Genomic DNA, 175,000 nt, shown 5'->3' with positions numbered 1-175,000 from the left:
ATTGCTGATCGAAAAGCCGTTTCCTCCCCTAAAAATAGGGGTTGTGGTTTTGCCAGTTGTCCCTTCAAATGATTTATTTTCATCGCATTCTCCACCTTATAACAAAAAATAATTACCTTTATCGTATCATGAAAGTTTCACCTTGGTGAAATGTAAAATTGTAGGTAACACCTCTCACCTTCCTGCTGCATACGATACTACAACACTATTTTAAGAAAAGGATGACCAGATGAAATGGCTACGAACGGCCCTTTTTGTGGGGCTTTTATTGTTATTGGCAGGGTGTGGACAAAAGGATTTACAGGAGGTCAAGGTCGGTGAAGTAACTCGTTCCATTTTTTACGCCCCTCTTTATGCGGCGATTGAAGAAGGCTTTTTTGAAGAGGAAGGATTGTCTATAAAACTTTCTACAATTCCAGGTGGAGATAAAACGATGACAGCCCTTTTATCTGATGGGATTGATGTTGCGTTAATCGGGGCAGAAACATCAATTTATGTAGCGGGTCAAAACCCTAATGATGCTGTCATCAATTTTGCGCAGCTTACACAAACAGATGGTACGTTTTTAGTCGCGCGTGATAAAGATGTTGACTTTAGCTGGGATAAATTAAATGGAAGTACATTTTTAGGTCAACGTGTTGGCGGCATGCCTCAAATGGCTGGAGAATTTGTTCTGAAGCAGCAGGGCATTGATCCACAAAATGATTTAACGCTAATACAAAATATTGACTTTGCTAATATTGCTAATGCCTTTGCTTCCGGTACAGGTGACTACGTACAGCTTTTTGAGCCAACTGCAAGTATTTTTGAAGAGCAAGGTCTTGGAAAGATTGTCGCTTCTTTCGGTGAAGAACTTGGTGCAATTCCATACACAGTGTTTATGACAAAGGAAAGCACTTTCGAAGAGAAAGAGTTAGTGGAAAGCTTCACTACAGCTTTATATAAAGCACAAAAATGGGTGTACAGTGCATCGAGCGAGGAAGTAGCAAAAGCAATTGCTCCATATTTCGAGGATACAAAGCCAGAAATTATTGAGCAGGTGGTAACACGTTACCGCGATCAGGAATCCTTTGCGAAAGATCCAATCATCGATGAAAAGGAATTCCAAAATTTACTTGATGTAATGACGGAGGCTGGGGTATTGGAATTTGAACCTTCCTATAAGGACCTAGTAAACCGGTCATTTGCTGATGCGGTTGTGAAGTAAATGACATTTTTAGAAGTGAAAAATGTGACTCATCACTTTTTTAAGGAGCAACAAGTATCAACAGCCATTGAAAATGTAAACTTTTCAGTTGCAGCAGGTGAGTTTGTCTCCTTTTTAGGTCCTAGCGGTTGCGGGAAATCGACACTTCTTTCTTTACTTGCAGGATTATTAACCCCAACGACCGGGGAGATCTCATTTGCTGACCGAGATGTAGAAATTGGCTATATGCTTCAGCAGGATTTTTTATTTCCGTGGAAAACCATCGAGGAGAATGTGGCACTCGGGTTAACACTTTTAAAAAGGGAAAACCGTGAAATAGTGGATGAACTTTTGGAGCAATTCGAATTAGCTCATACTAAAAAACTATATCCGCCACAACTATCCGGGGGGATGCGCCAACGTATTGCACTTGCGCGTACACTTGCCGTCAAACCGACATTACTTCTCCTGGATGAACCATTTTCCGCGCTTGATTTCCGATCAAAATTGTCTTTGGAAAACTTTGTGTCGGAGACGTTAAAGCAGTTTTCCACAACGACCATCTTAGTAACCCATGATATTAGTGAGGCTATTGCGATGAGCGATAAAGTATTTATCTTCAGCACACGGCCAGGTACTATTGTAAAAAGCTTTATCATCCCGCAGGAAATTCGAGAACTTCCACCATTTGATGCAAGGAATGCTCCTGCTTTTCAAGTACTATTCCAGGAAATATGGAAGGAGCTTGATACAGGTGAATATTAAACAGTTACAGCAGCAATATAATGAGCAGCGCCGTCAAGAAAAGCGTAAAATATTCTTCTTTCAATTTGTTATCCTTATTGGTCTTCTACTATTTTGGGAGCTTACGACACATTTCCGGATACTGGACCCACTAATTTTCAGTAGTCCTCGTGCAGTTGGAAGCCTATTCATCACGAAAATAAGTGATGGGACACTGTTCCCCCATATTGCGATTACCATGTTTGAGACGGTTGTCGGCTTTATACTAGGGACATTGTTCGGTACATTGCTCGCGATCTCTTTGTGGTCATCGAAAACCTTTGCCGATGTGATGGACCCCTATCTTGTCGTGTTGAATGCGATGCCTAAAGTAGCGATTGGACCGATTATTCTCGTGATTTTTGGACCGAATATGCTGGCAGTACTTGTAATGGGTGTGCTGATTTCGGTTATTATTTCGACCCTTGTTATCTTTTCCGCATTTCAGCAAGTTAATGAAAACTATGTAAAGGTCATGCAACTTTTTGGTGCTTCTAAATATGAAACATTCCGCCATGTTATTTTGCCTGCCTCTACTCCAACAATTATTTCAACATTAAAGGTAAATGTCGGCCTGTCCTGGGTTGGGGTTATTGTAGGGGAGTTTTTAGTATCATCCAGCGGGCTAGGCTATTTAATTATTTCAGGCTTCCAGGTGTTTAACTTTACGTTAGTATTCTTGGCGCTTTTAATCATAATCGTAATGGCAACTATTATGTACAAAGGCGTGGAAATGATTGAACGGAAGGTACTAGAAAAAAAGTGATTAATGAGATGAAAAGACCACCATGGCAAACTGAAAAACATCCATTTTTCCTTCATAAGAGAAATGGATGTTTTTTGCTAATAGAAGTGACCCACTCACCCCTGTTTCCCCTTAATGAACCAGTTCTCCATTAGCATCATAGTATCCTCTAGAATAGGAGCTTAATTCTTTCGGGGTTTTAAAATAAATTATTGTAGGCTTCTGCTCTTTTAAGGTAGTTTCAGCAGAATAATTCTGTTCATTTTCAACACGTATTTTTGCTACATGATGACCTGCTTTAAAGGCCATTACATTAATAGTATGTGTTTGAACAATTGCCAGCTTACTGAAATTATAACCTGAATGCCATGTCATACCTTGATTTATATATCGGCCATTATCATAATCGAATTCAGCTAGTACCGTCATACCATCCTCAAAGGAGACAAGCGCTGTTCGGGTTTTATGGATAGATGCAGCGTATTGGAGCTCTGGCTGTCCTACCACTTTTACATTCACTTTTTTTAATTCACCCTCAACAGCTTCCACCAATGTCTTTTCATCATAGGCGCTCACATCTTTGAAAGGTTGCCAAAACGGTTGTGAAAAGGATACAAAAGCTAGCAAAATGACAAATGCTGTGATAATAAAATGTTTGTATTTTATCAAATAAATGATAGCCGCCAACAACAAAGCTAAAACGACTACATACGATACCCATCTTTTCGTATCAAACGAAGTATAATTCCATTGCCGCTGCTTTTCATCCGTTACTTTCATATAGGGGATTTCAACATGCGGCTTTAGCTGTGAGATTAGTGCCGGCGCCTGCTCTACAAGCTGGTCGATTGATTTGACCGGGTTGATTTCCACCTGTACGTTATTGTGCCAGATTGCCTCCTGTACATAATGCAACAGCTCGCTTAATACATAGCGATCGCTTTGGGACAGCATTGAATCACTGTAAAATCGGCCGCTGTTCTGCTCAAGCGCGAGTCGCATTAAATAGGCATCTCCATTATGAAATGGATCCTCCTTTTTACCAGGCTCCACCTGTAACTTCGGTGCTTCATTATTAAAATAATCTACAATCGCTTCATCTACATATCCAAACATTGCATCGGCAGCTGTCATTTTCGGTGTCTTTTTTTCCGTATTTGTAAAGAATAGAAACAATGCCAACGCACATATGCAAATTGCTGCGATTTGCGGAATGAAGTTTCGTTTTTTACGAGGCTTCCTACTTAAAATTTGTTGCTTTGCATGTTTTGATAACTTTTTTCCTTCTAACTCATCTGTCAGTGCTTTAGTAATTGAATTCATCCAGTACACCGCCTTTCTTTAATAATTGTCCAAGCTGTTGTCTTCCGCGCCTCAGTCTTGTTTTCACTGTATTTTCGGAACAGCCGAAGAGATCCGCAATTTGCGCGGTCGTCCAGTCAAAGTAATGATAAAATACGAGCACTTCCCGATACTTAACTGGGAGTTTTTCAATTTCTTTATACACCCGCTTCGATTCATCCTTTTGTTCTACTTGTAAGGCGACATCCTCTCTGGCAATTAACTTTTGACCAAGCTCGATCAGCTGTGTTTGCTTGTACCGCCAACTCGTCAAATACGATTTGCAGCGATTAACAGCGATTCGATATAAATAAGTCCTTATATCCGCTTCATGTCGGAACTGCTCCTGCGCTCCGTAAAACCGCAAAAATGTCTCTTGTGTCAAATCCTCAGCCATTTGCCAGTCTTTCGTATATGTATAACAAAGGCGCAATATAAAATCGCCATGTGTATGTAAAATATCTTCAAATGTTTGCGAATTCATAGCTGCCTCCTTTCCCGATTAACCGTTAGACCTGTGTAATTAAAAAATAGTTTCATTAAAATGAAAAAAGCACCCTTTTTACGAGGGCACTTTTTTATGAGGTTCAGTCCCTCCTTAAAAATAGAAGGAGAAATTCCCCTTATTATAAAAATAAACTAAAAAACTGCCAGAATAAGCGGAGAGATTCCGCTTATCACACTAAAAAACAGGAAAATAGTTATTTTTTTGATGAATAAGCGGAAAATCTCCCTTTATTTTCTGTAAAAATAGGTTCAATCCGCAAATAACGGTAAAAACTCCGCTTATTTATGGACAAAAATTTGGAAGGCATTTCTAACAACATCTTCCTTCAACCTTTCCCTAAATAAATGAATTTACGAAGTAGCCATTCTACCGGTCCAATCGAAAAGCGCTTTGCATAAAGAGTGGAGGCGAAAAGTTGAATTGCATAAAACGCAAAGGCAAGAACTAATCCCATTGCGACGCCCAGCTCCCCGAAGAAACCGAATCCATACCCATAGAAAATCGTTGTAAAAATTAGCGACTGCATTAAGTAATTCGTTAACGATAAACGGCCAACGCTTGCAAATGCTTTAGATAACTTGCTTTCATGGTTGGCTAAATAAAGGAGCGTAAAGAGCGCCATATAACCAAGTGCCAGCATATATGTCCCTGCTCCATATAGTAGCTTTCCGGCAAAGTGGTCCCAATAAAACAACGCTTTACATGCTAAACCAATTGGAACGAGTAATACCAAGCGTTTTAATAATGCTGTTTTCCCACTAATATTCGCAAAGAAATCTGTTTTGGCTGCAGCCATTCCTAATAATACGAATGGGCCAATGACGAAAAAGGATATAAGTGCGACCAATCCAATGGCGATCGGTAAAACTAATAATCCAAAGACAGCTGGAATATCCTCTGTAATTCCGATACGTTGTTGTACAACTTCCCAATAGGTACCGCTTGCTAAAACAGCTATAGTTTTCTCAGATTCCGCAAGGGTCAGGAAATCTGTTTTCACTAAAAATAATGGCATCATCAGTAAGGCCAGGATTGTTGCCCATATAAGCATCGTTTTTACTTTACGTTTAATAAATAACATGATGATGACAAGGCCTGCTCCATAGGTAAATAAAATATCGCCATCCCATATAAGACTAATATGTAAGACGCCTAAAATCATTAAACCAATGGCACGCCTCCATAATGGCCCTCTTGTTTTTAAATCCCGATTTTCCAACGCTCGAATAAATAAAATAATGCCGTAGCCAAACAAAAACCCAAATATCGGATAAAATGAAGCTTCTACAAATATTTTTGTGAAATAAAATGCCCCTTTATCCCACCAGGTTGTCGGATCTATTGTATTTTGCGTTATATCACCGTATTGAAAATACAACATATTCGCAATGAGTATTCCTAATAGCGAAAACCCTCTTAAGGCGTCAATAGCTTCAATTCTTTTCTTCATTGTGCACCCCCCTCATTGTTTTACGGGTGTTGTACAAAAAAGTTTCAGAATTATTTGCTTGCTATAGTTATAGACAAGCGATCATCGCCTTTAATCCGCTATCCAAAAACGGTATCCCTTCTTCACGGCCTTCGAGCATAATGGAGAAAATGTAATCATGACCACTCTTCCCTGTTACATAACCGGATAAAGTGTTTACTTCATGGATATATCCTGTTTTGGCGAATATCGTATTTTGTAATTCCGGTTCCAAAAAACGATCCTTTAATGTACCGCCGATGAGACGATTCGTATTTCCTGCAACTGGTAATGAAGCGAAAAACTGCGGGAAGTATGGCTCTTTTTGAAGCTTAAACAAAAGCTGTGAAATCCCATTTGAATGGAGGCGAATGCCATGCGAAAGCCCGGATCCATCAACGAACTGCCATGCTTCAAAATCATTTTGGTGCTTTTCCAAGTAGGCTTGTACCACTTGCAAACCATGCATGTAATCCCCTTCACCGTGCTGAAGTTTCCCCATTGTCTTCACAAAAATATCCGCCATACTATTGTTGCTGAGCTTCATAAAAATAGAGAACATTTTCTCAAGCGTTTGAGATTCGTGTGTATAAATACGTTCCGCCTGTTGGGGAATGACACCACTTGCTATCATGCACTCTTCACTGAAATCGATGCCCACCTGTTCACACAACACTTTAAAAAATTGCAGTGTATTTTTTGTTGGGTCCTGAAGTGATACCCAAACTTTTGCAGTTTCGCCTTCAGGAATTTCACCTGTGATTTTGATTTGATCTGTATTATTAATGCGACGAATTTCGAGTGTATTTTCCTTATCATTTGCTACTGTGAGTGCCTCATTAAAAATCTGCATCCCGCTCAAATGGGGAATGACTATATACTCCGGCTGTTCGCCTACGTTACGCGCAGTCGCTTCTACAATAATCGTACTTGCATCAAAATCATCGTTCGGTGACATCGTAATTGGTGAAATCCGCGCTCCGTAATAGTGCGTCTCTCCCTCCTCGTCAACACCCGGTGGCAACGTATCTCCTGTGAAATATGTATCGTCGCCGATAATCGTCCCGGTTATCTTTTGTATGCCTTTTTCGGACAGCTTTTGTACAAAAAGCTTGAGTGTTGCTTCATTTATTGTAGGGTCACCGTAGCCTTTTATGTAAACATCCCCATACAATGTGCCATCTTCAATTTGCCCGTCCATATAAAGTTCTGTTTTAAAGCGGAAATCCACCCCTAGCTCAGCTAACGCAGTTGCCCCAGTAATGATTTTCATATTGGAAGCCGGACGCATTAAATGCTCCCCTCGATAAGAATATAATATTTCCCCCGAAGCCCGATCTCTCAATGTAACGGTTGCTTTGTTACTTCCTAAAACAGTTTCGACAATAGTATCTAGCGTAGCAATAGTATTCTCATTTAAAGCTATCTCCCTAACCTCCATAAAGCTCCCCCTTTAAATTGTTAGAATTTACCGTAAATTTAGTGTAACAGAAATTTTTAAGGATAGTTAGAAGGAAATAAAGATGGGCTTGCTGTTTAATTTGTTCTATTGAAAAGCCGCACTCATACGGTCTCCCGTGAAAGTGCAGCGCTCTTAACTCATCAAAACTCTATATTTTTTTATAATATGCCTTTATAGCATCTTCCACTTGTTCAAGTTCCGTTTTTAACGTATATACATGGATGCCTGATTTACCAAGTACAGTTATTATCCTGCCGAATGCTTCAACAGGATTTTTCTTTACTGTTTTTCGAATTGCCATCAGTTCACGGCTAACGTTTTCCAGAAGTTGAATTCGTTCATTATGCTGTTTGCCAAGCGCTTGGCTTACAGATGATGGTAGTTTATGAACGAGTACTTTCCATTTTGACTGTTTAATCCCCTCTTTTAAATGGAGGATACTGAGCATTTCATCGATAAGCTGAATCAAAGCTCGAACTAATCGTTCCTCTTCTGGCTTCGCGAACTGTCTTTTAATGACCGATGATAATTTCCCGCCTTGTGCCAAGCCAACATAGGCGCCGACAACCGGAAATACGATTGCACCTGCGCCAGGCATCAGTACAGCGCCAACTGAGCCGAGCATTACTTTACCGGTTGCCGCTAAAGCGGTTCTGCTTACTGTATCCGATGCTACGTTTCGGACAAATGTGGAAGTTAAAATTTCACCTTGGCGTAAACGTTTTGCATTTGAGAAGGCACTCACACCGGCTGTAATCCATGGAATTTCAAAATCGAGCAGATCTTCCGAATGATGGAGTGTCGTCTTCGTATCTGCAATCACTTGTTCACGGCTAACAGAGGATGTCATTACCATCGGATTGTGCTCATAATATTGACCTAGCTCGGCATTTACAATTACGGGCGTCTCTGGATATTTAGTCAAATGGTCTTCTACTACTTGTTTATTTGCAGCGCACTTCACCTGGAATGGTTGACCATCTACAAGCATGTCCCATCCAGCTTGATTTGATGTTTCCGGAAATTGAACATCATGACCAGCTGCAGCTAATTCCTGGGCCATCATTTGTTCCGCTACATATCCTTGAAGCTGTGCCATATCGCCTGTTGCTGTCGCTGTATCGATCGTTGAAGCAAATTGAGAAAGAGAAAAAAGGTTCGATAAATCATCTGCTCGTGCAAAATCAATTCCGTCGACCACAGTCGGATCAATCATCATATAGTCATACAAAAATTCGCCCGCACTTACCGAAGCAATGACCGTCGTTTGTGAAGGCGATTTGAATAGTGCCGCACCTTTTCGCTTTGGTGCTTCGTGCAGCTTGCAGTTTAGCGCTTCTTCAAATTGCCCTTTCCGCCAATAATGCCAAAATTGTTCATTTTTAATCATCCTGTCTGTCCCTTCATACTATATGTTCCAAGCCGTACCACTTTTTTTGATGCTTTTTGCATTCACCCTTCACCTGCTGAATTTGACGTTCCGTTGTGGAAATAGCGTCCTTTGTTTGTTGAATGCTAGTTCGTGTTATTTGAATTTCTTTTTGTAGTTGGTCCAATTCAAATTGATATTCTTCTGCAGTAATGCACTGCGCTTTCAGTTGCTGTGGTTTCAGTTGCTGTGGTTTCATTTTGACTACTTCTTCTGTACGTAGCTGTTCTTTTAGCCCGTATTTCTCATTAAGCTCTTTTAGTTGAGAGGTAATACTTTGATTGGCAAATGTATTTTTCACCGTATTCCACAAACCTGCTTGCTTACGATTTGCTTCGATTTCACTTTGCTTTTTGTTCATCGTTTGCAATATGTTTGCCATCTCACTTGTTAGCTGTATATAGGCAGGAGACTTTTCATGCACCGCAATAAGGTCACTACACTTTTCGATAGCGGCCAGTTTATTAGTTAACATAGCTCTTTTTTTAGCATGTTGATCGGTATGCAGCCTCATTTGTTCTTCAAATGCGTCTTTTTTTGCCTGCTGTTGCTGTTTGGTCATTTCATATGTAGCAATTTCCTGTAAAATTTTCTGCTGCTTATCATAGAGCTTTTGCCATTCTTGTATAAAATGCTCCACTTGGACAGGTTGCTCTTCTTCAATGACGGCAGGCAATAATAGTTGAACGATGCCAATCGGAATAAATGCTTTTCGAACTTTTTGGTTTTGATAATTAATTAGCGCTCCCCCACCAACAGCAATGAGCGCTAAACCAACAGGACCCGTTAAAATAGAAAGGGCTGATGTCGCAAACATATAGGCACCGAAAGGCAATGTTACGCCGAGCAAACCTGCTGTCGCTGCAATAGTGGAAGTTAAGGTTGTAAATGCCGCAAAGCCCGCCACCTCAACAATAATCGCCATTAATACGGCTGTCCCTTGTGTAGCAATCAGCTGTTTAATTGTTGAATTCGTCAGCTCATCGATATTGAGCTTTTCTTTAATTTGTCGCTGCTTTTCGAGTGGCAGCGACTGGATGTATGCCTCAATTTGCTGTATTAAATTTTCAGTTGTTTCATCATCTAAATCCGCTCCCTTTTGATCGAATGACTCAAAGATCTTTTGCATTTGATATAAAACGAGCAAAACAGATGGCTGTTCGTCCCTTTTTTCAGCAAACTGCTTATATTGTTTATCTTGCTTTAATTGAAGAGCATGAGCTTTTTCAACAATTTGCGTACAGGCATATTCGATTTCCGTTAATAAATTGTAGTGCGCCCCTTTAATTTCGAGCTGCTCCAGCATGTATAAAAACAGTTGTAGCTGTAATTGCTCATCTGGATATTGATGTAATCTCTTTATTTCTGCTTGTAAATTTTGCTCAAAATGATTTAAATCTTTCGTCATGACATCTTTGGCCTTTGCCAATAGTAAGTCATACAATTTTGTTTCCATTACGAGCGCATAGACAAGGCGTAAATCATCACCAGTCGCATTCAGCAACCCTTGTGCCAATCGTTTACCATCCAAATTAAAACACTCCTTTTCACCCTATATTTTACCATAATAAGGCATTATAATTAGACCATCTTAATACCTCTAAATATGTATTCAAATAATTTATCGGCATTTCTCCTAAGCGTATGATATTTTTCCAAAAAATCATTTAAGTATCTAACTCTTGAGAGGCATGTCATGAAAATCCTACTAATTTCGACAAAATATTTAATTTTTCTGAATTTTATGTTGACTTTTTATATGAAAATAATTAAAGTATTACTAAGTTAAAGTATATTAAACTTATAGGGATTATGGAATTCCTTCATTACATGGTTAGGTTAGAAAGGTCACCACCATTTTTGAATAAAAACCAACTAAATCAATATGTTTATAGTTAATTTCACTTTAGATTGTAGAGGAGAAGATATATATGGCATTACAGTTCGATCATTTTGTTCATTTAACACCTGACCCAACCAAGGCAGCAGAAGCATTTCAAAAGTTAGGCCTGCACGCTGTTCAAGGTGGCCGCCACGAAAATTTAGGCACTTACAACACACTTAGCTACTTTGATTTAAGTTATGTCGAGTTAATCGGCATCTTTGATGAAGCGCTTGTAAAAGAAGCCAGCAGCATAAAATACAGCCTACGTGATACATTCATCGAAAATAATTTACAATCTGGTCCACAGCGTATTGCGCTTCGTTCAGTTAATTTACAGGAGCTGGCAGAACACTTTAAAGCACAAGGGCTGGAAGTGAATGGTCCGACTGATTTTAGTCGTACTCGTCCGGATGGAACATTGGTCACTTGGAAATTATTATTCGCAGGCAAACCAAATGAATCACTACATTTACCTTTCTTTATCGAGTGGGATGAAAAAGATCACGAACGTCGTGAAGATTTAACAGAGCGCGGAGTGATTGCGTCACATGAACTAGGTGATGTTCAAGTAGACGGTGCAGCATTTGCTGTCCGTAATGTTGAAGAGACTGCAGCACTTTGGTCAGAGCTTTTACAGCTTGAAAAAGGCGCAAGTTATATAGATGAAGAATGGAATTCAAAAGTGCAACGCCTATCATTACAAGGTGGCGATATTGTACTGTATGAGCCGTTTGGAGAAGGTGTAGTTGCAGACGTACTGAAAGCCGGTGGTGAAAGACTTTTCGCGCTTCAATTTAAAGGAGCTACACAAAAGGTAGAAGAAATTACAAATGCACTTTATCGATTTGTTTAAAAATGGAGGATAAATAATGAAAAAGCTATTATCAGTATTTGGTTTATTTTTAGTATTAGCAGTGTTGACTGCATGCTCATCCGATGAAAAGGACGGCGCATCAACAGGCAACGCACAAGGGAAAGAGTTAAAGACTATTAATATCGGTTATCAAAAAGGGAATACATTACACATTTTAAAAGAATCAGGGATTTTAGATGAAGCTGCTAAAGAAAAAGATTTAGAGATTAAATGGGAATTATTCACACACGGTAATACTTTAATGGAAGGCATTTATGCAGGGGCAATTCATTTCGGTCACGCTGCAGATGGCCCTGGTATTTTCGCTCAAGCTTCCAATAAGCCTTTCTACTACGTAGGGGCAGATAACCCAAATCCAGAAGGTGTTGGGATTGTCGTATTAAAAAAATCAGGCATCACAAAGCTTGAAGATTTAAAAGGGAAAAAAGTTGGCGCTTTAAAAGGTGGTAACCACCATTATTCTACAGTACTTGCTCTAGAGTCAGTCGGTTTAACAGTGGATGATGTTGAGTGGGTATATCCAGAGGATGCAGCACAAGGTCGCGCATTATTTGAAACAGGGCAAATCGATGCTTTAGCTTCTTACGATCCATTCTTTGCATCAGCAGAGCTTGAAACAGATTCTATTACATTAGTAAACGGGGATATTGACGGCTATCCGAACCGTACATTCTATTTTGCAACAGAAACATTTGTTGATAATTATCCAGAGCTAGTCGAGTTCATTTTAGAAAAAATTGATGAGTCCGATAAATGGGCGAACGAAAATCGTGAGGAAGTAATCGCGATTATGTCTGAAGCACTTGGCATTAAAGAAGAGGTTATTAGTAAGCAAATTAACCGTCGTACTTTCGGTGCATCCGAAATTACAGACGAAATAATTGAAACGCAGCAAAAACAAGCGGATAAATACTTCGAACTAAAATTGATTCCAGTAGAAGTAACGATCCAAGACAAAGTTTGGACTAAATAAGAAATTGAGTAAGCGAGTGCGATCATGCTCTCGCTTACTTTATATAGGAGGTTAAATAGTATGAAACTAGATTTTCGTCCATGGGTTATTCCTGTGGTGCTCGTCGTGGTTTGGGAAATCATTGTACGCTTGGAAGTGATATCAGCATCATTGTTCCCATCCCCTCTGACAATTGTTGAAACGGGTTGGAATTTGCTAGTAAATGGCGATTTAATGACCCACATTGGCGTAAGCTTATGGCGCGCATTAACGGGGATGTTAATCGGTGGTGTCATCGGCTTTGTATTAGGTGTATTAAATGGGTTATCAAAAAAATCCTACATTTATTTAGATACAACGATTCAAATGATTCGGAATATCCCTCACTTGGCGCTTATTCCACTTGTTATCGTATGGATTGGCATCGGAGAAGATGCAAAAATTTTCCTAGTCGCATTAGGGGTGCTCTTCCCTATTTACGTGAATACATTCCACGGTATCCGTAATGTCGATCCTAATTTAGTAGAAATGGGTCGCATGTACAACTTAAAGGGTTGGAGCCTATTCAAAGATGTATTGCTGCCAGGCGCTCTGCCATCTATTTTTGTCGGTTTACGATATGCGCTAGGTGTTATGTGGCTGACTTTAATCATCGCTGAAACAATCCCGACTAATGAAGGATTAGGCTATTTGGCGACAAACGCTCGTGAGTTCATGCAGACAGATGTCATTATTTTAAGCATTATCATTTATGCATTGCTTGGTAAGCTAGCCGATTTGATTGCACAGTTTGGTGAAAACCGCGCATTAAAGTGGAATGCAAGCTATACGAAATAAGGAGGTCATTTAGCATGAAACCAGAAGCAATTCAAATTGATATTAAAAACTTAAAAAAGTCATTCGGACCTAAAGAAATTTTACATGATATTTCCATCTCTTTTGATAAAGGTGAATTCATCGCCATTATCGGTAAAAGTGGTAGTGGGAAAAGTACACTGTTGCGCCTTGTGGCAAGCCTTGAGGAAATTACTGCCGGGGAACTATTATTCGATGGCGTCCCTGCTACGAAATCGGAAGCTAATGTGAAAATGATGTATCAGGATTCGCGTTTACTTCCTTGGAAGAAAGTTATAGACAATGTCGGTTTAGGCTTGACAGGAGATTGGAAAGCAAAGGCCGAAGAAGCTTTAAATAAGGTTGGATTATTACCTTTAAAAGATGAGTGGCCATCTACACTCTCTGGTGGTCAAAAGCAACGTGTTGCATTGGCGAGAGCCTTAATCCATGAGCCGTCATTGTTGATGCTAGATGAACCATTAAGTGCTCTTGATGCCTTAACTCGGATTGAAATGCAAAATCTAATCGAAAATATTTGGGAAAAAAATAACTTCACGGCATTGCTTGTAACCCATGATGTCGGAGAAGCGGTACGATTAGCAGATCGAATCATTTTAATTGAGGATGGTCAAATTGCCTATGATGAAAAGGTGAATGCACCACGTCCGCGTAAATTAACAAATCCGGCACTAATTGAGCTAGAAGAGAAAATTTTAAATCGTCTGATGCACGGTGAAGAAGAGCCATTACAGATTTCAGAGGCCAATCAGGGGGGAAATCTAAAAGCTGTATTGAGTAATTAAAAGTTAAGGGGCTTATCCAGAATATATTTCCGGATAGCCCCTTCTTTATTATGCTCGGAGCTACTTAAATGACAGTATTTTTCAGCTCGTTTTCGATTACCTCTACTAATTCCTCTGCAAAAATCTCACGTGGGTATTGATATTCGTGTTCATTGATAAAGACCGTTGGGACCATTTTTACATTACGTTCAATCGCTTCAGCTGTAATCAGTAAGCTACGGTCGATATTAGCAGGCTCTTCTTTTAAGTCATATTTTTCTTCAATATATTTCTTTATTTCAAAACTCGAATACTTATCCCATGTTGCTTGATTTTTAAATAATTCACTTATGATTTCCAATGTTCTTTCCGGATTGGTGTAATCTAGATTGGCATTAATAAGCGTTCCAGGCAGCAGCATTTCACGAGGCTTATCATAGTGCTTCACAACTAAAGCCACTTTACCTTCTGTAAAATACTTAGGAAGTGTATGATCAACTAATTCATAAAAAGTAGCACAATATGGACATGCATAATTTAAAAATACTTCCATTTTAACAGGTGCATTCACATCACCAATTACTAAATAATCGTTTTTGATTCCTAACATAATGATTACCCCACTATTTTCTATGTATTTTAAATTTTCTATTATTTTATTCTATACTATTACTATAGGAATTGTAAAATATTTTCTATGATTAAAAGAAAAACCAACTCTACATAGATCCGTAGAATTGGTTATAAGTAAGATTAAGAAATTAATTTCAGCGCAATGACACTCCCGATAATTAAAGTGATCGCTGTGATTCTCAAGGCATTTTTCGGTTCTTTAAATAGTAAAATCCCTAAAATTGCCCCCCCTGCTGCACCTATTCCTGTCCAAATTGCATAGGCTAATCCCATTGGCAATACCTTCATAGCAAGGCTCAAGAAAAAGAAGCTAGCAGAAAAGCCGACAATAAGCAGCACAAACGAAAGGATATCCTTACGCTGCTGTAGCCTGCCCATAAATCCAACTGAAACCATTTCAAATAATCCCGCTAAAATTAAATAAATCCAAGCCATTACTGCTCACCTCCCGTACCGCTGTCATCCGGTGTTGCCAGCTTCAACATGATGACACCTGCTAACAATGTAAAAATAAATAGGATTTTCAACGGCTCAACCGGGCTGCCGAATAATACCATATCGCTGATGACTGTACCGAACGTGCCCAGTCCAACGAATACGGCGTAAACTGTACCGACTGGTAACACCCCACTCGCGTATATCAACACGCCGAAACTTACTATAATTGCAATCACTGTTCCAATCCATTCCAAAGGTGTTGCTGCATGCTTTAAGCCGATTACCCAACCGACTTCAAAAACTGCAGCGACGACAACCAATAACCAATATTTCATTTTCCTCATCTCCTCTACTTCTTGTGATGGTTTCATTTCACCCTGTGCTTTTTCAAAATAAAAAAGCCAGGAGGAATGTTCATCAACATATCTCCCAGGCTTTTATCCTTCCGTGACGCAAAAAAATCGCGCACCTTCTCTCGGACCAGACTATGCCTGCGCATACGGAACCCTAGAAGGTGTATTTGTATTAAGTTAACGTAATTATTTCACATTTCAGCAGCTCATTCAAGGATCGGGGGTTATTTCTTAAGTTACAATAATCACAGAATATTTCGCGATTTTTGCGAAAAAATGGATATTCTATCCGTTATATAAAGTATACAAGCTTTTAAGCCAAACGATAAAGGAGAACGTGATGAGGATAAATGAACGTAATTTTATAAAATATCTTCAAGCTGGTCAGGAAAAAGCACTTGATTATGTAATTGACCACTATCTTCCGCTCATAAAAGGGATCGTAGTGAAAACGCTAGGTCCGATTCATAGAGCCGATTTAACAAAGGAATGCATTAATGATATCCTGTTCTCCATTTGGCAAAATGCCTCAAAATTTAGTGGGGATACGACTGACTTTCAAAAGTGGATTTGCGTCATCTCAAAGTATAAAGCTATTGATTATTATCGGACAGAGCTCAAGAGAAAAGAGAGCCCATTTATTGATATGGAGGCAACTTTGGCTGATTCTGCAATAAAGAAAAGCAGCCGGATGGAAGAGTACGAAGAAATACAGGAAATCCTTTCATCCTTAAAGCCTGCCGATCAGAAAATTTTCGTTATGAAATACTTACTCGATTTGAATACAGAGGAAATTGCCCATCAGTTGCAGATGACGAAATCGGCTGTTGATAACAGGCTTTATCACGGGAAGAAAAAGTTGAAAAAAGCGTGGGGAGGAATTTCAATTGAAAAATCTATATAAGCAGTTCAACGATATTGACATCAATATAACTGAGTATGAAGAGATGGATGTAACAGAATTTGAAAACGCCCAGTTTAAAAAAGAGATGAAAAACCGTATTTCCAAAAAAAAGACGAAAAAATGGATGAAAAGCATTTCAGCTGCCTGTCTATCCCTAGGAATTGCCTCTGCGTCTATCGTCGGTTTATCGTACACTGCATTCGCCCAGGAGATTCCGATTCTGAACAGTATACTTAAACTTTTTTCCGATAGAGAAATGCTTACAGGCTATGACGAATTAGCAGAACAGCATCATCTAACAGCCGAAAGTGGCGGAAATAGCATTACGGTAAACGAAATTTTATTTGATAGTAAGTCCCTTTTTGTTACCTATTTCATCGAAACCGAGCAAGATTTAGGAGAAACACCAATGCTGGCAGGCTCCATTGAAGTTAACGGCAAACGCCATGCCCTCCCTTTTGTAGACCATACGCTTAAAAAAACTGGTGAAAATCAGTATGCGGGTTTAACGAAGGCCGTGCTTCAATTGGATGCTTCACTAGAGGAGGGCGATTTTACATTTCATATGAGTAGTATGACAAGTACAGATAAAAAGGATTTTGTACAGTTAGGAACGCAATTCGACTTTTATGCAAAAGCAACGGATAATGTCACACAAATTGTAGATAAAGAAGCGACCGATGAAGATTTAATTCTTCATTTAGAGAAGGTTACGTATACTCCGCTATCCTTTATTGTGAACTTTAACTCAATTATAAAAGACCAAACCATTTTGGATGAGTGGCCCTTTATAAGTAGTGGCTTCCATGTAACGGATGATTTAGGCAATACGTATGAAACAAAAATGAATGGTGGTGCCGGAAGCGGTAGTCATGATATGTCTTATATGTTCACATACGAAAAGCTTCATTCTGATGCAAAAACTTTGACATTTAACCCATACTTCGAGTTACTGGCAGCAGATAAAGTACTTGAAAACGGTGTGCTATACCGTGATCACAGCAGTAATGCTCCTAAGAAAACCGTAGAACTTGAGGAAATCACCATTAACATTAAACGGTAAAATTGTGCAGTTCAACCAAACTTTTTTCTCCCTAATCAACTAGTAAATTAGGGAGGTTTTTTATATTGAACTAATGGAAATTAATTCATCTCCCTTCCATTTGAAATCCTTTAAATTAGCTGGTTAATCCCCCTCCCATCACTAATTTTTTCTAAGCGCTAACGACATGAAATTCTATCAAAACGTATTGCATAATGTTTATTAATTTTCCACAGGGGTATTTTTACACTGTGCAAGAAACTATTGAGAGGATGATAAAAATGGCAAAACATATTGTAGGTTATTATGATACTGAAGAAGAGGCAATCATGAAAATTGAAGATTTAAAACGTCAAGGCTATCGTTCAGAAGATATTTCAGTTGTAAGTAAAAATAGCTCAGATGTAGATACAATTTCAGATGAAACGGGTGCTGTTGCAGAAGGAGCTGCTACAGGAGCAGCTGCCGGCGGAGTAGTAGGCGGTGTTGGCGGCGTACTTGCCGGACTAGGTGCATTAGCAATACCAGGAATTGGACCAATCGTGGCAGCAGGTCCGATTGTAGCCGGTTTAACAGGAGCAGCTGCTGGTGCAGGTGTCGGTGGTTTAGCTGGAGCTCTTATTGGTATGGGGATTCCAGAAGATGAAGCAAACCGTTATAGCGGTTATGTAGAATCCGGCAAAATTTTAGTTATTGTAGACGAAGATTTACGAGGCCCAATTTTATAATTAATTATTATTGAATATATACAGCCGAGGGGGATGAAAGACATGGCAAAGCATACTGTTGGATATTATGATACAGAACAAGAGGCAATCGCCGCAATCGAGGATTTGAAACGACAAGGTTACCGCTCGGAGGATATTTCAATTATTAGTAAAAGCAAAACTGATATAGATCATGTTTCCACTGAAACAGGTGCTGATGTTGCAGGCGGTGCCGCTGCAGGTCTAGCTGCTGGCGGCGCTTTAGGTGGCATTGGTGGTATCCTTTTAGGACTTGGAGCTCTGGCTATTCCAGGAGTAGGTCCTATTGTAGCTGCTGGACCAATCGCTACAGGGCTGACAGGATTAGCTGCTGGCGGTAGTATTGGCGGATTGGCAGGTGCCTTTGTAGGAATGGGTATTTCCGCAGAGGAAGCAGAACGTTATGACGAGGAATTTAAAGCTGGTAAGATTTTAGTCATTGTGGACGAGGATACAAAAGGTCCACTAGTATAAAAGAAGCTTATAGGAAGAAGGCTGTGTTGGAAGTCAAATTGACTTTTAATGCAGCCTTGTTTTCTGTATTCATATTGAATTAAGGGAATAAATTTCCCTTATTATCATTTAAATCCTAAAAACTGCAAAAATAAAGGAAGAAATTCCGCTTACTGCGCTCCAAAACACGAAAAAAGTTAATTTTTCTCTGAATAACGGAAAAAACTACCCTTATTTCTTCTTAAAACTAAGGTCAGCATGCAAATAACGGTAAATTCTCCGCTTATTTTTTAGTGAAACCCGTAAAAAGCCACCCACTATTCATTGGGAATGGCATTTGTTAAAATCTTAACCTTTACTTACTGTTGTTATAGCTGCTTTCGCTAGACGTCGATCGTTATAAGCAAGCCCTTGACTTAAAATCATAGCGCCTACCATTTGCATTACTGTTTTTACAATTATTTGCCCCACAATTGCTGCTGGAACGGCTGCCCAAGGTATAAAACCTGCTCCTAAAGGACTTAGCCCAACAACAACGAACACGATGGAATCCAAAAATCCTCCAACAATTCCACTATAGAACACACGCCACGCCATCGGTAATTTTAAACGTGTGTAAATTTCTGTATCGGCCGTTTCAGCAACTAAAAAAGATAGTGCAGATGCAGCTACAATAATTAACGTATCTCCTAATGAGAACGATACAGTTGCAGATAAAACTAAGGCCAGTAAGATGAACCCATATGTTTTTTTACGACCAAATTTATTTTGCACTAAATCCCGGAAAATAAATGTCGCACCAATTAAAAATGAACCCATCGGTATAATAAACATTCCCAATTCAAGCGGTGCAAAACGTGCTGTTACAACGTTAGCGGTCACAATAGATACTAAATAAAATAAAATTCTAATCATACTACTTCTCCTGTTTCCTTCGAGTGTAAATACGTTTCCATCCCTTGTAATCGCAGCTTACATGCTGGGCAATCCCCGCATCCATCCGCGATAATGCCGTTATAACATGTCAGTGTTTTCTCTCTTACATACTCAAATGCGCCAAGCTCATCGGCTAATGCCCATGTTTCAGCTTTATCAATCCACATAAGCGGTGTATGAATTACAAAGGAGCTATCCATTGATAAATTCAGTGTCACATTCAACGATTTTATAAAGATATCGCGACAGTCCGGATAACCGCTGAAATCCGTTTCGCATACACCTGTGACAATATGCTTCGCGCCAATTTGGCTTGCCAACACACCGGCAAATGATAAAAACAATAGGTTGCGCCCCGGTACAAAGGTTGATGGCAATCCGCCCTCTTCCCCTTCTTCCACTGGAATATCATCACGTGTTAAGGCATTTGGTGCGAGCTGATTCAGTAACTCCATATTTAAAATATGGTGTCGTACATTTTGTTCTTCGGCAATCTTTTTAGCGCATTCAATTTCCAATGCATGCCGTTGTCCGTAATCAAATGTTACTACTTCCACTGCTTTGAAATTTTTCAATGCCCAAAACAGACATGTTGTACTATCCTGTCCGCCGCTAAATACGACGAGTGCTTTTCCATCCTTCATCTTTTTGCTCCTTTTAAACGAAAAAACAGCACTAAGATTATGTGCTGTTTAATCTTAGTTTTTTATAGAGGGTCGCTAATAACCTCTTTCACCTGCAAGGTCTATTTAATTTTTAACGGTTGTCGATTTTTTCTGGATATAAATCATGGTTCATTAAACGGTAGTTGGCAATTTCCTCATATTTCGTGCCCGGACGACCGTAATTGCACCAAGGATCAATTGAAATGCCTCCACGCGGCGTAAATTTACCCCATACTTCTATGTAGCGTGGGTCTAACAGCTTGATTAAATCGTTCATAATAATATTCACGCAGTCTTCATGGAAATCGCCATGATTACGGAAACTAAATAAATATAATTTTAATGATTTACTCTCCACGATTTTTTGATCCGGAATATACGAAATATACATCGTCGCAAAGTCCGGCTGCTGTGTAATGGGACAAAGACTCGTAAACTCCGGACAATTGAATTTCACAAAATAATCGCGGCCAACATGCATATTATTAACAGACTCCAACACTTCTGGTGCATACTCAAAAGCATATTTTACATTTTGATTTCCTAATAACGTTAAATCCTCTAAACCATCTTTTTCGTGTCTACTAGACATGAAAAACCCCTCCTTCATTCATACCAAAGTATCCAAAGGAGGGGGTAAGCGTATCATCAATAAAAAACCACCGGATGCAATAAAAAAAAGCCACGTCCGATATGGACATGGCATAATATGCATGTATCCATAGTTTTTTATAGAGGGTATCAGCTATGAACCTCTCCTGAACAACTCAGGTATTTTAATCTTTCCTCATTCTATTAGAAATAAAGTCCATTGTAAAGAAATAATTGAACATATGGTACCTATTCCCCTACACGATTGGCTTTTCAAATATAAAAACCGATACAGCCATATCCTCTTCAACCTTTATATCCGAAAACAAATGAAGCAGCTTTGATCCGACGAGCTCCTCCAATCCTTCGGGAACCTGTTGCTTATAAATTTCCTGGATCATTTGGGTTCTCGCATTGTGAATAACCTTTTTTCCTTCTTCTGATTGAATAATAAATTTTTCAGTAGGTGTCAAAATGCCGTACATCGTCGTGACAGCCATATTCTCCACGAAATGCGTATAAATTCTATCCGGTCCTTTTCCATATAGCTCTTTACGTACTTTTCGTACGATTTCATTAAAAACGGTTTCCTTCTTCCCCATTTGTACAACCCCCTAGTTTATTCAAACTATACAATATAACTTTTAAAAAAATAAACTCTTCTCTCTCTATCTTGTTCTTTTAAAACAAAATAGTATAATAAAAGAAATAAATGGAGTTCCAATAATTGTTTTGTTGGAACGCTATTTGCATTTTATAAAATGGATTGATTCATTAGTAGGCACTGCTAATTTATTACTCCACTACAAGGTCTTTTTAAAAGACGTCTTGTGGTGGAGTTTTTTGTATTTTAAAGGAGGTTATATAAAGATGTCATGGATTGTTCTTCATTTTATCGGGATTATTTCATACGCAGCAACGGGAGCATTTGTCGCGCTTGAAGCGAGATTTTCATTTATAGGTGTATTTGCTTTAGGTTTTATTACAGCGTTTGGAGGAGGGCTAATCCGCAATGTAATTATAGGGATTCCTGCTACTGAACTGTGGGAGCAATCCACTATTTTAACAGTGTTCATAACATTAATGATCATCGTATTAATTCCGCTAAAATGGATTGATCATTGGAGAAGGTGGGGAATGTTTTTTGATTCAATTGGGCTTGCTTCCTTCGCACTTCAAGGTGCCATGCTGGCGAGTGAAGTTTATTCCAATAATTTAGGCGTGATGATTTTGGCTGCCCTATTTACTGGTGTCGGCGGCGGAGTCATGCGGGATGTGATCGCTGGTCGAAAACCACTTGCATTGAAGGAAGAAATTCACGCAATATTAACGATTCTATGTGCCCTCTCTATTTGGCTAGGCTGGAGCTCACCTCTAGCACTTACACTCATCGTTGTTATTGTAGTTACCATACGTTTGTCAGCCATTCACTATAATTGGCGGCTTCCTCTACCGTGTCATTATGAGGAAAATAGCTTTACTAATAGTGAAGTGAAATCAATTTCAAAGTTAAAACTTGATAAATCAAATGAAAGCTAGTAAACTATTCAAGTGCTCGTTTTATTACACAACAATATAGTAATATAGTACTGTATAACCTCAAGGATACGGCTTGAGGGTCTCTACCAGGAACCTTAAAATCCTGATTACAGAAAATGATTAATCTCATTTTTTGTAATCAGGATTTTTTTATTTTCTAAATTTTTCATCAGAAAGGATGTATAGCAGATTATGAATTTCAAAGTTATTATACTCGCATTATCAACTGTTGCTGTAGGTTTGGTTGAATTAATCGTTGGCGGTATTCTTCCAATTATTGCAACGGATTTGAATATTTCAATAAGCAGTGCCGGGCAGCTAATTACGGTATTCGCTCTTATTTATGCGATTGCCGGTCCAGTGCTATTAGTTTTAACGAGTAAGGTCGAACGGAAAAAGTTATACCTTATTTCGTTGTTTATATTTTTCATCAGTAATATCATGACTTATTTCAGTACGGATTATACCTTTATGATGATTGCCCGTGTTTTAAGTGCCATGAGTACATCACTGATTACTGTGCTCTCTTTAATAATCGCTGCAAAAGTTGTAGCTCCGACACATCGAGCAAAGGCGCTAGGTCTTATTTATATGGGTATTAGTTCTTCGCTTGTATTAGGTGTACCACTTGGAATTTTAATTTCCGATTATTTCGGTTGGCGTGTTATTTTCCTAGGGATTGCCATATTATCGGTAGGCTCTTTTATCCTGATTTCTATTTATTTAGAGCGCATTCCTGGTGAAATGGCCGTTCCACTTTCACAACAATTAAAGGCCGTTGCCAGTTCAAAAATTGGTACAGCCCATCTTGCCACGATGTTTATGCTGGCAGGACATTATACAATATATGCATATTTCACTCCATTTCTGGAAACGGAGCTTAACCTGAATTCAAGCTGGATCAGTCTTTGTTATCTATTATTCGGGATTGCCGCAGTGAGTGGTGGCGCATTTGGAGGCGCACTTTCAGATAAGATTGGTGCTCCTAAAAGTATTATTATTGTCATCATTTCGTTTGCTGTCGTGCTGTTCTTGCTACCATTCACGACCTTTTCACTTATTGTATTTATACCGGTCATGATGATTTGGGGTGCATTAAGTTGGAGTCTATCTCCACCTCAGCAAAGCTACCTGATTCAAACAGATCCAGCTACTTCGGATATTCAGCAAAGCTTTAACAATTCAGCATTACAAATCGGTATTTCAATGGGTTCAGGATTTGGGGGAATTGTTTTAAATCAAACAAGTACGATCTCTCATGCTGCCTGGTATGGTGGTGCCCTTGTTCTTATAGCCCTAGCATGTGCAGTCTTCTCTTTAACAAGAAAGACGAATGTAAGAAGAGAATATAAAACGACGGCTTCGAACGTTGAACAAACAAATATCTAATTTTAAATAGCATCATTCGGATTATAATCGAATGATGCTATTTTTATTTGGTCAGAGAACATATAGTTAATAAATGTATATTATGTTATGATAAGTAAGCCTAAAACACTCTCGAATTAAAGACATAATAATTGGAGAAAACACTATGAAAAATATTAATCACTTACTAGAAGAACACAGCGAATTGGAAAGCGAACGTCTCTTTTTACGTCCGATTTCTCTTGAGGATGCCGAAGATATGTATGAATATATGGCGGATGAGGAAACAGTTAAATTCCTATTCGAACCCCATAAAGAGCTGACTCAAACGAAGAAAATGATCGAAAATTATTTTTTGAAAGAACCTCTTGGCAAGTATGCACTCGTGTTAAAGGAAAGCAATAAAATGATCGGGGCAATCGAGTTCCGCGTGCACGAATGGAACAAAAGTGGTGAACTCGGCTTTACAATGAACAGAAACTTCTGGGGAAAAGGCTATATGAATGAAGCCGGAAACTTAATACTTAATTTAGCTTTCAATACGCTAGGCTTAGAACGGGTATTTTCGGAATCCGATACTAGAAATGCAGCATCTTCAAAATTGATGAGTCGTTTAGGTATGGCCCATGAAGGTACAATGAGAAAAAATCATATGATCCGCGGAACACTAGTGGACAGTGTGTATTATTCTATATTAAAAGAGGAATATCAACAGGCTTAATGAAGTAGAAACACCACCGATAAAAATATATGGGGCTGGGACAAAACCCGCTTCAAAATCAAACACCGTTCAAATTTTACGATTAGTAAATTTGAACGGCTTTATTATTGTGTATACTTCGTAGCCGTTGTTCTCCGTTACGGCGGACGCTTTCCTGGGGGCACGAGGCCAACAGGATGTTGGTCACAAAAGCGTTGCCATAGGACGTGGCGTTTTTAGCTTTTGTTCCTTACGTCTCTCCCACGTGCTCCTGCGGTTACTCGTCACATAAATAATTGCTCCTGCGGTTACTCGTCGCAAAATAAATTTTGCTTGTCCCCTGGGAGTCGCCACCTTCACTTCGAACAACTTATTTCCCTTCTATATCAAGTAAATTTCTGCATAATTTCAAGCATTGCATTGTGCACTTTCTCTTGGCGCTTATATAATATAGCCCATTTCAAGACGCACTTCGTTATTTTTAACATCCTCATTTGAATAGGAATTTAAATTTAATCCAATCATTTGAAAACCTTCCTTCAAATAAAACTGAATGGCTGGATAATTAGAAGTTTGTGTTTCTAACACAATCATTCTGACACCCATTTCACGAGCACGTTTTTGGGCAATGGCTACTAAGGCACTGCCTATACCTTTTCTTTTAAACCGGTTATCAATATATAAGTCATGAATTAATAATGTATTATTCCACTCCATGTGCTGGATTACTATAATTCCCGTTTCTTCACCATTATGCTCTGATACATAAACCTCTGAACCTTCTTTATGTGAATCAAAAATCTCCTCTTCAAGATTTTTTTCAAATGGAATTTCAAATACTTCTTCCGTCAGAGAAAAGTTCCATCCCATAGAGTTAGCATCCGTTTGAACTTTATAATACTTTTCAGATGTATAATGATAAGATACTTGTTTTCCCGTTGGGTAATTTTTTTGATCAATACGGCGTATAGATACCATTAAAAACCTCCTAATTTATATGACTTAAATCTATTGAACATTAACTCATACTCGTAAATTTAACAGTGCACTGCTTCATTTTTCCTTCTGTTCATCTTAACGTTAAGAATTATTTGTGCTCTTTCATTATTACTTCGCTCCCAATAAATAATGGGAATTGTGCGTAAATTAATTATATAAATAAACATAGCTTCAAGCTGGAAATGCTTGAAGCGTTTTTTTGCCCTTTTTTATCATTTCCTTTAAATATATATTGATAAATATTACATAAATTCTTTTATCTGTTAAAATTATATTACCAATTATACAATACACTTATAGTACGAGAGTTAAAAGAAACGCTTGCCTCATTGTTGGCAGGAAAAATATTAAAGTAAGGAATAAAGAAAATGAAAAAAAGAAAATGGGGTATTTTAGTTTTACTGATTATCATCGCAATCAGTTTTTACTTGACGCAAGGGCCAAAACCATTAGCTCGAGATTTAAAAAATTCTTTTCTGGAGCTTAGTGAAATGACGGAGCTGGTCGTTATGGACTATCAACAGGATAGTATGTACAGGACATCCGATAGAGGACAACTGAATGAGATTTATAAACAATTAGCAAAGATTAACGTCACACGAGGACAAGATATCGAATTTAATGAGTCCGTTTTTCGTGACGATGAGATACTAAAAGTTCGCTTTTACAATAACGAAACTACTTTTGCCATTAATTTCACATTTTATGAGGATAGATCTCTTATTGTTGAGGAGCAAGCATTCGTAACAAAAACGACATTAGGTCGCCAAGTGTCAGAAAATGAATTTTTACAGTTTTATGAGTTTATACATGATGGTAGAACTTTTGAGTGAAGGCTACTAGCTTCCATCAATAATTAAAACGCACTCACTTATAATACGGTTCTCCGTAATAAGTATAAGTGAGGTTTTTCCGCCAAAAAATACAGCAACAATTGGTTGAAACAATTAAGCTACGTATAAATCGGATTTCATTATTTTATTTGGATCTTTTTCAAAAGGTACTATGTTTCATTGACGATTTTAAAGATTTCACGAAAATAGTATTAAAACTTGAAGCATAACTAAATAAAATAGGCCGTTTCCTTTTAAAGAAACGCGGCCTATTTTTTCTAGCTATATAATATAATTTCAATTTTTATTATTCACTATTGGAACTTTCTTCGTAGGCAATCGATTGAACAGGGCCGAATTTATTGTACGATTGAGTCTGTTCTTTTATATATCTTTTATCCTCATACATACGCACATCGCAAGTATGATAGAGATGCTCATAATTAGTACCCTCTTCTTCAACAAAAGCAATGCCAATACTTGGTACAACTTCGATTTCGATGTTGTCCTGCTTATACAGATTAACTCGGAATACATCACGGGCCTTTTCTATTTGCTTTAAAAACTTATCCTTCGACCCGATTTGTTCAAAAAACATGACAAATTCATCGCCACCTAAACGTGCTAGTATATGTGGCTTTGGTAAATTCTCATGCCAGCAGTTCGCCGTAAAAATCAACACATTATCTCCTGTTAGATGACCATATTTATCATTGATTTCTTTAAAAAAGTTTAAATCACATATCATTAATGCGCCGTCTTTTTTTCCGGACTGCGCCAATTTTCGTTTTACTTCTTCCTCGAAATAAGTACGATTATATATACCTGTTAGTACGTCGTGATGAGCTAAATATTCAAATTGTTTGGATTGCTGAAGTAAACTTTCTTCGTACTTTATCGATTCTGTAATATCATGTAATATTAGCATTTTGCCCACTGGTTTATTATTACTTCCATTGATATAAGAAAAATGAACATTATAAAATTTTTCTCCTAATTGCATTGATTGGGTTGTTAGTTTGTCTATTTCCGGGCTTTGTTCAATAAATGTCAATAGAGGCGGGAAATGAGATAGAACTTGTGATGCAAAGCTACCAATTAACTTTTTATCGGGTAACTGTTCAAACAATATATTGGAGGATTTATTATAGCTTTTTAAAGTATTATCTATATCGAAAATAATTACAGCATCATTTATAGATTCAAAAACTTTTTTCATCGCTAAAGGAGATAATTTAAGCATATTAAATTGGTATATTCCCCATAAATAAAATACAGCCGAAAAAACAAGTCCAAAAGGAGATATATCGATTGGTATTTTTATTACACCTATTGAATGAATGAATGGAAAACCAAATACAAATGAAGAACCAATCATCATTAGCGCGACCTGTTTTTTCCTCTCCTTATTTGACTTAAGGAACATATGGACTAATAGACATAGACCAATTAAATAGTAACTATAAGCGTAACCAATATGTAAGTAAAAAAGCGGACCTCTATCCAAAAAGATAAGTGGGAACCCTTGGGAATAATCTAAAGTCATGCTTCTATAAAATAATTGATGCCCCTCATTTGTAAAGTGGGTAACTAATGTGGAAAGTGGACCAATTGATAATAAAGCAATGTTCCTCTTTGTTAAAATCCTCTGATTACCTGTGAACTGTAATATCATAATTATCCAAATAAACGGCCCAAAAGGAATACCTATATACTGAACATGTATCCAAAAAAGCATTTGTTCCACTGTCGTACTTACGAGTTGAAAAGCATATCCAAATGTATAAAAAGAAGCGGCTAACACACCTAAGCCATAACTAATCGAAATTGGGGTGTCTCTATTTTGCCAAGAATAGTAGAGCAACACTATGAAACAAAAGCTGAAAAGAACTAGAATTGCTGAAAGTACAAAGTTATAGCTCATAATGTGATTTCCTCCTTATAATCATTTTGTAATTACTTGATTATCTAAATATGTGATTATGAAAATTTTAGTAATATCATTATGAGGTTTCTTATTCACACTTTTATTTTCTTATACGAATATGTTTGACTTCACAAATTTCTCCAACTCTTGTCTATGCGCAGCTTAGAGTACAATCATATTAATATTATTCAATAACTTTATTATTTTTACAATTCATTATATAAATAATGAGTAATTTTCCAATTACAATCACTAAAAAAAGTAAAGCCATTTAATGACTTTACTTAGTTTTGGCATAAAATATTCTTTTAAAGTCATTACTTTAGAAAAATATATGTAAATCTGTCTCTATTTATTATAAAATTCACCATACCACATGCGAATTTCTTTTAATGATGTAGCTCTCTAACTGAACTGTCTTTTTGGGGAAAGTCGCTTACGTTCTCATCTCCGACTAAATCCAGCCCTTTTCCACCGCTTTTTGTACAGCCTGCTGCCTTGTTTCAACTTCGAGCTTCTGAATGGATAAAGATAGGTAGTTGCGGATTGTGCCTTTAGTCAGGAATAACTGCTTACTAATTTCATTCGTCGTATAACCATCCTTCACGAGCTTTAGCACATTAATTTCCCGTTCGTTTAGAGGATTTTTTTCATTCATAAATAAAGCAGCAGCAAGATCCTGACTGATTACCCTCTCACCTTGCATTATTTTACGTACAGCACCCATTACATATTGGATCGGCTCATCTTTCAGGACATATGCATCTATATGAAGATCCATTGCCTCCTGCAAATAACCGGACCTTGCAAAAGTTGTCATAATCATAATTTTGCAAGGATAATTATGACGGCGAATGTTCGCAGCTACCTCCAATCCGGATAAATGCGGCATTTCAATATCCAAAATGCATACATCCGGCATTTCCTTTTCTATTAAAGCCCATGCTTCTTTGCCATCTGCTGCCTCACCTACAATTTGTAAATCCTCCTCAAGCTCCATAATCGATATTAAAGCTCCCCTTAGCAGTTGCTGATCCTCGGCGATGCAAATTCTAATCATTTTTCCCCCTCCTGTATTGAGTACAGTGGAATTGTCAGAAACACCTTCGTCCCCTCCGTGTCATACGTCACTTCTGCATTTCCCTTTAATGACCTCATCCGTTCCTTCATTGTAAATAGTCCATTGCCATGCCGCTTATCGGATAAACCTACTCCGTTATCAACAATAGCTACTTCCACTCGGTCCTCTGTTTGATAAAGGTGTATTTTACACATAGATGCGTGACTGTGCTTCACAACATTTGTTACCGCCTCCCGAATACTATAGGCAAGCATCGTTTCCTGCACACTGGATAGCAGAGTGTTTTTAAGCTGATGCTCAATCTGTGCACGGATCTCAGCATTCTTAAGCAACTCCTCACAATGTTTCAGCTCAATATCCAACGATAAAAAGTTCATTTCCGATATAATTTCACGCACTTGCTTATGGGCTGTGCGGACTGTCAGTATAATATCATCGAGCTCTTTATGGCTCCGTTGATCATCATGTGGTACTAGCCTGGAAACGAGCTCTGTTTTCACCTTTATGATCGTTAACGTATGTCCTAAAGTGTCATGCAGATCACGGGCGATTCGCTGACGTTCCTGCTGCATTGCAATATGTACTGCTGCTTCATCAACCTCACGTTGAAGCAACTTGGATTTCTCAATATAGTACCGTAACCACGGCAACAGCAAAATACAAACCATAGCTGCCAGTACAATGGACTGTGCGTTTGAAAACAGCACATCCTGATAGCGCCATACAAGACTAGCAAGTAGGAGAAAATTTATACACGTTGCAATCCATAAAATACCCCGATTGACAGCTCGCCCAACAAAGTCTGCAAAGGCAAACTGAAAGAAGATCCACTGAGGTCCACTTATATAAGCTAAATATGCCGTAATGACAAAACCAAGCACTGTAGCAGGAAGCAATAGACCATCCTGATGCCACAGTGCTATATAATAGGCACCTAAATAAAAGGCTATAAATAAAATCTTAAAAACAAGTGACGGTATCTGCTCCGAGACGGCAACAGCATAACTGAACAGCAGTACCGTCAGTACATCAATGATTAAATAATATCTTGCCTGACTTTTAGGATACCATTCCAGTATGTCGCCCCCCTATCTTTCCAGCCTCTGCAGCATTCCTTTCCTTAGCCATTCGATTGGTCCATACGGAAATTTAGCTAACCAAATATTTGCCAATATAATTTGTCCTATTACTATCATACAAAAAATACCTATAATTTCCACGCTATTTACATTACCACCAAGACCTAAACCCCAGCCATAGAAAATAGCTGTGGCAGTAAGGTTTTGCAAAATGTAACAGCTTAAAGACATACGCCCCGTTTTCTCAAGCCACTTCCACATCCCCCAGGTACTGCACTTCCGAACAATAAAGGCAATCAGTCCTATATAACCTAATGCTAGCACAGGAGCAAATATATATCGGACAGGAAAATCAAAGAGACCGCCTGGTACAAACGTCAATACATTCAAAGGCAAACCAAGACCTAGACCCCAAGTGAGCAATTTCCGCTGAATAGCAATGCCGCGCTCTGTAAAGGAGAAAGCACCGCTTCGCATAAGCTTTATACCGATAATAAATAAACAGATATTTAAAGGGATAATAAAAATTGCCTCTGTTCTAAAGAACATAAAATTCGCCAGACGATTCTGTACCTGCTCCAGCCATGTTCCTTCTGCATAAATCGCAATCAGTTCCGGAGAGCTTGCCATAGAAAACGCTGGCCCTAGCAACATGGAAGTGAAAATGAGCGCAATCATCCCTAAATGTATTGCTCCAGCAACCCATAACGCCCGTGTCATCGCCCGTTCTCCGCGCTTTAGAATGACAGCGATAATTGCTGCAGTGACGGCATAGCTCATGAGCACATCATACTCCATTACAAATACATAGTGCAGAAGGCCTTCCACCATTAAAAATACGATGACCCACTTATACACCCCAATCCACGGCTTATTACGTCGGATGGACTGCTCGTATTTTATCGCCATTCCTACTCCGAACATAATCGTTAACATGCCGAGCAGCTTACCGTTAAATACAAACAGTACAAGCATGCGTAAAATATCATTCATATTCGACCAACTGCTAAAATCCGTCGTCGTTATATACTTGAGATCCCCTAAATGAGCAAAAATCCAAATATTCGTTCCAAGTGTCCCTAAAATAGCGATTCCTCTTAAAATATCGATTAAAGCGATACGTTTCATCTTAATCCCCCTCCAATTCCTTACCTTTATCGTACATTGGAGGATACTTACGAAAATATCGACAGGCGTCAATAAATCCAGATGACACGTGTCATTTATTAATTTAGCTAACTCTGCTTTTCGGAATTGGAATATATTGTATAATAATGTTAAGAAATTTTAAAGGGGGTAAGATTTGAGTATTTATATTTTCCTGATTACTTTATTGGTGATTGATAGATTGGTAGCTATTTTTACTAGCAAAATTTTTAAAATAAACTACGTGCCATTGCTCATTAATTCCGCTATCAATAAAGTTCACCCAAAATTATATAAGAATACTTTTTCTTATAATGATGTTTCTTGTTCTTATTAATATTTTCGTCAATTCGTCATACGAAAAAAGAATTAATGTACATCCCGATTGGACATTTATTTTCATAATCGGGTTCATCGTTCAGCAAATTGTTATTGAACTTAAATTTATTAAAGAGAAAAATTAGCATATAGCTACTTAGATTAGAGGGGGTGTACATGTTGTTTTGTTGTTGAGTTTTTTATTCATTTATTTATTGTAAAAATAAAAAGTTCAATATCTCTAACCTTCATTTCTTTCTAGTAGTTGTTCAATTTTATAATCTACCTTTCGTAATACCTGCTTTATTTGTTTAATGTTATTTTCCCTTCGTACCTTCTGTTCGTATTTGTTTTGAAATAGTTCTTTTATTTGGAGAACATTTTGAACTTCCTCTTGTGTTAATTCTTTGTTTTGATCTGTATTGTTCGACCATTCAATAAGCATTTTAATTTCCTGTAATGAAAATCCGGTTTGTTTAAGTTTAATAATGGTTTCAACTAAAATGATGTCATGATTTTGATACTCACGATGTTTGTTTTTTACTTCTGGCTGTAATAAACCTATTTTTTCATAGTATCGAATCGTATCTTTACTTATGCCAGTACACTCTGCGAATTCGCCTATTTTCATCAATATCACCCACTATTTTATAAATTTTTAAACCATTAGAATAATTATACAATGGAAAATGAATCGAATGATATGATGTCTATAATTAATACGGCCATTTGTTGCGATCCCCTGGGCAATCGCCAATAGATGCAACAAGATAAAGGCAACAAGAAGCAATAAAAACTGCCACTCTTTATTTGGGATGAATAGACTTACAATGATACCTATTGATACAAGGACAAACATGAAGCTTCTAACTTGAAATCCTTCTGTCCTGCATTGTTTAATCCCTGCAATACCCGTTAAAAATGCATATAACCCAATCAACATTGTCACAACTGCCATTTATATCACTCCATTCTTTTCATACGTTCACTTTAAAAGATGGAGTTAGCTCCATGTCAATCAATTAAAAGCAGTATCTTTATTTATACGTACATACTCATTTTTTTCGGGAAACTGCGTATGAAGCATCTGATTTACTCTTTCATAATCAATCCGGTACCATTTCGAGCGATCGACATAAAAACGGTTAAACTTGTCGGTCGAGATAACGATTTTATTTTTTTCCAATTTGATTAACAAGCTTTTCACTTTTGGAGCACTCCACATGCCGAGTTGCTTTGACCAATTTTTATAAGTTTGGCGATACCATTTCTGCCCCTCTTTCATTACACCTTGGTTTTCCAAACGATAATGGAGTTGCTGCAACAGTAATGCTTGATCAGCCCCAATCACGGTCCCTAATTTTTTGGATACAAAGAAATATTGATGCTCTAATAATAAGCTCATTTTTCAAACCTCCCTCTGCTATAATCTGTTGCTCTATATATGTCAGATTTAAATAAAAAAAGGGACATATTTTAAAATTTTCTTAAAATAAAAAAATACATACCGTCGTGTTTTAACACGACAATATATATTTTAATTTACTTAAAATTTATTAAATCTTTTTGATCGGACGAGTTGTGACGGTCTGACAAATCAAATTTGATACGATCAACAAGGGATGATTTTGAAAAATGGAAGGCTCAATTTAATCCCCTAGAAAAATATATTAGAATATTAATAGCTTTTTTATTTTTATAAAGAACATAGAACTATTAACAAAATTAGATTAATGCGCGTAAATAGGATCCAGTACAACAAAATTGCCCTTCACTTCAAATACAAGTAAAGGGCTTCTTTGTTTCTTTATTTAGAGAATAGGATTCCAGTTTAAATACTTTAATGAATTTTAATTTGTGAAATTTTAAATGCACCGTTTTGATCGATCACAACTGTATACGTTTTGTAACGATCGAAATGTTCGTAGTCTCCCGATGCACTATAAAAATCAAATGTCTCATTCATATTGACGGCATATTCACCATTTTCATATATAACATCCAAAATATCATTTGTTAAAAAATCAAAAGTATGTCCCTCATATGAAATGTCGGCAATATATTCTTCCAGTTCTATATAGGCACTATCAATAATCATATCCGCAATCCAGGAAAAATTGCTCTCGTTAAGCGCTTGTTCATAATACATTCGGAATGATTGGACAAATTGACCTGCTAAAACGGAATCAATTTCGTTCTCAGAAGGCTCATCGTAATTTTCCTCGTACAGATCATAAGACTCATAAATACCTGCAACTGCCAGTACTCTATCACGGGACATAGGTGCTTGAATCCATTCATCAAAATACTTAGTCATGCTATAGAGCGGAATTGAAAACCCAAAATTTGTACTAGTTTCAGAGGTATAAAGTAAAGAATTAATGCCAATTACCTTACCAGTTGTGGCATCTACTAACGCTCCCCCACTACTCCCTTTATCGATTTGTGCATCAACCTGGTAAATTTCTTTATAAATAAAGCGACCCACTTCCATATCCCGGTCATGTCCTGTAATAAAGCCGGGCGATGCGGTATTATCAAACCCTTGTGGGCTACCAAAAGCAATAACTTCAAGACCAGTTGGTGATTTTTTGGACTCGATTGGTAATGGAGATTCATTTTGATAATCCGGTACATGAAGTAATGCAATATCAAAGCTTTCTGAAATACCAATAACTTTCGCTTCAAATTCTTGACCATTGAAATTCCGTACCAATACATCAACTTCCCCATCCACAACATGTGCGTTTGTAACGACATAACCTCCCTTTGCATAAAGGAAGCCGGACCCCCGCCCATAATCGGTAATCACCGTAAATACTTTTTGCTGTACATCTCTAATAAGTGTTACGCGGTCAACTGGTTTTTCATCGATGCTATTTGTTATATCTTTTACAACTTGTTCAATAGAGGCGTCATCTGAAGTAGCTTCTGCCGTAATATTTTTCGAATCCGGTTGTGAGATTCTTTGATACACTTCCCATACACCATAACCTACTCCACCAGTAGCAATAATCAGCACTACTAATAAAGCATAAATCCATGTCGGGGTCTTTGCTTGGTTAAATTGCTTCCCACAAGAAGAGCAGAAGTTTGCTTGCGGTTCATTTTGAAAGCCGCATTTATTACATTTCACCTAATATCCCCCTTAGTTATAAACACCTATACTCCTAGAATAATACAAAAATTGTAATTAATCCATAACGAAATGATTGAACTTTATTAAAATTTATTAAAAAGTAATTTACACTAAAAAAAACTAATCCCACTCTGCAATTGCATTGTGGGATTAGCTTGAGGTTTTCGTAAATTACATGATTTCAATGCATATAACTAATGCGTATCAACTACTGTACTGTAATTTTGAGTTCGTATATTTTCATTCATAACCCAGTTAAGGTTGCCGTATCTATCCAACGTAATCATATATACTTTTTGACCTTTACGGAAAACATTGGATGCTCCATTAGCAACTAAAGTAATTTGCTTACTTGTGTCGGCTGGGCTACCAATCATTATTTTGCCATATAGATTAATTGTGACTGCTGAAGGCTGTCGGCCGTATCTCACAACATTTAAGATATCTGTTTCTGTTGGAGCATATGTTACGCCATCATTTACAACAACATAGAATACCTCTTTAACATCTGAAGCACTTAATTGTGGTGTAATAATAATTTCTTTCGAGTTGTTAGGGTCCGCCATTCTCGTTCCTAACAGAGCGTTAGACATAATATTTATTTTATTTGAAGGGTAAATATATTTACCAAGTTTAGAAATATCGAATGTACGGTTACCTTTATAATCATACGCATTCGTTAAATTATCTCTTAGAGTTACTGTAATTGATTTATCAGCATCGCTTGGGTTATTAGGTTTAATTACCAATTTAGATTCATCGGTAGTTTTAGCACCTAACGTATAGCCATCAAATGCAAATTCCCCCGTTATATCTTCCCCAGCTGAGTTTGTAATTTTCAGTATGGAAGAGAGATTTAATGAATTGGCAATTTTAATTTGCGACTTATTATAATTTGTTAAATTCGTTTCATCCTGACGTAAAATAGCTTCATTAAAAGTAATTTCAAATTTAGCATCTGGTGTTCGATAAATTATGGCTTCAGTAGTTATAGAAGCATATGGATTGTCCTTACTAGACATTATAAATGGACTAATCCCATCCGTATAAAACGTTTCCTGCATTGGTGCACCTTTTGGCTCGTCTGCTTCTAGACTGGCTTCGGAGCTGCGCTGTAAAACCGTAAAGTTTCCAATCGAGTCAACCGCACCTACATAAATTCCGTACGCCTCATGTGCTGTTAAATTCAGGTTGTTTGGTGTAAAGCTAAAAGATCCTTGACCAGTCGATTGACCAATATCCCTTGCTCCCAAACTTTTGAATGTATCAAACAAATCAGGTGCATTTGGTGTCGTATTCAGTACCGTTGCCAAATCTTTTAATTTACCGGAAGCATCAAAGTAGTCACGGTTTAATTCATAGGATCCATCCGGCTTTCTAATGTATTTGCGGACAGGTAATGCAAAGAAGTTTGCCTTTTCATCAACATTAGCCGATACGCGAATTCTTGTATCGCTGCCTTCCACCTTTTCTACTTCAAATCCGGAAACAAGCGGTGGTTTTGAATCGCTGATCAATGGTCTGCTTTCAATTTTCGAAAGTTGACCCGAACGATCTTTTAGCACCATAAAAATCTTATAATTTTTAAATGGATTCAACTTTGGTGGTGTTGGCTTTGTTACATTAAATTTAAAAGCACCCAGTTGAGCCGGATTTTGCCCATCCGCAATATAATCATCTGTTGTACCCGCTGGTGTAGTCGTTTGGAATTTCCCTTTCACTACATTCGGATCCGTAGAAAATTCATCAACGAAATGACGGCTTGTAATACCGCGGTCCGCAATTATTTGATCATAATCTGATGGTAAAATCATGTAGTAGTACGTACCCGCTTTATTTGTATTTACTTCAATTTCATATTGAGATGTACCGGTTACAACATTTTTAATATCAATTTTTGGCAGCAGTGCATCCGAGTGATTGTAATGTGCATAGTTACGCGGTGACATCCCTACAGGAATAACGTCTTTGTTTTCAAATTCGTTTTCCGCTAAGTCTTTGACACCTTTTAATATTGTCGCAACAATCGTATCCCCGTTAACTAAAGAGCTTACTGAAGGAATCGTTAAACGAATTCGCTTATTCGAATATTGTACCTCGACTGGCTTCATTTCCTTATGACCAGATATATTCACAATCCCTGTACCGGATAGTAAATAATTATCCGGATTTTCAGCAGTTGCCTTGTCCAGTTCTTCACTTACGTTAATGTAGAAATAGCCTTTTTCCTTATCCGCCAATTGTAGCTCTGGCGGATCCAGTACATACGGATATGTCGTATCAGGCGCTTCCGTCTTCAATGTAATTTTCGGAGCAGGGTTGCGCATTTTATTTCCGGATTTATCCACCATGATAGCATAAATTTCATACTCTGTATTTGGCTTAATGTCGCCAATGGCTGGGGTTGCACCGTATTTTGTTTCGGTAATAACCACATCTTCAGGCTTTGCTATCGTCCCTTTTCCTGTATAACGTTTCATAATTTCATCAACAGTCGGATCAGGCAATGTAACCGGTGATTTCTCACGGATATAGTAGTAATATTCGCCAGGCTCAGTAATTCCTTTAATGACCAACTGCACGCGTTTCCCGCCGTACATCGTTTCCCCTTTGTCTAAGCGGAATGTAGGTGGTCGGTTATCAATCGTCGAGAACTCCTGCTCCTCTTTTTCCGATACGTTATCCATTTTATCGATGACAATGACATAAATAACATAATCCGTCATTGTTTCTAAACCGCTTACTGTAAACTTAACTGGCTCGTCCATTACGAGCGGGCCGTTGCCATTGTATTTAGTGCCGCCTGTTTTAATTTCGTTAATCGTTGGCGCTTTTTCCTTAGCCGGTTTTACAACATAGTAGTAAGTTCCATCTTCATCAGCTGTCAATGTCACTTCCGCTGTCGATCCGCCAGCAGCCACATCCAACTGTGTAATCCTGGGTCCAGTAACATCCGGTATAATCGTGTTTTCCACCGGATCACGATCGACCGCCTTCCCATTTTCGTCCTTTACATAGCCAATGTTCGGGTCATCCGTTTTATAATCGTCAAAAACATCATTCACTGTTTTGTTCGGCGGAATAATGGCGTTTGTAATATAAGCATGTGTGCCAATATCCGTAAAGCCATTACTTGAAGTGATGTAATAATAGTCATATGTACTATCTGTTTTAAAGGACACATTTTTTAACGTGTTTTTGTATACATACTGGATATCATGTACCCCAAAAACCGATACATTGTAGTCTGTGTCGATGTACATCGCCTTCGGACTTGCATATAGCTCAACATTTGCCACATTTCCTTGTAATGTCAGACGGTCAATTTCGTAATTGGCTTTTACAAATGTACGATCTGACGTGACATATAAATGACGGATATCCACGTTTTCAAAGTCCACATACTTCTTTAAGTTCGACATACGGTCTGTATACTTCTGTAAATGAGGTGGCTTTGTTGGGTCTGGCTTCTCTTGTAATGTTTCTTTATCCACCGGGTTTAGGAAATCTTCATTTTTTGGAACAGTCGGTTTTCCCCAATCGATGAATGATGCGATATTGCCAACGCTTGCAATACGCGTATTACTTAATGAAGCTAGCGAACGTCTCGGCGCTTCCGCCACTTCCACACGCCCTGTAAAGTTTATATTTTTAAAGCGCACATAACTGCCATGTATGATGAGCTCCCCTGCAAAAGAAGAATAGCCGCCATCAAGTGCTAATAATCGAGAAGAATTTCCACTCGCATTAATCGTCAGTTTCGTAATGTTTTGAACTGTATTTCCTGAAAAATTCCCTTCAATAAAGGCACCTTGCAATACGTTTTTATTCGCTGCATTTAAAATGCTTCGTAAATGCGGCGCAATCGTATGCGCAACACCGTTTATGTAAATTTGATTGCCAGTAATATCGCCAACTGCATATACAGGATTGCCTCGATCGGCCTTTTCCGCACGCCATATAAATGTTGCCATTTGTGCACGAGTTACAGTATTAAACGGATCAAATGAAACAGGTGTCTTCCCCTTCGTTACATTCAGGTCATAAAGTGTTTGGATGAAGTAGGCATTCGCATTTTTTGCGTTAACATCCTTAAATCCGTGGTTAAGCTTTGAGGAAACCCCAAATTTGAAACCAAGTGTTAAAATTTTCGCCATTTGTCCGCGTGTAATTGGTTCTTTCGGCCTAAATGTTTTATCGGAATACCCGTTAATAACCCCTGCCTCTGCCAATGCTGCAATGTAGCGGTAGTTTGGATTGCTCATCTGTACATCTTTGAAACCTGGATTTTTTGGGTTTGTTATATTAACATCAATCGTTAGTGCCAGCATTTTAGCGGCATCTTCCCGAGTAATGGCTTGGTTTGGTTTAAATGTGCCATCTGAATAGCCTGTCGCAATTTTACGGCTAGCTAAATCTAAAATGGGCTCATAATAATCTGCAAATGGATTTAAATCGCTAAATGAATAGGCATTTGTCTGCTGCGGCATGGCCACGATGACACCACTCGCTGCTAAAACTGTTGCGACTGTAGCCTTCGAAAGCTTTTTCCCTTTTTTCGAATCCATGTTTGAGACTCCCCCCTTTTTGAAGTGTCGAGTTATGGTACATCTTTTTAGCACGTACGCTCTTTATATCGGACAATAGTGCACAAAACTGTATCAAATTTATATAGTTTTTCTTTTTAAAGTAGGAAAATCGTTCACATATTACTTAAAAGAAGTATCCGCTACTTCTTTATACACAAAAAGGAACGGCTTTGCTTTCTGACATGAAAGTCAGAAAGCAAAGCCGTTCTATAATAAATAGCCAACCATTTATACATTACCCGCTCAAAAATAGTTCTAATCACTAGCAAACAATCAACAAATGACAGTCTCTGTAAGACGCCATATAAAATTGTCTATTTTCATTCTTTTTATTATTATTTTATTCGTTTTCCACATGCACTAACTAAAAAATAATTCAAATTACCCAGTTTAAAATGATAAAAAAGTGAATTTTAAATTTCCATTGCTATAAAATAAACTATAATGTTATATTTTACTCCTTAATACATTTATACTTTAAACTTATGCACCTTTATTCTAATTGTTATTTTTATACATAAAAATTATAAACTGGCGCTATATGGAATTCACCAAAACTAACGTAGGTATTTTTACATATTACCTGTAATAACTTTACCGTTTTTTTAAAACTAAGCAAATCACCTTTCATGAAAGTTTCATAGTAATTGCGCTAATATAGTATTCGTGAGTAGTAGAATAAAATATAAATATAAGATTATGTGATATATTCATTGAAATCGGCAAAGGGGAAAGCGATGAATCAAGATGTTCTTATTCCATTAACAACTGAGTCTACGGTAGTCACAAAAACAACAGCAATCAAAACTTTTGCATCAGAATATGATTTAAAATGGAGCATCCCCTCTTTAGACTATAACCAGTTCCATTTAATTGGCACGAAAAACAACATTGCGGTAGCCGGCTATGAAACGCGCATTGGGCAAGCGGTCTGTGGTATTTCCATTGGCGACTCGCGTCAGGCAGTAAAAGCACAATACGGCGAACCAATAACACATATTATAAAAAACAATCGACGCTTCCGACAGTACTATGATGATAAATACAATGCTGAAACAAGCGGTACTTATTTAATTGATCATCAATATATAACATTCTTTTATGATGTGCATAAAAACTTCCAAGTACGATCCATAATGGCGATAGATGCCGAAACAGAAATGTCCAAAGTAGGCTTCTTTGCTGCGCCATCACCGGATTTACGAGACAGCTTTGAAGATTTGATGATGGAACTAATTAATGCTTCCCGCGTTTCGGAAGGGTTGCTTCCTTTACAATATACACCGGAATATAACGCCATTGCCCGTAGCCATAGCTTAAGCATGGCCACTTACAACTATTTCGGTCATATGGATATGCAAGGCTTACGTGGTGGAGCCCGCATGAAAAATGGCGGCATGGCATATGACTGGTGGGGCGAAAACTTAGCATGTGGTCAATATAGTGCCATTTACGCACATGAAGCGTTAATGAACTCCTTGACTCACCGGGAAAACATTTTGCGTAAGCAATTTACCCACGCATTTGTTGGCGTCGAATTCAATACCCAAAGCCTGCCTTACTTTACCATCAATTTTTATTCCTTATAATCTACAGGTCGTATTAAGAGTGATGTTACTTTTAATGCGGCCTTTTATCTTTCCATTTGAGAAATAGTTGTCCAAAATAACCCTTTTTTCTGCATATTTTGCTACATTTGCTTATTTTTGCACTATAATTTTCTGAGTATTTAAAATATAATAATAGAATACTATTGAAAGAGATAGTTGTTTTCTTATGTACATCCTGAATAAATTTTAAAATTTTTCATATTAAAAAGGATAAATATAGGAATTTATCTTATTAACTGTTATAATACAATAAATTTATATTAACCTGTATTAATACAATGTGTGATCATTAAGGGGGATGGGCATGACAATTTTAAATGGATTAAAAATACTGGATTTTTGTTCTCTATTACCGGGACCACTTGCTACGATGATGTTTGCAGACTTAGGGGCAGAAGTCATCCATATTGAATCAAATCGCCGAGTGGATTTAATGCGTATAATGCCGCCTTATGATGAAGAGAAGGAATCCTACATTCATCAGCATTTAAACCGCTCGAAAAAATCACTGCAACTAAATCTAAAATCTGAAGAAGGCATTGAAATTGTTAAAAAGCTTGTGAAGGATTACGACATTATTATCGAAGGTTTTCGCCCAGGTGTCATGAAGCGTCTAGGCATTGATTATGATACATTGCGTGAGATTAATCCGCGCCTTATTTACTGTGCAATCACAGGATACGGTCAAACGGGTCCATACGCAACACGCCCAGGTCATGATAATAACTATTTATCAGTTGGCGGGGTATTGAATCATTCACGTTTAAAGGATAAAAAGCCTGTTGCGATGGGGATTCAGATTGCGGATATTGCCGGGGGGACAATGCATGCTGCCATCGGAATATTAGCTGCGGCACTGCATCGTGAAAAATCCGGTGAAGGGAAATTCATTGATGTATCTATGACCGATGCCATGTTTGCGATGAACGCGCTGTACGGCACTCAATACCTTGGAAGCGGGCGCCCTCCTCAGCCGGAAGAGGAAATTTTAAATGGCGGCACATTTTATGATTATTACCGGACAAAAGACGGGCGATATTTTTCAGTCGGCAGTCTAGAGCCGCAATTCCGTAAACTATTATGTGAAGCGTTAGAAATTCCGGAGCTTATTGACAGCACATTTAATGACTCATCCTATACACAGCAGCGATTTAAAGAGGCAGTAACGGACGCCTTTTGCACAAAAACATTTGATCAATGGCTGGAAATTTTTAATGAAGATTTCGAAGGTTGCGTAGAACCCGTACTTACATTTGATGAAGCATGCAACCATCCACAAATCCAAGCCCGCAATATGCTCGTAGATGTGAAAAAATCAGATGGCTCAACACAGCGCCAAATCGGCACAGCCTTAAAAATTAGTGGAGTCGAGCCTACGTACCAATATGTTGGGGCAAAAATGGGTGCACATACTGAGGAAATTTTAAAAACATACGGCTATACTCAAGAAGAAATTGAAAAGCTCAAAGCAAATGGTGTGTTAATTTAAATAAAAAGGTGAATCTAGATTCCAAAGAATCCGTTGATTCACCTTTCTTCCATCCTACTTTTTATCGTTAACGGGTTACCATAACCCGATGCTCAATAAACTGACGCAGATTATAAAAATGAGCAGGTACGAGTAAATATTTCTTATATACAGCCAATAACTTTTCCACTAAGTTATCTTCCTCTGCATAAAACAGGATTTTCAACAAATTGCAAATATGTTGGGATGTCATTAGAGCAATTGCATTATATGGACTTCGTGAATCCAAATATTCAATTTGCCATGTCGCCAGCGATTCACGAACTTTATGAATGGAACCATCTACTAAAATGGCAATATCACGTTGAATCGTTGCCTCAATTTTATGTAAAATATCCTCATAGTCATCAGATTGCAGCAATTCGAAAATAACTGTACAAGTTGCAAGCTCATAATTTCTCAAAAGCTCAATTCCTTGTTCAAATTTCTCCTCTTTTACTACGCTATCTATCAGTTCATAAAACACATGCTCTATATAATTTTTCCGGTAATGCTTTACGAGTGCATCCGGCTGAGGATTCATACTACTTAAAACGTCCGTATATTCGACGACAAGCTCGATGGCGTGGTTATTCAGTCGTTCTTCCTCAATTAAGTACATCCCCTGCATTAAAATATTCCTGTAATCCTTTTTAAATACGGCCTCTTGAAATAGCATATAACCAAGCAACGTATACTCTTTGTTATTGAGTGCAAATTCCCCGGTCGACCAATTTCGCTGAAGGGCATAGATGCATTTGCGGAGCTTTAACATATGGCGGCGTCCACTCGTAAAATGTGTGCGTACATTCAATAGATGGAGCTGCTTTAATTCATCGGATTTCGGATTTTCAAAATCGATTTTCTGTATGAGCTTATGAACGATTGTCGCCACCCGATTAACGGTCAACTGCTCGGCAAGCAGTGCTTTAAAAGTTGCCATTAATTCCACAGGGCGCGAGATTTTCTTCAAAGGAAGCTGTAAAAATACTGAATATATTTTTTTGGCGCCAATCACTTGCCAGAACTTTTCATGCTCACAATAGATGGGCTGTACAAAAAATTGATTGTTGACTTTATAAACATAAATTTTATTAAGCCCTGTTTGTGGACGGGGTGTACGAATAGCCTTTGCAAAGATAAATTCTATTAACTGTTCAAATTCGACTTCCCCTTGCGTATGTAAAAATGTGAATAGTTGTTTTCTGTTTTGTGGCTGTGCAAAAAATTGCCCCAACTTTTCATTGGCCATATCGACATTCATATTTGCCTTGCTAAAAGAATCGTAAAAAAATAAATCAAATTTATCCCAATAATATTTCACTAGCTGAAAACAAAATTTCTCCGCACGCTCCTGCTTCAACAAAAAAGTGTCACTATACATGGGAGCGCCCCAAATAGGGAGGTTTTCATCAAACAGAGATGGTTCTTCCAAAGCTTGCTCAAGCTTCTCCCCTATTTGTCCGTTCGTTTGTTGGAAAAGCTGCTCATCATATGAAAGCAACAACAATATCCTCCTCCTTCCCTTGTCTTTTCTCTATACAAAAATATAACAAAATTTAGAAGTACATGAAAAGGAAATTTATTTTTTCCCATAAGAAAAGCATACCGATCTATTAACGCAACTCCGTATCAGAATGGTAGTAAACTCATACGACTGCGGGTAAAAACCGATATGCCCTTTCACTATTTAGTATTCACTATAAGGTGTCACAATGAGTTTCGTTGGATTTGCTTGTACTGGCATGCTGCGTGTTGCACGGTCATAGAAAACGAATACCATTTTTTCAGTCAATTCGCTTCGATCCACTCGCTTCCCAGTTAAATCCACTATTTCTGTTCCTTCATTAATATGGAGCTTGAGATTCAACTGTTCGCAATAGAGCATTTTATCAAACGCACCAACACATACTTCTCCTTTTTTATCATACTGATCATAAATAACGAGCAGTGGCGTAATATGTGGGGGCGAGACCATTGGCGATGGACTTTTAGAATCAACGAACACAATAATTTTTGCCTTCACCGGGATGGCTGAAATACCAATTTGATAGCCGTCCTTTGTCATTAATGGCGTTTTTGACGTAATTTGAAAGATTGCCTTTTTGCTGTCGTCCTTTTCACTTACGGCCTCGATAGTCCCCACACCTGACTGAACTCCAATGGAGATGACAACTGCTTCTATTTTCCTAATTAATGGTTGCATAGCATCACCCCTTCTGTTTTTCTATTACAATCCTGTTTCCCGAAAAGCAATTGAAAAAAACTTCCAGTACTTAAGCTCCTTAATCGTACTGGCGTTTAATTGTTTTAAAGAGTCTAGCCTTTTTTAGAAGTGATTTCGGCATTTGAACTGTAGCAGTTACGACACCGGGATGACGACCTATTTCAATTGAGCCTGTTATTGTCGCACGGTTTCTCACTTCATCCACTGTCATTTCAAATAGTTTCGCTGTACGCTCCAGTGCATTGTCTGTTGCTATATTTAAATTTTGTCCTGTACCAACTATTGACAATGGGAAACTATCTTCCACCTGCTTCACACCGAATTCCTCCGCCAGTTCGCGTGCCTTGCGTTTCTCTTCTTTAGTAAACGGTTTCGCCGTGTACGGTAAGTCCTCTTCATTAGGTAGAATAATTGGCCCTTCCAAATTCACTTTCTTTAATACACTCACCTGCAGCTGCACAATCCCTGCTACATCTGTCGTATGCCCGGCAATTTCTCCATCACCTTGCATTGCATGCATATCCCCTACATAAACACCTCCGCCCGGTACCTTTACCGGACAGATTACTACCGCCCCTTCACGAACGCGGTTAATATCCATATGTCCATCTGTACGGTGAATATCAAGTTCATCTTCCGTCATCGTAAACTCATGTGGTGCTCCAATTAAGAACGTGCCAAAATCACCTGCATTATGGGAATCCGGCATTGCCTTGGATGGTGTTGTTCCTAGCTGCCCGACAAAAGGGCGCATTCTTGCCATCACACCAATTAAATCACTTGGTCCAAACGACGTAATTGGATTTTGAATGGACTTTTCCGGTGTTCGCATAAAATTCTTTGCATCCAAGGCGATTCGACGTGCTGCTTCTTTTCCAACAGTCAATCCGATTTCGCCTTTTGAATTAAATGTCATCGTGTAGCCATTCGAGATTTTAAACGGTGTCGTATCCGTACCACATGTCACACATTTTACCGACTCCTGCCCAATACCTTGTACGACGGTTGTAGGATGCAACTTACCGCAGCCCGGACATTTCACCTTCACAAATGGATCTCCGATAAATCGATCTAGCTGTGCTTCATCCGTACCTGAAGAAGTAGCAATCGATGTCACTTGAATGGACTTAATCTGGATAACGATTGCGTCCCCTACTTCCGCGCCTTCCACATACACAGGTCTTGTCACTTCATGTCCACCTCGAATGGTCGGTGTAATCATTGGTCCCCAACACCCAGGTGCTGTATTAGCGATAATCGTGCCGCCATCCTTTACCGGTCCCAGCATCGGTGCATTTGGATTTAGTATCCCATCTGTAAATTCATTGACGAATAATGTTTCAGCAGCTTCAATAGCTGGTTGCTCTGGATTCAATAAATCCTCTTGTTGTTCAAAATTAGGTGCAAGATCATTTAACATAAAAAAACCCTCTCCCCTTTAAATTGTATGTATATTCAGTAAATTTCAAATGTATTTCGTTTCTGTTCATAAAAATATGCTCTTACTCTATTATACAATTTTTTACATACTAATATCGAGGTGATTTATTAACAAATGTAAAACATTTCTTTATCTTATATAATGATAATAAGAAGGAAATTATTCAATATAAGAAGGGGGTAGCATTGTATGAACCAAAAGCAGACCGAGCAGTTATGGCGGGAGGAAAAATATCGTGTCATGTTCCATAGCCAGAACCACTATAATGCGATCCGACAAGCAATGAAGGATAATTTATCATATGACGAGGTGGCTCAGCTCATCACGGATGCACATAATCAAACAGCGACAAACGGCAGTATGCGCAATGCATGCCAGCATATGTGGGGATACTTTAAAAAATGTGCAAGTGCCGAAGAAAAAATGCAGTATGAACGATTGCTGGAGGAAACAGATTTTACTGGACTATTACAATTACTAAAAGGATTGGCTCAAAAATATGAAGTAAACTATTTACTGGAAAGTCGTATTTTGAAGGATTGAATGATTCGGGATCGATGCTTCCTGAAAAATAAAAAACCTATAAAAGCGCTTTTTATTTCGCTCTTATAAGTCGTTTGATTAATATTTATATGATTGTCCGCCATCAATCGGAATAACAGCACCATTAATGAAGTCAGCTTGATTGGATAATAAAAATGCCACTAAGTAACCTATTTCTTCTGGCTTACCAAAGCGTTTCATCGGATTGCCCTGGACAAATTGTTTACCGGCTTCTTCCCAGTTATCGCCGCCCATTTGACGCAAAGATCCTTCGACCATAGGTGTCATAATCGCACCAGGGGCAATTGCTTTTACAGAAATCCCGAACTCACCATACTCTACCGCGGAGTTTCTTGTTAACCCAACTACGCCATGCTTACTCGCAGCATATCCTGACTGATTTCCCACCCCGCGAATACCGCCGACAGACGCCGTATTGACGATTGTTCCATAGCCTTGTTCCTTCATTACCTTTAATACATACTTCATACCGTAAAATACGCCATTTAAGTTGATTGAGACAACTTTTTGGAACTCATCGGTCCCATAGTCTTCTGTTAAATTTTGTTTTCCTTCCACTCCGGCATTGTTAAAGAAGGCATCAATCTTGCCGAAGCGTTCCACCGTTTGATTGACAAAGTTCTCTACTTCGCTTTCCGTTGCCACATTTGCTGTAACTAGAAGTGTCTCCACTTTTGGCGCTACCGCTTGTACCTTTGATTTCGTATCATCTAATCCGGCCTGGTTAATATCAACAAGCACTAGCTTAGCGCCTTCTTTTGCCAGCTGTAATGCTGCAGCCTGTCCTAATCCCGAGCCAGCACCCGTTACAATTACGACCTTTTCTTCAAAACGATTCATGAGTTGTCCTCCTTTATAATAAAAAGCTCTTCATTCAGAATTTATTATTTTCTTTTTAACTGAAATTTATAGCTCTAATAAGGAATTTAGTTTTCTAAATATTAAATATGGTAAGATGATGGAAAAACAAGAGGCGAGCCAACTAATAAAAAATGTTTGTTCTTTTAGAAATGTATCTAACGATGTAGAGCAAATGGGCTAGAACGCAGAAAAAACCCTTCAAGCATTGGCTTCCAAGGGTTTTTTAAGATGGTTTTTTTGTTGTTTTTATTACAAACTAGAACTTTATAAACCTGATTTGATACATTTATGGGAGAAGTAGGATGGTATTATTTACGGCCGATCGCCTATCTCTAAAGTGCAATTAATAATTTACTTTATATATTCACAACAAATGAAGCTTCTGTCTTTTCTTTAACTTCCTCTAATGTAACTTCTGGTTGTAATTCGATGAGAATCATTTCTCCATTCTTAAAATCGAAAACTGCTAATTCAGTTATTAATCGATGAACGACACCTTTACCTGTAAGTGGAAGAGAGCAAGTTTGTTTAATTTTTGCTTCACCATGTTTATTCGTATGCTCCATAATCACAACAACTTTTTTTGCACCTACTACTAAGTCCATTGCTCCTCCCATACCTTTAACTAGTTTTCCTGGAATCATCCAGTTAGCTAGATCACCGTATTGAGAGACTTCCATTCCACCTAAAATCGCTACATCAATATGTCCTCCACGGATCATAGCAAAGCTTTCTGCACTATCAAAATATGAAGCGCCTTTGCTAGCTGTAACAGTTTCTTTACCCGCATTTATTAAATCCGCATCAACTTGCTCTTCCGTAGGGTAAGACCCAATGCCAAGCAAACCATTCTCAGACTGTAGAAACACTTCATAATCTGAAGGTATATTATTCGCTATCAATGTGGGCATTCCGATGCCTAAATTTACATACATCCCATTTGAAATTTCCTGAACAGCACGTTTTATAATCACATCTCTAGACACTATGCATTCTCCTTTACAACGAGACGTTCAATGCGTTTTTCATAATTTTGACCAACTACTATACGCTGAACGTAAATACCCGGTAGGTGAATAAAGTCCGGATCTATTTCTCCAACCTCTACTAATTCCTCCACCTCTACTATAGTTATTTTAGCAGCCATGGCAGCTAATGGATTAAAATTCCGAGAGGTTTTTCGGAATACTAAATTACCACTCTTATCTGCTTTCCATGCTTTAACTAAAGCAAAATCCCCTTTAATTGCTTTTTCTAATAAATACACTTCACCATCAAATTCTTTCACTTCTTTACCTTCTGCAATAGGTGTTCCAACGCCTGTTGCAGTATAAAAACCGGGAATTCCAGCACCTCCAGCTCTAAGTTTCTCGGCTAAGGTACCTTGTGGTGTTAATTCGACTTCTAGCTCTCCTGAAATAAATTGTTGCTCAAAAGTTTTATTCTCACCAACATAGGATGCAATCATTTTTTTTATTTGTTTATTTTTAAGTAATAAACCTAATCCAAAATCATCTACTCCACAGTTGTTACTCACAACGGTTAAATCTGTTACATCCTTTTTTTCTAACGCCGCAATTAATTTCTCAGGAATACCACACAGACCAAATCCACCAGCAATAATAGTAGAACCATTCGTAATATCCTCGACTGCACGTTCAAATGAATCGTATACTTTCTTCATTTCAACCCCCCTGAAAAGATAACTCTAATTTTTTTGAGAACTTAATTTTAAGGCTTATGATAGTTCTAACTCTAATACGCTGTAACTTAAGGTTTTCCCATGCGTGTCCATTGCTAATGATGTAGTAACTCCCGTATCTAAAGCTTCGTGACAAATAAATTGCAATGCTCCTAGAGAAGGAATTTCATAACGCTCAACATCACCTAAGACGATGCCTTGTAAGTGTTCTTTCACTTTGTCGACTGTTACTTGTTCTAAAATCAATGGATAGTTCTCTTTTTTGAAAGCAATAATTGACATAGTTAAAGTATTACCTTTATCACCAGTTCTGCAGTGTGCCACCTCATATAATTTCATTGAAATGAACCTCCTTCTTTTCAGTACTAATTTCGATTTGGTTCTCCTCAATAAAAGTAGAAACGATACCTACGACATCCAAAATATTTTTACGCGCCCCACCGCCACCAGCTGGACCATTTGTATATAACGCTTCAACTTCCTCACCAATTAATTCTGCTAAACTTGGACTCTGTGTCTTACCAGCAACTCTAAGTCGAACTTCATAAGGTTCTATTTGTCTGAATGCTTTTCTATGAGTAGCATTTACACCAATCAAATCTACCCTAAAATCTGTGTATAAATGACGAATTCTTTCAGAAATGATCTCCCCAGCTAACTCAGCACGTGCTAATGCATTTTCTCCAGCATATGAGATTTCGCCTTCACCAATAAAGCCCGCATTATAGCCAATACTTACTTTTAGTTTTTCAGGCTTCCCTACGGCGGTAACACCACTTACTTTAATAGTGCCAGGATTAACTTCTTCAAAAACCACTTTGGAGAAATCGGCAATGATATCAGGTGTTATATATGCAGTAGGATTCAAAACTTCATAGAGCAGTTGTTCTTTCATTGTTTGTAAAGTAATTTGACCACCTGTATTTTCAACCTTGCTAAAAATAGCTGTTCCATCATTTGATACATCTGCATATGGGAAACCAAGATTTGCTAAATCAGCAACATCTTTTTTACCTGGGTCTGCAAAATATCCTCCTGTAAGCTGACCTGCACATTCTAATAGATGGCCAACTACTGTTCCCTGTGCTAAATAATCTAATTCATTAAGCTCCCACTTAAATTCATGAATCATCGGTGCTAAAAATAAAGATGGGTCTGCAACACGCCCTGTGATAATAATCTGAGCATCTGATTGTAAGGCAGACAATAATGCATTCGCGCCAATATAAGCATTTGCAGATAAAATTTCCCCATATTCACTTAATAACTTGCCTGTTTCCCACACCGTTTCATCTAATGAAATTTTTGAAAGGACATCGTCTCCAGTAACCACAGCGACTTTAATCGGAATTCCTAGCTGTTTTGCTATCTCCAAGATTTTTTCCGCTCCTGCTTGTGGGTTAGCAGCCCCCATATTCGTAATAATTCGTGTTGCTTTGTTTTTTAATTTAGGCAGTAAGCTTTGCATACGCTTCTCTAATAGAACATCATACCCTAATGAAGGATTAGCTTTTTTCCTTTTTTGCGCTAACGCTATCGTTCGCTCTGCCAAACATTCTAGAACTAAATAATCTAAATTACCTTTTTCTAATAAGATTTCAGCAGGCTCGATACGATCACCAGCAAACCCAGTACCTACGCCTATTCTAATTGTATTTTTTTTCATATAGATATCGCCCCAATCAATACAGCTACTATTGTCATAACAACCGTTGTCATAAACGCCCACTTAAAAATAAATTTTTGATGATCTACTAAATCTACTTGTGCTAATCCAATTAAAATAAATGTTGAAGCAGTTAAAGGACTTAATGGGAATCCAACTGTCATATGACCTAAAATTGCTGCTCGTCCAATTTCATGTGGATTAATGCCCAATGTAGAAGCAGTTTCGGCAATTACAGGTAGCACCCCGAAATAATATGCATCAGGTGTAAAAACAAGACTCAAAGGCATACTAGTAATTGCTACAATTACAGGTAAAAAGCGCCCCATAGAATCAGGAATAATATTTACTAATGCAAGTGCCATGTCTTCAATCATTCCTGTACCATTAAGTATTCCTGTAAAAATACCTGCGGCAAATATCATTGTAGCAACTAAAAGTACACTCTTAGAATGTGCAGCAATACGCGCCTGTTGGTCATCGTGTTTTGGATAGTTAACCATTAATGCGGCTACAAAAGCTAATACAAATAATATTGGCATCGGTAACCATGCACCTACTAAAGAAACTAATAGTGCAATAGTTAATAAAAGATTATAAATAAATAATTTTGGTTTTCTTAATTTCTGTTCTTCTTCACTAACGGAAAATTGCAAATCTGATTCATCTAATTGAAGAATACCTAAACGTTTTCTTTCCTTTAATCCGATTAATGCCGAGGCAATAATAACCCACACAATTCCGGCTATCATTGCAGGAATGACAGGATTAAAAATATCTTTAGCTTCCGCACCTAAAGTTGTCATGGCACGTGCCGTTGGACCGCCCCATGGAACAATATTCATTACACCCGCACCTAAAGCGACAACACCAGCTAAAACTAATCTATTAATTCCTAGTTTTTTATAGATTGGTAGCATAGCCGAAATTGTAATGATAAACGTAGCTGAACCATTACCATCTAAATGTACTACCATTGCTAAAATAGCTGTTCCCACTACCACTTTTAAAGGATCACCTTTTACAACCTTTAAAATGAATTTAATCATTGGGTCAAATAATCCTACATCTAACATCAGACTAAAATATAAGATAGCGAACACAAGCATAATACCTGTTGGCGCAACCGTTGATAATCCACTTAACATCATCTCGCCTAGCTCTAATCCAAATCCCCCGATTAGACCAAATATTACTGGCACCATTACTAATGCGACAATTACCGAAACTTTTCTTGTGAATATTAATATTAAAAATACACTGATTGTTAGAAATCCTAATAAAGCCATATAATCCCTCCTTTTTTCTGCTTTGTATACAGAAAATTCTATTACAAACAACATTATTAGTAAAAGGAATAATAGGAATATCAATCATTCCCAATGAGCATATTAAATTATTTTTTTATTAAACTAATGAATTTTTCTAATACAAACGATTTGTATGAATCTTTTAAAGTTATGAAGGAAAGCTTCCACAACAAAGGTTCGCCTTTAATTTTAATTAACTTTATATTAGGATTAAGATTCTTTTTATAGATTGAACTCGGAAGTAATGTAACACCATTACTAGAGACTGTTAACTCTAAAATTAAATCCCATTGAGAACTTTTATATACAATTTCTGGTGAAAAACCCGCTTCTTTACATGCATTAATAACGTAGTCATGTAAAGTGAATTCTTCCGTGAAAATAATAAATTTTTCATCTCTTAATTCGCTAATTGAAATTTCTGCTTTAGATGCTAGTACATGATCTTTATGTAAGAAAACAAAGAACTCATCTTCAATATAAGGGTATATATCATACATGTTATTTTTAAAGTATGGAGAGACAACTAATGCTATTTCTACCTTTCCATCTAAAACTATTTCTTCGAGCTTTTTTGCTCCACGTTCGAATAATTCAATTTTTATGTTTGGGAACTTATCATTAAACGTTTCAGCTATTTCCGGGAAAAATAAAGTTCCAATTAAAGGTGGCATACCTAATTTCAAACGCCCAACCTCTATATTTTTACTCTTTTTGATAAGTAAGTGTAAATCATCAATCGCATAAAGAATCTCTTTTCCTTGTTGGTAAACTAACATTCCTATATCTGTTAACTTAACTTTTTTGGATTTTCTGTCGAGCAGGTCAGAAGCCAATTGTTTTTCTAAGCGCTTAATACTTTTACTTAAAGAAGATTGCGTAACATACATTTCCTCAGCCGCTTTTGTAAAGCTATCATGATCTATGACTTGAATAAAATTTTGTAAATCTCTAATTTCCATGTTGAATTCCTTTCATTTGTAAGAATGGATTTATATTTTATGCACTATCCTTATTTATTTCTTTATTTCTTTTGGACTTCAAAATCGCAATTTATAGTTAAAATAATACAGAAAAAATATTTTAATACACTTTAACCTTACACTTTTCCTATTCTAAATCCATCAGTATCTTTGTACTAATTCTTTTATTATCCATTTGATTCTGATTTTGTTCGTAATCGGTTGACTAAAACTGATTTATTGCACGATTGTTATTTTGATTCAATTCTAACGTGAGTAGCATAAAACGAATGATGTAAATCTTGAGAATTATCAAGCTGAAATTGAAGTGTTAAAAGTGAAGAAGGAAAATAAAAAATCACCAAATCCTTTTCACCAAAGGATTTAGCGATTTTCGCCTATTTTACTTATTACATCTAACTGCTGAAATAGGAATAAACATTTCGTAATTTTTTGATTTTAACTTCTATATTATAAAATACAAACTTCTAATACTTGTTAAAATAATTGTTTCTTCTTTCAAAAGAGCAATCGGTCAGTTGCGCTTATTCCCTTTGTTTTTATTTCCCGTGTTCCTCATGCCTAGCGCTCGCTTTAGTAGGTTCAACCGTCCCGAATGGATGATTTGGTGGTGCATAAATTGTATAAAGCTTTAATGGCATCTGTCCTGTATTTGTAACATTATGCCACGTTCCGGCAGGCACAAAAATCGCAGAACCATCAAATACCATTCTATTAAAATTCAGGTTATCTTTTGTTTTCCCCATTTGGGTAATCCCCTGGCCCTGCTCAATCCGAATGAACTGGTCCACATGTGGATGCACCTCTAGCCCAACATCCTCACCAGGATTTATGCTCATTAAAGTAAGCTGTAGATGATTTCCTGTCCAAAGAGCGGTACGATACGTCTGGTTCTGTCTCGCCGCTTCCTCAATATTGATGACAAACGGATTTTTTCCATAATCTTTTAAAACTACTCCCTGATGATTTGAGGCGTCGCCCTGCCAATTATATGGGGCTGTAGTATTTACCCACATTGGATAATTCACATTACCTGGCGTACCCCCATATGGGTTGACCGGTATATGTGTAGGATACTGGTATTGCTGATATGGGTACCCATAAGGATAATACATTTTATCATTCCTTTCGAAAATTCATTCTATTATCATATGCTTTGTTTTTTAAATGGTTTTTAACTCTTGCACAAGATCAAATAACGGGACTGTCCGTTTATTGAATTCATCTACGTTTAATGCTGCATCTACTGCTTCACGGACTTTCCGTTCTTCGTCGGCATATTGTTTGGCAAATTCCTTCGCTTCTTGCATAGTCGATTTATACTTTGCGACAAGCTCATTAATGTTGTTTAGCTCCACTTCTGTTGGATGGCAGTGCTGAGCGATGTCGAAAATTTCATCGCCAGGACGATTCTCATCCGGGAAATAGACATGTGGCTCAGTACTATCAAATATACAGAACTTTAATTCAGGCAAAATGACCATATCAATCGAATTGGAATCCAACCCACACCATACGAGCTGCACATCAAATCCACGACTCTGTGCTTCTTTTGCCAATTGCTTCATCATCGAGGATTTCCCTGTCCCAGGATACCCTTTGATGAAAAGCCTCTTTTCCAGGTTTTGCGTAATACTTTGAACGGTATCACGTGCTCCTGCCGGTGTTAACGTTCCGAGTAGCCGGTGGGTCAGCTGACCGGATTTATCCAATTTCTTCTCACCGAATAATTGATTCGTCAAATCGGCAAATTGCTGATTCAATCCGTTCCAATTCATATACTTCCTTGTTTCCACTTCCCAGTCATCATGAATATGAATCGCCTTGGAAAGAGCAGCAAAGCATTGATTATAGTAGGTTTGTTTTTTTTCATTCAAAGAGAACAATGCTTCATTCGCTGAAAGCTGTTCTTCATATACACAATCATAAAGGGAAATGACATGATCCCGTCCACCAAGAATAGTAGGCTCTATTGAAGGATTGGTTGCCTGAAGAATTAAAATCCGATGTGGTGCTTGAATAAAGATGCCTTCAACCGTGTCCTCAAATAATGGGTCATGGAAATACTCGATACTAGCGCCCTTTTTAACATAGTAATCACCGATGTTTTGAAGCAGCTCGGAAATTTTGAAGCCGTGTGCACCTTTTAGTAAATACACCGTTTGTGCTTCGTTCATTAAATCCTTGTATATATTTTTTATGCCCTGCCCTGTCATTGCCTGACCGAAGAAATACTTAACTGTTGTACTTATGACGTCACCCTTCCATAACCTTGTTAACTTTATTGTTATGTTAAAAGCCTAAAAAAGTTGCCATCTCGCGTAGTATTTAATCGAAAAACGCATGCAATTATGTTCATGCATGCGCTTTATATTCAAGCTGCTCTCTTTAACTCGCTCTGAAAAATAGTTTATGAAGCTGAATTATAATTAGTGGAACTAATGATAAACCATAAATAATTAAATACTGGAAGTTATTCAATCGCGCTACTTCAAATAATCCAGAGAGCAGCACAAAGTTCAGTATCGAAAATCCTAATAAAAATGCAATCCATACAGCTAAATTCGAGAAGATTCCCAGTTTAAAAATGGATTCATCCGAACGGCAATTAAAGCCATGTACCAGTCTTGATAAACATAATGTCGCAAATGCCATCGTTGTGGCTACTGCAGTATCACCTGTCGACAATCCTATTTGGAAGGCGATGATTGTAACCGCCGCAATAATTGCTCCCTCAAATCCTACTTGGGAAACAAACTTCTTATTTAGCAACGGCTCCTTTATGTTACGGGGCTTTTCTTTCATAAGCTTTTTATTATGTGGCTCTAGCCCAATCGCAATTGCCGGCAAACTATCCGTTAATAAATTTATAAATAATAGATGAATCGGTAGAAACGGTGCAGGCAATGCAAAAAGCGTTGCATATAAAACGACAATAATTGCACCCGCGTTTCCGGATAACAGGAATTTAATAGCGTTACTAATATTGGCGTAAATACTTCGACCATTCGAAATCGATTTGACGATCGTCAAAAAGTTATCATCGGTTAAAATCATCGAAGAAGCATCCTTTGCCACTTCAGTCCCTGTACCCATTGCTACACCAATTTCGGCCTGTTTTAGCGCTGGGGCATCATTTACACCATCTCCCGTCATGGCGACTACATGTCCTTTGTCTTGCCATGCTTTCACAATCCGTATTTTATGTTCCGGGGAGACACGTGCATAAACTGAGATTTTTTCTACCTTTGCCTTCAATTCCCTATCTGAAAGCTTTTCGATTTCTTTTCCTTCAATCGCTTCACTCGGATTTTTCAAAATGCCGAGTTTCCTTGCAATCGCCATTGCCGTAATTTTATGATCTCCTGTAATCATGACCGGTTTGATGCCTGCTTTAATACAATCCGCCACTGCTTGTGCCGATTCTTCGCGTGGTGGATCCATCATTGCGATTAATCCAACAAATGTTAAGTTATGCTCCTCTTTTTCCGTTAAGGTAGGAGAATATACATCTTTATACGTAATCGCCATTACCCTTAACCCGGCATTTGAGAAGGTTTCATTTACGTGATTTATCTTTTCTACTTGCTGCGTCGTTATGTTGGAACCGCCATGACTTGAATGAATGCGGCTAACACGCGGCAGCAGTACATCTACCGCCCCTTTTGTAATCATAACGGAACGATTTCCCATGCGGTGAACTGTGCTCATTACTTTACGAGTCGAATCAAAAGGTAATTCACCAACACGTTGATGAAGCCCACGTACAATATGTTCATTTAAGTCATATTCACGTCCAAATTTTACAAGTGCCAATTCCGTTGGATCCCCGATTTCCTTATCCTTCATTACAACGGAATTATTGCAGAGTATGGCCAATTCGAGCAGTTTTTTATGGTTTTCATTAGCTAGCTTTAGCTCATTAAAAGGCAGAACTTGATCGCCTGTATAAACCTCTTGCACCGTCATTTTATTTTGCGTAAGTGTCCCTGTTTTATCTGAACAGATAATTGATACACTCCCCAAACTTTCTACTGCATGCAGCTTACGAATAATGGCATTTTCCTTCGCCATATTTGTAGTCCCCACTGCTAAAACGATTGTCACAATCGAACTAAGTGCTTCCGGAATTGCTGCAACCGCCAACGAAACGGCGAACATAAAGGAGTCAATTAACTCACGCCCTCGAATAAGATCAAGCCCAAATATAATTAAACAAATAATGATAATGCCGAGTGCAAGACGTTTCCCAAAACGATCCAAGCTCACTTGTAATGGCGTTTTTTTCTCCTGTGCATTGTCCAAAAGAGTGGCAATTTTACCGATCTCGGTATTCATTCCTATAGAAGTAACGACCGCTTTCCCACGACCATTCGTTACAAAGCTCCCGGAGAAAACCATGTTCCTTTTATCGCCTATAGCAAGTTCCTTTTCGTGGATGGTATTCGCTATTTTATCAATGGCTAATGATTCACCGGTTAACGAACTTTCATTTATTTGCAAACTATAGCTTTCAATTACTCTACCGTCAGCACTAATATAATCGCCTGCTTCCAAAACAAGCAGGTCACCGACAATAACATCTCTTGACGGTATTTCAACTACTGCTCCCTCACGGATGACTTTAGAAACGGGTGCAGCCATTTCCTTTAGACTGTTTAGCGATTTTTCCGCTCTTACATGCTGAACAGTTCCCAGTACGGCATTTAAAACAAGTACGATTAGAATAACAACAGAGCTATCTACATCACCAAGAAACATAGAAATAATGGCAGCAGCAATTAAGATAATGACTAAAAAATCCTGAAACTGCTCTAACATAACTTGAAAGATATTCTTTTGTTTACCTTCTTTCAGTTCATTATAGCCATATTTTTTATGCCGAGAACGTACTTCGTAATCTGTCAGTCCATATGGTGTTACGTCCAGCTTCTTCATAACTTCCTGTACGGTGTTACGGTAATAGTCAGATAAATTCATGAGAACCTCCCTTCAAGTTCTAAGTATAGATAACCACTTTATTTTATTATTGCATGGAAAATATGAGCACTCTCACAAGAACACTGTATGAGAGTTTTATTGTTAAAATGAATATCTCACAATAAAAAATTCATAAAGTTGAAATTCTGCCTTTTTACTAAATAAAAAAACGTTAATCCCACTAAGATTAACGTTTTGATTGAAGTATTATTTATAATAATTTTTTCTAGCTTGAAAAGCTTTTTTTTCTCTTATTTGTTCTTCCAATTGTGCAATGGCCGTTTTACGTCGAGCATTTTTTTCCTCTAAATTTTCCAGTTCTTCAGGAAATGCGAATTCTTTACTAATTTCCGCCTCTTCGATATTTTCTTTCGTATTTTCAATCATCTTCCCTAAACTTAGCGCATTTTTGGACTTTTTATTAAATACATCATGTCTATCATTTTTCATGCTTATTCCTCCTTGTTCCTAATTGAAGTTAGTTTGTTTTTCTTTGATTTTTTTATGCAAAGTGATTTTTCCAAATGAATTCGCATTTAGGTTCGTCACACATGTCACATTATTGTTATAAAAACAATATAAAATAATAAAAAAATACAAAAAAACCTTCAGAAACACTTGCTACTAAGGGTTTTCATGTGTAATCGGCTATTTTACATATTTTTTACAACTTTATTAAAATGCCATTTTCTCCATAAACTTGCGCTATAGTATGTATAAGTTCAAAGCAAAGTAGATAGCCTTCTCCATGATTCCACCTTGCAGATCAAACATAGCTGCCAGCATGGTCGAACGTTTATCTATTGATAATTCATTTGGACAAAATTTGGCTAACACCTCTTTTAAACACAAAGCAAGCTCCAGCTATTTCCCAATAATAGCTGGAGCTTGAGACGTTTTTAATTCTTTTTCCCATACCGCTTCGGTGCCTGCATGAGCGCATCCCATACGCCACTAAATGGTGGGGCATAAGCTAAGTCCAGGTCCAATAATTGTTCAAAAGTCATTTCATTGTAAAGCGCTGTAGCAAATACATCAATTCGTTTATCGACACCGTGTTTCCCGACAATTTGCAGCCCAACAAGCTTGCGACTTTGTTGTTCGACTAACATACGTAGCTTCATCTTACTTGGATGAGGATAATAGCTGGCAATGTCGTTCACTTCCATCACATATGCCTCTATCAACGCATTGGACTTATCCGCAGCATCATTAGTTAATCCCGTCATTCCTATTTGTAGATCAAAAAACTTCAAAATGGAAGTTCCTACAATCCCATTGAACTTTTGATTAAAACCGGCAATATTCAAACCAGCGATTCGTCCTTGTTTATTCGCCGTCGTACCAAGAGGCAAGTAATCATCCTGCTGCTTCAGTCTGTTATAATGCGATGCACAATCCCCTGCTGCATACACATTAGCAATGGATGTCTCCATTTTTTCATTAACGATGAGCGCTCCATTTTCAAGCTTTGCAAACCCTGTCGCAAATTGTGTGTTTGGACGTACACCAGTCGCTACGATAACTAATTCAGTAGGGTATGTCCCCGTTTTAGTACGAATTGCTTCGACAACTTGTTCGCCCTCAAAACCTATTGTCTCTTCATTCAGTAAAACATCCACCCCTTTTGAAATCGCCTCTTCATAAATGATTTTCGCAAGTTCCGGATCTAAAACCGACATGAGCTGACTCCCTTGATGGATTAGACGAACATCCAGACCACGCTCACGAACCGTTTCGACAACTTCCAGTCCTATATAGCCGCCACCTACGACTGTAACATGCTTCACATTCGGTAATTGTTCCATCAATTTATTCATTTGGGGAATTGTCTTAATCATATGAATTCCTTTTAAATCGGCATTTTCCAGTCGTGGCATTGTCGGCGCAGCACCTGTTGCAATCAGCAGTTTATCGTATGCAAATTCAAATGGCTCCTTACTATTTACATCATGTCCGCTCACCTTTTGTAATTTCGTATCAATTGACGTCACTTCATGAAAGATTCTCGCATCAATGTCGTATTTAGAACGGAATTCCTCGACATCGCGCGCAATGAGTTCTTCAGTATTAGGTACCTTTCCGTTAATTACATACGGCAACCCACATTGCCCGTACGAATAAATATCCCCTTTTTCCAAAACAACGATATGTGCGGATTTATTATTACGGACAATTTCCATTGCCGCACTCATCCCAGCAGCGTCCCCACCGATAATTACAACTTTCATCACCGTCACTCCTTGCTTGTTTATAAAACTTATTTTTTTATTTTGTATACTTTTACGAATTTAATTAGTTATATAAGTAAGTTAACTTACAATAAGTAAAGCATATTTCGTTTTTTTTCACACGATTAAGGCTTCTTATTTTCAACATATGGATATCCGGAAGTTGGTGAACTATGGACAAGTCATGGGAAAACTATTTGCTTGAAGAAGCACAAATTGTTTTCAAATATTTATTAAAAGTCGGGGCTACAAAGGAAGATGCCGAAGATGTCACACAAGAAACCATTATGAAAACAATTGAATGCTTATCGCAAATTCAAGCAAAAAATTTGCGCGCATGGCTTTTTAAAGTGGCATTGCATCGGTATTACACGTTATATAACAAAAATAAAAGATCCGCCTCAAACGGTATCGTTGTAACAGGTACTGCCGAGAGCTTAAAGCAATTGCAGGATTTACCTTTCATAAAGGCTTCTTCACTTGGAGTTGTAGTAGATAAATATTAATAGGAGGCGCAAAAGCATGCTAAACATGTTTTTGTGCTTTTCTTTTTATTATCATAATCTCAAAATATGCTACACTAACTATCAGAAAACTCTCAACTTTTAAAAGGAGCACGAACTAAATGACAAAAACAACAATTGGCATTATCGGCACTGGTGTTGTCGGTGAGCGTATTATTAACCAGGCTTTACAAAACGAACACTACGAAATTGCTGCTATATTCGACACGAATGAGGAGCGTACAGCACAGTTGGCAGAAAAATATAATGTACCGACAACAAATGATTTACAGGATTTACTGAATTTAATGCCTGACTGGGTTTACATCGGGACGCCCCCTGTCAGCCATGCGACTCTTGCTGAGGAAATTGCGAAGCATGGACTGCATATTTTATCGGAAAAACCACTTGCCCATGATGCTGCAGATGGAGAAACAATGGTACGTGTTGCCAATGATGTAAAGGTGAAAACAGCGATGCACTTCCCATTAATGTATGGAGCAGCCGTACATCAGCTTAAAAAAGAGCTTACATCTGGTATGGGGGATATTACACGCATTGAACTACATACATACTTCCCGGAATGGCCGCGTAAATGGCAACAAAATCCTTGGATTGCCTCACGTGAACAAGGCGGCTTTATCCGTGAGATTTTCCCGCATTATTTACAGCTGACACACCACTTATTTGGGGATCTCAACATTCTCGCTCATGAAACAACCTATCCGGAAAACACGGAGCTATGTGAAACAGGTGTATCTGCTTTAGCAAAAACAACAAGCGGCATACCTGTTGTAATAAACGGACTTGCCGGCATCGGTCAGGAAGAGCGCATTGATTATAAAATTTTCGGTTCAGAAAAAGTTGTCACATTACGTAACTGGTCACAAGTATATACGAGTAAAGCTTACGAACCGGAAGTGGAAGTCCCTGCGAATACAGCACCGGAATCCATGCTGGATGCTTGTAGAAAAGTCCTTTTAGGTGAAGAAGCGTTCATCGTCCCATTCGAGGAAGGCTTAAAAGTACAGCGCTGGATTGATGAACTATTGAAATAAAAATCCTTTGCATTTTGAGCTGTTTGGACAATGCTACAGCATGCCAAACAGCTTTTTTTAGGGGAATTTATTTCGGATTCTGAAATATTTATTTGTAAATAACCCCCTTCTATACTAAAATAGTCATAATATTCATTTTTTAGATTACTATTTGTTAAGGGGGAATTTTTATGGACTTTTTACATTACCCATTTCCGAGTAAGCGCAACACTGTTATCGCGAATCGTGGAATGGTCGCAACATCTCAGCCATTAGCAGCACAGGCAGGTTTGGATATTTTGAAAAAAGGCGGAAATGCAGTCGATGCTGCCATTGCTACAGCAGCAGCCTTAACGGTTGTGGAACCAACATCCAACGGTATTGGAAGTGATGCCTTTGCACTCGTTTGGATGAAGGATGAACTTTACGGATTAAACGCTTCCGGACCTTCTGCTAAGACCATTTCGAAAGAGGCATTAGCTGAACAAGGACACGATAAAATTCCGATGCATGGGGTCATCCCTGTTACTGTTCCTGGTGCTCCTGCGGCATGGGCTTCCTTATCAAAACGTTTTGGAAAACTGTCATTAAGCGAAGTATTGGCACCTGCTATTTCCTATGCGGAAGAAGGCTACCCGATTTCAGCAACACTCGGACAAAATTGGCAATCTGCCTATAAAAAATATAAACAATCACTTACAACCGAAGAGTTCCAACACTGGTTTGATACATTTTCAATTGATGGACGTATGCCGGAAATCGGTGAAGTGTGGAATTCACCCGGACATGGAGATACATTACGCAAAATCGCAAAAACAAATGGCGAGGCATTTTATAAAGGGGACATTGCCGATAAAATCGATGCCTTTATGAAAAAACATAATGGCTTTATTTCTAAGGAAGACTTAGCAGGCTATGAACCTGAATGGGTAAATCCGATTAAGGTACATTATAAAGGCTATGACGTGTGGGAAATCCCTCCGAATGGTCAAGGTATTGTTGCCCAAATGGCACTAAACATTTATCAACATTCAGAGCCGAAATGGCAAGATGCTGAGACATTACATAATCAAATCGAAGCAATGAAACTTGCCTATACAGATGGGAAAGCATTTGTTACAGAAAGCAGTGAAATGCCGGTCGATGTGGAAACATTATTATCAAAAAACTACGGGGAATCTCGTTTTGCAGAAATTATGGATACAGCAATGGATCCTAAGCCATTTGACATTCCGAAGGGCGGAACGGTGTATTTAGCGACTGCCGATGCGGACGGCAATATGGTGTCTTATATTCAGAGTAACTATATGGGCTTCGGCTCCGGTATTGTCATTCCGGAAACAGGTATATCGCTACAAAACCGAGGTTATGACTTCTCACTTGATGAAAATCATCCTAACTTCTTAAAACCTGGTAAACGTACCTATCATACAATTATTCCTGGATTCCTAACAAAGGATAATCAGGCTGTTGGTCCGTTTGGTGTAATGGGAGGCTATATGCAGCCACAGGGACATTTCCAGGTGATTACATCTACAGTAGATTTTGCTCTCAATCCGCAGGCAGCTCTTGATATGCCACGTTGGCAATGGATGGGTGAAAAACGAATTGAAGTAGAGCCGCATTTCCCTAATTATTTAGTTCAGGCGTTACAACGTAAAGGCCATGACATTCATATTGCAGTGGACGGTGGCAGTTTCGGACGCGGGCAAATCATTTGGCGTGATCAAAAAACAGGCGTCTTGTATGGCGGAACAGAGCCGCGTACAGATGGGTCAATTGCCGCTTGGTAAAATGTAAATAATAAAAAAGCACCTCATTTCGAACGACTCCCAACAGTTGGTGGCGTAAAGTTCAATGACGAGGTGCTTTTTTTATTTTTATTGCTCTTCTACTTCTGTTGAATCAGCAAATAATTCTTCTTTACAAAAGGCCAAAATTTCTGCTTCCTCATCTTCTTCCAATGCGAAATCCAAAAACTCATTATTTGCTTTATCCATAATAAAGTAGTTTACAATGCGTACATTTTCTTCGATTACACCAACGATGACACGGATTTCTAAACCTGCTGCAGAATATAGCTCGTCTTCCTCATCTACTTCTACATCTAATAAAAACTCATATCGCTTACCTTCAATAATATTTGTTGGATCTAAGATTTCTTCTACTGAAAACTGTGTAATATTCATATTTGTACTCCTCCCGGAAAATCCTTCTTTCTCATCATAAACGAAATTTCCCGCGCGTCAAATAACAACGATTATTTTACCGTGACAGCAACGTTTTCATATGACAAACTAGAAATTAAGGAGTGATGGATTTTGAAAGAGTTATTTTATTATGAAGACGCAATGATAAAAGAATTTACAGCAGAAATTGTAAAAACAGGTAGTGAAGAAACACGTAATTTTATTGTCTTAAACAATACGGCATTTTACCCTACAGGGGGTGGGCAACCCCATGATACCGGCTGGATTAATGACTTGGAAATTATCGATGTCGAGAAAGTGGATGATGAAATCCGTCATTATACTGTGGGAAATTTGTCGAATATTTCCGGGGAAATTAAAGGGAAATTAAATTGGGGGCGCCGATTCGACCATATGCAACAACATGCGGGACAGCATATTTTAACAGCTGCTTTTGTGGAGTTATTTGATTTCACTACAGTGAGCTTCCACTTAGGAACTGAACTTGTTACAATCGATTTAAATGTGAGTGAGATATCAGATGATCAGCTAGCTGCCGCAGAAAAGCGGGCAAATGAAATTGTTTTGGAAAATCGGCCAATTGAAACTAAATGGGTTACAAAAGACGAGTTAGCTCAGTATAACTTGCGAAAAGATGTAAAAGTCGATGAAGATATACGTTTAGTTATTATTCCCGACTATGATTACAACGGGTGTGGTGGTACCCATCCTACCTCTACAGGTCAGGTTGGTTTACTGAAAATTTTAGCTACTGAGAAAATGAAGCAGCAAATTCGTGTACATTTCGTTTGCGGCAATCGTGTATTACAGCAACTCGCTATGCGTAAAAACGTATTAAGTGATGTTGCTCGTCAATTAAGCGCACCAGAAGAAGAAGCCGCAGAAGCATTAAAAAAGTTTGTAAAAACGGCAAAAAGCACTGAAAAAAGCTTGGCAGAGGCACAAGATGCACTGCTTGAATTTGAAGCACAGGCTTTGGCGAAAGAAAAAATCGCGGCAGCAATGTTTGAAAACCGCTCTATCCAAAGCTTACAAAAATTAGCCCGTTTCATTACTCAGCAAAATGAAGATGCAATTGCTCTTCTCGTTGCCAACAATGAGGACAAGCTTCAGTTTGTCGCTGCACGTGGCAGTCAACAAGCGCAATCAATGAAAGAAATTTCCGCAGCCGTTTTACCCCTTATGAACGGTAAAGGCGGCGGCAACGATGCACTTGTCCAAGGTGGTGGCGAGAAAATCATTTCCGCACAGGCACTGCTAGATGCCATGAAAAAGGCAATCCAATAAAAAATGGGAGAAGCAGATAAAGGGTATTTCCCTTATCTCTTCTCCCTTCTTTATTTAGCCTTCTCGCAGCCCATTCATCCCACGACGAACATTCGTGACATCAGTATAGCCTAGCTTTACAAGTTCCTTACTTGCTTTGTTGCTTCGTACCCCACTTTGACAAATAACGACAATTGGCCGATCTTTCGGCAGATCACCTAAATACGTGCCAACAGGGCGATTTATAAATTGAGGAATATGTGCCTCTTTATATTCCTTCTCCGTTCGAACATCCACAAATACATACTGTTTATCTTCCAGTAATGGCTGCAAATCTTTTGTCGTAATATATTTCACACCTTTTTTCGGCATAAAACGCACAACCATCACGACAATTCCCACCATTGCCAATAAAGTAATAATACCTTCCATTTTGCATACCCCTACAACTTGTTTTCTCTATTTTACGATACTGTTGCTGCGCTGACGAACAATTTGCGTTTTTTTAGGGGGAGCAAAGATTTTGTAATAATTTATTAGAAAAGTTTTACCCGTTATTAGAACTGTACAATGTTTTTTTCGAAAATTTCGGACCTATATTTGAACAAGTGAATCCGATTTTAGAAAATCCCCAGCATATATTAGAACACTCATAATTTATTAGAACTTTTTCTGTTTTTTTAGAAACACAACCACATTTATTAGATACGCGCCCATGCCCCCCGCTCCCTCTCAAACAAACAGCAGCGCAATAAAAACCCATTGCACCGCCGTTTACATTATAGTTTAAACTGTTTAATTGTGACCTGTAAGTCTTTTGCCATTTCAGACAGCTTTACGGCTTGATTAGCCATTGCATCTACTATTTCTAACTGACCGGATGCTGAATGCGCAACATCCCTTACATACGTTGCTGCTGATGTAACCGAAGCTGACATTTCTTCCATTGATGCCGATACTTCTTCTGTATTGGCGCTCATTTCTTGAGCAGAACCACTCAGCCCTTCAATTTCAACTGCAATTCTGGAAACTGCTTCTACAATTTCGCTGAAGCGTTCGTCTAATTGGCTTATAGATTGTAAACCTTGCGCAACATTTTCCTCTCCTGATTCTGCTGCTTGAACGGCTTCCACAGTATATTGTTGTACTTTCTGAATCAGGACATTAATTTTCGCTGCTGAATCAGCCGTTTGCTCAGATAATTTGCGTACTTCCCCTGCCACTACTGCAAAACCGTGTCCAGCCTCCCCAGCACGGGCAGCCTCAATCGATGCATTTAAAGCCAGTAAGTTTGTCTGAGATGAAATATCGGTAATCATTTTTGAAATTAGCCCGATTTCCTGCGACTCTTGCTTTAGCTTATGGATGACTTCCAATTCAAATTCAGTCCCGGATTGTATTGCATTCATTTTTGCAATCGAATGGCGAACTGCCTCATGACCATCGCGGACTTTCTTTTCTATAAAGTCCGTATGCTCAGAAACAGTACTGGCTACTTCGGCTACTTCCTGAATACCAATTGCCATCTGCCCCATCGTCTCCGCACTTTCTTCCGTTACTTTCGCCTGACTATCAGATCCCCGCTCTACCTCTTCTATTGATTGAGAGATAATTTTCGCATTGTCGGTCACTTTCATAACATCTCCCATTAACTCACAGGAGGCTTCACTTACATTTGCAGAGTTTGTTTGCACTTTCGTAATCATCATATGCATATTTTCCACAACTTTAGTCAACGAACGAGAGAGCACCCCGAGCTCATCATGCCGTTTTTGAAGACGCTCATGTGGCTTATGAGTGAAATCCCCCTGCCCAATAAATTCGCTTACTTTTACTACTTCACGAATTGGACGACTGATACTGTTGGATAAGAAGAAGGCAATAATTAACCCAATAAATAGCACACTAAATGTAGAAATCGTTAAAGTAATCCTCATTTTCATTAAACTAACGAACATCTCATTTTCCTTTGCCATAATTCCGATAGACCAGCCATTATCTAAAGTATGATAGCCGAGGAAGTGATTATCGCCATTAGTATCCTTATATTCAAAGAATCCTTCTTCGTTTGATATAAGTTCCTCAACAGCAAAAGCCTCTCCAGTCATTTTGCCGGACTCTTTTGCCTTAGTTAAAAAGTTAACTTGTTCCTTTACATATTCATGGTTCGGATGCGCCTGAATGGTACCCTCTTCATTTATTAAATAGGCATATCCCGTTTTTCCAACAACGATATCTTCCAATACCGATGATAAGAAATAACCATCCATACGTGCGAGTAACAATGCCTTTTCCCCTGTCAAGGTCTCAATAGGTGTCGCAATCATAATTACCGGCTCATTTGTTACACGGCTTATAATTGTATCAGACATTGCCGTGTTTCCTTCAAATGCAGCTTGAATGTATGCGCGATCCGCTAAATCGGCTGTTGTATTATCCAAATAACGGGCAACCCCATTTGCATCGACGATTCCAAAACCTAAATAATCTTCACTTTCGGCTAGACGCTTATTCAAATATGCTGCTTGTTCTGTAAAATCCATACTTTGAATGGCAGAATGCTCCGCGATTCCTTGTATTTCAGTATGTGTACGTTTAAAAAATTCCTCAATATAATGTGATACATCGCCGGCTTTTGACTGTAAATTATCACGAATTTGTATTTCTAATGAATTGTAACTATTATAATAGCTCGAAACACCTAAAACGGCGCAAGTTAAAGTAAGTAATACTACGATGGATAACGTTAACTTTGCCCCAATCCCTCTATTTTTCATCCAATACCCTCCATAAATTATAGAAATATAGTAATCACAATGAATTTTATGCTATAAATTACCTATTAACAATTACCTAACACATAATATAAAATTGGTAATGGTATGTAAACAAAATATTGGGAACAACAAAAAAACGTCACATCTTCGTGACGTTTTCGGCTATTTTTTTAATTGAATGACATAAACTTCGGGTAGGTTAAAGATTCGATAAGGAAACAGACTATTACCTAGCCCTCTATTTACAATCATCTTCGTTTGTTGTTCTTCAAATATCCCCGCTGAATATTTCGGCATTATGCCTTGCGAAGGTGCGACAAGTCCCCCTATAAAAGGCACTCGAATTTGCCCCCCATGGGCATGACCCGTCATGACTAGATCAATTTCTGCTTTCACATAGGCATCAAACTGTTCTGGACGATGTGATAACAAAACAGTAAACAAATCCTTATCAATACTTTGCATGACCTGATCAATTGATTGCCCTACATCCTGCCCCATCAGCGGATCCTCAATACCAGCAATGGCGATTTGTTCCCCATTACGCTCTAACAGCACCGCATCATTTGGCAATACATGGACACCGATCTCTGTTAATGCTGCATAAATTTCATCCATTAAATTCAACGCAACCTCATGATTGCCGATTACATAATAAACATCCGCAATTTCGGTAAATTGACGCACAGCCTGCAAGCTATTTTCTAGATCATAGCGTCTGCTATCAACAATATCACCTGTAATGAAAATAACATCCGGATTGGTAGCCCGTACTTTTTCTACTAAGCGTGACTGATTTTCCCCAAACGTTGCATCATGTAAATCGGTCACCTGCGCAATTCGAAAACCATCAAAGCTCGCAGGAATTTTGTCAGACTCATGGATATGCTCTGTCGTTACAAGCCAATTATTATTAATATATAAAAATATATAGACTACTACTATAAAAATGATTAATTTCAAGATCTTTTTCAACACATAATTCGCTCAATTCATTGTGAGTTTTAAGCAGTCGTTAATACCGCCCATCCTTATCAATAATATTGAACTGTTTCGGAACATTCAAGTGTAAAATACGTTGACCAATTAAATCATGGAGCGAATCATCAAATCGGGAATGAAAACCAACATTTAACAATTGCGAAGAAAAGTGTACCGATTTCATTTTTACCTCTGTATCTGCTTCTACAATATATAGCTTATTTTCATTCCATTCAATTCGAGGTTCTTCAACAAATGGCGTAATATACACACCATTTAAATAAAGCGGTGTTTCATAATAGGATACGGTTATTTCATTTTCATTCGTTTCTGCCCACGATATATATACAGGTAAGTAATAGCTGTTTTCATTACGGAGAATTTCAATGTTCTCTGCCGTTGCTTCAAATGTCTTAGTAAACTTTAAATGCTCTTCTTTTAAACCTTCATATTTTCGTAACTTTAAATCGCTTGAAAGTTGTTCATTAGTAACACGCTGCTCTTGTAAAAACTCCTTGGAAGGCGCTTTAGCGATATCTCCTGACATAAACAATAAATAGACAAAGGCTAGAAGTCCACAACCAAAATAGATAGCGGAAAACAGCAATGTCCGCTTTGGTTTCCATATACGGATTTTCGTTATGAAAAAACCTGCTATCGTTACCCCTATAATTAATAAATACAAATAAACAAAAGCGATACTCATGTGCGCGTCACCTCTCTACGTTGGCGCATCAATACAATGAACAGCCATAATAAAATAATATAAATTGTACTACGGCCAATAATTTGAACCGCGCTCCCCCCAAAAAGAATTCCCCAAAGTTCCATTGTATACTGGCGAATTAGGAGGAACACCCCTGCACATAAAAGCGCAAACACAATTTTCGAAAAATCAAACACAGCATGGATAAAGTAGCCAATGGATGCTGCCAGTAACGAGCAAACCGTAAAACTAATAAATGTTAGCAATGCATATTCCATGCTATGGAATATAAATAAATCACCCGTCCGTAAAATGTCGACCAATATCGAAATCCATAATGTACTGATTGCAGCAACCAATGTAAAAATACATAACACAACTAGGAACAATGTAGATGAAATAGCCTCTGTATAGTTTGTCGTGACAATCGAAAAGTTATCTCGTGAAATGGACTTTGATGCAAGCATCCAACCAAATATAAGCATCATGATGACAGTAAACATAAAGAGGGAATCCAATGTATAATATTGTTCCTTATAACTAACGAATTCGTGTCCCATACCTAAAGTTCCACTTCTTCCATCCGTAAGTACTGTCAGTAAAATATATACAATCAGCACCGTACTAAACATTGAACTATATGCCTTACACTTCCACTTCACCTGCTCATAAATATTACGCGCGGGACTCACTGTTACGATAGATGTCATCAATGGACCCTCCTTCCGTTGCCGTTAATACTTTGCATACATCACTTGCGGATAAACTTTGCATCCGGACGTGATCTGGTAATAGCCAATCATTCTTTCCTACAATCGCTTCAAAAATCGGACCATTTTCATATGTAGCCAGCACTTCATACTTTTTTAAAGCGGGCTCCACATTTTCCCTTTGTCCAACAAGCTTTACCGCCAACTCCTGCACTTCCTCTACCGGTGCAAATAATGCTACTTTCCCTTTATGAAGCAGTATAATTTCTTCAATTAAATGCTCCATTTCATTTAAGTAATGACTTGAAATCATGATGACACGCGGATACGCTAAAAAATCCTTTAATATTACTCTGTACATATCATCCCGAATCGTTTCATCCATCCCGTTCATTGGCTCATCTAGTAAAGTGATCGCACTGCGGCTGGCAATTCCGTAAATGAGATTGAAGGTCGCCTTCTGACCTTTGGATAATTGGTAGTGGTAATTTTTTTCAGAGATATTACTAAATTTCAATAGCTCAAATGCTAGCTCCGTTGCAAAATTTATGTAGAACTTTTCTGCTGATTTAAAAATTTCCCTTAAAGTTAAAACAGCTGGAAATGTCATTCCATCCTCTATAAAAATTGTATTTGCTGCAACCGTTAAGTTTTGAAAAGGCTTTTTACCGAATACTTCTATGTTTCCATTAGAAGCTTTTGCATGACCGGCTATTATTTTTAATAATGTTGATTTTCCTACACCATTCCTCCCGATGAGACCAATTATTTTGGGTTCATCAATTTGAAAAGAAACATCGGTTAAAATCACTCTCTTCCCATAATGCTTTTCTAACTTCTCACACGTAATCATGTCCTCACCCCTCTTTTTGAATATGCTTAATCAGTTCAATCAAATCTTCATCCAGCACGCCTAAACGTTTTGATTCCTGTACAATTTCCTTGGCCATTTTTGTCAGTGTTTCACTGCGCCGTGTTGTTAAAATCCGATGTTTTGCATCCGTTACAACGAACATCCCCAATCCTCTCTTTTTATATAAAATCTCTTTTTCAACTAAAATCGTTAAGCCTTTCCCTGCTGTTGCTGGATTAATGTTAAAAATTTCTGCCAGCTGATATTGGGAATACACTTTTCCATCTGGAAGCAACCGATCAGCTAATATTTCATTTTCAATCCATTCTGCAATCTGAATATAAATAGGGGCTGTATTTTGACCATTGAAATTCAAGGAAATCCTCCTTTCATTGTTATCTAGTGCATTAGTGTTGTAATGTACTATATACAAAATTAGCTTTTTTGTCAATAAAACGAGAAATATTATCCACATATACTATTTATCCACAAAGTTATCCACTTCTGATTGAGTTATACACATTTTAATCACGATTTTTCAACAGGTAGACCAAAACTTATCCACAAACCCTTAGTTAGAGCTCATAAAATATCCTCTATTTCTTTATGGAAATGCCATTTTTATATAATTTTTTACTATAATAAGTATCATTTTTTATAGATTGTGGATAACTAAAATAATTTAGGCAACAAAAAAAGCATTTTAGAAGTGCCGTTCCCCCATTTCTAAAATGCTTTACAGTTATATTATTTAATTTCCTTTAAGGTAGCTTCTACTTCTTCTTTTACTTGGATATTTTCTTCGCCAAATAGAATTTCATTTAAGGCATCATCTCCAGAACCTTCTGCTAGCGGTACGCGTGAACGATACGCTGCCCGACATACTAAATGCCCGGCTACCGGTGCTGTGATAAATACGAAGATAATCCCTAAAATTAAGCGAATACTTACATAGCCATCATGAATCCAAAAATACACGAACCCACCAAATAAGCAAAGTAGTACAGAAAGTGTCGCACTTTTCGTGGCAGCATGCGAGCGTGTATATACGTCCGGCAATCGAATCATACCGAATGCACTAATCACACTCACGATGGCGCCTACTAAAATTAGAAGTGCCGCCATTAACTCAATCAGCTGATTTACGTTCAACAATGACACCTCTTTCGATATATTTCGAGAATGCAATTGTTCCGATAAACGCTAAAATACCTAAAATTAGAATAGCCTCTAAAAATGCCTTTGTATTTAATACGATAGAGACAATGGCAATTGCGGAAATCAGATTAACACCAATGGTATCGAGTGCAATGGCACGGTCAGGTAGTGACGGTCCTTTTATTACACGATAAAGGGAAAGCGCGATTGCTAGCATAAATAAAACAAGTGCCGTTTTTAAAATCAGATCGATCATTGTGTCACCTCCAAAATGGCACGTTCAAACTTGCCGATTGAACGAATTACCGTTTCTTTCGATTCCTCTATATCCATCGCATGAATATAAAACGTACTGTTATCTTCTGATACTTCCATCACAACAGATCCCGGTGTTAACGTTAGTAACAGCGCTAATGTTGTGACTTGGTAGTCGCCTCTCAATTTTGTTTCATAAGTGAAAATACCCGGTGTAATTTTTAGTTGCGGGTCCAACACGTGTTTTAATACAGAAATACTTGATGAAAGCAGCTCTCGAATAAATAAAAGGATGAGCTTGATAATTTTTAACACACGGCGTAAATAAAATTGTGTTCCAAAGAATCGATGCATGGCATATAAAATCAATGTTCCTACTAAAAAGCCTGACATGAATGTCGTAAAATCGGCCGTTGGATCATCTTTCAATAAAAACCAAAGCGTTGCAATAAATAAATTAATAATAAATTGACCTAACATGTGCTCACCCTCCTTTACTTATTCGTATTTAAAATTGCATCGATGTACACAGAAGGGTTCGATAATGTGTAAGCTGCATCATTCACATAAACTGCCAAACCTTCTGCACCAACGCCTAACCCAATAATGAAGATGGCCAATAGTACAAATGAAGCCATTACACTTCGTGGAATCGGCATTTTGTCTTCCTCATTAATCGATGTTTCCCCAAAAAACGAAGCCAGGAAAATACGTAGTAACGAATACATCACGATAATACTTGAGCCAAATGCCAACGCCAGTAAAACATATGATTCCGTTTCAACTGCGCCTTGACCAATCAGCACTTTTCCGATAAAACCACTCAACGGCGGGATACCGACAAGTGCACACATCATAATAAAGAACAGCCAACCGAACAATGGATAAATTCGGATTAATCCATTCATATTTTTCACGACAATCTCACCCGTTACAAGTACCATTGTACCAATAAGTAAAAACAGAAATGCCTTTCCAAGAATGTCGTGAACTAAATAATAAACCGCACCTGCCATAGCTGATTCTGTGCCAATTGCAAGAGCAACTAATATAAAACCAACACTAATAATAACATTGTACGTAGCAATCGTTCGAACGTCTCGTCCCGCTAATGCGCCCATACATCCTGCAATAATCGTTATCCCTGCCATTACCCCAATGATTGTATGAGTAATTTCGGGTTGCAACGGGAACATGAGCATAAATGTACGGAACAATGCATACATGCCGACCTTAGTTAATAATGCAGCAAATAATGCCTGCACTGCTGTAGGTGGAACACTGTAGGAGCCTGGCAGCCAGAAGAACAATAATAAACCAGCCTTTAATCCAAATACAACTAAGAAAGTAAGTGACACGACCGTCAGCAATGGATCTTGCCCTGCCTCTGCCACACGCTGTGCAATATGCGCCATATTAAGCGTCTTTAATGTTCCGTACAAGTATGCTAGTGCAACTAGGAACATCCACGATGCCACAACATTGATTAATACATACTTGATTGACTCCCGGAGCTGAATCTTACCTCCGCCTAAAGCAATCAGTACATATGAAGCAAGAAGCATCACTTCAAAACAAACAAATAGATTGAATATATCACCTGTCAAAAAGGAACCATTTACCCCTGCAATCAAAAACAATACAAAAGGGTAAAAGTACATTTTCTCATGACGCTCACCTATTGTTGAAAATGCATAAATTAAACAAATTGCCGTTACGATACTTGCTGCTAATACGAGCAGTACCGAAAAGGAATCGGCTACAAACAAAATACCAAATGGCGGCATCCATCCACTGAAGTCTAAACGAAGTATTCCTTCATTTTGGATAAGCTGTAATAAGACGACAGAGATGCACGCTACAAAGACCATCGTAACCAAACTTACAATTCGTTGGAGCTTAATATTATTATTTAAAAATACTAATAGTGTTGCCGTAATAATCGGCACAATTAAAGGTAAAACAATTATATTATTCATCGGATGACCCTCCAAGCTCCTCTAGATCATCGGTTCCATTCATTAAGTACATCCGGTAAGCCAGTACTAGTAAAAATGCCGTAACCGCAAAACTAATTACAATCGCTGTTAAAATCAAAGCCTGTGGCAAAGCATCAGTAAACGGAGCTGCCGCCTGTCCTAAAAGCGGAACACTCCCCTTCTTCAAGCCACCAACCGTCAATAATAATAAATGAACGGCATGTGAAAGAATGGCTGTGCCGACAATGACGCGTATTACACTACGAGAGAGGATTAAGTAAGTAGCGACTGCGACTAGAATGCCGACAAGTACAATCATTAATGATTCCATACTATTCATCCTCACTTATATTTAAAATAATCGTTACGAGTGTACCGACGACCGTCAATGCGACACCAGCTTCAAAAATCGTAACAGTAGACAAATGCTTCTCTCCTAATAATGGAAGATCAAAATAACCATCTGCCTGTGTTAAAAAGGGTACATCAAAGAAAATAGAGGCGATGGCCGAACCAGTTGCCAGCAATACCCCGATTGCAGCAACTTTTTTAAAGTCAAACGGCATACCTTTATGGACCGTTTCAATATCGTACGTCAAATACAGAAGGACGATCCCCGAGCCAAGTACTAATCCACCGATGAATCCACCGCCTGGGGCATTATGTCCTGCAAAAAATAAGTACATACCAAGCGTAAAGACGATGAACACAACGCCTCGTACGACTGATTTTAAAATAACATCATTTACTTTCAACGTCTGCATCCCCCTTTTTCGCCTTTAGCTTAATAAGTGTGTAGATGCCTAGACCCGCAATAAAGAGTACAACTACTTCCAGCATCGTATCAAATGCACGGAAATCCCCTAAAATCGTGTTGACGATATTTTGCCCGCCTGCTAAATTATACGAGTCCTCAAAGTACTTCGAAATCGGCTCAAATCGATCGTAGTTCATTACCGCTAAGCCGATAAGTGTAACAGTTGCGCCAACCGCTATGGAAATAGTTATTTTCGCAAATCTCCAGCTCTTCGATATATACTCGTTTTTAAGCTTCGGTAAATATTTAAAAGATAGTAGGAACAGCGCTGTTGTCACAGACTCGACGACCAACTGTGTAAGCGCTAAATCAGGTGCTCTAAACACGACAAAGAAAAATGCTACAGAATATCCGAGTACCCCGTTTAACAGAACTACAGTAATACGCTGTTTGGCAAAAATAATTGCCACGGCAGCCATAATCATGACGAACACTAAAACCAATTCATAAGGCTCGATTACCGAGTCCTTTGAAGGATTCCAGCTAAATGCATCCGCATAAATCATATAACCCGCTAAAAGGGCAACAAAAAACACATAAATATACACGAAATAATAGGTTAAATTACCGTTCATATAACGATTCGTTGCACGTCCTGATACATTCTCACTTGAAGTAATCACTCGTTCATACAAAGCATTTAATGTGATACTTGGCGGAATCAACTGATAAATCGGACGCCATTTTTTTAATACTCGGTATAATAGAACCCCTAATAAAATGACACCTGCTGTCATAATAAGCTCTGTACTTATATATCCATGCCATGCCGCAATATGAGGCGTCATATCCTCTACCGACGGAAACATTGGATAGATACTTGCCATTGCTGGACTTAAAATATAGTGTCCCAGCACATTAGGGAAGATGAAAATCCCTATAACAAATGCAATTAAAATATAAGGAGAAATCAACATGCCAAATGGTGCTTCATGCGGCGGCTTCTCCAAACGATCTGGCTGGATTTTGCCGAAGAACGTACGCATAACAATAATGACACAGTAAATAAAGGTGAATATACTTGCTACCCATGCAATAATGGGGAATAAAACTCCGATGCTATTAAGTGAGAAAAGATCCAGCTCGGTAATTTTTAACGTTGCCGTAAAGAACATTTCCTTACTTAAAAAACCATTGAATGGTGGTAATCCCGCCATAGAGGCACTACCGATGACAGCTATCGTAAATGTAAATGGCATAAGTGACATCAATCCACCTAAACGGCGAATGTCACGCGTCCCCACTTCATGATCGACAATACCTACCATCATAAAGAGTGCACCTTTGAACGTTGAGTGATTGATTAAATGGAACAAAGCTGCAAAAGTGGCCTGTGTATAAATGACGGATTCCGTTGAATAACCGGAATGGAGTGCAGCAGAGCCAAGACCAAATAGACACATAATTAATCCAAGCTGGCTAATTGTTGAGTAGGCAAGTAATGCCTTTAAATCGAACTGTTTGACGGCATTAAATGATCCCCAGAATAAAGTTAGGAGACCTACCCCACTTACCGCCCAAAACCATACTTCGTGACCTCCGAAAATAGGCGTTGTACGTGCAACAAGGTAAATACCTGCTTTAACCATAGTGGCAGAGTGCAAATAGGCAGAAACCGGTGTAGGCGCCTCCATTGCATCAGGCAGCCAAATATGGAAAGGAAATTGGGCGGATTTTGTAAATGCCCCTAAAAGCACTAAACACATCGCTGGTACAAAGTATGCACTGGATTGCACAACATCTAAATTTGCGACAATTTCCCGTATACTAAACGTACCGGATGCAACATATAACATTAAAAAACCAGCTAACATCGCAACGCCACCAGATACTGTGATGGTCATTGCTTTTCGTGCACCTGCACGAGAGGCTTTACGGTGATGCCAAAATGCAATTAAAAGGAATGAGGAAACACTCGTTAATTCCCAAAATACATAAAGCACCATTAAATTATCTGAAAGGACGACGCCTAGCATAGCGCCCATGAATAGTAATAAATAACAATAGAAATGGTGTAAAGATTCTTTCGTTGATAAATAGAAAATTGAATACAGTATGACTAAACTACCTACCCCTGTAATGAGCAAACTGAATATCATGCTCAATCCATCTAGATACGTAGTAATATTAATACCGAAAGAGGGGATCCACTCAAACGTCTTGACGAATACTTCGCCATTCGCAACTCGAGGGATATATGTAGCTAAAATCGAAAATAAAACGACTGGTACGACTAATACAAACCATCCTAAGTGAATGTTCTTAAAACGCTTGTATATTAATGGAATCAATGCTGCAGCAATAAAGGGCAGCACAATTGAAAGCGTGACAATCAAAAGCAAAAACCTCCCACAAAAAAGTAACAAAACTATGTATCACACTAAAATTAATTAATCACACTTGACTATCTATATAACTCACTTCATAATAATGTGGCATATAGAGATTATATTTATAAATAAATTCCAATTTATTTAAAATAAAAAGATTCAAGCAAGGAAAAAATTACGTAAAATTTACTGAAAACAAAAAAACATCACAGAAATAAGTATACAATAATAAAGTGTGCAATGCACTGTAATAGCCTTCGTTTTATCTCAATTATGCTTAATTTCTCAAAACATATTTTGATTCAATAAATTATTATAGGATAAGAAAAAGAGGTGCGAACTAAAATGAAACATGTAAAAGGCCGATTGGATGAAAGTATTTTAGTTTGTGTATATTATGGACAAAATGGTGAGCGATTAATTCGCCGTGGACACAAACTTGCGACATTACTCGACTGCCCATTATATGTGCTGACAGTTGACTCAAAGCCACTTGACGCTTTTGATGCGGAGAAATCCGGTTACATTGAACAGTGGAAAGAACTAACTGAAGAGTTGGATGTTGAAGAGTTCTTCATTAAAGATAATGAAAAACGTCCAATCCATAAAGTGATTACTGAAGTTGCGACAAACTATAATATTACGCAAATCATCGTAGGTCAAAGTGCGCAAAGTCGCTGGGAGGAAATTACTAAAGGCTCGTTTTTAAATGTCCTTTTAAAAGAAGTACCTTTTGTTGATTTCCATATCGTTTCGGTTAAACATCCATCAGACGATGAACTGATCGATATTTTTGAAAAAGGCGTCCGCGCTTATTTGATTAAAGAAAACGGTCATTACAAAATTGCGTTTACTTGTCCTAAAACTGCCTTTATCGAAGGTATTTTCTTTAAGGAAATTGGCACCGATTTTGATAATGGAATCTTTAAATTTAATTTTGATAACAAGATGCAGGAAGTAAATATTACCGAAGCACTAGTAACGGATCCGGATCGTATTCCTCCTGCCTGCCGCCTAGAAAACGAATAACATACATCATCCCCCTCACCGATTCATGCGCGAGGGGGGTTTTTTCTTTTAAAATTAGTGTGCCTTTCGAACCTGGTCTCTCGGCAATAAAAACGCAACGAATAATAATAACGTTAAAACAGACACAGCATTCATCGTAAAATGAATCCCCATCTCATCAATGAGCTTGCCAATGACAATCGAGCCTATTGCCCCCATACCAAATGCGACACCGATTGTTAACCCAGCCATTGTCCCAATTTTAGACGGAACAAGCTCCTGTGCATAAACGACGGTCACAGTAAAGCTAATCATAATAAGCATACCGATAATAATAAGAAAGAGTAATACAGCCGGCAATGGAATAAATGGCAGTGCTAAGCAAAATGGAATAGGTGCTATAACCGATAGCAGTATAATGTTTTTTCTTCCGAAACGATCCGATAAAGGACCTCCAAAAAAAGTTCCTACTACTCCGAATGCCATAAACACGAAAATAAATAGCTGTCCGCGCTCAACACTCATTCCATATTGCTCAATTAAATAAAATACATAAAAGTTCGTAATATTCGTCACGTAAAACGAACGGGCGAAAATGAGTAATAGCAAAACAGTAAGCGCCATTTTTACTTGATTTTTTGTTAAAGGCGGCAATGAGGACACGAGGACCTTCTTTATATTGGACTTTTTCTCCGCATCAAGCTGACGTTTATACCACATCGAAATTTTTGTTAACAAGAAAATCCCAATGGACGTAAAAATGAGGATATATGCTACACCATTCATTCCAAACGGTAAGATTAAAAAAGCACTTAATAATGGAGCTAACGCCTGTCCACTATTTCCCCCTACTTGATAAATTGACTGTGCCAATCCACGTTTATTCCCTGCCGCCATGAAAGATACACGCGAGCCCTCAGGATGAAAAATCGCAGAACCGATACCTAAAAAGATGACCGACACTAAAATCATCCAGTACTGTCCTGATAAGATAAGCAATGATAACCCAATAAACGAACTGACCATCCCTATTGGCAGTGCATAGGGAAATGGCTTTTTATCCGTCATAAATCCTACAGCTGGTTGTAGTAGGCTTGCAAATATATTGAGGACAAACGAGATCATACCAAGTTGGGTAAACGTTAACCCTAAATCACGTTCCAGTAGCGGAAACATCGCCGGTATAACCGCTTGCATTGTATCATTGATTAAGTGACATATCCCAATTGCTACCATAATGGGATAGACAGGATTTGATTGTTTTTCAATTGTAGCCGACATCTGTTTTCACATTCTTTCTATTAGATAAAGTCGCATATTTCCTTTTATGTTTGCCCATGCTATTCGCTATAAGGAGTGATCATAAATTGGAATTAAACTTATTTGAAATGCTCTGGCGTTCAAGTTGTGCATTTTTTGCTATATTACTACTTGCACGCATAATTGGCAAAAAACAATTAAGCCAGCTTACTTTTTTTCATTATGTAACAGGTATTACATTTGGTTCAATTGCCGCGGAAATCTCCGCTCAGGTAGAGACACCTTTTTTGGATGGACTTATCTCCCTTATATGGTGGGCACTACTTACTCTTTTAGTCAGCTTTATTACACTTAAGTCGAAAAAAGCTCGTGTCTTATTTGATGATAAGCCGACAATCGTCATTCAAAACGGTGTTATTTTGAACGATAATCTCAAAAAGGCAAGGCTTCATACGGATGAACTTGCCATGTTACTAAGAGAGCAAAGTATTTTCGGGTTTGATGAGGTGCAGTTTGCTGTCTTCGAAACAAATGGTGAATTAAGTGTGCTGAAAAAACCACTTGCCCGCACTGCTTCAAAACAGGATGTGAATGTTTCAGCTCCTGCACCACAGTATTTACCAACCGAGGTCATATCAGACGGGAAAATTATTACAAAAAATTTAAATGACCTCCAATTAACAGAAGAATGGCTGCTTAAAAAACTATCCAAGAAAAACTATCATTCCGTTGAAGACCTTTATTATGTTCAAGTTTTAGAAAACGGCTCACTTTATATTAGCGTCAAAAATGCCAGTCCACCTTCCTCATAATATTTTCCTCCTTAATTAAAAAAGAGAGACCGATTTAAAACGTCGGTCTCTACTGAATAATTAGATCTTTAGTTGGCCCATATTTTTTCGGCTCATGACTATACCAAGAATACTGGACAAAATCGTCAGACCCACAACCATAAGTACTGTAAGCCAATAAGTTTTCAAAAGTACACTATCTGTTAGAAGCGCTATTCCATAATTCGCAAGCTTCCATGGTGTTAAACTCCAAAAAGCCCCAAAAAGTGAATCGATAAACAAACCTAACGATATAATTACAATCGTAACGGCTGCTGCAATCGATGTGTTGAATGCCGCACTCATTGCAACGGTTACAGCCATGACAAATAGTAACCATAAACAATACGTCCCCAACATCGCAAAAAACTTCATCCATTCTACAGTCCCATACAACAATGCAGTATAATACATACTCCCCGCATAGCCGGCAATCGCACTAATCATAGCGATGATGCTTGCTACCATCCATTTACTCATATACATTGCCGTAAAAGAAACAGGTCGTACATAGATGAGCGTTGCCGTTCCATTTTGGCGTTCCCGGCTGAATATACCAATATAAGCTGCTATTAAGACGAGTAAACCAATCGACTGAAACTGACCCGTCGAAGCCATTAAAAGGTCGGCTGGCTGTAATTCAGGCATCGTCAACATAAACCCTTCCGGCATATTGCCGACAGCTTTTAAAATATCCTCCATAAAGTAATTCATTATTGGGTCACTAATTCCAAGCAGTATAAATACGAGCGGTATCCATAGTAGTTTAAAGCTCCGTACACTTTCACGCCATTCCTTTAAAAAAAGTGCTTTAAATTGTTGCATTCTCGCCAGCCACCTTCATAAAGATTTCTTCCAAGCTTGCTGTCTCTCTTTCCACCTTCAATACTTCACACGGTGAAACAGCAAGCTGGTATAAAAGCTGCTGCATAGTCGGACGATCTTCCAAAATCTCAACATAGACAATATTTCTCGCCCTTTGAGTTTGAAATGCCGTTTGTTCCGTAAACTGCTGTGCTTCGTTCTCATGAGAAAACGTAATTTTATAGCGTGGCTCCTGAAATTTTTCCTTTACTCGCTGCAATGAGCCTTGCTCTACTAATTGTCCGTCACGTAAAAACAATAGTTGATCCGTCATTTCCTCTGCATCATTTAAAATATGTGTCGAATACAATATCGTCGTTTGCTCCTGCACTTCCTTAAGCAAATTCATTACTTCACGACGCCCTACAGGATCCAGTGCGGATACCGGTTCATCCAATAATAAAAGTTTTGGCTTATGAACGAGTGCCTGTGCAATACCCAACCGTTGCTTCATTCCACCTGAAAAAGTGACGGTTTTCTTATTCATGGCGCCCTCTAACCCAACAAACGAAAGCATCTTTTTGCACTCACTTTTTAAAGTACGTTTATCAAGATTACTTAAACTCGCCACCATTTCCATATACTCCAGCGCAGTCAGCCACGAGTAGAATTGTGGATATTGCGGCAAAAAGCCGATTGCACTACGCATATCTTTTATATTAGGCATAATAATTTTTCCACTTGTCGGCTCCATTAAATGGGCTAGCATCGAAAGCGCAGTTGTCTTCCCAGCACCATTTGGACCAATTAGTGCTGTAGACGTATGCATTGGTAATGAAAACGATAGGCCATCTACTACTTTTTTGGGGCCAAACTGCTTTGTTAAGCCTTCCACTTCAATACATATCATTGGTTTTTACGTCCAAAAAGAAAATACGCAATTGGCCCAAGCGTATTAACAAATAGTGACACGACAATCCAAAACCATTTTGGTCCGCGGGTTTCATGAATACGAATAATATCAACAATCGCTACTGCCGCCAACACAAACTGCAATACTAATAGCGGGGCAATCAATCCCCAAGGAATATTTGATAAAGCTTCCATCTTACAATTCCTCCTCTAATTTTAAATGATGCTTCAAATTAACGATTAAATTTTTATAACGTACATCTTGCTGGACATTCGCTAACATCGGATTATTGGTGATACCATCTATTATTGACCGTCTTATTGTGTCCTCATCACGGGGGGCTTGCGAACTAAGCATTACTTCCCTTGCAATCCACCCGTCCAGTAAATAAAAATAATCATCGCCTACAAGCTGAAGAGGGAAATTAATTTTCATACAAATTTTCACATAGCACTCAACACAACGAAGGGCCTGCTCTATATTATTTTGTGCTGCATATCCGCTTGAAGCACGTATATAAAATAGGAGTGCTGTATGAGCATTTAATTTTCCAATATTAAAGGTTTCGATCATTGTTTCGATACGGCGAACGGATTGTTCAAAATATGCCTCATTGTCTGCTTCTAACATTAATGCTTCACTCGCATTTGAAATGACACATAACAATTGCTGGTACATATTGACCTGGAAAATTTCCTTCGCCTTCTCCGTGTTGCCGAGCATCATTTGGGCTGTTGCGATTAACTGTTCATTCCCTAGCTGAATAATTGCATCTTCTCCTAAAAGCTCAAGTACTTGTTGGGGCTCCCCTTTTAAAATATACGTAAGGGCCTCCAGTAAATTTGCTTCATTTGTCAGTTTATAATCTCCACTAAACTCCTTTACACGGATGCAAAGTCCTTGGATTTTTTTAGTTACCTGCTCTTTGTCATCGGCCTTGTTGAAATAATTCACATAAAGTTGCGCCATCTTCAGCAAAAAAGGAAAGCAGGAATAGTATTCCTCAATCAGTAACTCGATAGTCCTATCTACCTCTTCAAATGGCTCTTTCGAAAAGCGTCTTGCCAACTCCTCATACATATTCATAATCCGCTCATTCGTCAACTGTGGTTTATACCCTAACAATTCATCAATCGATACGTTAAAATATGTTGCAAGCTTTGGCAATATTGATATGTCGGGATAACTTTGCCCTTTTTCCCATTTCGACACAGCTGCTCTGGAAACCCCCATAAAACGAGCAATATCCTCTTGTGTTACATTTAATTTTTTTCGATTATTCATAAAAATGGTCGCAAATTGAAAGTTATCCATCCCTTCACCTCTTAACCTAATTATAAGAAGAAATGATATGTTTTTATAGCGACTAATTGTTTCAATTTAATGATTTTGTCAACTAATGGTTTCTTCATAACAAAAAAACAGGCTGTCCAATAGCTAGACACCCTGCATATTTTCTACTATTTAATTAAATGTTTTATATCTTCATAGTTTGGCAGTGCAGTTAATGCACCCGCTTTTGTTGCAGCCATTGCGCCTAGCTTATTACCAAATGCCACACAGTCTACTAAATCCTCTTTCACTGTTGGCAGTCCATTGAAATGAACATAGCGCAGAACGCCTGCCATAAACGCATCTCCAGCACCTGTTGTGTCTACTGGAACAACCCGGTCAACAGGAACATGTGTAACTTCACCATTGAGTACAGCATATGCACCGTCAGCCCCTACTGTAATTAAAACAATCGGTACTAATAGCTCGTCCAGCTTTTGTAAGCCTTCTTCAATTGTTGTTGTTTCTGTTAAGAAAAACAACTCTTCATCTGTTAGCTTTAAAATGTCGGCATCTTCAAAAAATGATGCAACCGTTTCGCGGCAAATTTCTTCGGATTCCCAACGTAATGGACGAATATTCGCATCGATGGCGATAATCGCTCCTTTATCCTTAGCCATTTCTACAGCAGCACGTGTCGTTTTTAAAGCTGTTTCTTCAAACATTGTTCCTGAACATACATTTAAAATAGAAGCACGCTTGAAAGCTTCCTCATTCAATTGCTCAGGTGTTACTTGTAAATTCGGCGTCTCATCGACATAATCTTTAAATACTCGCTCACAGTTTTCTGTTAAATGTACGTATACTCCACTTACACGCTTCTTCGCATCAAATACTGCAAAATCTAAATTGACGCCTTCTTTTGAGATCTCCTGGCGACAAAATTCCGATGTTTCGTCATCCCCTGTAATGGTAATAAGGGCTGACGGAGCACCAATTCGACTAATTCCCGCGGCTACATTGATTGTTGCGCCACCCAAAAACTTCGTGAATGACGTATTCGTTTTGTCATTTGCAATATAATCAACGAATGCATCTCCATAAACTAAGATGAATTCTTTGTCTAATTGACTCATTAATTGTCTAACCTCCGACGTTTTATGTTCTTACTAATTTACCATAGAAAAGAACGATTTATAAAACTTTATACTATTCTGACACTAATCGTTTTTTCGCTTACTATATTTATTTCTGTTATACTGTGTTTCGGTAAGGAGAGGATTTTGATGACGATTATTACTCGTAATGCGGAAATAAAAGATGCCGCTGCTATTGCCCCTTTAATTTATGATGCTATTGGCGACATTGCAAATAATTTGACTGGACAAAATGTCCCTCAAAAAATATTAGCATCTTTAGAACAGTTAGTTACAGAAACAACGAATCGACATAGCTATTTAAATACATATGTAGCTGAGAAAAATGACGAAATATTGGGGATTGTCGTGTTATATGACGGACTTCTTGGTAACAAGCTGGATCGTCAACTGGAAGCACAGCTAGCTGAAAGAGGTATCCATATTACGTTAGATGTAGAGGCTCATATGGATGAATATTATATTGATACAATTTGTGTCTCTAAAGAAGCACGCGGTCTTGGTATTGGAACGCGCCTTTTACAGTTTGCTGAACAAAAGGGTAAGCAATTAGGCTACAGCAAAATTTCTTTAAATGTGGAATTGGAGAAAATTGATGCTAGACGCTTATATGAACGGATGGGCTACACTACAACCGAAAGCTGGACAATTATTAACGAACCATTTCATCATATGGTGAAATCGCTATAGAATAGGAAGAAACACAATGAAACAAAATTGGATTTACTCACTGCTTGTTGTTATTGCGGCAAGTAGTTATGGCGTACTCTCTACTATTGTAAAAGTTGCCATGCAGCATGGCTATACAACAGCAGAAGCTGTCACTAGCCAATACTTTTTTGGCTTTTTGATGGCCCTTTTACTATTTATTTTAACACAGCGAACATTACCGAACATTACAAAGTCCGGTGCAGTGACACTTATCTTTGCCGGGATATTTACTGCCCTTACAGGAATTGTCTACGGTCAATCGCTAAATTATTTACCGGCCTCACTAGCGGTCGTTATGCTTTTCCAATTCACTTGGATTGGACTCTTTATGAATTGCTTCGTAAACAGACGATTACCAACCCGTATTGAGCTATTCTCTTTGGCCTTCTTACTTGCGGGAACGATTTTAGCCGCTGGAATTATCGATGTAGATTTATCACAAATTGCTTGGCAAGGATGGGCACTAGGCTTGGCAGCTGCTTTTACTTTTGCCGCCTTTCTACAGATTAATGCCCGTAAAGTTGAGGGTGTGACAATGGTTGGTAGAACATTTATTTTATCCGTTATTGCGCTCATTGTTATTTCAATCTTTTTAACACCTGAAATTATCTGGAACGGACAATTAGGTACCGGACTATGGAAGTTTGGGATGGCACTTGGGTTATTCGGTATTATTTTACCGATTCTATTATTCTCGATTGCTGCACCAAAAGTTGGCGGAGCACTCGTTTCAATTTTAAGTGCGATGGAACTGCCGGTAGCAATTATCGTATCCGTAATTGTATTAAATGAAAGCTTAACAATGATTCAAGTAAGCGGAATTATTCTCGTATTATTCGGTATGGTATTGCCTTCTTACTTTGCTTCAAAGAAATTGCGTGTAATAGAAAAGAAGAACAGTGGAACGAACTCCATTTAAAAAGCTGTTGTCTGTATTTTTACAGGCAGCAGCTTTTTTAGTTGCAGAGCTTGAATTTTATTTGAACAAATGTTGTAGATATTAGAAACTTCTTCGGTGATATTAGAACATCTGTACCTTTTTTAGAACGTTTCCGTCACTTATTTGAACAACTGAAATAGATTTTAGAAAATCAGGTCTTTATTAGAACTTTTATGCATATATTAGAAGATTTTAAATAATTATTAGAAAATTTAACCATATTTAATGAAGTAGTAATTCTATTTGAATTATAGGCCAGAATACTTATTCTCATTAATTATTATAATTGATTAAATTTTCCAACAATTGTAGAATGAAAGTATTACCTAGTAGTTTCTATCATTTGATTGGAGGCCCATTCATCATGTTTTTTCAAAATTTCCGCGATCAAGTAAACGAGAAAGAAGGTATTTTATTTCCTTCCAACAGTTATCGTCAAATGGTTCTACAGCCTGCGTATGACGAAGCACGTAAGCACTTTTTAGATGCAATGCTTCAAATTCATATTGCACACTTGAAAATGTTAGAGGAGCAGGAGCTAGTAACCACAGATGAAGCACGTCGAATTGGGCAAGCCATACAGAAATTGGACCTGGAATATTATAAAACACGCGATTATAATCCACAGTTTGAAGATTTATTTTTCCGTATTGAAAATAAATTAATTGAACTCGGTGGCGATATTTCAGGAAATTTACATATTGGCCGCAGTCGAAACGATATGGGAATTGCTATTTATCGCATGACATTACGCAAAAAGATGCTGACCCTTATGCAGGAGCTTATAAATTTACGCCATTCTTTAATTCTGTTTGCCGAGGAACATGTCGAAACGATCATGATTGGCTATACACATACCCAGCAAGCACAGCCGACAACGTTTGCCCACTATTTAAAAGCGGTTATTGACCAATTGACTCGTGACTATAAACGGATGCAGGCTGCCTACGAGAACATTAACCGCAGTAGCATGGGCGCTGCCGCTTTAACAACAACGGGCTTCCCTATTAGCCGCGAACGGGTGCAGGAGCTTCTTGCCTTCGATGATTTAATTGAAAATGCATGGGATGCCGTTGCTGGCGCTGACTATATTGCCGAAGCAGCCAGCACTGTACAACTTGCCGCTTTAAACTTAGGGCGTACATCACAAGACTTTTTATTGTGGGCAACACAGGAGTTTAATGCTTTTAAGCTTGCGAGCCCATATGTACAGATCAGTTCAATAATGCCTCAAAAGCGAAATCCTGTTTCTATTGAGCATACACGTTCCCTACTATCTTCTGTTGTAGGGGATGCAAGTACGGTTTTACAAATGGTTCATAATACACCCTTTGGAGACATCGTTGATACAGAGGATGATATGCAGCCCTATTTATGGCGGGCAATTGACCGTTTAGTCGGAATTTATAAGTTGTTTGGAAGCTTGATTGTGACAATGGATGTAAACAAAGAAAATCTGCTAAAGCGTGCGCAAAACAGTTTTGCCAACGTAACAGAGCTTGCGGATTCTCTTGTTCGTTCAGAAAATATTTCATTCCGCCAATCCCATAAAATTGTAAGTCTTTGTGTGCGAGAGCTTATAGCAAATAATGAAGAATCGCTTGCAAGCCTAACGTGGGACTTAGCAAATGAGAAATGCCTTGAAATTACAGGGAAGCCTCTCCAAATAAATGAAATTGCCTTTTATCAAGCCATTCAACCTGAATACTTCGTCAATATCCGCACTTTGAAAGGGGGTCCTGCCCCTGTGACGATGAGAAAGTCACTTGTACAGGCGCAGGATGACTCTGTACCGCTTGAAAACTGGCTACGGGAAAAAACAGAATCAATTTTACAGGCAGAAGAGCAATTAGATAAATTTTTAAAGGGGTGGACGACTAATGAATGAACAATTTATTTTAGCTGTTGACGGTGGCGCAACAAAAACGGTTATGACAATTCGTTCGTCAGAGGGACGCGAGTTATTTTCCGCAACCTCTACTAGCTCGAATTATCAAGCGGCAGGAATTGAACATGTACAACATGTATATACAGGATTACTAAGAAGTGCAGCAGCCCATTTACCTAGTCTATTTATCGATGTGGCGGTATTTGCCATTTCTGGGGTTGATACGGATCAAGATAAAAAAATTATCGAAGAAATTATTGAAGAAAGTATCGCACGCTGTCCATTCACTTTTGGTCACGTTATTATTGAAAATGATGTGGAAGCGACATTAAAAGGATTAGGTCATCATGATGTGAGTTTACTCATTTCAGGGACTGGAGCCATATGCTATAGCTATATGAATAACAGAATTATCCGTGCAGGAGGTTGGGGTCATCGCGTTGGGGATGAAGGTAGTGGCTACTGGATAGGTAAGCATATCGCCAAGGCCATTTTCCGCGCTGCAGACGGTCGCAATAAGCCGACTGCATTAACAGAGCTTGTTTTAAAAGGCCATCACGTAAACAGTACGGATGAACTGTTTAACTTAATCTATTCCCCGGATTATACGAATGCACGGTTAGCAAGCTTAGGTTCCTATTTACAGCAGGCGGTGGACATGGACGATGCAGTTGCCCATAAAATTATGCTTAAAGCGGTGGACGAACTTGTATTACTAGCAGCAACAACGTTAAAAAATGCCGGCTATGCAAATGAAGTGCATACACTGTTCTTAAATGGCGGTGTATTGAAAAACAATCCGAGCATAATGAATGGAGTCATCACACAACTTGAACAAACGCATCCAAATCTAACTGTAAAACTATGTGAAGAAAAACCAATAGAATCTATTTTCAATCGAGGCTTACGGGAAATTAACGGGACCCTCTATATCAACTAAAAACAAAGAGGTCAAGTACGATGAAAATCGCCTTGACCTCTTTTTACTTACTGCGCCTCAAATTTCGAATCAATCATTTGCTTCGCTTCCAACTTCATTTCATCAGTAATAGATAGATACACTTTTCCAAGCGCAGTTAAAATAATAAACGCATCATCCGTCAAACCAACTAGCGGTAAAAAGTCGACAATTAAATCAATCGGAAAAATGAAATAACCGAGCGCCCCCAGAACAATCAGTTTATTCGCTTTCGACATATCCGGGCTACGTAATGCCACAAAAAGTGTAGCTGCTGCATGCATTGCTTTATAGCCTAAACCGCCACCGAATTTTTTAAATTTATTGAGGAATTTATTTTCTGAATAGTGTTCTTCCTGACCATCGATCATTTTATCAAAATTAAATTGTTCAGCCATTATTTCTCTCCTCCATTCTCCCTATATATTCCCTTAATTTTGCTGTTTGTAATCATTTACGTTTCCGCTTTGAAGATAATTCTTTTGGCATTTTGCCTTTACGAAGAAAGTTTAACCAAAGTTGCTGGAAAATTTTCGTCGGATCCAATACTTCGTCATAATAAGTTATCGAGTTTTTCCGGAGTTTGGCATAACCGATGGGTACTTCATATAAAGGGACATTTCGTTTAATCGCTTCAATGAGCATATTCGTGTCATAGTTAAAGGACTCCCCTTTTACTTTTGACAGCCAAGATAAATGCTCCCTCGGAATAAAACGTAAACCAGTCTGAATGTCGAGTAGACGTTTATGTATAAATAGCTCAAACAATATCGAATTCGCACGGTTTTGAAGTTTACTTAAAAAAGGATAGTCTGAAGCTTTAAAATCGCGAATACCTAGTATAATCCCATCCGAGAAAATCTTTGTACTTGAAAGCACTTGCTCTACATCCAATACAGAATGCTGACCATGTGCACCTACTGTAATAATACCTTTTGGCCGTTCTGCAGATTTTAGTATGTATTCCATCCCCGTTTTCAGCGAACGACCTTTTCCCAAATTTTTTTCATGCGTTAAAACAATGCAGTTTTCCTGCTTTAATTGCTCAAATGTACTGTTATATCTTTTATCACTGCCATCATTGATAACAATAATGCCTGCAAGTGGCAGTGCCTGTAATTTCCGAACAAAGTCTACAACTGCGGGTAACGGGTTCAATGCTGGTATAACAACTATGACTCGATCCATTTTGCATGCTCCTTAGAAATAGAGATATTCCCTAAATTCTATCGGTTAATGCTGGAAAATTCAATGAGATTCCCCACCGTCAGTTATTTCTACCGGAATATGCTTAAACGCTTTCACATCGAATAAGCCCGTATCAGTTAGCTTAATATCCGGAATGACCGGCAAAGCTAAAAAGGACAATGTTAAAAACAAATGATAATTAAGTGTAGGATGAATAATATGAAGTCCTTCATGTAATTTTTGAAGTTCCAATTTCGCTTCTTCTGCTGAACAATCCGTCATAAGCCCTCCAATAGGTAAAATCAACGAAGCAATGATCTCTCCTTCATTTACTATGACCAGTCCACCTTGCATTTCCTGAAGTGCATTGAGTGCTACGAGCATATCATCATCATTTGTTCCAACGACAATTGCATTATGGGAATCGTGGGCAATCGTTGTTGCTACCGCCCCGCTTTGTATGCCGATCCCTTGTACAATGGCCACTGCCTTTGTTCCTAAATGATGGTGGCGCTCCACAACCGCAAGCTTCAGCAAATCCTTTTTAACAGAAGGAATAAATTCCCCATTCACTACATCAACTTTTGCTTCAATCCGCTTCGTAATTAATTGATTAGGAACGATTTGCATTACATTTGCTCGATTTCCTTTAAACGGCAAGCGTAAATCCTCTTTTGATAGCTTTGGTAAATGCATCGAATGTAAAATAGACGTTTCAATAATAGATTTTTCCGGAGCCGGAGTAAGCATTTTACCATGTTCAGCAACCTTTTTACCGTCCTTCCATACAGCTAAAGCTTTCATCGTCTGCAGGTTATCTACTAATAAAAAGTCCGCGTCAAAACCTGTAGCGATTGCCCCTTTATTATTTAAGCGGTAACATTCGGCAGCATTTAATGATGCCAACTGAATTGCAAGTAATGGATCCATGCCTTCTTCAATGGCAAGAGCAACAGCATAGTTTATGCTCCCTTGTTCTATAAGCTCATCCAAATGTTTATCATCGGTGCAAAATGCAAATCGCCGCGCATTAGCAACCGTCACAGCGGGTAAGATCGCTTTTAAATTCTTAGCAGCAGAACCTTCACGAATCAACACATACATCCCTTGTTCCACACGATCTAGCGCCTCTTCTGCTGTTACACATTCATGATCAGTAGCAATCCCTGCAGCACGGTACCCACGAATTTGCGCACTAGTTAAACCTGCACCATGCCCATCTATAATCATATCAGCATCTTGCGCAAGCTTAAGCTTTGAAAGCATCCCTTCCTCACCGTTTAAGACAGCAGGAAAATCCATTACTTCTGCCAGCCCTAACACACTCTCATGATGAACAAACTCCGCTAAATCTTTTGCTGTTAATACAGCCCCTGCATTTTCAAAGGATGTCCCCGGCACGCTGGATGGCAGCATATAATAAATATCCATTTCAACATCTTCTATTTCCCGCAACATAAACTCCAGGCCAGCTTTTCCAGCAACATTGGCAATTTCGTGCGGATCGGTTACGACAGCCGTCACACCATGAGGAAGGATAATCCGGTTAAATTGCTTCGGCGCCAGCATGGAAGACTCGATATGTATATGGGCATCAATAAAACCCGGCACAATATACTTTCCCCTTGCATCAATAATTTCATCCGCTTCAAATTCACCTGGTTCGGAGATGGCAATGATTTTCCCGTCAGCTACTACGACGTCCCCCTGTCGCCAGCGAAGATTAAATACATCTGCTATTTGTGCATGTTGAATAATGAAATCTGCTTTTTCCCTTTTTTGCGATTTATCTATAATCCGTTTCATACTGTCCCTACCACCCATCCAGCTGTTTTCCAATTATCATACAATATTTTCTATATTATTGGTGTTATAAATGCTTCCTATTCATTTTTAATCTTCCTCTCCGATAAAAAGATTACTTAGTGTTATTGAAGGGAGTGAATATTTATGGTAAATCGTGACTTACTTACAAAAGTTATTAATTCAATTCCGGAAACACATCGCCCTTTAGCAGAAGCACTGCAGGGTTCTGCCCGTTACACCATTTCCAACCCTATGCTCTCTTTAAAGAAATCTAATATTGCGCTCCGCATGATCGTACGGGATTTATATGCAAAGGAGATGCAGAAAGACGGAACAGTAAGCGAACTACGTACCCTCCTGAACAATAAATACTTTATCGAAAAAATAAAACCGCGCCGCATTTATTTGCTCATGAATTTAATTCTGAAAATGACCGAAGCCCAGGCAAATGATTTAATCGATACGAAGGCTGCAAAAATCGTGCTGGATTATTTAATGGATTTAACTAGCTGGTACACAAAACAGTTGCTTACAGAAGAAAAGTTATCAGTACCATTCGAAATCGAAAGTCTCACTCCCTCTTCTTTCGGGAAGTTAGATTTGCCGGCCTATGACTATGAAGCGGCCGCTAAATGGTTTTTAATTGCTGCAGAAAAAGGCAATACCATTGCACAATACAATCTCGGCGTTTTATACAATCATGGCAAAGGTGTCCCTCGCAATTTAAAAGAAGCGGCAAAATGGTACTCTTTAGCTGCTGAAAAGAGGGATAGTAACGCACTGTATGCACTTGGCATCTTGTATCAGCTCGGGCAAGGTGTTGAACAGGATGAAAAAAGGGCAGCCGAATTATATGAACTAGCTGCAAACGCAGGAAATGCAGATGCCCAGTATAATCTCGGTTCGCTATATAATCAGGGGACTGGTGTTTTGCAAAATTATGAAACAGCTGCACAATGGTATAAAAAAGCGGTCCAGCAAGGAAACACAAGCGCCATGAATAATCTAGGTTTCTTATATCATAAGGGACAGGGCGTAGAACAAAATTACGAAAAGGCTGCGGACCTCTTTTTACAGGCAGCCAAAATAGGAGATGCTAGTGCGCAATATAACCTAGGCTATTTATATACAAAAGGCGATGGTGTCAAACTTTCCTATAACGTTGCAGCTTGCTGGTATTTATCAGCCGCTATTCAAAACCATACGAATGCTCAATTCCAACTCGCATTACTTTATAAATCAGGTCAAGGCATCGATCAAAGTGAAGAAGAGGCGATTAAATGGCTGACACTCGCGGCAAATAACGGCCATACAAATGCCCAATATACTCTCGGTCTTATTTATAAGCAACAAAATACAACGCTTGCCCAAATAAATGCCTTAGAATGGTTACTAAAAGCTGCCTCAAGCGAACATATTAGTGCAAACTATGATTTAGGTATGCTTTATTTAGAAACCGGTGCTACAGAAACAGCGGTAAAATGGTTGAAACGCGCAGCTATTCAGAACCATGCAAAAGCACAGCTCCAGCTAGGGCTTTTTTACCTTGGTGATGAACACCATTTACCGAATTATCAAGAGGCACTTAAATGGTTTTACGCAGCTGTTAGCAAAAATGAGGCGGAAGCTGAATACCAGCTTGGATTACTTTACGAAAGAGGACTCGGTACTTCTGTCAATTATGATGAAGCCCGCCGCTGTTACCGCTCCGCAGCAGAACAAGGACATCTCCATGCACAATATCAGCTCGGCAATCTGTTTGATAAAGGACTTGGGACAAAGCAAGATTACACCGAGGCATTTAAATGGATTCAACAAGCCGCACAAAAGGGGCATCCAAAAGCACAATTTCAATTGGGCCAAATGTATGCAAATGGCGAAGGAATAATGAGAGATTATCAAGAAGGCGCTAAATGGTATCGCCTCGCTGCTATACAAGGACATACTAAAGCCCAGTTCCAACTTGGAATGCTCTATAAAAAAGGACTTGGTGTAACACAAGACTATACAGAAGCAACACGCTGGTTAAAACAGTCGATGGAACAAAGTATGAGTGAGCCATCATTCTGACTTCATCATAAAAAGGGAGCTAAAATTACTCTTTAGCCCCCTCTATCTTCTATAAACTTAACTTTTTACTGTTGCCTGTTCAATTTGCTGTGAGAACACCTTTTTCGCTTCTTCGATATTTACTTCTATATTCTGTTCTTGCAATGCTTCACCGATCGCAATAATGGCCTGCTGCAGCATCTCGGAAGTCGCATTACCCATATGTCCCATACGGAATGCTTTTCCAGCCAAATGAGCTAACGAGCCTGCTACAATAACGCCTCGACTTGCCAGACTTGCACGAAACTTCCCGTCATCCACCCCTTCAGGATATAAAATGCAGCTTAATGTCGGTGCCGCTACTTCTTCCTCTGCAAGTGGTGTCATGCCATATGAACGTAACGCTGTACGCACCGCTTTTCCATAGGCAATATGTCGAGCTTCGCGCTTTTCCATGCCTTCTTCCAATACAATTTTCAATGCAACATCATATGCATAAATTAAATTTACTGGTGGTGTCGCAAAATACATCGCTGGGTTTTCCATAATATTGCGCCAGTTATGTATATCCGCATAATACGCAGGAACTGTCCCAATTTGTTCACGGGCAGCCAAAGCCTGTTGACTAAAGGCAACGATTGCAAGACCTGGTGGAATACCAATCGCTTTTTGTGAACCTGTTAAGACGATATCAATCTTATAATCTTCCTTACCATACGATTTACCCATATCCTCTTGAAGAGCTGCCGTCGCTACGACACCATCCACAATTACAAGCGCACCCGATGCTTTAATGATCGGAATAAGCGTATCTAAATCGGAAGCAACACCTGTTGATGTATCTGCATGTGTAATCGTGACTGCCTTATATGACTTTGCTTTTACAGTTTCTTCAACAAGTTGCGCATCCACACGCTCCCCCCACGTAGACTGTAGCACGTCGACTTCAATACCAAATGCTTTTGCCAGTGGTGTAAAACGATCCCCAAAATAACCATGGCTAATGACTAAAAGACGTTCCCCTTTAGCAACAGTATTTACAATGGCCATTTCCATTGCCAATGTACCGGAGCCCGCTACTACATACACCTCTCCATCAGTATTAAAAAGCTTTTTCGTATTCGTAATTGTATTTTTAAATATTTCTACAAAACGAGGATCTGTATGTCCTCTCGTTTCACTTGCCAACGCATCATAAATTTCGTCCATTACAGGTGTTGGTCCAGGTACAAGTAATAGTTCTTTATTTTTCATATAAACGGCTCCCCTATCAATTAGTAATTAAAAGCTCCTAAAATAATTTCCTATCTACTAAAATGGAAAATGCCTTTCCAGCCCCATCCAAGCTAGAAAGACATATTTCCATTTATACAAAACCCCTAAGTTTGCTTCTATTTTGGGAGGCAATCCCATTCTAAATCGCGGTCCAATTCGATATAGATTGTATCGTAGTTAAGATGTTCAAGTTCAAAATCCAAAATCCTATCTCTTTTCCCCAACCTTCGTATTACTTTCGAAATCGCCCATTACATAACGGTTATCTACTAAGTGCTACATCCCCGATAACACTTTGAATAGGAAGGGCGGGTAAAAAGAGATAATTTATTACATATAGAGCAGTTCCCCGTTTATGAATTATTTTCATAATCCTGCTCTTTTAAAAGTCTATACTTATTAAGCAAATTGCTCTGTCTCAGTAGAACCAGACATAGCCGTTGTCGATGATGTACCACCTGAAATTGTTTGTGATACTTCATCAAAGTAACCAGTACCTACTTCACGTTGGTGACGAGTTGCCGTGTAACCTTTAGACTCTGCAGCAAACTCAGCTTGTTGTAGCTTAGAGTAAGCAGCCATACCATTGTCTTTGTAGTCATGCGCAAGCTCGAACATACCGAAGTTTAAGCTGTGGAAACCTGCAAGTGTGATGAATTGGAACTTGTAGCCAAGCTTCCCTAATTCACGTTGGTATTCTGCAATTTCCTCATCCGATAATTTAGCTTTCCAGTTGAATGATGGCGAGCAGTTGTACGCTAACATTTTCCCTGGGAATTCAGCGTGAATTGCCGCAGCAAACTCACGAGCTTCTTCTAAAGATGGGTGAGATGTCTCACACCAAATTAAGTCTGCATATGGTGCATAAGCTAAACCACGAGCAATTGCTTGCTTAATACCCGGTTTTGTACGGTAGAATCCTTCTGGAGTACGTTCACCTGTTAAGAATTCTGCATCGCGTGGGTCAATATCAGACGTTACCATGTCAGCAGCGTCAGCATCAGTACGAGCGATTAAGATTGTATCAACACCCGCAACATCCGCAGCAAGACGTGCAGCAATTAAGTTGCGTACTGCGTTTTGAGTTGGTAATAATACTTTACCACCTAAGTGACCACACTTTTTCTCAGAAGCTAATTGGTCTTCTAAATGGACACCAGCTGCACCAGCTTCAATCATTCCTTTAACTAACTCAAATACGTTTAATGGACCACCAAAGCCTGCTTCAGCATCAGCCACAATTGGTGCAAACCAATCGAAGCCATCATCGCGACCTTCAGCATGATCGATTTGATCAGCACGTTGTAAAGCTTGATTAATGCGCTTTACTACTGCTGGTACAGAGTTTGCTGGATATAAAGATTGGTCCGGATACATTTGTCCAGAAAGGTTCGCATCAGCCGCTACTTGCCACCCCGATAAGTAGATTGCTTTTAAACCTGCCTTTACTTGCTGTACTGCCTGATTCCCCGTTAAAGCACCTAAAGCATTGATAAACGGCTCTTCATGTAATGAATTCCATAAACGAGCAGCTCCACGCTTTGCTAATGTTTGCTCTTGGATGAATGAACCTTGTAACTTTACAACCTCTTCAGCTGTATAGCCACGCTCAATACCCTCCCAGCGTTTATTTTCTGCCCATTGTTTTTGTAAAGCTTCAATTCTTTCTTGACGTGTTGACATGATAAATTTCCACCTTCCCCATTGTGTATGAAAATTCTGTTAGGAAAATTTGCTATCCCCTGTTCCATAACAGAACATCTTGCTGTAATATAATGTATAACAGAAAGATTAACTTTTCATTATTTTCTGACAAATTAAGTTTAAATGAGGATGAATTATCTTATTTGGAGGACGAAACATATTTAGGCAATAATACAGAAGGAGTGGATTTACTTTGTCATTACAAAAAATTGATGTCGAAAAAGATATTTTTAATCAGTACAAAACTATTTTAGAAGACTGGATTCCAGCAGAAGCATCGATAGCAATAGCAGTAAATAACACTTATATTTATTTCAGTACGGGTCATCACCAATTCACATTAAAGGTAGGCTCTGCTGTTCCAGAAGACAGTATTGCTTTCCAAGTTCTCCAGACAGGACAAAAAACAGATGCAGTCATGGAAAGTACACTTTTTGAGACACCTTATTATGCAATCGGTTATCCCATCCTTGTAAACGGAGAGCAAGGGGCTTTAATTGTTGTCCTTCCTCCCCTTTTTACAATTAAGAAACCGGATACTTACAAATTTTTAACAGGCAAGCAAGTAGAAGACTGGATGCCTATTCCTATTGATCAAATTTCACATATTGAAAGCCTTCAAAAACGAACTTGGTTTTATTCTCAAGGTGAACAATATAAAACGGCTGTCACATTGAAAGAATTACAGACAAGGTTGCCGTCCAACTTTATCCGCATTCATCGATCTTGTATTATTAATATTTACTATATAAAGAAAATCTCACGGGATTTAACTTCCAACTTTATTGTTCAGCTAAATGAGGGGACAGAATTACCAGTAAGTCAATCTTACATTAATAATTTACGGGAGGTTTTGGAATTTTAACATCTTCAAATAGGAATTAGACAATAAAAAAACCACTGATTTCTCAGTGGTTTTTTTGTGTGCGAAGCGACGTCCTACTCTCACAGGGGGAAGCCCCCAACTACCATCGGCGCTAAAGAGCTTAACTTCCGTGTTCGGTATGGGAACGGGTGTGACCTCTTTGCCATCATCACTTCACTATTTTCGGCTTCCAATACACGGCGCTATCCTTCGTCAACTTCCCTCGCTCTTTCAGTCACGTACTTAAGTACGCTCCTTCAATCACTCAGTCGTTTCCTCGACTAGCTTGTGTCTTGAAACCCTTAGAAAAAATATTCATTCTTTCAAAACTGGATAAACGGTTCATTGAATTTGTGCAATAAAATGTGGTTAAGTCCTCGACCGATTAGTATTCGTCAGCTACATGCGTCACCGCACTTCCACCTCGAACCTATCTACCTGATCGTCTTTCAGGGGTCTTACTTACTTGCGTAATGGGAAATCTCATCTTGAGGGGGGCTTCATGCTTAGATGCTTTCAGCACTTATCCCGTCCACACATAGCTACCCAGCGATGCCTTTGGCAAGACAACTGGTACACCAGCGGTGTGTCCATCCCGGTCCTCTCGTACTAAGGACAGCTCCTCTCAAATTTCCTACGCCCACGACGGATAGGGACCGAACTGTCTCACGACGTTCTGAACCCAGCTCGCGTACCGCTTTAATGGGCGAACAGCCCAACCCTTGGGACCGACTACAGCCCCAGGATGCGATGAGCCGACATCGAGGTGCCAAACCTCCCCGTCGATGTGGACTCTTGGGGGAGATAAGCCTGTTATCCCCGGGGTAGCTTTTATCCGTTGAGCGATGGCCCTTCCATGCGGAACCACCGGATCACTAAGCCCGTCTTTCGACCCTGCTCGACTTGTAGGTCTCGCAGTCAAGCTCCCTTATGCCTTTACACTCTTCGAATGATTTCCAACCATTCTGAGGGAACCTTTGGGCGCCTCCGTTACTCTTTAGGAGGCGACCGCCCCAGTCAAACTGTCCGCCTGACACTGTCTCCTACCCCGCTAAGGGGCATGGGTTAGAAGTTCAATACAACCAGGGTAGTATCCCACCGACGCCTCCTCCGAAGCTGGCGCTCCGGGATCTCTGGCTCCTACCTATCCTGTACAAGTTGTACCAAAATTCAATATCAGGCTACAGTAAAGCTCCACGGGGTCTTTCCGTCCTGTCGCGGGTAACCTGCATCTTCACAGGTACTATAATTTCACCGAGTCTCTCGTTGAGACAGTGCCCAGATCGTTACGCCTTTCGTGCGGGTCGGAACTTACCCGACAAGGAATTTCGCTACCTTAGGACCGTTATAGTTACGGCCGCCGTTTACTGGGGCTTCAATTCACAGCTTCGCTTGCGCTAACCGCTCCTCTTAACCTTCCAGCACCGGGCAGGCGTCAGCCCCTATACGTCACCTTACGGTTTTGCAGAGACCTGTGTTTTTGCTAAACAGTCGCCTGGGCCTATTCACTGCGGCTTCTCTAGGCTATGCACCCAAAGAAGCACCCCTTCTCCCGAAGTTACGGGGTCATTTTGCCGAGTTCCTTAACGAGAGTTCTCTCGCACACCTTAGGATTCTCTCCTCGACTACCTGTGTCGGTTTGCGGTACGGGCACCTCTCACCTCGATAGAGGCTTTTCTTGGCAGTGTGAAATCAGGAACTTCGCTCTAAAGAGCTCGTCATCACAGCTCAACGTTATAGTATGCGGATTTGCCTACATACACGCCTTACTGCTTGAACACGCGCAACCAACGGCGTGCTTACCCTATCCTACTGCGTCCCCCCATTTCTCAAACGGTGAGGAGGTGGTACAGGAATATCAACCTGTTGTCCATCGCCTACGCCTATCGGCCTCGGCTTAGGTCCCGACTAACCCTGAGCGGACGAGCCTTCCTCAGGAAACCTTAGTCATACGGTGCATGGGATTCTCACCCATGTTTCGCTACTCATACCGGCATTCTCACTTCTAATCGCTCCACCAGTCCTTCCGGTCTGACTTCAACGCTATTAGAACGCTCTCCTACCACGCATACTCAAAGTATGCATCCACAGCTTCGGTGAATCGTTTAGCCCCGATACATTTTCGGCGCAGCGTCACTCGACCAGTGAGCTATTACGCACTCTTTAAATGATGGCTGCTTCTAAGCCAACATCCTGGTTGTCTAAGCAACGCCACATCCTTTTCCACTTAACGATTACTTGGGGACCTTAGCTGGTGGTCTGGGCTGTTTCCCTCTTGACTACGGATCTTATCACTCGCAGTCTGACTCCCGTGTATAAATATCCGGCATTCGGAGTTTGTCTGAATTCGGTAAAGCGAGATGCCCCCCTAGTCCAAACAGTGCTCTACCTCCGGTATTCTCAATCACGAGGCTAGCCCTAAAGCTATTTCGGAGAGAACCAGCTATCTCCAGGTTCGATTGGAATTTCTCCGCTACCCACACCTCATCCCCGCACTTTTCAACGTGCGTGGGTTCGGGCCTCCAGTGAGTGTTACCTCACCTTCACCCTGGACATGGGTAGATCACCTGGTTTCGGGTCTACGACCACGTACTAATTCGCCCTATTCAGACTCGCTTTCGCTGCGGCTCCGTCTTCTCAACTTAACCTCGCACGTAATCGTAACTCGCCGGTTCATTCTACAAAAGGCACGCTATCACCCATTAACGGGCTCTAACTACTTGTAGGCACACGGTTTCAGGATCTATTTCACTCCCCTTCCGGGGTGCTTTTCACCTTTCCCTCACGGTACTGGTTCACTATCGGTCACTAGGTAGTATTTAGCCTTGGGAGATGGTCCTCCCGGATTCCGACGGAATTTCACGTGTTCCGCCGTACTCAGGATACACTCTGGAGGGAATGAACTTTTGACTACAGGGCTTTTACCTTGTTTCGCGGACCTTTCCAAGTCGCTTCGTCTAACTCATTCTTTTGTAACTCCGTATAGAGTGTCCTACAACCCCAAAGAGCAAGCTCTTTGGTTTGGGCTCTTCCCGTTTCGCTCGCCGCTACTCAGGGAATCGAATTTTCTTTCTGTTCCTGCAGGTACTTAGATGTTTCAGTTCCCTGCGTCTGTCCTCATCACGCTATGTATTCACGTGTAGATACTATCCGATTAAAGATAGTGGGTTCCCCCATTCGGAAATCCCCGGATCAAAGCTTACTTACAGCTCCCCGAGGCATATCGGTGTTAGTGCCGTCCTTCATCGACTCCTAGTGCCAAGGCATCCACCGTGCGCCCTTATTAACTTAACCAAAAGTTAACACTTGGATAAAATCCAAGATTTAAGTTTACACGTCAATTGCTTGACTTGTTACATTTCTATAAAATAGAAATTTGTTTTATTGCTATCAATGTCGTTTTATCCAGTTTTCAAAGAACGAAAAAATAAAATTGGTGGAGCCTAGCGGGATCGAACCGCTGACCTCCTGCGTGCAAGGCAGGCGCTCTCCCAGCTGAGCTAAGGCCCCAATGTTTTATTAAGAGGTATATAAAGAATTTATATGGTGGGCCTAAATGGACTCGAACCATCGACCTCACGCTTATCAGGCGTGCGCTCTAACCAGCTGAGCTATAGGCCCTCTTAGAAGTTATAAAATTCATTCATAAACCTTCAAAACTGAACAGCAACCGTTAATGTTTCATTCTCCATGAGAATGATTCCGAAATAATCCTTAGAAAGGAGGTGATCCAGCCGCACCTTCCGATACGGCTACCTTGTTACGACTTCACCCCAATCATCTATCCCACCTTCGGCGGCTGGCTCCATAAAGGTTACCTCACCGACTTCGGGTGTTACAAACTCTCGTGGTGTGACGGGCGGTGTGTACAAGGCCCGGGAACGTATTCACCGCGGCATGCTGATCCGCGATTACTAGCGATTCCGGCTTCATGTAGGCGAGTTGCAGCCTACAATCCGAACTGAGAACGATTTTATCGGATTAGCTCCCCCTCGCGGGTTGGCAACCGTTTGTATCGTCCATTGTAGCACGTGTGTAGCCCAGGTCATAAGGGGCATGATGATTTGACGTCATCCCCACCTTCCTCCGGTTTATCACCGGCAGTCTCCTTAGAGTGCCCAACTGAATGATGGCAACTAAGAATAAGGGTTGCGCTCGTTGCGGGACTTAACCCAACATCTCACGACACGAGCTGACGACAACCATGCACCACCTGTCACCGTTGCCCCCGAAGGGGAAACTATGTCTCCATAGTGGTCACCGGGATGTCAAGACCTGGTAAGGTTCTTCGCGTTGCTTCGAATTAAACCACATGCTCCACCGCTTGTGCGGGCCCCCGTCAATTCCTTTGAGTTTCAGTCTTGCGACCGTACTCCCCAGGCGGAGTGCTTAATGCGTTAGCTGCAGCACTGAGGGGCGGAAACCCCCCAACACTTAGCACTCATCGTTTACGGCGTGGACTACCAGGGTATCTAATCCTGTTTGCTCCCCACGCTTTCGCGCCTCAGTGTCAGTTACAGACCAGACAGTCGCCTTCGCCACTGGTGTTCCTCCAAATCTCTACGCATTTCACCGCTACACTTGGAATTCCACTATCCTCTTCTGCACTCAAGTTCCCCAGTTTCCAATGACCCTCCCCGGTTGAGCCGGGGGCTTTCACATCAGACTTAAGGAACCACCTGCGCGCGCTTTACGCCCAATAATTCCGGACAACGCTTGCCACCTACGTATTACCGCGGCTGCTGGCACGTAGTTAGCCGTGGCTTTCTAACAAGGTACCGTCAAGGTAGCGCCAGTTACTACGCTACTTGTTCTTCCCTTGCAACAGAGTTTTACGAACCGAAATCCTTCTTCACTCACGCGGCGTTGCTCCATCAGACTTTCGTCCATTGTGGAAGATTCCCTACTGCTGCCTCCCGTAGGAGTCTGGGCCGTGTCTCAGTCCCAGTGTGGCCGATCACCCTCTCAGGTCGGCTACGCATCGTTGCCTTGGTGAGCCGTTACCTCACCAACTAGCTAATGCGCCGCGGGTCCATCTTATAGTGACAGCCGAAACCGTCTTTCAACTTTCAAACATGTGTTTAAAAGTATTATTCGGTATTAGCCCCGGTTTCCCGGAGTTATCCCAATCTATAAGGTAGGTTACCCACGTGTTACTCACCCGTCCGCCGCTAAATCAGAGAGAAGCAAGCTTCTCTCATCATCCGCTCGACTTGCATGTATTAGGCACGCCGCCAGCGTTCGTCCTGAGCCAGGATCAAACTCTCCATAAAAGTAGTTTGAAAGCTCATTTGCTTTGCTAGCGATTCAACTTAATTAAAAGTTGAAATCTATTGTTTGCTTCATTTAAGAAGCTTGTTTCATTAACGTTGCTTGTTCAGTTTTCAAGGTTCATGGTGGAGCCTAGCGGGATCGAACCGCTGACCTCCTGCGTGCAAGGCAGGCGCTCTCCCAGCTGAGCTAAGGCCCCTAAATAATGGTCGGAATGACAGGATTCGAACCTACGACCCCTTGGTCCCAAACCAAGTGCTCTACCAAGCTGAGCTACATTCCGAAATATGGCGCGCCCGGCAGGAGTCGAACCCACAACCTTCTGATCCGTAGTCAGACGCTCTATCCAATTGAGCTACGGGCGCAAAATATAAAGTAAAGATGGTGCCGAGGGCCGGAATCGAACCGGCACGGTGATCACTCACCGCAGGATTTTAAGTCCTGTGCGTCTGCCAGTTCCGCCACCCCGGCATTTTTGGAGCGGAAGACGAGGTTCGAACTCGCGACCCCCACCTTGGCAAGGTGGTGTTCTACCACTGAACTACTTCCGCAAAATGCATAAGATATTTTTACTCTGACAGTATTTGAAATTAAAATGGTGCGGGTGAAGGGAGTCGAACCCCCACGCCTTGCGGCGCTAGATCCTAAGTCTAGTGCGTCTGCCAATTCCGCCACACCCGCAGCAGACAATATAAAACTGGTGAGCCATGAAGGACTCGAACCTTCGACCCTCTGATTAAAAGTCAGATGCTCTACCAACTGAGCTAATGGCTCTCTAAATGGTGCCGGCGAAAGGAGTCGAACCCTCGACCTACTGATTACAAGTCAGTTGCTCTACCAACTGAGCTACACCGGCATTTAGAAATGGTGGAGGATGACGGGCTCGAACCGCCGACCCCCTGCTTGTAAGGCAGGTGCTCTCCCAGCTGAGCTAATCCTCCTGGGTATAAAAGCCTAGCGACGTCCTACTCTCACAGGGGGAAGCCCCCAACTACCATCGGCGCTAAAGAGCTTAACTTCCGTGTTCGGTATGGGAACGGGTGTGACCTCTTTGCCATCATCACTAGACTATTTTGTTTAAAAGACAAGATTCATTATATCATACTTTACTCGAAGGTCAAGCATTTTTTATAATTTATCGTTCTTTCAAAACTGGATAAACGTTTCATTGAATTTGTGCAATAAAATGTGGTTAAGTCCTCGACCGATTAGTATTCGTCAGCTACATGCGTCACCGCACTTCCACCTCGAACCTATCTACCTGATCGTCTTTCAGGGGTCTTACTTACTTGCGTAATGGGAAATCTCATCTTGAGGGGGGCTTCATGCTTAGATGCTTTCAGCACTTATCCCGTCCACACATAGCTACCCAGCGATGCCTTTGGCAAGACAACTGGTACACCAGCGGTGTGTCCATCCCGGTCCTCTCGTACTAAGGACAGCTCCTCTCAAATTTCCTACGCCCACGACGGATAGGGACCGAACTGTCTCACGACGTTCTGAACCCAGCTCGCGTACCGCTTTAATGGGCGAACAGCCCAACCCTTGGGACCGACTACAGCCCCAGGATGCGATGAGCCGACATCGAGGTGCCAAACCTCCCCGTCGATGTGGACTCTTGGGGGAGATAAGCCTGTTATCCCCGGGGTAGCTTTTATCCGTTGAGCGATGGCCCTTCCATGCGGAACCACCGGATCACTAAGCCCGTCTTTCGACCCTGCTCGACTTGTAGGTCTCGCAGTCAAGCTCCCTTATGCCTTTACACTCTTCGAATGATTTCCAACCATTCTGAGGGAACCTTTGGGCGCCTCCGTTACTCTTTAGGAGGCGACCGCCCCAGTCAAACTGTCCGCCTGACACTGTCTCCTACCCCGCTAAGGGGCATGGGTTAGAAGTTCAATACAACCAGGGTAGTATCCCACCGACGCCTCCTCCGAAGCTGGCGCTCCGGGATCTCTGGCTCCTACCTATCCTGTACAAGTTGTACCAAAATTCAATATCAGGCTACAGTAAAGCTCCACGGGGTCTTTCCGTCCTGTCGCGGGTAACCTGCATCTTCACAGGTACTATAATTTCACCGAGTCTCTCGTTGAGACAGTGCCCAGATCGTTACGCCTTTCGTGCGGGTCGGAACTTACCCGACAAGGAATTTCGCTACCTTAGGACCGTTATAGTTACGGCCGCCGTTTACTGGGGCTTCAATTCACAGCTTCGCTTGCGCTAACCGCTCCTCTTAACCTTCCAGCACCGGGCAGGCGTCAGCCCCTATACGTCACCTTACGGTTTTGCAGAGACCTGTGTTTTTGCTAAACAGTCGCCTGGGCCTATTCACTGCGGCTTCTCTAGGCTATGCACCCAAAGAAGCACCCCTTCTCCCGAAGTTACGGGGTCATTTTGCCGAGTTCCTTAACGAGAGTTCTCTCGCACACCTTAGGATTCTCTCCTCGACTACCTGTGTCGGTTTGCGGTACGGGCACCTCTCACCTCGATAGAGGCTTTTCTTGGCAGTGTGAAATCAGGAACTTCGCTCATAAGAGCTCGTCATCACAGCTCAACGTTATAGTATGCGGATTTGCCTACATACACGCCTTACTGCTTGAACACGCGCAACCAACGGCGTGCTTACCCTATCCTACTGCGTCCCCCCATTTCTCAAACGGTGAGGAGGTGGTACAGGAATATCAACCTGTTGTCCATCGCCTACGCCTATCGGCCTCGGCTTAGGTCCCGACTAACCCTGAGCGGACGAGCCTTCCTCAGGAAACCTTAGTCATACGGTGCATGGGATTCTCACCCATGTTTCGCTACTCATACCGGCATTCTCACTTCTAATCGCTCCACCAGTCCTTCCGGTCTGACTTCAACGCTATTAGAACGCTCTCCTACCACGCATACTCAAAGTATGCATCCACAGCTTCGGTGAATCGTTTAGCCCCGATACATTTTCGGCGCAGCGTCACTCGACCAGTGAGCTATTACGCACTCTTTAAATGATGGCTGCTTCTAAGCCAACATCCTGGTTGTCTAAGCAACGCCACATCCTTTTCCACTTAACGATTACTTGGGGACCTTAGCTGGTGGTCTGGGCTGTTTCCCTCTTGACTACGGATCTTATCACTCGCAGTCTGACTCCCGTGTATAAATATCCGGCATTCGGAGTTTGTCTGAATTCGGTAAAGCGAGATGCCCCCCTAGTCCAAACAGTGCTCTACCTCCGGTATTCTCAATCACGAGGCTAGCCCTAAAGCTATTTCGGAGAGAACCAGCTATCTCCAGGTTCGATTGGAATTTCTCCGCTACCCACACCTCATCCCCGCACTTTTCAACGTGCGTGGGTTCGGGCCTCCAGTGAGTGTTACCTCACCTTCACCCTGGACATGGGTAGATCACCTGGTTTCGGGTCTACGACCACGTACTAATTCGCCCTATTCAGACTCGCTTTCGCTGCGGCTCCGTCTTCTCAACTTAACCTCGCACGTAATCGTAACTCGCCGGTTCATTCTACAAAAGGCACGCTATCACCCATTAACGGGCTCTAACTACTTGTAGGCACACGGTTTCAGGATCTATTTCACTCCCCTTCCGGGGTGCTTTTCACCTTTCCCTCACGGTACTGGTTCACTATCGGTCACTAGGTAGTATTTAGCCTTGGGAGATGGTCCTCCCGGATTCCGACGGAATTTCACGTGTTCCGCCGTACTCAGGATACACTCTGGAGGGAATGAACTTTTGACTACAGGGCTTTTACCTTGTTTCGCGGACCTTTCCAAGTCGCTTCGTCTAACTCATTCTTTTGTAACTCCGTATAGAGTGTCCTACAACCCCAAAGAGCAAGCTCTTTGGTTTGGGCTCTTCCCGTTTCGCTCGCCGCTACTCAGGGAATCGAATTTTCTTTCTGTTCCTGCAGGTACTTAGATGTTTCAGTTCCCTGCGTCTGTCCTCATCACGCTATGTATTCACGTGTAGATACTATCCGATTAAAGATAGTGGGTTCCCCCATTCGGAAATCCCCGGATCAAAGCTTACTTACAGCTCCCCGAGGCATATCGGTGTTAGTGCCGTCCTTCATCGACTCCTAGTGCCAAGGCATCCACCGTGCGCCCTTATTAACTTAACCAAAAGTTAACACTTAGATAAAATCTAAGATTTAAGTTTACACGTCAATTGCTTGACTTGTTTAAAAATCTATAAAATAGAAATTTGATTTATTGCTTTCAATGTCGTTTTATCCAGTTTTCAAAGAACAAATATGCTTCCTGTTTTACTTCTTCGCATATTTGCGACGAGTAACCGCAGGAGCAAGTGTTTTGAAGTATTCCATTCAATTAAGAATGAACCTTCAAAACTGAACAGCAAACGTTAATGTTTCATTCCCCGAGGGAATGATTCCGAAATAATCCTTAGAAAGGAGGTGATCCAGCCGCACCTTCCGATACGGCTACCTTGTTACGACTTCACCCCAATCATCTATCCCACCTTCGGCGGCTGGCTCCATAAAGGTTACCTCACCGACTTCGGGTGTTACAAACTCTCGTGGTGTGACGGGCGGTGTGTACAAGGCCCGGGAACGTATTCACCGCGGCATGCTGATCCGCGATTACTAGCGATTCCGGCTTCATGTAGGCGAGTTGCAGCCTACAATCCGAACTGAGAACGATTTTATCGGATTAGCTCCCCCTCGCGGGTTGGCAACCGTTTGTATCGTCCATTGTAGCACGTGTGTAGCCCAGGTCATAAGGGGCATGATGATTTGACGTCATCCCCACCTTCCTCCGGTTTATCACCGGCAGTCTCCTTAGAGTGCCCAACTGAATGATGGCAACTAAGAATAAGGGTTGCGCTCGTTGCGGGACTTAACCCAACATCTCACGACACGAGCTGACGACAACCATGCACCACCTGTCACCGTTGCCCCCGAAGGGGAAACTATGTCTCCATAGTGGTCACCGGGATGTCAAGACCTGGTAAGGTTCTTCGCGTTGCTTCGAATTAAACCACATGCTCCACCGCTTGTGCGGGCCCCCGTCAATTCCTTTGAGTTTCAGTCTTGCGACCGTACTCCCCAGGCGGAGTGCTTAATGCGTTAGCTGCAGCACTGAGGGGCGGAAACCCCCCAACACTTAGCACTCATCGTTTACGGCGTGGACTACCAGGGTATCTAATCCTGTTTGCTCCCCACGCTTTCGCGCCTCAGTGTCAGTTACAGACCAGACAGTCGCCTTCGCCACTGGTGTTCCTCCAAATCTCTACGCATTTCACCGCTACACTTGGAATTCCACTATCCTCTTCTGCACTCAAGTTCCCCAGTTTCCAATGACCCTCCCCGGTTGAGCCGGGGGCTTTCACATCAGACTTAAGGAACCACCTGCGCGCGCTTTACGCCCAATAATTCCGGACAACGCTTGCCACCTACGTATTACCGCGGCTGCTGGCACGTAGTTAGCCGTGGCTTTCTAACAAGGTACCGTCAAGGTAGCGCCAGTTACTACGCTACTTGTTCTTCCCTTGCAACAGAGTTTTACGAACCGAAATCCTTCTTCACTCACGCGGCGTTGCTCCATCAGACTTTCGTCCATTGTGGAAGATTCCCTACTGCTGCCTCCCGTAGGAGTCTGGGCCGTGTCTCAGTCCCAGTGTGGCCGATCACCCTCTCAGGTCGGCTACGCATCGTTGCCTTGGTGAGCCGTTACCTCACCAACTAGCTAATGCGCCGCGGGTCCATCTTATAGTGACAGCCGAAACCGTCTTTCAACTTTCAAACATGTGTTTAAAAGTGTTATTCGGTATTAGCCCCGGTTTCCCGGAGTTATCCCAATCTATAAGGTAGGTTACCCACGTGTTACTCACCCGTCCGCCGCTAAATCAGAGAGAAGCAAGCTTCTCTCATCGTCCGCTCGACTTGCATGTATTAGGCACGCCGCCAGCGTTCGTCCTGAGCCAGGATCAAACTCTCCATAAAAGTAGTTTGAAAGCTCATTTGCTTTGCTAGCGATTCAACTTAATTAAAAGTTAAAATCTATTGTTTGCTTCATTTAAGAAGCTTGTTTCATTAACGTTGCTTGTTCAGTTTTCAAGGTTCATTGCGCTGCCCTTTATGACAACTCTTATATCTTACCAACTTTCGTTTTGAATGTCAATAACTTTTTTAAAAAAGTTTTAAGAAACATTCAATCTTTCAAATCGGCAACTTTTATACTTTATCACTCTGAAGTTGATAAGTAAAGAAGTTTTTTTAAAAGTGTGTGACGCGTTTCAGCGACAAGTAATAATATATCACCTTGCAAACTATATTGCAATAGTTTTTCGAAATTTATTTTCAAAGTTTTTAATTCGTTAAATATACATGGTCCTCCTACCCTTTTCAATAAGAGAGAGGTAATTGTTGTTCCTACTTATATAGAAGTAAAGAGCCATGCAAATAATATTGCATGACTCTTTAAAGGCTTATTTCGTTGTGTGGCGCATTGTTGGGAATAATAGTACGTCACGGATAGATGGAGAGTTTGTTAATAACATAACTAAACGGTCGATACCGATACCTAAACCACCAGTTGGCGGCATACCGAATTCTAATGCTTCAATGAAGTCGTTATCCATTTCGTGCGCTTCGTCATTACCCGCTTCTTTTTCTGCCATTTGTGCTTCAAAACGCTCACGTTGATCGATAGGATCATTCAATTCCGTGAAGGCATTTGCATGTTCACGACGAACGATGAATAACTCAAAACGATCTGTAAAGCGTGGGTCTTCAGAGTTTTTCTTCGCTAATGGAGAAATTTCCACAGGGTGACCCGTAACAAATGTTGGTTGAACTAATGTTTCTTCGATTTTTTGCTCGAAGAATTCATTAATAATATGCCCTACTTCGTGGGAATCTTTAATTTCTACACCGTGTTCAGCAGCATGTTTGCGTGCCTCTTCGACAGTCATTGGAGCCCAGAAGTCTACACCTGTTGCCTCTTTAACTGCATCTACCATGTGAACACGTTTCCAGCCAACACCTAGTTCAATTGTATCTTCGCCGTATTGTACAGACGTAGAACCTAGAACTTCCTTAGCTACGTGTGCGATAAGGTTTTCCGTTAAGTCCATAATATCATTGTAATCTGCATATGCTTCATATAATTCAATCATCGTAAATTCTGGGTTGTGACGAGTTGAAATTCCTTCGTTACGGAATACACGACCGATTTCATATACTTTTTCTAAACCACCAACAATTAAACGTTTTAAATGTAGCTCAATTGCAATACGCATATAAAGTTCCATATCTAATGCGTTGTGGTGTGTAATGAACGGACGAGCCGCTGCTCCACCAGCAATTGTGTGCAACATTGGTGTTTCTACTTCTAAATAACCGTTGTTATCTAAGTAGTTACGGATTGCACGGATAATTTTAGAACGTAAAATGAAAGTTGCCTTTGACTCTTCATTCGTCATTAAGTCTACATAACGTTGACGGTAACGTTGTTCTACATCTGTTAACCCGTGGAATTTATCAGGTAGTGGGCGTAATGCTTTAGTTAGGAACGTGAATTCCGTTGCTTTAACAGAAAGTTCTCCTACTTGTGTGCGGAATACGTTTCCTTTTACCCCTACAATATCACCAAGGTCTGCTTTATTAAATAATTCGTAAGCTTCTTCACCGATTGCATCTTTACGTACATAAATTTGGATTTGACCTGCTAAGTCTTGGATATGCGCAAAACCAGCTTTACCTTTACCGCGCTTAGTCATGATACGTCCTGCGATTACAACTTCGCGAGGGTTTTCTTCTAATTGTTCTTTATCAAATTGATCGTTTTCTGCAACTACTTCATTTGATAAATGTGTGCGCTCAAAACGGCTACCGAATGGGTCCATACCGTTTTCGCGAATATCAGTCATCTTCTGGCGTCTCACCAAAAGTTGGTCGTTTAATTCTTCGATATTTGACACGTATTTCACTCCTTAATGTTTTTGCGCTCCAAAACGGCACAATAGTCCATAATGTTTCTATTGTACAGTATTTCGTTTTGTGATTCACCTGTTTCGAATTAATTAGAAATGTTTAATAATTCTGTTAAGTGAATGGCAGTATCTAGATAGCGAGATACTGGAAAGTCATTCCAAAGCTAGTCCCTTGCGCAGCGTAACACTAGAATAGATTACATAGTACTTACTTATAAAAAAGAAAGGCTATGTTAAAAGTTTATTCACTTTTAACATAGCCCCACCTATTAATAATATTATGGATCTCTGACTTAAGCTAACACTAATTCATCTTCATCGCGTTCTTCTACAACATTATTAAGAAGTGCACGTAGCTCTTGCTCAGTCTCCGCTAAATTAATGGCGTTACGGATTTTTCCGTTACCGCGAATTCCTTTTAAATACCACGAAGCATGTTTTCTCATTTCACGAACAGCAACTTTTTCACCTTTTAATGCTTTAAGTCGTTCAAAGTGCAACAGACATACATCCATTTTCTCACGCACAGACGGTTCCGGCATTAATTCACCCGATTCTAAATATTTTACCGTTTGGTACATCATCCATGGATTTCCTAATGCTGCGCGACCAATCATGACTGCATCGGCCTTCGTATGATCCAGAATCCGTTTTGCATCTGCTGGTGTTTCCACGTCTCCATTAGCAATGAATGGGATATTAATATTTTTCTTCACTTCTGCCAAGACGTCCCAGTTTGCTTTACCTTCATACATTTGAACACGAGTCCGCCCATGCATTGCAATCGCTGCTGCTCCTGCACGTTCTGCTGCTTGTGCATTTTCAACAGCAAATACACGCTCATCGTCCCATCCAATACGCATTTTTACTGAAACTGGCTTATCAACTGCATCCACTACAGCCGAAACCATTTCATAAATTTTATTCGGATCTAGCAACCATTTCGCGCCAGCTTCGCATTTAATAATTTTATTAACGGGGCAGCCCATATTAATATCGATAATATCCGCTGTTGTATTTTTATCTACGAATTTTGCTGCTTCTACTAAATTTTCTTTGTCTCCACCAAAAATTTGTAGTGTCATTGGATTTTCGCGTTCATCAATATAAAGCATATCCAACGTTTTTTTATTGCGAATATTTAATGCTTTGTCACTAATCATTTCCGCATATACTAAACCTGCACCAAACTCTTTCACTGTTAAACGGAAAGCCGAGTTACAAATCCCTGCCATCGGGGCAAGTACGACACGATTATCCATTATAATATCACCAATTTGGAAAGGCTTTTGGTCAATGTTTGACACCTGTTGTTCCCCCCGCACTAGGTTATTCACCTTTTAATTCTTGAATATCTATTTGTAATACATCCGCGATTTTTTGGAACTGTTCTTCAGAGGGGATTTTTTCGCCTCGTTCAATACGTCCCAAAATCGTAACAGACATACTAATCTGTTTTGCAAATTCGGTTTGCTGAATACGTTTTAGCTTTCGAAAGGCACGAATTCTTCGACCGTAGCGATTTTCTTCCACAGCTTGACGCCCTCTTTCTCTATGTCGAGTGCTAGTAGTGCTTTTTGCACGGATACTAGCATACCACATTTTTGCGTCATAATCTCCTCAAGCGGCACTAATACAAACGCACGTTCGAACATGCGAGGATGTGGGACAATTAAATTTTCTGTTTCATATTTTTCATTATTGTATAACAAAATATCAAGATCTATAATTCGGGGACCCCATCGGAATTCGCGTACACGCCCTAAATCATTCTCGATCTTTTGACATTGTGCAAGCAGCTCAAAAGCATTTAGGCTTGTTTCAACGGCGACCGCAATATTTAAAAAATCTGCCTGTTCCGTAAATCCGACCGCTGCTGTCTCATAGATTGAAGAAATGGCTGTAACTGTTATTTCCTTATGTGAAAGGAGCAGCTTTACTGCGTCTTGCAGGTTTTGCTCACGTTCCCCGATATTTGTTCCAATGGATAAATAGGCTGTTGTCATATAAATTGCCCTCGTACAATTTCAACTGCGACTTCTTTATAATGACCTGGAATTGGAGGATCAGGCTTAATCACTTCCACACGACAACCGAAAATTTGTCCTTCGTATTGTGTTAAAATGCGTGTAGCAATCGTTTCGGCAACCGCCTCAATTAATTTATACGGTTTACCTTCCAATACTTCTTTACATATATCATAAACTCCTACATAGCTTACAGTGTCATCCAGCTCATCTGTTTCACCGGCACGCTTCATATCAACAGCAAGCGATACATTGGCACGAAAGCGTTGACCTAATACGTTTTCTTCCGGCAACACACCATGATAACCAAAAAACTGCATCTCTCTTAAATGAATATAATCCATTACAATCTCCTTAATGTCTCGGTGCTAATTCACCTTGTACTTCAAACTTTCCAACAAGCGCATCCATCATTTTCACAGTCCGCGCCACTTCTTTTACATCATGTACCCGCATAATATGACAACCCTTCTGTACACCGAATGCACAAGTTGCAGCTGTTCCTTCTACACGTTCATCAACAGGTAAATCCAATACCGAACCGATCATACGCTTTCGGGAAGTCGCCAGTAACACGGGATAACCCAATGCAACAAGCTCATCTAAACGCTGCATTGTCTCGATACTTTCACTTAAGCTTTTCACAAACCCTATACCTGGATCAAGAAAAATATGTTCATCGCGAACACCGGCTTCTTTGGCAATTTCAATACTTTCATGCATATCTGCCATATAATCATTGAAAAAGTTATTATACTGATTATTTTCTCTATTATGCATTAAAATAATCGGTACATTTAGCTCTGCCGCCACTTTCGCCATTTCCGGTTCTGCTTTTGCTCCCCAAATATCATTAATGATATGGGCGCCTGCTTCAATTGCTGCACGTGCAACGTTCGATTTATACGTATCAATCGAAATGATCGCTTGTACTTCTTTTAACAGCGCCTGGATTACTGGGACAACACGCGCAATTTCTTCTTCATCGGATATCCGTGTATAGCCGGGACGTGTGGATTCTCCACCAACATCAATAATTTTCGCACCATCTGCTACCATCTTTTTCGCTTGCGCAACTGCTTTTTCAACCGAATTAAACTTCCCGCCATCCGAAAAAGAGTCTGGTGTCACATTTAATATTCCCATAACGAATGTTTCTTTCGTAAAATCCAATTCAATTCCATTTAGTGTAAGTGTTTTATAATTTTCTAACATGACTTTCTCCTAAGTGCATAACAATTTTTTGTAAATAAGCCGTATGAAGCTTTTTATAAAGCCTGCCTTCACTTCCAGCAAAACGAATCTTTCCAATATGTGAAATCGGTACAAGCTCCTGCACCGCTGTCGTAACAAAACATTCGTCCGCCTGCTCTAATTCCCATGCCATAAAACTGCCTTCCCTAACCGGAATCGCAAGCTCTTTAGCAAGACGGATAACAATTGCTCGTGTGATGCCTGGCAAAATACCCAACCTTGTGGAAGGCGTATACAGTATATCATCTTTAATCCAGAATATATTCGATGTAATGCCCTCTGCTACTACCCCGTTTTTATCGGTAAAAAAGCCTTCTTGGTTGGCTAGACTAGCTAATTCCAGACGTGCACGGACATTATTACCATAATGGTGACTTTTATAGCGTGTTTGTTGTTCGGGAGAATTACGCGCAGTTGTCAGCCAAACTGCCTCTTTTTCAGTCCCGCGCATCATTTTAGGCAGCTCTTTGCGAAACAGAATGATTGTCGGCTCCGTATATTCGGACGGAGCAAGACCAATTGGATGTACACCTGCTGATACATTTAAGCGAAAATACCCTTCGTTACCGTCCTGAGCATTAAGGTTTTCGATTACTTCCTCTATATCTTGAATAGTATATGGAAAATGAATACGGTATTCTTTCAATGCTTCTATTAAGCGACTGAAATGTTCTTGTAAGTACACAGCTTTTCCCTCATATGTACGAAACGTCTCGAAAAATCCAAGCCCATACAAAAACCCATGATCAAAAGGGGAGATTTTCAACTCATGTTCATCGATATACTGTCCATTCATCCAACAAAGCATTGATCCCCACTCCTTCTAACAATATGTTTCGATAAATGTACGTAAAAGTTGTTTACCATCTTCAGTCATAATGGATTCCGGATGATATTGAACCCCTTCAATTGGATACTTTTTATGACGCAGCCCCATTATTTCGCCTTCTTCTGTCCAAGCTGTCACTTCTAAACAATCCGGTAAAGTTGTCGGTTCCACAATCAATGAATGATAGCGTGTCGCAGCAAATGGATTGGCGTTTTTCCTATGTAGACCAATGCCTTTATGAAGTACAGGAGATGTTTTCCCGTGCATCAGTCGCTCTGCCCGAACGACATCTCCACCAAAAACCTGGGCAATTGCTTGATGGCCTAAGCACACTCCTAAAATCGGAAGCTTTCCAACAAAATGTTCAATAATACGAAGGCTTTGACCAGCTTCATTTGGTGTACATGGCCCTGGTGATATAACTACCATTATCGGCTGAAGCTCTTCAATTTCCTCTATCGTTATGTCATCATTACGCTTTACTACTAACTCATGCCCGAACTCCCCAAAATATTGCACTAAGTTATACGTAAATGAATCATAGTTATCAATCATTAAAATCATTTGCTCACCTCTTCTGCCATTGCCTTTGCTTGCCACATCGCTTTTGCTTTATTCATCGATTCGATAAATTCGTTTTCTGGAATCGAATCGATGACAATTCCCGCCCCTGCTTGTATGTACACAATTCCATCTTGTATATAGGCTGTACGAATCACAATATTTAATTCTAAATCACCTGTATAGCCAATCCAGCCAATTGATCCAGTATAAAGGCCGCGGCGAACAGGCTCAAGCTCTTCAATAATTTCCATCGTTCGAATTTTAGGTGCACCCGTTATCGTACCACCAGGGAACATTGCGCGAATGACATCTGCATTCGTTTTCCCCTCAGCAATTTCTCCACGTACATTCGACACAATATGCATTACATGGGAGTAATGCTCAATAACCATAAATTCATTAACTTCCACCGTTCCATACTTGCTTACCCGTCCTAGATCATTACGTTCTAAATCGACAAGCATCACATGTTCGGCACGTTCTTTTTCATGTTGAATCAATTCGTTAGCCAACGCCAAATCCTGTTCTTCTGATTCTCCACGCGGACGCGTCCCTGCAATAGGTCTTGTTGATAATTCATTGCCTTTACGCTTCACAAGCAATTCAGGCGAACCGCTTACAATCGTAAAATGCTCACTTTCAATATACGCCATATAGGGAGAAGGGTTAAATGAACGAACCGCCTCATACATTGTGATCGGTGCAGCAGAAAGTTTTTTTGCCTGACGTACAGACAAATTCACTTGGAATACATCACCCTGACTAATATAATGTTGAATTTTACGTACGGCCGCTTCAAAAGCGGCTCCCTTAAATGATACTTGTAATTCCGTTTCATCTTGCTGGATGTTTTTCGCTGTTTCCTGATTGAAATGGCGTTTCTCTAGCCCAACTACGGCTTTTTCCTGCCAATTTGTCTGCCATGCCTGTAGATCTATTTCACATGTAGGAAACTTCATAAGTGTCACTTCATTAGTTTTTACGTTATGTACAGCCCAATGATCAAATAAATAAAAATAAATGTCTGGTATTTGTAGATCATCTTCTGCCTCAAGTGGAAGCACTTCAATGGTACGAGCGTAGTCATAGGAAATAAACCCGATTGCGCCACCTTGGAAATCTGGCAATTGCGAATTCACTTCAAGCTTGTATTCAGAAATTACTTGTTCTAATTCGGCTAGTGCTTCCCCTGTCTTCAACTCAATATTTCCATTTGCCCAAGTCAGTTCAAGTCCTTGTTCTACAGATTTGGCACTAGCAATTGGATGCCATGCTGCAATCGAATAATGCCCTCCACGTCCACTTTCTAAAAATACACGTTGCTTTTCAGCCATTGACTGCTCTTGAAAACTATAGAAAAATTCATCTTTAGTCATTTGAAATGTATGATATTCTAGTTGTTGCATCTATTTACACCCGCTTTATTCTTTTCCTTAATTAAACTCGAAAACACTCTAAAAATCCAATTTTATCTTAGAGTAAACTAAGAAAAAGCTATTTTACGAGTGTTAGCCCATAAAATAGCTTTAGAGAATGACTTATTGGTTTTAATTAGTCTTCAAATTGATATAAAGGTGTTGATAAATAGCGCTCACCATTTGATGGGATGATTGCTAATACGTTTTTGCCTTTACCTAAACGTTTTGCTGTTTCTATCGCTGCATAAATAGCTGCACCTGAAGAAATACCTGCTAAAATACCTTCTTCACGCGCTACTTTACGTGCATTTTCAAATGCAATTTCATTTTCTACCGGGAATACTGAATCATATATTTCTGTATTTAATACGTCCGGAACGAAACCTGCACCAATACCTTGAATTTTATGTGGTCCAGGGTTACCACCTGAAAGAACTGGTGAATCTTTAGGCTCAACAGCAATAATTTCGATATCTGGGAATTTATTTTTCAATACTTCGCCTGCACCCGTAATTGTACCACCAGTACCTACACCAGCGACAAAGGCATCCAGCTTTAAGCCATCTTGCTCAAATGCTTCTGCAATTTCAGGACCTGTTGTTAAACGGTGAATTTCTGCGTTAGCTTCGTTTTTAAATTGTTGTGGTAAGAAGTAGCCTTCTGATTTTGATAACTCCTCCGCCTTTGCAATTGCACCTTTCATTCCTTCTGGACCAGGTGTTAATACTAGATCAGCTCCATATGCACGTAATAGGTTACGACGCTCTAAAGACATTGTCTCTGGCATTACTAAAATTGACTTATAACCTTTTGCTGCTGCAATCATTGCTAAACCAATACCTGTATTACCTGAAGTTGGTTCAATAATTGTACCGCCTGGCTTTAAAGAGCCATCCTTTTCAGCCGCTTCAATCATCGCTAAAGCTAAACGGTCTTTTACTGAAGATCCCGGGTTAAAGTATTCTAATTTTACGTATACCGTTCCGTCATTTTCACCTGTAGCATTATTTAACTTTACGATTGGTGTACGTCCTACTAAATCTGCCACCGAATTTGCTAATTTACTCATCTAATCCATCCCTCTCTCAATCCCTACAAAGTCAATAGGTTTTACTTAATCGTATCTTATCAATTTTTTATACTACTTGTCAATTGCTTGGATCGTAATTTTTGGAAAATTTCTGACTATTTTACTGAATTTTTCGTTTAGTTTAAAAATGGCTGTATTAGAAGCAGCGCATACTAATACAACCATTTATTATGTTTTATTTTATTTTTTCGATTCTCCATAAATCCAAGTAGCATTAAACTCTTTCCAGAAGGTTTCCGGTGTAATCGAAGGTGGTAGTTGTTCCAATGCCAGCTGACGCTTCACATGCCCTGTCACCTGATCAAAGCTAAAGGACTGCCCTTCCATCTTTTCTGTAACCGTAGCAATCGCATATCGGCCATCACTTAACACAAAAGGCTTAGAAGTCTCTTTTTCCTTAAGTTTCTCCACTTCTTGTAAAACGGCTGGGTCGAGTGTCGATTGACTGGATGTAATAAAACCAATATCGCCGCCTAAACTCGCCGAGGCTGCATCCACTGAATGCTCACGTGCTAAAACCGTAAAATCAGAGCCACTTTTCAGCTCTTTTTCCACTCGCTCCGCATCTTCCTTAGAGTTCACGATAATCATACTAGTTCGATAGGTCGTCGGAATATTATAGAGTGACTTGTTATCGTCGTAATATTTTTTTGCCTCTTCCTCTTCTACAACAACATCATTTGTTAATACTTTATCTAAGATGAGCTGAGCACGCACTTTTTGACGGAGTTGCTCTGGGGAGAGGCTATGTAGAGTTGTATCATTTGAATCTTGTGCCGAACGCAATAAAGCGATTTCTAAATCGATTTCTTCGTCTTTGACATCGATTTTATATTTTTTAGCGGCCTTCTCCATCACCGCTTCATTCACTAAACCTTGTAAAGTTTCTTTTCCATAACGATTTTCCATCGCGGATAACCATTGTTGGCTTGTAATAGGCTCTCCGTCAACGGCAGCAATTTCCTCGCTGCCGTCTTGAGATGCTGGAGATGTCGCATCATCTGAAGGGAGTAGCCATAATACTAGCCAAAATAAATTTCCGATTAACAAAATAAGCAATAAAAGTAACGTTGGTTTTGTTTTTAAGCGTCGTTGTGTGTACGGTAAATTATTTGGTGTGTTTTGTGGTGTTTGGTGTAAATTACGATTACGATTGGATTTCATTCACAAAGCCTTCAAGTTCATTTTTGTCGAATTGATATTTCTCTAAACAGAAATGACATTGCGCTTCTGCTCCACCATCTTCGTCAATCATTTCTTGAATCTCACCGACACCTAGACTGATAATTGCCGCACCAAAACGCTCTTTTGAACATTGACATTGAAACTGCACAGGCATTGATGTAAGAATTTGAACATTCCCCTCACCTAATACCGCATCTAAAATCTGCTCAGGTGAATAGCCTTTTTCAATCATTTTTGAAACAGGCTCAATGGATGACAAACGTCGTTCAATCTCTTCGATTGTTTCCTCATTACAGCCTGGCATTAATTGAATGATAAAGCCACCTGCAGCTAAAATTGTATTATCCGGATTTACTAATACGCCTAAACCTACTGATGAAGGTACCTGTTCAGATGAAGCGAAATAGTATGTGAAGTCTTCAGCGATTTCGCCGGAAACAATTGGTGTTTGACCTGAGAACATATCACGTAAACCTAAATCTTTTACGACTGTTAGTGCACCTTCTGTACCGACACCTGCACGAACATCTAGTTTCCCATGTTCATTTAATTCAAAATGAACATGCGGATTCGTAACAAACCCTCGCACATCTCCTTTTGCATCTGCATCAATTACCATTGGACCAATTGGACCGTTACCTTCGATTTTTATCGTAACTTTATCATCACCTTTTAACATCGCCCCCATCATTACTGATGCTGTCATCGAACGACCTAAAGCAGCAGATACGATTGGCCATGTATTATGACGACGTTGTGCTTCTCCTACAGTCTCTGTTGTATTAGTTGCAAATGCACGAACCTGTCCGTCAAAAGCAATTGCTCTTACTAAGTAGTCTTTCATATTGAAATTCCTCTTTTCTACTGATTTCTTTTATAAATAATCGCTAATCCCTTTAAGGTAAGGAATGAATCGACAATATCAATCATTTGTGTTTCATCGGCAATTAGTTTTGCTAGTCCACCTGTGGCAATAACCATTGGCTCCTCTTTACTTTGATCCTTCATACGACTTACAATGCCCTCCACTTGTCCGATAAAACCGTAAAATACACCTGCTTGCATTGCGGCAATCGTATTCTTCCCCACAACCTGCGATGCTCGGGCAATTTCAAAGCGGGGTAATTTTGCTGCCCGTACATTTAACGCTTCTACAGAAATCGCAATTCCGGGTGCAATGGCGCCTCCTAAATAATCCCCACGCTCATTTATAAAGCAGTACGTGATAGCTGTTCCAAAATCGATAATAATTAAAGGTCTGCCACCATATTGCTCTAAGGCCGCAACAGCATTAACAATACGGTCAGCCCCCACTTCACGTGGATTTTCATACTTTATATTCAAGCCGGTTTTTACACCTGGTCCAACAATTAAAGGCTGGGTATGGAAATATTTTTTGCACATTAATTCAAGTGCAAACATTATAGGCGGCACAACTGAGGATATAATAATCCCCTTTATTTGTTCAAATGAAATGCCTTCATGAGCAAAAAACGCCTTAAATTGCATCGCATATTCATCTTCTGTCTTCCGTATATTTGTTTCTGTCCGCCAATGATGTATGAGTTTATCATGATGATAAATACCTAAAGTAATATTGGAGTTTCCTGCATTCATCACTAAAATCAAAAGCGACACCTACTTTTCATGTTCTGAAAAAAATCATACCATATTTGGTCATTCACTATACAGTATTCCGTTTTTTCCTTTATTAGTTTAATCATAAAAAACCGGAAGAAAAAACTGACTATCTCCTTTTCCTAGGAAATAGTCAGTTTGCTTATATTACTTTGGACGGTCTTCATCAATGCCTTGTGGGCGATCATCCGACACATCTTTCGGTAAATCTTCTACAGTTGGAGGCGTTTTATCACCTTGTACCTCTTCATTAATTGAAGCATTGCCTGCCGTTTCAATTGTTGGCGTTACTTCTTTTTCTGTTTGAGGCTCTGATTCTACTACCTCTTCTTCAGGAGGCAGTACACCATGGTCACGTAAATGTTCGATTTGCTGTGCATTTAACGTTTCAATTTTAATTAACGTATTTGCAATTAAATCAAGCAAGTCACGACGCTCTGTTAAAATACGTTTTGTACGAGCATATTGCTCATCGACAATACGTTGAACTTCTTTATCAATTTCATATGCTACTGTATCTGAGTAGTTTTGGTCTGAGCCGAAATCACGTCCTAAGAACGGATTACCACCTTGGTTTGAGCCATACTGAACAGCACCTAAACTATTGCTCATCCCATACTCTGTTACCATCGCACGTGCAATGCTCGTTACTTTTTGGAAGTCATTATGTGCACCTGTTGATACTTCACCAAGTACGATTTCTTCCGCAACACGTCCACCTAAAAGACCAGCAATACGGTCAAGTAACTCTTGCTTTGTCGTAAAGAAGCGCTCTTCTTTCGGTAACATAATTGCATAACCACCCGCTTGACCGCGTGGAACAATTGTTACTTTATGAACAGTATCTGCTTCATCTAATTCTAACCCAACAACAACGTGACCCGCTTCATGGAAGGCAACAAGCTTTTTCTCTTTTGGAGAATAAACGCGGCTTGCTTTTGCCGGACCAGCGATAACGCGGTCCGATGCTTCATCAATATCAGCCATCGTGATTGTTTTTCTGTTTTTACGAGCTGCAACAAGGGCACCTTCGTTTAATAAGTTTTCTAAATCAGCACCTGAGAATCCTGGTGTACGCTGTGCAACGGCCGCTAAATCAACTGTATCCGCTAATGGCTTATTGCGTGCATGTACTTTTAGAATTGCTTCACGGCCTTTTACGTCTGGGTGACCAACCGTAATTTGACGGTCAAAACGACCAGGACGTAATAATGCTTTATCTAGGATGTCTGGGCGGTTTGTCGCAGCGATAATGATAATCCCTTCGTTTGCACCGAAACCATCCATTTCAACTAATAATTGGTTTAATGTTTGTTCACGCTCATCGTGACCGCCACCAAGACCCGCACCACGTTGACGACCTACTGCATCAATCTCATCAATGAAAATGATACATGGTGCATTTTTCTTCGCGTTTTCGAACAAGTCACGAACACGAGATGCACCGACACCGACGAACATTTCTACGAAGTCAGAACCTGAAATCGAGAAGAATGGTACACCAGCTTCACCTGCTACCGCACGTGCAAGTAATGTTTTACCCGTACCTGGAGGACCTACAAGTAGAATCCCTTTAGGAATACGTGCACCGATATCAGTAAATTTACGGTGATCTTTTAGGAAGTCGACTACTTCGACAAGCTCTTGTTTCTCTTCATCGGCACCTGCTACGTCGTTGAAGCGAACTTTTTTCTTTTGGTCATCATAAAGCTTAGCTTTAGATTTACCAAAGTTCATCACCTTATTACCGCCACCTTGAGATTGGCTTAATAAGAAGAAGAATAAAATGATAATGATAACAAATGGAATAATGCTCGTAAGGAATGTTACGAACCCGCTTGTTTGCGGTTGTTCTAAAATTTCCACTCCTGGATATTCACCGTTTGCAACTTGATCTTGCATCTGCATAATACGGTCTACAGAAGTTTGGTCATTTTGTAAAACGTTTACTGTGAAAGTCTCGCCTTCTTCAGCACCGTTCATTTGACCTACGATTTTGTACACGCCTCGCTCAGGCTGTATTGTAATAGAGGCAACCTCATTACTTTCTAAAGCCTCAAAAAATGCGTGATAATCAAGATTTTCAGTTGTCTGTTTTCCACCATTAAATGTTCCAAAAATCCCGATAATTACGAGAAAAATTAGTAAATAAAATATGGTGTATCGAAATATTCGATTCATCCCCAGCCTCCTCACAACGTTACAGAAAAACTATAAGTAAAATCTTAACATACGTTGAAATTTTCATACAACGAAAAGCACTCTAATTTTAAATGTTCAAACGAATTATGACAAAACCCGCTCTTTTTATCGATTATGCCAATAAAAAACAGCATTTGTATCGACTTTAATACCCATTAAAATGAATAAACTTCACGTTTTAAAATTCCGATATATGGTAAGTTACGATATTTTTCCGCATAATCTAAACCGTAACCAACTACAAATCCGTCTGGAACTTCGAAGCCAACAACATCTGCTTCTAAATTTACTTTGCGTCCAGATGGCTTATCTAGCAATGTAACAATTTTTATTGATTTTGCTTTACGGTACTTAAATAAATCGACTAAATAGCTCAAAGTTAATCCGCTGTCGATGATGTCTTCAATAATAATGACATCGCGACCTTCTACACTCGTATTTAAGTCTTTGACAATTTTTACTTCCCCTGATGAAACTGTTGCATTACCGTATGAAGTAACGTCCATAAAATCCAACTCAACATACGAATCAAAACGCTTCATTAAATCTGTCATAAAAGGCATAGCACCTTTTAATACACCAACTGCCAATGGGAAAAGTTCTTTATATTCCTCTGTCAGTTCTGCACCAAGTTCTTTAATACGCTCTTGAATTTGTTCTTCTGTAATCATAATTTTTTCAATATCATTTTGAATCATGAGTAGATTCCTCCTTTAATTAATTAAACTTTCTAAAGACGTTCATTGCTGTCGACAAGAAGCACCATTGAATGCACTGTCGATTTTACATTAGAAAATTTATTGTTTACGCGCACAGCTAATATGGAGAGCAACTCATCATTAGCATCTACTAACAACGGCCAACTAGCTCTTTTTAAGAAAGGAATCTTGTCATCAATAAAAATGCGAGATACTTTTTTCTGGTGCTGCATGCCATGTAGCGCAATACGATCCCCTTGTTTTGGAGACCTTATGAATAATGGAAATGATACAGATGACGCTTCGAAAAAATGTGGATGATATTGTTGTAATAGAGTATCATCACATAACGCAAGTTCTCCGATATAAATGCGCATCGTCCCAAGCATGTACCACTCATTCAAAACGATTTGTTGTTTTTCCATCAAAAAGCTCTTCTTTTTAGTTTCAAATACAACTTCATCGTATTGTCGCCGGGCAATAAAATTCTCTGGTAAATCAAGTGTACGACTTCCTTCAGACGTTGAAAACAACGCCAAAACCGTCGTACAAAGTACATAGCTTTGAAACGTTTTTGAATCGTTATAAAGATAACTTAATAGTATTAAAACGAGCCTTCTTTGTAAAGCAAGTGGTTCTTTTTGAAATGCGGAAACATTCACTTTGTAATAATTTTTGTCAAATTTATTAAAAAGCTCAGAAAAACGCACTTTTGCAAGGTCCATTAAATACGAATCATCTTCTGTAAGTTGTTGTGCGATTTGTACGGCATGTTGGGACACGAGGGGATTTTCTTCTTTTAAAATTGGCACGACATGATGACGAAATCGATTGCGGGTATAATCATTCTTTGCGTTGCTTGGATCTTCACGGTATAAAATGCTTTTACTATGTAAATATTCCCCAATTTCATGTTTTGTAACCATTAAAAACGGACGAATTACCGTATAATCATAAAATTTTCGAAGCGGTAAAATTCCTTTTAATCCATTTAATGAACTCGCTTTCGTCAGGGCCATTAACATGGATTCCAATTGATCGTCTGCATGATGGGCCGTTACTAGTTTTGTGCATTTGTGTGCATCCATGACCTCTTCAAAATAACGATAGCGCTCTTGACGGCAAATTACCTGCATATTACCTCCGTCTCTTTGCTGAATTTCTGCAATAGGAATAGCACAGCTGTAAAAAGGGATTCCCCAAGTTTTACACGTCTGTTCCACAAATTTGCAATCCTCAGCCGATTGCTCGCCGCGTAACATATGATCGACATGGGCTACGGCGAGCTCGATTTGAAAGTAGCTTTGAAAATGGTGAAAAAAAGAAAGAAGCGCCATCGAATCAACGCCTCCTGAACAAGCAATTAATAGTTTTTCACCATCTTCTATAAGCTGATGCTCTTTTATAAAAGCTAAAACACGATGTTCTAAACTGTGCATTTTTTCACCTCATAACCCGTTCAATGTTTGATTGTTGGTCGAAATACTTGCCATGGCTTTGTTACATGTTGCAGACGGAACAGCATAACCGTACAGTCGTCCGCAATTGGGTACATTTGTTTGAATTGAGTCATTACATCATATAGTACAACTTGGATAGAGGCTCCTTTTTCGATTCCTTGACGAATCAAACGGATAAATAATTGTTCTTGAGCATCCCATTGTGCGGATGGTGAAAACAATCCATCCGAAATCATTAAAATAACATCCTCTGATAATAATGGGGTCATTTCAGTGTCGATCGCGAAATTCGGTAAAAAGCCAATTGGTGCACTTGTACTCTCTATTTTAAATAAATCTGGTCCTCTCAACACGTAAGTTGTCATGCCGCCTGCTTTCCAGCACCATAAATGACCGAACTGTAAATCAACCAAGGCAAAATCCATCGTAGCATACATATCCGAATCATTTTTTAATGACATAACGTAATGCATCGTATGCATAGCCGTTTCAGGATCCATGTTATACGTTATACAATCTTGCATCATTTGAATTAAACGTTCACTTTCTTCGTGTGCCCTCACATTCGTTCCCATACCATCTGATAGCATAACTGCCATTAATCCCGGGTGAATCGGAAATACCCGGTAGGAATCTCCGGAAATCGTATGGTGCGCATGTGAATACGTATATATATCATACTCCAATTGATAACGGATTGCCGAGCGAAACTTTATTTGTCTATAAAAAATAGGCGATTGTTGTTCATAAATCGATTCGCCTTTCAGTGGTTCATGAAGCAAATCGAACAATTGCTGTTCTAGCTGCTGAATCACAACGTGTGCATCTCGCTGGTCTGCAATATAACAAATAAATTCACGATCCCCTATTTCTGTTTTTAACCACTGGATGTGCAGACAATGGATATCACGTTCATTTAAATATTGCTGAATATCACCGTCTACTTCTGTTGAGCCGACATCTAACTGGTGACTGCTTAAAAGTTTTTCAAAATGACTGCTTAAGTCACGCAGCTGTAAAGCAATCATCTTTTTACCATGATAATACTCACGTTCCATATGTTCTTTTTGCATAGCCGACTCCAACTCTTCTAGCAGCTTAGAAGACTTTATACACTTTCCTTTAAGTTGCTCCTCAACACGCATCCATGCAACAGGTTTTGGACTCCTTTTTGCTAATCTCCAAGCATTGATCGTCTCTTCCATTTCTCTATTTTTCCCCCAGCATTGTTCATATTTAAAACAGCTAGAGCAAATTAAAAACGGCTCTACTTTCTTTTCATTTTTTGTTGATGGTTGTGTAAAACGCTCAAAAACAAGTTCCTTCATGAATGACACAAAGTGCTGAAATTGCTTGAGCTGGACTTCCACTACTTCATTGCGATTCACTTGAACGATACTGACCGTTTGCTGCTTATAATACATTTGACAGTAGGAGAGCACATTTTTCGGTACTAATAAAAATCCAATTGCTCCTGTTAACATCGATAAAAAATAAACACTGTCTATCGGTAATGTCGCATCATAGAAAAAGAAAAAGATACTTGGGAGCAAGCTAAACAATGCTACAATATAACGCCCTTGATTTTGTACTAATGCTGCCACCAAACCTGTACAAGCATACAAAATCATCATACCCGTGAAGGATAAATTGGCGAGTCCCATAAAGAACCCAAGAGATAACGAAAAGATTACAGTAGCCCCTACTGTCGAAGTATAGGCAACGAGGCAAATTAGAAAGTGAAGTAAAATAAGCGGTAATGAAAAGTAAAGTAGAGTCATGCTTTGCATACCTACCATTACCCCCGCCAAAATGATCATGATTGCCGTGATTTTGTCCCTTGTCCATTCAATATGACCTGCTTCGTTAGTCTGTAATGTCAGAAGTCGAATAAAAAATAACATGGAAACGGAGAAAAAGCATTCATAAATAATATAGAATAATACCATGATAGACGGTGTACCACTATGCAGCATCATTTGCCACAATAATTGTACGATGACAATGCTGCTTGCCAGCAAAATATATGGAGATAGTTTCAAAAACTTAAATCTTACGAGACATTCCATGAAAAGCAATTGTACTAAAACAATAGCAACTTGCCCAAAACCAAGGAAGCAAGTTCCGATTATCCCTCCTAGTAATACACTCTTTTGAAAAGCAGCAAACCGGGTCCGTATAATAAGCCAGAAAGGTAGAAACAATGGAACAACTGCTTCAAAAAAAACAGCCTGAGCAAAACAAAAGGCTAGAAAGACTATAGCACTTGATATTATCATTTTTGATTTTTCTTTATATAATAATAGGCTTAAATTAAATGTTTGAAACTCATTTTGATTGTTTAATGTCACCATTTTTACTATCACCTTTTCTTTTTATCGCTATTATACAAATGCTTGAAAAGTGAATTTTGTCTGTTTGTAGGACTGCTTATAAAAAATTGTTCGACGGATTTTTTAAGGGAATATGCACGTTTTTAACTTAATTTCTAATCAAAATACAAAAAAATAATTATTACCCATTTTCCCATCCATAAAGGCCTCAAAATTTAGCGGAAATTGTTGTTGACACTTATTACAACGCATTGTATTATTAGTTCTGTTGTTAATTTTGGCGGTGTAGCTCAGTTGGCTAGAGCACTCGGTTCATACCCGAAAGGTCGTGGGTTCGACTCCCTCTGCCGCCACCATTTTTAGGCCCGTTGGTCAAGTGGTTAAGACACCGCCCTTTCACGGCGGTAACACGGGTTCGAATCCCGTACGGGTCATCTTAAGGGCTGTTTAGGAAAACATTATTTCCTAGGCGGCTTTTTTCTATTTTGGGATTTCATAACAATCTTTTTGCTTTATACTTTATAATGTTGAAGTAAGAGGAGGCGTTTTCTTTGGTACAAAACTTTACATACTTGGCTTTTCTTTGTGGTGTGAGCATGCTTTTAGTTGTTGGAGGCGTTATTTTAACCAACTTGCCTCTCCCTCTACAAATTATAATGATTGCAGTTGGTCTTGTTGGAGGGATCTTCTGTTTTATTACACTCATCCGCTTGCTAATAAAACATAATGCAGAAAGAGAATAGCTTATACGTATAGGGCTTTACGCGGTAGCATAGCTTTGCGTTGAGTTTACTGCGGAGCCGGAATATTTATACAAAGAAAGGCAGTGTTAAAAGTCAATTTGACTTTTAACACTGCCTTATCTTTCATCTATTCGACACTTTTTCTACGTTCAAACAGCCAGCAAAATTATCCTCTGCGAGCTCCACGGCCACCGCGTTTAGACTCAGTTGCACGCTTTAGTGTAGTTAAACGCTCATCGCTATCTTTTAAGAAACGCGCCATCTTCTGTTCAAAGTTCTCTTTTGGTTGACGATCATTACGATCGTTAGAACGGTTGTTTTCGCGACGAGGACGCTGTGGACGCTCTGGTCGCTCAGCTTGAGGCTTTGCTTTACGAATAGAAAGACCAATCTTTCCATCCGCTTCAACATTCATCACTTTAACTTCGACTTCATCGCCTACTTTAAGATGCTCGTTAATATCTTTTACGTAGTTATCTGCCACTTCACTAATGTGAACTAAACCTGTTTTCCCATCTGGAAGCTCAACGAATGCGCCAAAATTTGTGATGCCTGTTACCTTACCTTGTACTTTGCTGCCTACTTCAATTGACATAAAAAAAATGCTCCTCCTTAAATTTTAAGAGACTCTTCGATTGAAAAGCCATTTATCAATTATAATGAAACTTTTGTTCAATAGCTTCTTCTCTAATTATAGCTAACATAAAAAGAGTGTCAACAAGACACTCTAACTAGAGGCAAATAATACCAAGTATTTTATGACAAAATGAACATAATGATTGGTTTTTTTATTTAATTTTCAAAGTAGCAGTCCTTCTTAAACAATTGTAACCAACAACCGTTAAAACGCTTTCTAATCATCATCTTCTTCATCATTAGCTTTTTCGGATTTGTTAGGGATAGTAAAAATAATTTCGCCTTCATCGGAAAGGAAAAACTCTTTCCGTGCCAACTTAGCAATATATTCATCGTCTTCCAGTTTTGCTATTTGCAAGTTTAAAAGCTCTTGTTTGTGTAATGCTTCATCTAGTAGTGCAGTAGCAGCAACTTTTGCTTCCTCTTTCGCAGCGAGACGTTCATGTTGAACCATATTTGCCTTAACTAATAAAACAATTGCTACCGTTGCAAGAATGAAAAATACAGCGATTCTTCTTCGACGTCTAACAGCTATTTTTGCTTTAATTTGAGCTCGAGCTTGCGGATTTGATCGGACATAGTCGTTATTTAACGGCTGTACATTCTGATTATGTAGCTCTTCTTGCACATTTCTTCTTCCCATTCCCGTCGCCTCCCTCACTATAACTATTCGTTCTAATTATACAAATTCCCTACTGCGTTTTAAAGTTTTTTAACAAATATTTCCTAAATAATTTGATAAATGGATTACATAGAAAAATAATTATTGTTTTTAATAACCTTATAATACTTACTATGACTTTGGCAACTACATGTCCTATAAATAAAATGGGCCTGATAAATATATTGATGAATACCCTTCCGAGGAAACGTATGCTATTTTGAAAAACGACTTCATAAGCTGCAATTCCAGCTATTTGGGCAAGTGGGTCCACAAATCTCCATTGCCCTCCTTTTACTAAAAATAACAGATAAAACGTACTAACCCCTAATATCAACCAAACGTGCCATTCTAAAAGCCATGTGATCCGTCTAATATTTTTAAGGGGGATACGATTTAAATTAATTCTTATACAGTCAATGATGGCACCTACAGCTAGTCCACTTATAAACATGACGAGGATGCTTACAAGTTGCGCACTCATCATCATCCAAACAATTTATGAAGGAAACTTTTTGACAAACCATTCTCGCTTTCATCGTATTGGAATGCCTTTACTTCCCCTTCCAACGTTAGCAATCCTTTATCGACATCCAAATGTACGATGCGCAGCTCTTCTCCACGTATTAGTAAGTGGCCTTGTGATGTATTTACGTAGAATTCTTCCTGATCAAACCGTTCAATACTTTTTACAGAAGTCATGTCCATACGCTTTCTATTGCGTACCGTCACTAAGTGATCCCCAGATGAAATGGTATAACGACTACTTTCTTGATGAATAGTCAATGCAAGTCCCCCTTTGAGCTTATAGTTGTACACTATATGCAACAATTAAAAAAAGCATGACTCAAAAAGATGGTCATGCTCTCTTCATTATTCTTCATCATCAATAAATTCTGGTTCAACCTGCTCAAGACGCTCTTCTTTTACAATAGTAAACATTTTTAAAGCATCTTCTTTTTTTACATTTTCACGCAATTCCTCAACACGTGCGGTTACAATTTTTTGACCGAAACGTATCGCTAGCTCATCGCCAACTTTTACTGTGCTGCTTGCCTTGGCTACTTTACCATTAATCATAATACGACCTTGTACTGCAACTTCTTTTGCTAATGTACGACGTTTAATTAATCGCGAAACTTTTAAAAATTTGTCTAAACGCATAAAATTACTCCCCTTTTTCTAATTGTTTGGCTTCATTCCAAAACGCATCTAATTGTTCTAAAGTAAAGTCATTAAATGCTTTTCCACTATTTTTCACACTTTGTTCAACAAAATGAAAACGACGGGCGAACTTCTCATTTGCATGAAGCATTGCTTCTTCCGGTGAAATTTTATAGAAACGGGCGATATTAACAAGTGTGAACAATACATCTCCAAACTCATCTGTTCGACTAATTGCTGAACCTTGTTTAATTTCATCGCGGAATTCTTGCCATTCTTCGGTAAACTTCTCCCACGCAAATTCGGCATTCGGCCAATCAAATCCGACTGTAGCTGCTTTTTTCTGATAGTTGTATGATGTCTGGAGTGATGAATAAGGACTATATTCATTTTCTAAAAGGGACTCATGTGCTGTATCGGCCTTTTCTTGTTTTTTTATCTCTTGCCAATTGACCATAACCGTCTCGGCATCTTCTGCTATGCCATCACCAAATACATGAGGATGACGACGGATCATTTTTTCACTGACCGTTGCCAGTACTTCCTCCAATGTAAAATAACCATTATCTTCACCAATCTGTGCATGTAAAAATACTTGTAAAAGTACATCTCCCAACTCTTCTACCATCGCAAAATCATCTTCTGCATCCACTGCCGCCAAAAACTCATGTGCTTCTTCCAATAAGTATTTTTTTAAAGATTCATGTGTTTGTTTTTGATCCCAAGGGCAGCCATTTGGACCGCGCAATGTCGCAATGATTTGACGGAATGTCGTCCAATCGCGCAGTGCATCTTCATCGGAGGTAACAGGTGGTACATAAACTGTCGTTAAGTTATTAATTTCAGCCGCCTGATCGAGCTCATACAGTGGAACTGTGCGCAGCTGCTCCTGTGATGATCCAGCTGCCGTTACAATCGTTACTGGGTAGTCATCTCGGTATTTCTCCATTAACGTCAACTTCACCTCAGAAGCGCTGAATGAATCGTATACTTGCGCAATTAAAATATGTTGTCGCATATTGATATCATGTTGCGACATGCTCGTCCCATCCAATAACTGAAACCCTTCAATAGGGTCAATCTTTAAAGCTCCAAAGATAGGATCTAAAAAGCTTTGCCCACCTTCAATAATCAGCTGAATACGCCCTTCACGGTCAGCTTCAATTAAATGCTGCACTGTCTGTTCCGCTACAAGGGGATGACCAGGAACCGCATACATAATATCTTCCTGTGCAGCCGCTTCAATTAAACGCTCTGCAATTTCCTCATAAACCGGACCAAACGAACCATGCTTGACGTACACTTCATCAAAGCTCGTAAATTCAATTCCTTCTCGCTTTAAATCCTGTAAAACAGGATGGTCCTCTGTGCGAACATATAACTTTTTAGCAGATTTAATTTTTTTATAAACACCCATTTGCATTTGTTCAAAATCGGCCGCACCTAAACCGATGACTGTTAATTGATTCAATATAAACACCTACTTCTTTCGATTTAACAATAGCTGATATGCGGCCATTCTTCTACCGAGCGGGATTAAAAACCAATCCTTTTCCGTTAATACACGCATTTTCGCCACTGCTGTTATAAAACTAAAAGCACCCAACCCCACGAGCAGCACACTATAAATGAGTGCATCAACCCGACTCAGCATAGTTGGAAACACGAAATCCAAGCCAAAAATAGTACCATTTACAACAATAGCCATAATGATGGAGGCCAGTGCCAACCTTTTATAAAACTGAAAACCGGCGAAACGAATTGACGTCAGTTTTTTTAAATAAACAATTAAGGCAATGGCAGTAAAAATCAGTCCGATGTTGCTTGCCATTGCTGCTCCTAAAATTCCAAGTTTCGGAACGAAATAGGCATTCCCTAAATACTTCAGTATAATGCCCATTCCTAAACAGATCGCCGGAAATTTTAATTTACTATATCCTTGAAGGATTGCCGTAAATGTCAAAATAATTGATAGTGGCACAATTTGAAACGAATAAAGCTTTAGTACTTCCGAATATGCATCTGTCATAAACAGCATTTGGTTGATATATGGCATGACTAATATTAATCCAAGTGCTGATGCCACTCCGAATAATAATGAACTTCGATATGTCAACTGAATGAATGGCTTTTCACCACGGCCGTTCGACTTGTGCGCCTTCAATGCTACAAGCGGCACAATGGCTAACGATAATGAGGTAGCAATAACGATACCAAGTTGAACAAGTGGTTGTCCTCGATCGTATATCCCTTTTATTTCCATAGCTTGTTCTGAAGCCACCCCTGATTGGATGAGCATTTTAAAGATTGTAAAGGAGTCGACAAGTTGGAAGCATAATAATAACAGGGCACTCATGCTGATCGCGATGCTATATAGCGTTACTTCTTTTAAAATTGGCCAAATCTTTATTTTTATAGCGGTTTTGCCTAAAGGCTTATATGACCGTTTTAAAAAATATAAGAGGAGCACAATACCGGCAACTTCCCCAATGACTGTTCCGAGCATCGCGATTTTTCCCGCTGAATAAACCGATTGAGTATATTGTATTAAAATAATCGTACCAATTAAAATAATCGATACTCGAATCGTCTGTTCAAAAACTTGTGCATAGGCTACCGGCTGCATATGGCTATTAGCTTGAAAGTTACCTTTTAAAATGGCCAGAAGCGGCATGCATAATGTAATAAATGAACCGACCTTCAGTAATCCTGCTAACTGCGGATCCTCCATTAAATTTGCCAATGGTTGCGCTCCAAAAAACAATAGACAAAAAAATAGCAGGGATAACGCTGTTAAGTAATAAAAGATAACCCGTGACACTGATCTTTTATATTCAGAGGTACCCCCATTTCCTTCAATATCCGCAAGCATTTTTGAGATTGCAACGGCAAATCCACTAGATGTCCAAACAACAAAAAATGAGATAAATGGATACACTTGCTGATAGACGTAAAATCCTTGATCCCCTACTAAGTTTTGATAAGGAACACGGTATACAGCACTTAATACTTTTACTATGAGTGCTGCAACTGTTAAGAGAAGAGCACCCTTCATATAATTTTTCATACCAAATCTTTGCGAAGTCATTCTATTTCCTTCCTCTATTTCATACAATGTACTAATTATATCATGAAAAACCACTCATATTTTTAGACGTTAAAGGTAATCACTACTTTTAGCGTTTGGCAAACAAATAAAAAAACGCCCATCTTTATGGACGTTTTTAAGTAATTTTAGTTTTCCATTTGTTTTGCTAGGAAGTTTGCTGCCGTTTCAGCTGTCTTTTGCTCGGTTTCACCGATAAAGTGTGCTCTTGATATTAAATAGATCGCACCAATCGGATCTCCATTCGCAATAATAGGAACGATGCAATACGATTTCACTTGTTCATACTGTCCTGCTACAAGTTCAATCGACATTTCTAACTTTTCACTAGCAATTGACCGATTTTTAATAATATCTTCTGCAAAAACCGTTAACCGTCTTGCGACATAATCCTTTTTGGAAACGCCCGCAACGGCAATTACCTCATCTCGGTCACTTATTAATGTTGGCGTACCTAATGTTTCAAATAGTGATTCCGCATATTGTTGTGCAAATTCACCTAGATCATTAATTGGTGAGTATTTTTTTAAAATGACTTCACCTTCACGATCCGTATAAATTTCCAAAGGGTCGCCCTCACGAATACGAAGAGTTCTTCTAATTTCTTTTGGGATAACAACACGACCTAAATCATCGATGCGGCGAACTATTCCTGTTGCTTTCATCGTTTATGTTCCCTCACTTTCACATCATTTAACAGCATGATGCAACTAGTATGGTATGAAAAACTTGAAACTATGCATAAATGTAACAGTAAAAAAACAAAAAATTACCTTAAGTCCCTTTGAATAACTGGGCTTTATGGCCCGATTTTCAATAAGAGGCATAGGAAATTACAACGCTTTAATTTAAAAATGGTTTTGTTTTAAAAAGAAAGGGATATTTACAAATGATAGATAACTTTTTGGGAGGTGCTTTACATGCTAAAAGTAGACCGTACTACTACAACACCTGATGCATATCGTCAACAGCAATATTATGCAGGAACACATTTAGCTTATTATCCTGATTTATCCAAAGAACGTGCTACAACTATTACAAAGTTTGAAAACGGCATTTTTAAACGTTATTTGGAAAAACAGAATGGTCAGCGCGAATTAGTTTCATTTTCGACGACAAGAGAAAAGCAATTATTGGAGTTGCGTGAAGAACATCGAAATCGTGAAGAATTACTTCAACGTCTGAATTATGCGAGTGGTGTTCATTATAGTGTGCAACCAAACTTCCTGTAATTCATTTAGCATTAAAAAAGAGAGGAAATGTTAAAAGTTAAAAACTTTTAAGATTCCCTCTCTTTTTATGATTATTTTTTTGCTGATGCAATAATTTTTATCACTTTTTCAACTACATCGAATGGCAAGTGGTTTCCACATTTATGATAATCTACTGTTACTACTAGCTGTGCGCCTTCCATTCCGAAGCCTACTGCTCGACCAAATTCCATCGATTGCTCTACAATTTGCGCGCCATTTGTATTGGCTGTGCCTTCCTCCGAGAGGATAATCGATACGGTTTGCTGCTTTTCTTTAATTGACAGCACACCTGCCTCCATTGCCCATACCTTCATACGTGCAATGCGCATGAGTCGCTCCGTTTCTACTGGTAGATCCCCAAAACGGTCCTGTAATTCATCAATTATTTCTAAATAATCCTCAATGCGCTCCATTGCTTTAATTCGTTTATACATCTGGATTTTTTGAAAGCCATCCGGAATATATGCGTCTGGTATATACGCATCAATGTGCAGCATAATTTCAATTTCCTGCTTCTCTTCTTTTTTCACACCACTGCGACGTTCTTCCACCGCTTCTTCCAGCATTTGTGAGTACAGATCAAAACCGATGGAATCAATGAACCCATGCTGCTGCGCACCGAGTAAATTTCCTGCCCCACGAATTGATAAATCACGCATTGCTATTTTAAAACCTGAACCAAGTTCCGTGAATTCCTTAACTGCCTGTAAACGCTGCTCTGCTACCTCTGTCAGTACTTTATCGTGTTCATACATAAAGTAGGCATAGGCAATACGATTCGATCGACCAACACGTCCACGCAGCTGATATAGCTGAGAAAGACCCATTCGATCTGCATCATGTACAATTAATGTATTTACGTTTGGAATATCAACGCCTGTTTCGATAATTGTTGTCGTTACTAAAACATCAAATTCCCCTTCAATAAACGCTAAAATAACGGATTCAAGCTTTGCTTCCGTCATTTGCCCATGTGCAAAAGCAACCCGCGCATCAGGAACAAGCATTTGAATCTCCTCTACACGTCTTGTAATATCTTCTACTCGATTGTATAAATAAAAGACTTGCCCTCCACGCGCCATTTCACGCTCAATTGCTTCGCGAATGAGCGCACCATTATGCTCCATTACATAGGTCTGTACAGGGAAACGGTTTTGCGGCGGTGTTTCAATTACGGATAAGTCACGAACCCCAACCATGGACATATGGAGTGTACGTGGAATCGGTGTAGCCGTAAGTGTCAACACATCGACATTAGTCCGTAGCTGTTTAATTTTCTCTTTATGAGTAACACCAAAACGCTGCTCCTCATCGACAATAAGTAAACCAAGATCCTGATACACTACATCTTTCGATAAGATACGATGTGTACCTATAACTATATCAACGATTCCTTCCCGTAAACCTTTTAATGTGTCCGTTTGTTGCTTTTTAGTACGGAATCGACTTAATAGCCCAACATTAATTGCATATTCCTCAAAGCGCTTCGATATTGTTTCATAATGTTGCTGTGCCAAAATCGTTGTTGGCACTAAAAAGGCTACCTGTTTGCCATCTAAAATTGCTTTAAATGCAGCGCGAATCGCAACTTCAGTTTTCCCATAACCTACATCTCCACAAACAAGGCGGTCCATCGGGCGTTCACGTTCCATATCTTTTTTCACTTCAGCGATTGTACGCAGTTGATCTTCTGTTTCTTCATAAGGGAAGGCTGCCTCAAAACCACGCTGTTCATCGGAATCAGGTGAAAATGCAAAACCTTTTTCTGCTTCACGCTTTGCATAAAGCTTAATTAAGTCGTCTGCTATATCTTGTACAGCATTCGAAACTTTAGTGCGCGTCTTTTTCCATTCAGTCCCGCCCAGTTTATGAAGCTTAGGCTCCTTTTCACCTGATGGCACATAACGCTGAATGAGTTCAATTTGATCAACAGGCACATATAATTTATCATCTTCACGGTAGCGAACATGTAAATAATCCTGATGAGTCCCATTTACAACGAGTGTTTCAATACCGATATATTTCCCGATTCCGTGATGTACATGGACAACATAGTCTCCAGGTTTAATTTCGGTATAGGATTTAATTCTCTCCGCATTTGTCATTTGCTGCGGACGTGATTTTTTCTTTGCCTGTTGTTTAAACAGTTCATCATCTGTAACAACTGCTATTTTTTGTAGTGGGAGCTCAAAGCCTGATGACAATGCTGTGTTCACTAAATAAATACCCGGTGCATCTGAGTAACCAATTGTTGATGCTATATGATAGTCGTCCAATAAATTTTGCATAGCTTTTATGCGATTTTCGGAATTAGCCGTAAACAGAACAACAAATTTTTCATGGGTCCAACGTTCAATCTCATTTTGTAATAATGCAATCTGTCCATGGAATTGTTGCATTGGCTTGCATGAAAAATTAATCGTCTTCTTAAGCGTGACACCTGCAAATGTACGTGTAAATAACGCAAAATACACCTTTTGCTGATTTAACATGGCAAGTAGTTCTTTCATCGAATGGGAAGGCTTTACTTCATGAAGCATTTTCCCTTCTTCGATTAACGAAATAAACCAGCCACTCTCCTCACGTTCCCATGCTTCCATTACTTCTTGTATTCGTCCTAGTTCATCAAAAAGAACGAGGCCATCTTGCATGAAGTAATCACCTAGAAAATGAGGCTTCTCAAATAGTAACGAGCCATATTTTGCAATATGATCCGGTAAATGACCATGACGAAGCATTTCAATATCCTGTGTGATATTTTGCATAAGTAGTTCCTGTGTTTCTTGCTTACGAACCTTCTTTAAGCTTGCTGCCAGAGATACTTCTAGGCGATCTGCAAGAATGATTCGTTCGTCTTTTGTAAGAATTAATTCCGTTGCAGGCAAGATTTTAATATCATTTAATTTCTCAATAGAACGCTGATTGTCAGCCGAAAATGTACGGATTGAATCTACTTCTGTATCAAATAATTCAATTCGAATTGGATTTTGCGCATATGGTGGGTAGATGTCCAAAATCCCTCCGCGCATGGCAAACTCCCCAGGGGTAGTTACCATTTCACTTCTCGTATAGCCCATTTCCACAAGTTTATTTAACCACTGACTAATGTCGACATCCTCACCTAAAGATGTTGAAAGCTCGTGTCCAAGCCAGTCTTGCGGGGCATTTAACATCCTGCGCATTCCTGCGGCTGGAATGATATAAATACCGCGCTCTTTATTTACTAATCTTCCTAAAGTCGCAATACGCTGTGCACGAAGCTCTGGAGAAGAAATTGTCATATTCGCTGCGATAAATTCTTCCGCAGGATAATAATGAACATGTTCCTCACCGACTAATGCACTTAAATCATCGACCAATTTCTGTGCCTGCAGCAAATTGGAGGATACGATATAAATGGATTTGTTCGTTTCCTGGTAAATCGTATGAATTAAAGCCGGCCTCGCACTACCGGTCAACCCTGTTATGAGGTAGTCATTCGCTAAATTCTTGGCTATTTGCTCTATAACATTATCAATCTGTTTATCTTTTTTTAATAACTGATGAATCGTATCCACGTATAGTCCCCTTCCTCTATTTTAAGTAAGTGGATATAGAAACGGAAAAAGCCTTGGCGCACTGTATGCGACCAAAGCAACTCCTTTACTGTAACCATTTTTTAAGCGCATAATAATCTGGGAACTGACGCAAGGAATCTTCACAGTGCTCACAAATACTATGAATTGTCGTTTCTCCACGCTCGTTTTTTTCAAGATAATCATCTATTTCACCTATTTCAAATAAATGAAGTTTTTGAATTGTCTCTTCCGCCTCAAAAGGTAAAGTACCAATCTCTACCTTACAATGTCTACATAGGTAGCGTACAGGCATCTCCCATGGCCTCCTTTAAAACACTTATGTATGTTAAAGTATAGCCATCATTTAATTAATTTATGCGCCGTTGAATTTGTTCATCACTTCCAAAAATGGCTTTGTTAATGCTGTTTCAATTGCATCACAACTCTTATCAATAGCATCTTTTACTATAGGCTGATCATCTTTTGAAAACTTCGATAATACATAATCAGCCACTTTCATGCCTGCAGGAGGACGATTCACACCGACACGGATTCGATTAAATTCTTGTGTACCTAAATGCTGTATTAAAGATTTAATCCCATTATGACCACCAGCGCTTCCCTTGCTGCGTAATCTTAGTTTACCCGTTTCTAAATCTAAATCATCATAAATAACAATAATATCTTCAATTTCTATATCAAAATAATCCATTAAAGGTCTTACACTTTCTCCTGATAAATTCATATATGTTAATGGCTTCAATAAAATGACTTTTCCTTCAGGACGATGAACCGTTGCATACATGCCATTAAATTTTGTCTGGTTTAATGGTGCATTCCACCGATTTGCTAATTCATCAATCACATCAAAACCTATATTATGACGTGTATGTTCATATGGTTTCCCTGGATTCCCTAATCCAATAATTAATTTCACTAGTAATCGCATCCTTTTTCTCTAATCGCCTTTATTTTATCACACATTCTCTTAGAACGTATGCATCACCGATTAGTATGGCGCTAACGAACTATCTCTTTTTTTCCTCACCATATACAGCACGAAAAAGCCTACCGCTGCTAGAAAACGTACAACTGTCGATAAATACATTGCTACTTCCATCGTATATGCTTCGAGGAGCCAAATGCCGATTTGAGGGGAAGTAAATGCTATAGTGGCAAGTAACACATTATAAGTCGTAATACAATAAGTACGCACTTCCTGTGGTGAGTTTTCCAGCAATAAATTAAACAATATTAATACAGTTCCTGAAACGAATAACCCTGAAATCAATGACATTACTACTAAATAATAAAGGTTTGTCGATAAAACCATTAGTAAAGGTGCTGTCGACATGCCAAAGGCTACCCAGACGAATACATACATATTGCCATATTTTTGAGACCACTTCCGCCATAATGAAAAGGAGAATATTTGTGCCGACATATTCGCTACATTGAACATACTAATCCAAAAAATAGTTGCTCCTGCATAACGTACATTATAAATATTAAAAAGTCCCCATGCCATTTGCCAACCAAAGTTAAAAATAAGGGCAACAATTAAAAACAATACATACTTATTATTTTTAAAAATGGACCAATCCATCGCACGCTTCTTTTCCAAACTTAGTTCTCGTACAGGCTCATTGTGTTTTAATAAAAAATAGAGCTCTACAATCCCAACAACAAAAGTAAACATAAATAAGATTTGATAAGCTATTTGATTAGCCGTCATATCTTTCATAACAACGCCAATAGTGAGTGTGACAATTAAGCCTACAATTGTTAACAATCTGTTACGATCACTGAAAAACTGTGCCCTGCGTGTTTCCTCGATAATATTCCCGATAAAAGATTGCCACCCCATATTAGCCATCGTATTCGGTACACTCATCGCAGCAATTAATGCTAAAAGCAGCCATGAACCAAAGCTTCCAGGCACATAACTAACAAATGCAATTAGCAAAAATACAAAGCGCGCGGCTAATACAGAAAAAGCAACAAGCCTTTTTTGTTCAATAGACCGATTCAGTAAAATGGCGGCAGGTAATGTCATTAGTAATGTAATGAGTGGTGGTAAAGAACTAATTAACCCCACCTGATAATTTGTTGCACCGAGAATGGTCATAGCAAATATTGGAATATAGCTATTTGAAGTATTTTGTGCAACGGCAGAAGCCATTCCATGATAAATACTCATCTTTTCATTATGTGTTCTCATAAATCCCTCTGATTTTTCTTAATATTTACGCATCTTCATATTATTATACTGATTTTCTTTCGGATGTCGAAGCTTTTTTGAAGCAAAAAAAAAGCCACCCTATAGGGCGACTTTTTTAAATGCTAATCTTCTCTACCTGGTTTTTCAGGTGTTAATTTTTCTCCCGTTGCTTCAACATCATCGGCTGTAACATTTTCTGCATCTGCATTAACATCTTCAACTGGTGCCGCTGGTGGTGTTACCGTTGCTAATGTATAATCGTCATCTTGTACTATTGAAAATCCTGTAAACTGATCACGAACATTACCCACAGATAACGTATCACCAACTTCTAATCCGGATACATCAATTTCTACAGTATCTGGAATATCGCTTGGATTTACTTTCACTTTTAATGTATGATTCGGTTGAGTTAACACTCCACCTTCCTTCACACCAACTGAAGTTCCTATAAATGCTACAGGAACATCTACTTCAAGCTCTTCTTTCATATTGATAGCAAGGAAGTCAACGTGTTTTACAAGACCTTTAATTGCATCACGTTGGATATCAGTAAGTACTGCATTTACTCTTTTCCCGTCTACTTCAATTTTAAACACGCTTGCTGTACCATATGTTTGAACTACCTTTGCCGTTTCTCTATAATCTAACGAAATCGGCGTTGTATTTGTTTCGTAGCCATATAGCACACCTGCTAACTGACCATCTTTTCTAAGTTGGGTTAATGTCGAACGTTTCCCAGTATTGCGCTTTTTTGCTTTTAAAACTGCAGTCATATTCCATCGTCCCCCTTAAGTAGTTATACAATAGTTTATTTACCCTGCATTTGTAGAAATTAAACATATTAATAATCTGACTTTTTAAAAAATTAATAGTTATATCTCAATCAAAAAAGAAAAACAGCCCAGGGAATAATATCCCTGAGCTGTCCAAATTTTATTAATCAAATAATGTACTAACTGATTTATTTTCATAAACACGAGAGATTGCATCTGCCATTAATTTAGCAACAGATAATTGCTTAACTTTTGGAGAAATTTTATCTTCGCTTAATTGAATGGTATTTGTTACAACCAACTCTTTAATTGAAGAATTTTCAATACGCTCAATTGCTGGACCAGATAATACTGGGTGAGAACAGCAAGCATAAACTTCTTTTGCACCACTCTTAATTAATGCCTCTGCACCAATCGTAATTGTACCTGCCGTATCAATAATATCATCGATTAAAATACATACTTTACCTTCTACATTACCAACAATGTTCATAACTTCCGCTACATTCGGCTTTGGACGACGTTTATCAATAATGGCAATTGGAGCTTTTAAGCGCTCAGCCATTTTACGAGCACGTGTTACTCCACCATGGTCTGGAGAAACGATTACTAATTCCTCTTCTTTAAATCCTTTAGAACCGAAATGTTCAGCAAGTAGTGGTACTGCCACTAAATGGTCAATTAAAATATCGAAGAAACCTTGAATTTGAGGTGCGTGTAAATCTAATACGATTACACGAGTTGCACCGGCAGTCTCGAGAAGATTTGCTACTAATTTAGCAGTAATTGGTTCACGCGCTTTTGCTTTACGGTCTTGACGTGCATAGCCATAGTAAGGCATAACAACGTTTACCGTGCGAGCAGATGCACGTTTAACAGCATCAATCATAATTAAAAGTTCCATTAAATGTTCATTAACAGGAGCAGAAGTAGATTGAACGATAAATACATCCATTCCTCGAATACTTTCTTCAATGCTAATTTGGACTTCTCCATCACTGAAGTGTTTTACAGATGATTTCCCTAGTTCTACACCCATTTCATCAGCAATCTCTTTTGCAAGGGGATTGTTTGAATTTAATGAGAAGATTTTTAATTTTGAGTCAGCGTATTGATACGGCATGATGGCCTCCTGTATTTTAAATAATTTTATTTTGAATTTAATTTACTCATATAGCCTAGCTTATTTTCCTGACGAGCACGTGCAATCGCTAATGCATCTTCTGGAACTTCTTTTGTAATTGTTGAGCCAGCTGCAATAAATGACCCTTTTTTCAAAGTTACCGGGGCAACTAAATTTGAATTGCATCCAATAAATACATCGTCTTCAATAATTGTCTTATATTTATTTTTACCATCATAGTTCACAGTAATAGAACCACAACCAATATTTACATTGCTGCCTACTTCTGCATCACCAATATAACTTAAGTGGGACACTTTTGTATCATCACCTAGCGTGCTTTTCTTAACTTCCACAAAGTTACCAATTTTTACATGGTTTCCTAATGACGATTCCGGACGTAAATGCGCAAATGGACCAACTGCCGTTTCATCACCCACTTGGCTATTTAGCACAACTGAACTGTGAATCGTAGTTTTATTTCCAATTTGGCTATCAACGATGTGGCTGTTCGGACCAATTTTGCAGTCTTCCCCAATTACCGTTTTACCTTCAATAATTACACCAGGTAAAATAACAGAGTCACTGCCAATAATCGCATCTGCACTAATATGTGTAGTTGCCGGATTAATAATCGTTACACCATTTCTCATATGACGTTCATTAATACGAGCTCGCATTAACTCTTCAGCTTGAGACAGCGCAAAGCGATCATTAACACCCAGCGTTTCATCAAAGCTATCTGTCACATGTGCTGCAACAATTTCACCTTGCTTTTGAAGGATTTCAATGACATCCGGTAAATAGTATTCACCCTGTGCATTTTCATTTTTCACTTGCTTTAGGGCCTCAAATAACGCTTCATTATCAAAGCAGTAAGTACCTGTATTTATTTCTTTTACAAGCTGTTGCTCCTGTGTTGCATCTTTTTGCTCAACAATTTGAGAAACCTGACCATCTTCGTTACGTAAAATACGTCCGTAGCCGGTAGGGTTATCTGTAACCGCTGTCAAAATAGTAGCTTTTGCATTTTCTGAAGCATGGTGATCTAGTAATGCTTGCATTGTTTCAGGACGAATTAAAGGCGTATCTCCACATACTACAAGTGTAGTTCCAGTAAGTCCTTTTAAAATAGGCTCTGCTTGCTGAACAGCGTGTGCAGTACCAAGTTGCTCTGCTTGTAAAACATACTCACTTTTATTTCCAAGTGTTTCTTGAACAAGCTCTGCACCATGTCCTACAACAGTCACGACGCGTTCAACATCGAGAGAACCAATATGGTCGATTACATGTTCTACCATTGGTTTTCCACATACTGGGTGAAGCACTTTATATAATTTGGACTTCATTCGTGTACCTTGACCAGCAGCCAAGACAACTGCATAAATATTTGTCATATTACAAGTCCTCCATTTTCAGCTCATTTTCTCTTATGACTATATAGTAAATTCACAATCTTTTCAAGGTATTCAGACTTGACAAAAGTTTGAAATCACATATTTAAATGCGATTAAAATATATAATTATTATGGCTTTTTCGACATTATTCCCTTTTTTTCTGTTATAGAACATTTTTATCAAAAAAATAAAAAAAGAGCCTCCTCAAATGAGTGACCCCTTAGTTTTATTATTAAACATTTGCTTCTTCCAATTCCATAGCATCGCCCTGATTTTCATCAGCCGAAGCATGGAATGCCTCTAAAACGATGTCCTGGATTTTATTACGTGTATTCGAATTGATTGGGTGTGCGATATCCCGGAATTCACCATCTGGTGTTCTTTTACTTGGCATCGCTACAAATAAACCAGTATTTCCATCAATTACACGAATATCATGAATAACAAATTCATCATCTAGTGTAATTGATGCAATTGCGCGCATACGTCCATCTGTTTGAACACGTCGTAATCTTACGTCTGTTATTTCCATTATGAATTCTCCCCCTATACTTAGGTGCTTCATTTTGTAATACTGAAAAAAAGGGAATTTCTTCTCTTCCATTCATTTAATCACTTAAATTGCACCTTTTATCATAGAATACAATAGAATGTAATTTTTTTCTATCTACAATTTTTATAATTGTTAAAATAAACAAAATATTCTGCGTTTTATTTATTATTTTGTAATAATTCAACGAAAAAATCTATAATAATATTTATAAAATAGAAAAACCTACACCCTTTTCTATAGTAAAGGTGTAGGCTGTATTATTATTTAACTAACGCTATAACTTCAATTTCAACTTGTACATCTTTCGGAAGCCGCGCAACTTCTACTGCCGACCGTGCTGGTTTATGATCGCCAAAATGACTTGCATACACTTCATTCATTGCAGCAAAATCATTCATGTCTTTCATAAATACTGTTGTTTTTACAACCTGATTTAAAGACGAACCTGCAGCAGCCAAAACTGCCTTTAAGTTTTCAAATACTTGATGTGTCTGTACTTCAATATCGCCTTCTACTAGTTCCCCTGATGCTGTAAGTGGGATTTGACCTGAAGAGTAAAACATATTATTTACGACGATCCCTTGTGCATATGGTCCGATTGCTGCAGGTGCATTTGTTGTTGATACTGTTTTCATACTAATTTCTCCCCTTTTGAAAAAAATTACCTTCACTTAATGCAATAGTGCGATCTTTCTCATTTACTTCTTGTAGCTTTACTAATGAATAATAGTCTCCTACTAGTGTTTCATCTGCATGTTCTGCTTCGACTAAGACAGCAATACCTGCAAGTTCACAATCAAATTCTTCTAGTAAGTTTTTCATTCCATTCATCGTACCTCCGACTTTCATAAAATCATCGGTAATTAATACGCGCTGGCCGCTTTTCATACTACGCTTAGATAAAACCATAGTTTGAATACGACGGGAAGATCCTGATACATAATTTATACTTACAGTTGAACCCTCTGTTACTTTGCTGTCACGACGGACTACGACTACAGGCACATTTAAATGTCTTGCAATCGCATGGGCAATTGAAATACCCTTTGTTGCAACTGTCATGATGACATCAATTTTTTGGTCACCAAATGCACTCGCAAATACTTTCCCTACACGATTCATCAACTCAGGATTTCCCAATAAATCCGTCATAAACAAATACCCACCAGGAAGTAGACGATCTGATTGGCTTAATTCAGCAATTAATTCCCTAGTAATTTGACGAACTTCATGTTCCGCCATTCTAGGAATATATTTAACACCACCTGCTGCGCCAGGTACGGTTGTCAATAACCCGATTCCTTTTTCTTCAAATGTTTCCTTTACAATTGTTAAATCTTCACTAATCGAAGACTTTGCAGAACTGTAAAGCTCAGAAAAATAAGTTAGCGGGATCAACTGATGTGGATGCTCAAGTAAATAATAAGTCATATCTACAAGGCGTTCACTACGCTTCCATTTCATGCGACCCTCTCCTAAACATTAATAATTAAAATACGAATATTTAATAGTCAAATTACCATAATTATACGTATTTATGCAAGTGGATTACGTTCCCCTAACATACGAACTACATATACTTCCTCACAAAAACCTCTTAATCCATTGTAAATGCGACTAACACGTGCTTCATTTTCGACTAGGCCAAACACTGTCGGACCACTGCCACTCATCAGTACGGCATCAGCACCAAAGCGTTGCATCTGCTCTTTAATCGTAATTACTTCTGGATGTAATTTAAATGTTACAGTTTCCAAAACATTTCCAAGCGACTGGCACATTAATTCATAATCATCCGTCTCAATAGCTTTTATCATTTGTTTTGTATTTGGATGATTTAAACCTTCAATATTTAATCCACCATATACATCTGCAGTAGAAACGCCAATTTTCGGCTTTGCTAATACAACCCAACAAGTTGGGGGTGCTGTTAGTTCCTGAATTTTTTCTCCGCGCCCAGTTGCTAGGGCCGTACCACCGTATACACAGAACGATACATCGGAACCAATTTTCGAACCTAGTTCAGCTAGCTCGTCTAAAGATAAATTTAAATTCCAAAGCTCATTTAAACCGCGCAACGTAGCAGCTGCATCGCTACTTCCGCCAGCTAAACCTGCCGCAATTGGAATTTGTTTTTCAATTGAAATGTCGACGCCTTCTTTAATATCGTATGTACTTTTAATTAGCTCAGCCGCTTGATAAGCGAAATTACGTTGGTCATCCGGCACAAAATTATCGGCCGAGATAATTTTAATTTGTCCGTCTTTACGCGTCTCGAGTCCAATCCGGTCAGCTAAATCAACCGTAGTCATAACCATCTCTACTTCATGATAATTATCTGGACGCTTATAAAGCACATCGAGTGTTAAATTAATTTTAGCGGGTGCTTTTACATACAACATTGAAAATTCCTCCTACTAGATAAGGCACGCAATTTTAATTACGTAATCAATTTATTAATATACCTATTTTAACATACGACGTGCTTGAGCAATGTACTAAAGTAGATACTTTTTACGCATATTTCAACTTATAAAAAGAACACCCTCGCAAGGATTACCTTGCTTAAGGGTGTCACTTTTCGTCAACTTACTTTTGGTTGTTCTGCGAGTTCTGTTTGGCTAAGTTATTCTCGGCCATTTCAATTGCACGCTTTACCATGTTTCCTGCATCACGGGATTTAATACCGCCCCAACCCTCACGTTCCACTACGTCATAAAATCCAAGTTCTTTTGCAATCTCTTCCTTTAGACGGCTAGACATGATTTTTTGTTTCGCCATGCAAAAAACCTCCCTTTTCGTTGACGCACTTAGCATGTGTAAAAAATAAAAAAACACTCATATAAAATGAGCGCTTTTTTAAAAAATATTAAAATAAGTACTAGAAAAACTATTTGATGGTAGCAACAGCATCATCTAAAAAAGTAATCTCTACTGCTTCAGTAAGTATATCTGTGTAACTGTAAGAGACGCGTTTATTCGCATTATCCTCTTGCTTTAGTTCGATAACGAACACTGCGTGATAAGTATCACTTAAGACACCCTCACATTCAATCGTTTTCTTGCGGCCTCCATTTGCTTTTAATTGCAAACGTTTACCCAAGTGACTATCTAATGATTTTTTAATGTCTGCTAACGTTTTTGGCATTTTTGCATACACCTCACTATAAACCAGTTTAACACAGTGTATTTTAAATGTCAATAAAATATAATATTTTATCACCGCTATTCGAAGCCGTCAACTTTTTTCTGAAGTTTTTCTGAAGTTTTTTCAACTCTACATTCACATTATTGTCGAACACAAAAGGCTGGATGTAAGCAATCTGATAATTTTCCAAATTCTTGAATACTCAACGTTTCGCCACGGCGACTTGGATCAATCCCCGCTTCTGCTAGAGCTTGAATAATGAGCTCTTTATTTTGTTTCCCATTTACAAGTCCGTTTTGTAAATTATTTAAAATCGTTTTGCGACGTTGTGCAAACGATGCACGAGAAACTTCGAATAAAAAGTCTTCATCAATGACTTTAACTGGCGGTGTTTCATGTTTTATAAGTCGAATAACCGCAGAATCTACATTAGGCTGTGGCATGAATACCGTCTTCGGTACAATCATGGCAATTTCTGCAGTTACGTAATATTGAATTGCAATGGATAATGAACCATACGCTTTCGTACCTGGTTTTGCGGTAATACGGTCCGCTACTTCCTTCTGCATCATGACCACAAAGCCACGAATAGGTAAACGATCATTCAAAAGTTTCATTAAAATTGGTGTTGTAACGTAATAAGGTAAATTTGCTACAACCATTATATCTTCAATGCCCGGCATTTCCTCAGCAATTACTTGTTCTACATCTGCTTTTAAAATGTCTGAATGAACAATTTTTACATTATTATAAGGGCTGAGCGTATCTTCCAATACTGGCAACAGTCGTTGGTCAATCTCAAACGATACAACCTTCTTGGCTTCCCGCGCTAAATGCTCTGTTAATGCACCAATACCAGGACCGACTTCAATCGCCCCACTATTTTCTGTTAAATTCGCATGGCTAACAATGTTTCGTAAAATATTGGGATCTATTAAAAAGTTCTGTCCTAAACTTTTTTTAAATGAAAATCCGTACTTCTCTAAAATTTCCTTAGTACGTACCGGTGTGGCAATGTCTTTATACATGCATATCCTCCTGATCTAATTGCAAAATGGCTTCTGCGAATTGCTCGATTGAAATCTGAAACATCATTAATCGTTTATGCAATTGCTTCCCGTTTGTCATTCCTATATTTAAAATTTCCCCTAACTGTTCACGTCGCTTTTTCGATTGGGGGTGACCTATCAGTTTGGCTATCATTAAATCTTCCAATGTAATTTTCTCATCAATTTGTGATTCAGCTAATGTATATACATTACTTAATGCTTCACGAATATCTTCATCACTCGCATGCTCAACCCCTAAACCTTTGCCGTTTTTTGCAATGGTTTTTGCCTTTGCTAAAAATGCATGTTTTACTCCGGGGATACGCTCTTCAATAATGGCACGAATTCGGCGTCCAGGGTAATCCGGGTCAGTAAAAACGATGACGCCTCGTTTCTTTTGCGCATGTGCAATTCTACGTAATACTTCATCCGAAATTGCTGAGCCATTTGTTTCAATTGTATCTGCACCTGTCGCACGCTTAATTGCAGTTGTATCATCTTTTCCTTCGACAACAATAATCTCTTGAATATCCAAGAAATGTTCCTCTTTTCTAACATAGTCTTTCGCTATTTTACCATAGAATGCGTTTTGTTACTTCTGTACTTACTATTTGAGCTAAAGCACATATCCCCCGTACAACTCTGAATCCTACATTTGATTATTTCCAATACAGCGAAAAAAGCTTCCTCGCTATCAGTCAAAAAGCGAGAAAGCTACTATACATTTTGGAATAATATTTTATAGAATATACTTTATCTCTACTAATCCAAACCCCTATATTGAAAATTACTGTAAAACTTCCAAAAAGCCAAGAGCTGTGGCGACTAACAGATGATAAGAATATTCTTTAACAAACACATTTCTATTTGTTTAATTTACGGGATATTATTTTAATACTTTAAGACGTACTTTTTTACGTCCCCAGTTATATGCCTCAGATTTTGTTGGTACTAAAACGTCAATCTTATTACCTTTAATAGCTCCACCTGTATCTGCAGCTACCGCGTTACCATAGCCCTCAACCCAAACTTTTGTGCCTAATGGGATAATACGAGGATCCACCGCAATAACCTTCATATCTGGATTTGCGCGCAGGTTAAGACCAGCTGCTGATATACCTGAGCAGCCTGTGCAGTGTGGTGTATATGCAGTTGCTTCAACATAAAACTCTTTTCCTGACTTCGGTTCACTAGAACGTGATACTTTTGCAGTTACAACTTTTGTACCTACTGATAAAACCTTTGTTTTCGGTTGGTCAATTATTTTTTCAGAAGCTACCTTTTTAGATACAACTTTACCGTTTTCTTTCACGATATTATACGTACGCTCGACTTTACCTTTTTTACCTTCTGTTACAACTTTCTCTTTACCCTTCAATAACGAAGAATCGTTTTTTCTTTCAATTGGGAAATCTACTGATTCCTCCACTACATCGGTAACCTTTTCTACGCGAACAACTGCGATTTTATCATTCGGAGTGATAACGTCCTCCAAATTTTTATCGACACGATCCGATTCACCTAGTTGAATCTCTTGTTGTTTTAAAAAGTTAGCGACCGTAGTCGAAGTGGACCATACTTGTCTCTCTTTTGTGCCATCGACAAGCGTTAACTGAAACGCCTTTTGAATATCGATTTTGTTATCGGCTCCTACTTCTGTATCTAAGCTTTGTGATACAAGATCCTGCTCTGTTACTTCAATATTTGCTTCTTCCAAAATGTTCTTCACTACTTTTTCAGTTGTCCAAACTTTTGACTGATTTCCATCAACTGAAATTACTATTTCTTTTGCCTGTTCCCATTCGATTGACATTCCACTATCAATCTTGGTGCTCAGTGAGGGTGATACTTTATCATAATTAGTTAAATCTATATTTTGAGCTGTAAGTAGCTCATCAACCGTAGTTGCGTGTGTGTATAATTTTGATGTCTCACCGTTTGCAATAAGCGTAACGGGAGTTTTCGTTCCATGATAAAGAACGAATGCAATTACAGATACAAACAGGACTACCGATAAAACCCGAATTCCTGTTTGCTTACTCCTCAATGATCCTAAGAACTGGCTTTTCATGGATTGATTTGACATGAAAATAACGCCTCCTTAATACAAAGTTGGATTATACGCGACTACTTTTCGTACTGTCAATAGAAATGAATTTTTGTAAAATTGGGTGTTTTATTTAAACTCGTGACACAACTAGTATTGGAGACGTATTAAAACTTTAATCAATTCCAAATAAAAAATAATCCAAATAAGTATTCCATCAATTTGATAAATATTTTTTTGGATTATTTATTTTGCAATTTTACTTCATGGTTATTAATCAATTTTAAAAAAGCGCTTTGCATTTTCAGTCGTTTTTAAGGCAACTTCTTCCACTGGTAATTCCTTAAGTCGTGCAATTTCCTCCGCGACTAAAGTAACGTACGCAGGTTCGTTTCGTTTCCCTCTGTAAGGATGAGGTGCTAAATACGGAGCATCTGTTTCTATTAATAGGTGTTCCAATGGTATTTCAGTGGCTACTTCTTTTGGCTGACGCGCATTTTTAAATGTTACAGGTCCTCCTAAACTAATCATAAAGTTCATGTCTATGCATTCACGGGCAGTTTCAACACTCCCACCAAAACAATGCATAATACCACCCACAGCTGCTGCATCTTCTTCATGTAAAATGCGAACAACATCTCCTGTTGCATCACGGTTATGAATAATAATTGGCAAATTAAGTTTTTTTGCTAGTTGGATTTGCTTTCGGAACCAGTACTGTTGGATATCTTTCGGTGATTTATCCCAATAATAATCCAGTCCTGTTTCACCAATCCCAACTACTTTAGGATGTTTTGCAAGTTGTTCAATCCAATTTAAGTATTCATCTGTACAATCTATTGCATCTACTGGATGCCAACCAATCACGGCATAAATAAAATCAAACTCTTCTATAAGTTGCATCGCTCGTTCTATTGTTTTTTTATCAAAGCCGATAACAACCATTTTTTCTATTTTTGCAGCAATTGCTCGGTCAATTACCTCATGTAAATCTTCCTCATACTGATCTGCGTTTAAATGGACATGTGTATCGATATATGTGCTCATCATCATTTCTCCTATCGTGTATTGTACTCAGTGAACATATTTCTTAGTTTTCAGTATTATTACATTCAAATTACAAAAATAAAACCCCTTGTTATATTACCTGTTCAAAAATAGTAATTATAATTCCAAATAACTATAGAATTAACTATTTCTCTCAACAAAATATTATATCAATATACTTTATAGCGGATTAAAATACAAAAGCCTGTTGAACATCATTCGTCCAACAGACTCCATTTAAATCACTTCACTTGTGCACCGTTTGCCAATTTAGGATCGACAGTTGCCAATGTTAATATGCCATCGTGCGAGCCCGCTAAAATCATACCTTGAGATAATTCTCCACGCAATGTAACCGGTTTTAAATTTGCTACTACAATTACTTTTTTACCAACCAATTCTTCTGGTTTATAATGCTCAGCAATACCTGAAACAACTTGACGTTGCTCATAACCTAAGTCCACTTTTAACTTTAGCAGCTTCTTCGCTTTTGCAACCGGTTCACAAGCTAATACTGTCGCAACTCTTAAATCAATTTTCATGAAATCGTCTATTGAAATTTCTTCTGTATTAGGTGCTTCTACACTTGTAGATTCTTCTTGTTCTGTTGTTTTTACAGAGCCTTGCATTTGTTCACGAATATAGCCCACTTCAATTTCCGCATCTAAACGTGGGAAAATTGGTGTTCCTTTTTCTACCACTTTAATGTTTCCTGGAATAACATTGCCGAATGTTTCAATTGTGTCCCATGCTAATAATTTATCATCTAGTCCTAATTGCTCCATAATTTGCTTTGGTGCATTTGTCATAAACGGTTGAATCAGCACTGCAATATGACGTAAACTTTCTGCTAAATTATTCATTACAGCAGCTAACTTATTTCTATCCGCCTCGTCTTTTGCCAATACCCAAGGAGATGTTTCATCAATATACTTATTTGTACGTGATACAAGTGACCAAATCTCCGAAAGTACGACACTAAATTGCATTTTTTCCATACTTTCTTCATATCTAATACGTACACTTTCAGCATGTGATTTTAAAGCTGCATCAAATTCCGTTTCCTGTAAGTTTTCAGTAGGAATTTCTCCATCAAAATACTTGTTCATCATTGAAACAGTTCGATTTAAAAGATTTCCTAAGTCATTTGCTAAATCAAAGTTTGTACGTTCCACAAATGATTCTGGTGAGAAGACACCATCTTGACCAAATGGCAATTCACGTAATAAGAAATAGCGTGTCGCATCTAGACCATATCGCTCGATTAACATTTCTGGATAGACAACGTTTCCTTTAGATTTCGACATCTTGCCATCCTTCATCATAATGAAACCGTGTGCAAAAATCTTTTTCGGTAAAGGCAACTCCAAGGCCATTAGGAAGATCGGCCAATAAATCGTATGGAATCGCACGATATCTTTACCTACTACATGGACATCGGCTGGCCAGTATTTATTGAACAACTCTTCATTGTCAGAACCATACCCTAATGAAGTAATGTAGTTCGATAAAGCATCTACCCAAACATAAATAACATGTTTCGGATTTCCTGGTACTTTAATACCCCAGTCGAATGATGTTCGAGAAACCGATAAATCTTCCAATCCCGGTTTAATGAAGTTATTAATCATTTCATTTTTTCGAGATTCAGGTTCTATAAATTCTAAATTATCCTCATAATAAGCAAGTAATCGATCTGCATACTTTTTCATATTAAAGAAGTAAGATTCTTCATTTACCTTTTGAACACCCCGACCACAATCCGGGCACTTTCCGTCCATTAATTGCGTCTCAGTATAGTAAGATTCACAAGGCACACAATATAACCCTTCGTATTCACCTATATAAATATCGCCATTATCCAAAAACTTTTGGAAAATCTTTTCGACTGCATCAACATGGCGCTTTTCAGTAGTTTGAATAAAGTCATTATAGGAAATATCCATAGTATCCCATAATTTCTTTGCACTCTCTGCAATTTCGTTTACGTAATCTTGTGGGTGCATACCAGACTCTTGCGCTTTTTCCTGTATTTTTTGACCGTGTTCGTCCATACCTGTTAAAAAGCGTACATCAAAACCTTTTAAACGCTTATACCGCGCTATTGCATCTGATGCAACCGTTGTATAGGCGGTACCGATGTGAAACTTACCGCTTGGATAATAAATTGGGGTTGTTATATAAAATGTTTGTTGTTCACTCACGAAAGTGCCTCCATTTGTTTGTTAAGTATAATCTTTATTCTAACCAAGTACGAAACTTGTTTCAATGAAAGTTTATCGGAATCCCAACATGTCGAAAAATCAACACACAAAATTGGGAATTTCTTAAAGCTTTTTGACTATTGCAAAAAATTTTTGGTAAATATTTTTCATATCTGCACATTATAGTACAAATATGACAAAAAAGTTTCTCAAACGAAGAAATTATGAATGCTAATTAATTGACGTTTATGGTATTAGTTGGTATGATTCTAAATAGACAAGGTAAATGTCGAATTTTGACGAAATTTAAATAAGTTAATTAAGAATATAGGAGGAAATATTAATTATGAAATCAACAGGTATCGTACGTAAAGTAGACGAATTAGGTCGTGTGGTAATTCCAATTGAATTGCGCCGTACATTAGGTATTGCAGAAAAGGATGCTTTAGAAATCTACGTAGACGACGACAAAATTATCTTAAAAAAATATATGCCTAACATGACATGTGCAGTAACTGGTGAAGTTTCTGATGAAAACATGCGCTTAGTAGGCGGTAAATTAATCTTGTCTTCTGAAGGTGCAGAAGCATTAATGAAAGAAATCCAATCAAACCTAAAAAAGTAAGTGAATAAAAATTTTCTAAGTAAATGATACTTTTCTAATATAAAGTATTATTTTACCAAACGAAAAAAGCATTGAAAAGTAAGATGACTTTTCAATGCTTTTTTTATTGATGATATGCTTGATATACATCGCGTTTAGGTAAATTGCGTAATTTAGCTACTTCTTTAATTGCTTCTTTTGAAGAAACTTTCGTTTCCTCTATTATATAAAAGACATGTTCTTCTAAAGACATGTTTGTCCAATAGCTTTCTTCCTCATCTTCTATTTCATCAGCAGTGTTACCTTCCAAAACAATACAAAATTCCCCTCGAATTTCATTTTCGCTTGCCCACACTATCGCTTCCTCTATAGTCCCACGTAAAAACTCTTCAAATTTCTTTGTTAGTTCACGTGCCAATGTAATTTGACGATTTCCTAAAACAAGCTGTAAATCTTTCAAAGTTTCCTTTAAACGATGAGGTGCTTCATAAAAAATTAGCGTTTCTTGTCGTTTCGATAATTTATCCAGTTGCTCTCGACGTTCCTTTTTATTCCGTTTTAAAAAACCAAAGAAATAAAAGGGCTGAGGGGATAAGCCTGATGCAATCAAGGCGGTCAATGCTGCATTTGCCCCTGGGATAGGTACGACAGCAAAATCTTCGGCAATTGCTTTCACTACAATATCTGCACCAGGATCTGAAATGCACGGTAGACCCGCATCACTTACTAATGCGATGGATTTCCCTTCACGCAAATAGCCCAATAACTTCTCCCCACCTACTTCTATATTATGCTCATGATAACTGATAAGCGGTGTTTGTATATCATAGTAATTACATAGCTTTTTCGTATTTCGCGTATCTTCTGCAGCAATAATATCCACTTCTTTTAGAATTCGTAATGCTCGCATAGTCATATCTTCTAAATTGCCAATTGGTGTGGCTACTAAGTACAGGCAGCTTCCTTGCTCATGTTGACTACTTTTCTGTGATTTCATCTGAAGCCCTCCTAATATAATCAATTTTTTGAGAACGTTTAAGTTGTTTGAATGCATATTCAGCCGACATCGCTTGTTCCTTTGTTGTAAAGGTTTCATAGTAAATACATTTTACAGGACCTCGTGCGCGCGTATATTTAGCACCTTTACCTGCATTATGGGCAGCAATACGCTTCTCTAGATTGTTTGTATAACCTGCATAGAATGATGTATCTTTGCACTCTAACACATAAAAATAATGTTTATTTTCCTTCTCCATATAAAAGTGCCCTCACTTCTGCCGTATATTCGTTATCATCCTTATATACGTATAATGGAGGAAGAATTTTCAAATCAGGCTTACCATCTTTTATCGCTTCGATTAATAGCGTATTGGCTTCTTTCCCATGTTTCGGATAGACAAATTGAATTCGCTTCGGCTCTAAACGATTTGCCCGCATTGCTGTCACAATATCCAAAAGTCTACCTGGTCTGTGCACAAAAGCCGCCTTGCCACCTTGCTTTAATAAACGGCTTGCCGCTTCTACTGCCTCGTCTAGTGTTAAATGGATTTCATGCCTCGCAATCGCATAATGTTCACTCGTATTTTTTTCACTTAGTTCGTGTGCTAAAAAATACGGCGGATTACATGTAACTACATCGTATTTTTCGATTCCCAATGTTTGTGGTGTTTCCTTTACATCTCCCAATTGCATATCTATTTGATGTGATAAATCATTATAGGCAATGCTGCGAGTTGCCATGTCATGTAATCTAGGTTGCAGTTCTACTCCTGTAATCTTTGCCTTTGTTCGAGCACTCAAAAATAGCGGAATTACTCCATTTCCCGAACAAAGGTCAATTATATGACCTTTACTTTTTGGGATTTGCACAAAGCGTGCTAATAATACTGCATCTAATGAAAACGAAAAGACTGATGGACTTTGAATAATTCTTAAATCTTCAGCAAGCAAATAGTCCAGTCGTTCATCATTCTTTAACCATTGTTCCAAATCACAATCCTCCACATAACTACTATTTATAAATTCTTACCTAAACAAAAGACTGATATCTACTTTTGCAGATTCAGCCTTTTTTTTTTAACCATTTTGTTTATTTAAAAATGATAGACAGAACAAACAATCTTCACTTTTACGCGAGCTACCAAAATGCACATGGCATACGTGGAAACCTTCGTTATAAAGCCTTGCTAAATTATCGTAACCTTCGCCAATATCTACGGGTTCCTTTTTTATCTCTTCAACTTGTTTACTTGCAATCGCTTCATTCGCCAATAGTTCCTCTAAACGCGTACGTAGGTGAAGGTTTTCTGTTTGAAGCGTCTGATGCTCCTCCATCATATGCGCAACAAATTGCTTAAGTGCGCTAAATTGTTGTTGCATTGATTCAAGCTGTTGTTCGAACTCCATAACAGTATCTAAAAAATTACGGTCCTTCACTCAAGCCACCCCATTAATTCTATCTATATCAGATTTTTCTCATACTGCATGAGCTCTTCAAGCGTATATTCAACCATACGCTCCTGCTTCGTTAAATATACTTGAATAAGTCGCTCTAATACATTTAATCCGATGACTTTGCCTTCTCCTTCTGGTGTCATAGATAGATCACCAATGTCGGGCATACCTTCTTTTGCAATTTCATAATCATCATTTTCATATTTTAAGCAGCACATTAAACGTCCGCATAGCCCGGAAATTTTTGTCGGATTTAATGATAAATTTTGATCCTTTGCCATTTTAATTGACACTGGCTCAAAATCTCCTAAAAATGTCGAACAACAAAGCATTCTTCCACAAGGACCTATTCCGCCAAGTAATTTGGCTTCATCACGAACACCTATTTGGCGAAGTTCAATACGTGTACGGAAAACACTAGCTAAATCTTTTACTAGTTCTCGGAAATCTACACGTCCCTCTGCTGTAAAATAAAAAATAATTTTATTACGATCAAATGTATATTCTACGTCCACGAGCTTCATTTCTAACGAATGTTCAATTATTTTCGTATTCGCTAAATCAAAAGCCCGCTTTGACTCAAATGTATTTTCTTCTACTTGAAAACGATCACGCTCATCTGCAGGTCGAACAACTTGCTTTAATGGTAAAACAACGTCATTTTCCCCGACTTGTCGCATGGGCACTACTACCTTGCCATATTCAATTCCGCGTGCAGTTTCTACGATGACATATTCTCCAACATCCAAAATATATGCTGCTGGATCAAAATAATATATTTTACCCGCTTTTTTAAAGCGAACTCCGACTACATTATACAAATGTATACCCCTCCTGAAGATTCAGCATAAGCTGTTCCATCAATAACGTACGATTCATATTACGATTTAAGTTTGTTCGGGCTTGTAATATTGCCTGCATTTGACTCGATAACTTTTCATACGTCAATACTAAAGCCATCTCATTAAATCGTTGATACATATCGGGATACGTAGACACAGCTTGTTGATTTGCTTTAATCGCAACAATATCACGATACGCAAATAACAATAAATCCAGTGCCCGCTCCATTTCTTCTTTCTCTTTAAATAATGGAAGCCATTCTTCATGAAGGAATAATAAAGCTTCATGAATATTTTGATGAACAATCTCTACTAATTTTAACACTGTTTTCCGTGCAAGTACAAACTGCTCATCATTTGCTAGTGCAAAAGCTGTATCAATATCATTCGTTACCATACTTGTTGTCGATGCCATAGATTTTGTAAGCCCTTGTTCTATGAGCTGCTCCATTAAATTAATACGGGGAGCTTTTGCAAATTTAATATGCTGACAACGTGAACGAATTGTAGGAATAATAGATTGAATTTGCTCTGTTAATAAAATTGCCACAACTTGTCCATCTGGCTCTTCTAAAAACTTTAAAAGCATATTGGCAGAGGCAATATTTAATTTGTCTGCATGATGCAGAACATAAATTTTCTTCCCTTCCTCTACACCTGTCATTTTCACTTCAGCAACTAATTCCCGTATTTGATCAATTTTAATAAATTGACCATCTGGCTCTATTTGCCAAATATTCGGATGATTTCCCGAATCAATACGTCTGCAATTTCGACATGTTTCACATGGAACATTTTTTGACAAATTTCCGCAAAGGAGAAGTTTCATAAAAAAAGAGACGACATCTCGTTTGCCCGTACCTTTTTCACCTTCAAAAATATAGGCATGTGCTAAACGATTTTTTTCTACAATGGTTTGTAATTGCTTCATTACTACGGGCTGCAGCTTCGTAAGCTCTTCAATAGTTCGTGTCATTTCCTTCACCTTTTCATTTACTGCTTCTTTTTATTTGAATGGTCCTATGTACAATTCAAACAATTTATCTTCTGCTTGGAAAAAAGCCCGTGTCTAGTGCACAACAAAGACACGGGCATATTTTACATATACAGATTTATTAATAGTCCTTTAATTTCGCCAATTTTCGATAATAGCTCAATGGACTCTTTTTCTTCATTTAAAATATCTTCGGTTAATTCGACAAGTCGCTCATCAATTGTTTCGACAATTTTCAGGCGACGTCCTTCACCAAAGCGATTCCATGTATGGGATTGCTTCATTTCAAGACCATAATCAACGGCTTCTTGTAAAAAGCGTTTAATAAGCATTTTAAAACGTGCCAATTCCCTCAAATTTCGAGAACGGGCTACACGATCACCAGCTGTTGATATATCGCCTAAAAGTCTCGTGAGTTGCTCTGATTGCATTTTTGAACCTTGTTTTACAACCATATCTCCAAAACGATTACCATTTTGGTTTGCTGGACGTAAATCATTACGATTTGCATTCAAATTTACCCGGAGATCCTGATTAATTTTCATTTATCATTCGCCTCCAAAAAGTCAATTATGCCTCGGCATAATTGCATCCGAAATCCGCTTTGCCCTCGAAAGAACATGCTGAATTCGTATATCTACCAGAGGCCTTAATATCTTTCATTCTGTTGAAAGATATTAAAAATGATGGAATTGTTCGATTGGCAATACAAATACAATCGCTCCACCAACTTCAACTTCTACAGGGTACGGGATGTAGGAATCAGCATTCCCTCCCATTGGTGAAACAGGAGCGACCATTTGCTCGCGTGAACGACAGTTTTCACGAATAATTTCTAACAACTTTGGAATTAATGAATCATCCGTACCTATTAAAAATGTCGTATTTCCCGACCGTAAAAAACCACCTGTACTCGCTAATTTTGTTGCCCGATAGTTGTTTTTCGTTAATGCATTGGATAAACGGTTACTATCTTGATCCTGTACTACTGCTACTACTAACTTCATCCGTACTCACCCCTTCATTGAATTGGTTCCTCTATTATATCATAAATAAAAGGTACACTTCATTTACTTTTACCCTAATAACGGATTTAAAATCATCCATACATCCTCAATCACTTGCTCTAACTCCTGATCTGCATTAATAATTTTAAAGCGTTCCGGATAACGTCTCATGGCCTCTTCGTAGCCTTCATATACTTTTTCATGGAAGGTTAAACTCTCTACATCTAATCGGTTTAATTCATCCGTACGGGTTGTATGAATACGAGCTAAACCTTTTTCAGGAGATATATTAAAGAATATAGTCACATCTGGAAGGCGTTTTCCTATGGCAAATTCATTAATAGCCAATACTTCATTAACACCGATTTCACGTGCATAGCCCTGATACGCTAATGACGAATCGATGAATCGGTCACATAGTACATGTTTCCCTTTATCTAAAGCAGGTACTATTTTTTCATAAAAATGCTGTGCACGTGCTGCTGCATATAGTAATGCTTCTGTCCGTTCATGCATTTCAGTATGTGATGGATCTAAAATAACAGCACGGATTTTTTCTGCTATTTCAATCCCACCTGGTTCACGTGTTAATAAAGCATCAATCTGTCTTTCTTTGAGACGGTCACCTATTGCTTTTAACACACTCGTTTTACCTGCCCCTTCTCCGCCTTCAAATGTAATAAATAAATTCCTTTGCATTTTTATATTCTCCCTGCATCTATTTTATGACTTGTATTAATTTCTCTTGTAGACGGTGCTCCCCTTGGAACACTGCTCCAATCGCAAGAAGCTCTTCCAATTGACTCAGTTTTGCGACTGTGATTTTCTCACCTGGTACAAATAACGGTATACCGGGTGGATATGGAATTATTGTTGAAGCGGCCACTCGTCCGATTGCTCTCATATACGGGAGCCACTCTTTCTCAGCCCGTTCAATTTCGTCAAAGCTATACTCCGCTTTTATAATAGGTGTCATTTCAAAATTAGCCTGATTATCATACTCTTTCTTTCCTGGTAAGTCCTTCAAATGAATAAGTGCTTCTTTCATTCGGATTCGTAAATCAGCAAATGAATAACTATCTCCCTGCTTTAACAATGGCAAAATAATCAGTACTTGTTTCGCATCAGCCAACTCTACATAAACCTGTTCTTTTTCTAATGCTTCTTTTAATTGGAAGCCTGAATAGCCAGGTGCTCGAATTAATAATTTTAACGTATCATCGACTTCTACTACTTGCAATTCTGTCGATGATGTTAAAGATTCAATAAATCGCTGACGTTTATCCATTAAATAGGAATAGTCAATATCCGTATAATTTGCAACATAGCTTCTCGCATCATCGAGTGAAGCTAACAATAAATAGGACGGACTACTTGATTGTAACATACGTAAATAATGGTTTACCCTTTGTTCGCTTATTAGCGATGTTTTCATATGTAAAAAAGAGGCCATCGTCATTGCCGGCAATGTTTTATGAGCAGACTGTACAACAATGTCTGCACCGGCATCTAAAGCGGATTGTGGCAGTTTTTCTGTCACTTTCAAATGAGCTCCATGTGCTTCATCCACTAATACAGGAATATTGTAAGAGTGGCAAAGGTCAATTTGCTCCACTAAATCACTAGCTGTTACCCCATAATAAGTTGGATATGTAAAAATGGCTGCTTTTGCATATGGATAGCTCGCTAATGCAGAACTCAGTGTATTCAATTCAATACAGCCAGGAGTTTGACTTTCAGTATGCCATTTAGGAGCAATATATACTGGGTTTACCCCAACTAGTTCAAGAGCATGAAAAATAGATTTATGCGCATTACGTTGGACAAGGACCGTATCCCCTCTTTGACATGTTGCATAAATCATCGCCAAGTTACCAACTGTAGAACCGTTAACTAAAAAGAAACTGCGGTCTGCTCCATATGTAGAAGCAAGTAACTGTTCTGCTTGTAAAATAATTGTTTCTGGATGATGGAAGTCATCTAAGCCTGTCAACTCGGTTACATCGTATGTTAATGCGCGCTTAACCACACTTGGTAAATTTGAAAGCAACCCATTTTTATGTCCAGGCACATGAAGGGATTGCGGTTCATTCGCTACAAATTCTTTTAATGCTTGAACAATTGGTCGGTTGTTTTTCACCGTCGTCACCTCATTTATTATAGTCCTTCTATTATAAGACGATTATGCAAATAAAAAAACTAGCCAACAACCCTCATTAGCTAGTGAAATATCTCAGTGAATTTTCACTTTCACTACTGCGAAAGACAATCCCAACAGATTGCGCAGATTATTAAATAACTCCGATATTTTAGTTTAACTTTGACAATAATTAAAGTCCTTCATATTTAATATTCTTTTTTAACTACTTTTTTTTGAAAATTAATTTGTACTAACTTATTAAACAACAAAAAAACCACTGAAAATTCAGTGGTTTTGCGTGTGCGAAGCGACGTCCTACTCTCACAGGGGGAAGCCCCCAACTACCATCGGCGCTAAAGAGCTTAACTTCCGTGTTCGGTATGGGAACGGGTGTGACCTCTTTGCCATCATCACTTCACTATTGAAAGAATTTCATTCTTTCAAAACTGGATAAACGTTTCATTGAATTTGTGCAATAAAATGTGGTTAAGTCCTCGACCGATTAGTATTCGTCAGCTACATGCGTCACCGCACTTCCACCTCGAACCTATCTACCTGATCGTCTTTCAGGGGTCTTACTTACTTGCGTAATGGGAAATCTCATCTTGAGGGGGGCTTCATGCTTAGATGCTTTCAGCACTTATCCCGTCCACACATAGCTACCCAGCGATGCCTTTGGCAAGACAACTGGTACACCAGCGGTGTGTCCATCCCGGTCCTCTCGTACTAAGGACAGCTCCTCTCAAATTTCCTACGCCCACGACGGATAGGGACCGAACTGTCTCACGACGTTCTGAACCCAGCTCGCGTACCGCTTTAATGGGCGAACAGCCCAACCCTTGGGACCGACTACAGCCCCAGGATGCGATGAGCCGACATCGAGGTGCCAAACCTCCCCGTCGATGTGGACTCTTGGGGGAGATAAGCCTGTTATCCCCGGGGTAGCTTTTATCCGTTGAGCGATGGCCCTTCCATGCGGAACCACCGGATCACTAAGCCCGTCTTTCGACCCTGCTCGACTTGTAGGTCTCGCAGTCAAGCTCCCTTATGCCTTTACACTCTTCGAATGATTTCCAACCATTCTGAGGGAACCTTTGGGCGCCTCCGTTACTCTTTAGGAGGCGACCGCCCCAGTCAAACTGTCCGCCTGACACTGTCTCCTACCCCGCTAAGGGGCATGGGTTAGAAGTTCAATACAACCAGGGTAGTATCCCACCGACGCCTCCTCCGAAGCTGGCGCTCCGGGATCTCTGGCTCCTACCTATCCTGTACAAGTTGTACCAAAATTCAATATCAGGCTACAGTAAAGCTCCACGGGGTCTTTCCGTCCTGTCGCGGGTAACCTGCATCTTCACAGGTACTATAATTTCACCGAGTCTCTCGTTGAGACAGTGCCCAGATCGTTACGCCTTTCGTGCGGGTCGGAACTTACCCGACAAGGAATTTCGCTACCTTAGGACCGTTATAGTTACGGCCGCCGTTTACTGGGGCTTCAATTCACAGCTTCGCTTGCGCTAACCGCTCCTCTTAACCTTCCAGCACCGGGCAGGCGTCAGCCCCTATACGTCACCTTACGGTTTTGCAGAGACCTGTGTTTTTGCTAAACAGTCGCCTGGGCCTATTCACTGCGGCTTCTCTAGGCTATGCACCCAAAGAAGCACCCCTTCTCCCGAAGTTACGGGGTCATTTTGCCGAGTTCCTTAACGAGAGTTCTCTCGCACACCTTAGGATTCTCTCCTCGACTACCTGTGTCGGTTTGCGGTACGGGCACCTCTCACCTCGATAGAGGCTTTTCTTGGCAGTGTGAAATCAGGAACTTCGCTCTAAAGAGCTCGTCATCACAGCTCAACGTTATAGTATGCGGATTTGCCTACATACACGCCTTACTGCTTGAACACGCGCAACCAACGGCGTGCTTACCCTATCCTACTGCGTCCCCCCATTTCTCAAACGGTGAGGAGGTGGTACAGGAATATCAACCTGTTGTCCATCGCCTACGCCTATCGGCCTCGGCTTAGGTCCCGACTAACCCTGAGCGGACGAGCCTTCCTCAGGAAACCTTAGTCATACGGTGCATGGGATTCTCACCCATGTTTCGCTACTCATACCGGCATTCTCACTTCTAATCGCTCCACCAGTCCTTCCGGTCTGACTTCAACGCTATTAGAACGCTCTCCTACCACGCATACTCAAAGTATGCATCCACAGCTTCGGTGAATCGTTTAGCCCCGATACATTTTCGGCGCAGCGTCACTCGACCAGTGAGCTATTACGCACTCTTTAAATGATGGCTGCTTCTAAGCCAACATCCTGGTTGTCTAAGCAACGCCACATCCTTTTCCACTTAACGATTACTTGGGGACCTTAGCTGGTGGTCTGGGCTGTTTCCCTCTTGACTACGGATCTTATCACTCGCAGTCTGACTCCCGTGTATAAATATCCGGCATTCGGAGTTTGTCTGAATTCGGTAAAGCGAGATGCCCCCCTAGTCCAAACAGTGCTCTACCTCCGGTATTCTCAATCACGAGGCTAGCCCTAAAGCTATTTCGGAGAGAACCAGCTATCTCCAGGTTCGATTGGAATTTCTCCGCTACCCACACCTCATCCCCGCACTTTTCAACGTGCGTGGGTTCGGGCCTCCAGTGAGTGTTACCTCACCTTCACCCTGGACATGGGTAGATCACCTGGTTTCGGGTCTACGACCACGTACTAATTCGCCCTATTCAGACTCGCTTTCGCTGCGGCTCCGTCTTCTCAACTTAACCTCGCACGTAATCGTAACTCGCCGGTTCATTCTACAAAAGGCACGCTATCACCCATTAACGGGCTCTAACTACTTGTAGGCACACGGTTTCAGGATCTATTTCACTCCCCTTCCGGGGTGCTTTTCACCTTTCCCTCACGGTACTGGTTCACTATCGGTCACTAGGTAGTATTTAGCCTTGGGAGATGGTCCTCCCGGATTCCGACGGAATTTCACGTGTTCCGCCGTACTCAGGATACACTCTGGAGGGAATGAACTTTTGACTACAGGGCTTTTACCTTGTTTCGCGGACCTTTCCAAGTCGCTTCGTCTAACTCATTCTTTTGTAACTCCGTATAGAGTGTCCTACAACCCCAAAGAGCAAGCTCTTTGGTTTGGGCTCTTCCCGTTTCGCTCGCCGCTACTCAGGGAATCGAATTTTCTTTCTGTTCCTGCAGGTACTTAGATGTTTCAGTTCCCTGCGTCTGTCCTCATCACGCTATGTATTCACGTGTAGATACTATCCGATTAAAGATAGTGGGTTCCCCCATTCGGAAATCCCCGGATCAAAGCTTACTTACAGCTCCCCGAGGCATATCGGTGTTAGTGCCGTCCTTCATCGACTCCTAGTGCCAAGGCATCCACCGTGCGCCCTTATTAACTTAACCAAAAGTTAACACTTAGATAAAATCTAAGATTTAAGTTTACACGTCAATTGCTTGACTTGTTACATTTCTATAAAATAGAAATTTGTTTTATTGCTTTCAATGTCGTTTTATCCAGTTTTCAAAGAACGAAGTTTTGAAGTATTTCATTCAATTAAGAATGAACCTTCAAAACTGAACAGCAAACGTTAATGTTTCATTCCCCGAGGGAATGATTCCGAAATAATCCTTAGAAAGGAGGTGATCCAGCCGCACCTTCCGATACGGCTACCTTGTTACGACTTCACCCCAATCATCTATCCCACCTTCGGCGGCTGGCTCCATAAAGGTTACCTCACCGACTTCGGGTGTTACAAACTCTCGTGGTGTGACGGGCGGTGTGTACAAGGCCCGGGAACGTATTCACCGCGGCATGCTGATCCGCGATTACTAGCGATTCCGGCTTCATGTAGGCGAGTTGCAGCCTACAATCCGAACTGAGAACGATTTTATCGGATTAGCTCCCCCTCGCGGGTTGGCAACCGTTTGTATCGTCCATTGTAGCACGTGTGTAGCCCAGGTCATAAGGGGCATGATGATTTGACGTCATCCCCACCTTCCTCCGGTTTATCACCGGCAGTCTCCTTAGAGTGCCCAACTGAATGATGGCAACTAAGAATAAGGGTTGCGCTCGTTGCGGGACTTAACCCAACATCTCACGACACGAGCTGACGACAACCATGCACCACCTGTCACCGTTGCCCCCGAAGGGGAAACTATGTCTCCATAGTGGTCACCGGGATGTCAAGACCTGGTAAGGTTCTTCGCGTTGCTTCGAATTAAACCACATGCTCCACCGCTTGTGCGGGCCCCCGTCAATTCCTTTGAGTTTCAGTCTTGCGACCGTACTCCCCAGGCGGAGTGCTTAATGCGTTAGCTGCAGCACTGAGGGGCGGAAACCCCCCAACACTTAGCACTCATCGTTTACGGCGTGGACTACCAGGGTATCTAATCCTGTTTGCTCCCCACGCTTTCGCGCCTCAGTGTCAGTTACAGACCAGACAGTCGCCTTCGCCACTGGTGTTCCTCCAAATCTCTACGCATTTCACCGCTACACTTGGAATTCCACTATCCTCTTCTGCACTCAAGTTCCCCAGTTTCCAATGACCCTCCCCGGTTGAGCCGGGGGCTTTCACATCAGACTTAAGGAACCACCTGCGCGCGCTTTACGCCCAATAATTCCGGACAACGCTTGCCACCTACGTATTACCGCGGCTGCTGGCACGTAGTTAGCCGTGGCTTTCTAACAAGGTACCGTCAAGGTAGCGCCAGTTACTACGCTACTTGTTCTTCCCTTGCAACAGAGTTTTACGAACCGAAATCCTTCTTCACTCACGCGGCGTTGCTCCATCAGACTTTCGTCCATTGTGGAAGATTCCCTACTGCTGCCTCCCGTAGGAGTCTGGGCCGTGTCTCAGTCCCAGTGTGGCCGATCACCCTCTCAGGTCGGCTACGCATCGTTGCCTTGGTGAGCCGTTACCTCACCAACTAGCTAATGCGCCGCGGGTCCATCTTATAGTGACAGCCGAAACCGTCTTTCAACTTCCAAACATGTGTTTAAAAGTATTATTCGGTATTAGCCCCGGTTTCCCGGAGTTATCCCAATCTATAAGGTAGGTTACCCACGTGTTACTCACCCGTCCGCCGCTAAATCAGAGAGAAGCAAGCTTCTCTCATCATCCGCTCGACTTGCATGTATTAGGCACGCCGCCAGCGTTCGTCCTGAGCCAGGATCAAACTCTCCATAAAAGTAGTTTGAAAGCTCATTTGCTTTGCTAGCGATTTAACTTAATTAAAAGTTAAAATCTATTGTTTACTTCATTTAAGAAGCTTGTTTCATTAACGTTGCTTGTTCAGTTTTCAAGGTTCATTGCGCTATCTGTTATGACAACTTTTATATCATACCATTCAGTCGGTTGCTTTGTCAACAACTTTTTTGAAATGTTTTTTATAATGTGTTGTCGTCGTTGCGACTTATATTAATATATCACGATATTATTCAAATAGCAATAGTTATTTTAAAACTTTAATATTTTTATAGGAATTATGAGTTTCTATTATAGACTAGTAAAATCCAAACAATATATAACCTACTAGATAAAGGGGTTAAAGGATTTACTCTATCCTTATTATGCCCTCTATTGGTCCCCCTTTTTAGTTAATAAAAGCTTTTATAATATCTCAATTTATTATTCCACCAACGAATAAATCTTATTATAGATGAGTATTGGAATGCTACTTCTTTCTCTATTCTTTTTAAATATCGCTACTTTATATATACGTTTTTATTTTTCGGTAACTATATAAACAATAACAATAGTAAAAATGCAATCGAACCCTAAAAGAAAAGGTTAATTTAGATCGTTAAGGATAAAATCGTATTTCGTGATTAAAATATGAGCCATATCACTACTGAAATATTAGGACATTTTGGTAAACAAGATTACCGAGATAGCAAGTTTAAAGCTAGGCCTTAAATGGAGTCTCTGCGGGCAGTCGTATGGCAACGATATTTTACGCCTGAACAAGGGAGAGTAACGTGCTCGCTACTCCTAAAAATAAACAGAGTAAACAATTGGTTCACTATTGGGTTGCGATATACAGAAATCACACTGCTTATAAAAATATTATCCATACCGTTAACCAGTGCAGTTCCTTTTATACAGCATTAAAAACCTTGGTGGATCTTGATATAAACAATTGTTCATAAAAAATATACAAATTAAGAAAAACAATCAAAGCTTTGTTAAGACAACGCTTTGATTGTTTATAGTGCCCCCAAACTTTTATTTAGAAAGTTATTAGGTTAAGTTTTGTATGCTTTATAACTCCTTGTTGCACTAAGCACCCGTTATTTAAAAAAGAATTAAGACACGATACCTTTCAATTCCGTTAAAAGTTCAATTTAAAGTCCCGCTTCAATTACTGTCACAAAATTATACATACACATTTTATATTATTAAAAGGGCTAACTGAATTAATTAGTAATCTTAATTTATTTCCATACATACCAGGGTATTTTATAATCCATTTCTCTACCTTGTTTACTGTTTTTATCAGTTACTATCCAATTGCCCTCTTTCTTTTGTACTTTATAATTCAAATTTGTCCCATCGGACTTTTTAAAGAGTATATAACCAGAGTTGCCTTTTATAAAGGTTACAGGGTCAATAACATTTTTGTTGGGTATCTTTCTCTCAGGAAGCAATATGTTGGTTACTATCTCTTCTGCAATATTAAAAAGAGATTTAAATTCATTATTCATTTCTGCTTGGTATTGCAATTGATTGTATGTGAAGGAAGAGTAAGACCCTAAATTCAAATTAAAAGACTGTTTAATATCTGAAAGTGTTGCTTTATAAAATTCACTTATATCCTTTTCTAATTTCTCGCCCTCATGTTGAAAGCTAATAGTTTTAACCCCAAATGGACTTATATTAAAAGTTATTGTTTCCTTACCATAAGGAGGATCATGTGCATGTTCAAATGTTATGACTTGGACTTCTGCATTAAAATCAAAACTGCCCTTATGCTCTCTTGTAATACTTAAAATTTTTGCATTCTCAAATTGTTTGGGATAGCCATAATAATTAGTAATTTCTTTATCTATAAAGGGGAATAGCGTTGTAATCAAAGTATCATAAATAAGCTTATAATCAGGCTGTTTTCTTTGGACTTCTAGATTTTCTGAGATTACTGTTAACTTCAAGGATTTTTCCGCAACCACCTGATCGTAATTAATGTGTAAACTAAGAAAAACAAAAGAAGATAAAATTACAAGCATATCCCGCATAGAACACTCCCTTAATATAGATTTAATTAATGAGTATTTTCCCCCGGAACCTTTAAATTATTCTTCCACTAAACTGTCCAGTAGTTGAAGAGACTTTAAAACCTTATGAAATAAGTAGCACATACCTTATTCGAAAAAGGTGATAATACAATTAAATGATAAAGCTTTATAGAGGTGTATTAAAAGAATGAAAAAGATGTTATCAGTTTTTATACTATTCCTGGCTCTTATTACTCCTTTTCAATCAACAAAAGTTTCATCAAATAAACTAACTCAAGATTCTGAAGAACTTAAATTACAGGATATGCTTATGCTAATGCTTACTCCTTATATTGAAAAGGATTTAACTGAATATTATTATCCGGAGATATCAAAGGATTTTTCGCCTCATGTTACTCCGTGGAAAATTGAATTGATTGAAACAAGAAGAAATCATTTTCGTGGCTTTCAAATGCAAATTACATTTGCTATTGAACCTACAGATGGTGGTCAGTATATTCCATTGGGAAAGGATAGAATGACCTATGAAATTTCTTCTGGACCTGAAGTTAAATTGATAAATCATACCCATCTAAAAACATATAAATATCCACCAGAATAAAAAGTGAACAGTTGTATTAGGTGTAGTATTAAACTTTCCCGTTGTTTTGACATTTCATAATACACCAGATCTTCTATTTTTATATTTTCTCGGGCAAAATTGAATGTATTAACATAAATCTTTAAACACCCAACAACTACTTAAGTATCAATACTATAAAATAAAAATAAATTTTTATACAACAAAAAAACCACTGAAAATTCAGTGGTTTTGCGTGTGCGAAGCGACGTCCTACTCTCACAGGGGGAAGCCCCCAACTACCATCGGCGCTAAAGAGCTTAACTTCCGTGTTCGGTATGGGAACGGGTGTGACCTCTTTGCCATCATCACTTCACTATAGGGCTTCTTACGAAACCTGTAGAAAGAATCATTCTTTCAAAACTGGATAAACGTTTCATTGAGTTGTGCAATAAAATGTGGTTAAGTCCTCGACCGATTAGTATTCGTCAGCTGCATGCGTCACCGCACTTCCACCTCGAACCTATCTACCTGATCGTCTTTCAGGGGTCTTACTTACTTGCGTAATGGGAAATCTCATCTTGAGGGGGGCTTCATGCTTAGATGCTTTCAGCACTTATCCCGTCCACACATAGCTACCCAGCGATGCCTTTGGCAAGACAACTGGTACACCAGCGGTGTGTCCATCCCGGTCCTCTCGTACTAAGGACAGCTCCTCTCAAATTTCCTACGCCCACGACGGATAGGGACCGAACTGTCTCACGACGTTCTGAACCCAGCTCGCGTACCGCTTTAATGGGCGAACAGCCCAACCCTTGGGACCGACTACAGCCCCAGGATGCGATGAGCCGACATCGAGGTGCCAAACCTCCCCGTCGATGTGGACTCTTGGGGGAGATAAGCCTGTTATCCCCGGGGTAGCTTTTATCCGTTGAGCGATGGCCCTTCCATGCGGAACCACCGGATCACTAAGCCCGTCTTTCGACCCTGCTCGACTTGTAGGTCTCGCAGTCAAGCTCCCTTATGCCTTTACACTCTTCGAATGATTTCCAACCATTCTGAGGGAACCTTTGGGCGCCTCCGTTACTCTTTAGGAGGCGACCGCCCCAGTCAAACTGTCCGCCTGACACTGTCTCCTACCCCGCTAAGGGGCATGGGTTAGAAGTTCAATACAACCAGGGTAGTATCCCACCGACGCCTCCTCCGAAGCTGGCGCTCCGGGATCTCTGGCTCCTACCTATCCTGTACAAGTTGTACCAAAATTCAATATCAGGCTACAGTAAAGCTCCACGGGGTCTTTCCGTCCTGTCGCGGGTAACCTGCATCTTCACAGGTACTATAATTTCACCGAGTCTCTCGTTGAGACAGTGCCCAGATCGTTACGCCTTTCGTGCGGGTCGGAACTTACCCGACAAGGAATTTCGCTACCTTAGGACCGTTATAGTTACGGCCGCCGTTTACTGGGGCTTCAATTCACAGCTTCGCTTGCGCTAACCGCTCCTCTTAACCTTCCAGCACCGGGCAGGCGTCAGCCCCTATACGTCACCTTACGGTTTTGCAGAGACCTGTGTTTTTGCTAAACAGTCGCCTGGGCCTATTCACTGCGGCTTCTCTAGGCTATGCACCCAAAGAAGCACCCCTTCTCCCGAAGTTACGGGGTCATTTTGCCGAGTTCCTTAACGAGAGTTCTCTCGCACACCTTAGGATTCTCTCCTCGACTACCTGTGTCGGTTTGCGGTACGGGCACCTCTCACCTCGATAGAGGCTTTTCTTGGCAGTGTGAAATCAGGAACTTCGCTCTAAAGAGCTCGTCATCACAGCTCAACGTTATAGTATGCGGATTTGCCTACATACACGCCTTACTGCTTGAACACGCGCAACCAACGGCGTGCTTACCCTATCCTACTGCGTCCCCCCATTTCTCAAACGGTGAGGAGGTGGTACAGGAATATCAACCTGTTGTCCATCGCCTACGCCTATCGGCCTCGGCTTAGGTCCCGACTAACCCTGAGCGGACGAGCCTTCCTCAGGAAACCTTAGTCATACGGTGCATGGGATTCTCACCCATGTTTCGCTACTCATACCGGCATTCTCACTTCTAATCGCTCCACCAGTCCTTCCGGTCTGACTTCAACGCTATTAGAACGCTCTCCTACCACGCATACTCAAAGTATGCATCCACAGCTTCGGTGAATCGTTTAGCCCCGATACATTTTCGGCGCAGCGTCACTCGACCAGTGAGCTATTACGCACTCTTTAAATGATGGCTGCTTCTAAGCCAACATCCTGGTTGTCTAAGCAACGCCACATCCTTTTCCACTTAACGATTACTTGGGGACCTTAGCTGGTGGTCTGGGCTGTTTCCCTCTTGACTACGGATCTTATCACTCGCAGTCTGACTCCCGTGTATAAATATCCGGCATTCGGAGTTTGTCTGAATTCGGTAAAGCGAGATGCCCCCCTAGTCCAAACAGTGCTCTACCTCCGGTATTCTCAATCACGAGGCTAGCCCTAAAGCTATTTCGGAGAGAACCAGCTATCTCCAGGTTCGATTGGAATTTCTCCGCTACCCACACCTCATCCCCGCACTTTTCAACGTGCGTGGGTTCGGGCCTCCAGTGAGTGTTACCTCACCTTCACCCTGGACATGGGTAGATCACCTGGTTTCGGGTCTACGACCACGTACTAATTCGCCCTATTCAGACTCGCTTTCGCTGCGGCTCCGTCTTCTCAACTTAACCTCGCACGTAATCGTAACTCGCCGGTTCATTCTACAAAAGGCACGCTATCACCCATTAACGGGCTCTAACTACTTGTAGGCACACGGTTTCAGGATCTATTTCACTCCCCTTCCGGGGTGCTTTTCACCTTTCCCTCACGGTACTGGTTCACTATCGGTCACTAGGTAGTATTTAGCCTTGGGAGATGGTCCTCCCGGATTCCGACGGAATTTCACGTGTTCCGCCGTACTCAGGATACACTCTGGAGGGAATGAACTTTTGACTACAGGGCTTTTACCTTGTTTCGCGGACCTTTCCAAGTCGCTTCGTCTAACTCATTCTTTTGTAACTCCGTATAGAGTGTCCTACAACCCCAAAGAGCAAGCTCTTTGGTTTGGGCTCTTCCCGTTTCGCTCGCCGCTACTCAGGGAATCGAATTTTCTTTCTGTTCCTGCAGGTACTTAGATGTTTCAGTTCCCTGCGTCTGTCCTCATCACGCTATGTATTCACGTGTAGATACTATCCGATTAAAGATAGTGGGTTCCCCCATTCGGAAATCCCCGGATCAAAGCTTACTTACAGCTCCCCGAGGCATATCGGTGTTAGTGCCGTCCTTCATCGACTCCTAGTGCCAAGGCATCCACCGTGCGCCCTTATTAACTTAACCAAAAGTTAACACTTAGATAAAATCTAAGATTTAAGTTTACACGTCAATTGCTTGACTTGTTACATTTCTATAAAATAGAAATTTGTTTTATTGCTTTCAATGTCGTTTTATCCAGTTTTCAAAGAACGAAGTTTTGAAGTATTTC

152 protein-coding genes, 13 tRNA genes, 11 rRNA genes, 1 pseudogene and 3 riboswitches (1 of these 180 only partly in view) are annotated in these 175,000 nt (G+C 39.4%); of the genes and pseudogenes, 36 read left to right on the top strand and 141 right to left on the bottom strand.

Going from position 1 to position 175,000, the window contains the following annotated elements:
- On the bottom strand, nucleotides 1-83 hold the 5' end (the start) of the coding sequence (locus NYE67_RS01085; RefSeq protein ID WP_339214770.1) for an NUDIX hydrolase. The gene continues 532 nt to the left of window position 1, outside the view; only the first 83 of its 615 coding nucleotides appear in the window; it begins with the start codon at nucleotides 81-83; its stop codon lies off the left edge, out of view.
- A 146-nt stretch (nucleotides 84-229) separates the two neighbouring features.
- Here NYE67_RS01085 and NYE67_RS01080 point away from each other — a divergent pair, with 146 nt between their 5' ends.
- The 3 genes from NYE67_RS01080 to NYE67_RS01070 are packed head-to-tail and all read left to right on the top strand — an operon-like array spanning nucleotide 230 to nucleotide 2,735.
- Nucleotides 230-1,207, top strand: a complete 978-nt coding sequence (locus NYE67_RS01080; RefSeq protein ID WP_340726697.1) for an ABC transporter substrate-binding protein — start codon at nucleotides 230-232, stop codon at nucleotides 1,205-1,207.
- Nucleotides 1,208-1,951, top strand: a complete 744-nt coding sequence (locus NYE67_RS01075) for an ABC transporter ATP-binding protein (protein WP_340726696.1) — start codon at nucleotides 1,208-1,210, stop codon at nucleotides 1,949-1,951. It begins immediately after the preceding gene.
- On the top strand, nucleotides 1,887-2,735 hold the full coding sequence (locus tag NYE67_RS01070) for an ABC transporter permease (RefSeq protein ID WP_445683000.1): 849 nt from the start codon (nucleotides 1,887-1,889) through the stop codon (nucleotides 2,733-2,735). The genes NYE67_RS01075 and NYE67_RS01070 overlap by 65 nt, the downstream gene beginning before the upstream one ends.
- A 111-nt stretch (nucleotides 2,736-2,846) precedes the next feature.
- Here NYE67_RS01070 and NYE67_RS01065 read toward each other — a convergent pair whose 3' ends face one another.
- The 6 genes from NYE67_RS01065 to NYE67_RS01040 all read right to left on the bottom strand — a co-directional run bounded on the left by NYE67_RS01065 (nucleotide 2,847) and on the right by NYE67_RS01040 (nucleotide 10,453).
- Nucleotides 2,847-4,037 carry a hypothetical protein gene (locus NYE67_RS01065; RefSeq protein WP_340726694.1) on the bottom strand — a complete coding sequence of 397 codons (1,191 nt, stop codon included), beginning with the start codon at nucleotides 4,035-4,037 and terminating at the stop codon, nucleotides 2,847-2,849.
- Nucleotides 4,021-4,539 (bottom strand): RNA polymerase sigma factor, encoded by a 519-nt coding sequence (locus tag NYE67_RS01060; RefSeq protein WP_340726693.1) that lies wholly within the window; start codon nucleotides 4,537-4,539, stop codon nucleotides 4,021-4,023. The genes NYE67_RS01065 and NYE67_RS01060 overlap by 17 nt, the downstream gene beginning before the upstream one ends.
- A gap of 349 nt (nucleotides 4,540-4,888) precedes the next feature.
- Nucleotides 4,889-6,013 carry a DUF418 domain-containing protein gene (locus NYE67_RS01055; protein ID WP_340726692.1) on the bottom strand — a complete coding sequence of 375 codons (1,125 nt, stop codon included), beginning with the start codon at nucleotides 6,011-6,013 and terminating at the stop codon, nucleotides 4,889-4,891.
- A 67-nt stretch (nucleotides 6,014-6,080) separates the two neighbouring features.
- A complete protein-coding gene (dacB, locus tag NYE67_RS01050; protein WP_340726691.1) occupies nucleotides 6,081-7,472 on the bottom strand; it encodes a D-alanyl-D-alanine carboxypeptidase/D-alanyl-D-alanine endopeptidase in 1,392 nt (463 codons plus the stop codon).
- Between the two features lie 169 nt (nucleotides 7,473-7,641).
- Complete coding sequence (locus NYE67_RS01045) at nucleotides 7,642-8,883, bottom strand: hypothetical protein (protein ID WP_340726690.1); 1,242 nt, start codon at nucleotides 8,881-8,883, stop codon at nucleotides 7,642-7,644.
- A 13-nt stretch (nucleotides 8,884-8,896) separates the two neighbouring features.
- Entirely contained in the window at nucleotides 8,897-10,453 is a 1,557-nt protein-coding gene (locus NYE67_RS01040; RefSeq protein WP_340728897.1) for a hypothetical protein, read from the bottom strand.
- A 400-nt stretch (nucleotides 10,454-10,853) separates the two neighbouring features.
- Here NYE67_RS01040 and NYE67_RS01035 point away from each other — a divergent pair, with 400 nt between their 5' ends.
- Genes NYE67_RS01035 through NYE67_RS01020 form a run of 4 tightly spaced genes read left to right on the top strand, consistent with a single transcriptional unit; the run spans nucleotide 10,854 to nucleotide 14,273 of the window.
- Entirely contained in the window at nucleotides 10,854-11,660 is an 807-nt protein-coding gene (locus NYE67_RS01035) for a VOC family protein (RefSeq protein ID WP_340726688.1), read from the top strand.
- 16 nt (nucleotides 11,661-11,676) lie between these two features.
- Nucleotides 11,677-12,654: an aliphatic sulfonate ABC transporter substrate-binding protein gene (locus NYE67_RS01030; protein WP_191704868.1), complete on the top strand. Its 978-nt coding sequence runs from the start codon at nucleotides 11,677-11,679 to the stop codon at nucleotides 12,652-12,654.
- Between the two features lie 60 nt (nucleotides 12,655-12,714).
- Nucleotides 12,715-13,470, top strand: a complete 756-nt coding sequence (locus tag NYE67_RS01025; protein ID WP_191701616.1) for an ABC transporter permease subunit — start codon at nucleotides 12,715-12,717, stop codon at nucleotides 13,468-13,470.
- Nucleotides 13,471-13,484: 14 nt separating this feature from the next.
- Nucleotides 13,485-14,273 (top strand): ATP-binding cassette domain-containing protein, encoded by a 789-nt coding sequence (locus NYE67_RS01020; RefSeq protein ID WP_340726687.1) that lies wholly within the window; start codon nucleotides 13,485-13,487, stop codon nucleotides 14,271-14,273.
- A 64-nt stretch (nucleotides 14,274-14,337) separates the two neighbouring features.
- Here NYE67_RS01020 and NYE67_RS01015 read toward each other — a convergent pair whose 3' ends face one another.
- From NYE67_RS01015 to NYE67_RS01005, 3 genes are all read right to left on the bottom strand, one after another.
- Entirely contained in the window at nucleotides 14,338-14,862 is a 525-nt protein-coding gene (locus tag NYE67_RS01015) for a thioredoxin domain-containing protein (RefSeq protein WP_340726686.1), read from the bottom strand.
- 143 nt (nucleotides 14,863-15,005) lie between these two features.
- Nucleotides 15,006-15,320: a DMT family transporter gene (locus tag NYE67_RS01010; protein ID WP_340726685.1), complete on the bottom strand. Its 315-nt coding sequence runs from the start codon at nucleotides 15,318-15,320 to the stop codon at nucleotides 15,006-15,008.
- A complete protein-coding gene (locus tag NYE67_RS01005) occupies nucleotides 15,320-15,658 on the bottom strand; it encodes a DMT family transporter (RefSeq protein ID WP_340726684.1) in 339 nt (112 codons plus the stop codon). Before NYE67_RS01005 ends, NYE67_RS01010 begins: the two co-directional genes overlap by 1 nt.
- Nucleotides 15,659-15,747: 89 nt before the next feature.
- Nucleotides 15,748-15,845, bottom strand: a riboswitch (guanidine-I (ykkC/yxkD leader).
- Between the two features lie 171 nt (nucleotides 15,846-16,016).
- On the opposite strand from NYE67_RS01005, the gene NYE67_RS01000 reads away from it, so the two are divergent.
- The 4 genes from NYE67_RS01000 to NYE67_RS00985 all read left to right on the top strand — a co-directional run bounded on the left by NYE67_RS01000 (nucleotide 16,017) and on the right by NYE67_RS00985 (nucleotide 18,842).
- Nucleotides 16,017-16,580 (top strand): sigma-70 family RNA polymerase sigma factor, encoded by a 564-nt coding sequence (locus NYE67_RS01000; RefSeq protein WP_340726683.1) that lies wholly within the window; start codon nucleotides 16,017-16,019, stop codon nucleotides 16,578-16,580.
- Nucleotides 16,564-17,643: a DUF4179 domain-containing protein gene (locus tag NYE67_RS00995; RefSeq protein ID WP_340728896.1), complete on the top strand. Its 1,080-nt coding sequence runs from the start codon at nucleotides 16,564-16,566 to the stop codon at nucleotides 17,641-17,643. The genes NYE67_RS01000 and NYE67_RS00995 overlap by 17 nt, the downstream gene beginning before the upstream one ends.
- Nucleotides 17,644-17,903: 260 nt before the next feature.
- Nucleotides 17,904-18,350 (top strand): general stress protein, encoded by a 447-nt coding sequence (locus tag NYE67_RS00990; RefSeq protein ID WP_340726681.1) that lies wholly within the window; start codon nucleotides 17,904-17,906, stop codon nucleotides 18,348-18,350.
- A gap of 42 nt (nucleotides 18,351-18,392) precedes the next feature.
- Nucleotides 18,393-18,842, top strand: a complete 450-nt coding sequence (locus NYE67_RS00985) for a general stress protein (RefSeq protein ID WP_340726680.1) — start codon at nucleotides 18,393-18,395, stop codon at nucleotides 18,840-18,842.
- Between the two features lie 327 nt (nucleotides 18,843-19,169).
- On the opposite strand, the gene NYE67_RS00980 is transcribed toward NYE67_RS00985, so the two are convergent.
- The 4 genes from NYE67_RS00980 to NYE67_RS00965 all read right to left on the bottom strand — a co-directional run bounded on the left by NYE67_RS00980 (nucleotide 19,170) and on the right by NYE67_RS00965 (nucleotide 21,615).
- Nucleotides 19,170-19,733, bottom strand: coding sequence for a VUT family protein (locus tag NYE67_RS00980; protein WP_340727307.1), 564 nt, complete (start codon nucleotides 19,731-19,733; stop codon nucleotides 19,170-19,172).
- Nucleotides 19,733-20,401 carry a 7-cyano-7-deazaguanine synthase QueC gene (queC, locus tag NYE67_RS00975; RefSeq protein WP_340726679.1) on the bottom strand — a complete coding sequence of 223 codons (669 nt, stop codon included), beginning with the start codon at nucleotides 20,399-20,401 and terminating at the stop codon, nucleotides 19,733-19,735. The genes NYE67_RS00980 and queC overlap by 1 nt, the downstream gene beginning before the upstream one ends.
- Nucleotides 20,402-20,513: 112 nt before the next feature.
- A complete protein-coding gene (gene queF, locus NYE67_RS00970; protein WP_340728895.1) occupies nucleotides 20,514-21,014 on the bottom strand; it encodes a preQ(1) synthase in 501 nt (166 codons plus the stop codon).
- Nucleotides 21,015-21,137: 123 nt separating this feature from the next.
- Nucleotides 21,138-21,184: riboswitch (PreQ1 riboswitch) on the bottom strand.
- Nucleotides 21,185-21,270: 86 nt separating this feature from the next.
- Nucleotides 21,271-21,615 carry a DUF2294 domain-containing protein gene (locus tag NYE67_RS00965; RefSeq protein ID WP_340728894.1) on the bottom strand — a complete coding sequence of 115 codons (345 nt, stop codon included), beginning with the start codon at nucleotides 21,613-21,615 and terminating at the stop codon, nucleotides 21,271-21,273.
- A gap of 268 nt (nucleotides 21,616-21,883) precedes the next feature.
- Between NYE67_RS00965 and NYE67_RS00960 the strand changes: the two genes are divergently transcribed.
- From NYE67_RS00960 to NYE67_RS00950, 3 genes are all read left to right on the top strand, one after another.
- A complete protein-coding gene (locus tag NYE67_RS00960) occupies nucleotides 21,884-22,552 on the top strand; it encodes a trimeric intracellular cation channel family protein (RefSeq protein ID WP_340728893.1) in 669 nt (222 codons plus the stop codon).
- 30 nt (nucleotides 22,553-22,582) lie between these two features.
- Nucleotides 22,583-22,682: riboswitch (purine riboswitch) on the top strand.
- Nucleotides 22,683-22,744: 62 nt separating this feature from the next.
- The gene (locus NYE67_RS00955) at nucleotides 22,745-23,941 is read left to right on the top strand and encodes an MFS transporter (protein ID WP_340728892.1); all 1,197 of its coding nucleotides are present in this window, start codon (nucleotides 22,745-22,747) and stop codon (nucleotides 23,939-23,941) included.
- A 145-nt stretch (nucleotides 23,942-24,086) separates the two neighbouring features.
- Nucleotides 24,087-24,641, top strand: coding sequence for a GNAT family N-acetyltransferase (locus NYE67_RS00950; RefSeq protein ID WP_340726675.1), 555 nt, complete (start codon nucleotides 24,087-24,089; stop codon nucleotides 24,639-24,641).
- A gap of 420 nt (nucleotides 24,642-25,061) precedes the next feature.
- Here the strand turns inward: NYE67_RS00950 and NYE67_RS00945 are convergent, their stop codons facing one another.
- Entirely contained in the window at nucleotides 25,062-25,598 is a 537-nt protein-coding gene (locus tag NYE67_RS00945; RefSeq protein ID WP_340726674.1) for a GNAT family N-acetyltransferase, read from the bottom strand.
- A gap of 389 nt (nucleotides 25,599-25,987) precedes the next feature.
- Between NYE67_RS00945 and NYE67_RS00940 the strand changes: the two genes are divergently transcribed.
- Nucleotides 25,988-26,452 (top strand): hypothetical protein, encoded by a 465-nt coding sequence (locus tag NYE67_RS00940; protein ID WP_340728891.1) that lies wholly within the window; start codon nucleotides 25,988-25,990, stop codon nucleotides 26,450-26,452.
- Nucleotides 26,453-26,759: 307 nt separating this feature from the next.
- On the opposite strand, the gene NYE67_RS00935 is transcribed toward NYE67_RS00940, so the two are convergent.
- From NYE67_RS00935 to NYE67_RS20760, 9 genes and pseudogenes are all read right to left on the bottom strand, one after another.
- A complete protein-coding gene (locus NYE67_RS00935) occupies nucleotides 26,760-28,376 on the bottom strand; it encodes a histidine kinase N-terminal 7TM domain-containing diguanylate cyclase (protein WP_340728890.1) in 1,617 nt (538 codons plus the stop codon).
- A 457-nt stretch (nucleotides 28,377-28,833) separates the two neighbouring features.
- Nucleotides 28,834-29,439 carry a response regulator transcription factor gene (locus NYE67_RS00930; protein WP_191701629.1) on the bottom strand — a complete coding sequence of 202 codons (606 nt, stop codon included), beginning with the start codon at nucleotides 29,437-29,439 and terminating at the stop codon, nucleotides 28,834-28,836.
- Entirely contained in the window at nucleotides 29,436-30,356 is a 921-nt protein-coding gene (locus NYE67_RS00925) for a sensor histidine kinase (protein ID WP_191701630.1), read from the bottom strand. Before NYE67_RS00925 ends, NYE67_RS00930 begins: the two co-directional genes overlap by 4 nt.
- A gap of 192 nt (nucleotides 30,357-30,548) precedes the next feature.
- Nucleotides 30,549-31,667: a DUF418 domain-containing protein gene (locus NYE67_RS00920; protein WP_191701631.1), complete on the bottom strand. Its 1,119-nt coding sequence runs from the start codon at nucleotides 31,665-31,667 to the stop codon at nucleotides 30,549-30,551.
- Nucleotides 31,668-32,244: 577 nt separating this feature from the next.
- A complete protein-coding gene (locus NYE67_RS00915) occupies nucleotides 32,245-32,634 on the bottom strand; it encodes a MerR family transcriptional regulator (protein ID WP_340728889.1) in 390 nt (129 codons plus the stop codon).
- 27 nt (nucleotides 32,635-32,661) lie between these two features.
- Nucleotides 32,662-32,961, bottom strand: coding sequence for a hypothetical protein (locus tag NYE67_RS00910; RefSeq protein ID WP_191701633.1), 300 nt, complete (start codon nucleotides 32,959-32,961; stop codon nucleotides 32,662-32,664).
- 60 nt (nucleotides 32,962-33,021) lie between these two features.
- The gene (locus NYE67_RS00905; RefSeq protein WP_191701634.1) at nucleotides 33,022-33,408 is read right to left on the bottom strand and encodes a hypothetical protein; all 387 of its coding nucleotides are present in this window, start codon (nucleotides 33,406-33,408) and stop codon (nucleotides 33,022-33,024) included.
- Between the two features lie 435 nt (nucleotides 33,409-33,843).
- Complete coding sequence (locus tag NYE67_RS00900) at nucleotides 33,844-35,139, bottom strand: trypsin-like peptidase domain-containing protein (protein ID WP_340726669.1); 1,296 nt, start codon at nucleotides 35,137-35,139, stop codon at nucleotides 33,844-33,846.
- A gap of 3,983 nt (nucleotides 35,140-39,122) precedes the next feature.
- A pseudogene (locus NYE67_RS20760) lies at nucleotides 39,123-39,632 on the bottom strand (S-layer homology domain-containing protein); the annotation flags it as partial.
- A gap of 836 nt (nucleotides 39,633-40,468) precedes the next feature.
- Here NYE67_RS20760 and NYE67_RS00890 point away from each other — a divergent pair.
- Nucleotides 40,469-41,320 (top strand): CAP domain-containing protein, encoded by an 852-nt coding sequence (locus tag NYE67_RS00890; RefSeq protein WP_340726667.1) that lies wholly within the window; start codon nucleotides 40,469-40,471, stop codon nucleotides 41,318-41,320.
- A 325-nt stretch (nucleotides 41,321-41,645) separates the two neighbouring features.
- Nucleotides 41,646-42,830, top strand: a complete 1,185-nt coding sequence (locus tag NYE67_RS00885; protein WP_339214727.1) for a CaiB/BaiF CoA transferase family protein — start codon at nucleotides 41,646-41,648, stop codon at nucleotides 42,828-42,830.
- 67 nt (nucleotides 42,831-42,897) lie between these two features.
- Here NYE67_RS00885 and NYE67_RS00880 read toward each other — a convergent pair whose 3' ends face one another.
- From NYE67_RS00880 to NYE67_RS00870, 3 genes are all read right to left on the bottom strand, one after another.
- Nucleotides 42,898-44,352: a Fe-S-cluster redox enzyme gene (locus tag NYE67_RS00880; RefSeq protein ID WP_340726665.1), complete on the bottom strand. Its 1,455-nt coding sequence runs from the start codon at nucleotides 44,350-44,352 to the stop codon at nucleotides 42,898-42,900.
- Between the two features lie 186 nt (nucleotides 44,353-44,538).
- On the bottom strand, nucleotides 44,539-45,054 hold the full coding sequence (locus tag NYE67_RS00875) for a hypothetical protein (protein WP_191701640.1): 516 nt from the start codon (nucleotides 45,052-45,054) through the stop codon (nucleotides 44,539-44,541).
- Nucleotides 45,055-45,133: 79 nt separating this feature from the next.
- The gene (locus NYE67_RS00870) at nucleotides 45,134-46,495 is read right to left on the bottom strand and encodes an acetamidase/formamidase family protein (RefSeq protein ID WP_340726664.1); all 1,362 of its coding nucleotides are present in this window, start codon (nucleotides 46,493-46,495) and stop codon (nucleotides 45,134-45,136) included.
- 210 nt (nucleotides 46,496-46,705) lie between these two features.
- On the opposite strand from NYE67_RS00870, the gene NYE67_RS00865 reads away from it, so the two are divergent.
- Nucleotides 46,706-47,059: a YbgA family protein gene (locus NYE67_RS00865; RefSeq protein ID WP_340726663.1), complete on the top strand. Its 354-nt coding sequence runs from the start codon at nucleotides 46,706-46,708 to the stop codon at nucleotides 47,057-47,059.
- Nucleotides 47,060-47,137: 78 nt separating this feature from the next.
- On the opposite strand, the gene NYE67_RS00860 is transcribed toward NYE67_RS00865, so the two are convergent.
- The 12 genes from NYE67_RS00860 to NYE67_RS00805 all read right to left on the bottom strand — a co-directional run bounded on the left by NYE67_RS00860 (nucleotide 47,138) and on the right by NYE67_RS00805 (nucleotide 60,813).
- On the bottom strand, nucleotides 47,138-47,920 hold the full coding sequence (locus NYE67_RS00860; RefSeq protein ID WP_340726662.1) for a glucose 1-dehydrogenase: 783 nt from the start codon (nucleotides 47,918-47,920) through the stop codon (nucleotides 47,138-47,140).
- A 377-nt stretch (nucleotides 47,921-48,297) separates the two neighbouring features.
- Nucleotides 48,298-48,930 carry a 3-oxoacid CoA-transferase subunit B gene (locus NYE67_RS00855; RefSeq protein ID WP_191701692.1) on the bottom strand — a complete coding sequence of 211 codons (633 nt, stop codon included), beginning with the start codon at nucleotides 48,928-48,930 and terminating at the stop codon, nucleotides 48,298-48,300.
- On the bottom strand, nucleotides 48,927-49,625 hold the full coding sequence (locus NYE67_RS00850) for a CoA transferase subunit A (RefSeq protein ID WP_191701644.1): 699 nt from the start codon (nucleotides 49,623-49,625) through the stop codon (nucleotides 48,927-48,929). Before NYE67_RS00850 ends, NYE67_RS00855 begins: the two co-directional genes overlap by 4 nt.
- Before the next feature lie 54 nt (nucleotides 49,626-49,679).
- Nucleotides 49,680-49,982 carry an AtuA-related protein gene (locus NYE67_RS00845; protein WP_225231387.1) on the bottom strand — a complete coding sequence of 101 codons (303 nt, stop codon included), beginning with the start codon at nucleotides 49,980-49,982 and terminating at the stop codon, nucleotides 49,680-49,682.
- Nucleotides 49,969-51,309 (bottom strand): acyclic terpene utilization AtuA family protein, encoded by a 1,341-nt coding sequence (locus NYE67_RS00840; RefSeq protein ID WP_191701645.1) that lies wholly within the window; start codon nucleotides 51,307-51,309, stop codon nucleotides 49,969-49,971. Before NYE67_RS00840 ends, NYE67_RS00845 begins: the two co-directional genes overlap by 14 nt.
- On the bottom strand, nucleotides 51,306-52,598 hold the full coding sequence (locus NYE67_RS00835) for a CitMHS family transporter (RefSeq protein ID WP_191701646.1): 1,293 nt from the start codon (nucleotides 52,596-52,598) through the stop codon (nucleotides 51,306-51,308). The genes NYE67_RS00840 and NYE67_RS00835 overlap by 4 nt, the downstream gene beginning before the upstream one ends.
- Nucleotides 52,599-52,705: 107 nt before the next feature.
- On the bottom strand, nucleotides 52,706-53,581 hold the full coding sequence (locus NYE67_RS00830) for a LysR family transcriptional regulator (protein WP_191701647.1): 876 nt from the start codon (nucleotides 53,579-53,581) through the stop codon (nucleotides 52,706-52,708).
- Nucleotides 53,582-54,141: 560 nt separating this feature from the next.
- On the bottom strand, nucleotides 54,142-54,717 hold the full coding sequence (locus NYE67_RS00825) for a cupin domain-containing protein (RefSeq protein WP_191701648.1): 576 nt from the start codon (nucleotides 54,715-54,717) through the stop codon (nucleotides 54,142-54,144).
- A 48-nt stretch (nucleotides 54,718-54,765) separates the two neighbouring features.
- The gene (locus NYE67_RS00820; protein WP_340728887.1) at nucleotides 54,766-55,779 is read right to left on the bottom strand and encodes a nucleotide kinase; all 1,014 of its coding nucleotides are present in this window, start codon (nucleotides 55,777-55,779) and stop codon (nucleotides 54,766-54,768) included.
- A 211-nt stretch (nucleotides 55,780-55,990) separates the two neighbouring features.
- Nucleotides 55,991-58,582 (bottom strand): cation-translocating P-type ATPase, encoded by a 2,592-nt coding sequence (locus NYE67_RS00815; RefSeq protein ID WP_340728886.1) that lies wholly within the window; start codon nucleotides 58,580-58,582, stop codon nucleotides 55,991-55,993.
- Nucleotides 58,583-58,789: 207 nt separating this feature from the next.
- A complete protein-coding gene (locus tag NYE67_RS00810; protein WP_191701651.1) occupies nucleotides 58,790-59,032 on the bottom strand; it encodes a spore protein Tlp in 243 nt (80 codons plus the stop codon).
- Nucleotides 59,033-59,481: 449 nt separating this feature from the next.
- Nucleotides 59,482-60,813, bottom strand: coding sequence for an FAD-dependent oxidoreductase (locus NYE67_RS00805; protein WP_340728885.1), 1,332 nt, complete (start codon nucleotides 60,811-60,813; stop codon nucleotides 59,482-59,484).
- A 173-nt stretch (nucleotides 60,814-60,986) separates the two neighbouring features.
- Between NYE67_RS00805 and NYE67_RS00800 the strand changes: the two genes are divergently transcribed.
- The 3 genes from NYE67_RS00800 to NYE67_RS00790 all read left to right on the top strand — a co-directional run bounded on the left by NYE67_RS00800 (nucleotide 60,987) and on the right by NYE67_RS00790 (nucleotide 64,146).
- Nucleotides 60,987-61,319: an RNA polymerase sigma factor gene (locus NYE67_RS00800; RefSeq protein ID WP_340728884.1), complete on the top strand. Its 333-nt coding sequence runs from the start codon at nucleotides 60,987-60,989 to the stop codon at nucleotides 61,317-61,319.
- Nucleotides 61,320-61,438: 119 nt separating this feature from the next.
- Complete coding sequence (locus NYE67_RS00795; RefSeq protein WP_340728883.1) at nucleotides 61,439-62,374, top strand: Gfo/Idh/MocA family protein; 936 nt, start codon at nucleotides 61,439-61,441, stop codon at nucleotides 62,372-62,374.
- 170 nt (nucleotides 62,375-62,544) lie between these two features.
- On the top strand, nucleotides 62,545-64,146 hold the full coding sequence (locus NYE67_RS00790) for a gamma-glutamyltransferase family protein (protein WP_340728882.1): 1,602 nt from the start codon (nucleotides 62,545-62,547) through the stop codon (nucleotides 64,144-64,146).
- Between the two features lie 87 nt (nucleotides 64,147-64,233).
- On the opposite strand, the gene NYE67_RS00785 is transcribed toward NYE67_RS00790, so the two are convergent.
- Nucleotides 64,234-64,542, bottom strand: a complete 309-nt coding sequence (locus tag NYE67_RS00785; RefSeq protein WP_340726653.1) for a DUF6509 family protein — start codon at nucleotides 64,540-64,542, stop codon at nucleotides 64,234-64,236.
- Between the two features lie 132 nt (nucleotides 64,543-64,674).
- Between NYE67_RS00785 and NYE67_RS00780 the strand changes: the two genes are divergently transcribed.
- A complete protein-coding gene (locus NYE67_RS00780; protein WP_340726652.1) occupies nucleotides 64,675-65,850 on the top strand; it encodes an alanyl-tRNA editing protein in 1,176 nt (391 codons plus the stop codon).
- Between the two features lie 54 nt (nucleotides 65,851-65,904).
- Here the strand turns inward: NYE67_RS00780 and NYE67_RS00775 are convergent, their stop codons facing one another.
- The 14 genes from NYE67_RS00775 to NYE67_RS00710 form a co-directional block, all read right to left on the bottom strand.
- Entirely contained in the window at nucleotides 65,905-66,261 is a 357-nt protein-coding gene (locus NYE67_RS00775) for a rhodanese-like domain-containing protein (RefSeq protein WP_340726651.1), read from the bottom strand.
- A gap of 347 nt (nucleotides 66,262-66,608) precedes the next feature.
- Nucleotides 66,609-68,606, bottom strand: a complete 1,998-nt coding sequence (locus tag NYE67_RS00770) for a methyl-accepting chemotaxis protein (protein ID WP_340726650.1) — start codon at nucleotides 68,604-68,606, stop codon at nucleotides 66,609-66,611.
- A 162-nt stretch (nucleotides 68,607-68,768) separates the two neighbouring features.
- Nucleotides 68,769-69,581, bottom strand: a complete 813-nt coding sequence (locus NYE67_RS00765; RefSeq protein ID WP_340726649.1) for a metallophosphoesterase — start codon at nucleotides 69,579-69,581, stop codon at nucleotides 68,769-68,771.
- A 40-nt stretch (nucleotides 69,582-69,621) separates the two neighbouring features.
- Nucleotides 69,622-70,293, bottom strand: coding sequence for a glucose-6-phosphate isomerase (locus NYE67_RS00760; protein WP_340726648.1), 672 nt, complete (start codon nucleotides 70,291-70,293; stop codon nucleotides 69,622-69,624).
- Nucleotides 70,290-71,003 (bottom strand): silver transporter, encoded by a 714-nt coding sequence (locus NYE67_RS00755; RefSeq protein ID WP_340726647.1) that lies wholly within the window; start codon nucleotides 71,001-71,003, stop codon nucleotides 70,290-70,292. The genes NYE67_RS00760 and NYE67_RS00755 overlap by 4 nt, the downstream gene beginning before the upstream one ends.
- Nucleotides 70,969-71,856 (bottom strand): ABC transporter ATP-binding protein, encoded by an 888-nt coding sequence (locus NYE67_RS00750; RefSeq protein WP_340726646.1) that lies wholly within the window; start codon nucleotides 71,854-71,856, stop codon nucleotides 70,969-70,971. The genes NYE67_RS00755 and NYE67_RS00750 overlap by 35 nt, the downstream gene beginning before the upstream one ends.
- 4 nt (nucleotides 71,857-71,860) lie before the next feature.
- The gene (locus NYE67_RS00745; protein WP_340726645.1) at nucleotides 71,861-72,232 is read right to left on the bottom strand and encodes a GntR family transcriptional regulator; all 372 of its coding nucleotides are present in this window, start codon (nucleotides 72,230-72,232) and stop codon (nucleotides 71,861-71,863) included.
- A gap of 371 nt (nucleotides 72,233-72,603) precedes the next feature.
- Complete coding sequence (locus tag NYE67_RS00740; protein WP_191701664.1) at nucleotides 72,604-73,008, bottom strand: Na+/H+ antiporter subunit G; 405 nt, start codon at nucleotides 73,006-73,008, stop codon at nucleotides 72,604-72,606.
- Nucleotides 72,986-73,270, bottom strand: a complete 285-nt coding sequence (locus NYE67_RS00735) for a Na(+)/H(+) antiporter subunit F1 (RefSeq protein ID WP_191701665.1) — start codon at nucleotides 73,268-73,270, stop codon at nucleotides 72,986-72,988. The genes NYE67_RS00740 and NYE67_RS00735 overlap by 23 nt, the downstream gene beginning before the upstream one ends.
- Nucleotides 73,267-73,749: a Na+/H+ antiporter subunit E gene (locus NYE67_RS00730; RefSeq protein ID WP_191701666.1), complete on the bottom strand. Its 483-nt coding sequence runs from the start codon at nucleotides 73,747-73,749 to the stop codon at nucleotides 73,267-73,269. Before NYE67_RS00730 ends, NYE67_RS00735 begins: the two co-directional genes overlap by 4 nt.
- A gap of 14 nt (nucleotides 73,750-73,763) precedes the next feature.
- Nucleotides 73,764-75,248: a Na+/H+ antiporter subunit D gene (locus tag NYE67_RS00725; RefSeq protein WP_191701667.1), complete on the bottom strand. Its 1,485-nt coding sequence runs from the start codon at nucleotides 75,246-75,248 to the stop codon at nucleotides 73,764-73,766.
- Nucleotides 75,241-75,579 carry a Na(+)/H(+) antiporter subunit C gene (locus tag NYE67_RS00720; protein WP_191701668.1) on the bottom strand — a complete coding sequence of 113 codons (339 nt, stop codon included), beginning with the start codon at nucleotides 75,577-75,579 and terminating at the stop codon, nucleotides 75,241-75,243. The genes NYE67_RS00725 and NYE67_RS00720 overlap by 8 nt, the downstream gene beginning before the upstream one ends.
- Before the next feature lies 1 nt (nucleotide 75,580).
- Entirely contained in the window at nucleotides 75,581-76,003 is a 423-nt protein-coding gene (locus NYE67_RS00715; RefSeq protein ID WP_191701669.1) for a Na(+)/H(+) antiporter subunit B, read from the bottom strand.
- Entirely contained in the window at nucleotides 75,990-78,401 is a 2,412-nt protein-coding gene (locus NYE67_RS00710) for a Na+/H+ antiporter subunit A (protein ID WP_340728881.1), read from the bottom strand. Before NYE67_RS00710 ends, NYE67_RS00715 begins: the two co-directional genes overlap by 14 nt.
- A 339-nt stretch (nucleotides 78,402-78,740) precedes the next feature.
- On the opposite strand from NYE67_RS00710, the gene NYE67_RS00705 reads away from it, so the two are divergent.
- Nucleotides 78,741-79,424 (top strand): histidine kinase, encoded by a 684-nt coding sequence (locus NYE67_RS00705; RefSeq protein ID WP_340728880.1) that lies wholly within the window; start codon nucleotides 78,741-78,743, stop codon nucleotides 79,422-79,424.
- Nucleotides 79,425-79,478: 54 nt separating this feature from the next.
- Here NYE67_RS00705 and NYE67_RS00700 read toward each other — a convergent pair whose 3' ends face one another.
- The gene (locus NYE67_RS00700) at nucleotides 79,479-80,684 is read right to left on the bottom strand and encodes an MFS transporter (RefSeq protein ID WP_340726640.1); all 1,206 of its coding nucleotides are present in this window, start codon (nucleotides 80,682-80,684) and stop codon (nucleotides 79,479-79,481) included.
- A 107-nt stretch (nucleotides 80,685-80,791) separates the two neighbouring features.
- Here NYE67_RS00700 and NYE67_RS00695 point away from each other — a divergent pair, with 107 nt between their 5' ends.
- The gene (locus NYE67_RS00695) at nucleotides 80,792-81,475 is read left to right on the top strand and encodes a DUF421 domain-containing protein (RefSeq protein ID WP_339216813.1); all 684 of its coding nucleotides are present in this window, start codon (nucleotides 80,792-80,794) and stop codon (nucleotides 81,473-81,475) included.
- Nucleotides 81,476-81,535: 60 nt separating this feature from the next.
- Here NYE67_RS00695 and NYE67_RS00690 read toward each other — a convergent pair whose 3' ends face one another.
- From NYE67_RS00690 to NYE67_RS00670, 5 genes are all read right to left on the bottom strand, one after another.
- A complete protein-coding gene (locus tag NYE67_RS00690) occupies nucleotides 81,536-82,318 on the bottom strand; it encodes an ABC transporter permease (protein ID WP_191701673.1) in 783 nt (260 codons plus the stop codon).
- The gene (locus tag NYE67_RS00685; protein WP_191701674.1) at nucleotides 82,305-83,207 is read right to left on the bottom strand and encodes an ABC transporter ATP-binding protein; all 903 of its coding nucleotides are present in this window, start codon (nucleotides 83,205-83,207) and stop codon (nucleotides 82,305-82,307) included. Before NYE67_RS00685 ends, NYE67_RS00690 begins: the two co-directional genes overlap by 14 nt.
- On the bottom strand, nucleotides 83,204-83,404 hold the full coding sequence (locus NYE67_RS00680) for a PLD nuclease N-terminal domain-containing protein (RefSeq protein ID WP_191701675.1): 201 nt from the start codon (nucleotides 83,402-83,404) through the stop codon (nucleotides 83,204-83,206). Before NYE67_RS00680 ends, NYE67_RS00685 begins: the two co-directional genes overlap by 4 nt.
- Before the next feature lies 1 nt (nucleotide 83,405).
- Entirely contained in the window at nucleotides 83,406-84,524 is a 1,119-nt protein-coding gene (locus NYE67_RS00675) for a helix-turn-helix domain-containing protein (RefSeq protein WP_340728879.1), read from the bottom strand.
- Nucleotides 84,525-84,670: 146 nt separating this feature from the next.
- Nucleotides 84,671-85,618, bottom strand: a complete 948-nt coding sequence (locus tag NYE67_RS00670; RefSeq protein ID WP_191701677.1) for a carbohydrate kinase family protein — start codon at nucleotides 85,616-85,618, stop codon at nucleotides 84,671-84,673.
- Nucleotides 85,619-85,768: 150 nt separating this feature from the next.
- Between NYE67_RS00670 and NYE67_RS00665 the strand changes: the two genes are divergently transcribed.
- From NYE67_RS00665 to NYE67_RS00650, 4 genes are all read left to right on the top strand, one after another.
- On the top strand, nucleotides 85,769-86,329 hold the full coding sequence (locus tag NYE67_RS00665) for a GNAT family N-acetyltransferase (RefSeq protein WP_340726636.1): 561 nt from the start codon (nucleotides 85,769-85,771) through the stop codon (nucleotides 86,327-86,329).
- A 16-nt stretch (nucleotides 86,330-86,345) separates the two neighbouring features.
- Complete coding sequence (locus tag NYE67_RS00660) at nucleotides 86,346-87,269, top strand: DMT family transporter (protein ID WP_340726635.1); 924 nt, start codon at nucleotides 86,346-86,348, stop codon at nucleotides 87,267-87,269.
- Nucleotides 87,270-87,654: 385 nt separating this feature from the next.
- Nucleotides 87,655-89,178: an argininosuccinate lyase gene (gene argH, locus NYE67_RS00655; protein WP_191701680.1), complete on the top strand. Its 1,524-nt coding sequence runs from the start codon at nucleotides 87,655-87,657 to the stop codon at nucleotides 89,176-89,178.
- Nucleotides 89,171-90,118 (top strand): N-acetylglucosamine kinase, encoded by a 948-nt coding sequence (locus tag NYE67_RS00650; RefSeq protein ID WP_191701681.1) that lies wholly within the window; start codon nucleotides 89,171-89,173, stop codon nucleotides 90,116-90,118. Before argH ends, NYE67_RS00650 begins: the two co-directional genes overlap by 8 nt.
- Before the next feature lie 47 nt (nucleotides 90,119-90,165).
- Here NYE67_RS00650 and NYE67_RS00645 read toward each other — a convergent pair whose 3' ends face one another.
- The 3 genes from NYE67_RS00645 to ade are packed head-to-tail and all read right to left on the bottom strand — an operon-like array spanning nucleotide 90,166 to nucleotide 93,130.
- Complete coding sequence (locus tag NYE67_RS00645) at nucleotides 90,166-90,534, bottom strand: YkvA family protein (protein WP_191701682.1); 369 nt, start codon at nucleotides 90,532-90,534, stop codon at nucleotides 90,166-90,168.
- 52 nt (nucleotides 90,535-90,586) lie between these two features.
- Nucleotides 90,587-91,324 carry a glycosyltransferase family 2 protein gene (locus tag NYE67_RS00640; protein ID WP_340726634.1) on the bottom strand — a complete coding sequence of 246 codons (738 nt, stop codon included), beginning with the start codon at nucleotides 91,322-91,324 and terminating at the stop codon, nucleotides 90,587-90,589.
- Between the two features lie 60 nt (nucleotides 91,325-91,384).
- Complete coding sequence (gene ade, locus NYE67_RS00635) at nucleotides 91,385-93,130, bottom strand: adenine deaminase (protein WP_340726633.1); 1,746 nt, start codon at nucleotides 93,128-93,130, stop codon at nucleotides 91,385-91,387.
- A gap of 144 nt (nucleotides 93,131-93,274) precedes the next feature.
- Between ade and NYE67_RS00630 the strand changes: the two genes are divergently transcribed.
- Entirely contained in the window at nucleotides 93,275-95,200 is a 1,926-nt protein-coding gene (locus tag NYE67_RS00630) for an SEL1-like repeat protein (protein ID WP_340726632.1), read from the top strand.
- Between the two features lie 57 nt (nucleotides 95,201-95,257).
- Here the strand turns inward: NYE67_RS00630 and NYE67_RS00625 are convergent, their stop codons facing one another.
- Together NYE67_RS00625 and aceA are read right to left on the bottom strand one after the other, a co-directional pair.
- Entirely contained in the window at nucleotides 95,258-96,433 is a 1,176-nt protein-coding gene (locus NYE67_RS00625; protein ID WP_340728878.1) for a pyridoxal-phosphate-dependent aminotransferase family protein, read from the bottom strand.
- Between the two features lie 420 nt (nucleotides 96,434-96,853).
- Entirely contained in the window at nucleotides 96,854-98,137 is a 1,284-nt protein-coding gene (gene aceA / locus NYE67_RS00620) for an isocitrate lyase (RefSeq protein ID WP_340726630.1), read from the bottom strand.
- A gap of 214 nt (nucleotides 98,138-98,351) precedes the next feature.
- On the opposite strand from aceA, the gene NYE67_RS00615 reads away from it, so the two are divergent.
- Nucleotides 98,352-99,023 (top strand): LytTR family DNA-binding domain-containing protein, encoded by a 672-nt coding sequence (locus NYE67_RS00615; protein WP_340726629.1) that lies wholly within the window; start codon nucleotides 98,352-98,354, stop codon nucleotides 99,021-99,023.
- Nucleotides 99,024-99,084: 61 nt separating this feature from the next.
- On the opposite strand, the gene rrf (NYE67_RS00610) is transcribed toward NYE67_RS00615, so the two are convergent.
- The 34 genes from rrf (NYE67_RS00610) to NYE67_RS00445 all read right to left on the bottom strand — a co-directional run bounded on the left by rrf (NYE67_RS00610) (nucleotide 99,085) and on the right by NYE67_RS00445 (nucleotide 128,963).
- Nucleotides 99,085-99,200 (bottom strand): 5S ribosomal RNA (rrf, locus tag NYE67_RS00610).
- A gap of 188 nt (nucleotides 99,201-99,388) precedes the next feature.
- A 23S ribosomal RNA gene (locus NYE67_RS00605) occupies nucleotides 99,389-102,317 on the bottom strand.
- Nucleotides 102,318-102,457: 140 nt separating this feature from the next.
- Nucleotides 102,458-102,533 (bottom strand) — tRNA-Ala (locus tag NYE67_RS00600).
- 34 nt (nucleotides 102,534-102,567) lie between these two features.
- Nucleotides 102,568-102,644 (bottom strand) — tRNA-Ile (locus NYE67_RS00595).
- 97 nt (nucleotides 102,645-102,741) lie between these two features.
- Nucleotides 102,742-104,296: ribosomal RNA gene (locus NYE67_RS00590) — 16S ribosomal RNA — on the bottom strand.
- Between the two features lie 121 nt (nucleotides 104,297-104,417).
- A tRNA-Ala gene (locus NYE67_RS00585) sits at nucleotides 104,418-104,493 on the bottom strand.
- A gap of 7 nt (nucleotides 104,494-104,500) precedes the next feature.
- Nucleotides 104,501-104,577 (bottom strand) — tRNA-Pro (locus tag NYE67_RS00580).
- Between the two features lie 5 nt (nucleotides 104,578-104,582).
- Nucleotides 104,583-104,659: transfer RNA gene (locus NYE67_RS00575), tRNA-Arg, on the bottom strand.
- A gap of 17 nt (nucleotides 104,660-104,676) precedes the next feature.
- Nucleotides 104,677-104,765 (bottom strand) — tRNA-Leu (locus NYE67_RS00570).
- Nucleotides 104,766-104,770: 5 nt separating this feature from the next.
- Nucleotides 104,771-104,845, bottom strand: a tRNA-Gly gene (locus NYE67_RS00565).
- 45 nt (nucleotides 104,846-104,890) lie between these two features.
- A tRNA-Leu gene (locus tag NYE67_RS00560) sits at nucleotides 104,891-104,975 on the bottom strand.
- 17 nt (nucleotides 104,976-104,992) lie between these two features.
- Nucleotides 104,993-105,068 (bottom strand) — tRNA-Lys (locus tag NYE67_RS00555).
- A gap of 6 nt (nucleotides 105,069-105,074) precedes the next feature.
- A tRNA-Thr gene (locus tag NYE67_RS00550) sits at nucleotides 105,075-105,150 on the bottom strand.
- A gap of 9 nt (nucleotides 105,151-105,159) precedes the next feature.
- Nucleotides 105,160-105,235: transfer RNA gene (locus tag NYE67_RS00545), tRNA-Val, on the bottom strand.
- 11 nt (nucleotides 105,236-105,246) lie between these two features.
- Nucleotides 105,247-105,362: ribosomal RNA gene (rrf, locus tag NYE67_RS00540) — 5S ribosomal RNA — on the bottom strand.
- Nucleotides 105,363-105,482: 120 nt separating this feature from the next.
- Nucleotides 105,483-108,411: ribosomal RNA gene (locus NYE67_RS00535) — 23S ribosomal RNA — on the bottom strand.
- 287 nt (nucleotides 108,412-108,698) lie between these two features.
- Nucleotides 108,699-110,253 (bottom strand): 16S ribosomal RNA (locus NYE67_RS00530).
- Together the 16S, 23S and 5S rRNA genes with 11 tRNA genes alongside form the textbook arrangement of a ribosomal RNA operon.
- A gap of 485 nt (nucleotides 110,254-110,738) precedes the next feature.
- A complete protein-coding gene (gene lysS / locus NYE67_RS00525) occupies nucleotides 110,739-112,241 on the bottom strand; it encodes a lysine--tRNA ligase (RefSeq protein WP_340726628.1) in 1,503 nt (500 codons plus the stop codon).
- A gap of 296 nt (nucleotides 112,242-112,537) precedes the next feature.
- The gene (gene dusB / locus NYE67_RS00520; protein ID WP_340726627.1) at nucleotides 112,538-113,551 is read right to left on the bottom strand and encodes a tRNA dihydrouridine synthase DusB; all 1,014 of its coding nucleotides are present in this window, start codon (nucleotides 113,549-113,551) and stop codon (nucleotides 112,538-112,540) included.
- 22 nt (nucleotides 113,552-113,573) lie between these two features.
- Nucleotides 113,574-113,777 carry a helix-turn-helix domain-containing protein gene (locus NYE67_RS00515; RefSeq protein WP_340726626.1) on the bottom strand — a complete coding sequence of 68 codons (204 nt, stop codon included), beginning with the start codon at nucleotides 113,775-113,777 and terminating at the stop codon, nucleotides 113,574-113,576.
- Complete coding sequence (folK, locus tag NYE67_RS00510; RefSeq protein ID WP_340728877.1) at nucleotides 113,729-114,250, bottom strand: 2-amino-4-hydroxy-6-hydroxymethyldihydropteridine diphosphokinase; 522 nt, start codon at nucleotides 114,248-114,250, stop codon at nucleotides 113,729-113,731. The genes NYE67_RS00515 and folK overlap by 49 nt, the downstream gene beginning before the upstream one ends.
- Nucleotides 114,247-114,615, bottom strand: coding sequence for a dihydroneopterin aldolase (gene folB / locus NYE67_RS00505; protein WP_340726624.1), 369 nt, complete (start codon nucleotides 114,613-114,615; stop codon nucleotides 114,247-114,249). Before folB ends, folK begins: the two co-directional genes overlap by 4 nt.
- 10 nt (nucleotides 114,616-114,625) lie before the next feature.
- Entirely contained in the window at nucleotides 114,626-115,486 is an 861-nt protein-coding gene (gene folP / locus NYE67_RS00500) for a dihydropteroate synthase (protein WP_340728876.1), read from the bottom strand.
- Nucleotides 115,470-116,333, bottom strand: a complete 864-nt coding sequence (pabC, locus tag NYE67_RS00495) for an aminodeoxychorismate lyase (protein WP_340728875.1) — start codon at nucleotides 116,331-116,333, stop codon at nucleotides 115,470-115,472. The genes folP and pabC overlap by 17 nt, the downstream gene beginning before the upstream one ends.
- A 15-nt stretch (nucleotides 116,334-116,348) precedes the next feature.
- Nucleotides 116,349-116,918 carry an aminodeoxychorismate/anthranilate synthase component II gene (pabA, locus tag NYE67_RS00490; protein ID WP_340728874.1) on the bottom strand — a complete coding sequence of 190 codons (570 nt, stop codon included), beginning with the start codon at nucleotides 116,916-116,918 and terminating at the stop codon, nucleotides 116,349-116,351.
- Nucleotides 116,915-118,324 carry an anthranilate synthase component I family protein gene (locus NYE67_RS00485; protein WP_340728873.1) on the bottom strand — a complete coding sequence of 470 codons (1,410 nt, stop codon included), beginning with the start codon at nucleotides 118,322-118,324 and terminating at the stop codon, nucleotides 116,915-116,917. Before NYE67_RS00485 ends, pabA begins: the two co-directional genes overlap by 4 nt.
- A 145-nt stretch (nucleotides 118,325-118,469) precedes the next feature.
- Nucleotides 118,470-119,405 (bottom strand): cysteine synthase A, encoded by a 936-nt coding sequence (gene cysK / locus NYE67_RS00480; RefSeq protein ID WP_191705313.1) that lies wholly within the window; start codon nucleotides 119,403-119,405, stop codon nucleotides 118,470-118,472.
- 201 nt (nucleotides 119,406-119,606) lie between these two features.
- On the bottom strand, nucleotides 119,607-120,590 hold the full coding sequence (locus tag NYE67_RS00475) for a peptidyl-prolyl cis-trans isomerase (RefSeq protein WP_340726618.1): 984 nt from the start codon (nucleotides 120,588-120,590) through the stop codon (nucleotides 119,607-119,609).
- Complete coding sequence (hslO, locus tag NYE67_RS00470) at nucleotides 120,574-121,455, bottom strand: Hsp33 family molecular chaperone HslO (protein WP_340726617.1); 882 nt, start codon at nucleotides 121,453-121,455, stop codon at nucleotides 120,574-120,576. The genes NYE67_RS00475 and hslO overlap by 17 nt, the downstream gene beginning before the upstream one ends.
- Before the next feature lie 17 nt (nucleotides 121,456-121,472).
- The gene (locus tag NYE67_RS00465) at nucleotides 121,473-122,240 is read right to left on the bottom strand and encodes a type III pantothenate kinase (RefSeq protein ID WP_340726616.1); all 768 of its coding nucleotides are present in this window, start codon (nucleotides 122,238-122,240) and stop codon (nucleotides 121,473-121,475) included.
- A 156-nt stretch (nucleotides 122,241-122,396) separates the two neighbouring features.
- The gene (gene ftsH / locus NYE67_RS00460; protein WP_340726615.1) at nucleotides 122,397-124,430 is read right to left on the bottom strand and encodes an ATP-dependent zinc metalloprotease FtsH; all 2,034 of its coding nucleotides are present in this window, start codon (nucleotides 124,428-124,430) and stop codon (nucleotides 122,397-122,399) included.
- 176 nt (nucleotides 124,431-124,606) lie between these two features.
- Nucleotides 124,607-125,149, bottom strand: coding sequence for a hypoxanthine phosphoribosyltransferase (hpt, locus tag NYE67_RS00455; RefSeq protein WP_191701710.1), 543 nt, complete (start codon nucleotides 125,147-125,149; stop codon nucleotides 124,607-124,609).
- A gap of 32 nt (nucleotides 125,150-125,181) precedes the next feature.
- Nucleotides 125,182-126,588: a tRNA lysidine(34) synthetase TilS gene (gene tilS, locus NYE67_RS00450; RefSeq protein ID WP_340726614.1), complete on the bottom strand. Its 1,407-nt coding sequence runs from the start codon at nucleotides 126,586-126,588 to the stop codon at nucleotides 125,182-125,184.
- A gap of 20 nt (nucleotides 126,589-126,608) precedes the next feature.
- A complete protein-coding gene (locus tag NYE67_RS00445; RefSeq protein WP_340726613.1) occupies nucleotides 126,609-128,963 on the bottom strand; it encodes a SpoIIE family protein phosphatase in 2,355 nt (784 codons plus the stop codon).
- 258 nt (nucleotides 128,964-129,221) lie between these two features.
- Between NYE67_RS00445 and NYE67_RS00440 the strand changes: the two genes are divergently transcribed.
- From NYE67_RS00440 to NYE67_RS00430, 3 genes are all read left to right on the top strand, one after another.
- Nucleotides 129,222-129,298, top strand: a tRNA-Met gene (locus NYE67_RS00440).
- 6 nt (nucleotides 129,299-129,304) lie between these two features.
- A tRNA-Glu gene (locus NYE67_RS00435) sits at nucleotides 129,305-129,376 on the top strand.
- 117 nt (nucleotides 129,377-129,493) lie between these two features.
- Nucleotides 129,494-129,685 carry a sodium:potassium antiporter gene (locus NYE67_RS00430; protein ID WP_191701713.1) on the top strand — a complete coding sequence of 64 codons (192 nt, stop codon included), beginning with the start codon at nucleotides 129,494-129,496 and terminating at the stop codon, nucleotides 129,683-129,685.
- A gap of 166 nt (nucleotides 129,686-129,851) precedes the next feature.
- Here NYE67_RS00430 and NYE67_RS00425 read toward each other — a convergent pair whose 3' ends face one another.
- The 8 genes from NYE67_RS00425 to spoVT all read right to left on the bottom strand — a co-directional run bounded on the left by NYE67_RS00425 (nucleotide 129,852) and on the right by spoVT (nucleotide 135,917).
- Nucleotides 129,852-130,280 (bottom strand): S1 domain-containing RNA-binding protein, encoded by a 429-nt coding sequence (locus NYE67_RS00425; protein WP_008408265.1) that lies wholly within the window; start codon nucleotides 130,278-130,280, stop codon nucleotides 129,852-129,854.
- Between the two features lie 258 nt (nucleotides 130,281-130,538).
- Nucleotides 130,539-130,964 (bottom strand): FtsB family cell division protein, encoded by a 426-nt coding sequence (locus NYE67_RS00420; RefSeq protein ID WP_340726611.1) that lies wholly within the window; start codon nucleotides 130,962-130,964, stop codon nucleotides 130,539-130,541.
- 49 nt (nucleotides 130,965-131,013) lie between these two features.
- Entirely contained in the window at nucleotides 131,014-131,466 is a 453-nt protein-coding gene (yabQ, locus tag NYE67_RS20755) for a spore cortex biosynthesis protein YabQ (protein ID WP_445682991.1), read from the bottom strand.
- Between the two features lie 2 nt (nucleotides 131,467-131,468).
- Nucleotides 131,469-131,768: a sporulation protein YabP gene (gene yabP, locus NYE67_RS00415; RefSeq protein WP_191701716.1), complete on the bottom strand. Its 300-nt coding sequence runs from the start codon at nucleotides 131,766-131,768 to the stop codon at nucleotides 131,469-131,471.
- An 87-nt stretch (nucleotides 131,769-131,855) separates the two neighbouring features.
- Nucleotides 131,856-132,146: an RNA-binding S4 domain-containing protein gene (locus NYE67_RS00410; protein ID WP_191701717.1), complete on the bottom strand. Its 291-nt coding sequence runs from the start codon at nucleotides 132,144-132,146 to the stop codon at nucleotides 131,856-131,858.
- A 4-nt stretch (nucleotides 132,147-132,150) separates the two neighbouring features.
- On the bottom strand, nucleotides 132,151-133,617 hold the full coding sequence (mazG, locus tag NYE67_RS00405) for a nucleoside triphosphate pyrophosphohydrolase (protein WP_340726610.1): 1,467 nt from the start codon (nucleotides 133,615-133,617) through the stop codon (nucleotides 132,151-132,153).
- 9 nt (nucleotides 133,618-133,626) lie between these two features.
- A complete protein-coding gene (locus tag NYE67_RS00400; protein WP_340726609.1) occupies nucleotides 133,627-135,234 on the bottom strand; it encodes a putative polysaccharide biosynthesis protein in 1,608 nt (535 codons plus the stop codon).
- Nucleotides 135,235-135,380: 146 nt separating this feature from the next.
- A complete protein-coding gene (gene spoVT, locus NYE67_RS00395) occupies nucleotides 135,381-135,917 on the bottom strand; it encodes a stage V sporulation protein T (RefSeq protein WP_191701720.1) in 537 nt (178 codons plus the stop codon).
- Between the two features lie 255 nt (nucleotides 135,918-136,172).
- Between spoVT and NYE67_RS00390 the strand changes: the two genes are divergently transcribed.
- A complete protein-coding gene (locus NYE67_RS00390) occupies nucleotides 136,173-136,484 on the top strand; it encodes a hypothetical protein (RefSeq protein WP_191701721.1) in 312 nt (103 codons plus the stop codon).
- 71 nt (nucleotides 136,485-136,555) lie between these two features.
- On the opposite strand, the gene mfd is transcribed toward NYE67_RS00390, so the two are convergent.
- The 18 genes from mfd to metG all read right to left on the bottom strand — a co-directional run bounded on the left by mfd (nucleotide 136,556) and on the right by metG (nucleotide 155,628).
- On the bottom strand, nucleotides 136,556-140,062 hold the full coding sequence (mfd, locus tag NYE67_RS00385) for a transcription-repair coupling factor (protein WP_340726608.1): 3,507 nt from the start codon (nucleotides 140,060-140,062) through the stop codon (nucleotides 136,556-136,558).
- Nucleotides 140,063-140,147: 85 nt separating this feature from the next.
- A complete protein-coding gene (locus tag NYE67_RS00380) occupies nucleotides 140,148-140,375 on the bottom strand; it encodes an anti-sigma-F factor Fin (RefSeq protein WP_191701723.1) in 228 nt (75 codons plus the stop codon).
- Nucleotides 140,376-140,435: 60 nt separating this feature from the next.
- On the bottom strand, nucleotides 140,436-140,999 hold the full coding sequence (gene pth / locus NYE67_RS00375) for an aminoacyl-tRNA hydrolase (RefSeq protein WP_340726607.1): 564 nt from the start codon (nucleotides 140,997-140,999) through the stop codon (nucleotides 140,436-140,438).
- Between the two features lie 72 nt (nucleotides 141,000-141,071).
- Nucleotides 141,072-142,283 carry an MFS transporter gene (locus tag NYE67_RS00370; protein ID WP_340728872.1) on the bottom strand — a complete coding sequence of 404 codons (1,212 nt, stop codon included), beginning with the start codon at nucleotides 142,281-142,283 and terminating at the stop codon, nucleotides 141,072-141,074.
- Nucleotides 142,284-142,405: 122 nt separating this feature from the next.
- Nucleotides 142,406-143,059 carry a 50S ribosomal protein L25/general stress protein Ctc gene (locus NYE67_RS00365; RefSeq protein ID WP_340726605.1) on the bottom strand — a complete coding sequence of 218 codons (654 nt, stop codon included), beginning with the start codon at nucleotides 143,057-143,059 and terminating at the stop codon, nucleotides 142,406-142,408.
- Nucleotides 143,060-143,222: 163 nt separating this feature from the next.
- On the bottom strand, nucleotides 143,223-144,182 hold the full coding sequence (locus tag NYE67_RS00360; RefSeq protein WP_191701727.1) for a ribose-phosphate diphosphokinase: 960 nt from the start codon (nucleotides 144,180-144,182) through the stop codon (nucleotides 143,223-143,225).
- A gap of 26 nt (nucleotides 144,183-144,208) precedes the next feature.
- The gene (glmU, locus tag NYE67_RS00355; protein ID WP_340726604.1) at nucleotides 144,209-145,579 is read right to left on the bottom strand and encodes a bifunctional UDP-N-acetylglucosamine diphosphorylase/glucosamine-1-phosphate N-acetyltransferase GlmU; all 1,371 of its coding nucleotides are present in this window, start codon (nucleotides 145,577-145,579) and stop codon (nucleotides 144,209-144,211) included.
- Between the two features lie 233 nt (nucleotides 145,580-145,812).
- Nucleotides 145,813-146,112, bottom strand: coding sequence for a septation regulator SpoVG (gene spoVG / locus NYE67_RS00350; RefSeq protein ID WP_340726603.1), 300 nt, complete (start codon nucleotides 146,110-146,112; stop codon nucleotides 145,813-145,815).
- A gap of 281 nt (nucleotides 146,113-146,393) precedes the next feature.
- The gene (locus NYE67_RS00345; RefSeq protein WP_191701730.1) at nucleotides 146,394-146,768 is read right to left on the bottom strand and encodes a RidA family protein; all 375 of its coding nucleotides are present in this window, start codon (nucleotides 146,766-146,768) and stop codon (nucleotides 146,394-146,396) included.
- A gap of 1 nt (nucleotide 146,769) precedes the next feature.
- On the bottom strand, nucleotides 146,770-147,597 hold the full coding sequence (gene purR, locus NYE67_RS00340; RefSeq protein ID WP_191701731.1) for a pur operon repressor: 828 nt from the start codon (nucleotides 147,595-147,597) through the stop codon (nucleotides 146,770-146,772).
- A gap of 71 nt (nucleotides 147,598-147,668) precedes the next feature.
- Nucleotides 147,669-148,535, bottom strand: a complete 867-nt coding sequence (gene ispE, locus NYE67_RS00335; protein ID WP_191701732.1) for a 4-(cytidine 5'-diphospho)-2-C-methyl-D-erythritol kinase — start codon at nucleotides 148,533-148,535, stop codon at nucleotides 147,669-147,671.
- Nucleotides 148,536-148,722: 187 nt separating this feature from the next.
- Nucleotides 148,723-148,914, bottom strand: a complete 192-nt coding sequence (locus NYE67_RS00330; RefSeq protein ID WP_191701733.1) for a small, acid-soluble spore protein, alpha/beta type — start codon at nucleotides 148,912-148,914, stop codon at nucleotides 148,723-148,725.
- Between the two features lie 109 nt (nucleotides 148,915-149,023).
- Entirely contained in the window at nucleotides 149,024-149,281 is a 258-nt protein-coding gene (gene veg, locus NYE67_RS00325; RefSeq protein ID WP_191701734.1) for a biofilm formation stimulator Veg, read from the bottom strand.
- A gap of 140 nt (nucleotides 149,282-149,421) precedes the next feature.
- Nucleotides 149,422-150,309, bottom strand: a complete 888-nt coding sequence (gene rsmA / locus NYE67_RS00320) for a 16S rRNA (adenine(1518)-N(6)/adenine(1519)-N(6))-dimethyltransferase RsmA (protein ID WP_340726601.1) — start codon at nucleotides 150,307-150,309, stop codon at nucleotides 149,422-149,424.
- Nucleotides 150,302-150,865, bottom strand: coding sequence for a ribonuclease M5 (gene rnmV, locus NYE67_RS00315; RefSeq protein ID WP_340726600.1), 564 nt, complete (start codon nucleotides 150,863-150,865; stop codon nucleotides 150,302-150,304). Before rnmV ends, rsmA begins: the two co-directional genes overlap by 8 nt.
- A 351-nt stretch (nucleotides 150,866-151,216) precedes the next feature.
- On the bottom strand, nucleotides 151,217-152,416 hold the full coding sequence (locus tag NYE67_RS00310; protein WP_340726599.1) for a ubiquitin-like domain-containing protein: 1,200 nt from the start codon (nucleotides 152,414-152,416) through the stop codon (nucleotides 151,217-151,219).
- Between the two features lie 234 nt (nucleotides 152,417-152,650).
- Nucleotides 152,651-153,424: a TatD family hydrolase gene (locus NYE67_RS00305; protein WP_340726598.1), complete on the bottom strand. Its 774-nt coding sequence runs from the start codon at nucleotides 153,422-153,424 to the stop codon at nucleotides 152,651-152,653.
- A 242-nt stretch (nucleotides 153,425-153,666) separates the two neighbouring features.
- Nucleotides 153,667-155,628: a methionine--tRNA ligase gene (metG, locus tag NYE67_RS00300; RefSeq protein WP_340728871.1), complete on the bottom strand. Its 1,962-nt coding sequence runs from the start codon at nucleotides 155,626-155,628 to the stop codon at nucleotides 153,667-153,669.
- A gap of 346 nt (nucleotides 155,629-155,974) precedes the next feature.
- Between metG and NYE67_RS00295 the strand changes: the two genes are divergently transcribed.
- A complete protein-coding gene (locus NYE67_RS00295; protein ID WP_191701740.1) occupies nucleotides 155,975-156,253 on the top strand; it encodes an AbrB/MazE/SpoVT family DNA-binding domain-containing protein in 279 nt (92 codons plus the stop codon).
- Nucleotides 156,254-156,356: 103 nt separating this feature from the next.
- Here the strand turns inward: NYE67_RS00295 and rsmI are convergent, their stop codons facing one another.
- The 14 genes from rsmI to NYE67_RS00225 all read right to left on the bottom strand — a co-directional run bounded on the left by rsmI (nucleotide 156,357) and on the right by NYE67_RS00225 (nucleotide 170,909).
- Nucleotides 156,357-157,229 (bottom strand): 16S rRNA (cytidine(1402)-2'-O)-methyltransferase, encoded by an 873-nt coding sequence (gene rsmI, locus NYE67_RS00290; protein WP_340726596.1) that lies wholly within the window; start codon nucleotides 157,227-157,229, stop codon nucleotides 156,357-156,359.
- A complete protein-coding gene (locus NYE67_RS00285) occupies nucleotides 157,210-157,488 on the bottom strand; it encodes a GIY-YIG nuclease family protein (protein WP_191701742.1) in 279 nt (92 codons plus the stop codon). The genes rsmI and NYE67_RS00285 overlap by 20 nt, the downstream gene beginning before the upstream one ends.
- Nucleotides 157,472-158,221: a tRNA1(Val) (adenine(37)-N6)-methyltransferase gene (locus tag NYE67_RS00280; protein WP_340726595.1), complete on the bottom strand. Its 750-nt coding sequence runs from the start codon at nucleotides 158,219-158,221 to the stop codon at nucleotides 157,472-157,474. The genes NYE67_RS00285 and NYE67_RS00280 overlap by 17 nt, the downstream gene beginning before the upstream one ends.
- An 87-nt stretch (nucleotides 158,222-158,308) precedes the next feature.
- On the bottom strand, nucleotides 158,309-158,668 hold the full coding sequence (yabA, locus tag NYE67_RS00275) for a DNA replication initiation control protein YabA (RefSeq protein WP_340726594.1): 360 nt from the start codon (nucleotides 158,666-158,668) through the stop codon (nucleotides 158,309-158,311).
- A gap of 23 nt (nucleotides 158,669-158,691) precedes the next feature.
- Entirely contained in the window at nucleotides 158,692-159,507 is an 816-nt protein-coding gene (locus NYE67_RS00270) for a PSP1 domain-containing protein (RefSeq protein ID WP_191701745.1), read from the bottom strand.
- A complete protein-coding gene (gene holB, locus NYE67_RS00265; protein WP_340728870.1) occupies nucleotides 159,500-160,504 on the bottom strand; it encodes a DNA polymerase III subunit delta' in 1,005 nt (334 codons plus the stop codon). Before holB ends, NYE67_RS00270 begins: the two co-directional genes overlap by 8 nt.
- Before the next feature lie 122 nt (nucleotides 160,505-160,626).
- On the bottom strand, nucleotides 160,627-161,067 hold the full coding sequence (locus tag NYE67_RS00260) for a YaaR family protein (protein ID WP_191701747.1): 441 nt from the start codon (nucleotides 161,065-161,067) through the stop codon (nucleotides 160,627-160,629).
- Between the two features lie 132 nt (nucleotides 161,068-161,199).
- Nucleotides 161,200-161,529 carry a cyclic-di-AMP receptor gene (locus NYE67_RS00255; protein ID WP_191701748.1) on the bottom strand — a complete coding sequence of 110 codons (330 nt, stop codon included), beginning with the start codon at nucleotides 161,527-161,529 and terminating at the stop codon, nucleotides 161,200-161,202.
- Between the two features lie 69 nt (nucleotides 161,530-161,598).
- A complete protein-coding gene (tmk, locus tag NYE67_RS00250) occupies nucleotides 161,599-162,228 on the bottom strand; it encodes a dTMP kinase (RefSeq protein ID WP_340726592.1) in 630 nt (209 codons plus the stop codon).
- A gap of 19 nt (nucleotides 162,229-162,247) precedes the next feature.
- On the bottom strand, nucleotides 162,248-163,669 hold the full coding sequence (locus NYE67_RS00245) for an aminotransferase class I/II-fold pyridoxal phosphate-dependent enzyme (protein WP_340726591.1): 1,422 nt from the start codon (nucleotides 163,667-163,669) through the stop codon (nucleotides 162,248-162,250).
- Between the two features lie 302 nt (nucleotides 163,670-163,971).
- Nucleotides 163,972-164,087: ribosomal RNA gene (rrf, locus tag NYE67_RS00240) — 5S ribosomal RNA — on the bottom strand.
- Nucleotides 164,088-164,151: 64 nt separating this feature from the next.
- Nucleotides 164,152-167,080: ribosomal RNA gene (locus NYE67_RS00235) — 23S ribosomal RNA — on the bottom strand.
- A gap of 230 nt (nucleotides 167,081-167,310) precedes the next feature.
- Nucleotides 167,311-168,865, bottom strand: a 16S ribosomal RNA gene (locus NYE67_RS00230).
- Between the two features lie 1,246 nt (nucleotides 168,866-170,111).
- The gene (locus NYE67_RS00225; RefSeq protein WP_340726590.1) at nucleotides 170,112-170,909 is read right to left on the bottom strand and encodes a DUF3888 domain-containing protein; all 798 of its coding nucleotides are present in this window, start codon (nucleotides 170,907-170,909) and stop codon (nucleotides 170,112-170,114) included.
- A 187-nt stretch (nucleotides 170,910-171,096) separates the two neighbouring features.
- Between NYE67_RS00225 and NYE67_RS00220 the strand changes: the two genes are divergently transcribed.
- Complete coding sequence (locus tag NYE67_RS00220; RefSeq protein WP_340728869.1) at nucleotides 171,097-171,510, top strand: DUF3888 domain-containing protein; 414 nt, start codon at nucleotides 171,097-171,099, stop codon at nucleotides 171,508-171,510.
- A 218-nt stretch (nucleotides 171,511-171,728) separates the two neighbouring features.
- Here the strand turns inward: NYE67_RS00220 and rrf (NYE67_RS00215) are convergent.
- Nucleotides 171,729-171,844 (bottom strand): 5S ribosomal RNA (gene rrf / locus NYE67_RS00215).
- Between the two features lie 82 nt (nucleotides 171,845-171,926).
- Nucleotides 171,927-174,855, bottom strand: a 23S ribosomal RNA gene (locus NYE67_RS00210).
- Between the last annotated feature and the right edge of the window lie 145 nt (nucleotides 174,856-175,000).

It is taken from the genome of Solibacillus sp. FSL W8-0474, from assembly GCF_038004065.1.
Taxonomy (GTDB): Bacteria; Bacillota; Bacilli; order Bacillales_A; family Planococcaceae; genus Solibacillus; species Solibacillus faecavium.
Note: the sequence above shows the minus strand (reverse complement) of the source record. Positions and strands in the feature narration are given on the sequence as shown.

Excerpts from the sequence above, each read along its gene's own strand:
- NYE67_RS00425 (WP_008408265.1), bottom strand. The coding sequence starts at position 130,280 with ATGTCAATTGAAGTAGGCAGCAAAGTACAAGGTAAGGTAACAGGCATC.
- NYE67_RS01005 (WP_340726684.1), bottom strand. The coding sequence starts at position 15,658 with ATGAAATATTGGTTATTGGTTGTCGTCGCTGCAGTTTTTGAAGTCGGT.
- NYE67_RS00840 (WP_191701645.1), bottom strand. The coding sequence starts at position 51,309 with ATGAAAAAAAATACAATTAGAATAGGCGTAGGTACTGGGTTTGCTGGT.
- NYE67_RS01035 (WP_340726688.1), top strand. The coding sequence starts at position 10,854 with ATGGCATTACAGTTCGATCATTTTGTTCATTTAACACCTGACCCAACC.
- NYE67_RS00845 (WP_225231387.1), bottom strand. The coding sequence starts at position 49,982 with ATGAAATTATATGAGGTGGCACACTGCAGAACTGGTGATAAAGGTAAT.
- NYE67_RS00770 (WP_340726650.1), bottom strand. The coding sequence starts at position 68,606 with ATGAAAAATAGAGGGATTGGGGCAAAGTTAACGTTATCCATCGTAGTA.
- NYE67_RS00225 (WP_340726590.1), bottom strand. The coding sequence starts at position 170,909 with ATGCGGGATATGCTTGTAATTTTATCTTCTTTTGTTTTTCTTAGTTTA.
- NYE67_RS00815 (WP_340728886.1), bottom strand. The coding sequence starts at position 58,582 with ATGAATTTATCTGACTATTACCGTAACACCGTACAGGAAGTTATGAAG.
- spoVG (WP_340726603.1), bottom strand. The coding sequence starts at position 146,112 with ATGGAAATAACAGACGTAAGATTACGACGTGTTCAAACAGATGGACGT.
- NYE67_RS00365 (WP_340726605.1), bottom strand. The coding sequence starts at position 143,059 with ATGACTGCAGTTTTAAAAGCAAAAAAGCGCAATACTGGGAAACGTTCG.
- NYE67_RS00750 (WP_340726646.1), bottom strand. The coding sequence starts at position 71,856 with ATGATTACGTGTGAGAAGTTAGAAAAGCATTATGGGAAGAGAGTGATT.
- NYE67_RS00675 (WP_340728879.1), bottom strand. The coding sequence starts at position 84,524 with ATGGATAACTTTCAATTTGCGACCATTTTTATGAATAATCGAAAAAAA.
- purR (WP_191701731.1), bottom strand. The coding sequence starts at position 147,597 with ATGAAATGGAAGCGTAGTGAACGCCTTGTAGATATGACTTATTATTTA.
- NYE67_RS00650 (WP_191701681.1), top strand. The coding sequence starts at position 89,171 with ATGAATGAACAATTTATTTTAGCTGTTGACGGTGGCGCAACAAAAACG.
- NYE67_RS00775 (WP_340726651.1), bottom strand. The coding sequence starts at position 66,261 with ATGGAAGGTATTATTACTTTATTGGCAATGGTGGGAATTGTCGTGATG.
- NYE67_RS00905 (WP_191701634.1), bottom strand. The coding sequence starts at position 33,408 with ATGAGCTTATTATTAGAGCATCAATATTTCTTTGTATCCAAAAAATTA.
- queC (WP_340726679.1), bottom strand. The coding sequence starts at position 20,401 with ATGAAGGATGGAAAAGCACTCGTCGTATTTAGCGGCGGACAGGATAGT.
- NYE67_RS00735 (WP_191701665.1), bottom strand. The coding sequence starts at position 73,270 with ATGATCGATCTGATTTTAAAAACGGCACTTGTTTTATTTATGCTAGCA.
- NYE67_RS00640 (WP_340726634.1), bottom strand. The coding sequence starts at position 91,324 with ATGGATCGAGTCATAGTTGTTATACCAGCATTGAACCCGTTACCCGCA.
- folK (WP_340728877.1), bottom strand. The coding sequence starts at position 114,250 with ATGACAACAGCCTATTTATCCATTGGAACAAATATCGGGGAACGTGAG.
- NYE67_RS00255 (WP_191701748.1), bottom strand. The coding sequence starts at position 161,529 with ATGAAGTTAGTAGTAGCAGTAGTACAGGATCAAGATAGTAACCGTTTA.
- NYE67_RS01000 (WP_340726683.1), top strand. The coding sequence starts at position 16,017 with ATGAGGATAAATGAACGTAATTTTATAAAATATCTTCAAGCTGGTCAG.
- NYE67_RS00705 (WP_340728880.1), top strand. The coding sequence starts at position 78,741 with ATGAAACATGTAAAAGGCCGATTGGATGAAAGTATTTTAGTTTGTGTA.
- yabQ (WP_445682991.1), bottom strand. The coding sequence starts at position 131,466 with ATGAGTGCGCAACTTGTAAGCATCCTCGTCATGTTTATAAGTGGACTA.
- NYE67_RS00380 (WP_191701723.1), bottom strand. The coding sequence starts at position 140,375 with ATGCCTGTACGCTACCTATGTAGACATTGTAAGGTAGAGATTGGTACT.
- dacB (WP_340726691.1), bottom strand. The coding sequence starts at position 7,472 with ATGGAGGTTAGGGAGATAGCTTTAAATGAGAATACTATTGCTACGCTA.
- NYE67_RS00755 (WP_340726647.1), bottom strand. The coding sequence starts at position 71,003 with ATGACATCTATCGTAACAGTGAGTCCCGCGCGTAATATTTATGAGCAG.
- NYE67_RS00870 (WP_340726664.1), bottom strand. The coding sequence starts at position 46,495 with ATGTTAAATGATCTTGCACCTAATTTTGAACAACAAGAGGATTTATTG.
- NYE67_RS00665 (WP_340726636.1), top strand. The coding sequence starts at position 85,769 with ATGACGATTATTACTCGTAATGCGGAAATAAAAGATGCCGCTGCTATT.
- NYE67_RS01015 (WP_340726686.1), bottom strand. The coding sequence starts at position 14,862 with ATGTTAGGAATCAAAAACGATTATTTAGTAATTGGTGATGTGAATGCA.
- NYE67_RS00945 (WP_340726674.1), bottom strand. The coding sequence starts at position 25,598 with ATGGTATCTATACGCCGTATTGATCAAAAAAATTACCCAACGGGAAAA.
- NYE67_RS00915 (WP_340728889.1), bottom strand. The coding sequence starts at position 32,634 with ATGAAAATAGGCGAATTCGCAGAGTGTACTGGCATAAGTAAAGATACG.
- NYE67_RS01020 (WP_340726687.1), top strand. The coding sequence starts at position 13,485 with ATGAAACCAGAAGCAATTCAAATTGATATTAAAAACTTAAAAAAGTCA.
- queF (WP_340728895.1), bottom strand. The coding sequence starts at position 21,014 with ATGTCTAGTAGACACGAAAAAGATGGTTTAGAGGATTTAACGTTATTA.
- NYE67_RS00410 (WP_191701717.1), bottom strand. The coding sequence starts at position 132,146 with ATGCGTTTAGACAAATTTTTAAAAGTTTCGCGATTAATTAAACGTCGT.
- ispE (WP_191701732.1), bottom strand. The coding sequence starts at position 148,535 with ATGTTGTATGTAAAAGCACCCGCTAAAATTAATTTAACACTCGATGTG.
- NYE67_RS00930 (WP_191701629.1), bottom strand. The coding sequence starts at position 29,439 with ATGATTAGAATTTGCATCGCCGAGGATCAGCAACTGCTAAGGGGAGCT.
- NYE67_RS00445 (WP_340726613.1), bottom strand. The coding sequence starts at position 128,963 with ATGGTGACATTAAACAATCAAAATGAGTTTCAAACATTTAATTTAAGC.
- NYE67_RS01070 (WP_445683000.1), top strand. The coding sequence starts at position 1,887 with ATGCTCCTGCTTTTCAAGTACTATTCCAGGAAATATGGAAGGAGCTTG.
- aceA (WP_340726630.1), bottom strand. The coding sequence starts at position 98,137 with ATGTCAACACGTCAAGAAAGAATTGAAGCTTTACAAAAACAATGGGCA.
- spoVT (WP_191701720.1), bottom strand. The coding sequence starts at position 135,917 with ATGAAAGCAACAGGAATAGTTCGCCGCATCGATGATTTAGGTCGTGTT.
- NYE67_RS01060 (WP_340726693.1), bottom strand. The coding sequence starts at position 4,539 with ATGAATTCGCAAACATTTGAAGATATTTTACATACACATGGCGATTTT.
- NYE67_RS00985 (WP_340726680.1), top strand. The coding sequence starts at position 18,393 with ATGGCAAAGCATACTGTTGGATATTATGATACAGAACAAGAGGCAATC.
- pabC (WP_340728875.1), bottom strand. The coding sequence starts at position 116,333 with ATGCTTTGTTGGATGAATGGACAGTATATCGATGAACATGAGTTGAAA.
- NYE67_RS00910 (WP_191701633.1), bottom strand. The coding sequence starts at position 32,961 with ATGGCAGTTGTGACAATGTTGATTGGGTTATATGCATTTTTAACGGGT.
- NYE67_RS01080 (WP_340726697.1), top strand. The coding sequence starts at position 230 with ATGAAATGGCTACGAACGGCCCTTTTTGTGGGGCTTTTATTGTTATTG.
- NYE67_RS00790 (WP_340728882.1), top strand. The coding sequence starts at position 62,545 with ATGGACTTTTTACATTACCCATTTCCGAGTAAGCGCAACACTGTTATC.
- NYE67_RS00625 (WP_340728878.1), bottom strand. The coding sequence starts at position 96,433 with ATGAAAAATAAAGAACTATTACTTGTACCTGGACCAACACCTGTAATG.
- NYE67_RS00670 (WP_191701677.1), bottom strand. The coding sequence starts at position 85,618 with ATGAGTCAATTAGACAAAGAATTCATCTTAGTTTATGGAGATGCATTC.
- NYE67_RS00285 (WP_191701742.1), bottom strand. The coding sequence starts at position 157,488 with ATGGAGAAGGAAAATAAACATTATTTTTATGTGTTAGAGTGCAAAGAT.
- NYE67_RS00400 (WP_340726609.1), bottom strand. The coding sequence starts at position 135,234 with ATGACTTCGCAAAGATTTGGTATGAAAAATTATATGAAGGGTGCTCTT.
- NYE67_RS00860 (WP_340726662.1), bottom strand. The coding sequence starts at position 47,920 with ATGAATCGTTTTGAAGAAAAGGTCGTAATTGTAACGGGTGCTGGCTCG.
- NYE67_RS00260 (WP_191701747.1), bottom strand. The coding sequence starts at position 161,067 with ATGAAAATTAATCAGGATCTCCGGGTAAATTTGAATGCAAATCGTAAT.
- NYE67_RS00330 (WP_191701733.1), bottom strand. The coding sequence starts at position 148,914 with ATGGCGAAACAAAAAATCATGTCTAGCCGTCTAAAGGAAGAGATTGCA.
- ade (WP_340726633.1), bottom strand. The coding sequence starts at position 93,130 with ATGAAACGGATTATAGATAAATCGCAAAAAAGGGAAAAAGCAGATTTC.
- argH (WP_191701680.1), top strand. The coding sequence starts at position 87,655 with ATGTTTTTTCAAAATTTCCGCGATCAAGTAAACGAGAAAGAAGGTATT.
- NYE67_RS00990 (WP_340726681.1), top strand. The coding sequence starts at position 17,904 with ATGGCAAAACATATTGTAGGTTATTATGATACTGAAGAAGAGGCAATC.
- NYE67_RS00725 (WP_191701667.1), bottom strand. The coding sequence starts at position 75,248 with ATGAATAATATAATTGTTTTACCTTTAATTGTGCCGATTATTACGGCA.
- holB (WP_340728870.1), bottom strand. The coding sequence starts at position 160,504 with ATGACACGAACTATTGAAGAGCTTACGAAGCTGCAGCCCGTAGTAATG.
- folP (WP_340728876.1), bottom strand. The coding sequence starts at position 115,486 with ATGTTAGAAAATTATAAAACACTTACACTAAATGGAATTGAATTGGAT.
- NYE67_RS00345 (WP_191701730.1), bottom strand. The coding sequence starts at position 146,768 with ATGAAAACAGTATCAACAACAAATGCACCTGCAGCAATCGGACCATAT.
- NYE67_RS01065 (WP_340726694.1), bottom strand. The coding sequence starts at position 4,037 with ATGAATTCAATTACTAAAGCACTGACAGATGAGTTAGAAGGAAAAAAG.
- glmU (WP_340726604.1), bottom strand. The coding sequence starts at position 145,579 with ATGACAAATATTTATGCAGTTGTCTTGGCTGCTGGTCAAGGTACACGA.
- NYE67_RS00875 (WP_191701640.1), bottom strand. The coding sequence starts at position 45,054 with ATGCAACCATTAATTAGGAAAATAGAAGCAGTTGTCATCTCCATTGGA.
- hslO (WP_340726617.1), bottom strand. The coding sequence starts at position 121,455 with ATGAAAGACTACTTAGTAAGAGCAATTGCTTTTGACGGACAGGTTCGT.
- NYE67_RS00360 (WP_191701727.1), bottom strand. The coding sequence starts at position 144,182 with ATGCCGTATCAATACGCTGACTCAAAATTAAAAATCTTCTCATTAAAT.
- NYE67_RS01045 (WP_340726690.1), bottom strand. The coding sequence starts at position 8,883 with ATGATTAAAAATGAACAATTTTGGCATTATTGGCGGAAAGGGCAATTT.
- ftsH (WP_340726615.1), bottom strand. The coding sequence starts at position 124,430 with ATGAATCGAATATTTCGATACACCATATTTTATTTACTAATTTTTCTC.
- folB (WP_340726624.1), bottom strand. The coding sequence starts at position 114,615 with ATGGATTATATTCATTTAAGAGAGATGCAGTTTTTTGGTTATCATGGT.
- NYE67_RS00950 (WP_340726675.1), top strand. The coding sequence starts at position 24,087 with ATGAAAAATATTAATCACTTACTAGAAGAACACAGCGAATTGGAAAGC.
- NYE67_RS01030 (WP_191704868.1), top strand. The coding sequence starts at position 11,677 with ATGAAAAAGCTATTATCAGTATTTGGTTTATTTTTAGTATTAGCAGTG.
- NYE67_RS01010 (WP_340726685.1), bottom strand. The coding sequence starts at position 15,320 with ATGGCTTGGATTTATTTAATTTTAGCGGGATTATTTGAAATGGTTTCA.
- pabA (WP_340728874.1), bottom strand. The coding sequence starts at position 116,918 with ATGATTTTAATGATTGATAACTATGATTCATTTACGTATAACTTAGTG.
- NYE67_RS00850 (WP_191701644.1), bottom strand. The coding sequence starts at position 49,625 with ATGAAGAAAGTATACGATTCATTTGAACGTGCAGTCGAGGATATTACG.
- NYE67_RS00935 (WP_340728890.1), bottom strand. The coding sequence starts at position 28,376 with ATGAGCTATAACTTTGTACTTTCAGCAATTCTAGTTCTTTTCAGCTTT.
- NYE67_RS00760 (WP_340726648.1), bottom strand. The coding sequence starts at position 70,293 with ATGAGTATCGCTTTTGTTTATTTGTATTTATTAATTATAGGGGTAACG.
- tilS (WP_340726614.1), bottom strand. The coding sequence starts at position 126,588 with ATGCACAGTTTAGAACATCGTGTTTTAGCTTTTATAAAAGAGCATCAG.
- NYE67_RS00820 (WP_340728887.1), bottom strand. The coding sequence starts at position 55,779 with ATGAACGAAGCACAAACGGTGTATTTACTAAAAGGTGCACACGGCTTC.
- NYE67_RS00965 (WP_340728894.1), bottom strand. The coding sequence starts at position 21,615 with ATGGGGAAGAAGGAAACCGTTTTTAATGAAATCGTACGAAAAGTACGT.
- NYE67_RS01025 (WP_191701616.1), top strand. The coding sequence starts at position 12,715 with ATGAAACTAGATTTTCGTCCATGGGTTATTCCTGTGGTGCTCGTCGTG.
- NYE67_RS00485 (WP_340728873.1), bottom strand. The coding sequence starts at position 118,324 with ATGCAACAACTAGAATATCATACATTTCAAATGACTAAAGATGAATTT.
- veg (WP_191701734.1), bottom strand. The coding sequence starts at position 149,281 with ATGCCAAAAACGTTAGCAGACATTAAAAAATCATTAGATAGTCACTTG.
- NYE67_RS00305 (WP_340726598.1), bottom strand. The coding sequence starts at position 153,424 with ATGAGCACATATATCGATACACATGTCCATTTAAACGCAGATCAGTAT.
- hpt (WP_191701710.1), bottom strand. The coding sequence starts at position 125,149 with ATGATTCAAAATGATATTGAAAAAATTATGATTACAGAAGAACAAATT.
- NYE67_RS00685 (WP_191701674.1), bottom strand. The coding sequence starts at position 83,207 with ATGATATGTATTGAAGTGGAAGGCTTAACAAAGCAGTTTGGCCCCAAA.
- NYE67_RS00680 (WP_191701675.1), bottom strand. The coding sequence starts at position 83,404 with ATGGAAGCTTTATCAAATATTCCTTGGGGATTGATTGCCCCGCTATTA.
- NYE67_RS00220 (WP_340728869.1), top strand. The coding sequence starts at position 171,097 with ATGAAAAAGATGTTATCAGTTTTTATACTATTCCTGGCTCTTATTACT.
- NYE67_RS00310 (WP_340726599.1), bottom strand. The coding sequence starts at position 152,416 with ATGTCAAATCAATCCATGAAAAGCCAGTTCTTAGGATCATTGAGGAGT.
- NYE67_RS01075 (WP_340726696.1), top strand. The coding sequence starts at position 1,208 with ATGACATTTTTAGAAGTGAAAAATGTGACTCATCACTTTTTTAAGGAG.
- NYE67_RS00785 (WP_340726653.1), bottom strand. The coding sequence starts at position 64,542 with ATGAATATTACACAGTTTTCAGTAGAAGAAATCTTAGATCCAACAAAT.
- NYE67_RS00700 (WP_340726640.1), bottom strand. The coding sequence starts at position 80,684 with ATGTCGGCTACAATTGAAAAACAATCAAATCCTGTCTATCCCATTATG.
- cysK (WP_191705313.1), bottom strand. The coding sequence starts at position 119,405 with ATGAGTAAATTAGCAAATTCGGTGGCAGATTTAGTAGGACGTACACCA.
- NYE67_RS00805 (WP_340728885.1), bottom strand. The coding sequence starts at position 60,813 with ATGAAAGTTGTAATTATCGGTGGGGACGCTGCTGGGATGAGTGCGGCA.
- NYE67_RS00885 (WP_339214727.1), top strand. The coding sequence starts at position 41,646 with ATGACAATTTTAAATGGATTAAAAATACTGGATTTTTGTTCTCTATTA.
- NYE67_RS00695 (WP_339216813.1), top strand. The coding sequence starts at position 80,792 with ATGCTCTGGCGTTCAAGTTGTGCATTTTTTGCTATATTACTACTTGCA.
- NYE67_RS00420 (WP_340726611.1), bottom strand. The coding sequence starts at position 130,964 with ATGGGAAGAAGAAATGTGCAAGAAGAGCTACATAATCAGAATGTACAG.
- rsmA (WP_340726601.1), bottom strand. The coding sequence starts at position 150,309 with ATGTATAAAGACATTGCCACACCGGTACGTACTAAGGAAATTTTAGAG.
- rsmI (WP_340726596.1), bottom strand. The coding sequence starts at position 157,229 with ATGAAATCACAGAAAAGTAGTCAACATGAGCAAGGAAGCTGCCTGTAC.
- NYE67_RS00720 (WP_191701668.1), bottom strand. The coding sequence starts at position 75,579 with ATGGAATCATTAATGATTGTACTTGTCGGCATTCTAGTCGCAGTCGCT.
- NYE67_RS00960 (WP_340728893.1), top strand. The coding sequence starts at position 21,884 with ATGTCATGGATTGTTCTTCATTTTATCGGGATTATTTCATACGCAGCA.
- NYE67_RS00660 (WP_340726635.1), top strand. The coding sequence starts at position 86,346 with ATGAAACAAAATTGGATTTACTCACTGCTTGTTGTTATTGCGGCAAGT.
- NYE67_RS00940 (WP_340728891.1), top strand. The coding sequence starts at position 25,988 with ATGAAAAAAAGAAAATGGGGTATTTTAGTTTTACTGATTATCATCGCA.
- NYE67_RS00955 (WP_340728892.1), top strand. The coding sequence starts at position 22,745 with ATGAATTTCAAAGTTATTATACTCGCATTATCAACTGTTGCTGTAGGT.
- NYE67_RS00645 (WP_191701682.1), bottom strand. The coding sequence starts at position 90,534 with ATGGCTGAACAATTTAATTTTGATAAAATGATCGATGGTCAGGAAGAA.
- NYE67_RS00370 (WP_340728872.1), bottom strand. The coding sequence starts at position 142,283 with ATGAGAACACATAATGAAAAGATGAGTATTTATCATGGAATGGCTTCT.
- NYE67_RS00630 (WP_340726632.1), top strand. The coding sequence starts at position 93,275 with ATGGTAAATCGTGACTTACTTACAAAAGTTATTAATTCAATTCCGGAA.
- NYE67_RS00295 (WP_191701740.1), top strand. The coding sequence starts at position 155,975 with ATGAAATCAACAGGTATCGTACGTAAAGTAGACGAATTAGGTCGTGTG.
- NYE67_RS00475 (WP_340726618.1), bottom strand. The coding sequence starts at position 120,590 with ATGAAATCCAATCGTAATCGTAATTTACACCAAACACCACAAAACACA.
- tmk (WP_340726592.1), bottom strand. The coding sequence starts at position 162,228 with ATGCAAAGGAATTTATTTATTACATTTGAAGGCGGAGAAGGGGCAGGT.
- NYE67_RS00810 (WP_191701651.1), bottom strand. The coding sequence starts at position 59,032 with ATGAAAAATGATAGACATGATGTATTTAATAAAAAGTCCAAAAATGCG.
- NYE67_RS00800 (WP_340728884.1), top strand. The coding sequence starts at position 60,987 with ATGGACAAGTCATGGGAAAACTATTTGCTTGAAGAAGCACAAATTGTT.
- NYE67_RS00920 (WP_191701631.1), bottom strand. The coding sequence starts at position 31,667 with ATGAAACGTATCGCTTTAATCGATATTTTAAGAGGAATCGCTATTTTA.
- NYE67_RS00690 (WP_191701673.1), bottom strand. The coding sequence starts at position 82,318 with ATGCAACAATTTAAAGCACTTTTTTTAAAGGAATGGCGTGAAAGTGTA.
- NYE67_RS00390 (WP_191701721.1), top strand. The coding sequence starts at position 136,173 with ATGCTAAAAGTAGACCGTACTACTACAACACCTGATGCATATCGTCAA.
- NYE67_RS00865 (WP_340726663.1), top strand. The coding sequence starts at position 46,706 with ATGAACCAAAAGCAGACCGAGCAGTTATGGCGGGAGGAAAAATATCGT.
- NYE67_RS00825 (WP_191701648.1), bottom strand. The coding sequence starts at position 54,717 with ATGTATTATCCTTATGGGTACCCATATCAGCAATACCAGTATCCTACA.
- NYE67_RS00730 (WP_191701666.1), bottom strand. The coding sequence starts at position 73,749 with ATGTTAGGTCAATTTATTATTAATTTATTTATTGCAACGCTTTGGTTT.
- NYE67_RS00795 (WP_340728883.1), top strand. The coding sequence starts at position 61,439 with ATGACAAAAACAACAATTGGCATTATCGGCACTGGTGTTGTCGGTGAG.
- NYE67_RS00835 (WP_191701646.1), bottom strand. The coding sequence starts at position 52,598 with ATGGCTTTATTAGGATTTCTAACAATCAGTGTATTTTTAATATTAATA.
- NYE67_RS00830 (WP_191701647.1), bottom strand. The coding sequence starts at position 53,581 with ATGGAAATTAGAGATTTACAAAATTTTATTCAAGTCATAGATCATGAT.
- NYE67_RS01055 (WP_340726692.1), bottom strand. The coding sequence starts at position 6,013 with ATGAAGAAAAGAATTGAAGCTATTGACGCCTTAAGAGGGTTTTCGCTA.
- NYE67_RS00890 (WP_340726667.1), top strand. The coding sequence starts at position 40,469 with ATGAATCAAGATGTTCTTATTCCATTAACAACTGAGTCTACGGTAGTC.